The 215,129-nt window shown below is 69.4% G+C and carries 231 protein-coding genes, 2 tRNA genes, 2 other RNA genes and 2 pseudogenes (1 of these 237 only partly in view); 120 read left to right on the top strand and 117 right to left on the bottom strand.

Going from position 1 to position 215,129, the window contains the following annotated elements; all coding sequences use genetic code 11:
- Positions 1-541, bottom strand: the 5' portion of a protein-coding gene (locus tag G5B46_RS09545) for a Fe2+-dependent dioxygenase (RefSeq protein WP_165258115.1). Its footprint begins 143 nt before the window's first position; 541 of the gene's 684 nt are visible here — the first part of the coding sequence; it begins with the start codon at positions 539-541; its stop codon lies off the left edge, out of view.
- Between the two features lie 219 nt (positions 542-760).
- On the bottom strand, positions 761-1,072 hold the full coding sequence (locus G5B46_RS09540) for a hypothetical protein (protein WP_165258113.1): 312 nt from the start codon (positions 1,070-1,072) through the stop codon (positions 761-763).
- A gap of 199 nt (positions 1,073-1,271) precedes the next feature.
- Here G5B46_RS09540 and G5B46_RS09535 point away from each other — a divergent pair, with 199 nt between their 5' ends.
- Complete coding sequence (locus G5B46_RS09535) at positions 1,272-1,823, top strand: hypothetical protein (protein WP_205691576.1); 552 nt, start codon at positions 1,272-1,274, stop codon at positions 1,821-1,823.
- 82 nt (positions 1,824-1,905) lie between these two features.
- Here G5B46_RS09535 and groL read toward each other — a convergent pair whose 3' ends face one another.
- The gene (groL, locus tag G5B46_RS09530) at positions 1,906-3,549 is read right to left on the bottom strand and encodes a chaperonin GroEL (protein WP_165258109.1); all 1,644 of its coding nucleotides are present in this window, start codon (positions 3,547-3,549) and stop codon (positions 1,906-1,908) included.
- A 62-nt stretch (positions 3,550-3,611) separates the two neighbouring features.
- Positions 3,612-3,902 carry a co-chaperone GroES gene (gene groES, locus G5B46_RS09525; RefSeq protein WP_058347663.1) on the bottom strand — a complete coding sequence of 97 codons (291 nt, stop codon included), beginning with the start codon at positions 3,900-3,902 and terminating at the stop codon, positions 3,612-3,614.
- Positions 3,903-4,148: 246 nt separating this feature from the next.
- On the opposite strand from groES, the gene G5B46_RS09520 reads away from it, so the two are divergent.
- The 3 genes from G5B46_RS09520 (at position 4,149) to G5B46_RS09510 (ending at position 5,801) form a co-directional block, all read left to right on the top strand.
- A complete protein-coding gene (locus tag G5B46_RS09520) occupies positions 4,149-4,541 on the top strand; it encodes a VOC family protein (RefSeq protein ID WP_165258107.1) in 393 nt (130 codons plus the stop codon).
- Positions 4,542-4,976, top strand: a complete 435-nt coding sequence (locus G5B46_RS09515) for a DUF4345 family protein (protein WP_165258105.1) — start codon at positions 4,542-4,544, stop codon at positions 4,974-4,976.
- Positions 4,977-5,045: 69 nt separating this feature from the next.
- Positions 5,046-5,801, top strand: a complete 756-nt coding sequence (locus G5B46_RS09510) for a TlpA disulfide reductase family protein (RefSeq protein ID WP_165258103.1) — start codon at positions 5,046-5,048, stop codon at positions 5,799-5,801.
- Here G5B46_RS09510 and G5B46_RS09505 read toward each other — a convergent pair.
- Positions 5,769-6,296 carry a methylated-DNA--[protein]-cysteine S-methyltransferase gene (locus tag G5B46_RS09505; protein ID WP_165258101.1) on the bottom strand — a complete coding sequence of 176 codons (528 nt, stop codon included), beginning with the start codon at positions 6,294-6,296 and terminating at the stop codon, positions 5,769-5,771. The genes G5B46_RS09510 and G5B46_RS09505 overlap by 33 nt on opposite strands.
- Before the next feature lie 301 nt (positions 6,297-6,597).
- Here G5B46_RS09505 and G5B46_RS09500 point away from each other — a divergent pair, with 301 nt between their 5' ends.
- Positions 6,598-7,635 carry a hypothetical protein gene (locus G5B46_RS09500; protein WP_165258099.1) on the top strand — a complete coding sequence of 346 codons (1,038 nt, stop codon included), beginning with the start codon at positions 6,598-6,600 and terminating at the stop codon, positions 7,633-7,635.
- Positions 7,636-7,715: 80 nt separating this feature from the next.
- Positions 7,716-8,795 carry a trypsin-like peptidase domain-containing protein gene (locus G5B46_RS09495; RefSeq protein ID WP_165258097.1) on the top strand — a complete coding sequence of 360 codons (1,080 nt, stop codon included), beginning with the start codon at positions 7,716-7,718 and terminating at the stop codon, positions 8,793-8,795.
- Here G5B46_RS09495 and G5B46_RS09490 read toward each other — a convergent pair.
- Together G5B46_RS09490 and G5B46_RS09485 are read right to left on the bottom strand one after the other, a co-directional pair.
- Positions 8,792-9,751 carry a TraB/GumN family protein gene (locus tag G5B46_RS09490; RefSeq protein ID WP_346764893.1) on the bottom strand — a complete coding sequence of 320 codons (960 nt, stop codon included), beginning with the start codon at positions 9,749-9,751 and terminating at the stop codon, positions 8,792-8,794. The two genes, G5B46_RS09495 and G5B46_RS09490, sit on opposite strands and share 4 nt — an antisense overlap.
- A 32-nt stretch (positions 9,752-9,783) precedes the next feature.
- Entirely contained in the window at positions 9,784-10,788 is a 1,005-nt protein-coding gene (locus tag G5B46_RS09485) for a TraB/GumN family protein (protein ID WP_346764892.1), read from the bottom strand.
- Between the two features lie 145 nt (positions 10,789-10,933).
- Between G5B46_RS09485 and mutL the strand changes: the two genes are divergently transcribed.
- Positions 10,934-12,874 carry a DNA mismatch repair endonuclease MutL gene (gene mutL, locus G5B46_RS09480; protein ID WP_165258093.1) on the top strand — a complete coding sequence of 647 codons (1,941 nt, stop codon included), beginning with the start codon at positions 10,934-10,936 and terminating at the stop codon, positions 12,872-12,874.
- Positions 12,875-12,945: 71 nt separating this feature from the next.
- On the top strand, positions 12,946-13,794 hold the full coding sequence (locus G5B46_RS09475) for a DUF4261 domain-containing protein (protein WP_165258091.1): 849 nt from the start codon (positions 12,946-12,948) through the stop codon (positions 13,792-13,794).
- 4 nt (positions 13,795-13,798) lie between these two features.
- Here the strand turns inward: G5B46_RS09475 and G5B46_RS09470 are convergent, their stop codons facing one another.
- The 3 genes from G5B46_RS09470 to G5B46_RS09460 all read right to left on the bottom strand — a co-directional run bounded on the left by G5B46_RS09470 (position 13,799) and on the right by G5B46_RS09460 (position 17,144).
- Complete coding sequence (locus G5B46_RS09470) at positions 13,799-14,995, bottom strand: hypothetical protein (protein ID WP_165258089.1); 1,197 nt, start codon at positions 14,993-14,995, stop codon at positions 13,799-13,801.
- A gap of 135 nt (positions 14,996-15,130) precedes the next feature.
- Positions 15,131-16,396 (bottom strand): hypothetical protein, encoded by a 1,266-nt coding sequence (locus G5B46_RS09465; RefSeq protein ID WP_165258087.1) that lies wholly within the window; start codon positions 16,394-16,396, stop codon positions 15,131-15,133.
- A 157-nt stretch (positions 16,397-16,553) separates the two neighbouring features.
- Positions 16,554-17,144: a GNAT family protein gene (locus tag G5B46_RS09460; protein WP_165258085.1), complete on the bottom strand. Its 591-nt coding sequence runs from the start codon at positions 17,142-17,144 to the stop codon at positions 16,554-16,556.
- A gap of 167 nt (positions 17,145-17,311) precedes the next feature.
- On the opposite strand from G5B46_RS09460, the gene G5B46_RS09455 reads away from it, so the two are divergent.
- Positions 17,312-18,616, top strand: coding sequence for an acyl-CoA dehydrogenase family protein (locus G5B46_RS09455; protein ID WP_165258083.1), 1,305 nt, complete (start codon positions 17,312-17,314; stop codon positions 18,614-18,616).
- 169 nt (positions 18,617-18,785) lie between these two features.
- Here the strand turns inward: G5B46_RS09455 and G5B46_RS09450 are convergent, their stop codons facing one another.
- The 3 genes from G5B46_RS09450 to G5B46_RS09440 all read right to left on the bottom strand — a co-directional run bounded on the left by G5B46_RS09450 (position 18,786) and on the right by G5B46_RS09440 (position 21,104).
- Positions 18,786-19,727, bottom strand: coding sequence for a bifunctional riboflavin kinase/FAD synthetase (locus tag G5B46_RS09450; protein WP_165258360.1), 942 nt, complete (start codon positions 19,725-19,727; stop codon positions 18,786-18,788).
- 14 nt (positions 19,728-19,741) lie between these two features.
- Positions 19,742-20,167, bottom strand: a complete 426-nt coding sequence (locus tag G5B46_RS09445; protein WP_165258358.1) for a MaoC family dehydratase — start codon at positions 20,165-20,167, stop codon at positions 19,742-19,744.
- Between the two features lie 76 nt (positions 20,168-20,243).
- The gene (locus tag G5B46_RS09440) at positions 20,244-21,104 is read right to left on the bottom strand and encodes a TIGR01459 family HAD-type hydrolase (protein WP_165258081.1); all 861 of its coding nucleotides are present in this window, start codon (positions 21,102-21,104) and stop codon (positions 20,244-20,246) included.
- Between the two features lie 291 nt (positions 21,105-21,395).
- Here G5B46_RS09440 and G5B46_RS24695 point away from each other — a divergent pair, with 291 nt between their 5' ends.
- Positions 21,396-22,745: a hypothetical protein gene (locus G5B46_RS24695; RefSeq protein WP_165258079.1), complete on the top strand. Its 1,350-nt coding sequence runs from the start codon at positions 21,396-21,398 to the stop codon at positions 22,743-22,745.
- A 67-nt stretch (positions 22,746-22,812) separates the two neighbouring features.
- Here G5B46_RS24695 and G5B46_RS09430 read toward each other — a convergent pair whose 3' ends face one another.
- The 3 genes from G5B46_RS09430 to G5B46_RS09420 all read right to left on the bottom strand — a co-directional run bounded on the left by G5B46_RS09430 (position 22,813) and on the right by G5B46_RS09420 (position 25,632).
- Positions 22,813-23,499 carry a 2OG-Fe(II) oxygenase gene (locus G5B46_RS09430; protein WP_165258077.1) on the bottom strand — a complete coding sequence of 229 codons (687 nt, stop codon included), beginning with the start codon at positions 23,497-23,499 and terminating at the stop codon, positions 22,813-22,815.
- On the bottom strand, positions 23,496-24,230 hold the full coding sequence (locus G5B46_RS09425) for a methylated-DNA--[protein]-cysteine S-methyltransferase (RefSeq protein WP_165258075.1): 735 nt from the start codon (positions 24,228-24,230) through the stop codon (positions 23,496-23,498). The genes G5B46_RS09430 and G5B46_RS09425 overlap by 4 nt, the downstream gene beginning before the upstream one ends.
- 133 nt (positions 24,231-24,363) lie before the next feature.
- The gene (locus G5B46_RS09420) at positions 24,364-25,632 is read right to left on the bottom strand and encodes an EAL domain-containing protein (RefSeq protein WP_165258073.1); all 1,269 of its coding nucleotides are present in this window, start codon (positions 25,630-25,632) and stop codon (positions 24,364-24,366) included.
- Between the two features lie 199 nt (positions 25,633-25,831).
- Between G5B46_RS09420 and G5B46_RS09415 the strand changes: the two genes are divergently transcribed.
- The 4 genes from G5B46_RS09415 to G5B46_RS09400 are packed head-to-tail and all read left to right on the top strand — an operon-like array spanning position 25,832 to position 28,721.
- Positions 25,832-26,143 carry a FeoA family protein gene (locus G5B46_RS09415; RefSeq protein ID WP_165258071.1) on the top strand — a complete coding sequence of 104 codons (312 nt, stop codon included), beginning with the start codon at positions 25,832-25,834 and terminating at the stop codon, positions 26,141-26,143.
- Between the two features lie 5 nt (positions 26,144-26,148).
- Complete coding sequence (locus G5B46_RS09410) at positions 26,149-28,023, top strand: ferrous iron transporter B (RefSeq protein WP_205691573.1); 1,875 nt, start codon at positions 26,149-26,151, stop codon at positions 28,021-28,023.
- 36 nt (positions 28,024-28,059) lie between these two features.
- The gene (locus G5B46_RS09405) at positions 28,060-28,335 is read left to right on the top strand and encodes a hypothetical protein (RefSeq protein ID WP_165258069.1); all 276 of its coding nucleotides are present in this window, start codon (positions 28,060-28,062) and stop codon (positions 28,333-28,335) included.
- Entirely contained in the window at positions 28,332-28,721 is a 390-nt protein-coding gene (locus G5B46_RS09400) for a type II toxin-antitoxin system VapC family toxin (protein WP_165258067.1), read from the top strand. The genes G5B46_RS09405 and G5B46_RS09400 overlap by 4 nt, the downstream gene beginning before the upstream one ends.
- A 35-nt stretch (positions 28,722-28,756) precedes the next feature.
- Here G5B46_RS09400 and G5B46_RS09395 read toward each other — a convergent pair whose 3' ends face one another.
- The 9 genes from G5B46_RS09395 to G5B46_RS09355 all read right to left on the bottom strand — a co-directional run bounded on the left by G5B46_RS09395 (position 28,757) and on the right by G5B46_RS09355 (position 37,519).
- On the bottom strand, positions 28,757-29,992 hold the full coding sequence (locus tag G5B46_RS09395; RefSeq protein ID WP_165258065.1) for a DUF418 domain-containing protein: 1,236 nt from the start codon (positions 29,990-29,992) through the stop codon (positions 28,757-28,759).
- Between the two features lie 38 nt (positions 29,993-30,030).
- Complete coding sequence (locus tag G5B46_RS09390; RefSeq protein WP_165258063.1) at positions 30,031-30,909, bottom strand: 3-hydroxybutyryl-CoA dehydrogenase; 879 nt, start codon at positions 30,907-30,909, stop codon at positions 30,031-30,033.
- 173 nt (positions 30,910-31,082) lie between these two features.
- Positions 31,083-31,352 (bottom strand): GNAT family N-acetyltransferase, encoded by a 270-nt coding sequence (locus G5B46_RS09385; protein ID WP_165258061.1) that lies wholly within the window; start codon positions 31,350-31,352, stop codon positions 31,083-31,085.
- A gap of 88 nt (positions 31,353-31,440) precedes the next feature.
- Positions 31,441-33,879 (bottom strand): phenylalanine--tRNA ligase subunit beta, encoded by a 2,439-nt coding sequence (pheT, locus tag G5B46_RS09380; RefSeq protein WP_165258059.1) that lies wholly within the window; start codon positions 33,877-33,879, stop codon positions 31,441-31,443.
- 120 nt (positions 33,880-33,999) lie between these two features.
- Positions 34,000-34,395, bottom strand: coding sequence for a hypothetical protein (locus tag G5B46_RS09375; protein WP_165258057.1), 396 nt, complete (start codon positions 34,393-34,395; stop codon positions 34,000-34,002).
- On the bottom strand, positions 34,395-35,468 hold the full coding sequence (gene pheS / locus G5B46_RS09370; protein WP_165258055.1) for a phenylalanine--tRNA ligase subunit alpha: 1,074 nt from the start codon (positions 35,466-35,468) through the stop codon (positions 34,395-34,397). Before pheS ends, G5B46_RS09375 begins: the two co-directional genes overlap by 1 nt.
- Positions 35,469-35,590: 122 nt before the next feature.
- Positions 35,591-35,947 (bottom strand): 50S ribosomal protein L20, encoded by a 357-nt coding sequence (gene rplT / locus G5B46_RS09365; protein ID WP_058347692.1) that lies wholly within the window; start codon positions 35,945-35,947, stop codon positions 35,591-35,593.
- Between the two features lie 15 nt (positions 35,948-35,962).
- Positions 35,963-36,163 carry a 50S ribosomal protein L35 gene (gene rpmI, locus G5B46_RS09360; protein ID WP_058347693.1) on the bottom strand — a complete coding sequence of 67 codons (201 nt, stop codon included), beginning with the start codon at positions 36,161-36,163 and terminating at the stop codon, positions 35,963-35,965.
- Positions 36,164-36,298: 135 nt separating this feature from the next.
- The gene (locus tag G5B46_RS09355) at positions 36,299-37,519 is read right to left on the bottom strand and encodes an MFS transporter (protein ID WP_205691572.1); all 1,221 of its coding nucleotides are present in this window, start codon (positions 37,517-37,519) and stop codon (positions 36,299-36,301) included.
- Between the two features lie 289 nt (positions 37,520-37,808).
- Here G5B46_RS09355 and G5B46_RS09350 point away from each other — a divergent pair, with 289 nt between their 5' ends.
- Positions 37,809-38,354, top strand: a complete 546-nt coding sequence (locus G5B46_RS09350) for an isochorismatase family protein (RefSeq protein WP_165258053.1) — start codon at positions 37,809-37,811, stop codon at positions 38,352-38,354.
- The gene (locus G5B46_RS09345) at positions 38,351-39,343 is read left to right on the top strand and encodes a helix-turn-helix domain-containing protein (protein WP_165258051.1); all 993 of its coding nucleotides are present in this window, start codon (positions 38,351-38,353) and stop codon (positions 39,341-39,343) included. The genes G5B46_RS09350 and G5B46_RS09345 overlap by 4 nt, the downstream gene beginning before the upstream one ends.
- A gap of 5 nt (positions 39,344-39,348) precedes the next feature.
- Here G5B46_RS09345 and G5B46_RS09340 read toward each other — a convergent pair whose 3' ends face one another.
- The 4 genes from G5B46_RS09340 to infC form a co-directional block, all read right to left on the bottom strand.
- Entirely contained in the window at positions 39,349-41,256 is a 1,908-nt protein-coding gene (locus tag G5B46_RS09340) for a S9 family peptidase (protein WP_165258049.1), read from the bottom strand.
- Between the two features lie 79 nt (positions 41,257-41,335).
- Positions 41,336-43,264, bottom strand: a complete 1,929-nt coding sequence (locus G5B46_RS09335) for a S9 family peptidase (protein ID WP_165258047.1) — start codon at positions 43,262-43,264, stop codon at positions 41,336-41,338.
- Positions 43,265-43,328: 64 nt separating this feature from the next.
- A complete protein-coding gene (locus G5B46_RS09330) occupies positions 43,329-44,057 on the bottom strand; it encodes a 2OG-Fe(II) oxygenase family protein (protein ID WP_165258045.1) in 729 nt (242 codons plus the stop codon).
- A gap of 66 nt (positions 44,058-44,123) precedes the next feature.
- Positions 44,124-44,645: a translation initiation factor IF-3 gene (gene infC / locus G5B46_RS09325; RefSeq protein ID WP_165258043.1), complete on the bottom strand. Its 522-nt coding sequence runs from the start codon at positions 44,643-44,645 to the stop codon at positions 44,124-44,126.
- Positions 44,646-44,874: 229 nt separating this feature from the next.
- Between infC and G5B46_RS09320 the strand changes: the two genes are divergently transcribed.
- The 3 genes from G5B46_RS09320 to G5B46_RS09310 all read left to right on the top strand — a co-directional run bounded on the left by G5B46_RS09320 (position 44,875) and on the right by G5B46_RS09310 (position 46,867).
- Entirely contained in the window at positions 44,875-45,504 is a 630-nt protein-coding gene (locus G5B46_RS09320) for a YitT family protein (protein WP_240903413.1), read from the top strand.
- Between the two features lie 83 nt (positions 45,505-45,587).
- Complete coding sequence (locus G5B46_RS09315; protein WP_165258041.1) at positions 45,588-46,451, top strand: aldose 1-epimerase; 864 nt, start codon at positions 45,588-45,590, stop codon at positions 46,449-46,451.
- Positions 46,448-46,867: a hypothetical protein gene (locus tag G5B46_RS09310; protein WP_165258039.1), complete on the top strand. Its 420-nt coding sequence runs from the start codon at positions 46,448-46,450 to the stop codon at positions 46,865-46,867. Before G5B46_RS09315 ends, G5B46_RS09310 begins: the two co-directional genes overlap by 4 nt.
- A 97-nt stretch (positions 46,868-46,964) precedes the next feature.
- On the opposite strand, the gene fixJ is transcribed toward G5B46_RS09310, so the two are convergent.
- From fixJ to cydD, 4 genes are read right to left on the bottom strand one after another with little or no spacing between them, the layout of a single operon-like run.
- Entirely contained in the window at positions 46,965-47,564 is a 600-nt protein-coding gene (fixJ, locus tag G5B46_RS09305) for a response regulator FixJ (protein WP_165258037.1), read from the bottom strand.
- Positions 47,564-49,057, bottom strand: coding sequence for a PAS domain S-box protein (locus G5B46_RS09300; RefSeq protein WP_165258035.1), 1,494 nt, complete (start codon positions 49,055-49,057; stop codon positions 47,564-47,566). Before G5B46_RS09300 ends, fixJ begins: the two co-directional genes overlap by 1 nt.
- 5 nt (positions 49,058-49,062) lie before the next feature.
- Complete coding sequence (locus tag G5B46_RS09295; protein WP_165258033.1) at positions 49,063-50,709, bottom strand: ATP-binding cassette domain-containing protein; 1,647 nt, start codon at positions 50,707-50,709, stop codon at positions 49,063-49,065.
- Positions 50,706-52,349, bottom strand: coding sequence for a thiol reductant ABC exporter subunit CydD (cydD, locus tag G5B46_RS09290; protein WP_165258031.1), 1,644 nt, complete (start codon positions 52,347-52,349; stop codon positions 50,706-50,708). The genes G5B46_RS09295 and cydD overlap by 4 nt, the downstream gene beginning before the upstream one ends.
- Before the next feature lie 124 nt (positions 52,350-52,473).
- Here cydD and G5B46_RS09285 point away from each other — a divergent pair, with 124 nt between their 5' ends.
- The 4 genes from G5B46_RS09285 (at position 52,474) to G5B46_RS09270 (ending at position 55,825) form a co-directional block, all read left to right on the top strand.
- Positions 52,474-54,042: a cytochrome ubiquinol oxidase subunit I gene (locus G5B46_RS09285; RefSeq protein WP_165258029.1), complete on the top strand. Its 1,569-nt coding sequence runs from the start codon at positions 52,474-52,476 to the stop codon at positions 54,040-54,042.
- A gap of 13 nt (positions 54,043-54,055) precedes the next feature.
- Complete coding sequence (gene cydB / locus G5B46_RS09280; protein ID WP_165258027.1) at positions 54,056-55,198, top strand: cytochrome d ubiquinol oxidase subunit II; 1,143 nt, start codon at positions 54,056-54,058, stop codon at positions 55,196-55,198.
- Between the two features lie 19 nt (positions 55,199-55,217).
- Positions 55,218-55,337, top strand: a complete 120-nt coding sequence (gene cydX, locus G5B46_RS09275; RefSeq protein ID WP_165258025.1) for a cytochrome bd-I oxidase subunit CydX — start codon at positions 55,218-55,220, stop codon at positions 55,335-55,337.
- 125 nt (positions 55,338-55,462) lie between these two features.
- The gene (locus tag G5B46_RS09270; protein ID WP_165258023.1) at positions 55,463-55,825 is read left to right on the top strand and encodes a hypothetical protein; all 363 of its coding nucleotides are present in this window, start codon (positions 55,463-55,465) and stop codon (positions 55,823-55,825) included.
- Here the strand turns inward: G5B46_RS09270 and G5B46_RS09265 are convergent.
- The 5 genes from G5B46_RS09265 to putA all read right to left on the bottom strand — a co-directional run bounded on the left by G5B46_RS09265 (position 55,822) and on the right by putA (position 62,348).
- Positions 55,822-57,153 carry a mannanase gene (locus tag G5B46_RS09265; RefSeq protein ID WP_165258021.1) on the bottom strand — a complete coding sequence of 444 codons (1,332 nt, stop codon included), beginning with the start codon at positions 57,151-57,153 and terminating at the stop codon, positions 55,822-55,824. The two genes, G5B46_RS09270 and G5B46_RS09265, sit on opposite strands and share 4 nt — an antisense overlap.
- A gap of 85 nt (positions 57,154-57,238) precedes the next feature.
- The gene (locus G5B46_RS09260; protein WP_165258019.1) at positions 57,239-58,624 is read right to left on the bottom strand and encodes an alpha/beta fold hydrolase; all 1,386 of its coding nucleotides are present in this window, start codon (positions 58,622-58,624) and stop codon (positions 57,239-57,241) included.
- A gap of 55 nt (positions 58,625-58,679) precedes the next feature.
- Positions 58,680-58,958: a type II toxin-antitoxin system RelE/ParE family toxin gene (locus G5B46_RS09255; RefSeq protein ID WP_346764891.1), complete on the bottom strand. Its 279-nt coding sequence runs from the start codon at positions 58,956-58,958 to the stop codon at positions 58,680-58,682.
- Between the two features lie 12 nt (positions 58,959-58,970).
- Positions 58,971-59,222 (bottom strand): antitoxin, encoded by a 252-nt coding sequence (locus G5B46_RS09250; protein WP_165258015.1) that lies wholly within the window; start codon positions 59,220-59,222, stop codon positions 58,971-58,973.
- Positions 59,223-59,258: 36 nt separating this feature from the next.
- Positions 59,259-62,348, bottom strand: coding sequence for a bifunctional proline dehydrogenase/L-glutamate gamma-semialdehyde dehydrogenase PutA (gene putA / locus G5B46_RS09245; protein WP_165258013.1), 3,090 nt, complete (start codon positions 62,346-62,348; stop codon positions 59,259-59,261).
- Positions 62,349-62,808: 460 nt separating this feature from the next.
- On the opposite strand from putA, the gene G5B46_RS09240 reads away from it, so the two are divergent.
- The 7 genes from G5B46_RS09240 (at position 62,809) to G5B46_RS09210 (ending at position 69,150) form a co-directional block, all read left to right on the top strand.
- Positions 62,809-63,270: an Lrp/AsnC ligand binding domain-containing protein gene (locus tag G5B46_RS09240; protein ID WP_058348359.1), complete on the top strand. Its 462-nt coding sequence runs from the start codon at positions 62,809-62,811 to the stop codon at positions 63,268-63,270.
- Positions 63,271-63,369: 99 nt separating this feature from the next.
- The gene (locus tag G5B46_RS09235) at positions 63,370-63,741 is read left to right on the top strand and encodes a response regulator (RefSeq protein WP_165258011.1); all 372 of its coding nucleotides are present in this window, start codon (positions 63,370-63,372) and stop codon (positions 63,739-63,741) included.
- Positions 63,742-63,819: 78 nt separating this feature from the next.
- A complete protein-coding gene (locus G5B46_RS09230; RefSeq protein WP_165258009.1) occupies positions 63,820-65,424 on the top strand; it encodes an ATP-binding protein in 1,605 nt (534 codons plus the stop codon).
- Positions 65,412-66,734: an MFS transporter gene (locus tag G5B46_RS09225; RefSeq protein ID WP_165258007.1), complete on the top strand. Its 1,323-nt coding sequence runs from the start codon at positions 65,412-65,414 to the stop codon at positions 66,732-66,734. The genes G5B46_RS09230 and G5B46_RS09225 overlap by 13 nt, the downstream gene beginning before the upstream one ends.
- Entirely contained in the window at positions 66,731-67,342 is a 612-nt protein-coding gene (locus G5B46_RS09220) for a response regulator transcription factor (protein ID WP_165258005.1), read from the top strand. Before G5B46_RS09225 ends, G5B46_RS09220 begins: the two co-directional genes overlap by 4 nt.
- A gap of 10 nt (positions 67,343-67,352) precedes the next feature.
- Positions 67,353-67,898, top strand: coding sequence for a helix-turn-helix transcriptional regulator (locus G5B46_RS09215; RefSeq protein WP_165258003.1), 546 nt, complete (start codon positions 67,353-67,355; stop codon positions 67,896-67,898).
- 76 nt (positions 67,899-67,974) lie between these two features.
- Positions 67,975-69,150 carry an MFS transporter gene (locus G5B46_RS09210; RefSeq protein ID WP_165258001.1) on the top strand — a complete coding sequence of 392 codons (1,176 nt, stop codon included), beginning with the start codon at positions 67,975-67,977 and terminating at the stop codon, positions 69,148-69,150.
- On the opposite strand, the gene G5B46_RS09205 is transcribed toward G5B46_RS09210, so the two are convergent.
- Both G5B46_RS09205 and G5B46_RS09200 read right to left on the bottom strand, forming a co-directional pair.
- The gene (locus G5B46_RS09205) at positions 69,147-69,626 is read right to left on the bottom strand and encodes a DUF3592 domain-containing protein (RefSeq protein WP_165257999.1); all 480 of its coding nucleotides are present in this window, start codon (positions 69,624-69,626) and stop codon (positions 69,147-69,149) included. The two genes, G5B46_RS09210 and G5B46_RS09205, sit on opposite strands and share 4 nt — an antisense overlap.
- Positions 69,627-69,681: 55 nt before the next feature.
- Positions 69,682-71,481 carry an IlvD/Edd family dehydratase gene (locus G5B46_RS09200; RefSeq protein WP_165257997.1) on the bottom strand — a complete coding sequence of 600 codons (1,800 nt, stop codon included), beginning with the start codon at positions 71,479-71,481 and terminating at the stop codon, positions 69,682-69,684.
- A gap of 449 nt (positions 71,482-71,930) precedes the next feature.
- Here G5B46_RS09200 and G5B46_RS09195 point away from each other — a divergent pair, with 449 nt between their 5' ends.
- From G5B46_RS09195 to G5B46_RS09180, 4 genes are all read left to right on the top strand, one after another.
- Positions 71,931-72,851 carry a Gfo/Idh/MocA family oxidoreductase gene (locus G5B46_RS09195; RefSeq protein ID WP_165257995.1) on the top strand — a complete coding sequence of 307 codons (921 nt, stop codon included), beginning with the start codon at positions 71,931-71,933 and terminating at the stop codon, positions 72,849-72,851.
- A 111-nt stretch (positions 72,852-72,962) separates the two neighbouring features.
- A complete protein-coding gene (locus tag G5B46_RS09190; protein ID WP_165257993.1) occupies positions 72,963-74,483 on the top strand; it encodes an aldehyde dehydrogenase (NADP(+)) in 1,521 nt (506 codons plus the stop codon).
- A gap of 423 nt (positions 74,484-74,906) precedes the next feature.
- Positions 74,907-78,146 (top strand): autotransporter outer membrane beta-barrel domain-containing protein, encoded by a 3,240-nt coding sequence (locus G5B46_RS09185; protein ID WP_165257991.1) that lies wholly within the window; start codon positions 74,907-74,909, stop codon positions 78,144-78,146.
- Between the two features lie 8 nt (positions 78,147-78,154).
- Positions 78,155-78,880 (top strand): response regulator transcription factor, encoded by a 726-nt coding sequence (locus G5B46_RS09180; RefSeq protein ID WP_165257989.1) that lies wholly within the window; start codon positions 78,155-78,157, stop codon positions 78,878-78,880.
- Positions 78,881-78,992: 112 nt separating this feature from the next.
- Here the strand turns inward: G5B46_RS09180 and G5B46_RS09175 are convergent, their stop codons facing one another.
- Complete coding sequence (locus G5B46_RS09175; protein WP_165257987.1) at positions 78,993-79,493, bottom strand: hypothetical protein; 501 nt, start codon at positions 79,491-79,493, stop codon at positions 78,993-78,995.
- A gap of 148 nt (positions 79,494-79,641) precedes the next feature.
- On the opposite strand from G5B46_RS09175, the gene G5B46_RS09170 reads away from it, so the two are divergent.
- A complete protein-coding gene (locus tag G5B46_RS09170; protein ID WP_165257985.1) occupies positions 79,642-80,955 on the top strand; it encodes a M20/M25/M40 family metallo-hydrolase in 1,314 nt (437 codons plus the stop codon).
- 16 nt (positions 80,956-80,971) lie between these two features.
- On the opposite strand, the pseudogene G5B46_RS09165 reads toward G5B46_RS09170, so the two are convergent.
- The 4 genes and pseudogenes from G5B46_RS09165 to G5B46_RS09150 form a co-directional block, all read right to left on the bottom strand.
- Positions 80,972-81,105, bottom strand: a pseudogene (locus G5B46_RS09165) (hypothetical protein); the annotation flags it as partial.
- Between the two features lie 114 nt (positions 81,106-81,219).
- Positions 81,220-81,669: a flagellar basal body protein gene (locus G5B46_RS09160; RefSeq protein ID WP_165257983.1), complete on the bottom strand. Its 450-nt coding sequence runs from the start codon at positions 81,667-81,669 to the stop codon at positions 81,220-81,222.
- The gene (locus tag G5B46_RS09155) at positions 81,669-82,004 is read right to left on the bottom strand and encodes a rod-binding protein (RefSeq protein WP_165257981.1); all 336 of its coding nucleotides are present in this window, start codon (positions 82,002-82,004) and stop codon (positions 81,669-81,671) included. The genes G5B46_RS09160 and G5B46_RS09155 overlap by 1 nt, the downstream gene beginning before the upstream one ends.
- Positions 82,004-83,119 (bottom strand): flagellar basal body P-ring protein FlgI, encoded by a 1,116-nt coding sequence (locus G5B46_RS09150; RefSeq protein ID WP_165257979.1) that lies wholly within the window; start codon positions 83,117-83,119, stop codon positions 82,004-82,006. Before G5B46_RS09150 ends, G5B46_RS09155 begins: the two co-directional genes overlap by 1 nt.
- Positions 83,120-83,355: 236 nt before the next feature.
- Between G5B46_RS09150 and G5B46_RS09145 the strand changes: the two genes are divergently transcribed.
- Both G5B46_RS09145 and dksA read left to right on the top strand, forming a co-directional pair.
- A complete protein-coding gene (locus G5B46_RS09145) occupies positions 83,356-83,784 on the top strand; it encodes a flagellar assembly protein FliX (protein WP_165257977.1) in 429 nt (142 codons plus the stop codon).
- A 223-nt stretch (positions 83,785-84,007) separates the two neighbouring features.
- On the top strand, positions 84,008-84,436 hold the full coding sequence (gene dksA, locus G5B46_RS09140) for an RNA polymerase-binding protein DksA (RefSeq protein ID WP_058346549.1): 429 nt from the start codon (positions 84,008-84,010) through the stop codon (positions 84,434-84,436).
- A gap of 90 nt (positions 84,437-84,526) precedes the next feature.
- On the opposite strand, the gene G5B46_RS09135 is transcribed toward dksA, so the two are convergent.
- Entirely contained in the window at positions 84,527-85,180 is a 654-nt protein-coding gene (locus G5B46_RS09135) for a J domain-containing protein (protein ID WP_165257975.1), read from the bottom strand.
- A 58-nt stretch (positions 85,181-85,238) separates the two neighbouring features.
- Here G5B46_RS09135 and G5B46_RS09130 point away from each other — a divergent pair, with 58 nt between their 5' ends.
- Positions 85,239-85,511, top strand: a complete 273-nt coding sequence (locus G5B46_RS09130) for a BolA family protein (protein WP_165257973.1) — start codon at positions 85,239-85,241, stop codon at positions 85,509-85,511.
- 89 nt (positions 85,512-85,600) lie between these two features.
- Positions 85,601-86,032, top strand: coding sequence for a cytidine deaminase (gene cdd, locus G5B46_RS09125; RefSeq protein WP_165257971.1), 432 nt, complete (start codon positions 85,601-85,603; stop codon positions 86,030-86,032).
- Positions 86,033-86,150: 118 nt separating this feature from the next.
- Here the strand turns inward: cdd and G5B46_RS09120 are convergent, their stop codons facing one another.
- From G5B46_RS09120 to G5B46_RS09110, 3 genes are all read right to left on the bottom strand, one after another.
- Complete coding sequence (locus G5B46_RS09120) at positions 86,151-86,372, bottom strand: DUF465 domain-containing protein (protein WP_116568103.1); 222 nt, start codon at positions 86,370-86,372, stop codon at positions 86,151-86,153.
- 82 nt (positions 86,373-86,454) lie between these two features.
- Positions 86,455-86,904 carry a TIGR02444 family protein gene (locus tag G5B46_RS09115; RefSeq protein ID WP_165257969.1) on the bottom strand — a complete coding sequence of 150 codons (450 nt, stop codon included), beginning with the start codon at positions 86,902-86,904 and terminating at the stop codon, positions 86,455-86,457.
- 5 nt (positions 86,905-86,909) lie between these two features.
- Complete coding sequence (locus G5B46_RS09110; protein ID WP_165257967.1) at positions 86,910-87,527, bottom strand: UbiX family flavin prenyltransferase; 618 nt, start codon at positions 87,525-87,527, stop codon at positions 86,910-86,912.
- Between the two features lie 133 nt (positions 87,528-87,660).
- On the opposite strand from G5B46_RS09110, the gene G5B46_RS09105 reads away from it, so the two are divergent.
- The gene (locus G5B46_RS09105; protein WP_058346543.1) at positions 87,661-87,834 is read left to right on the top strand and encodes a DUF465 domain-containing protein; all 174 of its coding nucleotides are present in this window, start codon (positions 87,661-87,663) and stop codon (positions 87,832-87,834) included.
- 146 nt (positions 87,835-87,980) lie between these two features.
- On the opposite strand, the gene G5B46_RS09100 is transcribed toward G5B46_RS09105, so the two are convergent.
- Entirely contained in the window at positions 87,981-88,694 is a 714-nt protein-coding gene (locus tag G5B46_RS09100; protein WP_165257965.1) for a DUF1013 domain-containing protein, read from the bottom strand.
- Between the two features lie 331 nt (positions 88,695-89,025).
- Between G5B46_RS09100 and G5B46_RS09095 the strand changes: the two genes are divergently transcribed.
- Positions 89,026-89,676 (top strand): hypothetical protein, encoded by a 651-nt coding sequence (locus tag G5B46_RS09095; RefSeq protein WP_165257963.1) that lies wholly within the window; start codon positions 89,026-89,028, stop codon positions 89,674-89,676.
- On the top strand, positions 89,670-91,169 hold the full coding sequence (locus G5B46_RS09090; protein WP_165257961.1) for a glycosyltransferase family 4 protein: 1,500 nt from the start codon (positions 89,670-89,672) through the stop codon (positions 91,167-91,169). Before G5B46_RS09095 ends, G5B46_RS09090 begins: the two co-directional genes overlap by 7 nt.
- A 76-nt stretch (positions 91,170-91,245) precedes the next feature.
- On the opposite strand, the gene G5B46_RS09085 is transcribed toward G5B46_RS09090, so the two are convergent.
- On the bottom strand, positions 91,246-92,220 hold the full coding sequence (locus tag G5B46_RS09085; protein WP_165257959.1) for an NAD(P)H-quinone oxidoreductase: 975 nt from the start codon (positions 92,218-92,220) through the stop codon (positions 91,246-91,248).
- Between the two features lie 75 nt (positions 92,221-92,295).
- Here G5B46_RS09085 and G5B46_RS09080 point away from each other — a divergent pair, with 75 nt between their 5' ends.
- The 5 genes from G5B46_RS09080 (at position 92,296) to G5B46_RS09060 (ending at position 96,315) form a co-directional block, all read left to right on the top strand.
- Positions 92,296-92,502 carry a DUF1192 family protein gene (locus tag G5B46_RS09080; protein WP_101712357.1) on the top strand — a complete coding sequence of 69 codons (207 nt, stop codon included), beginning with the start codon at positions 92,296-92,298 and terminating at the stop codon, positions 92,500-92,502.
- 153 nt (positions 92,503-92,655) lie between these two features.
- Positions 92,656-93,168 (top strand): DUF1465 family protein, encoded by a 513-nt coding sequence (locus G5B46_RS09075; RefSeq protein WP_058350123.1) that lies wholly within the window; start codon positions 92,656-92,658, stop codon positions 93,166-93,168.
- 74 nt (positions 93,169-93,242) lie between these two features.
- A complete protein-coding gene (gene thiD / locus G5B46_RS09070; RefSeq protein WP_165258350.1) occupies positions 93,243-94,046 on the top strand; it encodes a bifunctional hydroxymethylpyrimidine kinase/phosphomethylpyrimidine kinase in 804 nt (267 codons plus the stop codon).
- Positions 94,043-94,627 (top strand): nucleotidyltransferase family protein, encoded by a 585-nt coding sequence (locus tag G5B46_RS09065; protein WP_165258348.1) that lies wholly within the window; start codon positions 94,043-94,045, stop codon positions 94,625-94,627. The genes thiD and G5B46_RS09065 overlap by 4 nt, the downstream gene beginning before the upstream one ends.
- A gap of 68 nt (positions 94,628-94,695) precedes the next feature.
- On the top strand, positions 94,696-96,315 hold the full coding sequence (locus G5B46_RS09060; protein WP_165257957.1) for a family 43 glycosylhydrolase: 1,620 nt from the start codon (positions 94,696-94,698) through the stop codon (positions 96,313-96,315).
- Between the two features lie 223 nt (positions 96,316-96,538).
- Here the strand turns inward: G5B46_RS09060 and G5B46_RS09055 are convergent, their stop codons facing one another.
- Entirely contained in the window at positions 96,539-97,657 is a 1,119-nt protein-coding gene (locus G5B46_RS09055; protein ID WP_165257955.1) for an ankyrin repeat domain-containing protein, read from the bottom strand.
- Positions 97,658-97,831: 174 nt separating this feature from the next.
- On the opposite strand from G5B46_RS09055, the gene G5B46_RS09050 reads away from it, so the two are divergent.
- Together G5B46_RS09050 and G5B46_RS09045 are read left to right on the top strand one after the other, a co-directional pair.
- Positions 97,832-98,449 carry a DJ-1/PfpI family protein gene (locus G5B46_RS09050; RefSeq protein ID WP_165257953.1) on the top strand — a complete coding sequence of 206 codons (618 nt, stop codon included), beginning with the start codon at positions 97,832-97,834 and terminating at the stop codon, positions 98,447-98,449.
- 16 nt (positions 98,450-98,465) lie between these two features.
- On the top strand, positions 98,466-99,287 hold the full coding sequence (locus tag G5B46_RS09045) for a PhzF family phenazine biosynthesis protein (RefSeq protein WP_165257951.1): 822 nt from the start codon (positions 98,466-98,468) through the stop codon (positions 99,285-99,287).
- 6 nt (positions 99,288-99,293) lie between these two features.
- Here the strand turns inward: G5B46_RS09045 and G5B46_RS09040 are convergent, their stop codons facing one another.
- Together G5B46_RS09040 and G5B46_RS09035 are read right to left on the bottom strand one after the other, a co-directional pair.
- A complete protein-coding gene (locus tag G5B46_RS09040) occupies positions 99,294-99,641 on the bottom strand; it encodes a hypothetical protein (RefSeq protein WP_165257949.1) in 348 nt (115 codons plus the stop codon).
- Positions 99,642-99,999: 358 nt separating this feature from the next.
- Positions 100,000-101,892 (bottom strand): ATP-binding protein, encoded by a 1,893-nt coding sequence (locus G5B46_RS09035; protein WP_165257946.1) that lies wholly within the window; start codon positions 101,890-101,892, stop codon positions 100,000-100,002.
- Between the two features lie 164 nt (positions 101,893-102,056).
- Here G5B46_RS09035 and G5B46_RS09030 point away from each other — a divergent pair, with 164 nt between their 5' ends.
- From G5B46_RS09030 to G5B46_RS08995, 8 genes are all read left to right on the top strand, one after another.
- On the top strand, positions 102,057-102,401 hold the full coding sequence (locus G5B46_RS09030; RefSeq protein WP_058350117.1) for a hypothetical protein: 345 nt from the start codon (positions 102,057-102,059) through the stop codon (positions 102,399-102,401).
- Positions 102,402-102,461: 60 nt separating this feature from the next.
- Complete coding sequence (locus tag G5B46_RS09025; protein WP_165257943.1) at positions 102,462-102,887, top strand: hypothetical protein; 426 nt, start codon at positions 102,462-102,464, stop codon at positions 102,885-102,887.
- 147 nt (positions 102,888-103,034) lie between these two features.
- A complete protein-coding gene (locus tag G5B46_RS09020; protein WP_165257941.1) occupies positions 103,035-104,210 on the top strand; it encodes a phosphoserine transaminase in 1,176 nt (391 codons plus the stop codon).
- Between the two features lie 5 nt (positions 104,211-104,215).
- Entirely contained in the window at positions 104,216-104,695 is a 480-nt protein-coding gene (locus G5B46_RS09015) for a hypothetical protein (RefSeq protein ID WP_165257938.1), read from the top strand.
- 56 nt (positions 104,696-104,751) lie between these two features.
- Positions 104,752-106,332, top strand: coding sequence for a phosphoglycerate dehydrogenase (serA, locus tag G5B46_RS09010; RefSeq protein WP_165258346.1), 1,581 nt, complete (start codon positions 104,752-104,754; stop codon positions 106,330-106,332).
- A gap of 70 nt (positions 106,333-106,402) precedes the next feature.
- A complete protein-coding gene (locus G5B46_RS09005) occupies positions 106,403-106,912 on the top strand; it encodes a hypothetical protein (protein ID WP_165257935.1) in 510 nt (169 codons plus the stop codon).
- 108 nt (positions 106,913-107,020) lie between these two features.
- On the top strand, positions 107,021-107,389 hold the full coding sequence (locus G5B46_RS09000) for a VanZ family protein (RefSeq protein WP_165257933.1): 369 nt from the start codon (positions 107,021-107,023) through the stop codon (positions 107,387-107,389).
- A gap of 37 nt (positions 107,390-107,426) precedes the next feature.
- Complete coding sequence (locus G5B46_RS08995) at positions 107,427-108,509, top strand: acyltransferase (protein ID WP_165257930.1); 1,083 nt, start codon at positions 107,427-107,429, stop codon at positions 108,507-108,509.
- A 147-nt stretch (positions 108,510-108,656) separates the two neighbouring features.
- Here G5B46_RS08995 and G5B46_RS08990 read toward each other — a convergent pair whose 3' ends face one another.
- The 4 genes from G5B46_RS08990 to G5B46_RS08975 all read right to left on the bottom strand — a co-directional run bounded on the left by G5B46_RS08990 (position 108,657) and on the right by G5B46_RS08975 (position 110,940).
- The gene (locus tag G5B46_RS08990) at positions 108,657-109,361 is read right to left on the bottom strand and encodes an HAD family hydrolase (RefSeq protein ID WP_165257927.1); all 705 of its coding nucleotides are present in this window, start codon (positions 109,359-109,361) and stop codon (positions 108,657-108,659) included.
- Between the two features lie 14 nt (positions 109,362-109,375).
- Positions 109,376-110,242 carry a dienelactone hydrolase family protein gene (locus tag G5B46_RS08985; protein ID WP_165257924.1) on the bottom strand — a complete coding sequence of 289 codons (867 nt, stop codon included), beginning with the start codon at positions 110,240-110,242 and terminating at the stop codon, positions 109,376-109,378.
- Positions 110,243-110,378: 136 nt separating this feature from the next.
- Positions 110,379-110,537, bottom strand: a complete 159-nt coding sequence (locus G5B46_RS08980) for a hypothetical protein (RefSeq protein ID WP_165257922.1) — start codon at positions 110,535-110,537, stop codon at positions 110,379-110,381.
- Positions 110,538-110,640: 103 nt separating this feature from the next.
- The gene (locus G5B46_RS08975; RefSeq protein WP_165257921.1) at positions 110,641-110,940 is read right to left on the bottom strand and encodes a DUF1272 domain-containing protein; all 300 of its coding nucleotides are present in this window, start codon (positions 110,938-110,940) and stop codon (positions 110,641-110,643) included.
- A 243-nt stretch (positions 110,941-111,183) separates the two neighbouring features.
- Here G5B46_RS08975 and carA point away from each other — a divergent pair, with 243 nt between their 5' ends.
- Together carA and G5B46_RS08965 are read left to right on the top strand one after the other, a co-directional pair.
- The gene (gene carA / locus G5B46_RS08970) at positions 111,184-112,350 is read left to right on the top strand and encodes a glutamine-hydrolyzing carbamoyl-phosphate synthase small subunit (protein ID WP_165257920.1); all 1,167 of its coding nucleotides are present in this window, start codon (positions 111,184-111,186) and stop codon (positions 112,348-112,350) included.
- A 147-nt stretch (positions 112,351-112,497) separates the two neighbouring features.
- Positions 112,498-112,902 carry a hypothetical protein gene (locus G5B46_RS08965; RefSeq protein ID WP_165257918.1) on the top strand — a complete coding sequence of 135 codons (405 nt, stop codon included), beginning with the start codon at positions 112,498-112,500 and terminating at the stop codon, positions 112,900-112,902.
- Positions 112,903-113,022: 120 nt separating this feature from the next.
- Here G5B46_RS08965 and G5B46_RS08960 read toward each other — a convergent pair whose 3' ends face one another.
- From G5B46_RS08960 to G5B46_RS08950, 3 genes are all read right to left on the bottom strand, one after another.
- Entirely contained in the window at positions 113,023-114,639 is a 1,617-nt protein-coding gene (locus G5B46_RS08960; RefSeq protein WP_165257916.1) for a carboxylesterase/lipase family protein, read from the bottom strand.
- Between the two features lie 250 nt (positions 114,640-114,889).
- On the bottom strand, positions 114,890-115,504 hold the full coding sequence (locus G5B46_RS08955; RefSeq protein WP_165257915.1) for a pyridoxamine 5'-phosphate oxidase family protein: 615 nt from the start codon (positions 115,502-115,504) through the stop codon (positions 114,890-114,892).
- A gap of 48 nt (positions 115,505-115,552) precedes the next feature.
- Positions 115,553-115,915: a response regulator gene (locus G5B46_RS08950; protein ID WP_233247561.1), complete on the bottom strand. Its 363-nt coding sequence runs from the start codon at positions 115,913-115,915 to the stop codon at positions 115,553-115,555.
- Between the two features lie 232 nt (positions 115,916-116,147).
- Between G5B46_RS08950 and G5B46_RS08945 the strand changes: the two genes are divergently transcribed.
- Complete coding sequence (locus G5B46_RS08945) at positions 116,148-116,954, top strand: crotonase/enoyl-CoA hydratase family protein (protein WP_165257911.1); 807 nt, start codon at positions 116,148-116,150, stop codon at positions 116,952-116,954.
- A 3-nt stretch (positions 116,955-116,957) separates the two neighbouring features.
- The gene (locus G5B46_RS08940; RefSeq protein WP_165257908.1) at positions 116,958-117,560 is read left to right on the top strand and encodes a DUF3052 family protein; all 603 of its coding nucleotides are present in this window, start codon (positions 116,958-116,960) and stop codon (positions 117,558-117,560) included.
- A 238-nt stretch (positions 117,561-117,798) separates the two neighbouring features.
- Here the strand turns inward: G5B46_RS08940 and G5B46_RS08935 are convergent, their stop codons facing one another.
- The 3 genes from G5B46_RS08935 to G5B46_RS08925 form a co-directional block, all read right to left on the bottom strand.
- Positions 117,799-118,338 (bottom strand): nuclear transport factor 2 family protein, encoded by a 540-nt coding sequence (locus G5B46_RS08935; protein WP_165257905.1) that lies wholly within the window; start codon positions 118,336-118,338, stop codon positions 117,799-117,801.
- 142 nt (positions 118,339-118,480) lie between these two features.
- A complete protein-coding gene (locus G5B46_RS08930; protein WP_165257902.1) occupies positions 118,481-119,374 on the bottom strand; it encodes a LysR family transcriptional regulator in 894 nt (297 codons plus the stop codon).
- Positions 119,375-119,454: 80 nt separating this feature from the next.
- Entirely contained in the window at positions 119,455-119,967 is a 513-nt protein-coding gene (locus G5B46_RS08925; protein ID WP_165257899.1) for a hypothetical protein, read from the bottom strand.
- A gap of 128 nt (positions 119,968-120,095) precedes the next feature.
- Here G5B46_RS08925 and G5B46_RS08920 point away from each other — a divergent pair, with 128 nt between their 5' ends.
- Positions 120,096-120,992, top strand: a complete 897-nt coding sequence (locus G5B46_RS08920) for a bestrophin family protein (RefSeq protein ID WP_165257896.1) — start codon at positions 120,096-120,098, stop codon at positions 120,990-120,992.
- Between the two features lie 35 nt (positions 120,993-121,027).
- Here the strand turns inward: G5B46_RS08920 and G5B46_RS08915 are convergent, their stop codons facing one another.
- Positions 121,028-121,603 carry a hypothetical protein gene (locus G5B46_RS08915; RefSeq protein ID WP_240903412.1) on the bottom strand — a complete coding sequence of 192 codons (576 nt, stop codon included), beginning with the start codon at positions 121,601-121,603 and terminating at the stop codon, positions 121,028-121,030.
- Positions 121,604-121,774: 171 nt separating this feature from the next.
- Here G5B46_RS08915 and G5B46_RS08910 point away from each other — a divergent pair, with 171 nt between their 5' ends.
- Complete coding sequence (locus G5B46_RS08910) at positions 121,775-122,245, top strand: hypothetical protein (protein ID WP_165257893.1); 471 nt, start codon at positions 121,775-121,777, stop codon at positions 122,243-122,245.
- Positions 122,246-122,263: 18 nt separating this feature from the next.
- Here the strand turns inward: G5B46_RS08910 and G5B46_RS08905 are convergent, their stop codons facing one another.
- Complete coding sequence (locus tag G5B46_RS08905) at positions 122,264-123,739, bottom strand: NAD(P)/FAD-dependent oxidoreductase (protein WP_165257891.1); 1,476 nt, start codon at positions 123,737-123,739, stop codon at positions 122,264-122,266.
- 160 nt (positions 123,740-123,899) lie between these two features.
- Here G5B46_RS08905 and G5B46_RS08900 point away from each other — a divergent pair, with 160 nt between their 5' ends.
- The 13 genes and pseudogenes from G5B46_RS08900 (at position 123,900) to murD (ending at position 135,898) form a co-directional block, all read left to right on the top strand.
- Complete coding sequence (locus tag G5B46_RS08900) at positions 123,900-124,793, top strand: DMT family transporter (RefSeq protein ID WP_165257888.1); 894 nt, start codon at positions 123,900-123,902, stop codon at positions 124,791-124,793.
- Entirely contained in the window at positions 124,790-125,515 is a 726-nt protein-coding gene (locus G5B46_RS08895; protein WP_165257885.1) for an N-acetylmuramoyl-L-alanine amidase, read from the top strand. Before G5B46_RS08900 ends, G5B46_RS08895 begins: the two co-directional genes overlap by 4 nt.
- On the top strand, positions 125,515-126,120 hold the full coding sequence (locus G5B46_RS08890; RefSeq protein WP_165257882.1) for an FMN-binding negative transcriptional regulator: 606 nt from the start codon (positions 125,515-125,517) through the stop codon (positions 126,118-126,120). The genes G5B46_RS08895 and G5B46_RS08890 overlap by 1 nt, the downstream gene beginning before the upstream one ends.
- A 6-nt stretch (positions 126,121-126,126) precedes the next feature.
- A pseudogene (locus tag G5B46_RS08885) lies at positions 126,127-126,247 on the top strand (hypothetical protein); the annotation flags it as partial.
- A gap of 34 nt (positions 126,248-126,281) precedes the next feature.
- Positions 126,282-126,665: RNase P RNA component class A (gene rnpB, locus G5B46_RS08880), an RNA gene on the top strand.
- A 268-nt stretch (positions 126,666-126,933) separates the two neighbouring features.
- Complete coding sequence (locus G5B46_RS08875; protein WP_165257880.1) at positions 126,934-127,401, top strand: division/cell wall cluster transcriptional repressor MraZ; 468 nt, start codon at positions 126,934-126,936, stop codon at positions 127,399-127,401.
- Positions 127,398-128,339, top strand: coding sequence for a 16S rRNA (cytosine(1402)-N(4))-methyltransferase RsmH (gene rsmH / locus G5B46_RS08870; RefSeq protein ID WP_165257877.1), 942 nt, complete (start codon positions 127,398-127,400; stop codon positions 128,337-128,339). Before G5B46_RS08875 ends, rsmH begins: the two co-directional genes overlap by 4 nt.
- On the top strand, positions 128,336-128,767 hold the full coding sequence (locus G5B46_RS08865) for a cell division protein (RefSeq protein WP_165257874.1): 432 nt from the start codon (positions 128,336-128,338) through the stop codon (positions 128,765-128,767). Before rsmH ends, G5B46_RS08865 begins: the two co-directional genes overlap by 4 nt.
- Positions 128,764-130,527: a penicillin-binding protein 2 gene (locus tag G5B46_RS08860; protein ID WP_165257873.1), complete on the top strand. Its 1,764-nt coding sequence runs from the start codon at positions 128,764-128,766 to the stop codon at positions 130,525-130,527. The genes G5B46_RS08865 and G5B46_RS08860 overlap by 4 nt, the downstream gene beginning before the upstream one ends.
- The gene (locus G5B46_RS08855; RefSeq protein WP_165257870.1) at positions 130,524-131,981 is read left to right on the top strand and encodes a UDP-N-acetylmuramoyl-L-alanyl-D-glutamate--2,6-diaminopimelate ligase; all 1,458 of its coding nucleotides are present in this window, start codon (positions 130,524-130,526) and stop codon (positions 131,979-131,981) included. The genes G5B46_RS08860 and G5B46_RS08855 overlap by 4 nt, the downstream gene beginning before the upstream one ends.
- The gene (gene murF, locus G5B46_RS08850) at positions 131,974-133,359 is read left to right on the top strand and encodes a UDP-N-acetylmuramoyl-tripeptide--D-alanyl-D-alanine ligase (protein WP_165257868.1); all 1,386 of its coding nucleotides are present in this window, start codon (positions 131,974-131,976) and stop codon (positions 133,357-133,359) included. The genes G5B46_RS08855 and murF overlap by 8 nt, the downstream gene beginning before the upstream one ends.
- A complete protein-coding gene (mraY, locus tag G5B46_RS08845) occupies positions 133,359-134,474 on the top strand; it encodes a phospho-N-acetylmuramoyl-pentapeptide-transferase (RefSeq protein ID WP_165257866.1) in 1,116 nt (371 codons plus the stop codon). Before murF ends, mraY begins: the two co-directional genes overlap by 1 nt.
- A 14-nt stretch (positions 134,475-134,488) precedes the next feature.
- Entirely contained in the window at positions 134,489-135,898 is a 1,410-nt protein-coding gene (gene murD, locus G5B46_RS08840) for a UDP-N-acetylmuramoyl-L-alanine--D-glutamate ligase (protein WP_165257864.1), read from the top strand.
- A gap of 64 nt (positions 135,899-135,962) precedes the next feature.
- Here murD and G5B46_RS08835 read toward each other — a convergent pair whose 3' ends face one another.
- Complete coding sequence (locus G5B46_RS08835) at positions 135,963-136,418, bottom strand: hypothetical protein (RefSeq protein ID WP_165257862.1); 456 nt, start codon at positions 136,416-136,418, stop codon at positions 135,963-135,965.
- A 342-nt stretch (positions 136,419-136,760) separates the two neighbouring features.
- On the opposite strand from G5B46_RS08835, the gene G5B46_RS08830 reads away from it, so the two are divergent.
- The 4 genes from G5B46_RS08830 to G5B46_RS08815 all read left to right on the top strand — a co-directional run bounded on the left by G5B46_RS08830 (position 136,761) and on the right by G5B46_RS08815 (position 141,160).
- A complete protein-coding gene (locus tag G5B46_RS08830) occupies positions 136,761-137,906 on the top strand; it encodes an alpha/beta hydrolase (protein WP_165257860.1) in 1,146 nt (381 codons plus the stop codon).
- A gap of 81 nt (positions 137,907-137,987) precedes the next feature.
- Positions 137,988-139,160, top strand: a complete 1,173-nt coding sequence (ftsW, locus tag G5B46_RS08825) for a putative lipid II flippase FtsW (protein ID WP_165257857.1) — start codon at positions 137,988-137,990, stop codon at positions 139,158-139,160.
- A 77-nt stretch (positions 139,161-139,237) separates the two neighbouring features.
- On the top strand, positions 139,238-140,326 hold the full coding sequence (gene murG, locus G5B46_RS08820) for an undecaprenyldiphospho-muramoylpentapeptide beta-N-acetylglucosaminyltransferase (RefSeq protein ID WP_165257855.1): 1,089 nt from the start codon (positions 139,238-139,240) through the stop codon (positions 140,324-140,326).
- A 219-nt stretch (positions 140,327-140,545) separates the two neighbouring features.
- On the top strand, positions 140,546-141,160 hold the full coding sequence (locus G5B46_RS08815; protein WP_058349935.1) for an EipA family protein: 615 nt from the start codon (positions 140,546-140,548) through the stop codon (positions 141,158-141,160).
- A 63-nt stretch (positions 141,161-141,223) separates the two neighbouring features.
- On the opposite strand, the gene G5B46_RS08810 is transcribed toward G5B46_RS08815, so the two are convergent.
- The 6 genes from G5B46_RS08810 to G5B46_RS08785 all read right to left on the bottom strand — a co-directional run bounded on the left by G5B46_RS08810 (position 141,224) and on the right by G5B46_RS08785 (position 147,326).
- Positions 141,224-142,822 carry a DUF4139 domain-containing protein gene (locus tag G5B46_RS08810; RefSeq protein ID WP_165257854.1) on the bottom strand — a complete coding sequence of 533 codons (1,599 nt, stop codon included), beginning with the start codon at positions 142,820-142,822 and terminating at the stop codon, positions 141,224-141,226.
- 143 nt (positions 142,823-142,965) lie between these two features.
- Positions 142,966-144,336 (bottom strand): DUF4139 domain-containing protein, encoded by a 1,371-nt coding sequence (locus G5B46_RS08805; protein WP_165257851.1) that lies wholly within the window; start codon positions 144,334-144,336, stop codon positions 142,966-142,968.
- 221 nt (positions 144,337-144,557) lie between these two features.
- Positions 144,558-145,145: a peptide-methionine (S)-S-oxide reductase MsrA gene (msrA, locus tag G5B46_RS08800; RefSeq protein WP_165258342.1), complete on the bottom strand. Its 588-nt coding sequence runs from the start codon at positions 145,143-145,145 to the stop codon at positions 144,558-144,560.
- 64 nt (positions 145,146-145,209) lie between these two features.
- Positions 145,210-145,482 (bottom strand): hypothetical protein, encoded by a 273-nt coding sequence (locus tag G5B46_RS08795; RefSeq protein ID WP_346764890.1) that lies wholly within the window; start codon positions 145,480-145,482, stop codon positions 145,210-145,212.
- Entirely contained in the window at positions 145,467-145,763 is a 297-nt protein-coding gene (locus tag G5B46_RS08790) for a hypothetical protein (RefSeq protein WP_165257846.1), read from the bottom strand. The genes G5B46_RS08795 and G5B46_RS08790 overlap by 16 nt, the downstream gene beginning before the upstream one ends.
- 372 nt (positions 145,764-146,135) lie before the next feature.
- On the bottom strand, positions 146,136-147,326 hold the full coding sequence (locus tag G5B46_RS08785; protein ID WP_165257843.1) for an acetyl-CoA C-acyltransferase: 1,191 nt from the start codon (positions 147,324-147,326) through the stop codon (positions 146,136-146,138).
- Between the two features lie 253 nt (positions 147,327-147,579).
- Between G5B46_RS08785 and G5B46_RS08780 the strand changes: the two genes are divergently transcribed.
- Entirely contained in the window at positions 147,580-148,086 is a 507-nt protein-coding gene (locus G5B46_RS08780; protein WP_116568002.1) for a helix-turn-helix domain-containing protein, read from the top strand.
- 6 nt (positions 148,087-148,092) lie between these two features.
- Here the strand turns inward: G5B46_RS08780 and G5B46_RS08775 are convergent, their stop codons facing one another.
- Both G5B46_RS08775 and G5B46_RS08770 read right to left on the bottom strand, forming a co-directional pair.
- Positions 148,093-148,305, bottom strand: coding sequence for an MbtH family NRPS accessory protein (locus G5B46_RS08775; protein WP_165257841.1), 213 nt, complete (start codon positions 148,303-148,305; stop codon positions 148,093-148,095).
- A 317-nt stretch (positions 148,306-148,622) separates the two neighbouring features.
- Positions 148,623-149,075 carry a DUF3617 family protein gene (locus tag G5B46_RS08770; RefSeq protein ID WP_165257838.1) on the bottom strand — a complete coding sequence of 151 codons (453 nt, stop codon included), beginning with the start codon at positions 149,073-149,075 and terminating at the stop codon, positions 148,623-148,625.
- Between the two features lie 212 nt (positions 149,076-149,287).
- Here G5B46_RS08770 and rpmB point away from each other — a divergent pair, with 212 nt between their 5' ends.
- Positions 149,288-149,587 carry a 50S ribosomal protein L28 gene (gene rpmB, locus G5B46_RS08765; protein WP_101715328.1) on the top strand — a complete coding sequence of 100 codons (300 nt, stop codon included), beginning with the start codon at positions 149,288-149,290 and terminating at the stop codon, positions 149,585-149,587.
- 147 nt (positions 149,588-149,734) lie between these two features.
- On the opposite strand, the gene G5B46_RS08760 is transcribed toward rpmB, so the two are convergent.
- The 4 genes from G5B46_RS08760 to G5B46_RS08745 form a co-directional block, all read right to left on the bottom strand.
- On the bottom strand, positions 149,735-150,316 hold the full coding sequence (locus G5B46_RS08760) for a hypothetical protein (protein ID WP_165257836.1): 582 nt from the start codon (positions 150,314-150,316) through the stop codon (positions 149,735-149,737).
- A 264-nt stretch (positions 150,317-150,580) separates the two neighbouring features.
- The gene (locus G5B46_RS08755; RefSeq protein WP_165257834.1) at positions 150,581-151,060 is read right to left on the bottom strand and encodes an ATP-binding protein; all 480 of its coding nucleotides are present in this window, start codon (positions 151,058-151,060) and stop codon (positions 150,581-150,583) included.
- Between the two features lie 355 nt (positions 151,061-151,415).
- On the bottom strand, positions 151,416-151,718 hold the full coding sequence (locus tag G5B46_RS08750; protein WP_116567998.1) for a hypothetical protein: 303 nt from the start codon (positions 151,716-151,718) through the stop codon (positions 151,416-151,418).
- A 290-nt stretch (positions 151,719-152,008) separates the two neighbouring features.
- Positions 152,009-152,320: a hypothetical protein gene (locus G5B46_RS08745; protein WP_058346490.1), complete on the bottom strand. Its 312-nt coding sequence runs from the start codon at positions 152,318-152,320 to the stop codon at positions 152,009-152,011.
- Between the two features lie 460 nt (positions 152,321-152,780).
- Between G5B46_RS08745 and G5B46_RS08740 the strand changes: the two genes are divergently transcribed.
- Positions 152,781-153,824 carry a hypothetical protein gene (locus tag G5B46_RS08740; RefSeq protein ID WP_165257832.1) on the top strand — a complete coding sequence of 348 codons (1,044 nt, stop codon included), beginning with the start codon at positions 152,781-152,783 and terminating at the stop codon, positions 153,822-153,824.
- Between the two features lie 9 nt (positions 153,825-153,833).
- Here G5B46_RS08740 and G5B46_RS08735 read toward each other — a convergent pair whose 3' ends face one another.
- Entirely contained in the window at positions 153,834-154,910 is a 1,077-nt protein-coding gene (locus tag G5B46_RS08735; RefSeq protein WP_165257829.1) for an esterase-like activity of phytase family protein, read from the bottom strand.
- On the bottom strand, positions 154,907-156,835 hold the full coding sequence (cobT, locus tag G5B46_RS08730) for a cobaltochelatase subunit CobT (RefSeq protein WP_165257827.1): 1,929 nt from the start codon (positions 156,833-156,835) through the stop codon (positions 154,907-154,909). Before cobT ends, G5B46_RS08735 begins: the two co-directional genes overlap by 4 nt.
- 110 nt (positions 156,836-156,945) lie before the next feature.
- Between cobT and G5B46_RS08725 the strand changes: the two genes are divergently transcribed.
- Complete coding sequence (locus G5B46_RS08725) at positions 156,946-157,125, top strand: DUF1328 family protein (RefSeq protein ID WP_101720065.1); 180 nt, start codon at positions 156,946-156,948, stop codon at positions 157,123-157,125.
- A 165-nt stretch (positions 157,126-157,290) separates the two neighbouring features.
- Here G5B46_RS08725 and G5B46_RS08720 read toward each other — a convergent pair whose 3' ends face one another.
- From G5B46_RS08720 to G5B46_RS08690, 7 genes are all read right to left on the bottom strand, one after another.
- Positions 157,291-158,433: a DUF3089 domain-containing protein gene (locus G5B46_RS08720; RefSeq protein ID WP_165257825.1), complete on the bottom strand. Its 1,143-nt coding sequence runs from the start codon at positions 158,431-158,433 to the stop codon at positions 157,291-157,293.
- A 194-nt stretch (positions 158,434-158,627) separates the two neighbouring features.
- A complete protein-coding gene (locus tag G5B46_RS08715) occupies positions 158,628-159,527 on the bottom strand; it encodes an intradiol ring-cleavage dioxygenase (RefSeq protein ID WP_165257822.1) in 900 nt (299 codons plus the stop codon).
- A 229-nt stretch (positions 159,528-159,756) separates the two neighbouring features.
- A complete protein-coding gene (locus G5B46_RS08710) occupies positions 159,757-160,653 on the bottom strand; it encodes a flagellin (RefSeq protein ID WP_165257820.1) in 897 nt (298 codons plus the stop codon).
- Positions 160,654-160,655: 2 nt separating this feature from the next.
- Positions 160,656-162,383 carry a flagellar hook-associated protein FlgK gene (flgK, locus tag G5B46_RS08705; RefSeq protein WP_165257818.1) on the bottom strand — a complete coding sequence of 576 codons (1,728 nt, stop codon included), beginning with the start codon at positions 162,381-162,383 and terminating at the stop codon, positions 160,656-160,658.
- Between the two features lie 4 nt (positions 162,384-162,387).
- Positions 162,388-162,714 carry a hypothetical protein gene (locus G5B46_RS08700; protein WP_165257816.1) on the bottom strand — a complete coding sequence of 109 codons (327 nt, stop codon included), beginning with the start codon at positions 162,712-162,714 and terminating at the stop codon, positions 162,388-162,390.
- Between the two features lie 5 nt (positions 162,715-162,719).
- Complete coding sequence (gene flgE / locus G5B46_RS08695; RefSeq protein ID WP_165257813.1) at positions 162,720-163,997, bottom strand: flagellar hook protein FlgE; 1,278 nt, start codon at positions 163,995-163,997, stop codon at positions 162,720-162,722.
- A gap of 12 nt (positions 163,998-164,009) precedes the next feature.
- Positions 164,010-164,291 (bottom strand): flagellar hook capping FlgD N-terminal domain-containing protein, encoded by a 282-nt coding sequence (locus G5B46_RS08690; RefSeq protein WP_101720058.1) that lies wholly within the window; start codon positions 164,289-164,291, stop codon positions 164,010-164,012.
- A 451-nt stretch (positions 164,292-164,742) separates the two neighbouring features.
- On the opposite strand from G5B46_RS08690, the gene G5B46_RS08685 reads away from it, so the two are divergent.
- From G5B46_RS08685 to G5B46_RS08655, 7 genes are all read left to right on the top strand, one after another.
- Complete coding sequence (locus G5B46_RS08685) at positions 164,743-165,573, top strand: flagellin (protein ID WP_101720057.1); 831 nt, start codon at positions 164,743-164,745, stop codon at positions 165,571-165,573.
- A 98-nt stretch (positions 165,574-165,671) separates the two neighbouring features.
- The gene (gene fliD, locus G5B46_RS08680) at positions 165,672-167,360 is read left to right on the top strand and encodes a flagellar filament capping protein FliD (RefSeq protein ID WP_165257811.1); all 1,689 of its coding nucleotides are present in this window, start codon (positions 165,672-165,674) and stop codon (positions 167,358-167,360) included.
- On the top strand, positions 167,347-167,721 hold the full coding sequence (locus G5B46_RS08675; RefSeq protein ID WP_165257808.1) for a flagellar protein FliS: 375 nt from the start codon (positions 167,347-167,349) through the stop codon (positions 167,719-167,721). The genes fliD and G5B46_RS08675 overlap by 14 nt, the downstream gene beginning before the upstream one ends.
- A 130-nt stretch (positions 167,722-167,851) precedes the next feature.
- Entirely contained in the window at positions 167,852-168,502 is a 651-nt protein-coding gene (locus tag G5B46_RS08670) for a sigma-70 family RNA polymerase sigma factor (RefSeq protein WP_165258341.1), read from the top strand.
- Complete coding sequence (locus G5B46_RS08665) at positions 168,450-168,665, top strand: hypothetical protein (protein ID WP_165257806.1); 216 nt, start codon at positions 168,450-168,452, stop codon at positions 168,663-168,665. Before G5B46_RS08670 ends, G5B46_RS08665 begins: the two co-directional genes overlap by 53 nt.
- Positions 168,666-168,730: 65 nt before the next feature.
- Positions 168,731-169,150: a lysozyme inhibitor LprI family protein gene (locus G5B46_RS08660; RefSeq protein ID WP_165257803.1), complete on the top strand. Its 420-nt coding sequence runs from the start codon at positions 168,731-168,733 to the stop codon at positions 169,148-169,150.
- A 137-nt stretch (positions 169,151-169,287) separates the two neighbouring features.
- Entirely contained in the window at positions 169,288-169,926 is a 639-nt protein-coding gene (locus tag G5B46_RS08655) for a helix-turn-helix domain-containing protein (protein ID WP_165257801.1), read from the top strand.
- 61 nt (positions 169,927-169,987) lie between these two features.
- Here the strand turns inward: G5B46_RS08655 and bfr are convergent, their stop codons facing one another.
- Both bfr and G5B46_RS08645 read right to left on the bottom strand, forming a co-directional pair.
- Complete coding sequence (gene bfr, locus G5B46_RS08650; protein ID WP_058349593.1) at positions 169,988-170,470, bottom strand: bacterioferritin; 483 nt, start codon at positions 170,468-170,470, stop codon at positions 169,988-169,990.
- 152 nt (positions 170,471-170,622) lie between these two features.
- Positions 170,623-170,808, bottom strand: coding sequence for a (2Fe-2S)-binding protein (locus G5B46_RS08645; RefSeq protein WP_058349592.1), 186 nt, complete (start codon positions 170,806-170,808; stop codon positions 170,623-170,625).
- Positions 170,809-171,071: 263 nt separating this feature from the next.
- On the opposite strand from G5B46_RS08645, the gene thiE reads away from it, so the two are divergent.
- Both thiE and G5B46_RS08635 read left to right on the top strand, forming a co-directional pair.
- Positions 171,072-171,719 carry a thiamine phosphate synthase gene (thiE, locus tag G5B46_RS08640; RefSeq protein ID WP_165257798.1) on the top strand — a complete coding sequence of 216 codons (648 nt, stop codon included), beginning with the start codon at positions 171,072-171,074 and terminating at the stop codon, positions 171,717-171,719.
- Between the two features lie 83 nt (positions 171,720-171,802).
- Positions 171,803-172,210, top strand: a complete 408-nt coding sequence (locus tag G5B46_RS08635) for a hypothetical protein (RefSeq protein ID WP_165257797.1) — start codon at positions 171,803-171,805, stop codon at positions 172,208-172,210.
- A 131-nt stretch (positions 172,211-172,341) separates the two neighbouring features.
- Here the strand turns inward: G5B46_RS08635 and G5B46_RS08630 are convergent, their stop codons facing one another.
- Both G5B46_RS08630 and G5B46_RS08625 read right to left on the bottom strand, forming a co-directional pair.
- The gene (locus G5B46_RS08630; RefSeq protein ID WP_165257796.1) at positions 172,342-173,199 is read right to left on the bottom strand and encodes a sigma-70 family RNA polymerase sigma factor; all 858 of its coding nucleotides are present in this window, start codon (positions 173,197-173,199) and stop codon (positions 172,342-172,344) included.
- A gap of 123 nt (positions 173,200-173,322) precedes the next feature.
- Positions 173,323-173,628 (bottom strand): hypothetical protein, encoded by a 306-nt coding sequence (locus tag G5B46_RS08625; protein ID WP_165257794.1) that lies wholly within the window; start codon positions 173,626-173,628, stop codon positions 173,323-173,325.
- Positions 173,629-173,890: 262 nt separating this feature from the next.
- On the opposite strand from G5B46_RS08625, the gene G5B46_RS08620 reads away from it, so the two are divergent.
- Positions 173,891-174,688: an inositol monophosphatase family protein gene (locus G5B46_RS08620; RefSeq protein ID WP_165257792.1), complete on the top strand. Its 798-nt coding sequence runs from the start codon at positions 173,891-173,893 to the stop codon at positions 174,686-174,688.
- Between the two features lie 63 nt (positions 174,689-174,751).
- Here the strand turns inward: G5B46_RS08620 and G5B46_RS08615 are convergent, their stop codons facing one another.
- Both G5B46_RS08615 and G5B46_RS08610 read right to left on the bottom strand, forming a co-directional pair.
- On the bottom strand, positions 174,752-174,955 hold the full coding sequence (locus G5B46_RS08615; RefSeq protein WP_165257789.1) for a helix-turn-helix transcriptional regulator: 204 nt from the start codon (positions 174,953-174,955) through the stop codon (positions 174,752-174,754).
- Positions 174,955-175,632: a hypothetical protein gene (locus G5B46_RS08610; protein ID WP_165257787.1), complete on the bottom strand. Its 678-nt coding sequence runs from the start codon at positions 175,630-175,632 to the stop codon at positions 174,955-174,957. Before G5B46_RS08610 ends, G5B46_RS08615 begins: the two co-directional genes overlap by 1 nt.
- A 122-nt stretch (positions 175,633-175,754) precedes the next feature.
- On the opposite strand from G5B46_RS08610, the gene G5B46_RS08605 reads away from it, so the two are divergent.
- A complete protein-coding gene (locus tag G5B46_RS08605; protein ID WP_165257784.1) occupies positions 175,755-176,840 on the top strand; it encodes a glycerophosphodiester phosphodiesterase in 1,086 nt (361 codons plus the stop codon).
- Here G5B46_RS08605 and G5B46_RS08600 read toward each other — a convergent pair.
- A complete protein-coding gene (locus G5B46_RS08600) occupies positions 176,797-177,369 on the bottom strand; it encodes a hypothetical protein (protein WP_165257782.1) in 573 nt (190 codons plus the stop codon). The two genes, G5B46_RS08605 and G5B46_RS08600, sit on opposite strands and share 44 nt — an antisense overlap.
- A gap of 155 nt (positions 177,370-177,524) precedes the next feature.
- Between G5B46_RS08600 and G5B46_RS08595 the strand changes: the two genes are divergently transcribed.
- Positions 177,525-177,851 (top strand): hypothetical protein, encoded by a 327-nt coding sequence (locus tag G5B46_RS08595; protein WP_165257780.1) that lies wholly within the window; start codon positions 177,525-177,527, stop codon positions 177,849-177,851.
- On the opposite strand, the gene G5B46_RS08590 is transcribed toward G5B46_RS08595, so the two are convergent.
- Both G5B46_RS08590 and G5B46_RS08585 read right to left on the bottom strand, forming a co-directional pair.
- Positions 177,848-178,381, bottom strand: coding sequence for a hypothetical protein (locus G5B46_RS08590; protein ID WP_165257778.1), 534 nt, complete (start codon positions 178,379-178,381; stop codon positions 177,848-177,850). The genes G5B46_RS08595 and G5B46_RS08590 overlap by 4 nt on opposite strands.
- Before the next feature lie 85 nt (positions 178,382-178,466).
- Positions 178,467-180,326: an ABC transporter transmembrane domain-containing protein gene (locus tag G5B46_RS08585; protein ID WP_165257777.1), complete on the bottom strand. Its 1,860-nt coding sequence runs from the start codon at positions 180,324-180,326 to the stop codon at positions 178,467-178,469.
- 114 nt (positions 180,327-180,440) lie between these two features.
- Here G5B46_RS08585 and rpmE point away from each other — a divergent pair, with 114 nt between their 5' ends.
- Positions 180,441-180,671 (top strand): 50S ribosomal protein L31, encoded by a 231-nt coding sequence (rpmE, locus tag G5B46_RS08580; protein WP_058349579.1) that lies wholly within the window; start codon positions 180,441-180,443, stop codon positions 180,669-180,671.
- 252 nt (positions 180,672-180,923) lie between these two features.
- On the opposite strand, the gene G5B46_RS08575 is transcribed toward rpmE, so the two are convergent.
- Entirely contained in the window at positions 180,924-181,811 is an 888-nt protein-coding gene (locus G5B46_RS08575; protein ID WP_165257775.1) for an oxidoreductase, read from the bottom strand.
- A 141-nt stretch (positions 181,812-181,952) separates the two neighbouring features.
- Here G5B46_RS08575 and G5B46_RS08570 point away from each other — a divergent pair, with 141 nt between their 5' ends.
- Entirely contained in the window at positions 181,953-182,849 is an 897-nt protein-coding gene (locus G5B46_RS08570) for an AraC family transcriptional regulator (RefSeq protein ID WP_165257773.1), read from the top strand.
- Between the two features lie 157 nt (positions 182,850-183,006).
- Here G5B46_RS08570 and G5B46_RS08565 read toward each other — a convergent pair whose 3' ends face one another.
- Positions 183,007-184,779 (bottom strand): HAMP domain-containing sensor histidine kinase, encoded by a 1,773-nt coding sequence (locus G5B46_RS08565; protein WP_346764895.1) that lies wholly within the window; start codon positions 184,777-184,779, stop codon positions 183,007-183,009.
- A gap of 195 nt (positions 184,780-184,974) precedes the next feature.
- Between G5B46_RS08565 and G5B46_RS08560 the strand changes: the two genes are divergently transcribed.
- Complete coding sequence (locus tag G5B46_RS08560; RefSeq protein ID WP_165257769.1) at positions 184,975-185,826, top strand: HAMP domain-containing sensor histidine kinase; 852 nt, start codon at positions 184,975-184,977, stop codon at positions 185,824-185,826.
- 40 nt (positions 185,827-185,866) lie between these two features.
- Positions 185,867-186,295, top strand: a complete 429-nt coding sequence (locus G5B46_RS08555) for a SufE family protein (RefSeq protein WP_165257766.1) — start codon at positions 185,867-185,869, stop codon at positions 186,293-186,295.
- 178 nt (positions 186,296-186,473) lie between these two features.
- Here G5B46_RS08555 and G5B46_RS08550 read toward each other — a convergent pair whose 3' ends face one another.
- Positions 186,474-186,635, bottom strand: a complete 162-nt coding sequence (locus tag G5B46_RS08550) for a hypothetical protein (RefSeq protein WP_162839355.1) — start codon at positions 186,633-186,635, stop codon at positions 186,474-186,476.
- A 77-nt stretch (positions 186,636-186,712) separates the two neighbouring features.
- Between G5B46_RS08550 and G5B46_RS08545 the strand changes: the two genes are divergently transcribed.
- The 3 genes from G5B46_RS08545 to G5B46_RS08535 all read left to right on the top strand — a co-directional run bounded on the left by G5B46_RS08545 (position 186,713) and on the right by G5B46_RS08535 (position 188,618).
- Positions 186,713-187,666 carry a rhodanese-related sulfurtransferase gene (locus tag G5B46_RS08545; RefSeq protein ID WP_165258339.1) on the top strand — a complete coding sequence of 318 codons (954 nt, stop codon included), beginning with the start codon at positions 186,713-186,715 and terminating at the stop codon, positions 187,664-187,666.
- A gap of 66 nt (positions 187,667-187,732) precedes the next feature.
- Positions 187,733-188,089 (top strand): hypothetical protein, encoded by a 357-nt coding sequence (locus G5B46_RS08540; protein ID WP_165257764.1) that lies wholly within the window; start codon positions 187,733-187,735, stop codon positions 188,087-188,089.
- Between the two features lie 76 nt (positions 188,090-188,165).
- The gene (locus G5B46_RS08535) at positions 188,166-188,618 is read left to right on the top strand and encodes a PA2169 family four-helix-bundle protein (protein WP_165257761.1); all 453 of its coding nucleotides are present in this window, start codon (positions 188,166-188,168) and stop codon (positions 188,616-188,618) included.
- Positions 188,619-188,621: 3 nt separating this feature from the next.
- On the opposite strand, the gene G5B46_RS08530 is transcribed toward G5B46_RS08535, so the two are convergent.
- From G5B46_RS08530 to G5B46_RS08505, 6 genes are all read right to left on the bottom strand, one after another.
- Entirely contained in the window at positions 188,622-189,323 is a 702-nt protein-coding gene (locus G5B46_RS08530; RefSeq protein ID WP_165257759.1) for a DUF6456 domain-containing protein, read from the bottom strand.
- The gene (locus G5B46_RS08525; protein WP_165257757.1) at positions 189,320-189,721 is read right to left on the bottom strand and encodes a helix-turn-helix domain-containing protein; all 402 of its coding nucleotides are present in this window, start codon (positions 189,719-189,721) and stop codon (positions 189,320-189,322) included. The genes G5B46_RS08530 and G5B46_RS08525 overlap by 4 nt, the downstream gene beginning before the upstream one ends.
- A gap of 174 nt (positions 189,722-189,895) precedes the next feature.
- Positions 189,896-190,633, bottom strand: a complete 738-nt coding sequence (locus G5B46_RS08520) for a YceI family protein (RefSeq protein WP_165257755.1) — start codon at positions 190,631-190,633, stop codon at positions 189,896-189,898.
- An 83-nt stretch (positions 190,634-190,716) separates the two neighbouring features.
- Positions 190,717-192,471, bottom strand: coding sequence for a DUF885 family protein (locus G5B46_RS08515; RefSeq protein ID WP_165257753.1), 1,755 nt, complete (start codon positions 192,469-192,471; stop codon positions 190,717-190,719).
- A 105-nt stretch (positions 192,472-192,576) separates the two neighbouring features.
- Positions 192,577-192,651 (bottom strand) — tRNA-Gly (locus G5B46_RS08510).
- A 46-nt stretch (positions 192,652-192,697) separates the two neighbouring features.
- Positions 192,698-192,772, bottom strand: a tRNA-Gly gene (locus tag G5B46_RS08505).
- Between the two features lie 171 nt (positions 192,773-192,943).
- On the opposite strand from G5B46_RS08505, the gene G5B46_RS08500 reads away from it, so the two are divergent.
- Positions 192,944-193,798, top strand: coding sequence for an SDR family oxidoreductase (locus G5B46_RS08500; protein WP_165257751.1), 855 nt, complete (start codon positions 192,944-192,946; stop codon positions 193,796-193,798).
- Positions 193,799-193,968: 170 nt separating this feature from the next.
- Here G5B46_RS08500 and G5B46_RS08495 read toward each other — a convergent pair whose 3' ends face one another.
- Positions 193,969-194,841, bottom strand: a complete 873-nt coding sequence (locus G5B46_RS08495) for an alpha/beta hydrolase (protein WP_165257749.1) — start codon at positions 194,839-194,841, stop codon at positions 193,969-193,971.
- 56 nt (positions 194,842-194,897) lie between these two features.
- Between G5B46_RS08495 and G5B46_RS08490 the strand changes: the two genes are divergently transcribed.
- A complete protein-coding gene (locus tag G5B46_RS08490) occupies positions 194,898-196,094 on the top strand; it encodes a glycosyltransferase family 4 protein (RefSeq protein WP_165257747.1) in 1,197 nt (398 codons plus the stop codon).
- Entirely contained in the window at positions 196,091-197,062 is a 972-nt protein-coding gene (locus tag G5B46_RS08485; protein ID WP_165257744.1) for a glycosyltransferase family 9 protein, read from the top strand. The genes G5B46_RS08490 and G5B46_RS08485 overlap by 4 nt, the downstream gene beginning before the upstream one ends.
- A 13-nt stretch (positions 197,063-197,075) precedes the next feature.
- Here G5B46_RS08485 and G5B46_RS08480 read toward each other — a convergent pair whose 3' ends face one another.
- Both G5B46_RS08480 and G5B46_RS08475 read right to left on the bottom strand, forming a co-directional pair.
- The gene (locus G5B46_RS08480) at positions 197,076-198,206 is read right to left on the bottom strand and encodes an alpha/beta hydrolase-fold protein (protein WP_165257742.1); all 1,131 of its coding nucleotides are present in this window, start codon (positions 198,204-198,206) and stop codon (positions 197,076-197,078) included.
- A 47-nt stretch (positions 198,207-198,253) separates the two neighbouring features.
- Positions 198,254-198,805: a GNAT family N-acetyltransferase gene (locus tag G5B46_RS08475; RefSeq protein WP_165257740.1), complete on the bottom strand. Its 552-nt coding sequence runs from the start codon at positions 198,803-198,805 to the stop codon at positions 198,254-198,256.
- A gap of 58 nt (positions 198,806-198,863) precedes the next feature.
- Here G5B46_RS08475 and G5B46_RS08470 point away from each other — a divergent pair, with 58 nt between their 5' ends.
- The 3 genes from G5B46_RS08470 to G5B46_RS08460 all read left to right on the top strand — a co-directional run bounded on the left by G5B46_RS08470 (position 198,864) and on the right by G5B46_RS08460 (position 200,738).
- Positions 198,864-199,436, top strand: a complete 573-nt coding sequence (locus G5B46_RS08470; protein ID WP_165257738.1) for a TspO/MBR family protein — start codon at positions 198,864-198,866, stop codon at positions 199,434-199,436.
- A gap of 45 nt (positions 199,437-199,481) precedes the next feature.
- Entirely contained in the window at positions 199,482-199,865 is a 384-nt protein-coding gene (locus G5B46_RS08465; protein ID WP_165257736.1) for a DUF2809 domain-containing protein, read from the top strand.
- 210 nt (positions 199,866-200,075) lie between these two features.
- On the top strand, positions 200,076-200,738 hold the full coding sequence (locus G5B46_RS08460; RefSeq protein ID WP_165257733.1) for a DUF1109 domain-containing protein: 663 nt from the start codon (positions 200,076-200,078) through the stop codon (positions 200,736-200,738).
- 2 nt (positions 200,739-200,740) lie between these two features.
- On the opposite strand, the gene G5B46_RS08455 is transcribed toward G5B46_RS08460, so the two are convergent.
- The 5 genes from G5B46_RS08455 to gap form a co-directional block, all read right to left on the bottom strand.
- Positions 200,741-201,055, bottom strand: a complete 315-nt coding sequence (locus G5B46_RS08455; protein WP_165257730.1) for a hypothetical protein — start codon at positions 201,053-201,055, stop codon at positions 200,741-200,743.
- Between the two features lie 401 nt (positions 201,056-201,456).
- Complete coding sequence (fba, locus tag G5B46_RS08450) at positions 201,457-202,548, bottom strand: class II fructose-bisphosphate aldolase (protein ID WP_165257727.1); 1,092 nt, start codon at positions 202,546-202,548, stop codon at positions 201,457-201,459.
- Between the two features lie 209 nt (positions 202,549-202,757).
- Positions 202,758-203,948, bottom strand: coding sequence for a phosphoglycerate kinase (locus G5B46_RS08445; RefSeq protein WP_165257725.1), 1,191 nt, complete (start codon positions 203,946-203,948; stop codon positions 202,758-202,760).
- An 11-nt stretch (positions 203,949-203,959) separates the two neighbouring features.
- A complete protein-coding gene (locus G5B46_RS08440; RefSeq protein ID WP_165257723.1) occupies positions 203,960-204,346 on the bottom strand; it encodes a hypothetical protein in 387 nt (128 codons plus the stop codon).
- A gap of 1 nt (position 204,347) precedes the next feature.
- Positions 204,348-205,355 carry a type I glyceraldehyde-3-phosphate dehydrogenase gene (gap, locus tag G5B46_RS08435; RefSeq protein WP_165257721.1) on the bottom strand — a complete coding sequence of 336 codons (1,008 nt, stop codon included), beginning with the start codon at positions 205,353-205,355 and terminating at the stop codon, positions 204,348-204,350.
- Positions 205,356-205,572: 217 nt separating this feature from the next.
- Here gap and G5B46_RS08430 point away from each other — a divergent pair, with 217 nt between their 5' ends.
- Positions 205,573-206,028 carry a hypothetical protein gene (locus tag G5B46_RS08430; RefSeq protein WP_165257719.1) on the top strand — a complete coding sequence of 152 codons (456 nt, stop codon included), beginning with the start codon at positions 205,573-205,575 and terminating at the stop codon, positions 206,026-206,028.
- A 4-nt stretch (positions 206,029-206,032) separates the two neighbouring features.
- Positions 206,033-206,359 carry a cell division protein ZapA gene (locus G5B46_RS08425; protein ID WP_058348093.1) on the top strand — a complete coding sequence of 109 codons (327 nt, stop codon included), beginning with the start codon at positions 206,033-206,035 and terminating at the stop codon, positions 206,357-206,359.
- Here the strand turns inward: G5B46_RS08425 and G5B46_RS08420 are convergent, their stop codons facing one another.
- Both G5B46_RS08420 and G5B46_RS08415 read right to left on the bottom strand, forming a co-directional pair.
- On the bottom strand, positions 206,360-206,659 hold the full coding sequence (locus G5B46_RS08420; protein ID WP_165257717.1) for a type II toxin-antitoxin system RelE/ParE family toxin: 300 nt from the start codon (positions 206,657-206,659) through the stop codon (positions 206,360-206,362). It abuts the gene before it with no gap.
- On the bottom strand, positions 206,656-206,940 hold the full coding sequence (locus tag G5B46_RS08415; protein WP_165257715.1) for a type II toxin-antitoxin system ParD family antitoxin: 285 nt from the start codon (positions 206,938-206,940) through the stop codon (positions 206,656-206,658). The genes G5B46_RS08420 and G5B46_RS08415 overlap by 4 nt, the downstream gene beginning before the upstream one ends.
- 103 nt (positions 206,941-207,043) lie before the next feature.
- Between G5B46_RS08415 and ssrS the strand changes: the two genes are divergently transcribed.
- The 9 genes from ssrS (at position 207,044) to G5B46_RS08375 (ending at position 214,604) form a co-directional block, all read left to right on the top strand.
- Positions 207,044-207,206, top strand: a non-coding RNA gene (ssrS, locus tag G5B46_RS08410) — 6S RNA.
- 41 nt (positions 207,207-207,247) lie between these two features.
- Positions 207,248-207,862: a 5-formyltetrahydrofolate cyclo-ligase gene (locus tag G5B46_RS08405; RefSeq protein ID WP_165257713.1), complete on the top strand. Its 615-nt coding sequence runs from the start codon at positions 207,248-207,250 to the stop codon at positions 207,860-207,862.
- A gap of 6 nt (positions 207,863-207,868) precedes the next feature.
- Positions 207,869-208,690, top strand: coding sequence for a YmdB family metallophosphoesterase (locus tag G5B46_RS08400; protein ID WP_165257711.1), 822 nt, complete (start codon positions 207,869-207,871; stop codon positions 208,688-208,690).
- Positions 208,691-208,805: 115 nt separating this feature from the next.
- A complete protein-coding gene (locus tag G5B46_RS08395) occupies positions 208,806-209,222 on the top strand; it encodes an organic hydroperoxide resistance protein (protein ID WP_165257709.1) in 417 nt (138 codons plus the stop codon).
- Between the two features lie 130 nt (positions 209,223-209,352).
- Complete coding sequence (locus G5B46_RS08390) at positions 209,353-210,105, top strand: YebC/PmpR family DNA-binding transcriptional regulator (protein WP_165257707.1); 753 nt, start codon at positions 209,353-209,355, stop codon at positions 210,103-210,105.
- Positions 210,106-210,215: 110 nt separating this feature from the next.
- Entirely contained in the window at positions 210,216-210,260 is a 45-nt protein-coding gene (locus G5B46_RS24185; protein WP_199228414.1) for a hypothetical protein, read from the top strand.
- 78 nt (positions 210,261-210,338) lie between these two features.
- Positions 210,339-213,251 carry an isoleucine--tRNA ligase gene (gene ileS, locus G5B46_RS08385; RefSeq protein WP_165257705.1) on the top strand — a complete coding sequence of 971 codons (2,913 nt, stop codon included), beginning with the start codon at positions 210,339-210,341 and terminating at the stop codon, positions 213,249-213,251.
- Between the two features lie 143 nt (positions 213,252-213,394).
- Entirely contained in the window at positions 213,395-213,907 is a 513-nt protein-coding gene (gene lspA / locus G5B46_RS08380) for a signal peptidase II (RefSeq protein WP_240903420.1), read from the top strand.
- 127 nt (positions 213,908-214,034) lie between these two features.
- Positions 214,035-214,604, top strand: a complete 570-nt coding sequence (locus tag G5B46_RS08375; protein WP_165257702.1) for a DUF3035 domain-containing protein — start codon at positions 214,035-214,037, stop codon at positions 214,602-214,604.
- 72 nt (positions 214,605-214,676) lie between these two features.
- On the opposite strand, the gene G5B46_RS08370 is transcribed toward G5B46_RS08375, so the two are convergent.
- The gene (locus G5B46_RS08370; RefSeq protein WP_165257700.1) at positions 214,677-214,988 is read right to left on the bottom strand and encodes a hypothetical protein; all 312 of its coding nucleotides are present in this window, start codon (positions 214,986-214,988) and stop codon (positions 214,677-214,679) included.
- Positions 214,989-215,129: the final 141 nt, after the last annotated feature.

Here is a 215,129-nt window from a genome sequence, read left to right as displayed (position 1 = left end):
GCACCAGGCTCTGGATCCAGAAGAAGCTGGCGGTGCGGATGCCCCGCGTGACCGGGGTCACGTGGTGCAGGCTCGAGGCCGGATAGAGGATCAGCGACCCGGCCGGCAGCTTGACGAGGTGGCTGCCGTAGGTGTCGTCGACCACCAGCTCGCCGCCGTCGTAGTCGTCGGGATCGCTCAGGAACAGGGTCGCCGACAGGTCGGTGCGGATCTGGGCGCCGGTCGCGGGATTGCGGCGGATCGAGTTGTCGACGTGGTCGCCAAAGCCCATGCCCTCGCCGTAGCGGTTGAACAGCGGCGGCAGGATGGTGTGGGGCAGGGCGGCCGACACGAACAGCGGATTGGCCTGCAGGGCCTGGACGATGATCGCCCCGACCTCGCGCGCGGCCGGGCCGTCCTGGGGCAGCTGCTGGTTGTTCTTGGCCATGGCCGCCTGAAAGCCCGAGGTGGCGTTGCCGTCGACCCACGGCGCGGCGTCGATGACCGCCCGGCAGTGGGCGACTTCGTCGGGGCTCAGCACGTCGGGGATCTGCAGCATCATGGCGGGGGCCTTCGTCGTCCTACGCTCAGGCTTTAGGGCCTGAGGCGGCGCGCGGCAATGCGAACGCCTCGCAGAAGATTGCGTAAGGGGGAAAGGTGCTCCCCCTGAAGGGGGAGCTGTCGCGGAGCGACTGAGGGGGAAGTTGTTGCAGCGGCTCAGAGACCGCTTCCCCCTCCGGCCCTTCGGGCCACCTCCCCCTTCAGGGGGAGGGCCTTTGGTCTAGAACAACCACCGCCTGGGGTACTTGTCGCCCAGGGCGCGGGCCTCGCCGGTCTTCAGGCCAAGCTCGCGCATGCGGTAGGCCAGGATCTGGCGCATGGCGTCGACCGGCTCGCGGCCGTCGACGGGGCTGGAGGCGATGGTTCCTGCCTGCTGGGCGAGGTCGGTCGCCGCCCACTCGGCCAGGGCCCGGTCGGCCTTGCCGACGGCGAAGTAGTGCGCGACGGGAACGCGCTCGCCCGGAACCTCGACCATCACGGCGATCACCCAGCCCTGGGGGATCATGTCGGCGTCGGGGCGTTGGCGGAACATGGCCTGTGCTTGGCTGTGCGCGGGGCGCGCGTCAACCGGCCATCGCCGTTGCGATACAGCCACAGCGCGCGTAGCTTCGCTGATCGTGAACGGGGGTTGCATCATGCGTCTGGGTCTCGCGTCGCTGCTGGCGATATCGATCGCGCTCGGGGCTCCGGCCGCGATGGCGTGGGCCGACGGTCGGCGAGAGCCGGCAAGCGTGGCTGCGACACGGGCCCTGGAGAAGGCGCGCAAGGCCGCCCGCATCGGCGACCATGTGGCCGCCATCGCCTTCTACGACAAGATCTTGAAGCTGGAGCCGGACTTCGCCTCGGTGATCACCGAGCGCGCCTTCTCGCGCGAGGCCATAGGCGATCTGGGCGGCGCCCAGGAGGATTACCACGAGGCCGCGCGGCTTGAGCCCGAGCAGGCCAATGCCTGGAGTCACGTTGCCTGGATCGAGGCGCTGCGCGGCGGCGACCTGGATCAGGCCCTTGCCGACAGCGAGAAGGCGGTCGATCTGGGCGCCACGGTCGATGCGGTGAGTACCCGCGGCTTCGTGCGCTACCGGCGGGGCGAGTACGCCCAGGCCCTGGCCGATCACGACGGGCTGGTCAGGCGCTATCCGCGCTCGGCCTCGCTTCTTTTCATGCGTGGGGTGGTCAAGCGTCGCCTGGGTCAGGAGGCCGAGGGCGACATCGACATCGCTCGCGCCGTGAAGATCGACCCGTCGATCGAGGCGCTGTGGGCGCGCCGGGGCGTGACGCCCTAGGCGGGGTCGAGGGCCCAAAGAAAAAGGGCGGAGCCTCGCGGCCCCGCCCTTCTCTTTGTTCAGCCTAGGCTGACAGGACTTCTTAGAAGTCCATGTCGCCCATGCCGCCCGGCATGCCGCCCGGAGCAGCGACGCCGCCGCCCTTCTTGGGGGCTTCGACGATGGCGGCTTCCGTGGTGATCAGCAGGCCGGCCACCGAAGCGGCGTTCTGCAGAGCGGTGCGGACGACCTTGGCCGGGTCGATGACGCCGTCGACGACCAGGTCGACATACTGTTCGCTCTGGGCGTTGAAGCCGAACGAGCTGCTGTCGTTTTCCAGGATCTTGCCGACCACGATCGAGCCTTCGACGCCGGCGTTTTCGGCGATCTGACGGATCGGGGCCTGCAGGGCGCGACGGACGATGGCGATGCCAGCGGTCTGGTCGTCGTTCTCGCCGACCACGCCGGCCAGGGCCTTCGAAGCCTTCAGCAGCGCGGTGCCGCCGCCCGGGACGATGCCTTCATCGGCGGCCGCGCGGGTCGCGTTCAGGGCGTCGTCGACGCGGTCCTTCTTTTCCTTCACTTCGACTTCGGTCGAGCCGCCGACGCGGATGACCGCAACGCCGCCGGCCAGCTTGGCCAGGCGCTCTTGCAGCTTTTCCTTGTCGTAGTCCGACGTGGTGTCTTCGATCTGGCGCTTGATCTGGGCGATACGGGCTTCGATCGCGTCCTTCTCACCGACGCCGTCCACGATGGTGGTGTCGTCCTTGGTGATCTGGATCTTCTTGGCGCGGCCCAGCATGTCGAGCGAGACGTTCTCGAGCTTGATGCCGAGATCTTCGCTGACGACTTGAGCGCCGGTCAGGATGGCGATGTCTTCCAGCATGGCCTTGCGGCGGTCGCCGAAGCCCGGAGCCTTGACGGCGGCGACGCGCAGGCCGCCACGCAGCTTGTTGACGACCAGCGTGGCCAGGGCCTCGCCTTCGACGTCTTCAGCGATGATGACCAGCGGACGGCCCGACTGGACGACGGCTTCCAGCACCGGCAGCAGCGGCTGCAGCGACGACAGCTTCTTTTCGAACAGCAGGATGAGCGGCTCTTCGAGCTGAACTTCCATCTTGTCGGCGTTGGTGATGAAGTACGGCGACAGGTAGCCGCGGTCGAACTGCATGCCTTCGACGACGTCGAGTTCGGTTTCGGCGGTCTTGGCTTCTTCGACGGTGATGACGCCTTCGTTGCCGACCTTGTCCATCGCCTTGGCGATCATCTCGCCGACTTCCTTGTCGCCGTTGGCCGAGATGGTGCCGACCTGAGCGATTTCAGAGTTGGTGGTGACCTTCTTCGACGACGACTTGATGTCTTCGACGGCGATGGCGACGGCCTTGTCGATGCCGCGCTTCAGGTCCATCGGGTTCATGCCGGCGGCGACCGACTTGAGGCCTTCCTGGACGATGGCTTGAGCCAGGACGGTGGCGGTGGTGGTGCCGTCGCCAGCCTTGTCGTTGGTCTTCGAGGCCACTTCGCGGATCATCTGCGCGCCGAGGTTCTCGAACTTGTCAGCCAGTTCGATTTCCTTGGCGACCGAGACGCCGTCCTTGGTGGTGCGCGGGGCGCCGAACGACTTTTCGATGACCACGTTGCGGCCCTTCGGACCGAGGGTCACCTTCACGGCGTTGGCGAGAACGTTGACGCCGCGCAGCATCTTGTCGCGCGCGTCGGAGGAGAAGTAGACGTCTTTAGCGGCCATGGTGGGCGCCTTTCTAATCTAGGAATTTCGTGAGGAAGGAAGCAGTCCGGAGGGGAAGCCGATTAGGCTTCGACCACGCCCAGGACGTCGCTTTCCTTCATGATCAGGAGGTCCTGACCGTCGACCTTCACTTCGGTGCCCGACCACTTGCCGAACAGGATGCGATCGCCAGCCTTCAGGTCGAGAGCGACGATGTCGCCCTTGTCGTTGCGGGCGCCCGGGCCCACGGCGACGACTTCACCTTCCTGGGGCTTTTCCTTGGCGGTGTCGGGGATGATGATCCCGCCCTTGGTCTTGGTTTCTTCTTCGACGCGCTTCACGAGGACGCGGTCGCCCAGGGGACGAAACTTCATGTGTCTTCTCCGTCGGAACGGTTTCTGTAAAAGGCTTTCGTAGGCCGAGGGAGCGTCGCTGTTAGCAGTCGCTCCCATCGAGTGCCAACGCCGGTCACGAGTTAGGCGCCGCCCCCTGGGGAGTCAAGGACGGCGGCCGGGAAGTTTTTGCGATCCCGGTTAATTGGCCCCGGTTAACTGGCCCCGGTTAATTGGCCCCGGTTAATTGGCAAGGTGAACGGCGGGCGTCATTGGGGAGGGTTCTCGATGTTCGACCACATGGGGTTCGACGTCGTCGATTTCGAGCGGTCGGCGGCTTTTTACGACGCGGCCCTGGCGCCGCTTGGGATCGCGCGCCTCTATGCCGTGCCCAAGGAGCATACCGGCGGGATCGACGTGGTCGGCTACGGCGCCCAGCGTCCGCAGTTCTGGATTTCGGGCGGCGGCAAGACCAGCGGCAAGCTGCATGTCTGCTTCGCCGCCCGAAGCCGGGCGGATGTCGACGCGTTCTACGAGGCCGCGATGAAGGCCGGCGGTCGCGACAACGGCCCGCCCGGACTTCGCCCTCATTATCACGAACACTACTATGGGGCCTTCGTGCTGGACCCGGACGGGTTCAACGTCGAGGCCGTCCATCACGCCCCCGTTTCGGAGGATTGAATGTCGAGCTACGCCCTGTCGCTGATCCTGGCCGTGATCGCCTGCGTCATCGGCGGCGTGCTGGGCGGGCTGGTGCTGGCGCGGCCGGACTCGATGCTGGGCCTGGCGGGCCTGAAGAGCGACCAGGACGGCGGCGTCAACGCCGTCACCGAGGGGCGGGCCTTCGGCGGCCTGCTGATCGCCTCGCACGGGGCGGCGGCGCTGTTCCTGGGCTGGCAGTCCAGCGCCGGGGCGGCCATGGCGCTGGTCCTGGCCATCGCCTGGTTCGGCGCGGCCTTCGGGCGGCTGGTCTCGATGCTGCTGCAGAAGGCCGGCGGCCGCTTCAATTACGGCAGCGTGTTCCTCAACCTGCTGATGGGGGTCACGCTGGCCCTGCCGTTCTTCAACGAGGGCAGCCTGCCGCTGCATCGCATCGGCGGCAGCATGCTGGTCTGAAGCTTCGCCGCAAAAGCGCCGCCGTTCGACCCAAGATTGTCCCGCAGGGTTTCAGCGACGGAGGGCGGGATGACGACGTGGACGAGGCGTGGGGCGATGGCCGGTGCGGCCGCCCTGGCGGGCGCCGGCGCGGCCGGGGCGCAGACGAGGATTCCGGTGCTGGGCGATCCGGCCAAGGTGTTCGACACGCCGGCCTTGCGCGGCAACCGCATGGCCCGGGCTTTTCGCGAGCCGCCGCAAGGTCTCGCCGTTCCGGCGCTGAAGGTCGAGCGCCGCGAGGGCGTCGCGCCGCTGAAGCTGCAGCCGGGCCTGACCCTGGTGTCGCTGTGGGCGCCGTGGTGCGCGCCGTGCCTGCATGAACTGGGCGATCTTGCGATGCTGCAGGAGAAGTTCGGCGGTCCGCGCTTTCGCATCCTGCCGATCCTGACCGCGCCGCGCGAGCCGATCACGGCCGCCGAGGCGGGCTTCCTGCTGAAGAAGCACAAGGCGGGCGTCTTCGCGCCGGTGATCGACCGCGGGACCGACTCCAAGGGCCTGTTCCAGGCGCTGAGCATGCGCGAGACGCCGAACGGCCCGGCTCGCCCGGGGCTGCCCTGCAACCTGCTGGTGGCCGCCGACGGGCAGGTGCTGGCTCGCCAGTTCGGCGCGCCGATGAACGGCATGGTGTCGGGCACGGGCGAGGGCGGCAAGGTCACGGCCGCCGACGTCGCCAAGGTCGGCACCCTGTGGGCGGCGCCCGACGGCGAGGCGCTGATGAAGGCGCTGGCGCGCGGCGAGATCGCGGGCGGCGGCTCAGTCGCGCGCTCGCGCCCCCTCGTGAGCTAGCAGCCAGGCCTTGCGCTCGACGCCTCCGCCGTAGCCGGTGAGGGCGCCGTCCGCGCCGACCAGGCGGTGGCAGGGCACGACGATGCTGAGCGGATTGGCGCCGTTGGCGGCCCCGACGGCGCGCACCGCCGCCGGCTTGCCGATGCGCGCGGCCAGTCCCGAATAGGTCAGGGTGGTTCCGGGCGCGACATTGCAGAGGGCGCGCCACACCGCCTGCTGGAAGGCGGTGCCGCCGGTCGCCCAGGGGATGGCGGCCAGCGCCGCCAGGTCTCCGTCGAAATAGGCCGCCAGGGCCGACCGGGTCGTGGCCGGCGCCGCGCCCGGCTGGAGCACGGCCTCTCCGTAATGCAGTCGCAGCAGGCGCAGCATCCGCGGCTCGAAGTCGTGGAAGTCGACCGCCCGCAGCCGCCCCTCCTCATCGCAGACCAGCAGCACCTGGCCGATGGGGCTGGGCGTGCGGTCCAGGAACAGGCGAACGGGGGCGGGAGTCGGCATGCCGACACTATGCGGCGAGCCGCATTCGCCGTCCGCCCGTTTCTTGCGGAGGTGGTCATTATTGTAGAGTTCGCGATCTGGGTGCGGATCGTATGTGTTCTAAAGAGTTGAGTTGTCGACACAATGCCGATTGAATTTGTCGTATCTCAGACTTAAGTGAGCTTGGCCGTTCCAGGTGCGACATTATGCGCATGAAAATTAGGCGAATACATGAAAGTTAATGGCCGATTCGCCATCGCGATTATGATCTCGGCAACCGCGTTCGCCGCCCAATACGCCCGTAGTCGGGAGGCTTTCGGGCATGGCGTGGAACAAGCATTGGATGGTGGCGGGAGCGGCGGTCGTCGCCCTGGCCGTGGGCGGACTGGCGAGCGCTCGCCAGGAGCGTGAAGCGCCGGGCGTCAGCCTGGCGCAGGAGGTCGTGGCCGCGGCCAGCGCCTTCGAAACCTATACGCGGGGAGCAGGCTCGATCTCGCCGGCCGTGTTCACCAACGGCGAAGGGGTGGCCAGGGCGCTGGTCGCCGGCGCCGCCTACAAGGCCGACCAACTGGAAACGGGCATGATCGCCTATGGCGCCATCGCGGCGCTGCAGGAGCCGGCCTTCATCGACGGCGTGCGCGAGGCGGCCCGCCAGACCTCGCGCGAGGCGCTGGTCGAGCGCCTGCTGGCCTCGCCCGAGAGCGTGGTCGAGATCGAGGGCGTGGGCCTTGCCGCCGCCCGGGCGCAACTGGCCCTGCAGGGGCGCGGCGCGCCGCTGGCCGTGGCCGGCAAGGCGGTCAAGCAGTCGGCCTACGACATCCAGCGCGAGACCTGGTCGAAGGGCGCGGTGGCCGACAACGCCGGGCGCCTGGCGCGGGTCAAGCAACTGTCGACGACGGTCTTCGCGCCGGGCCAGGACGACGCCGGACGCCTGATCCAGGCGGCCACCGGCGCGGGCGGCGGCTTCGCCGAGGGCGGCCGGGTGTTCACGCCGGTGACGGTGCGGTCGGCGGCCCTGGCGGCCCTGGCCGTGCTGGACGCGGCGGGCGACGCCGACGTGGCCCGCCTGGCCCCGGTGCTGAGCGAGAAGAAGGCGAACTTCTGCATGAAGATCGCCAAGCTGAACCTCTATCAGTGCCTGGCCGTCGCCGGTCCGCACTACGAGGACGTCTTCTGCCTGGGCCAGCATGCGATGATCGACACCGCCCAGTGCGTCAACGATGCGGCCGGCGCCAGCCTGTCCTCGCCGGCGGTCGCGCCGCCTTCGCCGCCGCCCCGGCCGGCGGGCTTCGTGATCCCGGTCGCCAGCGTGGCGCCGTCGTCCATCGCTCCCACGACGATCGCCCAGGCTCCGCGCTGAGCCGGGCTTGATTGGCGCGCGCCGCCGTCGTTAACCTTCTCCCCCGGCGGTCGCCGCCGGTTGCCGTCGGGGGGCGGGGGATGAAGGCGCGCAAGTACGAACTGTTCGCGAGGGCCAGGCGCCCGCGTCCGATGCGGGCGCGCGAGATCCTGGCCTGGCCGGCCGAGGCCCAGTTCGTGTTCGACGCCGGGACGCCGCCGCCCGCGCCGCCGCGCGTCGACGAGGGCGACCTGCTGGACGCCTATTCCAACGCCGTGGTCCGCGCCGTCGAGACGGTCGGGCCCAGCGTCCTGCGCATCCATCCGATGCTGGACGACGCCAATGTGCAGGGCGTGGGCTCGGGCTTCGTGGTGGCCGAGGGCGGGATCGTCCTGACCAACAGCCACGTGGTGCAGGGCGCGCGCCGTTTTGTCGTGATCACCGCCGAGGGGCGCAGCCTGACGGCGCGCTGCGTGGGCGATGATCCCGACACGGATCTGGCCTTGCTGAAGATCGACCAGGCCGTCGACCTGCCGCTCGTGCGGCTGGGGAACTCCAAGGCCCTGCGCCGCGGCCAGCTGGTCATCGCCATCGGCGCGCCGCTGGGCTTCGAGGCGACGGTGACCACCGGCGTCGTCTCGGCCCTCGGCCGCAGCCTGCGCGGCGAGCGCGGCCGGCTGATCGAAGACCTGATCCAGACCGACGCCGCGCTCAATCCCGGCAACAGCGGCGGGCCCCTGGTGGCCTCGAACGGCGAGGTGGTGGGCGTGGCCACCGCCGTCATCGCCGGCTATCCGGGCCTGTGCTTCGCCGTGGCCGCCAACACCGCACGCTTCGTGATCGGCGAGCTTCTGGCCCACGGCCAGGTGCGGCGCGCCTCGATCGGCGTCGTCGCCCAGCAGGCCCCGCTGCCGCCGCTGCTGGCGCGCTCGACCGGGGTGACCCAGGGCTATGCGGTGTTCGTCGCCCAGGCCGACCCGGGCGGTCCCGCCGCCAAGGCCGGCGTGCGGGCCGGCGACCTGCTGGTCAAGGCGGGCGAGCGGCCGCTGACGGGCCTGGACGACCTGCTGCGCGCGCTGGACCACGCCTGCATCGACGTGCCCACGCCCTTCACCCTGATCCGCGAGGGGCGACTGATGTCGGCGACGATCACGCCCCGCCTCAGGCGCAGGGGCGGCTAGTTGGCGCTGTCGGGCGTGGTGACCTTGAAGCCGCGCGCCCGCAGCTTGTCCAGCACGCCGTCCTCGACCACCAGGCCGCGCAGCGAGAACACCGCCACCGCCTTGCCGGGGGTCTTCATGGCCTGGGACACCGCCTCGACCTGGGCGGCCGACATCCGGCGGAACTCCTCGGCCATGCCGGGCAGGGCCATGACGCAGCGCTGGCCCTCGCGCGGGGCGTGGACGGCGGCGCGCACGTCGCCGTCGGCCCAGGCGCGCGCCGCCTTGCGCACCGGCTCGGGCCCGGCTTCGACCTCGTCGAGCACGCCTTCCAGGCAGATCAGGCCCGCCTCCTCGGAGTGCTGCTTCACCAGGGTCTTGATCATCGGCATGGCCTTGTAGACGGCGGCCGGCCGCGACTTGACCCTGTGCTTGCGAGCCAGCTTCTGGATCGTCTTGTCGGGCTCCTGGCCGGTCAGGCCGCTCGCCTTCTGCGCGTTGCCCGCCAGCAGCAGGCCCGCGCCCAGCGGCTTCCAGTCCTTCCAGCCGTCGCCCTTCTGGCCCGTCGCGGCCCAGGCCCTGGCCATGCGCGGGGCGAGGTCCGGCGCGACCTGCTCCAGCGGACGCTCGGCCTTGAGCTTGCTGCGCATCGACAGCAGGGCCGGCAGGTCGGTCAGGCCTGCCCGGGCGACAGGCGGGGTGATGACGGCGAAGGCCCCGTCCAGCCGCCGCTCCAGCACCGAGGTGTCCCAGGTCATGCCCTTTGGAACCGCGCCGGGAACGCCCAGGATGTAGACCGTGGTGTCGCCGTCGCTGACCTTCCACCAGGCGGGGCCCGGCAGCCTGGCGTTGACCACCAGTTCCTCGACGACGTTGGCCTCGGGATCGTCGATCGGTTGCTCGGCGCCCTGGGCGCGGGCCAGCGGGGCGGCCGTCAGGACCGCCAGGGCGGCGATCGCCGCGAAGCGTGTGCGCACGATGTGATTTCCCCCTGGCCGACGCCGCCCGGTCATTCGTCGGGCGTCGTGACTTTGAACCCCTTGGCCCGCAGCTGGTCCAGGACGCCGTCCCGCGCCAGCAGAGAACGAAGTTCGATGACGGCAACCGCCTTTCCGGGCTTTTTCAGGGCGACCTCGATCGCCTTGACCGCATCGTCGCGGCCCTCGCGAAGCTCGCGGGCGATCGAGGGCGTCGAGTCCAGGCAGCGCTGGAAGCCGCGATCGGCGGCGACCACGTCGCGCACCTGGCCGTCGGCCCAGCGCCGGGCGGTGTCCTTGATCCCGCCCTGGCCGCTTTCGGCCTGGTTCAGGCCGGCGTCGAGGCAGAGAAGCTGCAGCGGCTGGGGCGCGGTCGCCAGCGCCTTGATGGCGTCGGCCAGGCTGTAGCCCGGCAGGTTCTGGATGCGAGGGCGCTTGGCGAGGTCGCGGCTCTTGGCGATGTCGCGGATGCGGTCGGTGACGCCGCCCACGCTGATCGAGACGCTGCCGTCCTGGCTGTTGGCGACCATGAAGCCGGTGAAGGCGGGCTTGATGTCGTCCACCGATTCCGGCTTCTGCTTCATCATGTTCAGCCGCGCTTCCAGGCGCTGGCGCAGGTCCGGCGGCAGGGTCTGGCGCATCGGCTGCTCGGAAACGAACAGCTTGCGGCCGCCCATCGCCAGGGCGATCAGGCGAACGACGCTGACGTCGGCCTCCTGGCCCATGATCAGCACGTTGGCCCCGTCCAGGCGGCGACGCAGCACCGATTCCTCGGCCCTGGTGTCGCTGGGGACCATGGCCGGCACGCCCAGCACGTAGACGGTGGTGTCGGCGTCGCTGACCTTCCACCAGGCCGGGCCGGGCAGGCGGGCGTTGACCACCAGCTCCTCGACCAGGTTCTCGTTGGGATCCACCCGCTGGAGGTCGATCGGGCCGGAGGCGTCGACCGCCTGCTGGGCCATGGCGGGACCGGCGGCGGCCGCCAGAAGGAAGGCCCCGAGGGCCAGGGCGGGGGCTGCGGCTACGCGACGGATCACTATCTCTCGTCCTCGGCGGGTCTGGAATCGTTCTAGGATGACGGGTCGCCGCAAGCTGAACCGTTCTCAACCGGGGCGGTCAAATTAAGTCGCCGCAATGCAGAGCTCGCCTGTGCTGCCCGGCTGCGCTGAAAGTCCGATTTCGATGCCGATCCGCCGCCTGCCGCCCGAGACCGTCAACCGCATCGCCGCCGGCGAGGTGGTCGAGCGGCCCGCGAGCGCCATCAAGGAACTGGTCGACAACGCCATCGACGCCGGCGCTGCTCGGATCGAGGTCGAGGCCCACGGCGGCGGCCTGACGCGGATCATGGTCGCCGACGACGGTTGCGGCATGAGCGCCGAGGAACTGCCGGTGGCCATCGAGCGCCACGCCACCTCCAAGCTGGCCCCCGACGACGAGGGGCTGTGGGACCTGCTGCGCATCCACACCATGGGCTTCCGGGGCGAGGCCCTGCCGTCGATCGGCTCGGTGGCGCGCCTGCAGATCAGCTCGCGCGCCAAGGGCCAGCGCGAGGCCTGGTCGATCCTGGTCGAGGGCGGCCGCGTCGACGACGTGGCGCCCGCCGCCTTCGCCGGCGACCACGGCACGCGGATCGAGGTGCGCGACCTGTTCTACGCCACGCCCGCGCGCCTGAAGTTCATGAAGTCCGAGCGCGCCGAGGCCCAGGCGATCACCGAGGAACTGAAGCGCCAGGCCATGGCCCACGAGTCGGTGGGCTTTTCCCTCGACATCGACGGGCGCCGCATCCTGCGCCTGCCGCCCGAGCATCCCGGCCCGCAAGGCCGTCTGGCCCGCTTGGCCGCCGTGCTCGGCCGCGACTTCCAGGACAACGCGCTGGAGATCGACCAGGTCCGCGACGGCGTGCGGCTGTCGGGCTTCGCGGGTCTCCCGACCTACAACCGCGGCAACGCCGCCCACCAGTACCTGTTCGTCAACGACCGCCCGGTGCGCGACCGCCTGCTGCAGGGCGCGCTGCGCGCGGCCTATGCCGACTTTCTCGCCAGGGACCGCCATCCCAGCGCGGCGCTCTATGTCACGCTCGACCCGACCGAGGTCGACATCAACGTGCACCCCGCGAAGGCCGAGGTGCGCTTCCGTGATCCGTCGCTGGTGCGCGGCCTGATCGTCGGGGCGCTGCGCCACGCCCTGGCCGGGGCCGGCCACCGGGCCTCGACCACCACGGCGGCCCAGGCGCTGGATAGCATCCGGCCGCAGAGCGTGTTTCCGGGATATCAGCCGGGCCCGTCGCCCGCCGGCTTCTCGGCTTGGCGCGAGGGCGGCTGGACGCCGCCGACCCAGCGGCCGATGGACCTGCCCGGCCTGTCGGAGGTCTCGGCCCGTCACGAGGCGCGCCCGGAAGAGGCCTACCAGACGCTGGGCGGGGGCTTTGGCGGCGGCGTCGCCGAGGCCGTGCGCGAGGCGGCCTATGGCGGCTATGACGCCCCGCCTGCCGTGGCCTATCCGGGTCAGGACCAGGCGCCGGCCCAGCCGTTCGACCCGATCGACTTCCCGCTGGGCGCGGCGAGGGCCCAGGTGCACGAGACCTACATCGTCTCGCAGACCCGCGACGGGGTGGTCATCGTCGACCAGCACGCCGCCCACGAGCGGCTGGTCTACGAGCGCATGAAGCACGAGATGGAAGCCGGCGGCGTGGCGCGCCAGACCCTGCTGCTGCCTGAGGTGGTCGAGCTCGACCCGGCCGAGGCCGAGCGGGTGGTGGCGCGCGCCGACGAACTGGCGACCCTGGGCCTCGTCTTGGAGAGCTTCGGCCCCGGCGCGGTGCTGGTGCGCGAGACACCGGCCCTGCTGGGCAAGGCCGACGCCGCGGGCCTAGTGCGCGACATCGCCGACGACCTGGCCGAGAACGGCCAGGCCCTGGCCCTGAAGGAGCGGCTGGAGGAGGTCTGCTCGACCATGGCCTGCCACGGCAGCGTCCGCGCCGGCCGTCGCCTGGCCGCCGCCGAGATGAACGCCCTGCTGCGCGAGATGGAGGCCACGCCCCACTCGGGCCAGTGCAACCACGGCCGCCCGACCTATGTGGAGCTGAAGCTGTCGGACATCGAGAAGCTGTTCGGGCGGCGCTAGGCTCGGCTTGACCGCGCGGCGGGGCGACTTCTATTCCGAGGGTTGAGTTTTCAGCTTCCGGAGTCGCTTGAATGATCGCCTTGCTCGTCGACGGTCCCCTGGCGTTCCGGCCCAACCAACTGATCGAGGTGCTCAACAGCCTCGACGAGGCCCATAGCTGGACGCATACCCAGCCTGAGCTCGATGGCGATGATGCGGTGTCCACGGCCGATACGCTGGGCCTGATCTGCAGCGGGCCGCACGGCGGGATCATGACCGTCATGAACCTGGACCTGCCGCTCAAGCCGGTGCTGGTCGAGGAGGCCAGGGTCCGGTCCTGGTGGTACGACGAGGCCGAGCGCGCGGCCGCACATCGCACGCACTGGGTGATCGCCGGCGGTCAGGCCGAAGGCTGGGAGGCGGCCGTGCTGCGGGCCAAGGTCTCCACCGTGATCGCGGCCATGCTCATCAGGGACAACCCGTCCATCTGCGCGGTCTGGAACGGCGTCAACGGCACGCTGTTCACGCCGGACTCGGTGATGCAGGACCTGGGCTTCGTGGCGCGCGGCCAGGTGCCGTTGATGTTCTGGATCTTCAACGCGCTGCACGACCTGACCGACGGGAACGTCTCGATGAGCACCGGCGGTCTGGTTCCCTTCGTGGGCTACGAGCTGGAGTTCTGGAATGCGCCACGCAGCAAGGAAGTGGTCGTCGAGCAGCTGAACGGCGTGCTGAACTACCTTCTGGCGATGGGGCCGATCATCCAGTCGGGCCAGACCATCGGCATGTCGGGTGGGGCCGAGACGCTGCGCTGCGACTTTGGCCCGAGCCGGACCGAGCGCAACGCGCCGACCACGGCCCTTCAGCTGACCTTCGTGGACGGACCCGCCGCGGCCAAGCCCAAGCCTTCCTTCCTGGGCAAGCTGTTCGGCCGGGCCTGAGGGGTCAGGCCGCGGCCTCCGCCGTCCAGCCGTAGAGCGGCAGCTGGCCCTTGGCGTAGGGCGTGACGTTGACCGGCGCTTCCAGCAGGTCGGTGACCATCGGGCCGCTGACGAACGGAGCGCCCTGGTCGAGGGCGGCGAGCAGTTCGCGCGGGCTGCGCAGGTCGCTGACGCCCTGCCAGACCTGGCGGCGGCGATAGGCGGGGCCGTCCTTCAGGAAGCGGCCGATGGCGGCGATGCGGCTGGCCTCGACCTCGCCCTCCGGGGTGAAGGTGACGCTGGCGGCCAGGCCCGGGGCCAGGTCGTCGACCTTGAAGGCCGGATCGCTGATCCGCAGGTCCACGCGGCTGAAGTAGGGCTCCAGGAACGCCTTCATCTGGCCCAGCGCCACGAAGGACGGTGCGCGAGGCACGCCGTAGACGCCCGCCGCCAGGCGGCCGCGCAGGTCGCGGGGCAGGGTGCGCAGGCAGGCCTCCAGCTCGGCGCGCAGCGAGGGCTTGAGCGCGGAGGAAAAGCCGATCGGCAGGTAGGTGACGCCGCTATTGGGGCCGATGGCGGCGATCGCCGACTTCAGGATCGCCAGGTCGTGCTGCTGGCGCTGGCCGTCGACATAGATCTCGTAGGGACGGCCGGCCAGGCCCGCCTCGCGCCAGACGCCGACATTGCCGACGAACAGTTCGCGGCCGGCGTGGTAGACGCCGCGCCAGGCCACGCGGGCCGGCGGCGGGCGCGGGCACAGGCGCGCCAGGGCCTCCATGGTCGGCACGCCGGCGATCGGCCCGCCGAAGGGCATCACCGAGCGCACGTCGCGCGGGGTGATGCGGCAGACGCGTCCGGCCAGCGAGGCGTCCTCCTCGCCGGCCAGCAGCAGCGACAGCTGGCGGGGCGGCAGGCCGGCGAAGCGCATCACCTCGTGCTGGTCGCCTTCGAACATCAGCATGACGATCTCGCCGTCGTCGTCGTCGCCGAACAGCTTGTGCTGCAGCGCCCGGGCCAGGGCCTGCAGTTCGCGGGCGTCCAGGCGCGTGGCGCGCGGATCGGCCAGCACGAACGAGAACGGCGCGACCAGGCCATGGCGGCGCGGGGCCAGCCACGCGCCCTTCAGATAGTCGCCGGCGATCTTGGCGATCAGGGGGGCGTTACGCTCGGTCTCGGCGGGATCTTCGCCGACGAAGACCTTCAGGCAGGCGATGGCGGTCATGCCGCCTAGGTTGCGCGGATGTGGTTATCGCGCGTTATAGGTGGCCTGCGACCCAGCGTCGCGAACGCCGGTTTTCCAAGGCGTGGCGGCCGAAAGCGTCAGAGGTTTCGGCGTCTGCAACGCGCCAAATGAACCCTACGCCGCCTGCAGCGGCAGGGCGTCGGCCGGATTGGCGCCCAGGGCCGGCGGCTTGTCGAGCAGGGCGCTGACGGCCAGGCCGGTGACGTAGCCCAGGCCCGCGGCGCGGCAGGCGTCCAGCTCCTTGGCGTTGCGCACGCCCAGGACGCCCTGGTGCACGCCCTTGGCGCGATAGACCGACTGGCGCGAGGCGAAGAGCGCGATGGCCTTGATCCGCTCGGCGTCGGGCTCGTCGCGCAGTTCCAGGGTGATGCTGGAGGCGATGTCGCCCGGCAGGGTGTTCACCGGGAAGTTCGGGTCGGAGATGCAGAGGTCGATATAGGCGAACGAGCCCTGCAGGAAGGCGCGGATCTGCTGCAGCAGGCCCATCGAGGGTTCGCGCGGGGTGTCATAGACGGTGGCCCCCAGGCGCGGCTGCAGGTCGAGCGGATAGCGCGACAGGCGGCGCTTGTAGGCCTCCTGCGAGGCCGGGGTCGTCAGGTTCCAGAAGCTGAGCGGCAGGAACAGCGCGCCCTCGCCGGTCTTGACCGTCGGGAAGCCGAACTGGGCGTCGTTAAGGCCGGTGAGGTCGCGGGCCAGCAGCTCGCCGTCTTCTTCCGGGCGCGGGGCGGTCAGGTCGGCCTTGTGGCCCAGGACCGCGCCGACGACGCTTTCGGAGGGCAGGTGATAGATCGCGCGCCAGCCGGTGGTCAGGGGCGCGGCCGGCTTGGGCTGCGGCGCGGCGGCGACCGGGCGGACCGGGGCGGCGGTGGGCTTGGCGGGAGCGGGTTTGGCCTTGGGCGGCTCGATCGGCGCGGTGGTCGCGGCCGGCTTGGCCTGCGGCGCGGGCGGGGTCTCCGGCGGGGCGCTGGGGACGGCGCGAATCTCTTCGGCGGTGATCACCTGCACGTGGCCCGGGGCGCCCGAATAGCCGCGACCGGCCATCAGGCCCGCCAGTTCGGCCTGCGACAGGCTGGCGAACTGCAGCACCGCGTTTTCGTCGCCTTCGAAGGTCATCAGGCACACCTGGCCGCTCTTGCGGCCGGGGAACAGCGAGGTCTCCAGCTCGACGGCCAGGGCCTGCATCTCCTCGGGATCGAGGCGCTCGGCCTTGGTGTCGGCCAGCACGAAGGCCAGGGGCGCGACGACGCCGTAGCGGCGCGGATGCTTCCAGCGATGCTTGAGATAAACATCGGCGGCCGCCTCGACATGGGCGGGGGGAACGCTGGCGCCCGCCGTCTCCGCGGCGGTGAGCAGGATACGCAGGCAGGCTATGGCCGTCATGGACGGGAATTTGACCGCCAATGCTTGGCGAAATCCTTACGAGAGAAGGATAACGGCGGTTTTTTATGTATTGCCCAGGTATAGGTGCGGCAGGGTGTCGCAATCGCTTTCGCCTATGGCGCTTGCGACACCCCGGTTTTCCCGGTGACCGCGAGCTTTAGACGAAGTCTTCGCTGAGGCGGAACTCCAGGCGCTGCTTGACGCCGGGCCAGTCGAAATCGGTGATCGAGAACACGGCCGTGTCGCGCACGTGGCCGGTCCAGGTGATCTTGTGGCTGCGCAGCACGCCTTCCTTGCTGGCGCCCAGCTTCTCGACGGCGGCCTGGCTGCGGGCGTTGCGCACGTCGATCATGAACTCGACCCGGATGACGCCGGAGTCGAAGGCGTGGCCCAGCAGCAGGCGCTTGGATTCGGGGTTCACCGGACCCGAGCGGGCGTCGGGATGCAGGAAGGTCGAGCCGATCTCCAGGCCCTTGTGCAGGCGGCGGATGTTCAGATAGCTCGACGTGCCGACGATCTTGCCGTCCGACTTGCGGCGGATGGCGAAGCCGACGCGCTCGCCGCGGTCGCTTTCGCCCAGGAGTGCGCCCCACCAGTCCTCGAAACCCTCGCCGCAGCCGTTGACCGACATGATCTCCCAGCTGGCGGGATCGCAGTCGATGGCGCCGCGCAGTTCGTCGCGCAGGTCGGGGGTGATCGGTTCCAGCCGGACGTAGCGGCCTTCGAGGGGCTTGATGGTCAGGTTCATGACCGGTGTTTTCCGCCAGGAGCGGCCGCGTGACAAGCCGTCTGGCGGCCAGCCGCGTTCAAGACGACGCGAACGTTCAAACCGCCCGCAACGCCCGCTTGCCGCGCCCGTCAACTCGGTGCTACACATGCTTCAAACAAGTGTTTGAACCAGGGATCGGGAACGCCATGGACTTCGACATCTCTCCCCGGCAGCGGGAATTCCTCGACCGGGTGAACGGCTTCATCGAGGCGCACGTGCGTCCGGCCGTCCCCGTCTACGAAGCCGAGATGGACGTTCCCGCTGACCAGCGCTGGAAAGTCGTCCAGGTGCTGGAGGAGCTGAAGCAGAAGGCCAAGGCCGAGGGGCTGTGGAACTTCTTCATGCCGCCGCACAGCGGCCAGACCCATGTCGACGACACGTTCCAGTTCGAGGGCGTGCAGCTGACCAACCTCGAATACAGCCTGATCGCCGAACAGCTGGGCAAGATCGGCTTCGCGTCTGAGGTCTTCAACTGCTCGGCGCCCGACACCGGCAACATGGAAGTGCTGATGCGCTACGGCACGCTGGCGCAGAAGGAGCGCTGGCTGCGTCCGCTGATGAACGGCCAGATCCGCTCGGCCTTCCTGATGACCGAGCCGGCGGTGGCCAGCTCCGACGCCACCAACATCGAGACCCGCATCGAGCGTGACGGCGACGACTATGTCATCAACGGCCGCAAATGGTGGTCCTCGGGCGTGGGCGACCCGCGCTGCAAGGTCGCCATCGTCATGGGCAAGACCGACCCGACCGCCTCCACCCACCAGCAGCAGAGCCAGATCCTGGTGCCGATGGACGCGCCCGGCATCGAGGTGGTGCGCATGCTGCCGGTGTTCGGCTTCGACGACGCCCCGCACGGCCACGCCGAGGTGATCCTGAAAGACGTCCGCGTGCCGGTCGAGGACGGGCTGATCCTGGGTGAGGGTCGCGGCTTCGAGATCGCGCAGGGCCGCCTTGGTCCCGGCCGTATCCACCACTGCATGCGCACCATCGGGGCTGCGGAAGTGGCGCTGGAGAAGATGGTCAAGCGCCTGATGACCCGGAAGGCCTTCGGCAAGTACATCTCCGAGCACTCGGTGTGGGAGCAGCGCATCGCCGAGGCCCGCATCGACATCGAGATGTGCCGCCTCTTGTGCCTGAAGGCCGCCGACATGATGGACAAGGCCGGCAACAAGGCTGCGCGTCTCGAGATCGCTATGATCAAGGTCGCCGCGCCGCGCATCGCGCTCAAGGTCATCGACGACGCCATCCAGGCCCACGGCGGCGGCGGCGTGACCACCGACTTTGGCCTCGCCAAGCTCTATGCCGGCATCCGCACCCTGCGCCTGGCCGACGGCCCCGACGAGGTGCACTGCCGCACCATCGCGCGGATGGAATACTCCAAGTACGGCGACCTGGCTTACGCCCAGAAGGCCGAGCGCGAGGCGGCCCTGCACGTGCCGGGGATTCGTTGACCTGATCCCTCTCCCCTTGCGGGAGAGGGTGGCCTCCGCAGGAGGTCGGGTGAGGGGTTGCTCGAACAGAAACGCCGCGACGGCTGATCAGCTGTCGCGGCGTTTTGTGTCTGAGAGACCCCTCATCCGTCGACTTCGTCGACACCTTCTCCCGCAAGGGGAGAAGGATCTAGAAGCTCGGCGCGACGATCGCTCGGGCCTGGGTCTCGTCGCAGCGGATCTGCTCGATCATGAGCTCGATGCTTTCGAACTTCAGTTCGGGGCGCAGGAAGGCGATCAGCTGGGTCTCGATGACCTGGCCGTAGAGGTCCTCGTCGAAGTCGAACAGCCAGGTCTCCAGCCGGGTCTCGACCTCGCCCGTCGTCGGGTTGTTGCCGAGGTTGGCGACGCCCGGGATCACCCGGCCGTCGGGCAGGCGGGTGCGGGTGGCGTAGACGCCGAGCTTGGGCACCACGTAGTCGACGATCTCGACATTGGCGGTGGGAAAGCCCAGCTGCCGGCCCAACTGCTGGCCGCGGCGCACCACGCCCTCGATGGCGAAGGGCCGGCCCAGGATGCGGGCGGCTTCCTCCGGGTGGCCGGCCCGCAGGGCCTCGCGCACGCCGGTGGACGAGAACTTCTCGCCGTCGCGGTTGGCGACCGGCTCGGCCACCGAGACCGAGAAGCCCAGCTCCTGGCCATAGCCCTTCATCGCCTGGGGGCTGCCGGTGCGGCCCTTGCCGAACGAGATGTCGAAGCCGACGGCCACGTGCCTGATCCCCAGGCCCTGGTGCAGCACCCGCTCGGCGAAGGCGCGGTCGTCCAGCGTGGCCATCTCGAAGTCGAACGGCAGCAGATAGAGGAAGTCCACGCCCAAGCCGCTCAGCAGGCGGGCCTGCTGCTCGATGGTCATCAGCCGGAAGGCCGGTTCGGTGGGGCGGAACAGGCGACGGGGGTGCGGGTCGAAGGTGACCACGCCCAGCGGGACCTTCAGTTCGCGCGCGGCCTTGGCGGCCTCGGCGATCACCTGCTGGTGGCCGCGATGCACGCCGTCGAAATTGCCCAGGGCGACGGCGGCGCCCTTTTCCTCGGGCGGCACGTCCTTCCAGCCGTGGACGATCTTCAGGCGCACGCGCTGATCCATGCTCAGGCGCCTTTCCTGGGAACCAGGACCACGGCCTCGCCGTCGACCACGGCCTTGCGGCCGACGATGCAGGTGGTCGACAGCGTGACGCGGCCCTTGGCCTCGTCGATGGCGGTGACGGCCACCTTGACGACCACGGTGTCGCCGATGCGCACCGGCCGCTTGAAGTTCAGCGACTGCGAGAGATAGACCGCGCCCGGGCCGGGCAGGGTGGTGCCCAGCGCCGCCGAGATGTAGCCGGCCGACAGCATGCCGTGGGCGATGCGTTCGCCGAAGCTGGTCGTGGCGGCGTAGTCGGCGTCGAGGTGCACGGGGTTGGTGTCGCCCGTGACGTCGGCGAAGGCCTGGATGTCGGCTTCGCCCACAGTGCGGCTGAACTCGGCGGTCTGGCCGACGCTCAAGTCCTCGAGAAAGAGACCCTGCATGATCCCCGATCCTGCGTTCTTATGATTGTTGTTGGGGCTTTTTAGCGCGCCGGCCAGTCTTCACCAGACCAGATTGGCTTCACCAGACCAGATCGGCGATGGCGTGGGTCGCGCCGACGCTTTCGGCGGCCAGCAGCTTGGCCACCGCCTCGGGGGCCAGCAGGCCGTCGGGGCCCAGCGCCTTGTCGCCGTGGATGCCCTTGGCGACGAACAGGCAGGCCAGCTTCTGGTTCTCGGCGCCCAGGACGTCGGTGATGATCCCGTCGCCGATGCACAGCACGCGCGAACGGTCCACCGGGCCGCCCTTCAGGCGCTCGGCTTCGGCCAGGGCCAGGTCGTAGATCGCCGCATAGGGCTTGCCGGCCATCACCACCTTGCCGCCGAGCTCTTCATAGAGGTCGGCCAGGGCGCCGGCGCAGAAGATCAGCTTGTCGCCGCGCTGCACCACTCGGTCGGGGTTGGCGCAGATGAACAGCAGGCCGCGATCGGCGGCGACCTGCAGGCGCGCGCGATAGTCCTCGGGGACTTCGGTCTCGTCGTCGTAGAGGCCCGAGCACAGGATGAAGTCGGCGTCGTCGCAGCCGGCGAGCGACAGGTCGAGACCGGCCCACAGCGGCGCGTCGCGGTCGGGGCCGATCTTCCAGACCTTCTTGCCCGCCTGCGGCGTCAGCAGCGAGCGGGTGGCGTCGCCGCTGGTGACGAAGGCGCTCCAGGCCTCGCGCTGAACCTTCAGGCCGTCCAGCTGGGACAGCACGTCCTTTGACGGGCGCGGGGCGTTGGAGATCAGCACCACCGGCCCGTGGTCCTTGTTGAAGCGCTCCAGCGCCTCGCAGGCTTCGGGGAAATTGCGCACGCCGTTGTGGATGACGCCCCAGACGTCGCAGAGCACCACGTCATAACGGTCGGTCAGGGCGGAGAGGCCGGCGGGAAAGTCGATCATGGGTTGGGCGGGTACCGGTCGAAAGCGAGGGCGTCAATGGAGGCGGGGGCGCTCGCCGATGCCCGTCCGCGCTGGGCATATGGTGATGCTGGCCCGGCCCATCAACGGGGCGCTGTCTATCGGTCAGTCGTCAATATCGATGTTACGTGCGGTTGCTTGTAACGTCGTTATATTCATTCATGTTTCTTAGTAATTTCGAGCTTAACTGTACGATAATACATGCGCACTACTTCATTGCGACAGGGGGCGGCGGAAGAATTCCGAGCCTGATTGTGTAAGTGAGTTTGTATAGTGCGTAGCATCTCGAAGAAGTCGGTTCTGTTCTGCTCGGCTGTTGTGGTTTCTTTCTTTGCCGCTCAAGGCGCCTTTGCTCAAACGACGCTCGGCTCCGGCGCGACCGCCGTTGACGCCACCGCCACCGCCGTCGGCGTGGGCGCCCAGGCGAGCGCCACCCATTCCACCGCGCTGGGCGAAGGCGCAAACGCCAGCAACGCCAACACGGTGGCCATCGGCACGCACACCACGGCTTCGGGCAACAACGCCACCGTCATCGGCGCCAACGCCTCGGCCACCCAGAACAACAGCGTGGCCATCGGCTACGGCTCGGTCGCCAACGAAGCCAACACGGTCTCGGTCGGTTCGGCCGGTTCGAGCCGCCGGATCACCAACGTGACCGCCGGCGCCAACCCGACGGACGCGGCCAATGTCGGCCAGATGAACGACGGCGACGCCATCACCCTGATCAACGCCAAGGCCTATACGGACACCGCCGTTTCGTCGGTCGTCAGCACGGCCAACGCCTATACCGACACCGCCGTCGCCGGCGTCGTGTCCTCGGCCAACGCCTACACCGACACCAAGGCGACCCAGACGCTCGGCCAGTCGACCCTCTATACCGACGCGGTGGCCTCGCAGACCCTGAACTCGGCCAACGCCTATGCCGACACGGCCGCCGCCGGCGCCCTGACCTCGGCCAACAGCTATACCGACACCGTGGCCTCGCAGACGCTGACCTCGGCCAACGCCTATGCCGACACGGCCGCCGCCGGCGCCCTGATCTCGGCCAACAGCTACACCGACACCGTGGCGTCCCAAACGCTGGCCTCGGCCAACACCTATGCCGACACCGTCGGCGTGCAGGCCGTGGCGACCGCCAACAGCTATACCGACACCAAGTCGGCCCAGACCCTGGCCTCGGCCAACACCTACGCCGACACCGTCGGCGTCCAGGCCGTGACGACCGCCAACGCCTATACCGACACGCGTTCGGCCCAGACCCTGACTGCGGCCAACAGCTATACCGACACCAAGTCGGCCCAGACGCTGGCCTCGGCCAACGCCTACACCGACTGGCGCGTGGACAGCTTCACCAGCCAGTTCGACAATCGCCTGAAGAACGTCTCGGCGCGCCTCGACGGCGTGGGCGCGATGAGCTCGGCGATGGCGATGATGGCGGGCAACAGCGCTGGCGCGAACGCCGGCCTGACCAACCGCCTGTCGCTGGCCGTCGGCGGCTATCGCGGCCAGGCGGCGATCGCGGCGGGCTACACCCACAGCAGCCGCGCGGCCAGCTTCAACGTCGGCTTCTCGGCCACCGGCCGTGACGTGATGAGCGGCGGCAGCTTCGGCTTCGCCTGGTAAGCGTCGAGCAGACCTGATCCAGCAGGACGGCCCCGGAGGAGACTCCGGGGCCGTTTTCGTATCGGCGTCAGGTCGCGTCGTGGAAGATGACGCCCAGCGTCCGGCGGGTTCCGCCGCGCACCTCGCTGACGCCGTGGCGCAGGATGCGGCGATGGACGCCGCGCGTTCCGTCGGCCGGCCGTTCGCGCACGGCGAAGATCACCCCCTCGCCCTGGGCCAGCGGCACGACCTGGGCGGCCGACTGCTGGCGCGGGCGCTGCTCGACGATGACGAACTCGCCGCCTTCGAAGTCGCGTCCGGGCTGGTCCAGCAGGAAGGCGGCCTGCAGCGGAAAGACATGCTCGCCGTAGAGGTCCTGGTGCAGGCAGTTGTAGTCGCCCGGGCCGTAGGTCAGCAGCAGGGGCGTGGGGCGCGCCTGTCCGGCCTCGTGGCAGCGATCGAGCATACCTTCGAGGGCTTCGGGAAAACGACGCTCTTCGCCCAGCCGCGCCATCCAGCCGTTGGCGATCTGGGCCAGCGGCGGATAGAGCCCGGCCCGCAGCTTTTGCACGACCTCGGGCAGGGGATAGGCGAAGTACTTGTACTCGCCGCGGCCGAAGCCGTGGCGGGCCATCACAACCCGGCTGCGGAACGGGGTTTCCTGCACGTAGAGGTCTATCACCCTGGCGCAGGTCTCCGGCGTCAGGACCGGGCCGGTCAGGGCCCAGCCCCGGCCGTCGAGCTCGGCGGCGATACGCGTCCAGTCCAGGTTCACGCCGCCGCCTCTTGCGCGCGCTCGCGGTCGAGCAGGGCCTGCTTGCGCGCCACGCCCCAGCGATAGCCCGAAAGGCCGCCGTCCGAGCGAACCACGCGATGACAGGGCGTCAGCACGGCCAGCGGGTTGGCCCCGCAGGCCTGGGCCACCGCGCGAACGGCCTCGGGACGGCCGATGGCGCGGGCCACCTGGGCGTAGGAGGCGGTGGCGCCCGTGGGGATGTCGCGCAGGGCCTTCCAGACGGCGCGCTGCAGGTCGGTGCCGCGCTCGTCGAGGGACAGGCCGGCGGCGGCTCGGCCTTGGATCGCCGACGACAGGGCCGCCAGGGCGGGGGCGACCGCGCCGGCGTCCTCGACCAGCCGGGCGCGGGGGAAGCGGGCGGCCAGGTCCTGGACCATCGCCGCGCGGTCGTCGCCGAGGATCAGCAGGGCCAGGCCCGTCTCGGAGGCCGCCGCGAGGGCCAGGCCCAGCGGCGTCTCGCCAAGGCCGTAAGCCAGGGTCTCGATCGGCTCGTCCGGGCGGCAGCGCAGGCAGGGGCGCAGGTCGGCGGCGCGGGCGGCCTCGCGCGTTTCGTAGAAGGCGACGTTGCGGCGCAGAGGGCGGCCCGCGCAGCTGGGGCGGCAATAGACGCCGGTGGTGCGCACGCCGCAGAAGAAGGCGCCGTCGGCGGCGCGGTCGCGACGCTCGATGGCGGCCCAGCGATGCTCGTCAGTGGGATAGGCGGTGGTCATGTCGGGCTCCTTTCGGATCTGCCGACAGGATCGCGCCGTCGCCCGCTCGCGTCATTCCGATGCTTGCGGTGAAACGAAAACCGCCGCCGGAGCGGGCCCCGGCGGCGGTCTCAAGTCTCGTGAAGCGGCTAGCCTACCAGTTCGCGGCGCGGCGGCGCAGCGGGGCCTGGACGAAGTCGGCCGGCGGATCGGTTTCGGCCAGCACGGCGTCGCGGATGGCGCGGGGCTCGCCGAACAGGTGACCCTGGCCGTAGCCGATGTCGAGATCCAGGATCTCGGCGATCTGGCGCTCGCCCTCGACCTTCTCGGCGATCACCTCGACGCCGTAGCGGCGCATCAGGGCGGCGAAGTCGGCGGCGTTCAGGTCGGGCAGGGAGCTCAGCACCAGCTTGCCGTCCTGCTCTTCCAGCTGCTCGAGGATCAGCTGGGCGCCGACCTTGACGAACTTGACGTCGGCGCGGGCCAGGTCCTGGAAGTCGAGATCCAGGTCCACGACCTTGTCGAGGCTGAACTGGAAGCCCAGGCTGGCCAGGCGCGCCATGTGGCGGGCCTCGACCGGGCCGCGCTGGTTGAAGGCGGTCTGGCCCAGTTCGAAGATCAGCGAGCCGGCCAGGTCCTTGTTGCCCTGCAGGAACTCGAGGAACTGCGGGAAGAAGGTTTCGTCGGCCAGGCTGGCCAGCGAGATGTTGCAGAAGATGCCGACCTTGCGGTCCTGCTTGGCCAGGCGGCGCACGATCTGCACGCAGCGGAACAGCAGCAGGTTGTCGACCGCCGTCATCAGGCCTTCGGGCTCGGCCACGGCCAGGTACTCGGCCGGCATCATCACGCGGCCGGTCTCGTCGCGCAGGCGCGAGAAGCTTTCGTAGAAGACGGTGCGGCGCTGGGGCAGGCTGACGACCGGCTGCAGGTAGAGGTCGACGCGGTTCTCGGCGAGCGCGTCCTGCACGGCTTCCAGCACGGCGTTGACCGGGGCGGCGGCGCCGCGGCCGCGGGCGTCGTGGCGGGCGGCCGCGACCTGATGGGTCAGCTGGCTTTCCAGGCGCTCGCTCATGCGCTGCATCAGGTCTTCGAGCTGGTGGACCTCGCTGGTCAGCTCGGCCGAACGCTTCTCGGCGTCCTCGGCGACGCTTTCGACCAGGCTGGTCATGCGCGCGTCGATCTTCTCGATCTGCTCGACCAGGATGCCGTGGGCCTCGCGCACGGTCTCGATGTCCAGCTTCAGCTGGGCGTTGTCGAACATGCCGCTGATGATGCCGTGGAACGCAAAGCACAGGCCCAGGGAGCCGATGAAGGCCGACAGGCCGACGGCCGGCGTCGCCCCCATGCGCCACAGCAGCAGGGAGACGATAAGAGCCAGGCAAAGATAGGCGCCGGTCAGCAGAGCCAGCTTGAGCCTTCGCATATCGGGTCCCTACGAATCGCTTGCAAAAATTAATGCAACCGGAGCGGCCTTGAGTCGAATAGATTAACGCGGCTGGGCCATTACGCCGCGCCATGCCTGTTAATTTTTTCCGCGACCGGCGTTCGAAGGGGGCATCTTTCATCGACAGTGGCGGTTGGGGCTGATAATCGTTCGCAACTTTTTGCCGCGAGGCCCAAGAATGTCCGACGCCGTCCTCACCGCCGATGACGCCCTTGCTTCCGACGCGCCGATCCGCGCCCTGAGCATGGCCTCGCGCGGCCAGAAGGGCGTCATCGTCGCGGTGCGCGGCGACACCGGCGCGCCCGAGGCCGTGGCCGCCGAGGAGCTGGAGCGCCGCCTGCTGGAGATGGGCTTCGTCGAGGGCGCGCGCATCGAGATCCTGCAGGAAGGCCTCTTTGGCCGTGATCCCATCGCCGTGCGGGTGGACGACACCCGCGTGGCCCTGCGCCGCCGCGAGGCGCGCGCCGTGACCGTTCAGTTCGACGGATAGACGCTTTGACCGACACCGCTATCCGGCCCGCGCGCGTCGCGCTGGTCGGCAATCCGAATTCCGGCAAGACCGCGCTGTTCAACGCCCTGACCGGGGCCCGCCAGAAGGTGGCCAACTACGCCGGCGTCACCGTCGAGCGCAAGGAAGGCCAGCTGGTCACGCCGGGCGGCCGGACGATCCGCGTCCTCGACCTGCCGGGCACCTATTCGCTGCGGGCGCGCAGCCCCGACGAGGTGGTCACCCGCGACGCCGTGCTGGGCCGCCTGTCGGGCGAGACCGCGCCGGACGTGCTGGTCTGCGTGGCCGACGCCACCAACCTGCGCCTCGTGCTGCGCCTGGTGCTGGAGCTGAAGCAGGTGGGGCGGCCGTTCGTGCTGGCCCTCAACATGTTCGACATCGCCCAGCGCCAGGGCCTGCGCATCGATCTGGAGCAGCTGAGCCGAGAGATCGGCGCGCCGATCGTCACCACGGTGGCCACCCGCAAGCGCGGCCTCGACGAGCTGCTGACCCAGGTCGACACCCTGACGCTGACCCACTCCAACGCCGGCGACAACACCTGGCGCGAGCCCAGCGCGGCCGAGATCCGCGCCGCCCACGGCGAGGCCCAGCGCATCTATCGCGACTGCGTGCGCCCGCCCGAGCGTCCCGACACGGTGACCGGCAAGATCGACGCGGTGCTGCTGCAGCCCGTGGCCGGCCTGGCGATCCTGACCATCCTGATGTTCCTGGTGTTCCAGTCGGTGTTCGCCTGGGCGACCGTCCCGGCCGACGCCATCGACGCCGGCTTCGGGGCCCTGGCGGGCCTGGTGTCGGAGCACCTGCCGGAGGGCCTGATGGCCAGCTTCATCGCCGACGGCCTGATCGCCGGCGTGGGCAGCGTGCTGGTGTTCCTGCCCCAGATCCTGGTGCTGTTCTTCTTCATCCTGATCCTGGAAGACAGCGGCTACATGACCCGCGCGGCCTTCCTGCTGGACAAGCTGATGGGCGTGGCCGGCCTGCACGGGCGGGCCTTCATCCCGCTGCTGTCGAGCCACGCCTGCGCCATCCCCGGGATCATGTCGACGCGGGTGATCGACAACAAGCGCGACCGCCTGACCACCATCCTGATCGCGCCGCTGATGACCTGTTCGGCGCGCGTGCCGGTCTACACCCTGATTATCGGCGCCTTCATCCCCAACCAGAAGGTCTGGGGCGTGCTGTCGCTGCAGGGCCTGGTGATGTTCGGCCTCTACGCCAGCGGCATCATCTTCGGCCTGCTGGTGTCGTTCATCATCCGCCGCATCTTCTGGCGCGGCGCGGCCGAGCCGCTGATGATGGAGCTGCCGACCTATCGCTGGCCCGAGCCGCGCAACGTGCTGCTGAACCTGTGGACCCGCGCCAAGATCTTCATGAGCCGCGCCGGCCGCATCATCCTGCCGCTGATGGTGCTGGTCTGGGTGCTGGCCACCTTCCCCTATCCGCCGGAAGGCGCGACCGGGCCGGCCATCGACTACAGCATCGCCGGCCGGGTCGGTAAGTTCATCGCGCCGATCATGGAGCCGATCGGCTTCAACTGGCAGATGACCGTGGCCCTGATCCCCGGCATGGCCGCCCGCGAAGTGGCCGTGGGCGTGCTGGGCACGGTGTACGCCGTCGGCGGCGACGCGGACTCGCACGACGCGCTGACCGCCCTGCTGTCGGCGCAGTGGTCGCTGGCCACGGCCCTGGCCTTCCTGGCCTGGTACGTCTTCGCGCCGCAGTGCCTGCCCACGCTGGGCGTGGTCAAGCGCGAGACCAACAGCTGGGTCTGGCCGACGGTGATGTTCGTCTACATGGTGGGCCTGGCCTACCTGGCGGCCTTCGTCGTCTATCACACGGCCGTGGCGCTGGGCGCAGGGTAGGCTTGTTCCGGTTGTGTTCCGTGCTAATCTCGGAGCATGACGATCCGGGTCGAGATCCACGGACAGCCAGACCTCGAGCAGCTTGCTGCGCTGCTCGAAGCCAACGACGTCGTGTTGCTCACTCAGAATGGCGAGATCGTTGCCGAGACGCGACGCGTTGAGGCTGGCGCCGAGCGCAAGGCGCGTGTTCCCGGCGCCTTGGCGCATCTGGGGCCGATGGATGATCCCTTCGTCTTCTCGCGGCCGGACGAAACGCTGAAGGGCGTCGCGGAGGCTGGAGAAGACTACAAGGGCCCATCCGACAAGGAATGATCCTGCTCGACACCCACGCTCTGGTCTGGTGGCTTCTGGCGCCCGACGAGCTTTCGCAGCGGGCGCGCCAGCTCATCGGCGACAGTGACAACAGGCTGTGGGTCAGCGCCGCAAGCGCCTACGAGATCGAGTACAAGCGCAATCGCGACGCGTCGCTTCGGCGCTTTCCAAGCAACATTCCGGGCGCGATCCCCACGTTCGGTTTCGAGTGGCTGGAGATCGACGCCTCGGACCTCGTTCGCGCCGCACGTTTCGACAACGTGCATCGTGATCCATGGGACAGGATAATCGCGGCCCAAGCGCAGCGACGTGACCTGTTGCTGTTGACCTCGGATGGCGACCTCACCCGGGCATGCCAGACCTGGCGGGTGCCCACGCTCTGGTAAAGCCCCGAAGACTGTCGCCCGAGCTTGGCCCCGCCCTAGCCGGCGCGCGTCAGGTCCTTGCCGTAGGACAGGCGCCGCCACACCCACTCCAGCGGTCCCATCCTGAAGCGCGACAGCCACAGCGGCGACCAGGCCAGCTGCAGCGCCCAGATGGCGATGACGCAGCCCCACAGCTGGATGCGGTCCAGCTGGCCGAACAGGCCTAGTCCCCGCCCGCCCCAGAAGATCGTGGTCATGATGATCGACTGGGTCAGGTAGTTGGTGAAGGCCATCTGGCCCAGGCGCGCCAGCGGCGTCAGCGCCCTGGAGATCGCCTGGCTGCGGATCAGCAGGATCGCCAGCGACGCATAGCCCAGCGTGATCGGCAGGGTCATGAACTCGTAGGCCAGCTGGTAGCGGCCCAGCGCCTCGGGCTTGGCGAAGCCGCTGGCCAGCTTGGCGGCGTTCTCCCAGCCCGACCAGGCCAGGCCCGCCGCGCCCAGGGCGATCAGGGCCAGGTAGACCGAGGTCCTGGCCTTGCCGGTCAGGAAGCCGGTCTTGAACAGCGCCATGCCCAGCAGCATCAGCGCGCCCGTGCGCCAGATGAAGACGATCAGGCTGGCCGACTGCAGGATCGCCCATTGCTGCAGGTTCTGCATCATCGCCGGCCCCAGGCCCGAGCGCACGGCGGCGATGGCGGTGGGCACGTCGACGTCCGAGCCCGGCGGGCTCATCTGGGCGGCGACCTGTTTCTGGATCTCAAGCGGCGCGTGCTCCAGCGCCAGGAACGGCGCGACCGCCAGCACCGAGCCCAGCACGATGATGGTCAGGCCGACGATGAACAGCCGCCTGGGCGACCACGAGCGCATCAGCATCACGATGAAGCCGGTGCAGGCGTAGAGCAGCAGGATGTCGCCGAACCAGATGACGAGGCCGTGGATCAGGCCGATGACCAGCAGCCAGAACAGCCGGCGGCGCAGCAGGGCGCCCCTGGGCTTGTCGGCGCGCTCGCCGCCGACCAGCAGGATCGACACCCCGAACAGCATCGAGAACAGGGTGACGAACTTGTAGTGGAAGAAGGTCTGGACCACCCACCAGGCGCCGCCCTCGGCCCCGACCAGCGGGTGGGGCGACAGCTCCGGCGAGAGGTAGACCGACATCGGCTGGGCGAAGCCCACGGCGTTGACGGCCAGGATGCCCATCACGCCCAGGCCCCGCAGGATGTCGAGGCTGCGATGCCGCTCGGCGACCGCGACCGGTCGCAGGACCGATGCTTGGGTGGTGTCGGTCATGTCGGCGTCCCCCTGTCGCGGGAGACGCCGCTGCACGCCTAGCGCGTGGGGACCGGCGTCTCGCCCCGATAGTCATAGAAGCCGCGGCCGGTCTTTTTGCCAAGCCACCCGGCTTCGACATACTTCACCAGCAGCGGGCAGGGGCGGTACTTGCTGTCGGCGAGGCCCTCATAGAGCACGTTCATGATGCTCAGCACGGTGTCCAGGCCGATGAAGTCGCCCAGCTCCAGCGGGCCCATCGGATGGTTGGCGCCCAGCTTCATGGCGGTGTCGATGGCGTCGACGGTGCCGACGCCCTCGTACAGCGTGTAGATCGCCTCGTTGATCATCGGCACCAGCACGCGGTTGACGATGAAGGCGGGGAAGTCTTCGGCGTTGCTGGTGATCTTGCCCAGCGACTTGGCGAAGGCCACGGCCGTCTCGTAGGTCGGCACGTCGGTGGCGATGCCGCGGATGATCTCGACGAGCTTCATCAGCGGCACGGGGTTCATGAAGTGCAGGCCGATGAAGCGCTCGGGGCGGTCGGTGGTCGAGGCCAGGCGCGTGATCGAGATCGACGAGGTGTTCGAGGCCAGCAGCGTGTCGGGCTTCAGGTGCGGCTGCAGGCTGCGGAAGATGGCCTTCTTGACCTCTTCGTTCTCGGTGGCGGCCTCGATGGCCAAGTCCGTTTGGCCAATGGCCTCGACGTTCTCGGCGATGGAGATGCGGGCCAGGGCGGCGTCGGCCGCGTCCTGGTCGATGATGTTGCGCGCCACCTGACGGGCGAGGTTCTTGCCGATCAGCGCGATGCCGGCGTCGATACGCTCACGCGAAACGTCGTGCAGGCGGACGTCATAGCCGCCCAGCGCACAGACATGGGCGATGCCCGAACCCATCTGGCCAGCGCCGATCACGCCGACCGTCTTGATATCAACCATGAAAATCCAAGCCTTCGCTCACGGTCGGGCAGGCTCCCGGCAGGGCGCGTTGGACCGTCGCGAAAGTTCTAGCACGAGTAGCCGCACGCTCGCCAAGGGCTTTGCTGCGTTGCAAACGCCGGGTGACCGGTGTTCGGCCCGCTGTTCCCGGATTATCCGTCTGTCGGAAAGCGTCAGGCGATCAGTTCGGGATCGTTCCGGCGCAGCCAGGCGGCGGCGTAGGAGCACAGCGGGGTGATCCGCATGCCCTCGGCCCTGGCCACCTCGGCCACCTTGACCATCAGGCGGCCGGCCGCGCCGGTGCCGCGCAGGGCGGGATCGGCCTCCACGTGAGGGATGACCAGGCGATGGCCGCTGCGCTGGTAGTCGGCGAAGGCGATCAGGCCGTCGACGTCCAGCTCGTAGCGGCTCTTGGCGGGGTTGTGGCTGAAGAGATCGCTCATGGGGCCTGAAACGCGAAAGGGGCGAAGGTGGATGCAGCGCAGCATCACCTTCGCCCCTCACATGGCGTCTAGTGCGAAGGCTTCAAGCCTAGGCGCGCAGCTTGCCGCCCGCCTTCTCGACCGCCGCGACGACCTTGGCCGACAGGGCCTCGATCTCGGCGTCGGTCAGGGTGGCTTCGCGGGGCTGGACCAGCACCTCGATGGCCACCGACTTGGAGCCTTCCGGCACGCCGGGGCCCTCGTAGACGTCGAAGACGCGAGCCGAGGCGATCAGGGCCTTGTCGGCGCCGGCCGCGGCCTTGACCAGATCGCCGGCCGCCTTGGCCTTGTCGGCGACGAAGGCGAAGTCGCGGGTCAGCGGCATCAGGGCCGACGGCGAGAACGCCGCCTTGGTCTTGACCGCCTTCTTCTTCGGTTCGGGGATCGCCTCCAGGACGATCTCGAAGCCGTAGACCGGGCCCGCCACGTCCAGCGCCTTCAGCACCGCCGGGTGCAGTTCGCCGAACTCGGCGACGACGGCCTTGGGGCCCAGCTGCAGGCGGGCCGAGCGGCCGGGGTGCCACCAGGGCGAGGTCGTACCTTGGGCGGTCTGCAGCGAAGCCACCGGCGCGCCGATCTCCTCCAGCAGGTTCAAGAGGTCGGTCTTGACCGTGAACACGTCCTCGGCGGCGCGCTTGTCCCAGGCGCGCGGCGGGCGCGGGGCCAGGATGCCGGCGACGACCGTGCGCTGGTCCTTGGGGCCGTCGCTCAGGAACACCGGGCCGACCTCGAACAGGGCGACGTCGGCGAAGCCGTGGCGGGCGTTGCGGCCGGCCGCCTCGATCAGGTTGGGCAGCACCGAGGGGCGCATGCAGTCCAGTTCCGAGGCGATCGGGTTGGCCAGCACCAGTTCGGCGGCGCCGCCGCCGAACAGCTGGGCGGTCGCGCGGCTGGTGAAGCTCCAGGTCACGGCCTCGGCGTAGCCGGCCGCGGCCAGGGCGCGACGGGCGGTGCGGGCGCGGGCCTGGCGAGCGGTCAGCACGCCGCCGACGGTGCGCGGAACGTCCGGCAGCGGCGTGGAGGGCAGGGCGCCGAAGCCGGCGATGCGGGCCACTTCCTCCACCAGGTCGGCCTTGCCGTGCACGTCGCGACGGAAGGTCGGCGGGGTCACGCAGACCACGCTCTCGGCATGGGTGGCGAACTCGGCGACCGGCACGTCCTTGGGCGGCTCGATCTTGAAGCCCAGGGCCTGCAGGATCGACAGGCTTTGCTCGGGGGCGATGTCCAGGCCCGACAGGCCCTGCACATAGGCCGGATCGAACAGGATCGGGCCTGGCGCGGCCGGGGCCTGGCCGGCGACCACGACCTCGGAGGCCTCGCCGCCGCACAGCTCCAGGATCAGCTTGGTGGCCAGTTCCAGGCCCGGAACGACCGAGCCGGTGTCGACCGTGCGGGCGAAGCGGTACTGGGCGTCGCTGTTGATGCCGGTGTCGCGGCCGGTCTGGGCGATGCGGATCGGCTCGAACCAGGCGCTTTCGACGAAGACGTCGACGGTGGCTTCCGAGCAGCCGGTGCTCTCGCCGCCCATCACGCCGCCCAGGCCGATCGGACGTTCCCCGCCGGCGTCGGCGATGACGCACATGGCCGGGGTCAGTTCGTAGGTCTTGCCGTCCAGCGCGATCAGGTGCTCGTCGCCGTTGACGCCATGGCGACCCAGGCGCGTCTCGATCTTCGTCCCCGACAGCAGGGCCGCGTCATAGACGTGCAGCGGCCGGGCGCGGTCGTAGGAAATGAAGTTGGTGATGTCGACCAGGGCCGACTTCGGATTGATGCCGATGGCCTTCAGGCGATCCTGCAGCCACTGGGGCGAGGGGCCGTTCCTGACGCCCTTGATCAGGCGGCCGGCGAACACAGGGCAGGCCTCGCCGTCCACCTCGACCGTGATCGGGCAGGGGAAGGTTCCGGCGACCGGGGCGATCGACAGGTCCTTCAGCTTGCCCACGCCCGCGGCGGCCAGATCGCGGGCGATGCCGGCGACGCCCAGCCAGTCGGGACGGTTGGGGGTGACTTCGAAGTCGATGACGGCTTCGAGGCCCAGCGCCACGGCGGCCGGCGTGCCGACGGCCAGGTCGCCGGACAGTTCCAGGATGCCTTCGGAGCCGTCGTCGGCTTCCAGTTCCGAGCCCGAGCACAGCATGCCGTTGGAGACGACGCCGCGCACCGGCTTTTCGACCAGGGTGACGCCCAGGCCCGGCACGTAGGCGCCGATCGGGGCGTAGATGGTGGTCAGGCCGACGCGGGCGTTGGGCGCGCCGCAGACGATCTCCTTGCGGCCGTCGATCGTGTCGACCTGGCAGACGCGCAGGCGGTCGGCGTTGGGGTGCTGCACCGCCTCGACGATCTTGGCGACGCTGAAGGCGGCCAGCTTGGCGGCCGGGTCGGTGACGTGCTCGACCTCGAGGCCGGCCATGGTCATGGCGGCGACAACCTCGGCGGCGGTCGCTTCGGTGTCGAGGTGGTCCTTGAGCCAGGACAGGGTGAATTTCATGTGGCGGTCCGCCGGTCTTGGGTTCGCCTCGCGCGGGGCGAGGAGCGAGATCCGAAACTATGTCCTAGAGGCCCGAAACCCCGGCGGCGCCGGCGGTCGCGGATCTCGCGAAAAGAAAACTCAGGCCTCGGCCTGCAGCTTCAGCAACTGGTCCAGGAACGCGTCCGGACCGGTGAAGCCGACGCTGAAGAACGAGCAGCCGATGAACTGGCAGTCCTGCACCGGGATCGCGCCGACCACGCTGGTCGGGCCGGCCGGGCGCAGGATCAGGTTGCGGATGTCGCCCCCCGACGGCCCGAAGTTCGTGGCGTCGAAGGTCGTGCGGCCCAGCACCAGCATCACCGCCGGACCGTCGATGTGACAGTTGCGGAAGGTGCGGCCGACGATCTTCTGCTGCCTGGCCAGGTTGGCCCGCGCCAGGTCGAACAGCGAGATGTCGAGGTTCTCGAACACCGTGGCGAAGGCGTCGGTCGGCACACGGCCGGGGCGGCCGCCGGGTTGGAAGCTCTGGGTCATCAGCTCAGTCCCGAGGCGGGGTTCGGCGCGGCGAAGCCCGAGAAGCCGTAGTGGGCCAGCCACCGGCTGTCCGACGCGAACATGTCGCGCAGGTCCGGCATGCCGTACTTCAGCATGCCCAGGCGATCGACGCCCATGCCGAAGGCGAAGCCCTGGTACTCGTCCGGATCGATGCCGCAGGCGCGCAGCACGTTCGGGTGGACCATGCCGCAGCCCAGGATCTCGAGCCAGCTCGAGCCCTGGCCGATCTTGATCTCGCCGCCCGAGCGGTCGCACTGCACGTCCATCTCGGCCGACGGCTCGGTGAACGGGAAGTGGTGCGGCCGGAACTGCGTCGTCACCGCGTCGGTCTCGAAGAACCGGGCGATGAAGGTCTCCAGGGTCCACTTCAGGTGGCCCATGTGGATGCCCTTGTCGATCACCAGGCCCTCGACCTGGTGGAACATCGGGGTGTGGGTGGCGTCGCTGTCGCAGCGATAGGTGCGGCCCGGCGCGATGATGCGGATCGGCGGCTTCTGCGAAACCATGGTGCGCACCTGCACGGGGCTGGTGTGCGTGCGCAGCAGCATGCGCTCGCCCGTTTCCTTCGGCTCGAAGAAGAAGGTGTCGTGCATCTCGCGGGCCGGGTGCTTCTCGGGGAAGTTCAGCGCCGTGAAGTTGTGGAAGTCGTCCTCGATGTCCGGACCTTCGGCGACGGCGAAGCCCATGTCGGCGAAGATCGAGACCATCTCGTCCATGACCTGCATGGTCGGGTGGACGCTGCCCTTGCGGCGGTAGGGGCCGGGCAGGGTGAGGTCGAGGGTCTCGCGGGACAGGCGCGCGTCGAGCTCGGCGGCTTCCAGCGAGGCCTTCTTCTCGGTGATGGCCGACTGCACGCGGTCGCGCAGGGCGTTGATCGCCGCGCCGCGTTCCTTGCGCTCGTCGGGGCTCATCGCGCCCAGGGTCTTGAGCAGGCCCGAGATCGAGCCGGTCTTGCCGACGGCGGCCACGCGGACGGCGTCGAGCGCTGAAAGGTCGGCCGCGCCGGCCACCTGGGCCAGGACGTCGGATTCGAGGGTGTTGAGATCGGTCATGACGGGTGTGGGTCTAGGCGGTTTTGACGCTGGGTGGAACCGGATAACGCACAGCAAAAAGCCCTCCGGCTCGCGCCGAAGGGCTTTTCAAAGGATAGGTGAGCGGTGAGGCTCAGATGTCCTTAGGCCAGGGCAGCGCGAACCTTGTCGGCGATGGCCTTGAACGCAACGGCGTCGTTGCCGGCGATGTCCGCCAGGACCTTACGGTCGATCACGATACCCGCCACGTCCAGGCCGTGGATGAATTGCGAGTAGGTGAAACCTTCGGTGCGGGCGCCGGCGTTGATGCGCTGGATCCACAGCGAACGGAAGGCGCGCTTGCGCACCTTGCGGTCGCGGTAGGCGTACTGGCCGGCCTTGTCGACCGCGGCCTTGGCCGTACGGATGGTGTTCTTGCGGCGGCCGTAGAAGCCCTTGGCCTGCTCCAGAACCTTCTTGTGCTTGGCGTGGGCGGTGACGCCACGTTTAACGCGAGCCATGTGTCAGCGCTCCTCTTACAGGCCGTAGGGCAGGTACGTACGGATGATCTTGGCGTCAGCCTCGCTCATCACCTTCGTGCCGCGGTTTTGGCGGATGTACTTGCCGTTGTGGCCGATCAGGCGGTGGCGCTTGCCGGCGACGCCGGCCTTCAGCTTGCCCGTGGCGGTGATCTTGAAGCGCTTTTTGGCGCCCGACTTCGTCTTCAACTTAGGCATTTCGCGTCGGAGCCTGACGGCCCCGTCCTCTAGTCAGCGTGACGAACCGCCATGGCATGCCAAATTGGCCAGGCGGCTCCGGAAAGGCGGGGTCAATACTGGAGCCCCGGGAGAAAAGCAAGGCCCCACGGACTCTTAGGGCGCGGCCTTGGCGCGGCGGCCCACCGTGACCGCCAGCACCACGGCCGGAACGGTCAGCAGCGCCCCCACCCAGTAGGGCGCGCCGGTGGCCAGGCCGAACAGCGGGCCGGCCAGCATCGGGCCGCTCATCCGGGCCAGCGAGCCGCTGGCCATGTTCAGGCCCAGCATCGCGCCCTGCTGGTCGGGCGGGGTGGCGCGCGAGATCAGGGCCGCGATGCAGGGAAACACCAGCGACTGGCCGAAGGCGGTGAAGCCCACGAACAGCGGCACGAAATGGCCGCTGGGCACGAAGGGCGTCATGGCCATCGAGACGCAGATGATCGACAGGCCTGCGGTCAGCACCTTGGGCTCGCCGAATCGACGCGCCAGGCGTCCGGTCAGCACGCCCTGGCCCAGCGAGGCGACGACGCCGATGACGGCGAAGCACAGGCCCACCTGCTGGGGCGTCCAGTTGAACCGCGCCTGGCTCCACAGGCCGAAGGTCGCCTCCATGCCTGAGAAGGCGGCGGTGGAGACGAAGGTGACCAGCAGCACGCGCGACAGCACCGGATGGGCCATGGCGGCCTTCAGCGCCTCGCGCCGGGGCGGCGGGGGCGGGGCGTCCTTGCGCGGCGCGCGGCTCTCGACCACGAACAGGAAGACGCCCAGGGCGGCCGTGGCGGCCAGGCCGGCGGCCACCAGCAGCGGCAGCTGGAAGCCCAGGCGGCCGGCGTCGGGATGGGCCAGCAGGCCGCCCAGCGCCGGGCCGACCACGAAGCCGGCGCCGAAGGCGCTGCCCAGCAGGCCCATGCGCGCGGCCCGCTTTTCGGGCGGGGTGACGTCGGCCATGTAGCCCTGAATCGTCGAGATGTTGCCGCTGGCCGCGCCGCTGAGGAAGCGGATGACGAAGGCCGCCGCGATGGTGGGCGCGAAGGCCAGGGCCAAATAGGCGGCGGTGTTGCCCAGGATGGTGACGATCAGCACGGGCCGCCGGCCGATGCGGTCGGACAGCCGCCCCCAGAACGGCTCGGCCAGGAACTGGCCCAGCGAATAGGCCGAGAACAGCGCCGTCACCTGCCAGGGGCTGGCGTTCAGCGCCTTGGCGTAGAAGGGCAGCAGCGGGATCACCAGGCCGAACCCGACCAGGTTGATGAACACCACCAGCAGCAGGACGTAGAGGGCGCGGGAACTGTGGACGGGCGCCGGCGGGGCGGCCGGAGCAGCGGACATGGACATGACGGGAACCTTCGAGGCGGCTCCTCTACGCCCGATGGTCCGAAAAAGCGACTGAAATTTCAGTTTCCGGGTGCGGAGGATCGGCGTGGGGCTGGCGCGCTCCATTCTCTCACCTCCCGTCATTCCCGCCCTTGTGGCGGGAATGACGGGAGGTGAGAGGAGGCTGGCGAGAAAGGCGGGATGGACCAGTTGATGTCCTTTTCTGTCCGCTCTTCGTCCGGCAAGCGCCTTATCCGCCTTGAAGCGAGCCCCTAGCTTGCGCCATCCTTCACGCCACGGAGACGCAAGAATGTCCGCCGCCACCGCCCTGATCGTCGTCGACGCCCAGGATTCCTTTCGCCAGCGCGCCTCGTGGGACCCCAAGGTCGCCGGCGTCTACCTGGAGCGCCAGCAGGCGCTGATCGACGGCGCCAAGGCCAGGGACCTGCCGGTCGTGCAGATCCTGCACGTCGAGGCCGAGGGGATCTTCAGCCTGGCCTCGGGCCACGTGCGCACCGTCGAGGGCCTGTCGCTGGAACCCGACGTCGTCTTCCACAAGCCCAGCCACAGCGCCCTGGTCGGCACCGGCCTCCTGGTCTGGCTGATCCAGAACCGCATCGGCAGGGTGATCGTCAGCGGCATCCGCACCGAGCAGTGCTGCGAGACCACCACCCGCCACGCCTCGGACCTCGGCTTTTCCGTCGACTACGTCACCGAGGCCACCCTGACCTTCGACATGACCGATCGCCACGGGCGGGTGTTCACCGTCGACGAGATCAAGGCCCGCACTGAGCTTGTCCTGCACGAGCGCTTCGCCCGCATCGCCACCGTGGAGGAGGCCCTGGACGCCGCATGACCGACGCCTCGCCCGCCGTCATTCCCGTCTATGTCGTCCTGCCGCCGCGCACCCTGCTGCTCGACGTGGCCGGACCCATGGAGGTGCTGCGGCGGGCGGCGATGGAGCCCGGCTCGCCGGGCTTCGTGGTCGTCTATCTCGCCGCCCGGCCGACCATCGACAGTTCGATCGGTCTTTCGCTGGCGGGCCTGTCGCCGCTGCCCGAGGGCTTGCCCGACGGCGCGATGGTCATCGTCTCGGGCAATGTCGACCAGGTGCTGGGCGGTCCTGGCCCGACGGACGGCGACGCCGCCGACGAGGACGCCATCGTCGCCTGGCTGGCGCGCGTGGTGCGGCCGGGCGTGACCCTGGCCTGCATCTGCTCGGGCGCGTTGCTGGCGGCGCGGGCGGGGCTGCTGGCCGGCAGGGCCTGCACAACCCATCATGTCTGTATCGAGGACCTGACGCGCCTGGCGCCCAGCGCCCGGGTGCTGGAGGACCGATTGTTCGTCGAGGACGGCGAGCGGCTGACCAGCGCCGGGGTCACCTCGGGCGTTGATTTGATGCTGCACGTGATCGCCCGGCTGCGCGGCCCGGGGCTGGCGGTGTCGATCGCCCGCCAGATGGTGGTCTATCTGCGCCGGGGACCGGCCGATCCGCAGCTGTCGCCCTGGCTGGAAGGCCGCAACCACGTACACCCCGCCGTCCACCGCGTGCAGGACGCCGTCGCCGCCGATCCGGCCCGCGACTGGAGCCTGGAGGCGCTGGCCGGCCTGGCCGCGGCCAGTCCGCGCCACCTGTCGCGCCTGTTCAACGCCCATGCTGGCATGAGCCTGACCGACTACGTCAACCGACTGCGCCTGGCCCTGGCCAGCCAGATGCTGTCGGCGACGCGGCTCGACATGGAGAGCGTCGCCGAGCGGTCGGGTTTCGCCTCGACCCGCCAGCTGCGCCGGGTCTGGCGACGCCATCACCCCACGCCGCCAGCGGCGGCGCGGGGGCGGGCCTAGCCGGGTCAGTTCGGCGGGTTGTGCTTTTCGACGAAGGTGACGGTCTCGGTCAGCATCCGCTGGCGGGTGGCTTCGCGCGACAGCCAGTGGTCCTCGTTGTCGAGGGGAACGAGCGTGTAGGGCTTGCCCGCGGCCTTCAAGGCCTCGGCCATGCGCGTGCTCTGGTCATAGGGAACGACGGTGTCGTCGCGGCCGTGCATCAGCAGGATCGGCGCGTCGGCCTTGGCCGCCAGGCGGGCCGGCGAGCGGGCGACCGCCAGTTCGGGGTTCTTGTCGGCGCCCATGAACCGCCGCCAGTAGCGCAGGCCCGAACCATCGCCCGACACCTTCTCCTCGGCGAGCATGGCCTTGAGGTCGGAGACCCCGGCCACCGAGACCGCGCAGCGATAGACGCCGGTGTCGATCGTCGCGCCGGCCAGGGCCGCGTAGCCGCCGTAGCTGGCGCCCACGATGCAGACGCGCTTGGGGTCGATGATCCCCTCCTTGGCCAGATGGCGCACGCCGTCCGACAGGTCGGTCTGCATCTTTCCGCCCCACTCGCCGAAGCCGGCGTCGCGGAAGGCCACGTCCTTGTGGTCGGAGCCGCGGAAGTTCACCCGCAGGACGGCGTAGCCGCGCGAGGCCAGGCCCTGACTCCACCAGTCGAAGCCCGGCTCGTCGTGCGCTTCCGGACCGCCGTGGGGCAGCACGATCAGGGGCAGGGCCTTGGCCTGGCGGCCGCGGGGCAGGGTCAGATAGCCGTCGAGGTCCAGGCCGTCGGCGGCCTTGAACGTCACGCGGCTCACCTCGGAAAGATCCTCGGGCTCGAGGTCGGGATAGGCGACGCCGACCGCCAGCGCCGTCGGCTCGTCGCCGCGGAAGTCGACCACGTGATAGGAGCCGGCGTCGACAGAGGTCTCAACGCGGACCAGCAGGCGCTTCATGTCGGCGTCGAAGTCGACCAGTTGCAGCCGGCTGTCGGGGAACAGGCCCAGCACCGCGCCCCAGCGCTCGGCCAGGGTCCGATCGTAGAACGCATAGCGGGGATCGTCGCCGCCGTAGCCCAGGGCGACCAGGGCCTGGGTCTTGCGGTGGAAGAAGATGGAGGCCGGATCCGGCGGCGACTTCAGCGGCGTCAGGGTTCCGGCCTGGTCCAGTTCGGCCAGGCCGGTGCGGCCGTCGGCGTCGCGGCGGGTGATCAGGAACTTGGCGCCGTCGCGGCCCAGGCCGATCAGGTGCGTGCGGCCGATGCTGCTTTCGGCGCTATAGATGGTCTTCCAGGCCCGACCCTTGCCGGCCTCGACCTTGAACGCGCCCTCGTCGGCGTCGTACACGCCGCGGCCTATGATCTCGCCCTCGGGCGAGATGATCCAGTCGCGGACCTTGCGGCTGGCGATGTAGGACATCGACACCCTGCCGTTGGCGGGGTCGATGCCGAACATGACCACCTCCATCTGGCCGGTGTTGATGGCCGAGTCGAAGTAGACGGTCGAATGATCGCCGTACTCGCGGACCACCGGGCGGTGGCGGGCGCCGCCCGGCGTGCTGCGCTGGGGCTTGAGCAGGAGCGAGACCTTGCCGGTCTTGACGTCCAGCACCTGGGGCTGTTCCCACTCGATCAGGTCGACGCCGTAGCGGTAGAGGCCGGCGGTCGTGGACGTCAGCACGATGACCGACTGGTCGCCGGCCCAGTCTATGCCGCGGACCTTGGTCGCGCCCAGCCGAGCGGTGGCGACCGGCTTGCCGCTCTTGATGTCGAAGGCCACGACCCGGCGCTCGTCGCGCACCTCGGCCACGAAAGCCAGCCGCTCGCCGTTGCTCGACAGCGCCACTTCGGAAATGGCCGGCAGGCGGCCGTAGGCGTCCAGCGGCGCGGCCTGGGCGCCGCCGCTCAGCAAGGCCGCGAACGCCGCGGCCGCAATCCAGATACGCAAGTGTGTAGTCCCCCGATCAACCGACGCGATCATAAAGCTCCGGCGAGCCGGCGTCGATGAGGCTGATCGGGGGAGGGGCTCAGTTCGGTGGATTGTGCTTTTCGATGAAGGCGGCGGTCTCGACCAGCATGCGCTGGCGGCTGGCGCCGCGCGACAGCCAGTGGTCCTCGCCGTCCAGGGTGACGAACTGCACGGGCTTGCCGGCCTTGGTCAGGGCGTCCGCCATGATCTTGCTCTGCACGTAGGGAACGATGGTGTCGTCCTTGCCGTGGATCAGCAGCACGGGGATGTCGGCCTTGGCCGCCAGCTTGGCGGGCGAGATCGCCGCCAGGTCGGGGTCGCGCACGCCCTCCGCACCCATGAAGCGCAGCCAGTAGCGCATGGCGGCGTTGTTGGCGGTGGCGTAGCGCTCCTGGTTGTCGACCAGCATGCGCTTGAGGTCGGACGGGCCGGCCACCGACACCGCGCAGCGATAGACGCCGGTGTCGATCGTCGCCCCGGCCAGGGCCGCGTAGCCGCCGTAGCTGGCGCCCACGACGCACACGCGCTTGGGATCGATCAGGCCTTCCTTGGCCAGGTAGCGCACGCCGTCCGACAGGTCGGTCTGCATCTTCTTGCCCCACTCGCCGAAGCCGGCGCGGACGAAGTCGTGGCCGAAGCCCTCGGAGCCGCGGAAATTGGGCTGCAGAACGGCGTAGCCGCGCGAGGCCAGGCCCTGGCTCCACCAGTCGAAGCCGGGGCTGTCGCGACCTTCCGGGCCGCCGTGCGGCAGCACGATCAGCGGCAGGTTCTTGGCCGGCTTGCCCTTGGGCAGGGTGAGGTAGCCGGTGATCTCCAGGCCGTCGGCGGCCTTGTACTTCACCGGGCGGACCTCGCTGATGTCGGCGGCGGCGAGCTTGGAATAGGATTCGCCCAGCCAGCTGGCGCTCTTGGCGTCGAGGTCGATCAGCGCGTAGGCCGGGCCGTCGGTGGGCGAGTCGACCAGCACCACGATCTTGCGGCGGTCGTCGGACCAGGAGGCCAGGGAGACGCGGTCGCCCGGGAAGGCCTTCTGCACGGCTTTCCAGGCGCTTTCATTCTTGGCGTCGTAGAACTGATAGCGCAGGTCGTCGCCCACCAGGGTGACGCCGCCGATCAGGGCGCCGGTGGCCGGGTCGCGGATCAGGCCGTCGAACGGGCGCTCCATCGGCAGGTCGGCATGCGCGCCGCCCTGGCCGTACTCGCGATAGACGGTCGAGCCGTCGGCGTCGTTCATCGCCACCAGCACGCTCTTGCCGTCGCGGCCCAGGCCCGAGACGCCGTAGGAGCCCATCGGGCTGGTCGCCTGGTCGACCACGATCCAGCCGCGAGGGCCCTTGATGCGCAGCGACCACACGCCCTTGGACTGGTCGTACTGCGATTGGGCCAGGGGCACGCCGTCGCCGTCCACCAGCCAGTCGTCGGTGTCTTCCGACCGGGCCTCGATCATCTTGGTGCGACCCTTGTCGAGATTGACCGCGAACAGGGTCACCCGCCCGCGGTTGTCGACGAAGTAGACGCCCTGGACGAAGGCGGTCAGGTCGCCGTCGACCTTGCGCACCATGGCCGGGCCGTAGACCACGTTCATGGCACCGGCCTGGTTGTCCAGCAGAAGCACCTGCTTCTTCTTGGCGATGTCGTAGCTGATGGTCATCCAGTACTCGCGCTTTGGCCCTTCCAGGCCGCGCACGAGGGCGGTGGTCGAGGTGGTGACCAGCAGGTGGCGCGAGCCGGCCCACTGCACCCAGCGCAGCTTCTCCTTGCCCAGGCGCAGGACGTTGACGACGCTCTTGTCGCTGACCTTGTGGATCGAGACGACCCGATCCTCGGTCGACAGGGTCGAGGACACCGCCAGCAGCGTCCCGTCCGGAGAGATCGTCACGTCGTCGATGTCCGGCAGGCGGCCATAGACTTCCAGCGGCGCGGCCTGGGCCGCTCCGAAACTCAACGCGGCCGCCGTCAGGATGGCCGCTCCCACTTTACGAAGCACGTCGATATCCCCCGATCTCGTCGCGTGATCTTTAGCTTGACCGCAATGTACGGTCGAGGGGGGATCAGCCGCGCGTACGGATCCAGCCGGTCAGCGACAGGCGCGGCGCGGCGGCGTGCGGGGTGACGTAGCTGACGGCGTGCTTCTGCGGCACGCGGAAGATGTTGAGGGCGTTGAAGCTGGGCGTGTAGCCTTCGGCCACGTGGCCGTCGCCGTCGAGGAAAAGCAGCAGGCCGCCCCAGTCGCTGCGCCACTGCGGCGTCAGGTTCAGGACATAGGCGTAGAGGCGGTTCTTGCCGTCGGCGTGGTCGTCGTGCTCGGTCAGGAAGTGGCCGGGACGATAGCGGGTGGCCTGGCAGTCGCAGTACTCGGGGCGGGGATCGCCCGTCAGCTCGCGCACGAAGTCCAGAAAGGCCTCGCCGTTCAGCAGGTCGTAGGCGGCCTCCAGCAGGCGGCCCTCGCGGCGGCCGGCCTCGACCTCGTCGCTGACCCGGAAATTGTCGAATCGAAAGCCGAAGCCGGCGCGGGTCTCCTCGGCGACCTGACGGTCCAGCGCGGCGTCGTCGGCCGCCGACAGGGCGCCAGGGCCGTCGAGCGGCAGGGTCCAGAGCTTCTTGTCGACGCCGACAACCCCGCTCCAGGGCGTGTCCAGCGTCAGGGCCGCGTGCAGGCGCGCGGCCGAGTCGGCGGTCAGGACGCCCGGCACGTGCAGCCGGCCGCTGGCGGCGAAGGCTTCGCGCCAGGCCTTCGGCGTCAGGCCGGGATCCAGGGAGAGGGGGGCTTGCTTGGACATGGACGGTAACCGGAAACGAAAAACGCCCCGGCGAGGCCGGGGCGTCTTCGAAGATAGGGCCTAAGCTTAGCGGGGCGCCAGGATCATGATCATCTGGCGGCCTTCCATGCGAGGCTCGTACTCGACCTTGGCGACTTCGTCGAAGTCGGCCTTGACCTGCTGCAGCAGCTTCATGCCGAGTTCCGGGTGCGCCATTTCACGACCGCGGAAGCGCAGGGTGACCTTCACCTTGTCGCCTTCCTCGAAGAAGCGGAACATCGACTTGGCCTTAACGTCATAGTCGTGCTTGTCGATGTTCGGGCGGAGTTTGATCTCCTTGAGCTCGACCACCTTCTGACGCTTGCGGGCCTCGTTCTTCTTCTTCTGCTCCTGGAACTTGAACTTGCCGTAGTCCAGGATCTTGCAGACGGGCGGGTTCGCGTTCGGAACGATCTCGACCAGGTCCAGGCCAGCTTCCTCGGCCGCTTCCAGCGCGGCGGAAGTCGGCATCTCGCCTTGCTTCTCGCCGTTCTGGTCGATCAGCAGCACGCGGGGGACGCGGATTTCATCGTTGATACGCGGTCCATCCTTGACGGGCGGCGCTTGCATGGGACGGCGAATAGGGGCGGCTCCGGAATTGTTGTAGAGGATTTCGCGCGGCGCCCATGGGGCGTCGCGTTGAGATGATATATGACGCTAGACACGGACGCTATCAAGCGTCCGACGCGACAAGAGCGCTCCACGCGGCCGAGGATCGGCGGCGGAAGGGGCGACAGGGCGGAAACGCGATCGGGACGGGCGGCCGTTTCCCATCCCTCCAGACGACGATTCGACGCCCTTGAACGCCGCCGCCGCCACCATTCCGCCCATGCCCGCCACGCGCCACACGCCCATCGAAGACGTTCATGCGCTGCTGATCGGCACGAGCTTCATCGCCGTGGGCCTGACCCTGTTGAAGACCGCCGGCCTGGTGACCGGCGGCATCGCCGGGATCGCGCTGATCGTCTCCTATCTCGGCGGCTGGCCGGTGGGGGTGGTCTTCTTCGTCCTGAACCTGCCGTTCTACGTCTTCGCCCAGCGCGCCCTGGGCTGGATGTTCATGCTCAAGACCCTGGCGGTGAACGTGGCTCTGACCAGCCTGACCCTGGCCCTGCCGTACTGGCTGAAGCTGAAGGACGTCGACCCGGTCTTCGCGGCGGTGTTCGGCGGCACGATCATCGGCATGGGCATTCTCGCCCTGGCCCGCCACCGCGCCTCGGTAGGCGGCATCGGGGTGCTGGGCCTGTGGCTGCAGGAAAAGCACGGGATCAGCGCCGGCAAGGTCCAGATGGGGACCGACGTGCTGGTGGTGGGCGCGGCCTTCATGGTCGTCAGTCTCGACAAGCTCCTGCTGTCGGTCCTGTCGGCGGTGGCGCTCAGCGTCGTCATCATCGCCAACCACAAGCCGGGCCGCTACGCCGGCTATTGACGGCGGTGTTCATTTGCCCCTCCGGGGCCAAGCTGGCATACGACGCGCGACGTAGCGCTCGTTAGCGCTACCAGGAGTTTTGCATGACCCGTCCCGTCCTGGCGACCACCCGCGCCCGCGTCGAACTGCTGCCCGAGGTGGGCGGTTCGATCGGCCGTTTCGTGTTCGACGGCCGCGACATCCTGCGCCCGACGCCGGACGGCGCGATCGACGCCCTGAACGTCGGCTGCTTTCCGCTGGTCCCGTTCTGCAACCGCATCCCGAACGGCCGCTTCGCCTTTGAGGGGCGCGACGTCGCCCTGGCCCCGAACCTGGCCGGCCATCCGCACCCTCTGCACGGCCAGGGCTGGCGCGCGGCCTGGACAGTGACGGGGCTGTCCGACACCCGCGCCGTCCTGACCTACGACCACGCGCCGTCCGACTGGCCGTGGGCCTACCGCGCCGAGCAGATCCTCGTGCTGTCGGACGAGGGCCTGCGCATCGAACTGTCGGTGACCAACACCGGGACCGAGGTCATGCCCGCCGGCCTTGGCCTGCATCCCTATTTCGCCGCCCGCCCGGGCGAGAGCCTGAAGATGGACGTCGACGGCGTCTGGATGGTCGACGCCGACGTCCTGCCCACGGTCCACCACCAGGGAGCCTGGGCGCGCGACTGGACGGTCGGCGCGCCGACCGCCGCAGACACCCTGATCGACAACTGCTGGACCGGTTTCGGCGGCACGGCCGTGCTGTCTGCCCCGGAAGGCGGCTCGACGACGATCGCGGCCTCGGACAACTGCCGCTGGGCCCACGTCTATTCGCCGCCGGGGGCCGACTTCGTCTGCGTCGAGCCGACCTCCAGCCGTCCCGATCCGTTCGGCCCCGGGTTCGCCGAAGGCCAGACCGGGATCGTCGCACTGGCCCCGGGCGAGAAGGCGTCGGTCTGGATGACCCTGACGATCGCATGATCGCCGACCTGCTCGATTTGCGCCGGATCAAGGCGCGCTGGACCGACACCGGCTTGAATGGCGCCATGTGCGCCCCTTCGCCCGCCCGTCCGCTGGTGATCATCGTCGAGGCCGACGACGCCCTGCGCGAGGCCTTGGCCTTCGCTCTGGAGACCGAGGGCTACTGGCCGCGCGCCTTCGCCGAGGCGGCCGACGTCCCGCTGGCCGAACTGATCGCCGCCGACTGCCTGGTGCTGGACGTCGACCTGCTGACCCTGGCCTCGCTGCGCGGCAAGGGCGTGCGCACGCCGGCCGTGCTGGTGGCCGAAGGCCCCGTCGACCTGACCGTCACCGACGCCCTGTGGGCGGGCGTGGCCCACAAGCCGCTGATCACCGACGCGCTTAGCGTTCAGGTGAAGAAGGCGGTGGGGGCGTAAAGCCCCCTCAGTCGGGGGAGCCGACAGCTCCCCCAGCGGGGGAGCATCCAGAGCGCCGGCCCAGATCCGGGAGGTGGCCCGGAGGGCCGGAGGGCGCCTAGCGAACCGACAGCGTCATCCGCACCAGGGCGGCCAGGTTGTCGGCGTGCATCTTGCTCATCAGCTTGGCGCGGTAGATCTCGACCGTGCGCGGGCTGATGCCGAGGTCGCGGGCGATGATCTTGTTGGGGTGGCCGGCCACCACGCCGTCCAGCACCTGACGCTCGCGCTCGGACAGGGTTTCCATGCGGGCCAGCACCTGGGCCTGGTCGTCGCTGACCGTGGGCTGGGGAGCCGCCGCAAGGGCGCGCTCCAGCGCCGCCAGGATGCGGGCCTCGGAGAACGGCTTTTCGATGAAATCGACGACGCCGTCGCGCATGGCTTCCACCGCCATCGGGATGTCGCCGTGGCCGGTGATCATCACCACCGGCAGGCCCGAGCCCTCGGCCTTCAGGCGGCGCACCAGTTCCTGGCCGGTCATGCCGGGCATGCGCACGTCGGTGATCACGCAGCCGGGCTCGGCCTCGGGCAGCTCGGTCAGGAAGGCCAGGGCGCTGGCGTAGGTGCGCACGCGGAAGTCGGCCGTCTCCAGCAGGAAGGCCAGGGAGTCGCGGGCGTCGGCGTCGTCGTCGACCACGTGCACAACGGCGTCGCTCATCAAATCGTCTCCTGGTCGGCTGCAGGCGTGCGGGTCTTGGAGGGGCCTGGGGCGGGCGGCAGGGTGAAGCGGAACACCGTGCCGCCGTCCGGATTGGCGTCGGCCCAGATGCGGCCGCCGTGGGCCTCGATGATCGAGCGCGAGATCGACAGGCCCACGCCCATGCCCTCGGCCTTGGTGGTCATGAACGGCTGGAACAGGCGCTCGCGGAACTCGTCGTCGACGCCGGCGCCGGTGTCGGCCACGGCCACCTCGATCGTCCCGTCATCCAGCCGCCGGCTGGCCACCGACAGACGCCTCACGGGCTGGCCGTCCATGGCCTCGACGGCGTTGCGGATCAGGTTGACCAGCACCTGCTGGATCTGCACCCGGTCGGCGAACACCGCGTCGCAGGTCTCGTCCAGGGCGATGCGGACCTCGGCCTGGCCTTCGCGCACGCCGATCAGGGCCAGGGCGCGGGCGTCGTCGACCAGTTCCGACAGGCTTTCGATGTCGCGCTCGGTGGCCCCGCGACGCACGAACTCGCGCATGCGGTGGATCACGTCGCCCGCCCGCAGCGCCTGGTCGGAGGCGCGGTCGATGGCGTCGCGCACCTTGGCCTGGTCTTCGGGCCGGCCGCGATCCATCAGCCGGCGCGAGCCGGTCAGCAGGTTGGCGATGGCCGACAGCGGCTGGTTCAGCTCGTGGGCCAGGGTGGTGGCCATCTCGCCCATGGCGGTCAGGCGCGAGACGTGCACCAGTTCGCCCTGCAGTTCCTGCAGGCGGGCCTCGGTGGCGTGGCGCTCGGTCAGATCGCGGATGAAGCCGGTATAGGCGCGGGTCGGACCCTTGGTCTCGCCGACCGCCAGTTCCATGGGGAAGGTCGTGCCGTCGCGGCGCTGGCCGGTGACCACGCGGCCCACGCCGATCACCCGCTTCTCGCCGGTCTGCTCGTAGCGCGCCAGATAGCCGTCGTGGGCGCTCTGGTGCGGTTCGGGCATCAGCATGCTGACGTTTCGGCCCACGGTCTCGGCGGCGGTCCAGCCGAACAGGCGCTCGGCCGCCGGGCTGAACGAGGTCATGATCCCGCGCGGATCGATGACGACCACCGCGTCGGGCACGGTGTCGAGGATCGAGCGCAGGTGGCTGGTCATGGCCACAGTGCGGCGCCGGGCGGCGTGGAACCAGCCGCCGCCGATCGACATGCCCACCCCGATCATCAGGAACACGATGCTCGACACCGCCGTCGCCTGGTCGGGATGCGGCGAGAAGGTCAGGAACCACACGATGGCCGAGGCTACGACCGTCGAGATCAGACCAGGCACGAGGCCGCCGAGCGCTGCGCTGACCAGCACCGACGGCACGAACAGCAGGAAGGCGGCCGGGGCGGCGTAGCGGCTGGGCAAGGCGAAGAAGAGCAGCGCGCAGGCGGCGATCATCGTGGCCGAGGCCAGGAACACGCCGGGGCGAAGCTCGCTGTGCAGCGGGCCGGGAGAGCGCGGGGCGGCGGCCATGGGCCTCAAGACTTCGCCGGTTCGATCATGCGCCGGCTTATAGCCGACCCGGCGGGCGGCGACACCGTTTCCACCGCCATCGCCCGTTCGCAGAGCCTCAGCGGGGCCGGACGGTGACTGACCAGCAACAGGCCTTGCCCGCTGAGGCGCAGCCGCGCGTCCAGCCGCGCCACGACGAGGGCCTCGGTCGTCGGGTCCAGCCCCTCGGTCGGCTCGTCCAGCAGCAGCCAGGGGGCGTCGCGCAGCAGGGCGCGGGCCAGCGACAGGCGCCGGCGCTCGCCGCCCGACAGCCGCTCGCCGGCCTCGCCCAGCCAAGTGTCCAGCCCCTGGGGCAGGGCGCGGACCCGTTCGGCCAGGGCCGCGTCTTCGAGGGCGCCCCACAGGGCCTCGTCCGTGGCGGCCGGAGCGGCCAGCTTCAGGTTCTCGCGCACCGTGCCGGCCAGCAGGGCGGCGTCCTGCGGGGCGTAGGCGAAGGCCGGGCGCAGCGCGGTCGGCGGCAGGGCCGCGCCGTCCTGGCCGTCGAGGGCGAAGGCACCCGCCGGAGCGGGGCGCAGGCCGAGCAACTGCTCCAGCCGGGTGGTCTTGCCGCTACCGGTGGGCCCAGTCAGGGCCAGGCGCGCGCCGGGAGCCAGGTCCAGGCCCTGCAGGCGCAGGGCGGGGCGGCCGACGGAGGAGGGGGCCTCTTTGACGGACGTGTAGCGCAGCAGGGCGTCCAGCCGCTCGCCGGCGGCCTCGGCGGCGCCGTCCTGCTCGAAGGCGCGGGCGATCGGGGCGGCGGCCTCGATGGCCATCACCGCGGCCAGGGCGGCCAGCGCGGCCAGCGGCGCCGAGGCTGGGGAGGCCAGGGCCAACACGGCGGCGATCGCCACGCCGGTCAGCGCGCCTTCCAGCAGGCCGACCAGCCCCTGGGCGCGGGCGGCGCGCACCTTCAGCGCGTCCAGCCGGTCGCCCAGCGCCGCGATGCGGTCCAGCGCGGGACCTTGCGCGCCGTAGACCTTCAGCTCGGGCGCGGCGGCGGCGAAGGCGGCCAGGGCTTCCTTGAGTTCCCCGGCCGCGACCTGGATCGCCGCGCCGGCCGGGGCGCTGAGCCGCCGGGTCAGAAGGCGGGCGAGGATCAGGTGCAGGGCGACGGCGGTCAGGATGGCGAGCGCCGGCCCGATCCCGGCCAGGGCCGACAGCGCCACGGCCATGCCGATCCCGGCGGCCGCGCCCCAGGGCGCGGACAGGCGCACGAAGCGGGTCTCGACGGCGTCGACGTCCTGCACCAGGCGGGCGGCGGCCTCGCCGCGCGAGACAGCCAGGGCCTCGCGGGGCGGAGCGGCGGCCAGGGCGGCGAACAGGCGCGGGCGTATGGCGGCCAGGGCGTCCAGCGCGGCGGCGTGGCTCTGCAGGCGCTCGCCGTAGCGGGCGACGGTGCGCAGGATGGCCAGCAGGCGGATCGTGGCGCTGGGCAGCAGCACGTTGAAGGCCTGGGCCGTCGCCAGCCCGGCCGCTCCGGCCAGGGCCGCGCCGGTGATGAACCATCCCGACAGGCCGAGGAGCGCGGTCGAGCCGGCCCCGACCACGACGGCGGCGGCGGCGGCCAGGATCAGCGGGCCGGCCTGGCGGCGGCGCTGCTCGGCGATCAGTCTGGAAAGCGGGCTCTTGGTCACAGGCGCACCACCTGGTCGGCGACGGCCGCCAGGGCCTCGGAATGGGTGGCGATCAGGGTGGTGCGACCGGCGGCGGCTCGCCGGATCGCCTCGATCATCTGCGCCTCTGCGTCGGCGTCAAGATCGGCTGTCGGCTCGTCCAGCAGCAGGATGGGCGCGGGTTTCAGCAGGGCGCGGGCTATCCCCAAGCGTCGGCGCTCGCCGCCCGACAGGCCGCCGCCGCGTTCGTCCAGCGGCGCGTCGAGCCCGCCGCGGCGGTCGAGCAGGTCGGAGAGGCCGGCGGCGCGGGCGGCGGCCTCGAGGTCTTCCCGCGAGGCGTCGGGCCGGGCCATGGCCAGGTTGTCGGCCAGGGTTCCGGCCAGCAGCAGCGGCGACTGGCCGGCCCAGGCCAGGTCGGCGGCGAAGGCGCCGGCCTCCGAAAGCCTGGCCTCGCCCACCCGCACCTCGCCGGCGGTCAGGGGCGCAAGGCCGGTCAGCAGGTTCAGCAGGGTGGTCTTGCCGCAGCCGCTGGGGCCGAGCAGGGCGGTGATCCGGCCGGCCGGGGCGACCAGGTCGAAGCCTTCGAACACCGCCGCCTCGCCGCCGGGATAGGTCACGCCGACGGCCTCGAAACGGATCTCCGGGGCGGTCGGCAGGTCCAGCGGCGCGGGCGCCGGGGCGGGAACGGGCAGGCGGGCCAGGGTCAGGGCGGCGGACTCGGCGGCCTGGCGGTCGTGATAGGCCGCGGCCAGGCGGCGCATCGGGGCGTAGACCTCCGGCGCCAGGGCCAGGGCGAAGAAGGCCCGCTTCAGGTCCAGCGTCTCGGGGACGGGGAAGGGCAGCAGGCGCAGCAGGTTGAAGCCGCAGTAGACCGCGACCAGCGCCACCGACAGGGCGGCGAAGAACTCCAGCGCCGCCGACGAGAAGAAGGCCACGCGCAGCACCGCCTGGGTGCGGCGCGAAAGGTCCTGGGCGGCCTGGGCCAGGCCCGTCGTCACCCGGGTCTCGGCCTGGAAGGCCAGCACCACCGGCAGGCCGCGCACGCGGTCGAGGAACAGGGCCGACAGCCGCTCCAGGGCCAGGAACTGCCGGCGCGAGGCGTCGGCGGCCGCCATGCCGGCCAGGGCCATGGCGGCGATGAATGGCAGCAGGGTGAAGAGCTGGACGCCCGCACAGACCGGGCTGGCGAGGGCGGTCAGGCCGATCAGCAGCAGCGGCGCGACCGCCGAGGCGCTGCGGGCCGGAGCGAAGCGCGAGAAGTGGCCGTCCAGCGCCTCGACGCCTTCCATCACGGCGGTGACGGCCGCGCCGCCGCGCGGCGCGCCGGGCGCCAGCAGCGAGGCGGCGGCCTGCCGGCGGGCGTGGGCCTTGGCTCGAGCGGCGGCTTGCGCTCCGGCGCGAGTGGCCTTGGCCGCCAGGGCGCCGCGAGCCAGGGCCGAGACCAGCGCCAGGGCCAGGAAGGGCAGGGCCTCGGTCAGGCTGCGGGTCAGGGCGTCGACCCCGAAGGCCAGGCCGGCGGCGAAACCGGCGGCCCCGACGACGTCGGCCAGGCGCCACGCCGAGGCGGCGCGGCTGAACGCGGAGGTTGTCCTGTTCAAGCTTCGCAGCCACGGGCGCGCGAGCGTGAGGATCTCGGTCTCGACGGGGGTCCGAACGGTCATGGCCAGGCTTTAGCGTCTCATTGTGGGAAGGCCTTGATCCGCATCAAAGACCCCTATCGGAAACACGCCTAAGGCGAGATGCTCGTGCGGCGCGACCGATCGCCGTCCGACACCGGAGCTACGCATGGATCCCGCCGTCGTCGATTTATCCCGCCTGCAGTTCGCCCTCACGGCCCTGTACCACTTCCTTTTCGTGCCCCTGACGCTGGGGCTGTCCTTCATGCTGTTCATCATGGAGGCGGTCTACGTCATGACCAAGCGCCCGATCTGGCGCACGGTCACCAAGTTCTGGGGCGCGCTGTTCGGCATCAACTTCGTCCTGGGCGTGGCCACGGGCCTGACCATGGAATTCCAGTTCGGCATGAACTGGTCGTACTACTCGCACTATGTGGGCGACATCTTCGGCGCCCCGCTGGCCATCGAGGGCCTGATGGCCTTCTTCCTGGAAGCGACCTTCGTGGGCCTGATGTTCTTCGGCTGGGACAAGCTGAAGCCTGTGACCCACCTGCTGGTCACCTTCCTGGTGGCCCTGGGCACCAACCTGTCGGCCCTGTGGATCCTGGTCGCCAACGGCTGGATGCAGAACCCGGTCGGCGCGGCCTTCAATCCCGACACGATGCGGATGGAGGTGACCGACTTCAAGGCGGTGATCTTCAACCCCGTGGCCCAGGCCAAGTTCGTGCACACCGTCAGCGCCGGCTACACCATCGCCGCCGTCTTCGTGCTGGGCGTCTCGGCCTTCTACCTGCTCAAGGGCCGGTGGACGGGCGTGGCCAAGCGCTCGATGACCGTCGCGGCCGCCTTCGGCCTGGCTTCGGCCCTGTCGGTCGTCGTCCTGGGCGACGAGAGCGGCTACGCCCTGACCGACAACCAGAAGATGAAGCTGGCCGCGCTGGAGGCCATGTGGGAGACCGAGCCCGCGCCGGCCGGCCTGACCGCCATCGGCATCCCCAGCCTGGCCGATCGCAAGACCCACGCCGAGATCAAGATCCCCTACGTGCTGGGCCTGATCGCCACGCGCAGCGTCGACAAGCCGGTCGAAGGCATCTTCGAACTGGTGGCCACGGCTGAGGATCGCATCGAGCGCGGCGTCGTGGCCTACGACGCGCTGGAGAAGCTGAAGGCTGATCCGCAGGATCTGGCCGCCCGGGGCGTCTTCGAGGCCAACCGCCGAGACCTGGGCTACGCCCTGCTGCTCAAGCGCCACGTCGAGGACCCGCGCACGGCTTCGAAGGAGCTGATCGCCAAGACCGCCTGGGACACCGTGCCCAACGTGCCGGTGATGTTCTGGGCCTTCCGCATCATGGCCGGCACGGGCCTCTTGATGATCGCCCTCTTCGCCACCGCCTTCGTGCTGGTCACCCTGCGCAGGCACGAGACCAAGTGGTTCCTGCGCTTGGCGGTGCTGGCCATCCCGCTGCCCTGGATCGCCACGGAACTGGGCTGGGTGCTGGCCGAGGTCGGGCGTCAGCCCTGGGCCGTGGAAGGGGTCCTGCCCACCTTCCTGGCGCCCTCCAGCCTCAGTGTTCCCCAGCTGATCGCCAGCATCGTCGGCTTCACCCTGCTCTACGGCGCCCTGGCGGTGGTCGAGGTCGGGCTGATCCTGAAGACCATCAAGAAGGGTCCGTTCGCCGAGCAGGACGCCTTCCCCCCGGAATCCGGCGCGCCCGTCGTCGCCGAAGCCGTCGCCTAAAGGAGACCGCTAGATGGAACTCCCCCTCGACTACCCGACCCTTCGCCTGATCTGGTGGGGCCTCCTGGGCGTGCTGCTGATCGGCTTCGCCCTGACCGACGGCTTCGACATGGGCGTCGGCGCCCTCTTGCCCTTCATCGGCCGCAACGATGACGAGCGGCGCACGGTGATCAACACCATCGGCTCGACCTGGGAAGGCAACCAGGTGTGGTTCATCACCGGCGGGGCGGCGATCTTCGCGGCCTGGCCGATGGTGTACGGCGCCAGCTTCTCGGGCTTCTACCTGGCCATGTTCCTGGTGCTGTCGGCGATGATCATGCGGCCCGTGGGCTTCAAGTACCGGTCCAAGCGGCCGGACGCCAAGTGGCGCTCGTTCTGGGACTGGTCGCTGTTCGTCGGCAGCTTCGTGCCGGCCCTGGTGTTCGGCGTCGCCGTCGGCAACGTGTTGCAGGGCGTACCGGTCCACCTCGACAGCGATCTGCGCAGCACCTACCACGGCCACTTCTTCGAGCTGTTCACGCCCTTCACCCTGGTCTGCGGCCTGCTGTCGACCGCGATGCTGGTGCTGCACGGTTCGGCCTGGCTGGCGGTGAAGGCCGAGAAGGGCCCGATCGTCGACCGCGCCCGCAAGTTCGGCCTGGTCGCGGGGATCGCCAGCATCGTGCTGTTCGCGCTGGGCGGCCTGCTTGCCATGCGCCTCGGCTTCCGGCTCGAGGGCGTGGTCGATCCGGCTGGTCCGTCCAACCCGCTGCGGGCCACGGCCGTCGCCGCGCCGGGCGCATGGTTCGACAACTTCGGCCGCTATCCGTGGATGACCATCGCCCCGGTCCTGGGCTTCGTCGGCGCGGCCTTCGCGACCTTCGGCCTTTGGAAGCGACAGGAAGGCCTGGCCTTCGGCGGCTCCTCGGCCTCGGCCGCGGGCATCATCGCCACCAGCGGCCTGTCGATGTTCCCGTTCATCCTGCCCAGCACGGTCGACGCCCACTCCAGCTTCCTAGTCTGGAACGCCTCGTCCAGCCACACGACCCTGTTCATCATGCTGGTCGTGGTGGTGGTGCTGATGCCGGTGGTGCTGGCCTACACCGCCTTCGTCTACCGGGTGCTGTGGGGCCGCACGAGCAGCGCGGCCCTGAAGACCGACCCGGCCCTGTACTGAAGAAAGAGGAGCCTAGATCATGTGGTACTTCACCTGGGTTCTCGGCCTCGGCCTGGCCCTCGCCTTCGGCGTCCTCAACGGCGTCTGGTACGAGTTCAACCTGACCGACGAGGGGGATGCGGGCGCTTCCCAGCCCTGATCCTTCGCGCCTGATCGCCAAAGCCGCCGTCCTCGTTCCCGCGAGGGCGGCGGTTTCGTTTACGGGCATGGTTGAGACCGTCGTGAATCCCGCGCTCTGATCGGCCGACCAGAGCGGGAGACCCCATGGGCGTGAACAGGCGCAAGCTGATGCTCAGCCACGACGGCGTGAAGATCTACCACAGCTGGAAGGGGGCCCGGGCGCTGACCTGGTGGTACGCGCTGGAGCCCGACCACGAGGCCGAGGGCGGCGGGCGCGACTTCGACATCCGCAGGCTGCCGCAGCCCTATCTGGAGGGCCTGGACCTCGACATGGCCCGCGTGGCCGACGCCGCGCAGACGCTCAAGGCCTATGACCGCATGCTCGACGCCCACCGCGAGGTGCTGCGCCGGGCGATCGACGCCGGCCACGACTTCGGCGACAGCGTCGCCAGGGACCACCGAAAGGGCGGCGCCTTGACCTGGCTGCGGCGGGCGTTGGGACGCTAGATCGCCTTCACCGCCTTGGCGTGGTCGCGGATGATGGCCAGCGTCGAGGCGTCGGCGTCGAAGACGCCGAACAGGCCCTGCTCCTCCTGCGGGGGATCGCCGACATAGGAGCGGTCGCCCTTCTTGAACCAGGCGTCGGCGTGCTGGGCGCGGCCCTCGCCGTTCCAGGCCCAGAAGTTGACGCCCGCCGTCGGCCCGCCGGCCTTCATGTCGGCCTCAACCTCGTCGAACACCATCCTGTAGAACCGGTCGCGGAAGGTCACCGGCGAGCCGGGCGCGAAGGCGCGGCCGTCGCGGATCAGACCGAACTCCTCGATGGTCAGCGGCTTGCCCATCGACTTGGCCAGGGCGATGTGGCGGCGGATGTAGTCGCGCGAGCGGGCCGCGCCCGCCTCGTAGGTGGCCGGCTGGTCGGTCATCGAGATCCAGCTCCAGTTGTTGGGCCAGACGTGCAGGGTCAGGTAGTCGATGGCCGGGGTCTTGTGGCTTTCGACCACGCAGGCCTCGCTGCCCAGGCAGCCCATGTCGCCCTCGCTGCCGCTGGAGACCAGGTGGTTGGCGTCGATGGACTTGATGAAGCGGGCGGTGCCGTCGATCCAGGCGTCGTAGGCGGGGCGGTTGGCCTTGCCGAATTCCTCGCTGCCGGCCGGGCGGGGCTCGTTGGCCAGCTGCCAGGCCATGATCGTGGGATCGTCGCGATAGGGCTTGCCGGTGACGGTGCTGGTGCGCCCGACCAGGGTCTTCACATAGTGGCGGAAGAGCGCGTTGGCCTTCTCGTCGGCGTAGAAGCGGGCCGAGTAGTCGGCGAAGGCGGGCCAGGGATGGGCCGGGTCGCCTTGCTGGAACCAGGTCCCGTTGCCGGTCCAGTTCAGATAGGCCGGCATGCCGCCCGACCAGTCCCAGAAGTTGTTGACGTAGATGACGGCCTTCATGCCGCGCTTGGCCATCTCGGCCAGCAGCACGTCCAGGCCCGTCAGCAGGGTCTGGTCGTAGTCCTCGCCCGGGCCGCGGAAGGTGGGGTCCATGGCCACCTTGGCCGGCGAACGCTCGCCCGCGCCCAGGACGCGCAGGTTGGTCACGCCCAGCGACTGCAGCTTGTCGAGCTCACGGGTCAGGCGGGCATGGTCGCCGAAGGCGGCCGGGGCGCCCAGCCAGGCGCCGTACCAGAGGTTGGCGCCGACGAAGCGATACGGCTTGCCGTCCAGGCTGAGGCGGCCTTGCTCGACCTTCACGAAGCCCTTGCGCGCCGCGGCCAGGGTCGGAAGGGCGGCGGAACCCGCCGTCAGGCCGGCCGCGCCGGCGGCCAGGATCGCGCGTCGCGAAAGCATTCCCGGTGTCTCCCCACTTGTGATTTGCGAGGACGTTAGCGGAGCGGGACGGGCGCGGTCCAGCGATTAAATAAAATTGATGAAGTTAATCGGCCTGCCGATGGGGCGGCTTGCCGGCGCGGGCCACGGTCCAGTCGACGATGGCGGTCAGGGCCGATGGCGCGATCGTCTCCTCGATCTGCATGTACTCGCTCGGCGCGCCGGTCCTGGCGGTCTGGAACAGGTGGTTCAGGCCGGGCAGGGGCAGGATCGTCACGTCCTTGGCGCCCGTCAGGGCGGCCTTGATCGCCGGCAGGTTCTGGCTGGCCGAGACCTGGGTGTCCTTCTCGCCGTTGACGGCCAGCACCGGGGTGCGGACCTGACGCAGGTAGTCGGCGGGCGCCAGCGTCAGGAAGGCGCGGTACCAGGGCAGGCTCAGAAGCCGTCCCTGGACCTCGGCCGTGGCGGGCGGCGCGCCCCTCTCGGTGAGCAGGGCGACGACGCGCGGCCCGACCTTGCCGAGATCTGGTTCGCTCAGCGCCACGGTATTGGCTTCGCCGATCAGCCGGGCCTGCTCTTCGGCCTGGGCGGGGGGCGCGCCGCCGGCCAGGGCGATGTCGCGCGACTGGGTCTTCATCACCTCGCTTCCCGGCACGCCGGTTCCGGCCAGCAGCACGACGAAGGCGATCCTCGGATCCTTGGCGGCCACGATGGGGGCGATCAGCCCGCCCTCGCTGTGGCCGATAAGGCCCACGCGATCGGCGTCGATGTCCTTGCGGCCGCGCAGGAAGGCCACGCCGGCCGTCACGTCGGTGGCGAAGTCCAGGCTGGTTGCGGTCTTGAGCTCGCCGCGCTCCGAGCCGCCCACGCCGCGATCATCGACGCGCAGGACGGCCACGCCCCTGCGGGTCAGGGCGTCGGCCAGCACCAGGAACGGCTTGTGTTCGAACAGGGTCTCGTCCCGGTCCTGCGAGCCCGAGCCGGTGATCAGCACGGCGACGGGGAAGGGGCCCTGGCCCTGCGGCAGGGTCAGGGTCCCGGCCAGCTTCAGGCCCGAGGCCGGATTGGCGTAGGACACCTCCTCGGCGCGGTAGGGGAAGGGCGGCTTGGGCGTCTGCGGGCGGTTGGCGGGAACCACCGCCGGCGGCGTGCGGCTCATGGCCAGCGGCAGGCTGGCGCCGTTCTGCAGCCAGTTCCCGGCCAGCGTCTTGCCGTCGGCCGAGAGCTGGCCCTCGAAGGTGGCGGGCAGGATCAGGGTCAGGGTCGCCTTGCCGTCGGCGAAGGCGGCCTTGGCCTTCAGCCCGAGGGCGCCCTGCGCGGGACTGTCGACGCTGGCGGCGCCGTCGGCCTGGACGTGGAACACCAGAGGCAGCTTGTTGGGGCCGGCCTGCAGGTCGCCGTACCAGTCGCCGGCGATCGGCCCGACCTGGGCCAGGGCGACGGCGGGCGCCAGCAGCGCGGCGGCGATCAGGGCTGGCGGCAGGAAACGCATGGCGAAGGCTCCCCGAGAACTGCACCGGAGATTGTGCATGCCGGTGAGCAGCCGTCTACCGCTGCTCCAGCCCGTGCCAGATCCGGGTGACGATCACGCCGTCCGGGTCGGATGCGTAGCGTACGACGTAGGAGCGGCCGCCAAACCGCACGCTCAGCTCGCGCAGGCCTTCGCCCAGATCCCGTCCCCTGTCCGACACCGAGGCGAGACTCGTGAAGGCGCGGTCCAGGGTTTCGACCAGACGCGCCGCCGCCCTTGGGTTCTTTTCGAATAGAAAGTCGTGCAGTCGCTCCACGTCGATCTCGGCCTCAGGCGAAAGATCGACGGGGCGCACGGGCAGTGCGGTTCAGCGATGGCGAGCGCGTAGACGATCGCGCACTTGGGCCCAGGGCACGGTGTTTCCGGTTTCCCTGGCCTTGGCCACGATAGCCCGGTCGATGGCCGGATCGGGGTCGATCGTTCCGGGGGGCAAGTCCTCCAGCCCGGCATCGATCAGCGACCTCGCATAGTCGGCGGCCGACAGGCCAAGCTGGTCCGCCACGGCCTGGAGCCGGGCGGCTTGCTCTTCGTCGATATGGATGTCGAAGCCGTCGGCCATGGGCGAAGAGTCTCGCCCATGGCCGGGGACGTCAAGTCAGAGGTTCAGCAGCGCCGGGTCGCCGCCCTGGGCGGTGATGTTGACGCTGAGCGCGCGCTCGACGGCGAAGCGCAGCAGGGCGTGGGGGCCGCCGGCCTTGGGGCCGGTGCCCGACAGGCCCTCGCCGCCGAACGGCTGCACGCCCACCACCGCGCCGGTCATGGTGCGGTTGACGTAGGCGTTGCCGGCCGGAACCAGGCGCACCACTTCGTCGGCGAAGGCCTGGATGCGCGAGTGCACGCCGAGCGTCAGGCCGTAGCGGCGGGCCGCCAGGGCGCCGGCCACCTGCTCCAGGTCCTCTGGCTTGTAGCGGACCACGTGCAGGATCGGGCCGAACACCTCGCGCTCGAGGAAGTCGGCGGCCGGGATTTCGGCCAGCACCGGACCGAAGAAAGTTCCGCCGGCCGGGGCCTCCAGGGCGTGCAGCACCTTGGCCTCGTGCTTGAGGCGGGCCAGGTGCTTTTCCAGCGCGTCCTTGGCGTCGGCGTCGATCACCGGGCCGACGTCGGTCGAGGCGTCGGCCGGGTCGGCCACCACCAGGGCGTCCATGGCGCCCTTCAGACCCTCGATGATGTGGTCAGCGGTGTCGTGCGGCAGGAACAGCAGGCGCAGGGCCGAGCAGCGCTGGCCGGCCGAACCGAAGGCCGAGACGATCACGTCGTCGATCACCTGTTCGCGCTGCGCCGTCGTGTCGACGAACATGCCGTTCAGGCCGCCGGTCTCGGCGATGAACGGCACGATCGGGCCTTGCCGCTGAGCGAGGGTCTGGTTGATCCGCCAGGCCGTGTCGGTGCCGCCGGTGAAGGCCACGCCGTCCAGGCCCTCATGGGCGGTCAAGGCCGCGCCGACGGTCTCGCCGCGGCCGGGCAGCAGAGCCAGCAGGCGCGGGTCAAGGCCCGCGGCGTGATACAGCTTCACGGCCTCGTAGGCGATGATCGGCGTCTGCTCGGCCGGCTTGGCGACCACGGCGTTGCCGGCGGCCAGGGCCGCGGCGATCTGGCCGGTGAAGATGGCCAGCGGGAAGTTCCACGGGCTGATGCAGACGAAGACGCCGCGACCGGCCAGGCCAAGGGTGTTGGTCTCGCCGACCGGACCCTTCAGCACCTCGGGCTCGCCGAACTGCTTTTCGGCCAGCACCGCGTAGTAGCGGCAGAAGTCGACCGCCTCGCGCACCTCGGCGATGCCGTCCGACAGCGTCTTGCCGGCTTCGCGCGACAGGATGGCGATCAGGCGCTCGATATTGGCTTCCAGGGCGTCGCCCATGGCGCGCAGCACCTTGGCGCGGGCCGGGCCGCCGGCCTGGTCCCAGGCCGGTTGGGCGGCGCGGGCCAGCTTGAAGGCCTTGTCGATCTGCGGCAGCTGGGCTTCCGACACCGCGCCGACCACGCGGCCGGCGTCGACGGGCGAGACCACCGGCAGCGGCGGGCCGCCGGCTTCCATCTTGCCGCCGACCAGCGGGCCCGACTGCAGCGGGGCTGCGTCCAGCACGCTCACCGCCGCCGACAGGCGGTAGCGGTCGGCGCGGGTCGACAGGTCCAGGCCAGCGCTGTTCTTGCGGCCTTCGCCATAGACGTCGATCGGGGGGGGGATCTTGGCGTGACGGTCGGGGTGGGCCTCGACCACGTCGATCGGGTCGGTGACCACCTTCTCGACCGGCACCCGCTCGTCGAGCAGGGCGTGGACGAAGCTGGTGTTGGCGCCGTTCTCCAGCAGGCGGCGCACCAGGTAGGGCAGCAGGTCCTCGTGCCCGCCGACGGGGGCGTAGGCGCGCAGGGTGATGCCGTCATAGAGGTCGTCGGCGGCCTTGTAGAGCGCCTCGCCCATGCCGTGCAGGCGCTGGTGCTCGATCCTGACGCCGGCGTTCTTGGCCATGCGCACCACGGCCGCCAGGGTGTGGGCGTTGTGGGTGGCGAACTGAGCGTAGAGGTGGGGCGCGGCCCCGATCAGGGCCTTGGCGTTGACCAGGTACGACAGGTCGGTGGCGGGCTTGGTCGTGTAGACCGGATAGTCCGGGCGGCCGGCGACCTGGGCGCGCTTGATCTCGCTGTCCCAGTAGGCGCCCTTGACCAGGCGCACCATCAGGCGGCGGCCGGTCTCTTCCGACAGCGCCTTCAGGCGGGCGATCACCTCGCCGCAGCGCTTCTGGTAGGCCTGCACGGCCAGGCCGAGGCCCTTCCACTCCGCCAGGGCCGGCTCGCGGCACAGCTTGTCGAGCAGCTTCAGCGACAGGGCCAGGCGATCGGCCTCTTCAGCGTCGATGGTGAAGTTGATGTCGTACTTGGCGGCGATCAGGGCCAGGCGCAGGGTGCGGGGATAGAGCTCCTCCCACACGCGGTCCTCGTGGGTGGCCTCGTAGCGCGGGCACAGGGCCGACAGCTTCACCGACACGCCGTGACCGGCTTCGGGGCCGGCCCTGTTCGACAGCTTGCCGACCGTCTCGATGGCGTCGGCGTAGGACTTCTCGTAGCGGGCCGCGTCGGCGGCGGTGCGGGCGCCTTCGCCCAGCATGTCGAACGAGCACATCGTGTCTTCGTTCGCCGCACGCTTGATGGCCGCCTCGATGGTGCGGCCCAGGACGAACTGTTCGCCCATGATGCGGATGGCCTGGCCCACGGCGGCGCGGATGACCGGCTCGCCCAGGCGGCCGGCGATCTTTTTGATAAACGCCGGCAGGTCCTTCTGCGCCTCATCGTCGGGCTCGACGATCTTGCCGGTCAGCATCAGGCCCCAGGTCGAGGCGTTGACGAACAGGCTGTCGGAGCCGCCCAGGTGGCTGGCCCAGTCGGCCGAGCCGATCTTCTCGGCGATCAGGCGGTCGCGGGTGTCGTCGTCGGGGGTGCGCAGCAGGGCTTCGGCCAGGCACATCAGGGCCAGGCCCTCGCGGGTGCCCAGGCTGAACTCCTGCAGGAAGCTTTCGACCACGCCCTGCTTGCGGACCGAACGGCGGGCGCCGCGCACCAGGGCCTCGGCCTCGGCGCGGACGGCGGCGCGATCCTCGCTGGACAAGGGGCCCGCGGCCAGCAGGTCGGCGATCACCGCCTTCTCGTCACGGTACTTGCCGTCGTCCAGGGAATCCCAATCGGCCATGATGCGCCTCGCTAATGATTTATCGTCGCTGTAGCCCGGCTATGATCGAAGGTGCTTCGTTTGTTGGCTCTGGCTTCCGTATCCTGTTCGGCGTAAACGTCGAAAAACGTCGTCTGCTCCAGGCGCGCGAAAAGCCCCGCGACAGGGCGTCGCGGCGCGCATGGACGCGGGTCGGCGAACGACAGGTTACGAGGAGCCGGCGGGCTGAGGGAAGGGGAGCACTGGAAGGGACGCGTCTCGGGGGGACTCGCGCGTCCCTTCCGCTCGTCGCCGACGCTGGGGGATGCGTGGCGAGCTTTCCCGCCGAGCGGGAGGTCCTTGGCGAAGCGCGCCGACTGGGGGGAACGGCGTGGGGGAAGCTTCGCTAGGGCGATTGAGGGTGTAGGCCTCTTCGTTCCGAAGGTGCTTTGTTTGTTATCGCTATTTTCAAAATTATCTTCGCTGAAAGTGACGAAAATCCATGTCCGCTCTAGATGACACCGATCGCCGGCTCCTGCGCGTGCTGCAAGCCGACGGCCGGATCACGAACGCCGAGCTGGCCAAGCGCTGCAATCTGTCGCCGGCGGCGACCTTCGACCGGGTGCGGCGCCTGCGCGAGCGCGGCTTCATCACCGGCTACGCGGCCCTGCTGGATCCGGCCAAGGTCGACCGGGCGCTGCTGATCTTCGTCGAGGTGGTGCTGGACCGCACGACCGGCGAGGTGTTCGAGGACTTCGCCGCCGCCATCCGCCGCGCGCCCGAGGTGCTGGAGTGCCACATGGTGGCCGGCGGCTTCGACTATCTGATCAAGGCGCGGGTGCGCGACATGGACGCCTATCGCAGCTTCCTCGGCGACATCCTGGTCAAGATGCCGGGCGTGCGTGAGACCCGCACGTACGCGGTGCTGGAAGAGGTCAAGAGCACGGTGCAACTGCCGCTTTAGCGCAGGCCTAACACTTCCGTATGATTTCGCGCCGGGCCTGGGCGTGGAAACAAGGGGGCGAGGGCCGGCGGGCGTCGCGGGCCGAGGAAGGACCAGGCCTTGGCCAGCCCTGCGCGGATCGCGATCATCGATGACGACACCTCGCTGCGCGAGGCCCTGATCGCGCTGGTGCGGTCGATCGGCCATGTCGGCACGGGGCACGGGTCGGCCGAGGCCTTTCTGGAGTCCGGCGAGGCGCAGGCGGCCGATTGCCTGATCACCGACATCCGTCTGCCCGGCCTCAGCGGCGTGGACCTGGCTCTTCAGCTGCGGGCGGCGGCGATGGGGCCGCCGGTCGTGATCATCACCGCGCGCACCGAGACGGCGCTGCTGGCCAAGGCGGCGCAGAGCGGGGCGCTGTGCGTGCTGCGCAAGCCGTTCGCGGCCGACGACCTGCTCGACTGCCTGGAAAGGGCGCTGGCGGGGCGCTGACACCCGAACGGGGGTTTCCGGCGCGCGGCGGGCCGGTCAGTAAGGCGTGAGGCGAGGGACGCGGGGAGGCGGACCGGGATGGACAGGGACGATGCGTCGATCCTCGACATGGTCGAAGACGGCGTCGTCGTGCGCGACGCGCGGGGCCGGGTGGTCGGCTGGAACGCCGGGGCGCAGGCCCTGTACGGCTTTGCGCGCGACGAGGCCCTCGGCCGCTCGATCCATGACCTGCTCGGCACCCGCCATCCGCTGACCGTCGCCGAGATCGAGCGGCGGTTGCTGGCGGACGGGGCGTGGGAGGGCGAGGTCGCCCGCCTCGCCGCTGACGGCCGGGCGCTTCGCGTGCAGGTGCGCTGGCGGGTCAGGCGCGCCGCAGACGGGGCGGTGCGCGACGTGGTCGAGATCGGCCGCGACCTGGGCGGCCTGGAGCGCGAGGTTCGCGAGGCTCTGGAGACCGAGCACCGCTATCGCAACCTTTTCCACGCCACGGCCGCCTCGTTCTGGGATCTCGACTTCAGCGGCGTGCGGCGGATGCTGGAGGACCTGTTCAACGCCGGCCCCGTCGATCCGCGCGCCTATTTCGCCGCCAACCCGGACTTCCTCCGGGCGGCCATCGACTCCACTCGCGTCGTCGACGTCAACGACAAGACCCTGGAGATGTTCGGGGTGGCGCGCGGGGATCTGGTCGGCGCGTCGATCGGACCGTTCTGGCCCGAAGCCAGTCAGGGGGTGTTCGCCGCCAGCCTGATGGCGGCTATCGCCAACCGCCCCAACTTCGTCGCCGAGACGGTGCTGTCGCGCGCCGACGGGGCCCCGCTGGAGGCCCTGTTGACCGTGGCCTGGCCCACCCAGAACAAGGGCCGGGGCACGGTGCTGGTCGGGGTCATCGACATTTCCGAGCAGGCCGCCGCCCGCCGCGCGCTGGAGAAGGCCCAGGCGGACCTGGCCCATGCCGCGCGGGTGGCGATGCTGGGCGAGCTGACCGCCTCGATCGCCCACGAGGTCAACCAGCCGCTGGCGGCGATCGTCACCAACGGCGAGGCGGGGCTGCGCTGGCTGGGCCGCGCCGAGCCCGACGTCGGCGAGGCCAGGGTGCTCAACACGCGGATGGTCGCCGACGCCCGCCGGGCTGCCGACATCATCGCCCGCATCCGCCAGATGGCCCAGCGCGGCGAGCCGCGCCGCGAGCCGATCGTGATCCCGGAACTGGTCGCGGAAGCCGCCCAGTTCCTTGGCCACGAGATCCAGGGGCGGGGCGCGAGCCTGGTGCTCGACCTGCCGCCAGGCCTGCCCTTGGTCACCGGCGACCGCACCCAGCTGCAGCAGGTGGTGGTCAATCTGGCGATGAACGCCCTGCAGGCCATGGCCGCCGCCGACAGCGTCCGGCGCCAGGTGACCCTGCGCGCTGCCGCGCTGGGCGAGGGGCTGGTGCGGGTCGATGTCGAGGACACCGGACCGGGGATCCCCGCGGCGGCCCTGCCGCATCTGTTCGACAGCTTCTTCACCACCAGGGCCACGGGCATGGGCATGGGCCTGTCGATCTGCCGCTCGATCGTCGAGGCGCACGGCGGGTCCATCGAGGCCCGGAACGTACAAGACGGCGGGGCGATCGTCGGCTTCACCGTCCCCGCCGGAGACGTCGGGGGCGACGACCGGCTCGCGGGGGATCCATGCGCATCTTGACCAAGGCCGCCTATGCCGCGCCCAGCGTCGGCTTCGCCGGGATCAGCCTGCCGCTGTTGATCTTCCTGCCGGCCTTCTATGTGGGCGAGCGCGGATTGCCGGTGGCCGCGGTCGGCGCCGCCTTCGCCATCGTCCGCCTGCTCGACATCGGCTTCGACCCGCTGATCGGCGCGGCCATGGACCGCACGCGCTCGCGCTTTGGCCGCTTCAAGCTGTGGATGGCGCTGGGAGCGCCGCTGCTGCTGGTCAGCGTCTGGAGCCTGTTCATGCCGCCCGCCGGGGCGGGCATGGCCTGGCTGGTCGTCAGCCTGGTCGGGGTCTATGCGGCCTGGTCGATCTGTTTCGTGGCCCAGCTGGGGTGGGGCGTGGCGCTGAGCGGCGACTATGCCGAGCGCAACAGCGTCTTCGGCTGGTGGCAGGCGGCCTATCTGGTCGGCAGCCTGGTGATCTCGGCCCTGCCGATGCTGCCCGGCCTGCGCGGCGATGCGGCCGCCATCGTGCCGGCCATGGGCAGGTTCATCCTGGTCGCCGCGCCCCTGGGCGTGATCCTGGCCCTGCTGCTGGCGCCCGAGCCGCCGTCGGGGCCGCGCCCCAAGGTCGCCCTGGCCGCCTATCTGAAGCTGCTGGTTCGTCCAAGCGTCGCGCGGCTGCTGGCCGTCGACCTGCTGATCGGCATGGCGGTCGCCACCAACGGGGCGATGTTCTTCTTCTACTTCGGGGCCGGACGGGGCCTGTCGACCGCGCAGGCGGCGGTGCTGCTGTTCGCCACCAACGCCGGATCGCTGGCGGGCGTGTGGCTGTGGAGCCGACTGGGCGGGGCGCTGGGCAAGCACAAGGCCGCCATGATCGCCTTCCTGGCCTATGCGGCGCTGCTGGCGGTGGTCCATCTGGCGCCCTTCGGCCCGCTGCCGGCGGGTGCCGCGCTGATGCTGCTGTTCGGGGCCACCCTGTCGGCCGGGCCGGTGTTGGTGCGCTCGATGCTGGCCGACGTCGGCGACGAGGAACGACTGCGGACCGGCGTCGACCACACGGGCCTGCTGTCGGCCCTGTTCGCCAACTCCAACAAGCTGGGCGCGGTCATCGGGCCGGCGGCGGCCTTCGCCGTGCTCGGCGCGGCCGGCTTCCAGGCCAAGGCCGTCGTGCAGCCGCCGGCCGCCCTGGCCGCCATCGCGGCCCTGGCCATCTGGGCTCCGCTGGTCGTGGGGCTGGTCGCCGCCTTCGTCGTGCGCGGCCATGGCCTGACCGCCGAAGCCCACGCCGCCGTCCGCGCCCGGCTGGACCTGGCGGCCGAGGGCGGGGAGGCCGCATGAGCCGACCGCCCGCCGTCCACGTCATCGACGACGACGCCTCGCTGCGCGGCGGGCTGGAGAGCCTGTTCCGCTCGGTGGGGCTGGACGCGCGCGGCTACGGCTCGGCCCAGCAGTTCCTGGAAGCCGATGTCGGCGACACGCCCGGCTGCCTGGTGCTGGACGTGCGGCTGCCGGGCCTCAGCGGCCTCGACTTCCAGGCCCGCCTGGAAGCCCTGGGCGTGCGCCTGCCGGTGGTGCTGATGACCGGCCACGGTGACATCCCGATGAGCGTGCAGGCCATGAAGGCCGGGGCCGTCGACTTCCTGGCCAAGCCGTTCCGCGAGCAGGACATGCTGGACGCGGTCAACACCGCCCTCGAACGCGACGCCGCCCGCCGCGCCGGGGACGCCGATGTGGTGGCCCTGCGCGCGGCCTATGCCAGCCTCAGCCCGCGCGAACGCCAGATCATGGCCCTGGCCACGACCGGCCGCATGAACAAGCAGATCGCCCACGACCTGTCGCTGAGCGAGGTGACGGTGAAGATCCATCGCGGCTCGGTGATGCGGAAGATGGCGGCCCGCACCTTCGCCGATCTGGTGCGGATGGCCGACGCCCTGGGGCTGGGCTAGACTGGGGTCCATGATCCACGACCTGCCCATCGGCCTGGCGCTGCGCCGCTTCCGACGGCTGAACGCCGTCAAGCAGGGCGCCGTGGCCGATCTGCTGGCCGTTTCGCAGGGCACGGTGTCGCGCTGGGAGAGCGGCGAGCACGAGCCCGACGAGGCCCATCGCGAGCGGATCGCGGCCCTGATCGCGGCGAAGGCCGGCGAGGACAGCGACGCGGCGATCCGGCGGCTGGTCGAGACCTCGTCCCAGGCCGTGCACCTGGTCTGCGACGCCACCCATCGCCTGCTGGCCGCCTCGCCCTCGCGGCTGGCCTCGTGGCGGGTGGACGCCAGCGACTATCTGGGAGACTCGCTGTGGCGCTTCGCCAGTCCCGAGATCGCCTCGGCCGAGGCGGGGCTGGCGCGGTCGGGCTGGTTCGAGCGGCCCTACCAGCAGGTGCGCTTCCAGACCGGCGGCAACCATAGCCCCGAGATCCCGGTCGTGCCGGGTCTTCTGCAATGGGAGACGATCCCGCTCGCCGACGGCCGCGTTGGCCGCCTGACCACCACCATCGACTGACGCTCTTCGTACGCGTGGGCCCCCACGCATAAGTTTTTCGTGTCGCGCGAGGGCGCATCGGTCTAGGGGCGGCGCCATGCTGCGTTCCTGGTCCAACATCATCGCCCTGTGGCTCATCGGCGTGCTGGCCGCCGCCCAGCTTCCCAAGATCGCCGTGCTGGTTCCGGTGCTGCGCCAGCAGCTGGACCTGTCGCTGGCCCAGGCTGGCCTTTTGGTGTCGCTGCTGGAGATCGGCGGAGCCACCCTGGGCATCGCTGCGGGCCTGGCTCTCGGCCGGTTCGGCGGCCGCCGCTTCATGGCCATGGGCCTGGTTGGCCTGCTGGCGGCCAGCCTGGTCGAGGCCTTCGCGCCCAATGTCGCCGTGCTGTTCGCCGCCCGGGCGCTGGAGGGCGTGGCCTATCTGCTGGTGGTCATCGCCGCCCCGACCATGATCGCCGCCATCGCCTCGGACAAGGCGCGGGGGCCGGCCCTGGCGCTGTGGAGCACCTTCGTGGCCGTGGGCGTCGCCGTCGGCAGCGGCGTCACCGGTTTCGCCATGGCGGTCAGCGGTCCGCGCGGGGCGATGCTGCTGTGGGCGGTGCTGTGCGCGCTGGGCCTGCTGGTCGCTCTGCGCCAGCCCAAGGGCCTGTCGGACGGCGCCCGCATCGCCCTGCCGCCGCCGGCCGCCTGGGTGCTGACCTTCGGCTTTGGGCTCTACACCGTCTTCATCTGCGCCCTGACCATGCTGCTGCCCAGCTTCCTGATCGAGAAGGCCGGGGCGGGCGTGGCTGGGGCCAGCATCGCCACGGGCCTGGTCTCGCTGGCCGCCCTGCCGGGCTCGGCGATCGCCATCCGCATCCTGCACGCTGGCGCGCTGGACCGCCGCCGCCTGACCCTGGTGGTGGTTCCCGCCCTGCTGGCCACGGCCGCGGTCGCGCCCTTCGTCTTCCTGTCGGCCAAGGCCCTTCTGGTGGCCGCCGTCGCCTTCCTGGTGGTGCTGCTGAGCGGCGTCGCCTCGCCGCTGGTCTTCGCCCGCCTGCCGGCCCTGGCCGGCGGAACCGACGGCCCGCGCATCGCCGCCGCCAACGGCCTGCTGACCCAGTTCGGAGCCGGCGGCGCGCTGATCGGCCCGCCCCTGGGCGGCCTGGTCGTCGGCCGGTTCGGCTGGGAGGCCCTGGGCGTCGTCATCGCCGTGCTGGCCGTGGCCATGCTGGCGGCGATGCTTGCGGCCGAAGGGATGGCGCGGAAGGCGGACGGCCCCGCTTCGGCCTAGGCCTTCGGAGCGGCTCGCCTGCGGCGACGCTCGTCCCAGGCCAGCAACAGGACCGCGACGGCCGAGAAGAAGATCGGACCGCCGATGGCCACGGAGATGGCGTCGTCCAGGTCTTCGCCCGGCGACAGGTCGCTGCGTTCGGGCGCGTCGGGCAGACGCCAGACGGGGAGGGGATCTCCGACCTTCATGGCCTCGCAGACGCCGGCGGGCTGGTCCGTGCCCGAGTAGGTTCGCCCCTCCAGCTCGTAGGCATAGTCGACGGCGCCGCGATTGTCGCAGGTCGTGGCGGTCACGCGCCCCTCGACGCGGACGGCGTCTTGCAGGAACCGCTGGGCGGGAACGACCTCAAGCAGCCACAGTCCGCCCGCCCCGACGACCGCCAGGGTCACGAAGACGAGCAGCTTGGACAGGAGCCGATCACCGCTGCCGACCTTGGCTTGCGCTTCCATCATTCCGCCCTGATAGCAGGCGCGCATGAAAAAGCCGCCCAGGTTTCCCCGGGCGGCTCCTTATTCAGTGCTGGCGAAAGCCTTAGTGGCTGTCGCGCGGCAGGCCCTTGGTCTGGGCGATGCGCTGGTACTTCACGGCCGGTTCCAGCACCGCGCCGGTCTCCATCTGGCCGACGATGGCGCGCTGGATCTCCTGCCACGGGGTCTGGCTTTCCGGATACTGGTAGCCGCCGGCGGCTTCGAGGGCCTTGCGGCGCTCGGCCACTTCCTCGGGGCTGATCAGCACGTCGACGCGCGACTTGCGCAGGTCGAAGCGCACGCGGTCGCCGGTCTTCAGCAGGGCCAGGCCGCCGCCGACGGCGGCTTCCGGCGAGGCGTTGAGGATCGACGGCGAACCCGAGGTGCCCGACTGGCGGCCGTCGCCGATGCAGGGCAGCTGCTTGACGCCGCGCTTGATCAGGTAGTCGGGGGCCCGCATGTTCACCACCTCGGCCGAGCCGGGGTAGCCGACGGGGCCGGCGCCCCGCATGAACATGATCGAGTTCTCGGTGATGCCGACCGACGGGTCGTCGATGCGATGGTGATAGTCTTCGGGACCATCGAACACCACGGCGTCGCCGACGAAGGCGTCCGGGTCTTCGGGGTTCGACAGGTAGCGGTCGCGGAACTCGCCCGAGATCACGCTGGTCTTCATGATCGCCGAGTTGAACAGGTTGCCGCGCATCACGACGAAGCCGGCGCGCTCGACCAGCGGGTTGTCGAAGGTGCGGATGACGTCGGCGTCCTCGATGGTCGCGTCGCGGCAGGCGTCGCCCATGGTCTGGCCCGAGACGGTCATGGCGTCTTCGTGGATCAGGCCCTGCTTGATCAGCTGGGCGGTGACCGCCGGAACGCCGCCGGCGTGGTAGTAGTCTTCGCCCAGGTACTTGCCGGCCGGCTGCAGGTTGACCAGCAGCGGCACGTCCTCGCCCTTCTCCTGCCAGTCGTCGACGGTCAGCTCGACGCCGATGTGGCGGGCCAGGGCGTTCAGGTGGATCGGGGCGTTGGTCGAGCCGCCGATGGCCGAGTTGACGACGATGGCGTTGAGGAACGCTTCGCGGGTCAGGATGTCGGACGGCTTGAGGTCTTCCTTGACCATGTCGACGATGCGCAGGCCGGTCAGGTAGGCGTTTTCCTGGCGGTCGCGATAGGGCGCCGGGATCGCGGCCGAGCCGGTGAGCGACATGCCCAGCGCCTCGGTCAGCGAGTTCATCGTCGTGGCCGTGCCCATGGTGTTGCAGAAGCCGGTCGACGGGGCCGACGAGGCGACCAGCTTGATGAAGCCGGCGTTGTCGATCTCGCCGGCGGCCAGCATCTCGCGGGCCTTCCAGACGATGGTGCCCGAGCCGGTGCGCTCACCCTTGTACCAGCCGTTCAGCATCGGGCCGACCGACAGGGCGATGGCCGGGATGTTGACCGTTGCGGCGGCCATCAGGCAGGCCGGGGTGGTCTTGTCGCAGCCGATGGTCAGCACGACGCCGTCGATTGGGTAGCCGTACAGGGTCTCGACCAGGCCCAGGTACGACAGGTTGCGGTCGAGGCCCGCGGTCGGGCGCTTGCCGGTTTCCTGGATTGGGTGGACCGGGAATTCGATGGCGATGCCGCCGGCGGTGCGGATGCCTTCACGCACGCGTTCGGCCAGCACCAGGTGGTGACGGTTGCAGGGCGACAGGTCCGAACCGGTCTGGGCGATGCCGATGATCGGCTTGCCCGACTGCAGCTCTTCCAGCGTCAGGCCGTAGTTCAGATAGCGCTCGAGATAGAGCGCCGTCATGTCCACGTTGTCGGGATTGTCGAACCAGGCCCGCGAACGAAGGGTGCTGGGCGCGGACTTGGTGGTCATGTCGGTCCTGTTTTTCCTCGATCGATCCAACCGGATCGCCTCGCCGGGCGAGGTTTATACTATTTGTCTGACTATACCGGCGAGGGCGGAGCGTCAACGACCGCCATGGCGGGGAAACGTCACATGCCTTCAAGGTCTTGCGACCCGATCGCAAGAGTGAAAAAGGCGATCGAACGCCGATGATAGCGCTCACATTCTAGCGTCGGTCGCCCTGTCGCGCTATCCACGACATCGTTCGACCAACGCGGAATATGTAGGACCATTGCGCGTCGAGGTCGAGCATGGAAGCGGCTTTCCGCTCGGGCCGGGCCGCCGTCGGGCTTTGCGGGCGGCGTTATCGGCCCGATTTCTCGGTCCTGTTTGACAGCGCTGGGGAGGGCGCTATTTGTCGGACTAATCTTACAGAGGCCGCGAGGCGCGGCCCGAACCATCGTCAGGTGTCCGTCCAGATGACCATCCGCATCGCCATCGTCGGCCTGGGCAAGATCGCCCGCGACCAGCACCTGCCGGCCATCGAGAAGGACGGGCGCTTCGAACTGGCGGCCGTGGCCAGCCGCAGCGCCGGCGTCGACGGCGTCCCGCACTTCACCGACCTTTCCGAACTGCTGGCCTCGGACGTGCAGTTCGACGCCGTCGCCCTGTGCACCCCGCCGCAGGTGCGCCACACGATCGCCCGCCAGGCCATCGACGCGGGCAAGCACGTGATGCTGGAAAAGCCCCCCGGCGCGACGCTGAGCGAGGTCGAGGACCTCAAGGCCGCCGCCCAGGCCAAGGGCGTCACCCTGCAGACCACCTGGCACTCGCGCTACGCCACCGCCGTCGCGCCGGCCCAGACCTGGCTGTCGGGCAAGACCATCAAGTCGGTGCAGATCAACTGGAAGGAAGACGTGCGCGTCTGGCATCCGGGCCAGACCTGGATCTGGCAGGCCGGCGGCCTGGGCGTCTTCGATCCGGGCATCAACGCCCTGTCGATCGCCACCGTCGTGCTGCCGGCCTTCTTCCTGGAGAAGGCGACGCTGCACGTGCCGGAGAACTGCCAGTCGCCGGTCGAGGCGCAGCTGACCTTCCGCACCGTGACCGGCGCGCCGGTCCAGGCCGACTTCGACTTTCTGCAGACCGGCGAGCAGAGCTGGGACATCATCATCGACACCGACGGCGGCGAACTGAAGCTGTCGCACGGCGGTTCGCGCCTGTGGGTCGACGGTGAGCTGACGCACGAAGGTCCGGACGAGGAATATCCGGGCCTTTACGACGCCTTCGCTCGCCTGATCGCGGCCGGCGGCTCGGACGTCGACGTCAGCCCGCTGCGCCACGTGGCCGACGCCTTCCTGCTGGGCGAACGGGTCACGGCGCCGGCCTTCATCGAATAGCCTATACCCATGCAAAATAAGCATTGGTTGCGCTAACATTGGACTGACAACCGGACGCGGAACGGCCTATATGCGGGGCCATTCCCGTCCGCCAGAACGCGAGCGTCCGTCATGACTGAACTCCGCAGCCTGAATCCCGCCACCGGCGAGCACTTCGGCGAGGTCTTCCCCGAACCGACCGCGGAGCAGATCGAGGCGGCCCTGGCCGCCGCGAACGCCGCCTTCGACGTCTATCGCGAGACCGATCTCGAAACCCGCGCGGCCTTCCTCGAAGGTGTCGCCGCCGAGATCGAAGCCATCGGCGACGACCTGATCGTGCGCGCCATGGCCGAGACCGGCCTGCCGCGTCCGCGCCTGGAAGGCGAGCGCGGCCGCACGACCGGCCAGCTGCGCCTGTTCGCCAAGACCGTCCGCCAGGGCGACTTCCTGGGCGCGCGCATCGACCCGGCCCAGCCGGAGCGCAAGCCGCTGCCGCGCGCCGACCTGCGCCAGCGCTTCATTGGTCTTGGTCCGGTCGCCGTGTTCGGCGCCAGCAACTTCCCGCTGGCCTTCTCGACCGCCGGCGGCGACACCGCCGCGGCCCTGGCCGCCGGCTGCCCGGTCGTGTTCAAGGGCCACCCGGCTCACCCCGGCACCGCCGCCCTGGTCGGCGCGGCCATCAGCAAGGCCGTCGAGAAGGCGGGCCTGCCGGCCGGCGTGTTCTCGCTGCTGACCGGCCAGACCCATGAACTGGGCGGCGCCCTGGTTCGTGACAGCCGCATCAAGGCCGTCGGCTTCACCGGCTCGCGCGCCGGCGGCGTGGCGCTGATGAAGATTGCGAACGAACGCCCCGAGCCGATCCCGGTCTATGCCGAGATGAGCAGCGTCAACCCGGTGATCCTGTTCCCGCACGCCCTGGCCGCCCGCGCCGAGGCCCTCGGGACCGCCTTCGTCGGCTCGCTGACGATGGGTTCGGGCCAGTTCTGCACCAATCCGGGCCTGATCTTCGCCCTGGCCGGTCCGGACTTTGACAAGTTCGTGGCCTCGGCCTCGGCCGCCCTGGCCGGCGCCCATCCGCAGGTCATGCTCACCCCGGGCATCTTCGGCGCCTACGAGCAGGGCGTCGAGAAGCTGGGCTCGCGTCCCGGCGTCACCGTGGCCGCCCGCGGTCTGGTCGGCGAAGGCTGCAACCAGGGCCAGGGCGCCCTGTTCGTGGTCGAGGCCGAAACCTTCGCCGCCGACCCGGCTCTCAGCCATGAAGTGTTCGGCTCGTCGTCGGTGATCGTCCGCTGCCCGGACATCGCCACCCTGGCCAGCCTGCTGGAAGGCCTGGAAGGCCAGCTGACCGCCACCCTGCACCTCGATGCGGAAGACGCCGAGCAGGCCCGCGGCCTGCTGCCGATCCTCGAGCGCAAGGCCGGCCGCATCCTGGCCAACGGCTGGCCGACCGGCGTGGAAGTGGCTCCGGCCATGGTCCACGGCGGCCCGTTCCCGGCCACTTCGGACGGCCGCTCGACCTCGGTCGGCACTCGCGCCGTCGAGCGCTTCCTGCGTCCGGTCTGCTACCAGGACCTGCCCGACGTGCTGCTGCCGGCGGCGCTGAAGGAAGCCAACCCCCTGGGGATCAAGCGCGCCGTCGACGGCGTGCTGTAGGAAAGACCGATCCTTCGGGATCAACCAAGAGCGCGCGGGGGAAACCTCGCGCGCTTTTTCTTTGTCAGAGCAGCCGCTCGGCCAGCAGCCAGACGCTGAAGGCGAGACACGAGGCGGGGATCAGCACCTTGCCCATGGCGGGGGCTCCTTGGTCGATGGAGCCATCATCGCCGATCGCGGAATCGGGCGCTTGGACGCGGCCGCTCCGCCGTGAACATTCTTGCGGCGACGTCTAAATCGTCGGTTTCGCCCATCAGGCGCAACACTTGGCGGGCGAGCCTGAACGCTGGCGACAACCTTCCGGCCGCTTTGAAACGGAAGTGTATCGGCGAGGCGCTCGCCGTAGCCGCGCGGAAATTTGCGAGACACGCCTGGGCCATGCAGGCCCCCTAAGCCTCGGAGGTTCCTTCAAGCGGGTCCTCCATGTCGCGTAAGCTTCTGATCCTCTCGGCCGCCGCCCTGCCGATGCTGCTGCACGCCGCCCAAGCGGCCGCCGAGACGGAAGTCACCAGCAGCAGCCGCACGACGCCGATCGCCACCTCGACGGCGGCCAGCGGCGCGGCCGACGACGTCAAGGTCACCACCGACGGGGTGATCACCCTCAGCGCCGAGGGCGCGATCGCCACGGTCGACAGCAACAACACCCTGACCAACAACGGCACGCTGACCAGCACGGACGTCTCCAACTCGACGGGCATCCTGATCAACAGCGGGCTCACCTCGACGGTGACCAACGGCGGCACGATCAGCCTGACCGAGGACTATGACTACGTCGATAGCGACAGCGACGGCGACTATGACGGCCAGTTCGCGCTGGGGACCAACCGCTATGGCATCCGCCTGACCGGATCGGGCGACTATACCGGCACGATCGAGAACACCGGGGCCATCACGATCGAGGGCAACAACTCGGTCGGGATCATGCTGGAATCGTCGGTGATCGGCGACATCCTCAACTCCGGCTCGATCGCGATCACGGGCGACGACGCCTACGGGATCCGCAACACCGCCAAGGTGACGGGCGACATCGTCAGCGACGGCTCGATCAGCGTGCTGGGGGCCAACAGCGTCGGCCTGGCGGTCGACGGCGAGGTCGACGGCTCGGTCATCGTCCAGGGCACGATCACCGCCACCGGCTATCGCTACACCAGCCGCTACACCGATCCGGACGACGAGGCGCTGCTCGACGCCGACGACCTGCTGCAGGGCGGCTCGGCGATCAAGATCACCAGCAACGTCTCCAAGGGCCTGGTGCTGGACGCCCCGCCCACCGACACCAACGACGACACCACCGACGACGAGGACGGCGACGGCGTCGCCGACGACGAAGAAGGAACCGCGGCCGTCTATGTCTATGGCGGCGCGCCGGCGATCCAGATCGGCTCCGACAGTCAGGCCGTCACCCTCGGCTCGGCCGGGGAGGGGATCTACGACTACGGCCTGGTGATCCGCGGCTCGGTCGGCGCCTACGGCGTGCATGCCGGCGTCACGGCCACCGGCGTGCAGATCGGCGGCTCGGCCGGCTACGAGACCCTGGTCACCAACGGGATCAACCTGGAAGGCTCGATCTCGGCAAGCGCCTACGAGGCCGACGCCATGGGCCTGCACCTGACCTCCGGCGCCATCGCCTCGATCCTCAACAACAGCGGCGCGCTCAGCGGCTCGGTCGAGGCCGAGGGAAGCTCGAACGCCTACGCCCTGCTGATCGACGCCGGGGCGACCATGAACTCGGTCGTCAACAGCGGCAGCATCATCGCCACCCTGTCGGGGGAGACCGGGAACGCCAACGCCATCGTCGACAATTCCGGCACGCTGACCAGCATCACCAACACCGGCACGATCGCCGCTTACGTGGCGGCCACCGACGACGACTACGACACCGACGACAGCAACACCGACGCTGCCGACGAGACGGTGACCGGCAAGGCCATCGCCATCAACCTGAAGGCCAACACCACCGGCGTCACCATCACCCAGACCGGCGTCGACGATGGTGACGACGGCGACGACGGGGTGGCCGACACCGATGCCGACGGCGACGGCGTGGACGACGCCGACGAGCCGGCGATCATCGGCCAGGTGCTGCTGGGCTCGGGCGACGACACCCTGAACCTGCTGAACGGCACGCTGTACGGCGACATGTCGTTCGGCGACGGCGCCGACACGCTGAACATCGACGGCACGGCCTACGCCATCGGCGGCCTCTACGACAGCGACGGCAAGCTCTCGATCAACATCGGCAACGGCGGCCTGCTGATCACCAACACCGACACCATCAAGGCCACCAGCCTGAACCTGGGCTCGGACAGCACGCTGGTGTTCACGGTCGACCCCAACGCCGGGACCTCGACCCAGCTGGTGGTCGACACCGCCACCATCGCCAGCGGCGCGAACCTGGGCCTGGTGTTCAACAACCTGCTGACCAGCGCCAGCACCTTCAAGGTGATCTCGGCCGGGACGCTGACCGCCGGCGAGATCGACCAGGACCTGCTGGGCGACGCGCCCTACCTCTATGTCGCCAGCGCCCACGTCCAGGACAACGACGTGCTGATCGACGTGCGCCGGCGCACGGCCGCCGAGGCCGGCATGACCAGCGGCCAGGCCTCCGCCTACGACGCGACCTTCGCCGCGCTCAGCGCCAACGACGACATCGCCGCCGCCTTCCTCAGCCAGTCGACCAGCGACGGCTTCTACAATCTCTACAACCAGATGCTGCCCAGCACGGGCGAGGGGATGTTCACCACCCTGCAGGCCGTGCAGCAGCAGATCTCGGCCTCGACCGCCATCCGTCCCGACGGCCAGGACCGCTACGGCCCCGACAGCGTCTGGGTGCAGGAGGTCAACAGCCTGGTGCGGATCGAGGACGGCGAGAACCTCGGCTCGGACACCAAGGCCACGGGCCTGGTCGCCGGCTACGAGGCCATGGGCGACGCCGGCGGCGCGCTGGGCGTCACGCTGGCCTTCGTCAGCCTGGAAGAGAAGGACACCGCCGCCAAGGTCGGCGAGGAGACCACGGCCTCGCTGTTCCAGGCCGGAACCTACTGGCGCCGGTCGGTCGGCGGCTGGCGCTTCAACCTCGGCGGCGGCCTCGGCTACATCCGCTTCAACGGCGACCGCAGCTTCATCAGCGCCGACGTCGACGACGACGGCGAGGCCGACGCGGCGGTGACCAACACCGCGGCCTGGAACGGCTTCACCGCCAACGCCTTCGCCGGGATCGGCTACGAGCACAGGTTCGGCCGCAACTACATCCGCCCCGAGGCGCGCCTCGACTACGTCTATCTGTGGGAAGGCGAGCGCAAGGAGCACGGCGGCGGCGAGGGCTTCGACCAGACGGTGGCCTCGCGCAAGTACGACAACCTGTCGGGCGACATCGGCGTGGCCTTCGGCCGCGAGTTCGGCAAGGAGGTCTGGGTCCGTCCCGAGGTCCGCGTCGGCTATCGCAGGACCCTGGCCGGCAAGTACGCCGACACCACGGCCTGGTACTCGGGCGGCACGCCGTTCACGATCCTGGGCAACACCTCGCGCACCGACGCGGTGACGCTGAACCTGGCCCTGCGCGCCGGTTCCGACCTTTCCTATTTCGCCCTGGAGGGCGGGGCCGAGGCCTCGCGTCGCCAGACCCGTTATTCGGCCCGGCTCGTCGGCCGGGCGATGTTCTGAGAACGCCCGTGAGACCCCGCCTGCTCATCGTCGACCCCGACGTCGACTCCCGCGCCGCCATCAGCTCGCTGCTGGGCCGGTTCGACCTGGAAGTGCTCGAAGCCGCCTCGGCCCGCGAGATGGACCAGATCCTGGGCCGCACCCAGATCGAACTGGTCGTCATGGACATCCTGCTGCCCGACGAGGCCGGCCTGTCGGTCTGCGCGCGCCTGCGCCGCCTCAACCCCGCGCCGGGCGTGGTGGTGGTCAGCGCCGTCGACGACGAGAGCGACGTGGTCGTCGGCCTGGAGATGGGCGTCGACGACTACATCGCCAAGCCGTTCCGCCCGCGCGAGACCGCCGCCCGCATCCGCGCCGCGGTGCGCCGCCGCCAGGCCTGGCGCGCGCCCGAACCTGTGGCCGCCCCGCCGGTCTACCAGTTCAGCGGCTGGCGCCTGAACGTGGCCACCCACGAGCTGTTCGATCCACGTGGCGAGTCGGTGAACCTGTCGTCGGCCGAGTTCCTGGTGCTGTGGACCCTGGTGGCCAAGCCCCAGCAGATCCTGACCCGCGACCAGCTGCAGCAGGGCCCGCCCGAGGCCCGCAGCAAGGCCCCGCCCCAGCAGATCAACGTCACCATCAGCCGCCTGCGCAGCAAGCTGCGCCGGTCGGAGGGCGGGGCGCAGATGGTGCGCACCGTGCGCCACGCGGGCTACATGTTCGCGCCGCGCGTGGACCGGGTGCACGCGGATTGAGACGTGCGTCCTTCGAGGCCCGCTGCGCGGGCGCCTCAGGATGAGGAAGTCAGTGCGATAACGTCCTCATCCTGAGGAGCGAGGCGCAGCCGAGCCTCGAAGGACGCAGGACCTACTTCTTCCGCACGAAGACCAGGCTCTGGTCCGGCGGGCCGGGTTTGCCGTCGATGTCCTGCTCGACCAGGATGGTGTCGGGCGCGGTGACGCCCACGCGCATGCTCTGGCGGCGGCCGGTCTGGCCGTGGGTCATGACCGCCACGCTGGACTGGCCGGTGCGCTCGACGCTCAAGGTCACGAAGTTGAAGTTGACCACGGCCCGGGTGGGCGAGCCGTCCAGCGGCGCGTCGGCGAACTGGATGGCGGCCACGCCCTCGTCGTCCTCCTCGACCAGGGTCCAGGCGATCGCCTTGCCGTCGTCCTTGGTGATGTCGAGCTCGCCGCTGATCGGCGCGGCGCCGGTCAGGGGTTCGTTGAAGCGCGAGCGCGACAGGTCCAGCGTCCATTTGCCGGCCACGCCGAGGGGACCGGCCGCTTGAGCCTGAGCCAGGGCGGGGGCGGCGGACAGCAGCAGGCCAAGGCCCGCGAGCGCGGCGGCGGCTTTCAGGTGGGCCATGGCGTGTCTTCCGGGCGGTGGCTTACGAAGGGTCAATGTCGGGTGGCGAGCGGCGTTCGTCCAGAGGAGCCGTCCCGAACATTTGGGGATTGCCAAGCCGGCCGTCGCCCCGCTCTGGTCGGCGCACCTGGAATCGGAGCCTTCGCCCATGCGCCGCCTGTCGCGTTCGATGCTGTTCGCCGCCTCCCTGTTCGCGGCCGGCGCCCTCTATGGTCCCGAGGCCGACGCCGCCGAGAAGACCGACACCTCGGTCAAGGCCGTGCAGAAGATCGTCGGCGGCCCGGGCTTCAAGGCCGCCGTGAAGCAGCTGGACGCCGACTACGACCGCACCGTCGCCGACATCGTCACCCTGACCGAGATCCCCGCGCCGCCCTTCAAGGAAGAAAAGCGCGCCAAGGCCTATCTGGAGATGCTCAAGGCCGTGGGCCTGAGCGACGTCGAGATGGACGCCGAAGGCAACGTCATGGGCGTGCGGGCCGGGACGGCGACCAAGGGCAAGGGCCCGTTCGTGGTCATCGCCGCCCACCTCGACACCGTCTTCCCCGAAGGCACCGACGTGAAGGTCAAGCGCGAGGGCACCAAGCTATCGGCGCCCGGCATCGGCGACGACACGCGTTCGCTGGCCGTACTGCTGGCCTATGTGCGGGCGATGGACGCGGCCAAGATCAAGACCAAGGCCGACATCCTGTTCGTCGGCAATGTGGGCGAGGAGGGGCCGGGCGACCTGCGCGGGGTCAAGCACCTCTTCAACCAGGGCAAGTACAAGGGCCGGATCAGCGCCTTCTTCTCGATGGACGGCTCGGATCCCTCGCGCATCGTCGACCGGGGCGTCGGCTCCAAGCGCTACCGCGTCACCTTCAAGGGCCCGGGCGGCCACAGCTACGGCGCGTTCGGCGTGGTCAACCCGATGACGGCCATGGCCCAGTCGGTGGTCGACCTCTATGCGGTCAAGCCGCCGGCCGATCCCAAGACCACCTATTCGGCCAGCGTCGTGGGCGGGGGCACCTCGGTGAACTCGATCCCCAACCAGATCTTCCTGGAGTTCGACATGCGCTCGGAAAGCGCCGCCGAACTGGCCAAGCTGGACCAGACCTTCATCGGCATCCTCGACAAGGCCGTGGCCGGCGAGAACGCCGCCCGCTCGACCAAGCCAGGCATGATTTCCTACGACGCCAAGGTGATCGGCGAGCGCCCGGCCGGCGGCACGGATCCGCAGGCGACCATCGTCACGGCGACGGCGGCGGCGATCTCGGCCCTGGGCTTCAAGCCCGAGCACGAGGCCTCGTCCACCGACGCCAACCTGCCCATGAGCCTGGGCGTTCCGGCCATCACCATCGGCGCCGGCGGCAAGGGCGGCCGCGCCCACGCCCTGGACGAATGGATCGACGTCGAGAAGGGCGAGACGCTGAAGGGCATGCAGGTGGGCCTGGCGGCGCTCCTGGCCGTGGCAGGCGTGGAGTAGGAGGAGCCCGCCTCCCTCAGAGGGGGAGGATCTGCGGTTGGCGCCTTGCGTCCTTCGAGGCCCGCTGCGCGGGCGCCTCAGGATGAGGTTCTCCTTTGCACTGAAGTCCTCATCCTGAGGTGCGAGGCGAAGCCGAGCCTCGAAGGACGCACGGCTTCCTGGCCTCCCCCAGAGGGAGGTTCCTGGGGCGCGAACGAAAAACGCCGCGACGTCCGATCGGCTGTCGCGGCGTTTCGTTGTCTGGGTGTTCTCCGGAGGGAGGCCCTAGGCCTTCCGGTTCAGCGTGATCGCGGTGGCGTTGTTGGCGTAGCCGGCGCCGTGGGCGCTGGGGCCGTAGCCGGCGGCCTGGGGGCGTTGGGCGGCGATCTCGTTGGCGACGGCGCGCACGAGGCCCTCGGTGACGGTCTTGGCCGCGGCGATGGCGCGCGACTGGCGGGCCAGCACGGCGTCGAAGGCCTCGGTGGCGCGCACCAGGCGGCGGCGCCGGTCGGGCTGGGCGGCCTGGACGAGGGCGACGTTGCCGCGCACCCGGGCCGACTCGTGGCGATAGACGTTGGCCAGCTTGGCCGTCTCCTCGACGTGGCGGGCGGCCTCGTGCGGGCGGCGGGCCTCGAAGGCGGTGGCCTGCTTGGCGATCAGGTCGGTCAGGCGCTCGGTCAGGACGATCAGCTGTTCGACGCGCTCGTCTGAGGGAGAGAGGGGGGCGGAGCTCATCATTGGGCGACCTCCTGCAGGCCCTGCATCTTCAGCATCTCGCGCTGGACCGTGGAGGCCACGCCGATGCCGCCGGCCTTGGTCACTTCCTTGGCCATGGCGTCGGTGAGCAGCGACTTGAACATCTCCTCGCCCTGGCCGCCGCCGAAGGGCTCGGGCGTCTTCACGCCCTCGAACATCGACTGCATCATCACCGACAGGAACGAGGCTTCGAACTTCTGCGCCGTTTCCTTGATCTTGCCGCGCTTGAGCAGCTCGGCGGCCGAGTTGGCGGTGGGCGCGGCGCCGGCGGTCAGGCCGGTGATCGGCGGCGAAGCGATCGCGAAGGCGCTCATCACATCACCTCGATGTCGGCTTGCAGGGCGCCGGCGGCCTTCACCGCCTGCAGGATGGTGATCATGTCGCGCGGGGTGACGCCCAGGGCGTTGAGGCCGCCGACCAGGCTCTTGAGCGACGCGCCGCCGCCCAGCGTGATCAGCTTCTTGCCCTTTTCCTCGTCGATGCTGATCGCCGATTGCGGGACGACCGCGGTGCGGCCCTGGCTGAAGGGGGCGGGCTGGCTGACGGCCGGGGTCTCCTGGACCGAGATGGTCAGGTTGCCCTGGGCGATGGCCACCTGGCTGATGCGGACGTCGTCGCCCATCACCACCACGCCGTTGACCTCGTCGATGATCACCTTGGCCGGGCCGTCGGGCTCGACTTCCAGGTTCTCGATGGCGGTCACGAAGCTGATCATGTCCATGCCGGCCGGCGAGCGGATGGCGACGATGGTCGGGTTCTGGGCCTGGGCGCAGCCCGGGTACTTCGAATTGATGGCGTCGGCGATGCGGCGCGAGGTGGTGAAGTCGGGGTTGCGCAGCGACAGGCGCAGCTCGCTCATGGCCACCATCTGGAAGCCGGTCTCGCGCTCGACGTCGGCGCCGGCGGCGATGCGGCCGGCGGTCGGCACGCCGCGGCTGATCGAGCTGCCCGAGGCGCCGCCGGCCGACACCGCGCCGGTCTGCACCTGGCCTTGGGCGACGGCGTAGGTCTGGCCGTCGGCGCCCTGCAGCGCGGTGACCAGCAGGGTGCCGCCCTGCAGGCTCTTGGCGTCGCCCATGGCCGAGACCGAGACGTCGATCTTGGAGCCGGTGGCGGCGAACGGCGGCAGCTTGGCCGTGACCATGACGGCCGCCGAGTTCTTGGCGTTGAGGTTGGCGTCGCGGACGTTGACGCCCTGGCGCTCCAGCAGGGCTTCCATGCTCTGCTTGGTCATCGGCGCGTTGCGCAGGCTGTCGCCCGTTCCGTTGAGGCCGGTGACGATGCCGTAGCCGATCAGGTGGTTATCGCGCACGCCTTCGACGGCGACGATGTCCTTGATCCGCGACTTGGCGGCGGCCGGACCGGCGACGACGACGGCGGCGGCGAGGGCCAGGCCGGCGAGAACGGAGCTGAAAAGTGAACGACGCATGGACTTCCACACCGAGGACGCAATTCCGTCGCGGCCCATGCCAGAACCGGGCCAACGAAAAAGGTGAGGAAAATCAATGATCCATGCGGGCAAAAACGCGTGCGGACAATCCTGTCCGGCAGATTCTGCCCGGCATTAACCATACCGCAAGCGCGCTTCTCGAATATGAGTTCTCATCGGGGGGCGCGACTCCCTATATGTAGGCGTACGAGACCAGCTGTGGAGCGACGGTCGTCATGAAGGTTTCGAGCACGGGAGGCGTGGGCGCAGCTGGCGCATCACGCGCGCGGCCGACGGGCGGCGGGTCGAGCTTCTCGCTGCCCAGCGTCGGCGCGGCGGGCGGCGTGGCCGGAACCGCGGCCGCCGGCGGCCTGGCGGGCGTGGGCTCGCTGGACGCCCTGCTGGCCCTGCAGGCCAACATGGATCCGACCGAGCGCAAGCGCCGGGCGATCCGCCGGGCCGACGACATCCTCGACATCCTCGACGGCCTGAAGATCGCCGTGCTGGACGGGGAGGTCTCGCCCAGCACCATCGACAAGCTCAAGCGGGCCGTTCGCGAGCATCGCGAAGCCGTCGACGATCCGAAATTGCAGAGCCTGCTCAACGAGATCGAGACCCGCGCCGCCGTCGAAGAGGCCAAGTTGGCCGTCATGCGCGGCGCGTGAGGAGCAGCGGGATGGAACCTCTGGCCCTTTCCCGCGATTTTACAGCCCCGGTCGGTGCGGCGAAGCTCGCCGTATGCGAGAGTCGCCGTCGCCCGCATGGGCGGTTCGCAGGCGCTCGCGCGCCTGAATGCGCCGCTCATGCGACGTTCATTGAACGGGGCTATCGTTTTGGTATAAGCACACCGCCCGCTGAGGGCGGAGTTCATCGGGGCGTGAGGCGTTGATGCAGACGGCCACTGTTCTTAAAGAACCGGACACCTATCGTCCTTCGGACGACGAGCCTTTCATGAACGAGCGTCAGCTTGAATATTTCAAGCAGAAGCTGCTCGGCTGGAAGGAAGAGATCCTCCGCGAATCTCGCGAGACGGTGTCCCATCTTCAGACTGAAACTGAAAACCATGCCGACCTCGCCGATCGGGCGTCGTCGGAAACCGACCGAGCGCTGGAACTGCGGACCCGCGATCGGCAACGGAAACTGATCTCCAAGATCGACCAGGCGTTGCGCCGCGTCGAAGACGGCAGCTACGGCTACTGCGAAGAGACCGGCGAGCCCATCGGCCTGGCCCGTCTCGACGCCCGCCCGACCGCCACCCTGAGCCTTGAGGCCCAGGAGCGTCACGAGCGCCGTGAACGCGTCCATCGCGACGACTGAGGCCCTTTCGGCCTCGACTGATGTGTTTCAAGCGGCCTCGCCCCCTCGGGCGGGGCCGTTTTCTGTTGCGGCGGGACGGGGAGGGGCCGCCTACTTGGCCAGGCCCGACTTCTGCAGGGTCTTGTAGGCCTTGATCACGCGCTGGAGCTTGTGCTCGGCGCTGCGGTCGCCGCCATTCATGTCCGGGTGGCAGCGCTTGAGCAGTTCCTTGTAGCGGGCGCGGATGGCCGCGGCGTCGGCGTCGACGTCCAGATCCATGTCGGCCAGGGCCTGGCGCTCCAGCTTGCCGACGGCGCGGCCCGTGCCGGCCGACTCCGCCCGGCGCTGCTGGGCGCGGAACAGGCCGAACGGGTCGGCCATGTTGCGGGCGTCACGGGCGGCGGCGGCGGCGGCCTCGCGCGAGCCGGCGTCGGCCTTCATGCTCCAGGTGGGGCGGCCGCCGGTCATCTTCTCGCGTTCCTGCTCGGCGCGAATCTGACCCTCGTTCATGCCGGCGTAGAAGTTCCAGTTCTTGTTGTACTCGGCCGCGTGCTGCTGGCAGAAGTTGTAGTACTGGCCGGGCAGGTCGCGGCTCTTGGGCGCCTTGGCGTCGGCCGGACGCAGGCAGTCGGCGTGGTCGCAGCGCTTCTGGCCGGGCTTTAGCTTGTAGACGTCGTCCGCGCGCGGACCCTCCTCCTCGCCCGGCTTGGGCGGGCGGACCCGGATGTCGAAGAACTTGGGGCGATACTCGAACGCGCGGCTCATGGCGCTTAGAGTAAGCGCAGGCTATTTCCGTTCAAGGATTGACATGCCGGAGATCACCATGGGCGCCGTCGCAGACGCCATCGAAGCCAAGCTCACCGCCGCTTTTTCGCCCACCAGGCTGGAGCTGGTCGACGACAGCGACCGCCACAGCGGCCATTCGGGCCACCGCGAGGGCGGCGAGAGCCACTTCAACCTGACCATCGAGGCCCAGGCCTTTGCGGGCAAGCCGCGCGTGGCCCGCCAGCGGCTGATCTTCCAGGCCCTGCGCGAGGAGATGGCCGGCCCGGTTCACGCCCTGTCGATCGTGGCCCTGGCGCCCGGCGAAAGCTGAACTGGAAGGTGCGGTTTGCGCTTGCATAACCGCCCCGCGACTGATTGCCTCGGTTCCCGGCGCGATCCTGCCGGGATCCGAGGGATGGCATGAGCGCCGCACGTTCTTTTTCCGATATCTCAGGCTCCGACGAAGCCGCCGTCGCCGCGCGGCTGCCGGACTATCTGGCGCGGTCCTACGCCCGCTATTCGAACTTCACCGTCGCCAGCGCCGTGGTCGACGACCAGGGCGGCGTGCACTTCGGCGTCAATGTCGAGAACGCGGCCTATCCGTCGGGCACCTGCGCCGAGCAGACGGCGATCGGCGCGATGATCACCGCCGGCGGGCGCCGGATCGAGCGCGTCTACATCGCCGCCGGCTCCGACGCCGTGGTCCAGCCCTGCGGAGCCTGCCGCCAGCGCATCGGCGAGTTCGCCAGCAAGACCTGCGAGATCGTCTCGGTGCAGGGCGGGCAAGCGACCAGACGCACGCCGTTCTGGAGCCTGCTGCCCGAAGCGTTCGGGCCGGGGGATCTGGAGTAGGGGGCCGCCCCCTCAGTCGGCTTTGCCGACAGCTCCCCCAAAAGGGGGAGCATCTGGGCGCGATAGATCCTCCCCCTCTGGGGGAGGTGGCCCGGAGGGCCGGAGGGGGCTCTACGGCCTAAGCAATGATGTCCGGGGTCACCTGGTCTTCCAGGCGCACGATCTCGTCCTTCAAAGCCAGCTTGCGGCGCTTGAGGCGGGCGATCTGCAGCATGTCGGGCTGGGGGCGTTCCTCCAGGGCCGAGACGGCGTCCGACAGGTCCTGGTGCTCCTCGCGCAGCGTCGCCAGGCGACGCTCCACCGCGATGATGGTGTCTTCCGAAGGATCGTCGTCATTCATGGACGTTCCTCCCGTGGGCCCCTGTCCGAAGGCGGTGATAGATAGCAAAGCCTGACAGGCGGTAAAGGGCTCTCACGGCCGTTCAGGCCAGGGCGTCGGCAAGTCTGGCCAGCGCCGCCTCGGGCGGCGGATCGCCGGTGGCCCGGGCGGCGGCCAGCAGGGCGCCGTAGACGTCGCGGGTGGCGTCTACCGGGCCGGAGGTCGCCTCCAGGCTTGCCATCAAGAGCTTCTCGCCGGCCAGCTCGGCCGCCTTGACCTGTTCGCGGAAGGTCTCGCGGGCGGCGTCGCCGACATCGGGGCGCGAGGGCTTGAGCGCCCGGCGCACGCCGCGAAGGGGCGCGCCGACCTCGGCGTCCCAGGCGCGGACCAGGCCGGCGGCGCGCGGCAGGTTGACGGGACGTCCCTCCAGCGCCGCCCAGGCGGCCCACAGCAGGAACGGCACGTTCTGGCCGTGGGCGTCCTGCAGGTGCAGGCACGCGACTGCGACAGGCTGTCGCGCATAGACGCCAAGCGCCCAGTCCCAGAACCGCATGGCCGTTAATTTTCGTCCGCTTGATTGACGGTTGGAAGGTCTTCGCCCCAGCGCTTCACGGGGCCCCAGGTCAGGCCAAAGAGATCCAGCGCGCGGCCCACCGACTGGTCGACCATCTCCTCGATGGAGGCGGGCTTGGCATAGAAGGCCGGAACCGGCGGGGCGATCACCGCGCCCATCTCGGCAAGGCGCGTCAGGGTGCGCAGGTGGCCCAGGTGCAGCGGGCTTTCGCGCACCATCAGCACCAGCGGCCGGCGCTCCTTCAGCGCCACGTCGGCCGCGCGGGTCAGCAGGGACGAGGTCACGCCGGTGGCGATCTCGCTCATGGTCCGCACCGAACAGGGGGCGACGATCATGCCCAGCGTGCGGAACGAGCCCGAGGCGATCGAGGCGCCGACGTCGCCGACCCGGTGCACGACGTCGGCCATGGCGGCCACGTCGCCGACCGCAAGGCCGGTCTCCTGGGTCAGGGTCAGGGCCGCCGACTTGCTCATGACGAGGTGGCTTTCGACCCCCAGGTCGCGGCAGGCGGCCAGGGTCCGCAGGCCGTACAGCGCCCCCGAGGCGCCGGAAATTCCGACGACCAGGCGGGGCTTGGTTGCAGGCGTTGCGGCGTCCGTCATGGTGAATTTTCGTCCGTCACGGGATTAAGCGACGCCACGTCAAGCGCTGCTGGTTGCAATCATATGTGATCTGACAGTCCGGGCCAGCGGGTGTTCACTCCTTCGGTCAACAGCCCAAAAGGAGGCCGAACCGATGGCCATCGAATCCCGTATCCGCGAGCTGGGGTCCCGTCACGAGAACCTCGACCGCACGATCCAGGAGGAGACCAACCGTCCGGGTAGCGACGCCACCAGGCTCCGAGAGCTCAAGCGGCAGAAGCTCAGGCTCAAGGAGGAGATAGAGGGACTTCGAGCCCGGCTCCACTAGAGCCTGCCTGTTTCCACGGGAAACAGATTAGCAGGCTCGACCACAGAACATTTGGAGCGTGCCGAGCCACGCTCCGGCCGAAAGGCATAGAAAAGGCCCATCCGAGCGTCGGATGGGCCTTTTTGCTGTCTGAGACCAGACGAGGATCAGTCCTCGTCGTCCTCGTCGTCGACATTGCCCGAGAACGAGCCGAACACGTCTTCGGCCTTGGGCTCGGCGCGCGAGGCGCGGATGTCGCGTTCTTCCTGCTCTTCCTCGGTGAGGTAGGCGGTTTCGGTCGCCGGGCGCAGGGTGGGGTCTTCGGCGACGATGCCGCGCTTGGCGTCTTCCTTGGCCTTCTTCTCGGCCGCCTTCTTGACGAGGGCGTCGAGTTCCAGCTGGCCGACGAGGCCCAGCGTCACCGGGTCGACCGGCTTGATGTTGGCCGCGTTCCAGTGGGTGCGGTTGCGCACCTGCTCGATGGTGGCCTTGGTCGTGCCGAGGATCTTGGAGATCTGGGCGTCGGTCACTTCCGGGTGGTGGCGGATGAACCAGGCGATGGCGTCCGGACGGTCCTGGCGGCGCGACACCGGGGTGTAGCGCGGAGCCTTCTTGGCCGGCTTCAGCAGCTCGGCGTGACGGCTGACCTGGGCCTTCATACGGTAGTTCGGGTTGCCCTGGGCCTTGTCCAGCTCTTCGCGGGTCAGCTGGCCGTTGCCGATGGGATCGGCGCCGCGGATGTCGCGCGCCACTTCGCCGTCGGCGATGCCGCGGACTTCCAGCGGGTGCAGGCCGCAGAAGTCGGCGATCTGCTCGAAGCTCAGCGAGGTGTTGTCCACGAGCCAGACGGCGGTCGCCTTGGGCATCAGGATCTCGGACATGCGGTCCTCCAGAAATGACGGCGCCCGACCTTTCGGCCGGGCGGGGTTGTTCAACACCGAGCTATAATGCGGTTCTCCGCGAAAGGGAACGGGGATCGACGCTCGCTCGCTTGGTTCCTGCTATGCTCGCGACGATTACCGCTCTCGTTCAGAATCGTGCGAGCGGCGCGCCGACGTTGGGCCAAGGTCGGACAGAGGAGTTCCATTGCGGTCGGCATTGGTGATTGCGCACCCGGGGCACGAGCTTCGCTTAAGCGCCTGGTCCAGACGCGAGCGGCCCGATCTGTTCGTCGTCGCCAAGGGCGCGCGCAGCCGGCTGGACGAAGGGCGCATGGCCGCTAGCCGCGCGCTGGCCGCCGAGATCGGGGCGCAGCCGCGCGAGCCGTTCGGCGCCTTCCACGACGTGACGCTGTACCAGTGGATCATGGCCGGCCAGGTTGAGCCGTTCCTGACCCTGGCCGAGACCCTCGCCAAGGCCTTCGTGGCGCGCGGCGTGGGGCTGGTGGTGACCGACGGCTGGCAGAACTACAATCCAGTGCATGATCTGACCCACCTAGTGGCGCGAACGGCCGCGGCAATCGCCGAGGCTCGCCTGGGCCGGCCGCTCGCCTGTCTCGACTATCCGGTCGTCCTGGGCGCGAACGCTCACGCAGAACCCGGGCCCGAGGTCAGGCGCATCGCCCTGGCGGCGGGGGAGAGCGCCTGGAAGCAGGGGCTGATCGCGCGCTTTCCCGACATTTCCGACGATGTCGCCGCGCTGGTCGAGGCGGTCGGCGCCGATGCGATCGAGATCGAGACCCTGCATCAGCCGCCGCCCCTGGAGGCCCTGATCCCGTCCGGCGCGCCCTGGTACGAGAGCCACGGGCGTTCCCGCGTCGCGGCCGGCGTCTATGACCAGGCCCTGACCTGGGCGCACATGCGGCCGGTGGTCGCCGCGCTGGCCGACCGGATGGGCGCCGCGCCGGCGGTGTACGCATGCTGAGGAGAGAGGGCCTGAGGGTCCTGCTGACCAATCTGACCCTGGCCAGCCGTTCGGGCACCGAGGTGCTGACGCGGGAGCTGGCGCTGGCGCTGATGCGGGCCGGGCATCGACCCATGGTCTATTCCCCGCGGCTGGGACCGATCGCCAAGGAACTGCGAAGCGCCTCGATCCCGGTGGTCGACGACATCGACCTGATCGCCGAGCCGCCGGACGTGATCCACGGCCATCATCTGACCCAGACCGCGGCGGCGGCGGCGCGCTTTCCGCGGACGCCGGCCATCTTCGTCTGCCATGACTTCGTAGCCTGGCACGACGCCGCGCCCAAGCTGCCGAACATCGTGGCGCATGTGGCGATCAGCCGGGCCTTTCGCGACCGGCTGACCATCCAGGACGGGATCGCGCCCGAGCGGGTGGAGGTGATCCTCAACGCCGTCGACCTGCGACGTTTCCAGCCGGGACCGCCCCTGCCGGCGTTTCCGCGCCGCGCCCTGGCCTTCGCCAAGAACTTCGGACACCTGGAGGCGATCAGGGCCGCCTGCCAGGCCCGAGGCGTGGAGCTCGACACGGTCGGAAGCTTCGGCGGGGGGCTTGTGGCCCGGCCCGAGGCGCTGGTCCCCCAGTACGACGTGGTGTTCACCAGCGCCATGAGCGCGATCGAGGCCATGGCCTGCGGGCGCGCCGTGATCGTCTGCGACGGACGCGGGTTCGCCGGCATGGTCGACAGCCGCGTCTATGACGACTGGCGGCAGGAGAACTTCGGCCTGCGCCTGCTGTCGCGGCCGGTCAGCGTCGAGAACGTCGCCGCCGCGCTGGACGCCTATGACGCCGAGGACGCCGCTGGCGTGGGCGCGCGGGTGCGGGCCGAGGCGGGCGTGGACGACTGGGCCGCGCGCTACGTAGCGCTCTACGACCGTGTGATCGCGTCCTGGGCGGACGAGCCCGCGGTCCCGCCCGAAGCGGCGTCGCGCGCCGTGGCTCGCCACCTGCAGGCCTGGGATCCCGGCGGCGACTATGGCGGCTGGACCGGCGAGCGGGCGCGCCTGCTTGAGCAGATCGCCGCCCTGGAGCGCGGCCTGGATCCGCTGACGCCCGGCCAGCCCAGCGGGCCCGGCGCGAGCGATCGGCTCTCGCTCAGCGGCTTTCATGCGGTCGAGCCCTGGGGGGCCTGGTCGGCCCGTCCGCGATGCCAGGCCCGCCTGCGCCTGGCGTCGGGCGACGAGGGGCGGCGGCTGAGCCTGACTGTGGCGGCCTTCGCCTCGCCCAGCCGCCAGAGCTACGACCTGGCGGTGCGCCTGAACGGCGAGGCCTGGATGAGCGTGCGGCTGGAGGCCGGGGAGCCGGTCACCGTTGCGGCCGACCTGCCACCCGGCCTCGATCCGGGCCTGCACTGGCTGACGTTCGAGACCGAGCGCTGCGTGTCGCCGCGCGACGATGGGCTTTCCGACGACGATCGCGCGCTGGGCTTTGGCCTGTGCGCGATCCAGGTGGACTAGGTCGGGCCGACATTCAGCCGGCCCGGCCGCTTCCCGCCGAACTCCCCCGTAGAGACGGGGGGATGGGAAACGGCCCTCAGGTGGTCAGCACCACCTTGCCCACGTGCTCGCCGGCTTCCAGGTGGGCGTGGGCCTTGGCGGCGTCGGCCAGGGGGAAGACGGCGTCGACGATGGGCTTGAGCTTGCCGGCCGCGATCCAGGGCCAGGCGACGCGCTCGACCTCGGCGGCCAGGCGGGCCTTCTCGTCGGCGGGGCGGGGGCGCAGGGTCGAGCCGGTGATCACCGCGCGCTTCTGCATCACCTTCATCACCGGCACTTCCAGCACGCCGCCGGCCAGGGCGGCGATATAGACGATGCGGCCGCCGGTCTTCAGGGCTTCGAGGTTCTTGTCGAAATAGGCGGCCCCGACCATGTCGAGCACCACGTCGACGCCGCCGGCCGCCTTGGCGATCTCCGCGAAATCCTCGGTCTTGGCGTCGACGGCCAGATCGGCGCCCAGTTCCAGCGCCTTGGCCTTCTTGTCGGCCCCGCGGCCGGTGGCGATGACGGTCGCGCCGGCCGCCTTGGCCATGGCGATCGCCGTTGTCCCGATACCGGACGTGCCACCATGAATCAAAATGGTCTCGCCAGGCTTCAGCGCGCCATGTTCGAACACGTTGGCGAAGACGGTGAAGACCGTCTCGGGCAGGGCGGCGGCATGGACGAAATCGAAGCCCTCGGGCACGGGCAGGGCCTGGCGGGCGTCGACCACGGCGTACTGCGCATAGCCGCCGCCGCCCAGCAGGGCGCAGACCTTGTCGCCGACCTTCCAGCGTCCGGCGGCGACCTCGACCTCGCCGGCCACTTCGAGGCCCAGGGTGGTCGGCGCGCCCGGCGGCGGGGGGTAGAAACCCAGGCGCTGCAACAGATCGGGGCGGTTGACGCCCGCCGCGCGCACCCGGATCAGGATCTCGCCGGGGCCCGGCGTGGGGCGTTCGACCTCTGCCGGACGCAGGGCGTCGGCCGCCCCTTTTCCGCCCTCGATCTCGATCGCGGTCATGGTCTGGGACATCGGCCTGTCGCTCCGTCGCGCTTGCGTTGCGCCCTAGGTAGGCGTCTCATGGTCGGTCGGAAAGGGAGGTCATCCATGATCGAAGAGCCGGTCGAGCCGCGCGCGTTCCGCGGCGACGCGCTGAACACGGCCACGCACGAGGATCTCGAGATCTACGGCGTGCGCGAACTGGAAGAGCGGATCGAGGCGCTGGAAGCCGAGATCGCCCGCACCAAGGCCCAACTCAGCAAGAAGAAAGCGGGACGCGCGGCGGCCGATGCGCTGTTTGGTCGCCTAGACTAACGAAGGGTTTACGCTAGCAGTGGACGCTGACGTGCGCCTGTCGGTCGCACCGAGTCGGGCGGTCGCGAAACGGGACGTTAAGACTTGGCACGGGGGTTGCAGTCCTCCCCGACAAGCGAGACGTCCTCGCGGCCTTTGGGGCATTGAGTAGACATGACCGATCCGAACGCGTCCACGGCCCCCTGGCGGGCGGGAGTCATCCAGGACTTCGCCCGCTCGGAATTGTTCGACCGCACCTTCGACGAGGGCATGCTGCTGGTCGAGGAGACCGCGGCCTATCTCGACGGCGCGGGCCGGCACGACAGCAAGATCCTCTCGCGCAACGCCGCCCTGGCCTATGCGAGCGAAAGCATGCGCCTGACCACCCGCCTGATGCAGGTGGCCTCGTGGCTGCTGGTGCAGCGCGCGGTGAAGGAAGGCGAGATGGCCCCCGAGGCCGCCTGCGCCGAGAACTATCGCCTGGCCCTGGAGGCCGGCGAGCAGCAGGCCGCCGTCGAGGACCTGCCCTTCGGCCTGGTCAGCCTGCTGCAGCGCTCCGAGCGCCTGTACGAGCGCGTCCGCCACCTGGACCAGCGCATGTATGTCGAGGCCGCCGCCGTCGACGAGGCCCCGCGCCCCGTCCAGGCCCAGTTCGACCGCCTGACCGCCGCCTTCGGCGCGGCCTGACGCCGGTTCAACCGACTTCAAAAGCGGGGTAGGAGAGGCGCGTGACTCAAGCGCCATCCTCCGACTCGCACTTCCTGGGCCGCGTGCTCGTCCTGGCCGGATCGGATTCCGGCGGCGGCGCGGGCGTCCAGGCCGACATCAAGACCATCACCGCGCTCGGCGGCTATGCGGCCACGGCGATCACCGCCGTCACCGTGCAGAACACCCTGGGCGTCACCGGCGTGCACCCGATCCCGCTTGAGGTGATCGAGGCCCAGGCCCGCGCCGTGCTCGACGACATCGGCGCCGACGCCTTCAAGACCGGCATGCTGGGCGACGTGGGCGTGGTCGAGACCGTGGCCCGCGTGCTGGCCAGCGCGCCGGACGTTCCGGCCGTCGTCGACCCGGTGATGATCGCCAAGGGCGGCGCCCCGCTGCTGGCCGAGCGGGCGATCGACGCGGTCAAGGCGCTGATGATCCCCCGCGCGGCGCTTTTGACCCCCAACGCCCCCGAGGCCAGCGCCCTGACGGGCCTGGCCGTCGAGACCCTCGACGACCAGCGCCGCGCCGGCGAGGCCCTGCTGGCCCTGGGCGCCAAGGCCGTGCTGATGAAGGGCGGCCATGTCGCCAACAAGAGCGAAAAGGGAATCGAGCGGGTCGTCGACCTCCTGATCACCCCGCAGGGCGAGACCAGCTTCGAGGGCGAGCGGATCGACACCCGCCACACCCACGGCACCGGCTGCACCCTGGCCAGCGCGATCGCCGCCGGCCTGTCGCAAGGCCTGCCGCTGACCCAGGCCGTCGCCCGGGCCTGGAACTACGTGCACGAAGCCATGCTGCGCGCCCCGGGGCTGGGCAAGGGCCACGGCCCGCTCGACCACGCCTGGGTGGTGCGCTGATGAGCGACCTGGAAGCCCGCCTCGTCGAGATCGTCCGCGCCACGCCGACGACCATGCAGGTGCTGCGCACCGTCCGTGATCTCGACCTGCCCGACTGGATGATCTTTTCCGGGGCGGTCTACCAGCCGGTGTTCAACAGCCTGACCGGGCGGCCGCTGGACTACGGCATCAAGGACTACGACGTCGCCTATCACGACGATCGCGACACCTCCTACGAGGCCGAGGACGTGGTCATCCAGCGCGTGGCGGCCGCCTTCGAGCCGCCGCTGCGCGAGCTGGTCGAGGTGCGCAACCAGGCCCGGGTGCACCTGTGGTTCGAGAAGAAGTTCGGCGCCGACGAGCCCTATCCGGCCCTGCGCTCCAGCGCCGAGGCCCTGGAGCGGTTCGTGGCCACGGCCTTCTGCGTGGGCGTGCGGCTGGAGGCGGACGAGACCCTGCGGGTCTGGGCGCCGTTCGGCCTGGACGACCTGTTCGCCATGCGCCTGCGGCCCAATCCCCTGCGGGTGAAGGGCGCGGGCGGCTGGGCGCGCACCACCGGCTCGGCCAAGGCCCGCTGGCCGGAGATCAGCGTCGAGGGCTGAGCGCTCTGGACGCTTCGGGCGGGCCGCTCTACGGAACTTGATAGCGCTATCATTTTCGTGAGCGATCCATGGCCCTGCCGCGCCGCACCCTGTTCAAAGGCCTCCTGGCGGGCGCCGCCGCGGCGCCGGCCCTGGCGGCGCAGGCCGGGCCGATCGACAAGGCCGCGCCGGCCTGGGGCAAGGGCCCCGACGGCCGCCGCATCGCCGACCGCGGCGACGGGACCTACCTGAACCCGATCATCGCCGGCGACCATCCCGACCCGACGATCCTCAAGGACGGCGAGGTCTACTACATGACCTTCTCGTCGTTCCTGGCCTATCCGGGACTGGTGATCTGGAAGTCGACCGACCTGGTGAACTGGGCGCCGGTCGGTCCGGCGCTGAAGGCGCCGCTGGGCACGATCTGGGCGGTGGACCTCGTCAAGCACGAGGGCCGCTACTTCATCTACATCCCGGCCGATCCGACCGGACAGGGCTGGTCGATCTTCGCCATCTGGGCCGACAGCATCGAGGGGCCGTGGAGCGAGCCGGTCGATCTGAAGATCAGCGGCTGCATCGATCCTGGCCACGTCGTCGGCGAGGACGGGCGGCGCTATCTCTTCGTCAACGGCGTGCGCAAGATCCGCCTGACCGACGATGGCCTGGCGACCGACGGCCCGCTGGAGAAGGCCTACGACCCCTGGCGCTATCCCGACGACTGGATCGTCGAGAACTTCGCCCCCGAAGGCCCCAAGCTGCTGCGCCACGGCGGCTGGTTCTACCTGATCACGGCCGTCGGCGGCACGGCCGGGCCGGTGACCGGCCACATGGTCATCGCCGCCCGCTCGCGCTCGGTGCACGGCCCCTGGGAGCACTGCCCGCACAATCCGCTGGTGCGCACGCGCAGCAAGGACGAGCCGTGGTGGTCGCGCGGCCACGCCAGCCTGGTCGAGGGGCCGGCCGGCGACTGGTGGATGGTCTATCACGGCTACGAGAACGGCTACTGGACGCTGGGCCGCCAGACCCTGCTGGAGCCGATCGAATGGACCGCCGACGGCTGGTTCCGGCCGCTGGGCGGGGATCTCTCCAAGCCTTTGCGCAAGCCGCGCGGCGGCAAGGCCAGGCCTTCGGGGCTGTCGCTGAGCGACGACTTCTCGGCCGACCGCATGGGCGTGCAGTGGGCCTTCCACGAGCCGGGGCCCGACGAGGCCGCCCGCGCGACCTATGGCGACAGGGCGCTGACGCTGAAGGGCAGGGGCGCCTCGCCGATCGACAGCGCGCCGCTGACCTGCATCGTCGGCGACCGCTCGTACGAGGCCGAGATCTCGCTGGAACTGACGGGCGAGGCCGAGGCGGGGATCCTGCTGTTCTACAATCACAAGGCCTTCGTGGGTCTGGGGGTCACGCCGAGCGCGCTGAAGACCTTCCAGTACGCCGAGGAGCTGGCCTGGGCGCGGATCCCCCACCAGCGCCGCAAGGTTCGCCTGAAGATCCGCAACGACGAGCACGTGGTGACCTACTGGTACTCGTACGACGACGGCGCGACCTGGACCCGCCACGGCACGCGCATGGAGGTGTCGGGCATGCACCACAACGTGTTCGGCGGCTTCATCAGCCTGAAGATCGGGATCTATGCGGCCGGGACCGGCCAGGCGACGCTGCGCGATTTCGTCTACCGGGCGGGCCTGCCGAAGGCGGTCGAGCGCTAGGGGCCGGACTCAATTGTCTGGACCTGGAGGGGTAATATTTTCAAAGGCTTATAATCTTGTCATCCCGGCCGTACGCCCGCGAAGGCGGGCGGGAGCGCCGGGATCTCCCACCGTTCAGACCCCGCCGACGTGGGAGGTCCCGGCTCTACGGACCGCTGACGCGCTCCTACGGCCGGGATGACAAGCGTTTCCAGTTTCCAATTGAGTACGGACCCTAGTGACCTCACCGGTCGTAGTCGGGCGCCGGCAGCGGAACGGGGGTGGGATTGAGGCGCACCCAGGCCACGGCCAGCTCGCACAGCCCCGCGCCGGCGCCGTCGAGGTCCCGGACCTGCGCCACCAGCTGCGCGGCCCGTTCCTGATCGGGCTCGGGCAGCGGCGCGCCGGCGCCGACATGGGCGAGGAAGGCGCGGGTCATCCGGCGATAGTCGGCGTCCCAGTTGGCGCCGCCGTTGCGGTCGATCTCGTCGGCGACCTTGCCGGCGATGCGGATCACCTCGCCCTGCATGGTGGACGCCGCGCCGCGCGAGGGCACGAGCATTTCCCACAGTTCCTGGTGCTGGTCCTGCCAGCGGGCGGATCGGGCGAGGATCGGCGCGCGGCCGTCGTGCATCGTGCGGCGCGGGACCGGCGCTACGTCGAACAGCGCATAGAGCCGGTCGAGCCCGGCGCTGGTTTCCTCCAGATAGTCGGGATTGAAGCCCTGGCGGTGGAACTCGAAGTTCTCGCTGATGCGCTGAACGAAGGCCTGCATCTGCGGCGTGACGCGCCCCTGTTCGCCGGACTTGCCTGCGAAGGCCCGCTTGAAGAGGCCGCCCAAGCCTTGTTTACGGGGCGGCTCGGCCGCCAGCAGCAGCTCGGCCGCGGCGGCCATCGCCGCGATCTGGGCGTTGCTGCAGCGCTGCAGGCCCGCTTCCAGCGGCGTCTGTCCCGCGGTGTTGAGCGCTTCGACCCGCGCCCCGCGTTCCAGCAGCCGGCGCACGGCGTCCAGATTGGCGAACATGGCGGCGTGATGCAGCGGGGTGTCGCCGTTGTTGTCCTGGACGTGCACGTCGGCGCCCAGCGTCAGCAGGGTCTCGACATCGCCGAACAGGCTGGAGGCGCGATTGTGCAGGGCGGTGCGGCCGTAGGCGTCCTTGGCCTCCAGATCGGCGCCGTGCGCGACCAGCCAGCGCGCGAGGTCTTCAGGGCAGTCGTGGAACGCCAGCGCCGTACCCTTGGCGTAGCCGCCGCGCGCATCGATCTCGCAGGTGTCGAACACCGCCTGCAGCGCGGCCAGGTCGCCGGCCTTGAGCAGGGCGTCGAAATCCTTGGGGAGCGTCTTTCTCTTCGACTTCGCCATGCGGCCCTGGTCCCTTCGCGATCGCCGGCTGGTCGGCGGCGGTCGCTATTTGCAGCCGATTTCGCCGGTTTCGGAAACCTCCGCGTTCGAGAGCATTGTCACCATGACAATACTCCTTTTGCTTCATGAGGCATTGCCCGCTACCGCTGGAGCCCGCTGCAAGAGGAGGCTCCGGTGCGGATCGCGGTTCTGACGTTCGACGGCTACAACGAGCTGGACTCGTTCATCGCCTCGGCGATCCTCAATCGCATGAAGGCGCACGGCTGGGCGGCCTACATCACGGCCCCGACGCCGGAGGTGACCTCGCTGAACGGGGTGACCGTGCAGCGCCAGCAGCCGCTGGAGTTCGCCGCGCAGGCCGACGCCGTGCTGATCGGCAGCGGTTCGAAGACGCGCCAGATCGCGGCCGACGCCGGTCTGCTGTCGCGCCTGACGCTGGACCCGTCGCGCCAGCTGATCGGGGCCCAGTGTTCGGGAACCCTGCTGCTGGCCAGGCTGGGCCTGATCGGCGAGCTGCCGGCCTGCACCGACCTGACGACGAAGCCCTGGGTGGTCGAGGCCGGGGTGCAGGTGCTGGACGCCCCGTTCGTCGCCCACGGCAATGTCGCCACCGCCGGCGGCTGCCTGGCCTCGCAGTACCTGGCCGCCTGGACCATCGCGCGTCTGGCGGGTCTGGAAGAGGCCAAGGCCGCCATCCACTACGTCGCGCCGGTGGGGGAGAAGGACGTCTACGTCGCCCGCGCCCTGGCCGCGATCACGCCCCATCTGCCGGCCGCCAGCGCCGCCGCCTGAGTTCGAGGAGCCTTTCATGCGCCAGTGGACCATCGACGCCTTCGCGTCCGCCCCCTTCAAGGGCAACCCGGCCTGCGTGGTCGAGCCGTTCGACCGCTGGCCGTCCGACGCCTGGATGCAGGCCCTGGCGGCCGAGAACAACCAGGCCGAGACGGCCTTCCTGCTGAAGACCGCCGACCCGGCGCGCTACGGCCTGCGCTGGTTCACGCCGGCCCGGGAGGCGCCGCTATGCGGCCACGCGACCCTGGCGGCGGCGCACGCCCTGTTCGCCGAACTGGACGTGGCGGTCGAGACGCTGGCCTTCGACACCCTGTCGGGCGAGCTGCGGGTGCGGCGCGACGGCGAGCGGCTGGAGATGGACTTTCCGGCCAATCCGCCGCGCCGGGTCGAGGTTCCGGCGGGCCTTTCCGAGGCCCTGGGCGCCAAGGTGGTCGAGGCCTGGGCCGGGGCCTATCTGGTGGCGGTGCTGGAGGATGAGGCCGCGGTGCGGGCGCTTGCGCCCGACCTGGCCGCGCTGAACCGCGTCGACAGCGACGCGACCGACGGCAAGGGCCAGGTGATCGCCGTGGCCATGGCGGATGCGGGGCGACCCTATGCGGTGGTCAGCCGGTTCTTCGCGCCGGCGGCCGGTATTCCCGAGGATCCGACCACCGGGTCGGCCCACTGCATCCTGATGCCGCTCTATGGCGACAAGCTGGGCAGGACGGCGCTGGAGTTCCACCAGGCCTATCCCGGCCGGGGCGGGGACCTGTCATGCGAAAGCCGCGGCGCGCGCGTGATCCTGCGCGGCCGCGGCCTCACTGTGGTGGACAGCCGGCTCCGGGTGGAGCCGGCCTAGTCGCCGTTACCAGCGGTTGGGAGCGCCGCGGCCGTAGCCGTGGCCGTAGTCGCGGTCGTTACGCTCGTAGCGGATCTGGGCGCTGATGCGGTCCAGACGACGGTCGAGGTCGGCGCGTTCCCAGCCGTTCAGGCCGCCGGCGCGGTAGCGGTATTCGAGGCGCGAGACTTCGCGCAGCTCGCCCTGCAGGCGGCGGGCCTCGTGGCGGGTCAGGTCGCCGGTGCGCACGCCGCGGTCGATCCGCTGTTCGAGCTGCGCCTGGCGCTGGTTGACGGGCTGGGCCATGGCCGCGGCGGGGACGGTGGCGGCCGCCAGGGCCGAGACCGCAACGATCGGCAGAATGATCTTCTTCATCGGTTCGGTTCCTTTCAACTGGTCCGTCGCCGGTCGCGACGACGTTGAAGACAAGAAACCACGTGCCGCCTGAAGCGGTTCTGAGCCCGTCGTTATGTTGGGTTCATCTACCTGAAGTCGTTGTCATGAGCGCGGAGCGAGCGTCGCGGGTCAGGTCCTGAGGCGGCGTACTCAATTGAAAGCTTCAGGAGACTTGTCATCCCGGCCGAAGGAGCGCGCCAGCGGTCCGTAGAGCCGGGATCTCCCACGTCTGCAGTTTTTGGAACGGTGGGAGATCCCGGCGCTCCGCTGCGCTACGGCCGGGATGACAAGGTCATAGGCGTCTGAAAACGCCCGGTCGTGGGCGGAACAATTGAGATCAGGCGGCGGCCGCCTCGGCCGCGGCCAGGCGCGCGGCGGCGGCCACGGCGTCCTCGATGGCGGTGTAGAGCTTGGTGACCTCGATCGGCTTGGCCACGTGGCCGTCCATGCCGGCGGCCAGATAGCCCTCGACCTGGTGGACCAGGGCGTTGGCGGTGACCGCCACGATCGGGGTGCGCGGGCGGCCTTCGGCCTTTTCCAGCGAGCGGATGGTGCGGGCGGCCTCGACGCCGTCCATCACCGGCATGTGGATGTCCATCAGGATCACGTCGTAGCCGCCGGCGCGCCAGGCCTCGACGCAGGCCGCGCCGTCGGCGACCAGCGCCACCTCGGCCCCCAGGGGGGCGAGCACGGCGGCGATGACCTTCTGGTTGGTCAGGTTGTCGTCGGCGGCCAGCACGCGCAGGCGACGCGAGGCGGCCTCGTCGACCGGTTCGGCGGCGACCGGCGGGGCGGCGGCGATCTCGCCCCGGCCGCGCGGCATGGCCACGACGACGGTGAAGGTCGAGCCCTGGCCCTCGCGGCTCTGGACGTGAATGCCCCCGCCCATGACGGCGGCCAGTTCGCGGCAGATCGACAGGCCAAGGCCCGAGCCGCCGAAGCGGCGGGTGGTCGAGCTGTCGGCCTGGACGAACTTGTCGAACAGGCGCGGCACGGTGTCGGCGGCGATGCCGATGCCGGTGTCGGTGACGTCGATGCGCAGGCCCGAGCCGTCCTCGGCCGAGGCGAAGCGCACCGAGACCGCGCCTTCCAGCGTGAACTTCAGGGCGTTGGACACCAGGTTGTTGAGGATCTGGCGCAGGCGATCGGCGTCGCCATGCCAGCCGCCCAGGGCCTCGGGGGCGACCATGACGCCGAACTCCAGGCCCTTGTCGCGGGCCTGGTCGACGAAGGTCTCGCGCAGCGAGGCGGCCAGGGAGGACAGGTCGAAGTCGCGCTCGACCAGCTCCAGGCGGCCGGCCTCGATCTTCGACAGGTCGAGCACGTCGTTCAGCACGGCCAGCAGCAGGCCGCCGGATTCGCGGATCACCGACAGGCGCTCGCGCTGGCGGGCCGAAAGCTCGTCCATGGCCATCACCTCGGTCATGGCCAGCACGCCGTTCAGGGGCGTGCGGATCTCGTGGCTCATATTGGCCAGGAAGTGAGACTTCAGGACGTTGGCGGCGTTGGCGTCGTCGCGGGCCTTGACCAGCTCGCCCATGGCCGAGCGCAGGTCGTGGTCGTTGGCCTCGAGGCGCGAGACCAGATGGTTGAAGCTGTCGGTCAGGCTGTGGAAGACGTCGTCGTCGCTGGCCTGCTGCACGGGGCTGTAGCGGCCGCCCTGGGCCATGTCGTGCATGGCGTCCGACAGCCGCTGCATCGGCTTGGTCATCCGCCGGGCCAGGCTGTTGGCCAGCAGGATGGCCAGGCCCGCGGCGCCGAAGAACAGCGCGCCGGTGAGGGCCAGGTCGCGGGCCAGGATCTCGACCAGGCTGGGCTGGCGGGCCACCAGGGCCAGTTCGCCGACCTTGCGGCCCTGCAGCACGACCGGACGGGTCAGGGTTTCGACATTGGCCTCGTTCTCGACGCCGATGCGGGCGACGGTCTGGCCCGACAGGTCGACGAGGCGGGCGCCGGCCACGTGCGGCGCGCGGATGACGGCGTCCAGCGCCCGGCTGGCGCCGACGGCGTTGTGGTCGGCCAGGGCCGGGGCGGCGCCGGCGGCCACCATCTCGGCCAGGACGCGATGGTTCTCGCGGGCTTCCTGCCGCGCGACGCTCCATTGCTGGAGCATGAAGCACAGGCATGCGGCGGTGAGCGCGGCGACCGTGGTGCCCAGCGCCACGCCGGCGATTCGCGCCTGCAAGGGCGCGTGAGCGGCGGCTTCCGAATTGCGGCGCGTGTCGTCCATGGCCCTTCCGCAGGTCAAACATGGCCATTTTGCCGCAAGGTTCCTAACGACTCGCTTCCGCCCCCAGGTGCAGTCGCGACAAAACAACGCTAGGGCGCATTTTCGATTGCGACGGCGTTAATGATTCGTTTACCTATTCACTCGGTTCTCTGGAGGAGTCGGGTGTGGAAAAAGTTTTCGTAGCTCAACGGGTCGCCAATAAGCTGTTCGCGACCGAGAACGCCGTGGATACGGCGATGATGGAAGCCGCCGAACTGATGGCGGACATGCTGAAGGCCCGTAAGGACCTCGGCCTGTCGGCGGTCGTCGGCGACAAGGCCAGCGCGAAGCTGGTCGAGGCCCTGGCCGCGCTGGGAGAAGCCCGCAGCGCCATGGTCGACATGCATGGCCAGCTGAACGAAGTGAAGCTGCGCATGGGCATCCGCACGAAGCTGGCGGGTGTGGAAGACAAGTCGGGTGATCTTGGCACCCCGACCGGTCACGCCGAAGGTCTTCGCACCGTCGCCTGACGGCAAAGTTGCAAGACTTTAACTTAGCAGGGCCCCTAATTTGCGTTAGGGGCCTTTCGCATGCTTGCTAGCGCCATCTCCGCCGCGATCTGGATTGCGATCGTCTCGCTGGTGGCGTTCGCATGGCTGAAGGGAAGCCGTCCCGAGCGCATGGGCTCGCTGGCCGTCCTGCTCGGCGCGCTGGCCGTGATGCTCACCCACAAGCTGATGCCGGAAGGCGCCCAGGCCGTCGTGCTGCTGGTCATCGACGCGGCGCTGGCCGTGGCCTTCCTGATGCTGGCGATGCGTTTCGTCAGCCAGTGGCTGGGCGTGGCGATGCTGCTGCAGGCCGTCCAGTTCAGCCTGCACGCCTACTATCTGGTGGTCGAGAAGCCGCACGACTACCTCTACAGAAGCGTCAACAACATCAACACCATCGGCGTCCTGCTGGCGGTGCTGGTCGGCACGCTGCTGGCCTGGCGTCGCAACGCCCGCGCCGCAAAATAATTGCCGCCGCCGGACGATCGGTCGCGGCTGTTGGAATAAATTTTCAAAATTTCGGTCTTGCCTTCGCGGCGGAAACGCGGTTTCTCGCCGGCGGGCCACGCCCCCCCAACGGGGCGCAGTCCATCTGTAAGGATGGGAGACATCGCTATGACTACCCTCGCCAAGCCGGCAATCCGTCCGGCTCGTCCCGAGTTCTCTTCCGGCCCCTGCGCCAAGCGCCCCGGCTGGTCCCCCGAAAATCTGAGGAACGCGGTCCTTGGCCGTTCGCACCGCTCCAAGCTGGGCAAGGCGCGCCTGAAGGCCGCCATCGACCAGACGCGCGAAGTGCTCGAAGTGCCCGCCGAGTTCCTGATCGGCATCGTCCCCGGTTCGGACACCGGCGCCGTCGAAATGGCGATGTGGTCGATGCTGGGCGCCCGCCCCGTGCAACTGATGGCCTTCGAGTCCTTCGGCAAGGACTGGGTCACGGACGTCACCAAGCAACTGAAGCTGCCGGACGTCGAGGTGCTGAGCGCCCCGTACGGCGAGCTGCCCGACACCGCCAAGGTCGACCCGGCCAAGGATCTGGTCTTCACCTGGAACGGCACGACCTCGGGCGTGCGCGTGCCCAACGCCGACTTCATCTCGGCCGACCGTGAAGGCATCACCATCTGCGACGCCACCAGCGCCGCCTTCGCCCAGGACCTGGACTGGACCAAGCTCGATGTCGTGACCTTCTCCTGGCAGAAGGCGCTGGGCGGCGAGGGCGCGCACGGGATCCTGATCCTGTCGCCGCGCGCCGTGGCCCGCCTGGAAAGCTACGTCCCGGCCTGGCCGATGCCGAAGCTGTTCCGCATGACCAAGAACGGCAAGGTCACGCTCGACCTGTTCGAGGGTGCGACGATCAACACCCCGTCGATGCTGTGCGTGGAAGACGCGCTGGACGCCCTGCAGTGGGGCGCCTCGATCGGCGGTCTGGAAGCCATGCAGGGCCGCGCCGACCAGAACCTGAAAGTGCTGGCCGACTGGGTCGAGAAGACCGAGTGGGTCGACTTCCTGGCCGCCTCGCCGGAAATCCGCTCCAACACCTCGGTGTGCCTGAAGGTGGTGGACGCCCAGATCGCCGCCCTGCCGGCCGACGCCCAGGCCGACTTCGCCAAGAAGCTGGCCAGCCTGCTCGAGAAGGAGGGTGCGGCCCTCGACATCGGCGGCTATCGCGACGCTCCGGCCGGCCTGCGCATCTGGTGCGGCGCGACGGTGGAGGCCTCGGATCTGGAGGCCCTGACGCCGTGGCTCGACTGGGCCTTCGCCGAGACCAAGGCGGCCACGCTCCAGGCGGCCTGAAGCCGGTGTTCGCCGATCCCCTGACGCAGCGCCTGGCCGACTTCGTCATCGGCCTCGGCATCGACGTCACGGCGGGCGAGTTGCCCGACGACACCTTCCTGCCCGGAGTGGACATCCGCTTCGGGGGGCTGGTGATCGACGAGCAGCGTCTGGCCCATCCCGGCGACATCCTGCACGAGGCCGGCCACATCGCCGTCACCGAGCCCGAAGGCCGCAAGGCCGAACGGCTCGAACCCACCGACGGCGAGGAGATGGCTGCCCTGGCGTGGTCGTGGGCCGCCCTGACCCACCTGGAGCTCGACCCCGGCGTGGTCTTCCATCCGGAAGGCTACAAGGGCGACGCCGGGTGGCTGGTCGAGACCTTCACCTCCGGGGGCGCCATCGGCGTGCCGCTGCTTCAGTTCTACGGCCTTGCGCTCGAGCCGCGACAGGCGGCCGAGCGCGGGGTCGCTCCCTTCCCGCACATGCTGCGCTGGCTTCGCTGAGCGCGGCTTTCGAAACAAAGACACATCGCGGCCCGACCGCCGACAAGGAACACCTGATCATGGCTCCTCGCGTCCTCATCGCCGACAAGCTTTCCCCCGCCGCCGTCGACATCTTCAAGAACCGCGGCGTCGACTTCGACATCAAGACCGGCCTGTCGAAGGAAGAACTGATCGCCGTCATCGGCGACTATGACGGCATCGCCATCCGCTCGGGCGCCAAGCTCGACAAGGACGTCATCGCCGCCGCCAACAAGCTGCAGGTCATCGCCCGCGCCGGCATCGGCGTCGACAACGTCGACATCCCGGCCGCCACCGCCAAGGGCGTGGTGGTGATGAACACCCCGTTCGGCAACTCGATCACCACGGCCGAGCACGCCATCGCCATGATGTTCGCCCTGGCCCGCCAGATCCCGGCGGCCGACGCCTCGACGCAGGCCGGCAAGTGGGAGAAGAACCGCTTCATGGGCGTGGAGCTCTACGCCAAGACCCTGGGCCTGATCGGCGCCGGCAACATCGGCGGCATCGTCGCCGACCGCGCCCTGGGCCTGAAGATGAAGGTCGTGGCCTACGACCCCTTCCTGAGCCCCGAGCGCGCCATCGAGATGGGCGTCGAGAAGGTCGAGCTGGAAGAGCTGCTGGCCCGCGCCGACGTCATCACCCTGCACACCCCGCTGACCGACAAGACCCGCAACATCCTGTCGGCCGAGAACCTGGCCAAGACCAAGAAGGGCGTGCTGATCGTCAACTGCGCCCGCGGCGGCCTGGTCGACGAAGTCGCCCTGCGCAAGCTGCTGGACGAAGGCCACGTGGCCGGCGCCGGCTTCGACGTGTTCGTCACCGAGCCGGCCAAGGAAAACCCGCTGTTCGGTTCGGACAAGGTGGTGGCCACCCCGCACCTGGGCGCCTCGACCTCGGAAGCCCAGGAGAACGTGGCCCTGCAGGTCGCCGAGCAGGTCAGCGACTACCTGCTGACCGGCGCCGTGACCAACGCGCTTAACAGCCCCTCGGTCAGCGCCGAAGAGGCCCCCAAGCTGAAGCCGTTCGTGGCCCTGGCCGAGAAGATCGGCGCCCTGGCCGGCCAGATGGTCGACTTCGGCATCAAGGCCATCGACATCGCCTTCGAAGGTGAAGTCGCCGCCCTGAACGTCAAGCCGCTGACCTCGGCGGCTCTCGCCGGCGTGCTCAAGCCGATGCTGGCCGAGATCAACATGGTCTCGGCTCCGGCCGTGGCCAAGGAGCGCGGCGTGACCGTCTCGGAAAGCCGCCAGGAAAAGAGCCCGACCTACGACTCGCTGCTGCGCGTGACCATCACCACCGAGAAGGGCAAGCGCGCCTTCGCCGGCACGGTGATCGCCGGCGCCCCGCGCGTCATCGAGGTCAAGGGCATGGAGCTGGACGCGGGCTTCTCGCCGGCCATGCTCTACATCAACAACCTCGACAAGCCGGGCTTCATCGGCGCCCTGGGCATGCTGCTGGGCGAGGCGGGCGTGAACATCGCCACCTTCAACCTGGGCCGCGTCTCGGCCGATGAGGACGCCATCGCCCTGGTCGGCGTCGACCAGGCTCCGAGCGAAGAGCTGCTGGCCAAGATCCAGGCCCTGCCGCATGTGAAGGAAGCCCGCGCGCTGACCTTCTAAGGCCGGTTCTTCCAGGCTAGAGCTCGAGCCCCCGGCCTTGGCCGGGGGCTTTTTCTTTGGGGCAGGTGTAATGGATTTCTCGGACGAGCGCTGGGTGGGGCTGATGGGCGGTTATCGGGTCGTCTACGATCCCCGCCCGGCCCTTCGGGCGATAGACGAGGGGCGCGACGTCGAGGCCGCCTGGTCCGAACTCTGGGAAGAGCTGCATCACCAGGGTGACGTCGACCTGGCCTCGTACGCCGTCGCACCGCATTTGGCCCGGCTGGCCGCGACGGGCAAGGCGGGCGGCTGGAACGCCTACGGCCTGGCCGCGACCATCCAGCAATCGCGCAGGCACGAACGCAATCCTGCGATCCCCGACTGGCTGGAGCTTCATTACACTCGGGCTTGGACGGCGCTCTTCGCGTCCGCACTGGACGCTCTACGCACGGCCGATGATCCAGATGTGGTCGGCAGCCTGTTGGCGGTGGTCGCGATCCATAGGGGCATGCCGATCCTAGGCGACATGGCGCTGGAGTTCTCGGAAGCCGAGCGACTTGAGATTTTGATCGAGGCCGGGTGGGAGGCCGCGCCGGGATAAGCAGTTTCCGTGCAGTCTTTGAGCGAAAGCCGTGAACAGCCTACGCCGGCCATTTTCACGCCCCAGGTGAGCGGCTAGGGCAGGGGCTCGCCTCGTCCAGGAGCCCAGATGTCCCGCAGCTTCAAGCGCAAGATCAACTGGCTGGCCTTCGCCGTGTTCGCGGCGGCCGCGGCCTATGCGTTCTGGAAGGCGATCACGCCGGGCGACGACACTGTCGGCCTGATCCCGTGGGACAAGGCCAAGCATTTCATCGTCTTCTACGTGCTGGCGGTGCTGGGCTGCCTGGCCTTGCCCAAGAGCCGGCTGTGGCGGATCGGCCTCGTGCTGGTGGCCTTCGGCGGACTGATCGAGATCGTGCAGCACTTCACCGGCCGCGACATGTCGTGGGGCGACCTCGTCGCCGACTTCTGCGGGGTGACGGCGGCCTATGCCTACAGCCTGGTCGGCGCCATCCGCCGCAAGCTGCCCGCCGGCTGAGCTTGACCGTCGTTACGGCAGAGATCACGACTGCGGCGTGAAACCGTTCCCGCCGCTCAAGACCGATTCCGACGACATGCTGCATCTCGACGCCCTGCGGGCGCTGGGTGCGGTGCTGATCGTCGTCTTCCACTTCAACCGGTTCATCAATATCGACGGCCGCTGGCAGGCGGTGGACGACACGGTCAAGAGCTTCAGCCTGCTCGTCGACCTGTTCTTCGTGATCTCCGGCTATGTGATCAGCGCCGTCTATACGGGGCGGATCCGCACGGTTTCCGACTTCCGCTGGTTCCTGCAGAAGCGGGTGGCGCGGCTGATGCCGCTGCACTGGCTGACGCTGGCGGTGTTCATCGTCATCGCCGTCGCCGGGGTCATGGGCCTCGTGAACGACCGCGATCCCAGCCGCTACGACCCCGCCTGCGTCGTGCCCAACATCCTGAACCTGCAGGCCTTCGGCATCTGCCGGGCCCAGACCTTCAACTTCGTCAGCTGGTCGATCAGCGCCGAGTGGGCGATGTATCTGCTGCTGCCGCTGCTTCTGTGGCTGGCGATGCGCGGGACGGCCTGGCTGACCCTGGTCACGGCGGTGATCCTGGCGGCGCTGTTCGCCATTCCGGCGCAGCAGCCCTTCCACATGTGGACGGCCGACTTCGGCATCGCCCGGGCTGCGCCCGGCTTCCTGGTCGGCATGATCGCCTACAAGATCCGCGGGCCGCTGGGACGCCTGCCGGGCGCGAAGTGGTGGTTCTTCGCCTCGTGCGTCGCCTTCGTCGCCGGCAGCGCCGCGCAGCTGGATCGCGACCTGCTGCTCTTCGTCTGCTACGCCGTCGGCCTGCTGGGCGTGGCGGCCGACAACGCCCCGGTCAAGCCCGGTCCGGTCGTGCGCTGGCTGGCGCCCTGGGGGCAGCTGTCCTACTCGGTCTACATGCTCCACCCGATCATGCTGAAGATCGCCCTGAACTGGGTGGGCCTGGGGATGCTGCACCTGACCGGCGACGTCATGCGCCTGTGGTGCCTGGCCTGGGGCCTCGTCTTGATCCCGGTCAGCTATGCGTCGCTGATGTACTTCGAGAAGCCCGCGCGGGACGCCATCGCCGGGTGGGGGAAGCCCAAGCGCTGAACCCTCTCCCGGAGGGGAGAGGGAGGGGCCCAGGCGAAGCCTGGGAGGGTGAGGGGTGACGGCGCCTGACGTCGTGCCGGCGCGCCGTCTTCTGTCCCTAACCCCTCATCCGGCGCTTCGCGCCACCTTCTCCCTATGGGAGAAGGATCAGTTCTTGGACACGTGATCCACGAACGCCGGCAGTTCGCCGATCGAGGCCAGTTCCACATAGCGCGGGTGGTTCTGCGGCGCGTCGGCGGCCTCGTGGGCCCAGACCAGCGGGTAGGGGATCAGCGCGCCCCAGGCCCCGGCCTCCAGCGCCGGCAGGATGTCGGACCGCATCGAGTTGCCGGCCATCAGCGCCTGCTCGGCCCCGGTGCCGTAGCGGTCGAACACCCGGCGATAGGTGCCGGCGTCCTTCTCCGAGACGATCTCGACGGCGGCGAACAGGTCGCCCAGGCCCGAGGCGGCCAGCTTCTGCTCCTGGTGCAGGAGGTCGCCCTTGGTGATCAGGATCAGGCGATAGCGCTTGGACAGCTCGGCCAGGGCCCGCTCGACGCCCGGCAGGGGCTCGACCGGCTCGGTCAGCATCTCGCGGCCCACGGCCAGGATCTCGCGGATGACGCGGGTGGAGACCGCGCCGTCCGTGAGGTCCAGCGCGGTTTCGATCATCGACAGGGTGAAGCCCTTGGCTCCATAGCCGTAGACCCGCAGGTTGCGCTTCTCGGCCACGGCCAGCTGGCTGTTGATCCGTTCCTCGTCGCCGAAGTCGGACAGCAACTCGACGAACCGCTTGTGGGTCAGGCGGAACAGGCTCTCGCAGTGCCAGAGGGTGTCGTCGGCGTCGACGCCGACCGTGGTGATGAGGCTCATGCCCTCCGTCTACATCAGCGCAGCGTGCGCTTGTAGAGGTCCAGGAGGTTGGTCCAGGCCTGTTCGGCGGCGGCCTCGTTGTAGACCTGGCTGCCCTTGACCGTCCAACCGTGGGCGGCGCCGGCGAAGACCTCGACCTTGGCCGGGCGCTTGGCCTCGGCGAAGGCGGCCTTCAGCTTGTCCTTCACGTCGGGCTCCTTCTTGTCGTCGTTGTCGGCGACCTCGATCAGGTACTCGGCGTGGGTCTTGGGGATCAGCAGGTGCGGGCTGGTGGGATCGGCCGTGACCAAGCCACCGCCGTGGAAGCTGGCGACGGCGGCGATGCGGCCAGGGGCGGCCGCGGCGGTGCGGAACGACAGCGGCCCGCCCATGCAGTAGCCCTGCACGCCGATCTTTCGGCCCTTGTCGGTTTCCTTCTGGGCGTCGAGGAAGGCCACATAGGCCAGGGCGTCGCGGTCGGTGCCCTCGGGCGTGACGGTGGCGCGCAGCGGGGTGATCTTGGCGCGGTCGTCGGGATTGGCGAAGTTGAAGGTTCCGTCGATCACCGGCGCCTTCTTGACGCGGTAATAGAGGTTGGGGACCAGCACGACGTAGCCGGCGGCGGCCAGGCGGCGGCCCATGTCGCGGAACACCGGGCGCAGGCTCATGACGTCGGGCCAGATCAGCACGGCGGGCCATTTGCCCTTGCCGGCCGGCTTGAACAGGGCCGCGTCGGCCTCGCCGTCGGGCGTCTTGATGACGACGTCGGTCTCGACGACCTTGTCGTCGGCGCGGGCGGCGGTGGCGGCCAGGCCCCCGGCCGCGGCGGTCATCAGGCCGAACGTGCGGCGCGAGACGCGCGGATCATGGACCAGGCCGGGGTGGATGTCGTCGTCGCACATCGCGCGGGCTCCCTTTCGAACAGGCGCCCGCACGGTGCACGACCTGACGCCGAAGGCAATCGGCGGCTGCGCTTTAGGTTGGATCCGCAGCCTTATGAAACCGAGCGGCTCTGGGGAGGGGTCTTGGAGAGCAGGTTCAGAAGGTGAGGATGACGAACACCACGCCGCTGATCACCACGCCCGCGCCCAGCATCACGCCAAGCGCCTGGCCGGCCAGCGACTGACCGGGAAGGCGCGTCCAGGCGATCTTCGGCGCGCGCTTCTGGGCGGCTCGATCGTGGACGGCGGCGGTCATGATTCCATCTCCTCGTTTAAGCCCAAGCTTGTGGGGCCTGACGAGTTAACGAGCGTGAAGCGCCGGCGGATGCAGGCGTGCGACCGATTGATCCAGGGTGCGCCTAAAGGGTCACACTCCAGCCGTCCCGACCGCTGCCGGGCGCGGCGGGAGGCGGGGGCTTGGCGCAGGCCGTGTGGGCCTTGTTGATCCGCCGCAGCGAGGCTGGAAAGCGGTGCAGCTTGCTGTCGGGACGGATCGGCCGGGCCACCAGGTCGCCCTCGCAATTGGGGCAGACGCCATGGAATCGGCTTTCCGCGCAGTCGGCGCAGAAGGTGCATTCGAAGGTGCAGATGCGCGCCAGCTCGCTCTGGGGCGGCAGGTCGCGGTCGCAGCACTCGCAGTTGGGGCGCAGTTCGAGCAAGGGCCGTCCTCCCGTGTTCTTATGCGTTGAAGCCCCGCACCATAAGGGCTTGAACGCCCTTCGCGCGAGGGGGCGCGTTGGGAGATCACGGGAATGTGGCGGGGCCGGCGAAAAGCCGTGATCCGAGGGGTTGACCCCCCCGCCCGCGACCCCTAAACACCCCGCCGTTTGCGCGGCGGGCGGGGTTCTCCCTGGCCCGCCTTTTTGCAACAATAACCACGCGTTCTGGAGGCGCTTCTCGAGATGTCCCAAGACCTTCTCCCCGGCGTCACCGGCGTTCTGGTCCTGGCCGACGGCACCGTCCTGCAGGGCGTTGGCTGCGGCGCGGTCGGCGACGCGGTCGGCGAGGTGTGCTTCAACACCGCCATGACCGGTTACCAGGAAATCCTGACCGACCCGTCCTACATGGCCCAGATCGTGGCCTTCACCTTCCCGCACGTCGGCAACGTCGGCACCAACAGCGAAGACGTCGAGCAGATCACGGGCGTGGCCGAGACGGCCGCCCGCGGCGCGATCTTCCGCGACGTCCCGACCGATCCGGCCAACTGGCGCGCCAACAGCGACTTCGACGGTTGGATGCAGCGCCGCGGCGTCGTCGGCCTGGCCGGCGTCGACACCCGCGCCCTGACCCGCAAGATCCGCGAGACCGGCATGCCGCATGGCGTGATCGCCCACTCGCCCGACGGCAAGTTCGACCTCGACGCCCTGAAGGCCAAGGCCCGCGACTGGTCGGGCGTCGTCGGCCTCGACCTGGCCAAGGACGCCTCGACCACCCAGACCTTCACCTGGGACGAGGGCCTGTGGTCGTGGCCGGCCGGCTACGCCAAGCTGGAGCAGCCCAAGTACGAAGTGGTCGTCATCGACTACGGCGTGAAGCGCAACATCCTGCGCGCCCTGGCTCACGTGGGCGCCCGCGCCACGGTGGTTCCGGCCGACACCTCGGCCGAGGACATCCTGGCCCGCAATCCCGACGGCGTCCTGCTGTCCAACGGCCCGGGCGACCCGGCCGCTACCGGTGCGTACGCCGTGCCGGAAATCAAGAAACTGGTGGAAAGCGGCAAGCCGGTGTTCGGCATCTGCCTCGGCCACCAGATGCTGGCCCTGGCCCTGGGCGCCAAGACCGTGAAGATGGAGCAGGGCCACCACGGCGCCAACCACCCGGTCAAGGACCTGACCACGGGCAAGGTCGAGATCGTGTCGATGAACCACGGCTTCACGGTGGACAGCGAAAGCCTGCCCGAGCCGGTGCAGGAGACCCACGTCTCGCTGTTCGACGGCACCAACGCGGGTATCGCACTGAAGGACAAGCCGGTGTTCAGCGTCCAGCACCACCCGGAAGCCTCGCCCGGCCCGACCGACAGCCTCTACATCTTCGAGCGCTTCGCCGGCCTGATGGACAAGGCGAAGTAGTTCGGGCGAAGTAAGACGAAACGCCCCGCCGAAAGGCGGGGCGTTTTTCGTTTCCGGGTCCTGTCACGAAACCATCGCCCAGGGTTCACGCACCGATTGAGCGACCCGTGTTAGCGTTTTCGCCGTTCCCAATCTCACGAGGACGGCATGAGCGCCTATGAACGCATCGGCGGCGAGGCCGCCGCCCAGTCGGTGATCAGCGACTTCTTCCAGCGCGCCCAGGGCGACGAGCGGCTCAAGAGCCTGTTCGGCGGCGAGGTCGCGCCCGGCGCCCGCGCCGTGGTGGCCGGCGCCCTCGATCCCGAGGCCGGCGAGGCCCGCGGCGACCTGGAGCTGGCCCAGGTGTGGTTCGGCGCCAACGCGCTGGAGGACGACGAACTGGACCTGATCATCGGCCACCTGGCCGCCGCCCTCGAAGCCGCCGGGATCGACGACGAGATCACCGCCGACGTCGCCGACCAGATCGAACTGCTCCGCGACCTGGCCCTTGGTCCGGACGAAGAAGACTTCGACGACGAGGATGAGGACGAAGAGGGCGAGGTGGCGGCTTAGGGCCGCAGACCCCCTCCGGCCCTCCGGGCCACCTCCCCCAGAGGGGGAGGATCTTGGCGCTTGAGATGCTCCCCCTTTGGGGGAGCTGTCGCGGAGCGACTGAGGGGGTTCTTCCCCCCTCTAAGTCCCGAACTGCGTGAACGGCACCTTGTTGAAGAGCTCGCGCTCGCCGCCGCGCGGGTCGTCGGCCATGCGGGTGGTCTCGTCGAACACCAGGGTCTGGCGGCGGGGCAGGGTGTAGGGCTCCCACTTCGGAATGGCCGCGCAGTTGGGATCGCCGGTGCGGGCGAAGGCGACGAAGGCGTCCATCATGGTGTTCGACATCGCCTGGCTGCGGGCGTCGGTCCCGACGATCGCGCCCTTGGCGTCCAGCGTGCCGAACACCAGGCAGATATCGAGCGTGTGCGGCGCGCCCCAGATGCCGCCGTCCTTGGGCGACTTCCAGTCCAGTTGATACACCCAGGCAGGCGCGCGGGTCGCCGCGCGGGCCTCGGCCTGCAGGATCGCCGCCTTCCACGAACGACCGGCCGTCGAGGCGGCGAAATAGACGTCGGACGGCGAGTAGGTCGGGTACATCCGGCGATAGGCCGCCACCACCGTGGCCGGGTCGATGTCGATGCGGGCGTTGAACTGGGACGGCAGCTTTTCGACCACTTGGTCCCAGGTCATGTCGAACACCTTGGGATCGGAGCCGACGAAGCCGCGCGTCTCGTCATGGGTGTTGCCGCAGATCAGCGGCACGTCCAGGCCCTGGGGCGCCGCGTCGGGGAAGAAGGGGTGGCGGGTCAGCGAGCGCTCGTCCAGCACCGGGCCCATATAGACCCCGCCCGAACCGGCCACCGGATCGATCGCCTTCAGGCCGTTCAGCAGCTGGTCGGCGGGCAGGGCGCGCAAGGTGGCCAGGTCGCTGATCCCCAGCTTCTCCAGAAAGAGCTTCGCGCGCTTGGTGGCGTTGAACGGGCCGCCGGCGGTGACCTGCTGGCCGCTCATGGTGGCGGCGCGGTGGAACAGGCCCTTGGCGGCCGGCATGGCCAGCAGGGTGGCGATCTTGGCCCCGCCGCCCGATTGGCCAAACAGCATGACCCGCGAGGGATCGCCGCCGAAGGCCTCGATGTTGTCGCGCACCCATTGCAGGGCCAGCACCAGGTCGAGCTGGCCGACATTGCCGCTGTCGGCGACGCTGGGATCGTTGAACAGGCGGGCGAGATAAAGGTAGCCGAAGGCGTTGAGGCGGTGGTTCACCGTCACCACCACCACGTCGCCGCGCTTGGCCAGGCGGGTTCCGTCGTACCAGGGACTTGCCCCCGAGCCGCCGTTGTAGGCGCCGCCGTGGATGTAGAACATCACCGGCCGCTTTGCGCCGTCGGCCAGGCCGGTCTTGGAGGCCTTGGCTGGGGTCCAGACGTTGAGGAACAGGCAGTCTTCCGAGAGGGTCTCGCCCTCTTCGCCCTTGCCGGTCTGCATCGAGGCCGCGCCATAGGCCAGGGCGTCGGCGACGCCGGTCCAGGGCTGGGGCTTGCGGGGCGGGGAAAAGCGGTTCGCGCCGCCGGTGTCGGCCCCGTAGCGCAGGCCCTTGAACACGTGCACGCCGTCGGCGGTGGTCGATCCGCGCACCTTGCCGGCGGCGGTGGTCACGATGGGCGAGCGGGCGGGACCGGCCGACTTTGCGGCATGAGCGGGCAGGGCGCTGGCGGCGGCTGCCGCGCCGGCGGCCAGCAGCAGGCTGCGACGATCCATGGGGTCTTCCTCCGGCGCTTCTGACGAGCTTGCGTCATGGCTAGCACGAACCATGACACCGGTGACAATCCATTTTGCACAGGGAGATTGGGTGAACGCCGCAGCCTCGGGGAACCTCCCCCTCTGGGGGAGGCGGCCGAAGGCCGGTGGGGGGAGGTTCTCAGCTTTCGAAGTTCTGGCCGATTTCGCCGCTACGCCCCCCACCGATCGCTGCGCGATCGCCTCCCCCAGAGGGGGAGGTTCCTTGGCGTCACCACATCGACGCGGCGGCCCGCGTGGGCCAGGCCTCGTCATAGGCCGGTCCGCCGACCTCGCCGGCGGTGATCGCCGCCAGCATGGCGCCGGCGCTGGGCAGGCTCTTGGGATCGACGTGGGCCTCGGGGCTCCACAGGCCCGCCCGCATCACCGCCCGGGCGCACTGGAAATAGCACTCCTCGATGGTGACGATCAGCGCGGTGCGTGGGGCCTTGCCGTCGACGGCAAGCCGCGCCAGCAGGTCGGCGTCGGCGCTGATCACCGCCCGGCCGTTGACCCGGAAGGTCGTGCCCGAGCCGGGGATCAGGAACAGCAGCGCCACGCGCGGATCGCGGACGATGTTGCGCAGGCTGTCGATGCGGTTGTTGCCGCGCCGGTCGGGCAGGATCAGCGTGCGCTCGTCGGCGATGGTCACCAGGCCGTGGGCGTCGCCGCGCGGGCTGCAGTCCAGGCCCTCGGGACCGACCGTGGCCAGGGCCAGGAACGGCGAGGCCTCGATCAGCCGGCGATAGTCGCTTGTCAGGCGGTCGCTGACCTTGGCGGTGGAGGCCGCGACGGGCGCTGGGCTGTAGATCGCCTCCAGCGCGTCGAGGGTGTCGATGATCGCCATGCGCCGTCTCCCGTTCGCCGGGAGCCTAGCAGCGGCGGGGCGCGCCTGTCAGGCCCGGCGGTCCAGCGCCTGCTGGCAGGCCTCGGCCAGGCGGCGCGGCGAGATCGGCTTGTCGACGATCGTGCGGCGGGCGTTGGCCAGCTGATCGGCGTTGCCGGTGACGAACACGGTGGGGATGCGGCCCAGCTTGGCCTCGATGGCCTCGACCGCCTCCAGCCCCGTGCCGCCGATGATGCGGAAGTCGGCGGTGATCAGGTCGGGCGCGCGGGCCAGGGCGCAGGTCAACGCTTCCTGCGGACTGTCGGCGATGTCGAAGCTTGAATAGCCCTGGGCGGCCAGAAGGGCCTCGACCTCGAGCGCGATGAGGATCTCGTCCTCGATGATGAGCGCGTGGCCTTGGGACCGTTTCACTGCACTTAACGCCAATCCGCTGTCGTCCCTTACAAGACTACAACCCGAACTTTCAGTTCTCGCCAATCGATTTCGCGTGTTCGCCATCAGAAATGTGTTGCTGCACGCACGGAGGCTCACGCCGCCGTGATGGCGCCGCCCGCCTCGCGAGAGCCGGGCGGGGACGTTTCCCTCTCCGGCCGAAAGCCTCTATGCAAAGGGAAAAACAAGATTGCAGGAGCGCCCCACACCCATGACGTCCCAGCCCCTCGTCCTCACCGAAAAGCGCGGCCACGTCGCCATCCTCACCCTCAATCGCCCCGAGGCCATGAACGCCCTGGGCGCGCCCGGCGACGGCGACCAGGTGGCGGCCGCCTGCGAGGCGATCAACGACGACCAGGACGTCCGCTGCGTGATCCTGACCGGGGCCGGCAAGGCCTTCTCGGCCGGCGGCGACGTCAAGGCGATGAAGGCCCGCGAAGGCGCCTTCGGCGGCAACGGCGTGGCCGTGCGCGACGGCTACCGCAAGAACATCCACCGCATCGTGCGGGCCATCTACGGCCTGGAGGTGCCGTCGATCGCGGCGGTCAACGGTGCGGCCATCGGCCTGGGCTGCGACGTGGCCTGCATGACCGACATCCGCATCGCCGCCGACACGGCGCGGTTCGGGGTGACCTTTCTCAAGCTGGGTTTGATCCCCGGCGATGGCGGCGCCTGGCTGATGCCGCGCACGGTGGGCATGAGCCGCGCGGCCGAACTGCTGTTCACCGGCGACGTCATCGACGCGGCCAAAGCGGCCGAGTGGGGCCTGATCAGCCGCGCTGTGCCGTCGGGCGACCTGATGGGCGAAGCGCTGGCCCTGGCCGAAAGGATCGCCGCCCAGCCGCCTCACGCCTTGCGCATGGCCAAGAGTCTGCTCAAGCACGGCCAGACGGCGAGCTACGACACCCTGATGGAGATGAGCGCCGCCGCTCAGGCCATCGCCCACCACACCGAGGATCACATGGAAGGCGTCGACGCCATTCTCGAAAAGCGCCAACCCACGTTCCGGGGCGCCTGAGGCATGGGCAAGGAAGCGCGGGCCTGGGGCCAGCTCAGCGACGGCGAGAGCGACGGCAAGCTGCTGTGGGAGCCGCCCAAGCTGATCTTCCGCGGGGCGGTGCGCGGCATCTATCAGGGCCACGCCCTGCGCGACATCCGCGCCGAGGGCGACGACATCGTCCTGTCCGACGGCACGCGCTTCACCCTCGATCCCGGCCAGGCCGACAAGTGGGTGCACGCCATCCTCAACCCGCCGACGCGGCTGGACAAGCTGGGCGTCAAGCCGGGCATGAGCGTGGTGATCGACGGCGTCGACGACGAGGATTTCCTGGACGAGCTCTCGACCCGCGTCGAGGCGCAGGTCGGGCCCGGCGAGGACTTCGAGGACGTCGACCTGCTGTTCGTGGCGGCCGACGACCTGGGGCAGCTGGACCGGCTGGAGGACCTGCAGGGGGCGCTGGCCGAGAAGGGGGCGATCTGGGTCGTCTCGCAGAAGGGCAAGACCGCGCCGCTGAAGGACACCGATGTGCTGGCGGCCGCCCGGGGCGTGGGCCTGTCGGACACCAAGGTCTGCGCCTTCTCCAAGACCCACACCGCCCTGCGGTTCGTGCGGCGCAAGGGCTGAAAGCGCTCAGTCGCTCCGACCGTTCGTCGCCGAGTTTCCCCGCGCGGGCGGGGATCCAGGCGGCGTTGCGAGGCAAGGCGCGGTCGTGAGCGGCCCGCGGGCTTCGCTCGGGTTCCCGCCTTCGCGGGGAAGGGCGGGGTTGCGGGCGCTCATCGGGTGAAGGTGGATCCGCCCGCCTTCGCACGAAAGGGCCAGGCCCAGGCCGCCGAGCAATCGCATGGCCGCCTCCGGGCGCGCGTCAGGGGCGCTGGGCCGGCGGCGGGACTTCCTCGCGCTTGGTCCAGGTGAAGTCTGAACTGCGCCTGGCGATCAGCCACCGGCCGTCCTGGCGCACATATTCGTCGTGATAGGTGACGCCCGAGGTGTTGCGATAGAGTGTGCCGGCGTCCTGGCCGATCAGCACCACCAGGCTGTAGGCCACGCCTGTCGCCCGGTCGCCCTGGATGTCGACCGTCTGCTGGCCGTTGATGTGGTAGACGGTCTCGAACCGGCCAAGGAAGCCGGTGAAGGCCTCGCCGATCTGCTGGCGCCCTTTCAGCGACGAGGTGGGCTGGCCGGCGACATGGGAGTCGACCGTGGCGTCCTGCGTGAACAGCAGCACCTGGCGGTCGATATCCTTGGTGTCGGCGAGGTTGGAGAAGGTGTCCACCAGCGCCTTCAGCGCGGCGCGGTCCTCGAGGCCGCGCACGCGAGCCGCCATGTCCTGATCCTGCATCGTCTGCGCCTCCGCCGCGAGCGGGCTGAAAGCCAGGGCCAGCAAGATCGCCAGGGTCTTCATGCGCGTCTCCGGACGTCGAGGCTCCCGCTGGGAGCCTGGTGATTGAAGTCTGGACGCGAGGATAAGGGCGGCGGCCCTGGGCGATTAGTCGGGTAATCGCGCAAGGGTCTATGCGGATTGCTCATGAATGCCGGCGTGGGCCTCAAGCCCGGTGGCGCAGAGCCTCGACCAGCAGCGCGAAGGCCGGGGAAGGCTGCCGGCGGCTTGGATAGTAGAGGTGATAGCCGGCGAAGGGCTCGCACCAGTCGTCCAGCACGCGGACCAGGCGGCCCTGGGCGATGTCGTCGGCGACCACGTCTTGCGGGCAATAGCCCAGGCCCAGGCCGTCCAGCACCGCGCGATGGCCGATCAGGCCGGTGTTGGCGACGACCTGGCCCTTGGTCCTGACGCTGACGGACTGGCCGTCCTTCTCGAACTCCCAGGCCAGCAGGTTGCCGTAGGTGGGCAGGCGCATGCCGATGCAGTTGTGCGCCAGCAGGTCCTGCGGCGTCAGCGGGACGGGGTGGGCGGCGAAGTAGGCGGGCGTGCCGACGACCGCCATGCGCTGGTCCGGGCCGATCCGGACGGCGACCATGTCCTGATCGACGAGGTCGCCCAGGCGAACGCCGGCGTCGAAGCGGTTGGCGACGATGTCGGTGAAGCCGTTGTCGACGCTGACCTCGACGGTGATGTCGGGATAGTCGCGAACCAGCCGGGCCATGGCCGGATAGATGATCGTCGCGGCGGCGTGCTCGTTGGTGGTCAGCCGCAGAACGCCGGCCGGCGTCTCGCGCAGCAGGTTCAGCGCGGCCAGGCCCGACTGGATCTCGCGCAGGTGCGGCGCCACCGTCTCCAGCAGGCGCTCGCCCGCCTGGGTGAGGCCGACGCTGCGCGTGGTGCGGGCCAGCAGCCGCACGCCCATCCGCTCTTCCAGCTGCCGCATCGCGTGGCTCAGGGCCGATTGCGAGAGGCCCATCTGGGCCGCGGCCTTGGTGAAGCTGCGGGCTTCGGCGACGGCGACGAAGGCCGAAAGGTCATTGAGGGGATCGCGGGCCATCCATGAACAGGTTTCATGGATTGGGTCCGTCATCCAGAAATTTTCATCGCAAGCGTCGGGATCGCGCCGCCGGACCGGCGCTACTTCGGCTCACCGATGTCGAAGCGGATCATCGTCCACGAACCGCGGAACAGGGCGTACTCGCCCGACAGCGAACGCCGCACGAGGCCGGATCCTTCCTGCGCGAGCAGGTCGCCGTCGAAGGTGAAGTTGCCGTTCTCCAGGTTCTTCATGGTCATGTTCTCGAAGCGGACCGGCGCGAAGTCGGCGCGGGTGAACATGCCTAAGCTCGGTTGCTGGGCCCACTTGCCCAGCAGCTCGTCGCTGGCGCCCTGGACGCGGGCCATGCCGACCTTGGTGATCCACTTCTGCCTCAGGTCGGCCGCGAAGGTCGGGCTCTGGGGATCGGTAGCCGCGAAGGCCTGGAACATGCAGCCCAGCAGGCGGGTCATCGTGCCCTTGGGCGAGAAGCTGACCCCGCCCTTGCACGACGGCTCGACCGTGCCGATGGGATAGACGTCGTCGGCATAGGTCGCGGACGCCGCGGGCGTCGCGGTCGCGATGGCGAGCGCTGCTCCGATGGCCAGTAGCATCACAATCCCCCGTCAGTGATCCTGCCGTTGTCTAACCCGCAGTTGAGGTTCGGCCAAGGCCGCGCGCGGGGAAGGGTGGCGTCGTCATGGCGCCGGGCGTAGAGCAGGCCGTCAGACGGAGCGGGATCATGATCGTAGGGCGTCGCGCCGGCCTTTTCGAAATCGCCTTCGCCCTGCGCGGCTCGATCCTGCCCAGCATCGCAGGAAGGCTGGCGGTGCTGCTTCTGGTGTCGATCGGCGCGGTGCTGACGGCCCAGCGCTGGCCGGCGGCGTTGGAGCGGCTGAACGCGCTGCCCTTCACGCTGATCGGCCTGTCGCTGTCGATCTTCATGAGCTTCCGGAACAACGCCTGCTACGACCGCTGGTGGGAGGCGCGCAAGCTGTGGGGCGGCCTGATCATCGCCGCCCGCAGCTTCGCGCGGCAGACGCAAGGGTTGCCGACCGACAAGCGCGAGCCGCTGCTGCTGGGCCTGGCGGGGTTCGCCGGCGGGCTGGCGGCGCGCCTGCGGGGTGGCGACGAGCGCGCGGCCATCGCGCGCTGGCGCGAGGTTCCGGGCCTGGCCGTCGCGCCCAACCCGACCGACGCGGCGCTGGCCGCCGTCGGCGCCGACTGCGCGCGGCTGGAAGGGCAGGGCGCGTTGACCGCGATCCACCTGTCGGTTCTGGAGGCCCGGCTGACCGAGCTCAGCCACGTCCAGGCGGCGTGCGAGCGGATCAAGGCCACGCCCTCGCCCTTCTCCTACTCGCTGATGCTGCACCGAACGGCGCACGTCTTCTGCCTGCTGCTGCCGTTCGCCCTGGCCCATGCGCTGGGCTGGTGGACGCCGGCCCTGGTGCTGCTGATCGGCTACACCTTCTTCGGCCTCGACGCTTTGGGCGACCAGTTGGAAGACCCGTTCGGCCTGGAGGACAACGACCTGCCGCTGGACGCCATGGTCCGCACCGTCGAGCGCGACCTGCTGTTCTCGCTGGGCCGCGAGGACCTGCCGCCGGTGATCGAGGCCAAGGGCTACCGGCTGACGTGACTAGACCCTCCCCCTTCAGGGGGAGGGTCTCCGATTCAGAACCGCTGCTTGCAGCCCTGCTTCTGGTGCACGCCGCGCAGGAAGCCGCGGCGGGCCAGGCCCGCGTCGCCGAGGGCTTCCAGGTGGCGGTCGGCCGGGGCGGCGCCGGAGATCTCGCGCACCAGGCTGCGGAACGGGATGATCGAGTTGACGATCGCCTTGCCGCCGGCCTCGGCCAGCTTGCCGGTGCGGTTCTCGGTGTACTCGTTGCCGGTCTGGTAGTCGGGGCCCAGCACGTCGTTCAGCCGCTGGATCTCGGTCACCAGCTTGGCGCAGGTCTTCAGGCCCTTGAGGCTGTAGGGATCGGCCAGGGCCTCTTCCAGCACCGGCGGGATCTTCTTCTTCGACAGGCCGACGTCGCGGGCCGGCTGGGTGCCGATCTCCATCGACTTCTCGCGCCAGCCGTCGGGCCGGCCGTCGCCGTCGGAGTCCTTGGCGGGGGGCGGCGGAGGTTTGCTGGCGGTGGTCGATTGGGCCGGCTTGGCCGGATAGGCCGGCTGGGCCGTGGCGCAACCGGTCGCCAGGGACGCCGCCGCGCCCAGGATCGCAATCTTCGTCAGAACCGCCCGCATGACACCCCGCTCCACTGCTTCGCGCCCATCATAGGGTGATGAACGCCGATCAGGAACGGCAAGCTGGACCTTGGGTTCCATGTGCTCCCGCGCTGCTCGCGGCATTGATTTACATGATTGTAAATTGTACCGGTGGTTGTGCAAGAAAAGTCAACCACTAGGGAGGTATCAATGTCCTTGATCTCGCGTCTGTTCGCGCCCGTCCTGATGGCGGGCGCGCTGGTCGCCGCCAGCGCCCAAGCCCAGGTGATCACGCCCAATCCGACCACCTTCACGGTCGAGGGCGTGATGAACATCGAAGCCTGGGCCTCCTGCAACTTCACCATGACCTTCGACGTGCCGGCGGGCGGAACCTCGGCGACCGTCACCAACGCCGTCGTCACCGGCGGCTATGGCTGTGAGCAGGTCAGCTTCACCGGCGCGCCGTGGAACGTCCGGGTCGCCCCGGACAGGCTCTACATCGATGATTTCGAGATGCTGCTCGCTCCGGCCTATCCAACCGGCAAGCAGACCCTCGAGGTCTACTGGACCAATGGCTCGGGCGGCTACGCTAGCGGCGGCGTCTTCTTCACGCTGCTCGGCTATTACGGAACCATGGGCCACTTCGGGGTGACCTCGAGCACGCCGATCTCGATCAACTGACGTGCGCGGCGGCGGTCGTCAGGCCGCCGCCTTCGCCCGCTTGCGCCAGAACCGCATGACGCCGTCGTCCAGCTTGCCCAGGCGCAGGGCCGCCAGGTCCAGCGCGTAGTTCTGGTGCACCTTCCACGGCGCCTTGGTTCCCTGCTTGGGGAACTTGTCCATCGCCCGCTGCACGTAGCCCGACGAGAAGTCGAGCCAGGGAACCGCGGCCATGTCGGGCTGGTCCAGGTGGGGCATGCAGATGTCCATGCCCGCCCGATCCATGTGGTTCAGCAGCCGGCAGACATACTCGCTGGTCAGGTCGGCCTTCAGCGTCCACGAGGCGTTGGTGTAGCCGAAGGCCGAGGCCATGTTCGGCACGTCGCTGAACATCATGCCCTTGTAGCTGAAGCCCTTGGCCAGATCGACGGAGCGGCCGTCGACCACCACCTCCATGCCGCTCAGGAGCTGCATCCGCAGGCCCGTGGCGGTGACGACGATGTCGGCCTCCAGCGTCCTGCCCGACTTCAGCTTGAGGCCGTTCTCGGTGAAGGTCTCGATATGGTCGGTGACCACCGAGGCCGAGCCGTTCCGGATCGAGTCGAACAGGTCGGCGTCGGGCACCAGGCACAGCCGCTGGTCCCAGGGATTGTAGCGCGGCGTGAAGTGGGTCTCGACGTCGTAGTCCTTGGGCAGCTGGTCCCGGACCAGGCTTATCAATCGTTCTTTGGTCTTCTCGGGCTTCTTCCGGGCCAGGTTGAAGAACAGCATGGTGATCAGCACGTTCTTCCAGCGGGTGACGCCGTAGGCGGTCATGGCCGGAAGCTTGGCTCGCATCCAGTTGGCCAGGCCGTCTTCCGCCGGGCGCGAGACCACGTAGGTCGGCGAGCGCTGCAGCATGGTGACGTGAGCGGCGGTCTTGGCCATCTCCGGCACGATGGTCACCGCCGTCGCCCCGCTGCCGATCACCACCACCCTCTTGCCGGCGTAGTCGAGGTCTTCGGGCCAGTGCTGGGGGTGGACGATCGTCCCCTTGAAGCGCTCGGTGCCCTCGAAGTCGGGCGTGTAGCCCGCGTCGTAGGCGTAGTAGCCGGCGCACATGTAGAGAAAACCGCAGGCGATCTCGACCGTCTCGCCGGTGTCGACCCGCTCGGCCTGCACCGTCCAGCTGGCGGTCTCGGAGCTCCAAGCGGCGCTGCGCACCTTGTGGCGGAAGCGGATATGCTCGTCGACGCCGGCCTCGGTCGCGGTCTCGCGCACGTAGTTCAGGATCGACGGGCCGTCGGCGATGGCCTTGGCCTGCCGCCACGGCTTGAAGGCGTAGCCCAAGGTGTACATGTCGCTGTCCGAGCGGATGCCCGGATAGCGAAACAGGTCCCAGGTGCCGCCGATGGCGTCGCGGGCCTCGAGTATGGCGTAGGTCTTGCCCGGGCAGCGCCGCGTCAGGTGATGCGCCGCGCCGACGCCCGACAGGCCCGCGCCGACGATCAGGACGTCGAAGTACTCGGTGGTCATGCGCGTCTCCGTCCCCGCTGGTCCGGTGAGCCCGGATCCTGTTTTAAGTGAACGCTGTTCACCGCAGAAAACGACCGTTTGGACCCGACGTCAATTGCGGCGCGTCCGGCGACGTCGGTTTTCATTGCGCATGGTCCTCGGCGCCAAGTATGCGAGGGGCATGTCCCTACGCGACTTCGGCCTGTTGGTGCTGATCTGCCTGATCTGGGCCAGCAACAACATCGTCTCCAAGATCGTGGTCGCCCACTGGGGCGTGCCGCCGCTGTTCTACGCGGCGGTGCGTTTCGCGCTGGTCGCGGCGGTGACCCTGCCCTGGCTGCTGCCCGCGCCCCGGCCCACCTGGCGGATGCTGGTGGTCGGCGTGCTGATGGGGGCGGGCGGTTTCGCCTTGCTGTTCATGGGCTTCAAGACCGCCTCGCCATCGGCCGCGGCGGTTGTGGTGCAGGCGGGCGTGCCGTTCACCACCCTGCTGTCGGTGCTGATGCTGGGCGAGAAGATCCACTGGCGGCGGGGCGTCGGCATCGCCCTGACCCTGGCCGGGGCGCTGATCGTGATCTGGAACCCGCACGGCTTTTCGCTGTCGATGGGCCTGTGGCTGGTGGTGGCCTCGGCCCTGGCCGGCTCGCTGGGGGCGGTGATGATGAAGCAGATCCAGCGGGTCAAGCCGCTGCAGCTGCAGGCCTGGGTGGGCTTCACCTCGGTGTGGCTGCTGGCCGCCGCCAGCCTGGCGCTGGAGCCGGGCGCGAGCGACAAGGCCTTCGAGGCCGGCTGGCCGTTCGTGGCCGCGGTGGCCTATTCGGCGCTGGTGGTGTCGGTGATCGCCCACACCGGCTATTACGGGCTGATCCAGCGCTACGAGGCCAACCTGATCGCTCCGCTCACCCTGATGACGCCGCTGATGACCATCGGTCTGGGCGTCGCCATCACCCATGACCATTTCGACCTGCGCATGGGCCTGGGCGCGGCTTTGGCTCTCGCCGGCGTACTGATCGTGGCCCTGCGCCGCAACCAGGTGACGCCGCTTCTGATGTTTCTCAAGGACCGCTCGCAATGACCATCGTCGAGGCCCCGTCGCCGAACTTCGACGCCCGCAAGGCCGTGCCCGACACCGTCGTGCTGCACTATACCGGCATGGAGAGCGGCGAGGCGGCCATCGAGCGCCTGCGTGATCCCGAGGCCAAGGTCAGCGCCCACTACGTGGTCGAGGAGGACGGCCGGGTGTTTCGCCTGGTGGCCGAGGAGCGGCGGGCCTGGCACGCTGGCGCGGCCTTCTGGAAGGGCGTGCGCGACATCAACTCGTCTTCGATCGGCATCGAGATCGTCAATCCGGGCCACGAGTTCGGCTATCGCGCCTTTCCCGACGCCCAGATCGCCTCGGTGATCAACCTGCTCGCCGACATCCGCTCGCGCTGGACCATCGACGACGACCGCATCATCGGCCACTCCGACGTGGCGCCGGCCCGCAAGATCGATCCGGGCGAGCTGTTCCCGTGGAAGCGCCTGGCGGAAAGCGGCCATGGCCTGTGGGTCGAGCCGCCGTCCTCGCCGGGCGCGCCGCTGGGCCGGGGCGAGGAGGGGACCGGCGTCTTCGCGCTCCAGGCCGGTTTGACCCGCCTGGGCTTCGACTGCGCGCCCTCGGGCCAGTACGACGAGTGGACCGAGACGGTGGTCGGCGCCTTCCAGCGCCACTGGCTGCAGAGCCGCTTCGACGGCGTGGCCGACGGCGAGACCCGCGCGCGCCTGGTGGCCCTGCTGCGAGCGGCGGCGGGCGCCTGATGCATCCGGCCAGGGCCTTTCACGTCGAGGACCGCGCGCGCCTGCTCGCCTTCTTCGCTGGGCAATCGTTCGTGACGCTGTGCGCCAGTGTCGGCGGCCGGCCGTTCGTGGCCCAGACGCCGGTGGTCGTGCGCGACCTCGGCGCCGATGGCCTGTTCCTCGACTTCCACCTGTCGCGGGCCAACGCCCTGGCGCCGGCGCTGGTGACGGGCTTTCCGGCCATCGCCCTGGCGGCCGGCCCGCAGGCCTATGTCAGCCCCGACTGGTACGGAACCGACGACCAGGTGCCGTCCTGGAACTACGTCTCCGCCGAGGCCGAGGGCTTCGTCACGCCGTTGTCGGAGGTCGAACTGGCGCAGTTGATCGACGACCTGTCGATCCAGGAGGAGACGCGCCTGCTGCCCAAGCCGGTCTGGACGCGGGACAAGATGACGCCCGCGAAGTTCGAGGCCCTGCTGCGCGGCATCGTCGGCGCGCGGCTGCACGTCGAGCGCCTGGAGGGCACGTTCAAGCTCGGCCAGAACAAGCGCGAGGCCGAGCGCGCGGGCGTGATCGAAGCGCTGGGCGACCACCCGGTGGCGGCGTGGATGCGCGGCGAGGGCTGAGGCCGTGCGTCCTTCGAGGCTCGGCTTCGCCTCGCACCTCAGGATGAGGAAGTCAGTGCAGCGAGGTCCTCATCCTGAGGCGCCCGCACAGCGGGCCTCGAAGGACGCACAGCGCATCCGTCATTGACCTTCGCCGTTCCCCGGCGCAAACAGCGCGCGGACCAGATGGCCGGGCGATCGCGGTATCCCTTCGGGGAGTCGAGGAAAGTCCGGGCTCCACGGTGACAAGGCGGTGGGTAACGCCCACCGGGAGCGATCCCAGGGAAAGCGCCACAGAAAGCAAACCTCCTCCCTACGGGGCGGGAAGGGTGAAAGGGTGGGGTAAGAGCCCACCGCGGACCTGGCGACAGGGACGGCATGGCAAGCCCCGCCTGGAGCAAGACCGAATAGGGATCCCGCGCCGGTTTACCGGCTAGGTCGTCACTGGCCGAGAGGATCCGGGTTGGTCGCGAGAGTCGTCCAGCAATGGGCGGCCAAGAGGAATGATCGTCGCGTCCCTGTTCACAGGGGCGGCACAGAACCCGGCTTACAGGCCGTCTGGTCCATCAAACTTTCCGCAACCCCAAGCGCCCCAAGGCCCACCGAAATGGGCCGGGATGGGATGCATCTGTGTGCGAGTCTGTGGATAGAAATCCAGTTGTCTGTATGTTCCGAAATTAACCTTTCAAAGCGGTCTGATATTACCGCTAGCCCCTTTGAATTCCTGGCGAAATGGCCCCTGGTGTCATTGTTTCCCACTTCATCCCATGTTAACCCATTCGGGCCGGTCGGACTCGTGCTGGGGCGACCGTGTTTTGGGTAAGGGTTGGCGGGGTGTTCCTCTCGACGTTCGAGAAGCAGCTGGACAGCAAGCGGCGCCTCGTGGTGCCGCAGGAGTTCCGCGCCGCCGTCTCGGGCCCCTTCGACGGCATCTTCTGTTTCCCCTCGATCGAGGCCGACTGCCTGGAAGCCGGCGGCAAGGCCCTGTTCGACCGCTATCAGGCGGTGATCGACGAGCTGCCCTTCGGTGATCCGGTGCGTTCGGCGCTGGAGACCAGCGTCCTGGGCGGCATGGCCCGCCTGTCGTTCGACACCGCCGGCCGCATCACCCTGCCTGACGTGCTGTGCGACATGTTCGGCCTCACCGACGAGGTGACGATCGTGGGTCTGGGCGAGCGTTTCCAGATCTGGTCGCGTAACGCCTTCCAGGCCCATCGCGCCGCCCAGCGCGAACTGGCCCGCGACGGCCTGGCCGCCCTGCGCGCCCAGCAGCGCGTCGCGCGCCTGGGAGGCGCCGCATGAGCGCCGCTCCGCACATCTCGGTCCTGCTGGGCGAAGTGGTCGCCGCCCTCGACGCCAAGCCGGGCGACATGATCCTGGACGGCACCTTCGGCGCCGGCGGCTACACCCGCGCGATCCTGGGTTCGGGCGCGTCGGTCACGGCCTTCGACCGCGATCCGACGGTGCAGCGCTTCACCGGCGATCTTCCCGCGGCGGATGGTCGCTTTCGGCTGATTCAGGACCGTTTCTCGCAAATCACCGCCTATTTTGGGCCTGCGTCGGTGGACGGCGTAACCCTGGATCTTGGCGTGTCTTCCATGCAGCTCGACGAAGCCGAGCGCGGCTTCTCCTTCATGCGCGACGGTCCCCTGGACATGCGCATGGGCGACGACGGCCCCACGGCGGCCGATCTGGTCAACACCCTCGACCAGACCGAACTGGCCCGCATCCTCTATGTCTACGGCGAGGAGCACGCCTCGCGCCGCGTGGCCAGCTTCATCGTCAAGCGCCGCGCCGAAAAGCCGTTCACCCGCACGCTGGACCTAGCCGAGGTGATCGAGCGGTCGCTGGGCGGCCGCAAGGGCGCCAAGGTGCATCCGGCCACCCGCTCGTTCCAGGGTCTGCGCATCGCCGTCAATGACGAGCTGGGCGAGCTGGAGGCGGGTCTCGCCGCCGCCGAGGCCGTGCTGAAGCCGGGCGGCCGCCTGGCCGTGGTCACCTTCCATTCGCTGGAAGACCGCATCGTCAAGAATTTCCTGGCCGAGCGCGCCGGGCGCACGCCGGGCGGCTCGCGCCATGCGCCGCCGACCGCCCAGGGCGCGCCCCCCAGCTTCAGCCTGATCTCGACCAAGGCCATCGCGCCGGGCGAGGAGGAGCTGGCCGTCAATCCGCGCGCCCGCTCGTCCAAGCTGCGTGCGGCCATCCGCACCGAGGCCCCCGTGTGGAGGGCCTCGGCATGAGGATCTCGGAGGTCTTCGACCGCCGCGTGCGCGGCTTCCGCGTCGTCGACATCGTCGGCGTCGGCGTGCTGCTGACCCTGGTGCTGGGCGTCTACATGGCCAAAGCCTTCGCCGGTCGCGAGCGGGCCGAGATCGCCTCGGTCGAGCGCCAGATCGAGGAAGAGCGCATCAAGGTGCGCCTGCTGCAGGCCGAGGTCGCCCACCTGGAGCAGCCGCGCCGCATCGAGTCGCTGGCCCAGGCCGCCCAGCTGGCCCCGATCTCGCCCGAGCGCGAGACCAGCGAGGACGCGCTGATCGACGTCGCTCGCAAGCCGGTTCCGGCCTCCAAGCTGCCCGCTCCGCCGGTCGCCGCCGCGGCCGATCCGGCCCTGGCCGCCGCCGACGCCCCCGACGGCGTCAGCGCCGGCGCCGAGGAGGCTCCGCGATGAGCCTGGCCAATCTCGTTCCCCACGGCGGCGGTCCGGCCTGGCGCTGGCTGATCGAGCGCGTCTGGCGCCTGGAGCACGCCTTCGAGCGCTCGCGCGCCGCGGCCAAGCCGGAAGACGACACCAGCATCCGCATCTTCTTCGTCCTGGCCCTGTTCGCCTGCGCCTTCATGGTGCTGGCCGTCGGCGCCACCTGGGCGGCCGTGTTCTCCAACGCCGGCAAGAACGGCGGCTTCCTGGCGGCCATGGAGGGCGCGCGCGGCGACCTCGTCGACCGCGAGGGCAAGCTGCTGGCCGTCGACCTGACCCACTACGCGCTCTACATCGATCCCAAGGAAGTGTGGGACGCCAAGGCCACGCGCGCCGCCCTGGGCAAGGCCCTGCCGCAGGTGCCGGCCAAGCGCCTGGACAAGGCCATCTTCGGCGATCGTCGCACCTTCCTGCTGGGCGGTCTCGACCCGGCCCAGAAGGACGCCATCTTCAACCTGGGCCTGCCGGGCGTGGAGTTCGAGGAGCAGGCCCGCCGCGTCTATCCGCTGGGCGTCTCGGCCGCGCACTTCGTCGGCTTCGTCGACGCGGGCGGCAAGGGCCTGGCCGGCGCCGAAGGCGCGCTGAACGACGACATCCACGCCGCGGCCGCAAAGGGCGAGGGCGCGGCCCCCCTGGCCCTGTCGATCGACCTGCGCGTCCAGGCCGCCCTCGAGGACGAACTGCGCAAGGCCGCGCTGGAGTTCGGTCCCAAGGGCGCGGTCGGCATCGTCACCAACGTGCACACCGGCGAGATCCTGGGCCTGGCCAGCTATCCGGACTTCGATCCCAACGATCCGGGCAAGGCCAGCGACGACGCCAAGCTGAACCGCGCGGCCGCCTCGGTCTACGAGATGGGCTCGACCTTCAAGGCCTTCACCGTCGCCATCGGTCTGGATACGGGCGTGGCCACGCCCAGCTCGACCTTCGACGCGCGCGAGCCCTACAAGCTGGGCTACCGCACGATCCACGACTACCACGCCTCGCGGAAGATCCTGACCCTGGTCGAGGTGTTCCAGCACTCGTCCAACATCGGCACCGCGCGCCTGGCCGAGGGCGTGGGCGCCCAGCGCCTGAGCCAGTATTACAACAATCTGGGCCTGACCAAGCCGGCCAAGGTGGAGCTGCGCGAGTCCGCCCGTCCGCTGACGCCGAAGAAGTGGGACACCGACGCGGTGGCCTCCACCTCGTTCGGCCACGGCATGAACGTCAGCCCGCTGGCCCTGGCCCGCGCGTTCGGCCCGCTGCTGAACGGCGGCACCATGCCGCCGCTGACCATCCGCAAGCTGCCGCCCGGCGTGCGCCCGGAAGGCCCGCGCGTGCTGTCCGAAGAGACCTCGCAGCAGATGCTGCAGATCATGCGCGCCAACGTCACCGGCGGCAGCGGCAAGACCGCCGACGTCAAGGGCCTGTCGGTCGGCGGCAAGACCGGCACCGGCGAGAAGTACGACCCCTCGATCCGCGGCTACAACCACCAGCGCCAGGTCTCGTCCTTCGCCGCGGTGTTCCCCACCGAGGGACCGCTGGAGGCCGACCGCTACTTCGTCCTGATCCTGCTGGACGAGCCGCACGGCACGGCCAAGACCTTCGGCTTCTCGACCGGCGGCTGGGTGGCCACGCCGGCGGCCGGCCGGGTCATCGACCGCATCGCTCCGTTCCTCGGCGTCCAGCGCCGGAACGACCTCATCATCGCCGGCGCCCAGCCGAAAGCCACCACGCCAGGGGCGGGACTTTGACCAAGACGCTTTCACAGATCCTGCACCGTCCGTTCGACGCTGATCCGGCCATCGCCGGCGTCACCGCCGACAGCCGCAAGGTGCGTGAAGGCTTCCTGTTCGCCGCCCTGCCGGGCAGCAAGGTCGACGGCCGCAGCTTCATTCCGGGCGCGATCGCCTCGGGCGCGGCCGCCGTCCTGGCTCCCGACGACGTTCAAGGCCTGCCGGTCCCGACCGCCCACGCCGGCGACATCCGCCGCGCCTACGCCCTGGCCGCCGCCGAGTTCTGGGCCGCCCAGCCGGCCACGGTGATCGCGGTCACCGGCACCAACGGCAAGACCTCGGTCGCCGGCTTCGCCCGCCAGATCCTGGCCCTGCTGGGCAAGAGGGCCGCCAGCATGGGCACGCTGGGCGTCGTCGTCAGCGCGCCGGGCGTGCCGGACGAGCAACTGACCCCGCCGGGCCTGACCACGCCCGACGCCGCCGACGTCGCCGAGATGGCAGCCAGGCTCGCGCAGATGGGCGTCACGCACCTGGCCGTCGAGGCCTCGTCGCACGGCATCGACCAGCGCCGCCTGGACGGCCTGAAGATCAGCGCCGCCGGCTTCACCAACTTCACCCAGGACCACCTCGACTATCACGGCACCATGGGCTGCTACCGGGCCGCCAAGCTGCGCCTGTTCGAGGCCCTGCTGCCGCGCGGCGCGACCGCCGTGCTGAACGCCGACAGCGACGCCTTCCCCGCCTTCGCCGCCGCCGCCGTGACCTCGGGCGAGACCATCCTGTCGGTGGGCGAGCAGGGCCAGGGCCTGAAGCTTGTCTCGCGCGAGCCGACCCCGTGGGGCCAGCTGCTGAAGATCGCCGCCCAGGATCGCGAATTCGAGGTGAAGCTGCCGCTGGCCGGCGACTTCCAGGCTTCCAACGTGCTGGTCGCCGCAGGTCTGGTGCTGGCCACGGGCGAGGACCTGGACGCCGTGCTCGGCGCCCTGGAAAAGCTGGAAGGCGCGGCCGGCCGGCTGCAGCGCGTGGGCAAGGGTCGCGGCAAGGGCGAGGCCTATGTCGACTACGCCCACACGCCCGACGGCCTGGAGACGGTGCTGAAGGCCCTGCGCCCGCACGTGCGCGGCAAGCTGATCGCGGTGTTCGGCGCCGGCGGCGACCGTGACCGCACCAAGCGTCCGCAGATGGGCGAGATCGCCGCGCGGCTGGCCGACGTGGCCATCGTCACCGACGACAATCCGCGCTCGGAAGATCCCGCCAGCATCCGCGCCGCCATCCTGGCCGCCGCCCCCGGCGCGCGCGAGATCGGCGACCGCCGCGAGGCCATCCGCGCGGGCGTGGCCCTGCTGGAAGACGGCGACGTTCTGGTCGTGGCCGGCAAGGGTCACGAGCAGGGCCAGCTGGTGGCGGGCGTCAACCACCCCTTCGACGACGTGGCCGAGACCCTGAGCGCGCTGGAGGCCGTCAATGGCTGACGCGCTCTGGACCGCCGACGAGATCGCCGCCGCCACGGGCGGGACCGTGGCCGGCGACTTCGCCGCCACCGGCGTGTCGATCGACAGCCGCAGCATCGAGCCGGGCGATCTGTTCGTCGCCCTGGCCGGCGTGCGCGACGGTCACGAGTTCGTCGCCCAGACGGCGCAGAAGGGCGCGGCCGGCGCCCTGGTCTCGCAGGCTGTCGCGACCCCCGCCGTCGTCGTCGCCGACACCTTCAAGGCGCTGGAGGCCCTGGGCGTCGCCGCCCGCGAGCGCGCGCCCCAGACCCGCCGCGGCGCGGTCACCGGCTCGGTCGGCAAGACCAGCGTCACCCGCGCCGTCGAGGCCGGCCTGCGCCGCGCCGGCAAGGCGCATGCGTCGGTGAAGAGCTACAACAATCACCTCGGCGTTCCGCTGACCCTGGCCCGCATGCCGCGTGACACCGAGCGGGCGGTGTTCGAGGTCGGCATGAATCACGCCGACGAGATCACCCCGCTGTCGAAGTTCATCCGCCCGCACGCGGTGGCCATCACCACGGTCGGCCCGGTGCACCTGGAGAACTTCGCCGACGGCGAGATCGGCGTGGCCCGGGCGAAGGCCGAGATCTTCGACGGGCTGGAGCCCGGCGGCGTCGCGGTGCTGAACGCCGACAATCAATGGTTCGACCTTCTGAAGGGCGAGGCCGAGAAGGCCGGCGCGACCGTGCGCAGCTTTGGCCGTGACGGGACCAGCGCCCGCCTCATCGACTTCGTGGTCGAGGGCGCCGGCGCGACCGTCGTCGCCGAACTCGACGGCCAGGCCGTCTCCTTCCCGATCCGCCAGACCGGCGTGCACTGGGGCCCCAACAGCCTGTGCGTGCTGCTGATGCTGGAAGCCCTGGGCGTCGATCGCGCCACGGCGCTGGCGGCCCTGGCCGAGTTCGCCCCGATCGAGGGGCGCGGCGCCGAGCAGGTGGTCGCCATCGACGGCGGCGCCTTCACCCTGGTCGACGAGAGCTACAACGCCAATCCGGTGTCGATGCAGGCGGCCCTGGCCACGCTGGGCGCGCGCAAGGTCGCCGGCCGCCGGATCGTGGCCCTGACCGACATGCTGGAGCTGGGGCCCGACAGCCCGAGCTTCCATGCGCAACTGGCCGGCCCGATCGCCCAGGCGGGCATCGACCTGGTGTTCTGCGCCGGGCCGTTAATGATGTCGCTGTGGAACGCGCTTCCGCAGGAGCGCCGAGGCGGCTATGCGGACGCCGCGCCCGCGTTGGCGCAGCAGATCGTCGCGGCCATGCAGCCCGGCGACGTGGTGATGGTGAAGGGGTCGAACGGGTCACGGGCCGGCGCAATCGCCGCCGCCCTGTCCGCGCTCGGCCGGCGGGAACAAGTCTGATGCTGTACTTCCTCTACGAATGGCTCTCGCGCGGCGGGCACGAGCACGTGCCGGTCCTGAACCTGCTCAAGTACCTGACCTTCCGCACCGGCATGTCGATGCTGACGGCCTATATCGTGGCCGTGGCCATGGGCTCGCGCTTCATCCGCTGGATGAAGGCCAAGCAGGGCAAGGGCCAGCCGATCCGCACCGACGGCATCGAGCGCCACGTGCTCGAGAAATCCGGCACGCCCACCATGGGCGGCTTCATGATCCTGGCCGGTCTGTTCGTCGGCTCGCTGCTGTTCGCCGACCTGCGCAACGTCCACGTCTGGGTGGTGCTGGGCATCACCGCGGCCTTCGGCGTGCTGGGCTTCATGGACGACTACGCCAAGGTCACCAAGCAGACGACCGCCGGCCTTTCCAGCGGCCAGAAGCTGGTCGCCCAGTTCATCGTCTCGATCCTGGCGGCCGTGGCCCTGATCATCTTCGCCCCGAAGTCGCAGATGACGCCGGGCCTTGAGACCTCGCTGGTGTTCCCGATCCTCAAGAACCTGGTGATCAATCTCGGCTGGTTCTACGTGGCCTTCGCCGCGATCACGATCGCCGGCTTCTCGAACGCCGTGAACCTGACCGACGGCCTGGACGGCCTGGCCATCGTGCCGGTGATGTTCGCCGCCTCGACCTTCGGCCTGATCGCCTACCTCGTCGGCAACTACAAGTTCGCCGACTATCTGAACCTGCACTTCGTGCCGAGCGTCGGCGAGCTGGCGGTGCTGTGCGGCGCCATCATCGGCGGCGGCATGGGCTTCCTCTGGTACAACGCCCCGCCCGCCAAGATCTTCATGGGCGACACCGGCTCGCTGGCCCTGGGCGGCGCGCTGGGTTCGATCGCCGTCTGCGCCAAGCACGAACTGGTGCTGGGCATCGTCGGCGGCCTGTTCGTGGCCGAGGCGCTGTCGGTGATGATCCAGGTCGCCTACTTCAAGAAGACCGGCAAGCGCATCTTCCTGATGGCGCCGATCCACCACCATTTCGAAAAGCTGGGCTGGGCCGAGAGCACCGTCGTCGTCCGTTTCTGGATCGTCGCGATGATGCTGTCGTTCGTCGGCCTCGCCACGCTGAAGCTGCGGTAAGGGGAGGGCGTAGGATGATCCCGGTCCGTGGGTTCGAGGACAAGACGGTCGCGGTGTTCGGCCTGGGCCGCACCGGCCTGACGGCCGCGCGCGCCCTGATCGCCGGCGGCGCCAAGGTGGCGCTGTGGGACGAGAAGGAAGCCGGCCGCGAGGCCGCGCGCGCCGAGGGCCTGCCGGTCGTCGACCTCTCCACGGCCGACTGGAGTCAGTTCGCGGCCCTGATGCTGTCGCCGGGCGTGCCGCTGACCCATCCCAAGCCCCACTGGACGGTCGACAAGGCCAAGGAAGCCGGCGTCGAGATTCTGGGCGACGTCGAGCTCTTCGCGCGCACGGTCAACGCCGCACCCGAGCACAAGAAGCCGAAGATCATCGCCATCACCGGCACCAACGGCAAGTCGACCACCACGGCCCTGATCGGCCACGTCTGCCGCCAGGCCGGCCGCGACACCCGCGTCGGCGGCAACATCGGCGCCGGCATTCTTGGTCTCGAAGACATGCACGGCGGCGCGGTCTACGTGCTGGAGCTGTCGAGCTACCAGCTGGACCTGACCTCCAGCCTGCACGCCGACGCCACGGTTCTGCTGAACCTGTCGCCCGACCACATCGACCGCCACGGCTCGATGGAGGGCTACATCGCCGCCAAGCGTCGCATCTTCCTCAACCAGGGCAAGGGCGACACGGCGATCATCGGGGTCGACGATCCCTGGTGCCAGCAGATCTGCACTGAGATCACCGCCGCCAACCGCCGCACCATCTGGCCGATCAGCGCCGGCAAGGCCATGGGCCGGGGCGTCTACGCCCTGCAGGGCGTGCTGTACGACGCCACCGGCGAGCGCGTGACGGAAATGGCCGACCTGCTGCGCGCCCGCAGCCTGCCCGGCCGCCACAACTGGCAGAACGCGGCCGCCGCCTACGCCGCCGCGATCGCGATCGGCATCCCGCCGGTCCAGGCCGTCGAGGGTCTGATGACCTTCCCGGGCCTGGCGCACCGCATGGAGACGGTCGGCAAGATCGGCAAGGTCGCCTTCGTCAACGACAGCAAGGCCACCAACGCCGACGCCGCCCGCCAGGCGATGTCGAGCTATCCCAAGTTCTACTGGATCGCCGGCGGCGTGCCCAAGGCCGGCGGCATCGAGGACCTGCAGGATCTCTTCCCGCGCGTGGCCTGCGCCTACCTGATCGGCCAGGCGGCCGACGCGTTCGGCAAGACCCTGGACGGCAAGGCCCCGGTCAAGCAGTGCGGCGACATCGAGACCGCCGTCGCCGCCGCCCATGCCGACGCCGCCGCCACCGGCCAGGACGCCATCGTCCTGCTCTCGCCCGCCTGCGCCTCGTTCGACCAGTTCAGCGACTTCGAGGCCCGCGGCGAAGCGTTCCGCGCGGCGGTGAACGGACTGGTGAAGCCCAAGGCCAAGCGGGCTTAGTCTTCCTTTTCTCCCGTCATTCCCGCCACGAGGGCGGGAATGACGGGAAGTAGGGGGCTAGGCCCTACTTCAGCACGCCCCGTTTCCCCATCGCCCAGGCGTACCAGGTGAAGAACGCCAGCAGGGCGGCGATGACGGCGCTGGTGATCGCCATCTGCTGGCCCATCACCTTGCCGCCGTCGGTCAGGGCGTAGGTGTAGAGCAGGCTGACCAGGAACGCCGCCAGCGAAACGGCGAAGACGCCGAAGGCCAGCTTGCGGCGCAGCAGCACCAGCACCGAGGCCCCGAACGCCCCGAACACGCCGATCGCCCACACGCCGGTCATCCAGGCGGGCATCTGCCGATAGTGCGCGATCTGCTCGGCCGTCATGCCGGCGCTGGCCATGTAGGCCTCGCCCTGGGTCATGCTCATCACGAAGTCGAAGACGCCGATGGCGTTGAACAGGACGGCGACCACGCCGACCAGCCAGACGTGCCACGGGGTCTTGCCCCCGGCGGACAGGGTGTTCACTGCGGTCATCAAGCCCTCCCAAGCTGGACCGTGAAGCGCGCAGCATCCGCCGGTTTCGCCGGCGCGTCCAGCAATCGCAGATCGTTGGTATCTCAAGGCCCTCCCCCTGAAGGGGGAGGTGGCCCGAAGGGCCGGAGGGGGAAGTATCTCATGAGGTCGACGCGCGCCCGAACAGCAGCAGTCCCTTCCCCCTCAGTCGCTCCGCGACAGCTCCCCCTTCAGGGGGAGCATCTTGGCGAAGGACCGGAGAGCGCGCCGCAGGCGGTTACGGCATTCGTGAAAATTACACTTGTAGATTCGATCTCGCCCGTTGCAGTCTACGATTGTAAATTCAACGTCGGGGACGACTGCATGAGCAAGCTCAAGACATGGCTGCGCCGGGGCGCGATCGGGACGGCGGCCGCAGCGATCGCGGTGGGCGGGGGCGCGGCGGCGACGCGGGCGTTCGTGCAGCACCAGACGGCCGAACGGCTGCGGATCGACGCCAAGGACGGGATCCAGGAGAGCGGCTTCGTCAAGCTGCCCAGCGGCGAGCAATGGGTCGTGGTCCGGGGGCGGGACATCGACAATCCCGTGCTGCTGGTCGTGCATGGCGGCGGCATGCCGACCTCACTGTTCGCCGAGGACTATGCGAGCTGGGAGAAGGACTTCACGGTCGTCCACTGGGACCGGCGCGACCACGGCAAGAGCCTGGCCCGCGCGGACGGGCGGATCGATCCCGATCAGGGCCTGGACGGCTTCGTCGCCGACGGCCTGGCGCTGAGCGAGCATCTGAAGGCCAGGCTGCACAAGCCGCGCATCGCGCTGCTGGGCTGGTCGTGGGGATCGCGCGTGGCCCTGACCATGGCCCACCAGCGGCCGGACCTGTTCTCGGTCTATGCCGGCACGGGCCAGGCGGTCGACAACGACGCCCGCGACCGCCACGTCTACGACCACATGCTGGCGGTCGCCCAGACCGGCCGGCATCCCGAACTGCTGGCCAAGCTGACCGCCTTCGGCCCGCCGCCCTATGACCCGCCCGGCCGCTGGAAGGAGATCGACGTCCTCGAGCCGGTCTATCTGACGACCGAGGGCCCCCGGAAGAGCCTGGGCCAGCTCTATCGCCAGGCGCTGGCCATGCCCGACTGGAGCCTCAAGGACCTGCTCACCCACAAGGACGGCGGCAGGATCATCCGCCGCCAGCGGTCGCTGGCCGTCTACCAGGCCAACCAGACCTGGAAGGCCGCGCCCCTGGGCCGCGACTTCGCCTTGCCGATGGTGCTGATCCAGGGCGAGTACGACCATCCCGACTTCGTGCGGCCGTGGTTCGACGGCCTTCGCGCGCCGGCCAAGGACATGGTGGTGCTGCCGGGCGCCGGTCACAACGGGATCCAGATGCAGGCGGTCCGTTTCGGCCAGGCCCTGCACGACCACGTGCTGCCGCTGGCCAGGGCGTGGGAGTACGGTCGTCCGGCCGACACGCCGTCTGCCGGGGCTGAGGTCAAGCCTGTGGAATAGCGGGGAAAAATCGCGCCGGCCGTGATTTGGTCGCGGCCGGCGGCAAGACTCGATTAACCGTAACGCCCGACTCTCGCCCCCATGCGCCAGCAGACCGCCCACGCCTTCGCCCGGACCGACCGCTCGCCCCTCGGGGTGTGGTGGTGGACGACCGATCGCTGGCTCTTGGGCGCGACCGCCATCCTGGTCACCGTGGGCGTCCTGCTGTCGTTCGCCTCCAGCCCGGCCGCGGCCCAGCGGATCGGCATCGACGACCAGTTCCACTTCGCCATTCGCCAGCTGGTGTTCGGCGTCGGCGCGGCGACCATCGTGCTGGCGGTGTCGATGCTCAGCCCCAAGGGCATCCGGCGGGCGGCGTTCTTCATCTACATCGTCGCGATCGGCGTCATGGCGGCCCTGCCGTTCATCGGCCACAGCGCCAAGGGCGCGGCCCGCTGGCTGATGATCGGCGGCTTCACCTTCCAGCCGTCGGAGTTCATGAAGCCGGCCCTGATCATCCTGGTCTCGTGGATGTTCGCCGAGGGCCAGAAGGGCGAGGGCGTGCCGGGTGTGTCGATCGCCTTCGGCCTCTATTTCATCGCCGTGGCCCTGCTGCTGATGCAGCCCGACGTCGGCCAGACCGTGCTGATCACCATCGCCTTCGGCGCGGCGTTCTGGATGGCCGGGGTGCCGATCTCGTGGATCATGGGCCTGGGCGCGGTGGCGCTGGGCGGCCTTGCCTCGACCTACTTCCTGTTCGACCACGTGCACGCCCGCGTGCAGAAGTTCCTCAGCCCCGACCAGGCCGACACCCACCAGGTGACCCGCGCGGCCGAGGCCATCCACGCCGGCGGCCTGTTCGGGCGCGGCCCGGGCGAGGGCGTCATGAAGCGCCACGTGCCCGACCTGCACACCGACTTCATCTATTCGGTCGCCGCCGAGGAGTACGGCCTCGTCTTCTCGCTGGCCCTGATCAGCCTGTTCGCCTTCATCGTGGTGCGCGGGCTCTACAAGTCGATGAAGCTGGCCGACCCCTTCGAGCAGGTCGCTTCGGCCGGCCTTTTCGTCCTCCTGGGCCAGCAGACGTTCATCAATGTCGCTGTGAACTTGAACATGATCCCGACCAAGGGCATGACCCTACCGTTCATCAGCTACGGCGGCTCGTCGATGCTGGCCATGGGGCTCACCCTGGGTATGGCGCTGGCGCTGACGCGCAAGCGGCCCGGGTCCTATGGCGGCGGCGGACCGTTCGGCCAGACCGGCGCCTTCGACTGAAGGCTCTCGGGGTTAGGGAGACTGCAGTTGCGTAACACCTTCCCGGCTTGCGCCGTGCGTGCGGCGGATCTGGCGTGATGAGCGGCAAGCTGGCGATCGTCGCCGCCGGGGGCACCGGCGGCCACATGTTCCCCGCCCAGGCGCTGTCGGAAGCCCTGATCGGCCGCGGCTGGCGCGTGGTGCTGGCCACCGACGAGCGCGGCGCGTTCTACGCCGACAAGTTCCCCGCCCAGGAGCGGCTGGCCCTGTCGGCCGCCACCGCCAAGGCCGGCGACCCGATCGGCATGATCAAGGCCGGCGTCGCCGTCACGCAAGGCGTGCTGCAGGCCAAGCAGGCCTTCGCGCGGCTGAACCCGTCGGTGGTGGTCGGCTTCGGCGGCTATCCGGCCCTGCCGGCGCTGCTGGCGGCGCTGCTGGAAAAGCGCCCCACCGTCATTCACGAGCAGAACGCGGTGCTGGGCCGGGTGAACCGCTTCCTGGCCCCCTACGTCACCGAGGTGGCCTGCGCCTTCCCGACTCTGCAGATGGCCAAGCCGGCCGTGAAGGCCCGCGCCCACGTGGTCGGCAGCCCGGTGCGTCCGGAGATCCGCGACCTGGCTCAGGTCGCCTACCTGCCGCCCGAGGTGCAGCTGCGCATTCTCGTCACCGGCGGCAGCCAGGGCGCGCGCCTGCTGTCGGAACTGGTGCCCGAGGCTATCGCCAAGCTGCCCGAAGAGATGCGCGGCCGCATGAAGGTGTTCCAGCAGGCCCGGGCCGAGAGCATGGAGCACGCCCGCAAGATCTATCGCAACGCCATGGTCGACTGCGAGGTCGCGCCGTTCTTCCGCGACATGGCCGGGCGCCTGCGCCAGAGCCACATCGTCGTCGGCCGGGCCGGCTCGTCGACCTGCTGCGAGCTGGCCGTGGCCGGCCGTCCGTCGATCCTGGTGCCGCTGAAGATCGCTGCCGACGATCACCAGCGCTTCAACGCCAAGCTCCTGGAAGAGGCGGGCGGCGCGGCCGTGTGCCTGGAGGACGAGTTGACCGTCGACGCTCTGGCCGGTGCCCTGAACGCCCTGCTCAAGAGCCCCGACCGGCTGGCCCGCATGGCCAAGGGTGCGCGCTCGGTGGCCGTGCCCGACGCGGCCGAGCACCTGGCGGACCTTGTGGAGCGCACCGCGCGTTGAGTCTGGCGGGCCGGGTGCGCGCAACATGCTTAACTGCCCGTTAAGCAACGCGCCCCAAACCCGACATGAAAGCCTGTGACAGTGTCGACACGTAGAGCCCGCCTGTTCCTGGCCAGCCAGGAGCAGACAGGCGGTCTCTAAATGAAGCATGAGAGCGTGGCGGTCGCCAAAACCGCCGACACTTTCGGCTGTCACGCTCTAGACTTGCGAGAAAGACACATGGACCGCCGCTCGCTGATCCTCTCCGGCATGGCCTCGGGCCTGACCTCCGTTGGTCTCGGCGCCTGCGCCAGCACCTCCCAGCCGCGCAATCCCGATCCGAACGGACCGGCCTACGATACGGGCGCGGCGGCCACCTACTCGGCCGACGAGATGGTCCGCGCCACGTCCGACTTCCTGGGCGTGACGGCCGAAAGCGCCGGGGCTGCGATCGAGCGGATCTTCCGCGAGCGCGGCCAGCCCACCGGCTACGTGGCCGGCGAGGAAGGCTCGGGCGCCATCGCCGTGGGCCTGCGCTATGGCCGCGGCCTGCTCTACATGAAGGACCGTCCCACCCAGGAAGTGTACTGGCAGGGCCCGTCGGTGGGCTGGGACTGGGGCGGCAACGCCAGCCGCGTCTTCACCCTCTGCTATAACCTGCAGTACCCGGACGCCATCTTCCGCCGCTTCCCCGGCGTCGAGGGCAGCGCCTATCTCGTGGGCGGCCTGGGCGTGAACTACCAGAAGGCCGACACCATCGTCCTGGCCCCGATCCGCGCGGGCGTCGGCCTGCGCCTGGGCGCCAACATCGGCTACCTGGCCTACAGCCGCCAGCGCAACATCCTGCCGTTCTGAGGCGATCGGCCTCGACGGATAGAAGGGCCCCCTCCGACCGGAGCGGGGCCCTTTTTCGTGGTCTCAGCCCGCGTGCCGGACGGCGTAGCGGAAGACCCGGCTCTCGCCCGGCTTCAGCGTCACGCGCCAGGCGACCTGGCCCTGGCGGATGTCGTGCTTGAGGGGCTCGGACACCACCTTGAAGAACTGGATGCTGGGGTCGTGGCGGATCTCGAAGGTGACGGGGATCGACTTGCTGTTGGCCAGGTCGACCTCGTAGGTCCGTCGCACCGTCGTCTTGTTGGCGCGCTTGTCCTCCACCAGGCGGGGGCGGGCGCGAACGTCCATGCCGCGGCCGATCATCAGGTCGGCGGGCTCGCCGACGGCGACGTCGCGCACGGCCTGTTCGCCGGCGAAGGCGGGCACGCCGCCGACCGTCTCCATCACCGACAGGGCGCCCGAGGGCAGGGGCTTGCCCAGGCCTTCGGTCTTCTTGTTCTCCAGGCGCAGCACGACCTGCGGCGCGGCGATCTGCTGCTCCTTGGCGTAGTCGGTCCAGGGCGAGACCGGCACGACGTAGAGGCGCTGGTAGCGCACGCCCTTCTCGTCGAGAAAGGCCATCTGCTTGGTCTGCCGCGCCGCGACCGTCACCCGCTCGGGCAGGGTGTAGAGCTTGTAGTCGCCCAGGTCCGACTGCTCGGCCAAGGCCACGCGATTGGCCGAGTAGCCCATGGCCACGGGCGCGGGCGGCGGCGGGGGAGGCGGCGGTGGCGGAGGGGGTGGCGGGGCCATCATGGCCGGCATGCCGCCGACGTCCATCTCGGCCGCCTCGCCGTGGGTCGTGGTGTCCATCGGCCAGCAGTCGCGACGCACGGGAACCACGCGCGGGCGGACGATCCTGGTGGGCACGCGCGACAGCTTGCCGGCCACCAGCTGGGTGGGGGCGTCGGCGAAGGTCGAGCCTGAGCTGTTCATCAGGGTCAGCCAGCCCAGCAGGTCCAGCGTCTGGCCGTCCGGGTTGAGGGTGGCGACGTAGTCGGCCTGCCAGTTCAGGCCGATCGCCAGGTAGGTCAGGGTCAGTTCGTAGCGCCCGGCCATCGGCACGTCGATCACGGCCGACAGGGCGGGCTTGCTGGACAGGCCGTCGGGCGCGCGGTCGAAGACCAGGCGCTCGGCGCCGCCCGAGCAGCCCAGCGCCTCGACGCCGTCGGCGGTCCGCACCATCAGGCCGGACGGCCCCTGCACGAGGGTGGCCTCGACGCTGGACTGGCGGCCGGTCTCGCGGTTGGTGCGGACCACCTTGACCGGCTTGCCCAGCGAGCGCTCGACCAAGGTTCCGGGGCTGAGCAGGGCGTAGTCGTAATTGCGCTCGACCGCGCCGGAGGGCAGGCCCTCGATGGCCGCGCTCTGTGCGATCAGGCCCTCGGCCACCCCGTCGAAGCGCAGGGTGTGGCGACCGGCCGGCAGGTCGACCGTGCGGGTCTCGCTGACCATGACCAGGCCTTTCTCGAAGGCCTGCTGGCGCTCCCACGGCGACAGCTTCTGCACCGGCCCCTGGCCGTCCCGATAGAGAGTGACGGCCACGGCCTCCGGTGCGGGCGAGGCGACGACGTCCGCGCGGGCGGCGCCAGGGGCGGCGAGGGGCGCGCAGAGCAGGGCGAGGGCGGCGAGGGCGGAGCGCACGACCCAGGAACCTCCCCCCGTGGGGGAGGCGGTCGCGCAGCGACCGGTGGGGGGCGTGGCAGGGCCTGCAGTCATTCCCCCCACCGTCGCCTTCGGCGACACCTCCCCCACAGGGGGAGGTTCCCTGCGGATCGGGTTCGGGATCACCAGCCGTTGTCCACCGTGAAGGTCAGGATGGTCTCGCCGTTGGCGGGCACGGGCACGCTCCAGGCCAGGGTGCGGGCGTCGATGCGGCGGCTGGGCAGGCTCTCGTCGGTGACCTTGCCGTCGCGCCACAGGCCGGCCTGGCGCAGCTCGACCGTCACCGCCTCGGGGCGCGCGTTGCGCACCAGGTACTTCATGACGTAGCGCGAGCGGGTCTTGGAGATCTTCTCCTGCGAGACCAGGGTCGCCTGGCTGGAGACGTCGAAGGCCTCGCCGGTCTTGATCGACAGTTCCGAACCGGCCGAGGTGTGGCCGATGTTGTTCTCGCCGATGAACTTGGGATCGCCGGCCTGGTCGCGCATGTAGACGCGCATGGTCCCGGCCGGCAGCTGGTCGCCCAGGCCCTTGAGCTTCGAATTGCTGAACTGGATGGCGGTGATCGCCTTCTGCGGGTTGGCGTCGCTGGAGAAGCCGTACTCGCGCACCTCGTAGACCTTCTTGGCCGCCACGCCCTGGGCGCTGAGGAAGCCGACCTGCTTGCTCTGGTTGGAGGCGATCGTGGTCCGCTCGGGCAGGGGATAGATGTAGTAGTCGGCGATGCGCTCGCGGTCGCTGCCTTCGGTCCCGGCCGAGGTCGCGCCGCCGTTGTAGCCGCCGTTGAACTGGTTGACGTTGCCCGCCACCAGCTGGGTCTGGGCGTTCTCGAAGGCCGTGCCGGAGTTGTTCTGCAGGGTGATCCAGCCCTGCAGGTCCAGCGCGCCCTTCTTCTCGTCGAACAGGGCGACATAGTCGGCCGACCACGACAGGCCCGAGGTCAGGTAGTTCAGCGTCACCGGCGTGGGGCCGGCCTTGTCGGCGTTGACCGTCACCGACAGGGTCGGGCGGGCGCGCAGGGTCTCGGGCACCTTGTCGAAGATCACCCGGGTGGGCACGCCGTCGTCGCGCAGCACCTCGATGCGGTCGCCGATCTTCAGCACCACGCCCTCGTTGGCGGCCAGGACGGTGGCGGTCTCGGTGGTTTCCTTGCCATCGCCGGGATTGGTGCGGATGATCTTGATCTGCCGGCCGACCGCCTTCTCCATCAGCTTGTCGGGGGTCAGCAGGTCGTAGTCGAAGTTCTGCTCGACCACGGCCAGGTTGGGCGAGGACAGGCTGACGGTCTCGGGGCGGATGGCGGCCGAGACGTCCTTGAACTCCAGCCGCTGGCGGCCGGCGGCGACGTCGATCGTCCGCTGGTCCTGAACGAGCGCCAGGTTGCTGTTGTAGATGGTGACCGAGACCTTCGGAGAAGGTTGGGCGATCGCCATCTGGAAGGGGGCTGCGGAAGCGGCGGCCACGCAGGCGGTGGCGAACAAAGCGGCGCGAAACATCGGCGCGGCGTCTCCCTCTATCGTTGCAGCCACGTTTTCACGCGCGCGAGGGAATGTCGAGAGATTAGGTCTGTAATTTATAATGCTCCCCCTGAAGGGGGAGCTGTCGCGGAGCGACTGAGGGGGAAGACATTACGAGGGCTGGGGCTGTCGCCGGTTCATCAGGAACTTCCCCCTCCGGCCCTACGGGCCACCTCCCCCTTCAGGGGGAGGGTCGCATTCTACTTCCCCCACACCTGCGCCAGGCGCCGATCCCGGCCGCAGCCGGTGCGGTAGAGGTGGTACTCGACCGAATTGTTCTTGGCGTAGTCGCGGTGATAGGGCTCGGCCGGCCAGAAGGTCTGCAGCGGCAGGATCTGGGCCTTCATCGTACCGGTCTTCAGGCGCTGGGCGGCAAGGGCGCGCGAGCGCTCGGCGGCGGGGCGCTGCTCGGCGTCGACGAAGACGGCGGGGCGATAGGAGGGGCCGCGGTCGCAGAACTGGCCGCCGTCGTCGGTGGGGTCCACCAGCTTCCAGTAGCGCGACAGCAGGAAGGCGTACTCGATCTTGGCCGGATCATAGGTGACGCGGACGGCCTCGTAGTGGCCGCTGCGTTCGCTGGTCACGTCGCGGTAGGTCGGGTTCTTCACGTGGCCGCCGGTGTAGCCGCTCTCGACCTTCACGACGCCCGGAATGCCGCGCATGTCGTTTTCCATGCACCAGAAGCAGCCGCCGGCGAAGACGGCGGTCTTGGTGGCGGCGAGGGCCGCGGACGGCAGGGCGGCCAGGGGCGCGGCCAGCAGGGCCAGGGCGATGACGAGGCGACGGATCATGGGCGGTCCTTTCAGAAGCTCGACATAGGTACGAAGCCGGGCGGCGAAAGGATGGAGGCGATCAGCGCCAGCCGTGGCCCACGCCCCGCACCGCCGGCACCGACGACAGGCGCGCGGCCAGGACCTGGGCCCGGTCGTCGCCCTGGTCGTCGATCTCCAGGCGGATCGAGATGTCGGCGCCCTCGGGGTGGGCGGTCAGGGCGCGCAGGCGCACCTGCTGCACGCTGGCCACGCCCAGCACCCGCATCAGGGCGTCGGGCGTGTCTTCAGCGGTCACGAGAAAGAGGCGGCGTTTCTCGTCGTCCTGTTTGAGGTCGCTCAAGGCCGCACCCACTGGTGTTCCACGCTGGCCGAGTTGACGCCGGGCCAGGCGGCCAGGTCGCGGGCGAGCAGGCGGGCGGCCTGGTCGCCGAGGCGACGGACGCGCAAGGAAGCCTCGACCAGCTGGCCGACGGGCTTCAGGGACAGGTTGCACAGCTCGCCGCCGCAGTCGGCCAGGCTCTGGCGCACGGCGTCCAGCGCGCTGGGCGCGTCCTGGGCCGACAGGAACAGCTGGTGGACGGTGACGCCGTCGTCGTCGCTGTGGAAGGCGGGTGGGGAAGGCAGGTAGCTCATGTTCGAAGATCCTTTTGAGTTTGAGGACCGTCGGACCGCGCAACGAAAAAGCCCCGCTCCTTTCGGAGGCGGGGCTTTTTCGGATCTCGTGATCCTTCGGCTTGGTTTTCCAGGGAGGTCCCTAGTCTGCGCGCCGTCTTTGCCCCGTCCTGACAGGCACGGTTTTAATCTGGTTCATCTTCGACATCATGGCGCACCACATCGCGACGCCGGCCGAGAGGCCAGTCGTAAAGAGCGCGATGGTGATCAGGTGCGAGGGCATGAAGTCTGAAAGGGTCCAGGTAGGCTTGCAGATCAACAGGTAACGCTTGCCGGCCCGTCGCGCAAGGTCTTGCCGCGCGACGGGCCGGAATGCCGCATATTGGGTAGAAATTAGGCGAGTTCGATGGCCATCGCCGTGGCCTCGCCGCCGCCGATGCACAGCGAAGCCAGGCCGCGCTTGGCCTTGCGGGCCTGCAGGGCCGAGATCAGGGTGCACAGAATGCGGGCGCCGGACGCGCCGATCGGGTGGCCCAGGGCGCAGGCGCCGCCGTTGACGTTCAGCTTGTCGTCCGGAATGCCCAGTTCCTTCTGGGCGATCATGGCCACGACGGCGAAGGCTTCGTTGACCTCGAACAGGTCGACGTCGGCGACGCTCCAGCCGGCGCGGTCCAGCGCCTTGCGCATGGCCGGCACGGGCGCGGTGGTGAAGAGGCCCGGCTCGTGGGCGTGGGCGGCGTGGCTGACCACGGTGGCGACCACCGGCAGGCCCAGGCTTTCGGCCACGCTCCTGCGGGTCATCACCAGGGCGGCGGCGCCGTCGCTGATCGAGCTGGAATTGGCCGCGGTGATCGCCCCGTCGCGCGAGAAGGCCGGGCGCAGGGTGGGGATCTTGGCCGGGTCGGCCTTCAGCGGCTGCTCGTCCTTGTCGATGGTCTCGACGCCCTTGCGGGTGGTGACGCTCACCGGCGCGATCTCGGCGGCGAAGGCGCCGCTCTCGACGGCGGCCTTGGCCTTCATCAGGCCCTTGGTCGCGTAGTCGTCCATCGCCTCGCGGCCGAACTGGTAGTCGGCGGCGGTGTCCTCGGCGAAGGCGCCCATCAGCTTGCCGGGGCTGTAGGCGTCCTCCAGGCCGTCCAGGTACATCGAGTCCCAGATCTGGTCGTGGCCGATGCGGGCGCCGCCGCGGTGCTTGGCCATCAGGTAGGGCGCGCCCGTCATGCTCTCCATGCCGCCGGCGACGATGACGTCGGCGCTGCCGGCCAGCAGGGCGTCGTGGGCCATGATCGCGGCCTGCATGCCGCTGCCGCACATCTTGTTGACGGTGGTGGCCTCGACCGACTTGGGCAGGCCCGCGCCGAGGGCGGCCTGGCGGGCGGGGGCCTGGCCAAGGCCGGCCGGCAGCACGCAGCCCATGATGATCTGGTCGATCTTGTCGCCCGCGACGCCCGCGCGCTCCAGCGCCGCCTTGACGGCGGTCGCGCCCAGTTCGGTGGCCTTCACCCCGCCCAGCGCGCCCTGGAAGCCGCCCATCGGCGTGCGGGCGAAGCTGGCGATCACCACAGGATCGGCGCGATTGGACATGGACGAACTCCCGATACGTTTGTTTTGTGGTGGAATAGGCCCTCTATCGGCCCGCTTGCGCAAGCGTCTTGCTCGTGAGTGGGCGCGATAGTCCGGCGCAAGAAGCGGCCGGCGGCGGAAGGGCGGCTCCCGTCGTCGGCCGGAAAGTCGAGCAATGAACCGAGAGAGTCAATTGCGATAAAAAACCTACTCGGGTTCGTACTGAAAAGCAACGGCCCTTGCATTCCCCCGCGGAACGCCGCACTTTCGCGGCATGGGCCGCACCGCCGACTATAGCCAGCAACGCTGCGCCATCGCCGCCACCCTCGAGGTGGTGGGCGATCCCTGGACCCTGCTGATCCTGCGCGACGCCTTCCAGGGCGTGCGGCGCTTCGAGCAATGGCAGGAGCGGCTGGGCGTGGCGCGCAACGTGCTGGCCGCGCGGCTGAAAAGCCTGGTCGGCTACGGGGTGATGGAGACGCGTCGCTATTCGGAACGGCCGCCGCGCCACGAATACGTGCTGACCGCCAAGGGGCGCGACCTGTCGAACGTGCTGCTGACCATGGCCGAGTGGGGCGATCGCCACGTCTATGGCGTGGGCGCGGGCCCCGTGCACTTCGTGCATAAGGCCTGCGGCTGCGACTTCCACCCCAAGCTGGCCTGCGAGGCCTGCGGCCAGGTGGTCGACGGTCGCGACCTGTCGCGGGTGATCCACGACGACCCCGGCCCGACCGTGGCCCAGGCGCTGGAAGCCGTCGCGGTGAAGGTGGCCGCCGAGTAGGCGGCTTCAGCGCCCCTCGCGGGCCATGGCCTCGCGCAGGCTTTTGGGGCGCATGTCGGTCCAGACTTCCTTGATGTAGTCCAGGCATTGGCTCTTGAGGCCGGAAAAGCCGGTGCTTTGCCAGCCCAGCGGCGGTTCGCGGTCGGCCGGCCAGATCGAGTACTGCTCCTCGTGGTTCACGACCACGGTGTAGATGGTGTTGTCTTCCTGCTCGTGCATCGTCCCCGCCCTTGGTCATTGCGTGAGGCGCAAGGCTCGGTCGGAGCGTCGGTCGCTGTCAATCGTCAAGGTGGAGCGCCACGATGGCGCGCCGCAAGGTTGCGGGTCGGGCGCGACTTGCTGGGGGTAACCGGCGGGCGTCCACAGCCAAGTTAACGGCAAGGCTTGAAGCGCGGGAACGCGCGCGAAACGAATCGGGACCGAATCGCTGACACCGGCCAATTCGGGATTTGTTCCCTACAAGCTATTGTAGCTTAACGCCGGTTAACCACAAAGGCGTTCCGCGAGGGGGCGTTCGGTGAAGCCCCGGCGGGCGGTCAGTCCACGTCGGCGGGGCAGGTGGCGGCCAGGCGCTTGGCCTTCATCTCGCCGGCGATCGGCAGGCCGTTGACGGTCTTCATCTTCACGTCGAGCTTGAAGCTCTCGGGGGTGTAGCTGCCCTTGGCGCTGACGGGAGCCACGCGGCCCTTCTTGTCGGTCCACGTGCCCTTCAGCGCGATCTTGCCGTCGTCGACCTGGTTGGTCGTGTAGTCGCACTTGTAGCGGCGGGTGCAGATGCCCTTGGAGAACTGGGCGGCGTCGGCCGGCTTGATGCACTTGTCCTCGCTGCCGGCCGGGATGATGCCGATCCGGTAGCTGTACTCCCAGTGGCCGGGCAGAATCGTCGACTTCGGGGCGGCCGCCTTCGCCGGTGCGGTCGCGGCGAATCCCACCGCCAGGGCGGCCAGGGAAGCGGCGAGGGCGGGGGCGGCGAGGGCGATGAGACGCATGCGGTCGAACTCCTTCATGGCCGCGTATATAAGGAGGCGCAGATGAACCGCGATTGAAGGCAGGGTGATGGCGAGCGTTCAAGCCCATGCGCCTTGACTCTGCTGGGCTCCATCGCCTATATCGCCCCCTCTCGCGCGGCGGACCTGTCCGGAAGCGCGCCTGACATTATGTTCGCGGGGCCTTCGGCTTCGCCTAGCCCAAGGTACTCGTCATGTCGCGCCGTTGCGAACTCACGGGCGTCGGTCCGATGATCGGCCACAACGTGAGCCACTCGAACATCAAGACCAAGCGCCGCTTCCTGCCGGCTCTGTCGCCTGCCACGCTGCAGTCGGAATCGCTGGGTCAATCCTTCAAGCTGCGCATCAGCAACGCTGCCCTGCGCACCCTGGACTTCAAGGGCGGCCTGGACGTGTTCCTGCTCGGCGCCAAGGACGAGCAGCTGTCGCCGCGCGCCCTGAAGATCAAGGCCCAGGTGAAGGCCAAGGCCAAGGCCGCCGCGCAAGCCGCCTAAGCCTTTCGGCCCTCCAGTCCTCGGGATTGGCAGCCGATGACGAAAAGCCCGCCAGGTTCGCCTGGCGGGCTTTTTCGCGTTTCCTTCAAGGCCGTCATTCCCGCCCTCGATCCAGGCCAGTTCGCGCGCCGTCAGCCAAGGGGGCGGTTATCTGAGCTCGTCGGCCAGCGGCCATCCGGCCAGCTGGAGAAAGGCGTGGCCTGCGGCTCTCACATCGTCCGTCGGCCGCGATCGTTGGTGCCAGATGCGGTATGTGTCCCCCTGGCTTGCTTCCAAGACGGAAACGCCGGCATCGACCGCGCCGTCACATCCATAGGACGGCGCCGCCAGGAACGGCGCCACGGCGGCTTCCAGTCGCGCCTGCTCCGAAGGCGACAGCAGCTTCTCTACGACGCATCCCTGCTTGTCTGCGCAGACCGCCGAACCTGGCAACCACTTGGCCGTCAGATGCAGGCGTCCGCCTTTGACTTCCGTCACCCGGACCGTGACCGTTCGCGCACCGCCATTCAACATTGAGAACCGGAGCGTTGGCTGGCCCGCGCCCGTCTGAGCGAGCGGGGCCTCGTGCAGGTCCAACAACTGACCGGCGAACCATGAAGCCTCGTCCCGTACGAGGATCGGCCGCCGGTGGGCGGGGAAGTCCCTGTTCTTGGGGCACTCCCCCACGGTGGTCTGGAAGGACTCAGGGAAGAACGGGGTCTCGCGAAAACTCGCGTAGACGGTCGCCACGGACCCGACCAAAGCCGCCGCGATCAGTCCGAAGGCGCCTAACCTATTCATCCAAGCCGCCACCTCCGGATCGGACCATCATCCAGGCGTTGTCAGCGTGCAAGCCTCGTAAGTCCGCCATGGGGCGAAAGCCAGCCTTGCAGGTCGTGGCGCATTCCCCGCCGCAAGGGCGGGAGTTGACCAAGACAGACACTTGCTGGCGACATCGATCTGACCGTCCGAAACAGGTGGCGGAGCCAACTTCGGTTCACGACCCGAAGCGGCCTAACAGCGGACCACCTTGAACCCCTCCGCTTCTGAAGGGGGAACGAAGTAGCTGGTGATCAAATCGAACTCCGCGTCGGATGGCGCGAAGTCGTGGTTCCCGACGGCGTTGCGCGCTCGTAGCCGCGCCTTACAGACCTCATCCGGCACATCGAGGAAGTGCAGGCAGTGATCGGCTTGCGCTTCTTCAAAAAGAGTTTTCATCCAAGCGCGTGTGGCGAGGGTATTGGCTGGGAAGTCCAGCACGACGGACACGCCCTGCCGCAATAGCTCTTGGACATGGGGGCCGATGACCTCACGCAGTCGCTTCGAATAGCGGACGTAATCAGCCACGTCCTTCATATCCGGACCGAATAGACGGGCGAGCCAAAAATCCTCGCTTAGGACAACCGTCGACGGCGCGTGGCTCAGTTCAGCCGTGAGGGTCGATTTCCCAGCCGCCATTTTTCCGCACAGCATGTGCAGCGTCGCTTGTGACATGTGAGATTCCAGGTGTTCCGGCGCGCGCGCCGCCTTGTCGTGAAAATCGCGAAAAGCCCGACCTGATGATCAGGTCGGGTCAATAATTCGAGCCGTTCCTCGACGGCTCGTCGCGATCCACGGACGGGAACTCATAACTGCACTATACGGCCAAGGGGGGCAGCTTTCCACCCATAGCAACATCAAATCCGTCCGCTTATCGGGGCTGTGTCGGTAGCGGTGGAGGTCCCCGGTTTCAGGGCGGGAATGAGGGGCTGTAGCGGATCGCGGCCGCTCCGATCCGTCGCGACGCCCAGCAAAAAGCCGCCGTCGCAGGGCGACGGCGGCTCTTGAAGCCTCGGAAGGGCTGGTCGCCTTAGCGGGCGGCCACTTCCAGCGGCTTGGCCGGGTTGGCGGCGTTGTAGGCGATCAGGTCGGCGTTGCCGAGCTTGGTCACGGCGTCGTTGACCGACGAGCGGACGCAGGCCGGGTACAGGTACATGGCCAGCGACTCGCCGCGGACGTCCTGCCAGCAGACGGTCGAGGCGGCCTTGACGATGTCGGCGCGGACGTCGGCGGCGGCGCGGCCGGCGACCTTGACGCGGACTTCGGCGGCGCCGGCCGGAGCGGCGGCCAGCAGGGCCAGGGCGGAGAGAGCGAGAGCGGCGGAGCGGATCATCGGGATGGATTCCAGGTCGGGCGGCGCTTTCAAGCGCACGGTTCAGATCGACCGCTTCCCGACGCGTTCCTCCGGCGACTGGTCCAGGATCTCGCCCGCTCTGTCGCCGGAGAACAGCCTTAGCTCATCGCTGATCAGTTATCAACAGTCATGTTGCCGCAACTTCCGGGCGAAGTCATTGATTCCACGCGCTTGTTACCGGTGTCACAACTCGCCTTCCAGACAAGCAAAAGCCCGCGGAGCGGGGGCTCCGCGGGCTCTGGTCCCGATGGGCTAAGGCTTTGCTGCGCTTAGCGGGCCGAGGCGGTCTTGATCAGACCGTTCGGGCGCCATTGGGTCTTGTCGTAGGCGGTCAGGGTCGGGCTGCCGACCTTTTCGACGGCGGCGCGGGCCACGTCGCGGATGCAGTAGGGCAGCACGTCGGCGCCGTAGGTGGTCGAGCCGTTGTCTTCCTGGCACACCGAGGTGGCGGCCTTGACGATGTCGGCGTGCACGGCGGCGGTGGTGCGGCCGGCGACCTTGACGGTGACTTCACCGGCGAAGGCGGCGGGGGCGCTCAGGAGAGCGATGGCCGAAGCGGCCAGAACAAACACACGTTGCATTTCAGTCATTCCGGAAAGGGGGTTGGGATCAACCTCCTCCCGATGCGTTCCTCTGACGGCCGACCGGATCTCGCCAGTTCGTCGCCGTCACGAAACTAATAGTGCTGACAGCGTTGTCATATCAAGCGGCTTTTTGACTTCGAGCGTCAATTTTTTACGACGCCCACGAAAGCTGTGTGCGCAAAAGGCACGTTGAGCAGCAAATGAGCACCTCGAAACCGGTTAGTTTCAGGTGAAATTATCCCTTTTCTCTAGCGTGGCCAGACAGGCTGGACCCGAGTTTCGGCAATCGACGGGACGGTCCTGTTGCGATGCGGCGCCACGGCGGCAGAGCCCCGCCCGGCCGCCGATCCGCGGCGAGGGAACGGGAAAGTGGGATCGCCGTCGCGGCTTGACCATTGTCTTTCGCGCGAGCCTCGGCGAGTTTCATCCACGCGTTGAGGGTGCGGGGGCGCTGGGGATGATCGGACAATCGTCCAGCTATCAGAGGGATCTGGACAGCTTCGGAGCGCATGTCTGCGATGAGGGGGCTTTCCACGCGTTGTGGCATGGCTTCGAGGCGCTGCGCCAGGACCATGCGGCCGGACGGGTCGCCGCCGTGAGCGTGGGTCTGGGCCTGCGCGCGGCGGAGGGAGGCCAAGCGCCCAAGCCCTCCATCGTGCTGCAGGTGGCGCAGGACGCCCAGGCGTTCCAGGCCCCGTCGATGCTGGCCGGCCTGCCCGTGCACGTGGAGGAGGTCGGCAAGATCCTGGCCGGCCCCCAGCCGATGGCCGCCGCGGCCGCGCCCTTCACCCGCAGTTTCGCCCGTCCCCCTTGCGGCGTCTCAATAGCGCCGCTCCATACGAACTACAGCGGCACGCTGGGCTTCTACGTCCGCAACCAGGGCGAGCCTTCGCAGCGGCCCCTCATGGTGTCCTGTCGTCACGTGCTCGATCCGGAGCTCAACGGCTTCGTCGGAGGGCCCGACGTGCAGCAGCAGTCGTTCGAGGACGGAAACGTGTCGCAGTCCACGATCGCCAGGCTTTCCTATGCCGGCGTGCTGAGCGCCGGAGGCCAGACGCCCCAGGCCGATGTGGCGGCGGCCGAGGTGTCGGTGGCCGTCGATCCCCGGATCATGACCGGCGTCGGGAGCTTCGCACCGATCGTCATGCCCGCGGTCGCCCCGGCGCCGCTCGCGCGCGTGCGCAAGAGCGGCCGGACATCCGGCGCCACGATGGGCGTCATCGACCTGGTGATGGCCCAGATCCGAGTCGAATACGGCAACGGCGAATCCTGCTTGTTCACCGATTGCGTCACGGTCGCCGACGACCAGGCGCCGTTCTTCCTGCCGGGCGACACCGGCGCGCTTCTGACCAACGAGACCTACCAGCCGATCGGCATGCTGTTCGCCCTGACGGAAGGCCAGAGGCGACAGGCCTTCGCCCACCGCATCGATGTCGTGCTGTCGGCGCTGAACGCGGCCGCCGGTCCCGGCGCGGCGTTCGAGATCGTCACCGGCGGTTGAGGTCCGGCCTCAGCGGCGCTTGCGCTTGCGCTTGGGCGGCGGGGCCGGGGCGGGCGGCGCTGGCGGCGGCGGGGTCCAGTCGAAGGCCAGCAGCAGGGTGCGCTGGTTCATCGAGCCGCCGTTGTCGTCCGACAGCAGGTAGATCCGCGTGGCGCCGCCCGGACCGGCGGCCAGGGCGAGGCCCTCGAAATTGTCGCGGGTGACCGCGCCGTCCAGCATCAGCGTGGCCAGCGGATACTGCTTGGCCGCGGGCAGCAGGGGATCGGGCAGGAACCGCACCTGGGCGCGCCAGCCCCGCACGGGGTCGTAGGCGCGGTGCAGGGTGGCCAGCGCCTTGCCCTCGAAGGCGGCGAAGCCCGACAGGCCCCAGGTGAAGTCGTTGGGCGTCTGCGGGGCGATCGACTGACAGCTGGTCGACAGCCGGCACAGCCAGGCCTCGCCCTCCTCGCCGCCGACGAGATAGGCGTCGGGGCCGGCGGCCGGATAGGCGGTGATCGCCTCCATGCCTTCGTTGTCGGGGAAGACGGTGGCCGGCTTGGGAGCGACGGCGGGGCGGCTCCACTGGCCGTCGGCGCCGACGGCGTAGCGCCAGATGCGGTGATCGCGCTCGAAGCTGACCAGGCGCTCGCCGTTGGGCAGGCGGGCCAGGCCCTCGGCGTCGCCTTCGGTCTTGCCGCGCAGGCCCTCGCCGTCGACGCCCAGCAGCGGCGACAGCTTGCCGTTGGTCAGGCCGACCAGCCGGCCGTTCGCATCAAGCACCAGCTTGGCCGAGAAGCGGTCGCCGTCGTCGGTGATCGCCTCCAGGCCGTTGTCGTCGGTGAGGATCAGGTCCGACAGGCCGTGCAGCCGGCTGGTGTCGGCGCTGGTGACGTGCAGGCCGCCGGCATAGACGAAGCGGCCCACGGCCGTCTGGGTCGCGTCCGTGGCGTTCAGCGGCACGGGCGTGGCGGTCAGGCCGATCTCGGGGCCGACCTTGACCGGCGCGGCGGGCAGCACGACGGGCGGCGGCGGGGCGGGCTTGGGCCCGCACTGGGCTAGCATGCCGCCGGCCAGGCCCAGGACGAGCAGGCTGCGCAGTCCGATCACGCGGGAGCCTTGCGCGCGGCCTTGGGGGCGGAGGGGACGACCGTGGGCGGCGGCGGCAGCAGGCCGCGCGCCCGCACGGCCGTGCGCGGCTCCTCGTCGAACAGGGCGGCCAGTTGCTCGACCAGCACCCCGCCCAGCTGCTCGACGTCGACGATGGTGACGGCGCGGCGGTAGTAGCGGGTCACGTCGTGGCCGATGCCGATGGCGATCAGCTCGACCGGGCTCTTGCCCTCGATCTCGGCGATGACCTGCCGCAAATGCCGCTCCAGATAGTGACCCGAGTTCACGCTGAGGGTGGAGTCGTCCACCGGCGCGCCGTCGGAAATCACCATCAGAATGCGGCGGGCTTCGGGCCGGCCGATGATCCGCTGGTGCGCCCACATCAGGGCCTCGCCGTCGATGTTCTCCTTCAGCAGCCCCTCGCGCATCATCAAACCGAGGTTCTTGCGAGCCCGGCGCCAGGGCGCGTCGGCGGCCTTGTAGACGATGTGGCGCAGGTCGTTCAGGCGGCCGGGCGAGGGCGGCTTGCCGGCCTTGATCCACTCGTCGCGGCTGGTCCCGCCCTTCCAGGCGCGGGTGGTGAAGCCCAGCACCTCGGTCTTGACGCCGCAGCGCTCAAGCGTGCGGGCCAGGATGTCGGCGCAGACGGCCGCGACCATGATCGGCCGGCCGCGCATCGAGCCGGAATTGTCGATCAGCAGGGTCACGACGGTGTCGCGGAACTCCTGGTCCTCTTCCTGCTTGAACGACAGCGGCGCGGTGGGGTCGATGATCACCCGCGTCAGGCGGGCGACGTCGAGCATCCCTTCCTCGAGGTCGAAGGTCCAGGCGCGGTTCTGCTGGGCCAGCAGGCGGCGCTGCAGCTTGTTGGCCAGGCGCGAGACCACGCTGGACAGGGCCGAAAGCTGCTGGTCGAGATAGGCCCGCAGGCGCGTCAGCTCGTCCGGATCGCACAGCTCCTCGGCCGAGACCACCTCGTCATAGGCCGTGGTGAACACCTTGTAGGCCGGCTCGCCGCCCTTGTCGGCCGACGAGTCGGGGCGGGCGGGCTTGGCGCCGTCGCCCATGTCGGGCGTGTCCTCGCTGTCCTGCGGCTCGCCTTCCTGCTCGGACTGGACGATCTCCTCGTCGCCGGCCTGGCTTTCGCGATCGGAGGCCTCGCTTTCCTGCGGCGAGGAGCCGTCGGTCTGCTCGCCTTCGCCGTCGCCCTGATCGTCGTCGGCGGTGTCGGTCGGATTGTCGTCGTCGCCCTCGTCCTCGTCGGAGGATTCGGTGGCGTCGTTGACGTCGTCGCCCAGGTCGAGGTCGCGCAGGATCTGGCGGGTGACCTTGGCGAAGGCGGCCTGGTCGCCGACGGCGGCGGCCAGGCGGTCGAGGTCCTTGCCGGCCTTGTTCTCGATGTCGGCGCGCAGGATCTCGACCAGGGCTTTCGCGCCATCGGGCGGGGCGTCGCCGGTCAGGCGCTCGCGCACCATCAGGCCCAGGATCTCGGCCATGGGGGCGTTGTTGCGGTCGAAGGCGACGGCGCGGGTCAGGCCCTGCTTTTCGAGGCGGGTCTCCAGCACCGTCGTCAGGTTGGCGCGCACCCCGCCCAGCGCGTTGGCGCCGATGGCCTCGATGCGGGCCTGCTCCAGCGACTCGTAGATCGCCTGGGCGTCGGGCGCGGCTGGGCGCGAGCGGGCGTGGGTCGAGGGATCGTGGTGGGCCAGGCGCAGGGCGATCTGGTCGGCCATGCCGCGCAGGCGGGCGGCTTCGGGGCCGGACAGGTCGCGCGGCGGATGCGGCAGCACCGCCCGGTTGCCCACCAGGCCCGGCGACTCGCCCGAAAACACGATCTCAAGGTCCGGCGTCTCGGCGAGCGAGCGGGCGGCGTGCGCCAGGGCGCGCTTGAAGGGTTCGGTCGGGTTCTCGGGCTTGGCGGCCATGGCTTTGGAGTTAGCGGCGCAGGCCTCCGAACACAAGGAACGACGCGCGCCAAGGCGACGTTGATCCTGCAAAGCCCGCATCGCGCGGGCCAAGTGCAAGGAGCTTTCCCATGCTGAAATGGGCTTTGATCTTCGCCGTCGTCGCCATCATCGCCGGCGCGCTGGGCTTCACGGGCATCGCCGGCGCGGCGGCCGGCGTCGCCAAGATCCTGTTCTTCCTGTTCCTGGTGGTGTTCCTCGTCGTCCTCGTGCTGGGTATGGGGATCTTCAAGGGCGTGACGGGGAAATGATCCGGATCCTTCTCCCCTTGCGGGAGAAGGTGTCGGCGATAGCCGACGGATGAGGGGTCTCTCAAACGCAAAACGCTGCGAAAGCTGATCGGCTTTCGCAGCGTTTCTGTAAGTGCGACCCCTCACCCGGCCTCCCTCTCCCACAAGGGGAGAGGGGAAGTTCTGCTATTTCCACCCCTCGCCCTGCGCCCCGACCAGCGCCACCAGGTCGCCCATGGCCAGGTTGACGTCCACCAGGTGCAGGCCCCAGGCCTTGAGCGGCGAGCCCAGCACCATCAGGTCGCCGGGGATGTCGTCGACGCGCGGGTCGGCCGGGTCGCCGTGGACCTTGATGGCCAGGTAGTCGTAGGGGCCGCTCGTCGCGCATTCGGCGCTCACCAGGCCCGGCGTCGAGACGAAGGTCGTCGTGACGTCCTTGCCCTTCACCCAGGGCGTCTTGCGCGGCGCGCCGGCGATGGTGCGGTCGCTGAAATAGCCGTGCAGCGGCGCCTCGCCGCCCGCCAGGGCCGCCGGGTTCACGCAGGCCGCGCGCTTGCCGTCCGGCGTCGCCTTGCCGAAGAAGGCCGGCTCGGCCGGCGGGCTCGAGGCGCGGAACGACACGTAGCTGACGATGCAGCCGGTCTGGCCCGGCTTGCGGCACATCTTGATGTCGCCATAGGCGTCGGTCGCCGGATCGATCGGGGTGTTCATGCCCAGGATCAGGGCCGAGACCAGCTGCTTCTGGACCGGCTTGCCGTCGACCTCCTCGGCCAGCAGGCGCAGCAGCAGGCGCGAGCCTTGCGAGTGGCCGATCAGCACGACGCCGCGGCCGCCGTTGTCGCGGGCCAGATAGTCCTTCCAGGCGTCCAGCACGTCGCCATAGGCGAGGTTCTCGTCGCCGGGCGAAGGCTTGCCCTGCATCACCTGGCGCAGGGCCGCCAGGGTCACCTGCCGGTACATCGGCGCGAAGGTGCGGCAGACCTGGCCAAAGCGCGCCAGCTGCTGCTCGGCGACGATCGTCTCGGCCGGATCGATGGTCATGTCGCTGTTGCCGCCCGGGTCGGTCGACACGGTCGGATAGACGTAGAAGCAGTCGATCGGCGCCTTGGGATCGGCCTTGAACGGCTCGACCCTGGTCGACCCGTCGGCGGCGACGATGGTGGCGGTCTGGTCCTGGGCGCAGGCGTCCTGGCGGCCGGGGCGGCACAGCCAGGCGGCGTCCTGGCTGTAGTCGTTCTTCGGCTGCGGACCGACCGGCGCCGGCTGGGCGCAGGCGCTTGCGGCCAGCCCCGCGGAGACCGCCAGCGCGGCCCAGATCGTCTTGTGCATTTCCATCCCCTCGTGGGCCGAACGGCCGTTTGGCGGGAGGATGGCTTGGCTGGGCGGGGGAGGGAAGCGCGAAAGATGCTCCCCCTGAAGGGGGAGCTGTCGCGGAGCGACTGAGGGGGAAGTGAATGCGGCGCGTCAGCAGCCGCTTCCCCCTCCGGCCCTTCGGGCCACCTCCCCCTTCAGGGGGGAGGATCTCAGACCCCTGGCACGATCGCCTTCAGCCGCGCCTCGCCGGTGGGGGCTTCGTGATGCGGGGGACCGCCGCCTGGCGGGTCGCCATTGGGGAAGCCGCCGGGGGGCGGGCCGGGCGGGCGGCCGTTCATGCCGCCGGGCGGCGGACCCATCCCTCCGGGCGGCGGACGGCCTGGACCACCGGGACCGCCCGGCCCCATCCCCGCGTCGTCCTTCCAGTCGGCGGCCGGGTCGACGCCCAGCACCAGGGCCAGCACGTAGCCGTCCTTGGCCTCCTTGACGCTGGCCACCATCGCCTCGCCGCCCTGCAGGGCGATGCCGTCCTGGCGGTTGAACATGTCGCGCGCCCGCGGGCGCTTGTAGGCCGTGAGGTTCTCGTAAAGGAACTCCGACAGGGCGTCGGGCACGAACAGCTGGGCGGTCAGGGCCGTGCGCGCGTCCAGGTGCACCTTGATGTGAATGTGCGGGGTGCGGCCCTCGTACCAGCCGGGCCAGATGGTCCTGAAGGCGACCTTGCCGGCGCTGTCGGTGGTCTGGGCCCCGCGCAGGAAGGTCGCTCCCTTGGCGGCCGTCCGGTGGTCGTCGCCCTGGCCCTCGTAGCCGGAATAGATCCCCTGCGCGTCGCAGTGCCAGATGTCGACCCGCGCGCCCTTCAGCGGCCGGCAGGCGCCGTCGACGACGGTCAGGGCCACGGTGACGGGCGCGCCCGCCTTGCCCTCAGTGATGTCGGCGCGGTCGAGCTTGGGATCGAACCAGTATGGGCCCTGGGTGACCTGGGGCGTCAGCGCGCAGACGGTCTCGGCGGCCGCCACGGGGCGGGCCGAGGCGGCGATGGCGGCGAAGGGCGCGGCGCCGGCCAGGGCCAGCAGGCCGCGACGGCTGGGTGAAACGGGCGAGGGCATCGAGACTCCGGTCAGGCGAGCCGCCCTTGTGGCCGGGCGATCCTGCCGGCGTATGTCGAGGTCTTGCGGGTTTGCAATGGTGACGAAGATCCTCCCCCTGAAGGGGGAGGTGGCCCGAAGGGCCGGAGGGGGAAGTTCCTGATCAGGTGGGGGCGTCAACGGCGCCGCAGTTGCTTCCCCCTCAGTCGGCTTTGCCGACAGCTCCCCCTTCAGGGGGAGCATCTATCCCCTACAGATACTTCGTCAGGCTCAGCGACGAGAGGCTGGAGATCATCGAGTACATGGCTTCCAGCTGGGTCTCGTACTGGGTGGCCAGGACCGCGGTCTCGGCGAGGTCGGCGTCCTTGAGGTTGGAGGCCAGGGTGTCGATGCTCTCGATCTTGGCCTCGTTGCGCTCGATCAGGCGGTCGAGGGTGGAGGCCTGGATCGAGACCTGCTCCTGCAGCGAGCCGATCCCAGTCAGGGCCTCGCCGGCCAGGTCGTAGGCGGACGAGACCACGTCGCTGTCGTCGGGCGAGGCGATGATCATCGACAGCGCGCGGGCCAGCTTCTCGAACGCCGCCGAGCCGCCCGAGACCGACAGGTCGATGGTCTGGCCGTCGGTGGTGGTGAAGGTCCGCGTGGCCGACGAGCCCTGGTAGTAGTCGGCGTCGACGCCGGCCGAGGCGTCCCAGTCGGCGTCGCTGAAGTCGGCGGCGGCCGTGTCGCCGGCCGTGCCCGAGAACAGGTAGGTCCCGCCCGAGGTGCTGTTCATCAGCGCCTGCAGGTCGTTCAGCCAATTGGTCGCGTACTGGGCGGTGGTGGCCGAGTCGATCGTCGTGCTCGAGATCATCGAGGCCAGCTGGGTCTTGATGGTGGTGGCGAGGTCGGCGATGTCGCCCAGCGCCGAATAGGCGGCGTTGACATAGGCGGTGGCCGTCTGGGCGGCGGCGTTCTCGGCCGTGAGGGCGCTGCTCTGGCTGGACAGGCGCAGCAGGCTGCCGGTGTTGCTGCCCAGGCCCCCGTAGGTGGTCGACTTCAGGCCCGAGGCCGTCTGGGCCTGCTGGTCGGCCAGCTTGGCCTGCACCTTGAGGCTGGCGGCCAGCATGGTCGTCGAATGGCCGAAGGTGGCGATGCGGCTGATCATGGTCAGTTCACCATCTGGATCAGGGTGTCGAACAGCTCCTGCACCATCGAGACGAGCTGGGCGTTGGCCTCGTACTGCGACTGGTAGGTCGTTAGCAGGGCCAGTTCCTCGTCGACATTGACGGCGGTGGTGTTCTGCAGGCGCGTGGTCGCCGCCTCGTAGGTCGACAGGGCGCTGGCGGCGCTGGACGAGGCGTTGGAGACGAGGGTGGCCGCGCCCGAGACGAAGCTTGCGGCATAGGACGACAGGCTGACGGTCTTGGCGCCCTGGTCGCCGGCGGCGGCGAAGCTCAGCGTCCCCGACAGCATCGCTGAAAGCTTGTCGATCGTGGCGCTGTCGGAGGTCGACAGGGCCCGGTCGCCGGCCGCCAGGGTCGAGGTGGTGTCGAGGGCCGCCGTGGCCAGCAGGCCGTAGTCGCCCGACAGCCTGGACGAGACGGCGATGTCGGCGGCGGTCGAGCCCGAGAACAGGTCGTTGAAGCCGAAATAGTCCGAGAAGCCCTGCGCCGACGCGCCGACCGAGGCGCCGATGTCGCCCAGGGCGACGCCGTTGGCGCTGCTGTCGGCGGTGATCGACAGCTTGCCGTCCGAGCCGATGCTCGCCGACAGGCCGTCGACGGCGTCCAGCGCGCTGACGAGATCGGCCAGGGTGGAGTAGGCCGACAGGTCGATGTCCTGGGTCGAGACCGTCGAGCCGCTGGAATCGACCACGGCCACCCGCAGCGTGCCGCTAGCCGAGAAGGTGTCCGAGCCGGAAACGCTGGACGAACTCGTCAGGCTGGTCGGCGCGGGCGTGGCCGAGCCGGCGTTGGTGATGGCGTTGACCTGGTCGATCAGCGTCGAGGCCAGGGCGTCGAGCTCGGCCTGCTCGCCCACCAGCGTCTCGTCGCGCAGGGTCACCAGCGCGCCCAGCTGGCCGGAGTCGAGGCTTTCGGTGACGTCCTTGCCGTTCAGCGTGATCCCCGCGATCGAGGTCGGATAGACGCTGGTCGAGGAAAGCGTGCTGGAGGCGGTGTACGAGAGCTTGGCCGCCGTCGTGCCCAGCAGCTGGTCGCCGCCGGTGGTGTAGACCACCAGCCGGTTGTCGGAGGTGGTGTAGCTGCTGACCCCGATCAGGCCCGACAGGCTGGTCAGGGCCGCGTCGCGCTGGTCCTGCAGGGCCGTGACGTCGCCGCCCTGGGCGGTGATCGAGACGATCTGGTCGTTCAGCGAGGCCAGGGTCGACAGGGTCGAGTTGATGGTGTCGACCGTGGTGGCGATCTCGGCGTTGGCCTGGGTGCGCAGGTCCTGGATCGAGGCCGACAGGCTGCTGATCCCCGCCGCCAGGGCCGAGGCGGCCGAGACCGTCGCGGCCTTGGCCGTATCGCTGTCGGCGCTGGCCGACAGGCTGGTCAGGGCGCTGGAGAAGGCGTCGAGCAGGCTGGAAAGGTCGTCGCCGCTGTCCACCGAGCCGAGCACGGCGTCGTAGGACTGCATGTAGGTGTCGATCGTCGAGGCGTAGCCCGAGGCCGACGCCGTCTTGACCACGGTCTTGGCCAGATAGGTGTCGGCCGCCCGCTGCACGGTGGCGCTGGAGGCCGAGTTCAGGGCCGTGGTCGCGCTCGTGCTGACCGTCTTGCGCGTGTAGGTCAGGTCGTCGGCGTTGGCCACGTTGGCGTTGGCCACCGCGATCTGCATCTGCGCGGTCGACAGGGCCGACGAGGCCGAGCTGATGATCGACGACAGCGACATGGCGTCAGTCCTTGCGGCGCCGGTGGTCGCGCAGCGACGCCACCCCGCCGCGATAGCCGGCCTGGGCGTTCAGGCCGCGGTTCACCGCCTGGATGCGCACGCGCTCCTGGGCCATCTCGGTCTCCAGGCTGGCCATGCGGTCTTCCAGCGTCGCCTGCACCTCTTGCAGGTTCGACAGCATGAGCAGCCGCTGGTCGTCCGAAAGGGCCGAGAGGCCTTCGGCGATGCTGCGGGCCAGGGCGCGGGCCTCCTCGACCGACGAGACCACGGGCGTCTTGGGATCGCGGCGGGCCTTCTGGGCGCGGGTGTGCAGGCGTTCGATCGTGCCCATGACGCTCACCGGACCGCCTGGATCAGGGTGTCGAACATGTCGCTGGTGGCGCTGATCACCTGCGAGGCGGCCGAATAGGCCTGCTGGGCGATGATCATCTTGTTGAACTCGGTCGCCGTGTCGGTGGTCGAGCCCTCCAGCGCGCTGGCCACCAGGCTGCCGGCGTTGCCTTCGCCCGGCAGGTTCAGGTGCACCTGGCCGGCGGCGGTGTTCTCGTCATAGACCGTGCCCGAGACGTGGGTCAGGCCGTTGGGGTTGCTGAAGGTGGCGACCGGGATCTGGTAGATCGCCAGGCTGACCCCGTTGTCGAAATTGGCCGTGACCAGGCCGCTCTCGTCGATGCTGATCCCCGACAGCTCGCCGTAGTTGGCGCCGTCCTGCTCGAAGGTCGGGCTGATCGACAGGGTCGAGGAGGTCGAGGCGTACTGGGTCAGGCCGTCGGTGCCGCCCGTCGAGCCGAGGTCCAGCACGATGGCGCTGTCGGCCGCGCCGGTCGACAGGCCCGTGATGCTGATGTTGACCGGCGACGGGTCGGTCGTGGCCAGGCTGCCGTCGGAATTGAAGGTCACCGTCACGGTGCTGGGGCTGATCGTGCCCGAGGTGGTGGCGCTGTCCTTGGTCAGGGTCGGGTCCGACAGGGTCAGCGACCAGGTGTTGTCGCCGGTCTTGGTCCAGGTCTGGCCGACGGTGTGGCTGACGCCCAGGGAGTCGATGACCTCCATGCTGGTGTCGAAGCTCTGGCCCGTCGTGGCGTCGGCCGGCAGGTTGGCGGCCATGCTCACCGTCGAGGTGGCCTTGGCCGTGCCGCTGATCGAGTCGAGGTTGATCGCCGACAGGCTGGTCAGGTCGCTGGTGTTCGACGCCAGGACGTTGCCGTCGGAGTCGGTGGGATAGCCCATCAGGTAATAGCCTTCGCTATTGACCAGATAGCCGTTGGCGTCCGTCGAGAAGCTGCCGTTGCGGCTGTAGACGAGGTCGCTGCCGGTGTCGCCGGCGTTGGCCGCGACCACGAAATAGCCCGAGCCGTCGATGGCGATGTTGGTCGCCACGCTGGTCGAGGAGATGGCGCCGGTGACGTTCAGCGCCTGGTTGGTCTTGGCTACCACCGAGCTTGTCGAGGTGTTGGTGCCCATGGCGCCGCTGACCAGCGACTGGAACGACACTTCCGTCGTCTTGTAGGCGGTGGTCGAGGCGTTGGCGATGTTCTCGGAGATCGCCGACAGGGCGATGCTCTGGGCGGACAGGCCCGAGACGGCGGTCGAGAGGGCGGAGGACAGGCTCATGCTCGCGGCCCCCTATTCCGAGGCCGAGGCGAGCAGCTGAACCTGGGTCAGCAGCGACGACATGTTGTCCGACATCGTCGTCAGCGTGTCGTTCATGTTGATCTGCTGCTCGAGCGACGAATAGGTCGCCAGCTGGCTGGTGAACTCGGTCGGATCGGTCGGATCGAGCGGGTTCTGGTTGGTCAGCTGCGTCATCAGCAGCTTCAGGAAGTCGGTGGTGCCAAGCTGCAGCGTGCCGGACGAGCTGCTGGAGCTGGTCGTGCTGGTGCTCGTCGCCGAGGAGACGGTGGTCATGGAGAAAGCCCTCCGGTGAAGCGGTCCGGTCGCTCTGGGCGCCGATCGACGGGTTCAACGGAGGCTCCGCGCCGGATGGGGCGGATTATTTTTGGTTGGCCTGACCCCCTCTCTCATCGAGAGAGGGAGGGGCCCATGGCGCAGCCATGAGAGGGTGAGAGGTTACAATCTCTCAGGATGAGGCGCGGGCGTTGCGCGCTTCCGGTGATTTGAATTTTGCTCGCGCGTGTGTGGGTTTGCCGGTGAGCGGTGAAACCTCTCACCCTCCCACCGCTCCGCGGCGGGCCCCTCCCTCTCTCAAAGAGAGAGGGGGCCGGGGGCGAAAAATAATCCGCCCCATCGTCGGCGGACGTCCCGTTCAACCCGTCGAAGCCAGGCCGTCAGAACGGCGGACAGCTTCCCGACCGGACTCTCCCCCGGGCGGACTCCAGACAGAGAACCGGACTAGAACATGCCTGTTATCTCCACCAACACGGCCGCCAACACCGCCCTGCGCTACCTGAACAACAATTCGGCCGCGCAGAGCGAATCCCTGGCGAAGCTGTCGAGCGGTTCGCGGATCGTCAGCGCGAAGGACGACGCCTCCGGCCTCGCCATCGCGACGTCCATGAACGCCGACATCACCGTGCTCAACCAGGCCGCCACCAACGTGACCAGCGGCACTTCGGTGCTGAACACCGCGGACGGCGCCCTGTCGAACATCGCCGACATCCTGCAGCGCATGAACTCCCTGACGGCCCAGGCCCAGTCGGGGACGTCGAGCACTGCCGACCTGTCGTACATCAGCGCCGAGTACGAGCAGCTGACCGAGGAAATCAACGACATCGCCGAGACGACGACCTTCAACGGCGTCACTCTGCTCAACGGTGACAGCAACTACACCGAAGGCACGGGCGTGGATTTCATGGTCGGCACGTCCAGCACCGATGTCATCAAGGTCGAGCTGGGTGAGGCCAACACCACGGGGCTGAACCTGACCGTCACCTCGATCACCTCCACCAGCGACGCCGTCGCTGCCATGGACGAGATCGACTCGGCGATCACGGCGGTCTCGAAAATGCGCGCCGACGTCGGCGCCACCCTGTCGCGCTTCGAGTTCCGCGGCGACGTGATCTCCACGTCGCTCGAGAACCTGGAGTCGGCGGCGTCGGCGATCACCGACGTGGACATCGCCGCCGAGCAGACCAACTTCACCAACGCTCAGACCCTGACCAGCGCAGCGATTTCGGCCCTCAGCCAGGCCAACTCGATGAGCCAGTCGCTTCTGAAGTTGCTGCAGTAGTCGCTCGTGTCGCGATGGCGGGGGCCTGGCTCCCGTCGTCCTGCAGACTGGCGGGGGAGCCCCTTTAAGGCTCTCCCGCCGACTTTCCGGACATTGCCATGACGACGACCAGCAGCGTCTCGACCTCGGGTTCGACGACCTATCTGACCGGCACGATCTCGGGCCTCGACACCGACTCCCTGATCGAGGCGGCCGTCGCCCAGAAGACCGCCCGCGCCGACACCATCGACGCCAAGGTCACGGCCAACGAGACCAAGATCGCCTCGTACCAGTCGCTGCAGACCCTGCTGCAGGCGATCTCGGATTCCATGACCGCGCTGGCGGGCACGACCTACAGCTCGGTCACGACCACCACCAACGCCTTCGACGAGAAGAGCGCGTACCTCACTGCTTCGGACGGCACGGACGCCACCTCGGTGATCGCCGTCGACGCCGACAGCGACGCGGTGGCGGCCTCCTACGAAATCACCGTCACCCAGCTGGCCAAGGCCATGAAGGTGACGTCCACCGCCCAGACCGCCGGCACGGCGCTTGGTCTGTCGGGCGTGGTCTCGATCGGCGTCGACGGCGGGGCCGCCGCCGAGATCACCGTCACCTCGACCATGACGGTCAGCGACATCGCCGCGGCCATCAACGCCAAGACCTCGACCACCGGCGTCACCGCCACCCTGATCACCAGCTCGACCGGCACGCGCTTGGTCATGTCGACCAGCGACACCAACCAGCAGATCACCCTGTCGTCGGTCTCGGGCGACGATATCGGCCAGTCGCTGGGCCTGACCGACAGCACGGGCGCCTTCGCCAATGTGCTGCAGGCAGCCCAGCCTTCGATCGTCACGATCGACGGCGTCGAGATCGAGAGCGACGGCAACGAGCTGACCGACGTCATTCCCGGCCTGTCGATCTCGCTGATGCAGGCCACGACGGGCCAGACCATCACCCTCGACATCGAGGCCAACTACGACGACATCAAGACGGCGATCACCGACTTCATCGACGCCTACAACGCCCTGCGGGCCTTCGTCGTCACCAACCAGACGGTGGGCGCCGACGGCACGGTGGCCGACGACGCGGTGCTGTTCGCCGACGGCATCCTGCGCGACGTCAATCGCCAGCTGAACGCCCTGCTGGGCGGTAGTTCGGGCTCGGACGACGAGCTGACCGACCTGTCGGCCCTGGGCATCACGCTCAACAGCGCCAACCAGCTGGAGCTGTCGGACGAGACCTCGCTCGACAACCTGCTGCTGACCGACCTGTCCAGCGTGGCGGCCTTCTTCGAGACGAAGTTCGAGGCCAGCGACAGCAACCTCAAGCTCCTGAAGAACGACACCACCCTGTCCTACGACTTCGACCTGGAGGTCACCGTCACCGACGGGGCGATCTCCAGCGTGTCGGTGGACGGCGACTCGAGCCTGTTCACGATCTCGGGCAGCCGCATCGTCGGCGCGACGGGGTCGATCTACGAGGGCCTGTCCTTCGCCCTGGCCAACCCGACCAGCGGCACGATCTCGGTGCAGATCACCCAGGGCTTCGCCAACCTGATCACCAGCCTGATGAGCGATTACGCCAACACCACCACCGGCGTGATCCAGCAGCGCATCAACACGCTCGACACGGTCAACGCCGACCTGACCGAGCAATCGGAAAGCATCCGCGACAGCGCGGAGACGTACCGCACCAAGCTGATCGCGAAGTACTCGGCGATGGAGACAGAGCTCTACGCCGCCCAGATCCTTCAAGAGCAGATCAAGGCCATCCTCGGAGCCAGCAGCGATGACGACGACTAACAGCCAGGCGTTCAGCGCCTACGCGGCCTCCAGCCGCCTCACCGCCAGCCCGCGCGACGTGCTGGCCTCGGTGCACGAGGAGCTCTATCGGGCGATCGGCTCGGCAAAATTCGCCCACGAGCAGGGGCGGCTGGATCAAATGTGCCGACACGCCATGCGCGCCACCCAGATCCTCACCGTGCTGTCGACCAGCCTGGATTTCTCGGCCGCCGGACCGGACGGCAGGACGTTGCGCAGCTTCTACCAGTACGTGCTCGACAGCATGGTTCGCGCCAGTCGCCGCAAAGATGTGTCGAATTCGTATCAAATCGTACTCGACTTGTTGCGTCCGTTCTGCAAAGAACTCCGTTCTGAAAAATAGCAACTCGCCGATGTATTCGGAATGCATCGGGTGAATTCAATAATGTAGTTATCTGATATATGGCACGCTGTTTGCCAATCCCATTGCGATACAGTGATGGAGGCGAGTAATCGCCATGGCGAATTCAGCGATGACTGTGACGGGCGAGTTCGGGCTGGCGGACGCGCGGTCGGACGAGGACCTGTTCCTGGCCTGCCGCGAGGGCGACCAGCTGGCGTTCCGGGTGCTGGTCGACCGGCATCTGCGGATGGTCCGGCGGCTGGCCTTGAACGTCCTGGGCGATGTGCAGGAGGCCGAGGACGCGGCTCAGGAGGCATTTGTTGCCGCCTGGCGCGCCCGCGAGCGCTGGGCGCCGGAGGCGCGGTTCTCGACCTGGCTGCACCGCATCGCGGTCAACAAGGCGATCGACCGCCGCCGCGTCCGCAAGGCCGTGCCGGAAAGCCAGGAGGTCATCACCCGCCTGGCCGACGCCGAGGTGCAAGGGCCGGCGCAGGCCGACGCCCTGGCCAACCTCGAACGGTCGGAAGTCGCCGTGACCCTTCAGCAGGCCCTGGGCAAGCTGCCGGACACCCAGCGCCAGGCTTTGACTTTGTTCTATTTCGAAGAGCTCGAGGTCGGTAGAATCGCCGACGCCATGGGCTGCTCGGAACAGGCGGTCCGCTCGCTCCTGAAACGGGGCCGGCAGACCTTGAAGACGAGACTCCAGAGGCAGAAGAAGATCTGTGGCTATGGACCTGAAACTGTTCGAAGCGCGCCTGAAGGCGCTGGGCGCACGGCTTGACCGCTGGCCAGGCGACGAGGCGGAGGCCGCGCTCGACCTGCTGACGACCTCGCAGGCGGCGCAGGACCTGTTCGCCCAGGTCACGGGCGAGGACATCGGCGTGTTCGACGACGACGGCGGGGATATGTCGCCGCTGGCCGACCGGATCGCCAGGAACCTCTAGCGGCGCGGCGCCTTGAAGGCGTCGAGATCGGCGGGTCATCCTGCCCGCCGAAAGCGAGGATCCGCATGCTGCTACGACGACTGACGCCCGGCCTGATGCTGCTGGCCATCGCCGCGCCGCCGGCCTTCGCCGCCTCGGATCCGATCGACCCCCAGAAGGAATATTCGCCGGCCTACGACCGCTGTTTGAACAGCGGCGACGCCATCAAGGGCGTAACCGCCGCCATGGCCGGCTGCACCAACGAAGAGCTCCAGAAACAGGACGCGCGCCTGAACCGCGCCTACAAGGCGGTGATGGCCAGGCGATCCAAGGCCGAGCAGGCCAAGCTGCGCACCGTCCAGCGGGCCTGGATCAAGCGGCGCGACGCCGAATGCCAGGAAGACCTGACCGGCGGCACCATCGACATGCTCAACATCGGCGGCTGCCACCTCAGCATGACCACCGTGCGGGCGGTCGAGCTGGAGCGGATGGCGAAGAGGCGCTGACGAGGAACTCCCGCCGGGCGGCGCCTACGCAGAACCCCTTATGCGGCGCTCCCGAATTTACCCGTACGGAGAGTAGGGGGAATGTGCCGGCGTTGGGGCGGCGTCTCTCGCCCCCATTCCTTCGGGAGCCGTCTCTGATGCTGTCGCCCCTTCGTTTCGAGCCCGCCTGCGCCCAGCCGGCCCTGCCGGTCGCCGCCGCCAGCGTGATCCGCTACGCCGCCGGCGAGGAGATCTTCGCCGAGGGCGATCGCGCCGACCACGTCTACGAGCTGGTCGAGGGCACGGTGCGCACGGGCCGGCTGCTGCGCGACGGCCGCCGCCAGATCGACGCCTTCCACTTCGCCGGCGAGGCCTTCGGCTTCGAGGCCGGCGAGGTGCGGCGCACCACGGCCGAGGCGGTCAGCGAGGTCACCGTCCGCATCGTCCGCCGCCGGGCGCTCAGCGATCTGGCCGCCCGCGACGGGCAGGTGGCCCGCCAGCTCTACCAACTGACCATCTCGGGGCTGCAGCGCAGCCAGGACCACGTGCTGATGCTGGGCCGCCGCAGCGCCTGCGAGCGGGTGGCGGGGCTTCTTCTGCTGCTGGCCGACCGCACCGGCGAGGCGGCCTTCGACCTGCCGATGAGCCGCCAGGACATGGCCGACTATCTGGGCCTGACCATCGAGACGGTGTCGCGCACCCTGACGGGCTTCCTGCAGGAGGGCCTGATCGCCCTGCCGACCGTGCGCCACGTCGAACTGCTCGACCGCGACGCGCTGGAGGCGCTCTGCGAATAGCAGAACGGCCTCCCCGCGGGGGCGGGAGGGCCGTTCGACGTCTTCAGGCTTTCGTGGCCGATCAGGCCGCCGGCAGTTCGCCCATGGCGCTCTGCAGGTAGTTCTGCTCGCCCAGCGACTTGATCAGCGACAGCTGGGTTTCGAGGTAGTCGATGTGCTCCTCGGTGTCGTTGAGGATCTCGCGCAGCAGCTCGCGGCTGATGTAGTCGCGGGCCTGCTCGCACTGGACGATGCCGGGCACCAGCAGTTCGCGGTTGAACAGCTCGATCGACAGGTCGGCGGCCAGGCATTCCGGCACGGTCTCGCCGATCTTAAGCTTGTGCAGGTCCTGCAGGTTGGGCAGGCCCTCAAGGAAGAGGATGCGGTTGATCAGCTTGTCGGCGTGCTTCATCTCGCCGATCGATTCCTGGTAGACGATCTGGCCGAGGCGCTTGAAGCCCCAGTTGTCGTGCATGCGCGCATGCAGGAAGTATTGGTTGACGGCCGTCAGCTCGTTGGTGAGCACAGCGTTCAGGACGCGGATAACGCCGGGATCGCCTTGCATGGCGGCCTCCTAAGGTTCGAGTTCGACCGAACCCTTAGTCGCGTTTTTCTGCGCTTCAACAGTAATGTGTGCAAGTGTTTCGCAGCCTCACAGAAAAGCGTGAGAGTGCTTCGCGGTAACCTGAAATCGTCGACTTTGCGTCGCAGGAAGCCTTATTCGGCTGCGTAAGCCAGAGCTTCCTGAGCTTCCTGGATCATCTGGCGCATCTCGCATACGCACTTGGCGCACTGGGCCTGGCAGCCCTTGTGGCGGAAGATCTCGGCCGGACGAGTCGCCCCCGCGTCGATCGCGGCGCGGACTTCACGCTGGCGGATGCCGTTACAATTGCAGACGTACAAGGAAAGAACGCCCTACCGAATGATTGTCATTCTCATCTAACAGTTTTCCACCGGTTTGCAACTGACTCTCAGTCGAGTGAACGGCGGCGCGTCGTCGCAGGCGAGGGGGGGCGGAGTAACAGCCGAGGGCTTGGCTCCCCTTCTCCCGAGCTTCCCCGCGAAGGCGGGGAATTGACGGTGTATATGGGGTCTATCGGAGAGAGCCTTCCCGGCCCAAGCCCCCCAAAGTCGCGCTCCGCCTCAAATCGGCGTAAAGGCGGCGCATGACGCTCGACTGCCGCCTCTATCTGATCACCCCGCCGTCCCTGGCGGACTTGGCCGCCTTCGGCCGCCAGCTGGCCCGCGCCCTGGAAGGGGGCGACGTTGCGGCCCTGCAGATCCGTCTCAAGGACGTCTCCGACGAGGCGGTGGCCGCCGCCGTCGAGGCCCTCGCGCCGATCGCCCGCGCCCACGACGTGGCGGTGATCCTCAACGACCGCCCCGACCTTGCCGCCCGCCTCGACTGCGACGGCGTGCACGTGGGCCAGGGCGATACGCCCTATGCCGCCGCCCGCAAGCTGATGGGCAAGGACCGCATGGTCGGCGTCACCTGCCACGACAGCCGCCACCTGGCCATGGAAGCCGCCGAGGCCGGGGCCGACTACGTGGCCTTCGGGGCCTTCTTCCCGACCACCACCAAGGACGCGCCGATCGTCGCCGAACCCGACATCCTGTCGATCTGGCAGGAGACGATGGAGGTTCCCTGCGTGGCCATCGGCGGGATCACCGCCGCCAACGCCGCAGGCCTGGCGACCGCCGGCGCCGACTTCCTGGCCGTCTCGGGCGGGGTGTGGGCCCATCCCGAAGGTCCCGACGCGGCCGTGGCGGCCCTGAACGCGGCCATTGCGCAGGGCCTGGCCGCCCGCGGCTAACGCGCATAACGACGTTCTCTTGCCGTGGTTGTGCGACCGGCATAGCCTCCCTCCCCAGCGAACGATAACGGGGAGGGACCGCCATGAAGAAGCGGCTCGTAGCGTGTTTGCTCAGCGTACCTCTGCTCGTCCCGGTCGCCGCTCCGGCGGAGACCTGGAAACCGGCCCCGGGCGAGGCCAAGACCTTCTATGACGCCGATTTCCTGAGGGTGGACGAGAAATCCGGCCTGGTGGTGCTGCGCATCGCCGAAGGCAAGGGCGGCGGGCCCTACAAGGCCTGGCCGGCCGGCAAGGGCCCGATCATGCTCTTCGCCCTCGACTGCGCCGCCGACAAGTGGATGGACCTCGGCATGGACTTCGCCGGCGACAAGGGCCTGCCCAAGAACTGGCGCCAGGAAGCCAAGCTCGACGACATCTCCGGCGCGGCGGGCAAGGCCGGCAAGCTGGCTTGCGAGACCAAGGACAGCCTGGCGAAGGTTCCGTTGCCCTGATGATCCCTCTCCCCTTGCGGGAGAGGGTGGCCTCCCGAAGGGAGGTCGGGTGAGGGGTCTCTCAGAACTGTCCGCGCGACCCCTCATCCGTCGGCCTTCGGCCGCCACCTTCTCCCGCAAGGGGAGAAGGATCACGCCACGACGCGCGCCAGCTTGTCGGGGTTGCGCATGGTGTAGACGGCGGCGATGCGGCCTTCGACGATGTCCAGGCCCATGGTCTGGATGACCACGCCAGCGTGCGACAGCACCACGCCCGGCTGGCCGTTGATGCGCGCCAGGCGGACGGCCACGTCGTCGGGCTGGGGCCACTTGCGGGCGATGCCTTCGAGCAGCCGCACGGCGTTGTCGAGGCCGAAGACCGGGTTCATGGTCGCCGAGGCCTTGCCGCCGCCGTCGGCGTGCATGACCACGTCCTGCGCCAGCAGTCCGCGCAGCGTGGCGGCGTCGCCGCTCAGCGCCGCGGCGATGAAGGCCTTGGTCAGGCGGCGCTCCTCGTCGGGGCTGGGCTTGTAGCGGGGCTTGCCGGCCTTGACGTGGTCGCGGGCCCGGGCGGCCAGCTGGCGCACGGCGGCTTCCGAGCGGTCCAGCGTGGCGGCGATCTCGGAGAAGGGCGTGTCGAACACGTCGTGCAGCAGGAAGGCCGCCCGCTCCAGCGGCGTCAGGCGTTCCAGCGCCAGCAGGAAGGCCACGGTCAGGTTCTCGCCCAGGCCGAAGGTCTCGTCGACGTCGACCACCGGCTCGGGCAGCCACTCGCCGACATAGAGCTCGCGCCGGGCGCGGGCCGACTTCAGCCGGTCAAGGCACAGGCGCGAGACCACGCGGTTGAGAAACGCGCCCGGATTGTCGACGTCGGCCTCGTCGACCTCGCGCCAGCGCAGCCAGGCGTCCTGCACCACGTCCTCGGCCTCGGCCCGCGAGCCCAGCATGCGATAGGCCAGGCCGGTCATGGCGTGGCGGCGGCTTTCGAAGATCGTGTCGGCGGCGGTCATCGGCGGATCCCTCGGGTTCTCGCCGACAGGACGAGGCCAGGGCGCCAGACGTGACATGGCCGCAGAGTTTTTTCCCGACAATTCCGCGCCGCCGGGTGGGGATCCCCGGCGGCGCGGAAGGCTTTACTCGGCCGCGTTGGCGCTGGCCGAGCGCAGGGCGGCGTAGTCGGCGCGGGCCTTGCCGAGGGTCTCGGTCACGCACGAGGCATAGTTCGGGTGGCGGCTGCTCTTCAGGGCCGCGCTGCACACCTGGCGAGCGGCGCGGGTCAGCTCGTCGCTGACCACGGACGCGGTCTTGCCGGTCACCGACACGCGTTGCGAGGAGCCGGCGGGAGCGTGGGACGAGCCGCCCAGCAGGGTTTCGGCGGCGACGGGTTGGGCTGCGGCCAGCAGGGCGACGGCGGCGGCGATCAGGGAGAACTTGGTCATGGGGTCGTTCCTTCTTTGCGCTATGGGGAGTTTGCGCGTGGCGCGACCCCTCGCTTTGCGCTGGATCAACCGCCGCTCATAAAATTGACCGATCGGTCCCTTTTTTCAAGTGGCGAGGCCCAGGCCGCGACAATCTGCCCCGCCTTGCCTTCCGGCGGCGCCGCGTCTAGGTTCCGCGCCCGCTCTTTCCCACTGCCATCGTCCGTCTCCCGCCGCCGCGCTTCTGCGCGCCGGTGCAGGGAAATCCATAGGATATCCGCCCGTGCCCACGCCTTCCGCCCTTCTCAACGTGATGATCGACGCCGCGCGCAAGGCCGCCCGGGGTCTGGCCCGTGACTTCGGCGAAGTCACCGAGCTGCAGGTCTCCAAGAAGGGCGCGGGCGACTTCGTGACCAACGCCGACCTCAAGGCCGAGCAGACCCTGTTCGAGCTGCTGAGCAAGGCGCGTCCGGGCTACAGCTTCCTCGGCGAGGAGCGCGGCATGGTCGAGGGCACCGACAAGACCCACACCTGGATCGTCGACCCGCTGGACGGCACCACCAACTTCATGCACGCCATCCCGCACTTCGCGGTCAACATCGCCCTGCAGCGCGAGGGCGAGGTCGTCGCCGGCGTGACCTACAACCCGATCACCCACGACCTGTTCTGGGTCGAGAAGGGCAAGGGCGCGTTCCTCGGCGCCGAGAAGCGCCTGCGCGTCGCCGCCCGCAAGCACCTGGACGAGTCGGTGCTGGCCACCGGCGTGCCGTTCGTCGGCAAGCCCGGCCACGGCCAGTTCCTGAAGGAGCTGCACCAGGTCAGCCAGAAGGTCGCCGGCGTGCGCCGCTTCGGCGCGGCCTCGCTCGACCTGGCCTGGGTGGCCGCCGGCCGCTTCGACGCCTACTGGGAACGCAACCTGAAGCCCTGGGACGTCGCCGCCGGCGTGCTGATGGTCCAGGAATCGGGCGGCAAGGTCACCACCATCGAAGAGCACGGCGACCCCGTGCAGGGCGCCTCGATCCTGGCCTCGAACCCCGAGCTGCACCCGCAGGTGCTGAAGGCCCTGCAAGCGGCCGGCTGAGGCGCCTGACCGCATTGAACGACGAAGGCTCCGGGGCATGGCTCCGGAGCCTTTTTCTTTGCGTCAGCGCTCGATCTTGAGGATGTCGCCTGGCTCGCAGTCGAGATAGGCGCAGATCTTCTCCAGCGTCTCGAACCGTACGCCCTTCACCTTGCCCTGCTTGAGCAGCGAGAGGTTGGCCTCGGTGATGCCGACATGGGCCGCCAGGTCCTTGGACTTGACGTTGCGGTCGGCCATCACGACGCCCAGCTTGACCACGATCCGCATCAGACGATCTGGGCGTGGTCTTCAGCGATGCGCGAGGCGCGGACCATGATCAGGGCGATGATGGTCAGGGTGACGGCGTAGATGGGCGTGAGCGCGTCGGCCAGGATGGGGAGCGTCATGTTGGCGCCGTTGTAAACGTACACAACCTTCTTGGCCCAGGTGGGGTTCACCAGAAAGAAAGTTACGTGCGCGGCTAACCGGCTCAATGCGCTCGCGAACGGTGTAAGGCATAAGAACAACAGGCCGCCCAGGGCGAATTTCACGAGATGGCGGATGGTAGCCTTGGCGAGGTGCCGTCCTCGCGCGATGCCAATGAAACAGAGGCAAGCGTGGACCAAGCCGTATGCAAGTAGGGTCGAGGGCAGGAGGGCCGCGCTGCTGCCGGCGAACGAGGGCGCCTCTTCGGAGAGTGGCCGGGCCGCCGGTAACTCCTGGCATCGATCTTCGTAGCAGGAGGTTCGCTTCGACACTGGAATCTGAAGCGACAGATGAGGCATGTCGAAGTCTAGGGGGCGTCCAGTAACGCTGACGAGAGAGGTCAGGACGCTGCCGAAGAAGACGAGTGAGACGATTGCGGCGGCGGCTGCGCCGCAGAACAAGGCCATCGCCAGGCTCAGGCCCCGCAGCCCTGTGTCGCGCCAGCGCGGCAGGTGAGTTGAGATCGTTCTGATGGCCATGTCGCCCCCGAGCGCTGATGTTGAAATTATCAATCCACGATAATTTATTGTCGTCAAGCGATGGTTGTAATTTGTCGCTTTTCGCTCGCCAAACCGTCACACCCGCGCGCTAATCAGCGGCCATGACCCTACTGACCCGCCGCGCCATGACGACCGCCGCTCTCGCTGGCACCATGGGCGCCAGCATGATCCCGACCATGGTCCGCGCCGGCGTGCGCAAGCCGGTGGTCATCGCCCACCGAGGGGCTTCCGGGGAACGTCCCGAGCACACGCTGCTGGCCTACGGCCTGGCCGTGGACCAGGGCTGCGACTTCATCGAGCCCGACCTCGTCGTGACCAGGGACGGCCACCTGGTGGTGCGCCACGAGAACGAGATCGGCGGCACGACCGACGTGGCCGCCCGGCCCGAGTTCGCCGGCCGCAAGGCGACCAAGACCATCGACGGCGAGAGCCTGACGGGCTGGTTCACCGAGGATTTCACCCTGGCCGAGATCAAGACCCTGCGGGCCCGCGAGCGGCTGCCGCAGCTGCGTCCGGCCAGCGCCGCCTTCGACGGCCAGGCCAGCGTGCTGACCTTCGACGAGGCGGTCGCCTTCGCCCGCGCCGAGAGCAAGCGCGTGGGCCGCACGATCGGCGTCTATCCGGAGATGAAGCACCCGGCCTATTTCGCCTCGATCGGCCTGCCCATCGAGGGCCGCATGGTCGAGGCGCTTAAGCGCAACGACCTCAACTCCAAGACCGCGCCGGTGTTCGTGCAGTGCTTCGAGGTGGGCCCGCTGAAGACCCTGCGCCTGAAGACGCCCGCGCGCCTCGTCCTGCTGGTGGCGGGCGAGGGCGGTCCGGCCGACCTGCCGAACGTGAAGTACGCCGACCTCGTCACGCCCGAGGGGCTGAAGGGCGTGGCGGCCTATGCCGACGGCCTGGGGCCGGAAAAGACGATGGTCGTGCCGCAGGACAAGCAGACCCTGCTGCCGGCGACCTCTCTGGTGAAGGACGCCCATGCCGCGGGCCTGCTGGTGCATCCCTGGACGGTGCGGGCCGAGAACTACTTCCTGCCGGCGACCCTGCGGAAGGGGAATGCGTCCGCGCCCGACTACCTGGCCCAGCGCGGCGACGTCACGGCGGTTCTGAAGGCGCTGTACGCGGCCGGCGTCGACGGGGTGTTCAGCGACTTCCCGGGGCTGGCGGCGGCGGCGCGACAGGCCTGAACGAGGCCAGCACCCGGTCGTAGGTCAGGGGCATGTTCCCGGCGAAGCCCGTCGAGGAGATGACGTAGACATAGCGTCCGGCCAGGATGGCGCGGGCCTTCATCATGATGTTGTCGTCGGAGAGGGCGCGATAGGTCGCCTCGACGGCCCTGCCATGCTCCAGCGTGACCGGTCGGGTCTCGACGAGCCGCGCGCGCTGCTCGGCGGCGAACTCCTCCATCATGCCGTTCAGCAAGGCGCTTTCCTTGGCCTCGCCCAGCGAGATCGCCGCGCCCAGGTCGACCGCCAGGATCGCGATCTCTCCGTTGCGGTCGCGGTAGGCGAGGTTGAGGCTGGGCGGCGCGGAGCGGTCCTCCTCCCGGTCGGGTGCGACGGGCAGCTCGACCGAGAAGCCGTACGGGGCCTCTTCCTGGCGGCGCCAGTCGTCGGGCATCGCGTAGTAGGGCGGCTGGGCCAGGGCCCCTGTCGCGTGGCCGGCCAGCAACGCCGCGCCCATCGCCGCCGCCGCGATCCGTCTGCCAAAGCCCATGTCCGACGCCCCCGTCTGTCGAAATCTCCGCCGATGATGCTCTAGCACGGCCGACAACTTGGGCGAGATGATCGTTTCCCACAGCGTCCGGCGGTCGTGTCACACGCGGGCGTTGCAAAGGCGACATGCTGACCGCTCCTGACCGGGAGGCCCGCATGACCCAGCCGTTCCAGCTTTCCCTGGCCCCGCGCCAGCTGACCCAGACCATCAATCCGTGGTCGTGGAGCTTCGGCGACTTTTCCCTGTTCACCGTCAATCTGGGCCAGTCGCGCAGCCCCGAGGTGGAAAGCCGCGTGCTCGACGAGGTGGGCAGCTACGGTCGCCAGATCGGCCGCATCAGCGAGGCGCTGCTGGCCCTGGTCGACTGGGCGCAGGAGCAGCCCGACGGCCCCTCCAGCCCCGCCTTCCAGGCCCTGCGCGACCAGGTGGCCCACGTGGCCCTGATCAAGAAGGCGGTCGAGGCCGAGAAGGCGGGCGGCTAGCCGGCCTTGCGCAGGGCGTGCAGGCGAAAGCCGCCGCGCACGCCGGCGATGAAGCACAGCAGCGCCAGCGCGCTGAGAGTGAGGCTCAGGGCCAGCTGCAGCGGCGGTGTGAGCCCGGCCGTCTGGCCGCCCAGCAGGCCCGCCAGCGTGGCCAGCAGGCCGTACAGCGCCAGCAACAGCATCAGAAGCGGGATGATCCTCGTCCGCCGCCGCCACTGCACGACGCCCAGCCAGCCGTAGACCAGCGACACCACGACGGCCAGGCCGATGGTCGTCCAGGCCAGGCTGGGGCCGATGCTGCGCATCACGGCCTCGGCCACGACCGGGTCCTGGTGCACGGCCTTGGCGGCGGCGGCCGCGCGCATCCTGGCCAGGTAGGTGTCGAAGCGCAGCAGGATCGAGGCGGCGCCGATGACGCTGCCGGCGGCGGTCAGCCACAGCCCCACGGCGCCGGCGCGCGCCGCTCGGCCCGCGCTTTCCGCATCGGTCAGCCTGGCCAGCGGATTGAGGACGGTCAGCTTGTCGATCACGATACGCAACCCCCGGGACGAAGGGCGCGAGCTTTCGACGCCCGCGCGCGCTTCGTCAATGCGACGGAAGAGGGGGCGGCGAGGCTCAGGCCGCCTCGACGCCGAACTGCAGCCGGGCCAGGCGCGCGTAGAGGCCGCCCTTGGCCACCAGGTCGGCGTGCCGGCCTTCCTCGACCACGCGGCCGTCCTCCATGACCACGATGCGGTCGGCCTGCAGCACGGTGGCCAGGCGGTGGGCGATGACCAGCGTGGTCCGCCCGCTCATGGCCGCGTCCAGGGCCTGCTGCACCAGGCGCTCGTTCTCGGCGTCCAGCGCGCTGGTGGCCTCGTCGAGCAGCAGGATCGGGGCCTGGCGCACCAGGGCGCGGGCGATGGCCAGGCGCTGGCGCTGGCCGCCCGACAGGGTCTTGGCGCGCTCGCCCACCGGCGTGTCGAAGCCTTGGGGCAGGGCGGTGATGAAGCCGGTGGCCTGGGCTGCGTCGGCGGCGGCGCGGGCCTCCTCCTCGCTGGCGTCGGCGCGGCCGAAGCGGATGTTGTCCATCGCCGAGCCCGAGAACAGCGGCGAGTCCTGGGCCACCAGGGCCATGGTCCCGCGCACCTCGGCGGGCGTCGCCTCGCGCAGGTCCACGCCGTCCAGGCGGATCGCGCCGTCCTGCGGGTCGTAGAAGCGCAGCAGCAGGCGCAGCACGGTGCTCTTGCCCGCGCCCGAGGGGCCGACCAGGGCGACGGTCTCGCCGGGCTTCACGGTCAGCGAGAAGCCGTTCAGGGCCGGAAGGTCCGGACGGCCCGGATAGGCGAAGGCCACGTCCTCGAAGGCGATCTCGCCGCGCACGGGCGAGGGCAGGGTCTTGGGCGCCTCTGGAGGGGCGATGCCCGGCTTGGCGTTCAGCAGCTCGGCGATGCGGTCCATGGCGCCCGAGGCCTTCTGGACGTCGCCCCACACCTCGCCCAGGGCGCCGACCGAGCCGGCGGCCATGATCGCCAGCAGGGCGAACTGGGCCAGGGTGCCCGGCGTCATCTCGCCCTTCAGGACGAGCTGGGCGCCGAACCACAGCAGAAGGGTCACGCCGCCGAAGGCCAGGGTGATAACCACCGAGGTCATCAGGGCGCGGGCGCGGATGCGGCGCACCGAGGCGTCGAAGGCGGTCTCGACCGCCGCGCCGAACCGGCGGTCGGCCTCGCGCTCGCGCACGAAGGCCTGGACGGTGTCCAGCGCGTCCAGGCTCTCGCCGGCGTAGCCGACGGCGTCGGCGAAGCGGTCCTGGGCGGTGGCTGACAGTTTGCGCACGTTGCGGCCCATCAGGAACATCGGCGCCAGCACCACCGGCACCATCAGCACGATGAAGCCCGCCAGCTTGGGGCTGACCACGGCCATGTAGCCCAGACCCCCCACGAGGCTGAGGGTGTTGCGGATGGCGATCGAGGCCGACGCGCCGACCAGCTGGTCGATCAGGGTGACGTCGGTGGTCATCCGCGACAGCACCTCGCCGGTGCGGGTCTTGAGGAAATAGGCCGGATCCAGCGACAGCACGTGGCCGTAGAGCGCGCGGCGTAGGTCGGCCACGACCCGCTCGCCCAGGCGCGTGACGAAAAAGAAGCGCGCGGCCGTGGCCACGGCCAGCACCAGGGCCACCCCGCCCAGCAGCAGGAAGGCGCCGTTGACCGCGCCGGCCCCCGGCGCGCCCTTGGCGAATCCCTTGTCGATCACCTCCTTGAAGGCGGCGGTCAGGCCCAGGGTGGCGCTGGTCGAGAACAACAGGAAGAAGCCGGCCGCCAGGGCGTCGCCGATGTGGCGGCGGACGAACGGCAGCAGGTGGGCGAGGGGCCGGATGTCCTTGCGGCGCGGGCGGCGGGCGGCCGCCTCGCTCAGGCTCTGGGCCAGTTCGGCGCCGGCGCCGGGTCGGCCGTCGGCCTGAATCTCGCCGCCGTTAACGTCGGTCATCAACTGGGTCCTTGCCAAAATCGCGCGGGTTCTTTATAGCCGCGCGTCTTCGAGGGCCACCCCGCTGGTGGCGCTCACCCACATTTCACGCCGCGCTCTAGTCGGTTGGACCGTCCGATGAAACAGAACATTCACCCCGACTACCACTTCATCACCGTCACCCTGACCGACGGCTCGAGCTACCAAACCCGCTCGACCTACGGCAAGGAAGGCGCGAACCTGGCGCTCGACATCGACCCGCGCACCCACCCGGCGTGGACGGGCGGCAACGCCCAGCTGATGGACCGTGGCGGCCGCGTCTCGCGCTTCAACGCCAAGTTCGCCGGTTTCACCGCGAAGAAGGCCTAAAGCCTCGAAGTCTCGCCGTAAGGGCGACGAAAAGCCGGCTCCGCGTTCGCGGGCCGGCTTTTTCTGTATCTGGGCCTTGGTTCTGGCTGGGCGGGATGGGATCTGCGTCCGCCTGCCATTTCACTGTCATCCCGGCCGGAGGAGCGCGCCAGCGATCCATAGAGCCGGGATCTCCCACGTTCGGGATATGTCCGCCGTGGGAGATCCCGGCGCTTCGCTACGCTACGGCCGGCATGACAGAGTCTACTGGTCCTAGCGCCAGGCGGTGGTGGTCTCGGCTTCCGGCCTGAACTCGAAGTCGCCGTCGGTCGAGGCCGACAGGTCGCGCCAGGCGTCCAGTTCGCCCTGCAGGCTGTCGATCTTGGCCTGCACCATGGCCAGGGCGTCCGTGCCGGCGCACCAGCGCACGGGCGGCCGCTCGGCGTTCGCCAGCGTCACCAGGGCCTGGCCCAGGCGCGCCGGGTCGCCGGCCTGGTTGCGGCTGCGGGCGTCGTAGAAGGCCTTCAGGTCGGCGGCGACCTGGGCGTAGTCGGCGATCGGGTGCGAGCCGTGGCGCACCGAGGTGGCCTCCAGGAAGTCGGTGCGGAAGAAGCCGGGCTCGACCACCGTGACGTGGACGCCGAAGCGGCGGACCTCGCCGGCCAGCGATTCCGAGAAGCCCTCCACGGCGAACTTCGAGGCGCAGTACAGCGTGCCGCTTTCGCCGCCGACGATGCCGCCCACCGAGGCGATGTTGAAGATCCGGCCCGAGCGCTGGGCGCGCATGATCGGCAGCACGGCGCGGGTGACGTGCATCAGGCCGAAGACGTTGGTGTCGTACTGCGCCTGGGCGTCCTGGGCGGTCGATTCCTCGAACACCGACAGGTGGCCGTAGCCGGCGTTGTTGACCAGCACGTCGATGCGGCCAAAGCGGGCCTGGGCCGCGTCGACGGCGGCCTGCACCTGGTCGGGGCGGGTGACGTCGAGGGCCAGCGACAGCAGGTTGTCGGCGTCCGGACCCAGGGTCTCGACAAGGGTCTGGCGGTTGCGGGCGGTGGCCACGACGCGGTCGCCGGCGGCCAGGACGGCGCGGACGATGTCGGCGCCGAGACCGCGCGAGGCGCCGGTGACGAACCAGGTGCGGGGGGCGGGGGAAGTCATGGGGAAGCTCCTTCTGAGGAGCTTGCAGCATGGTCCCGCACCGGGCGCGGGCCGTAGATCGATGCCGTCAGTCTCTTGTACGATCCTGCCAGTCGATCGATCCTCGTTGCTTGGCCGGGCCTTCAAAGGTTGAATATCGCCATGAACAAGTTGCCCGAACTCGTCGCCCTGGTGCGCGGCTGCCTGGGAGAGGCCTCGACGGACGGGGTCGGCCCGCTGGTCGCGCCGGGCCTGCACATGATCGCCAGCACGACCGTCACCGAGGCCCAGCAGCTGGTCTACGAGCCGATGCTGTGCCTGATCCTGGAGGGGGCCAAGACCACCACCCTGGGGGCCGAGAGCTATCCCTATCGCGCCGGCGAGTACCTGGTGGTGTCGGCCGACCTGCCGGTCAGCGGGCGGGTGATCGCCGCGCCCTACCTGGCCGTGGGCGTTCCGCTGGATCCGGCGATGATCGCCGATCTGCTGGTCGAGGCCGGTGAAGTGCTGCCCGAGATCACGCCGACCCGGGCCCTGGCGGTCAGCCGGATGGACGACGACCTGATCGAGACGGTGATGCGCCTGGTGCGCCTGGTTGATCGTCCGCGCGAGGCGACGGTGCTGGGGCCGATGGTCCGGCGCGAGCTGATGTGGCGTCTGCTGAACGGCGAGCGGGGCGGCATGATGCGCCAGATCGCCTCGTCGGGCGGCCGGCTGGACCAGGTGCGCCGGGCTATTCGCTGGCTGCGCCTGCACTACGCCGAACCCATGCGGATCGAGGCGCTGGCGCAGGTGGCGGGCATGAGCGAGACCTCGCTGCACCGACACTTCAAGGCGGTGACCGCCATGAGCCCATTGCAGTACCAGAAGCAGATCCGCCTGCAGGAGGCGCGCAACCTGCTGCTGGTGCAGGGGCGCGACGTGGCGGGCGTGGGCTTTTCGGTCGGCTACGACAGCCCCTCGCAGTTCAGCCGCGAGTACGCGCGCCTCTACGGTCGCCCGCCGGGCCGCGACATGGCGCGCCTGCGGGCCGATCCCTCGCTCAGCGTGGCGGTGTAGTCCCGGTCCTCCCCCTGAAGGGGGAGGTGGCCCGGAGGGCCGGTGGGGGAAGTTTCCGGTGCGCTCAGTCTAGCCCTAACGGCGGCGATCTCTTCCCCCTCAGTCGCTCCGCGACAGCTCGCCCTTCAGGGGGAGCATCTTGAGGTCGTGGTCCGCCTCAGCGCGGCGGGGCGAAGCGGATGACGTTCTCGCCCAGGAAGGGCTCTTCGGAGGCCTGGCCGTCCGGAGACGGCGCGAACAGCGGCTCCATGGCGTCGGCGGTGGCCGTGGGGCTTTCGGGCTTCTCGGGGGCCTTGGGGGCGGCCAGCAGGATGGGCATGCGCACCGAGACGCTGGTGCCCGCGCCCAGGCGGCTTTCGACGTGCATCTCGCCGCCGTGCAGCTGGGCGAAGGCCCGGACCAGCGACAGGCCAAGGCCCGTGCCCTTGGCCCGCTGGTCGACGCCGCCGGCCTGCTCGTAGGGGCGGCCCAGGCGCTCGAGGTCCTCGGGGCTGATGCCGACGCCGGTGTCGGCCACCACGATCTCCAGCATGCCGTCATGGCCGTCGGCGGTCACGGTCACCTGGCCGCCGCGCGGGGTGAACTTCAGGGCGTTGGAGACCAGGTTGAGGACGATCTGCTTGAGGGCGCGGCGGTCGGCGTCGACGTCCAGCTCATTGGGCGGCAGCACGCCGCGCAGCTGCACGCCCACGCTGTCGGCCTGCACCCGCAGCAGGCGCATGGCGGCGTTGACGGCCTCGCGGGCGTCGAACTCGCCGCGCGACAGCTCGAAGCGCTCGGCCTCGATCTTCGACATGTCGAGCACGTCGTTGATCAGGTCCAAGAGGTGGCGGCCGCTTTCGTGGATCAGCTCGGCATACTCGCCGTAGCGGTCGGTCAGGGGACCGAACATGCGGGCGCGCATGATGTCGGAGAAGCCCATGATGGCGTTCAGCGGCGTGCGCAGCTCGTGGCTCATATTGGCCAGGAAGCGGGCGCGGCCGGCGGCCAGCTGCTCTGCATCGTTGCGCGCCTGGTCCAGCTGCTGCAGGTGGCGGGTCTCGGCCGTGACGTCGCGCAGCACGCCGACCAGCATGCCCGGCCCGACGCGGCGCAGGGTCAGCGACAGGGTCTTTTCCGGGGCCTCGGCGGCCGGGAAGGTGAGCACGGCCTGGTGCTCGCGCAGGGCCTGGCCCAGTGCGAAGTCGACGCGGGCGCGCTCGCCCACGACGGCGGCGTGCGACAGGCCGTCGATCATGATCCTGTCCAGCGCCGCGCCCTCCGGCGCCACGCCGCGCACGGTGCGCACCCGGCCCTGCAGGGTGACGACGAAGGCCAGGAACGGCAGGCCGTCCAGCAGGGTCGACAGGGCCGTTAGCTCCGACAGGTTGCGCACGTCGCGCTCGCCGGCCCGGCGGTGGGTCAGCATCAGGCCGGCGGCGAGGCCAAGACCGGTGGTGGCGACGGCCAGGAAGCCGAGGATGAAGGCGGTGGGGCCGGTGGGCGGCGGCGGGGCCAGGCCCGACAGCTGGGTCAGGGCGGCCATGGCGCCGCCGATCAGGGCCAGGGCCGCGCCCTCGGCCAGGCGGCGCGGGGCCGCCAGGGTCGAGGCGGCGGCGACGGGCGCCAGGCACCAGGCGCTCATCGCGCCGGAGACGCCGCCGGTCAGGGCTGCGGCGATCGCGCCGCCGGCGGCCCAGCCGACCAGCAGCATCGATTGGGTGCGTTCGTCCTCGCTGTCGCCCAGCAGCAGGGCGGCGATGGCGGGCAGGGCCCCGGCCAGCAGGGCGGTCCAGATCGGCCAGCCCGTCGAGCCCGGGGTGAAGGCCACCGCCCCGCCGGCCAGCAGGGCCGCGGCCAGCCAGCCCAGACGCCAGGCGCGCGCCGTCTCGCCCGCGCCGAGCGCGGGGCGAAGAGCGGCTCCATCCTGCCGCGGCTGCACCGGGTCGATGTCCAAGGGGGCGGGTCCGCCTCAAAAGGTTCGTTATTGGTGAATCCTAACCCCGCTTCGGCCGATCCCCCAAGCGCGCACAATTGTGGGGCGACCGGCCGAGTCCAGCTTCTTGTGGACGGAAACGGTTTCGTAAGCGGGTTGGTTCAGGGTGGCACAGAATGCCTTTGCGGACAGAAGGTCCGGGAGTTTCATATGTCTCAGACGGCGTCCGCGGACGCTTCGTTCACAGCCGAAGAGCCCGCCGAAAGCGTGGCCGGGGCTGATTCGCGTGGTGCGCAGAGGGGCGCCGAAGGCCCCACCGCGACGTTTCGCCGCGCCGCTGCCCGCGCGCGCCGCAAGGCCGCCCTCGACGATCAGAAGCGTTCCTTCCTGCGCATGGTCAGCCACGAGCTGCGCACGCCCCTGAACGCGGTCATCGGCTTTTCGGAAATTCTCGCCAGCGAGCTCTACGGGCCGCTCGGCTCGCCGCAGTACAAGGAATACGCCAAGCTGGTGCACGAGAGCGGCCTCAAGCTGCTCAAGCTGGTCAACCAGATCGTCGAGATCGCGCGCCTGGAGGGCCACGTCACCGACCTGGACGTCGCCGCCGAGCCCCTGGACGAGGCGGTCGAGGACGTGATGGCCCAACTGCGCGCCGAGTGCGAGGCGCGTGGCGTGGCGCTTAGCGCGCCGGATCTGGTGGGCATGCCGGGCGTGCTGGCCGATCGCCGGGGCCTGCGAACCATCCTCTCCAACCTGATGCAGAACGCCGTCGCCCATTCGCCGCGCGACGGGGTGGTGACCATCGAGGCTGAGCGAGTCGCCGGCGGCATGGTCGAGATCTCGATCCGCGACCAGGGCGAGGGCGTCGACGCCGCCGACCTGCCGCGCCTGCTGCGGCCGTTCGAGCAGGGGGGCGGGGCGTCTCTCACCCGCACCGGCGAGGGGGTGGGCCTTGGCCTGCCGATCGTCGACCTGCTGACCCGGGCGATGAACGGCTCCCTGCGTCTGAAGTCGGCGCCGGGGCAGGGGCTGACGGCGATCGTGAGCTTGCCCGGCTCCTGACGGCTTGCATCAGGGGCGCGGCCCGCCTAGATGCCGCGCCATGAGCACCAGCCCCATCGACGCCGCCCTCAACGACCTCGCCGACGAGTTCGAAATGCTCGGCGACTGGGAAGAGCGCTATCGCTACGTGATCGAGCTGGGCAAGGACCTCGAGCCGCTCACGGCCGAGGAGCACTCCGAAGAGAACAAGGTGCGCGGCTGCGCCAGCCAGGTCTGGCTGGTCACCGAACCGCAGGGCGACGGCACGGTGCGCTTTCGCGGCGACAGCGACGCCCATATCGTCAGCGGCCTGATCGCCGTGGTGCTGCGGCTCTATTCGGGCGCGCAGGCCAGGGACATCGCCGCCTTCGACGCCTCGGCGGCCATGGCGCGCCTGGGGCTGTCCGAAGCGCTGTCGTCGCAGCGCTCCAACGGCCTCAAGTCGATGGTCGCCCGCATCCAGCGCGACGCGGCGGCGCTGGCGGCTTAGTCCGCAATCCCACTTCCCGTCATTCTCGCCCTTGTGGCGAGAAACCCTCTGTCGGCCGCAGGGGCGGATGAGGCGAACCGCTGGCGGTTCGCTTGCGCCTCACATGCAAGCTGACCCGGGGGTTCCCGCCACAAGGGCGGGAATGACGGGCGGAAAGGGAGATGCGATCCCCTAGACCCTAGAAGAACCCGGCCCGATTGCCGATGAACACGATGGCCACGATGATCAGCAGAAGCTGGATCAGCCAGTTCACGGGCGAGGGGATCGGCGAGCGCTGGACGGCGTAGAGGGCCAGGCCAAGCAGCACGAGGGCGATGATGACGGTGATCAGTATGCTCATGGCCCGGTAACCCGCGTTATGCGCGCTTGGTTCCGGCCGTGCTTGAGCAGACCCGTCCGATCTTCTATGGCCCGCCCATGACCTCGCCCTGGCGTATCGCCGCCCTCTACCGCTTCGCGACCTTCGACGACCCGCAAGCCATCCAGGCCGACCTCGCCAAGCTGTGCTGCGGCCTCAAGGTCAAGGGCACGCTGCTGCTGGCCCGCGAGGGGATCAACGGCACCATCGCCGGAACGCCGCAGGCGATCGACGCGGTGATCGCCCATATCCGCACGCTGCCCGGCTGCGAGACGCTGGAGCTGAAGTTCGCCGACGCCGACGCTCCGCCGTTCCATCGGCTGAAGGTCAAGGTGAAGGCCGAGATCGTCACCCTGGGCGAGCCCGACCTCGACCCGGCGCACAACCATGGCGTCCATGTGGATCCGGCCGACTGGAACGCGCTGATCGCGCGGGACGACGTCATCGTCATCGACACTCGCAACGGCTACGAGGTCGATTGCGGCACGTTCGAGGGGGCGATCGACCCCAAGACGCCCAGCTTCGCCGACTTCCCCGCCTGGTTCGACGCCTTTCGCCAGACCTGGGACCCGGCCGCGCCGGCCCCGAAGGTGGCGATGTTCTGCACCGGCGGCATTCGCTGCGAGAAGTCGACGGCGCTGCTGAAGGCGCGCGGCGTCGACGAGGTGTTCCACCTCAAGGGCGGGATCCTGAACTACCTGGAGACGGTGCCTCGCGCCGAGAGCCTGTGGCGCGGCGAGTGCTTCGTGTTCGACGAGCGGGTGGCCGTCGGCCACGGCCTGTCGCAAGGCACGCACGCCCTGTGCCGGGGCTGCCGGATGCCGGTGTCGGAGGCCGATAGGGCCTCTCCGCTGTACGTCGAGGGCGTGGCCTGCCCGCGCTGCCACGACAGCCGCAGCGACGACCAGAAGGCCCGCTACGCCGAGCGCCAGCGCCAGGCCGCGCGGGCCCTGGAGCTGGGCATCGACCACGTGGGCGCGACCGTGCCGCCTAGGCCCCCGCGCGAGCCCTGACGGATCGCCCTCGCCCGCACGGCGTTATCTCTCCGAACCCTTCCCCAGGACATGGAGACAGACGCCATGGTCGCCTACGACCCCACGCTCAATACCGGCAAGACCAACGGCGCCGGCCCGGCCCGCGCCCGCCAGAGCCTGATCGGCACGCTGTCGGACAAGGTCTCGAACTTCCTCGACCACCAGTCCAAGCCGCTGGACCCCCAGGCGCCGATCCCCGACTACGCCGTCGGCGCGCCGCCCAAGAAGGGCCTCAGCATCGCCGGCCGCCAGGTGCAGCTGGGCGGCCGCACCGTGCCGCTGGGCCTGGCCGTGCTGGGCGGTGCGGTGCTGGCCGGCCTGCTGATCAACAAGCGAACCCGCGCGGCCACCCTGACGGCGGCCGGCACGGCCTGGACGTTCCTGCAGTCGAAGAAACCGTAAGGCCCTGCTTGGAGCCTTTCGCGAAGGGGCCGCGTTGCTGCGGTCCCTTCCACGAAAACCCACAGGGAGGCCGAACATGGCCCATACCAACGAAGACCACATCAAGCTCGTCAACGGCCTGGTCGAGATCACCATCGACAGCGCCGACGGCTATGAAGAGGCCGCCAAGGACGCGCAGAGCAGCCGCTTCAAGACCCTGTTCCAGTCGCGCGCCCAGGAGCGCCGCGCCATCGTCGCCGACCTGCAGGCCGAGGTCCGCCGCCTGGGCGGGACGCCGGACGACGACGGCAGCATCCTGGCGGCCGCCCACCGCGTGTTCCTCAATGTTCGCGACGCCCTGACCAAGGGCGACGAGGCGGTGGTCAAGACCGTCGAGGACGGCGAGGACCACATCAAGGCCAAGTACGAGAAGGCCCTGGGCGACACCGACGTGCAGCCGGAAACCCGCCGCGCCATCGAAACCGCCTACGCCAAGGTCAAGGCCGGCCACGACCAGATGCGCGACATCAAGCACGCCATCGCGTCGTAGGCTTCACGCCATTCCATAGTGCGCCGCTAGGCGCTGCAGGGCCGCCTTCAGGGCGGCCTTGCCCGTTCTGGGCCTCATGCCCAGGGCGACCTCGGTTCCCTGCAGCGACGTGCCGGTGAGGCAGATCAGGGTCAGGATCGGCATGGCCTCCGACCCCACCGCCTCCATGGCCCGGCCCAGGCGCTGGCGAGCGGCGTAGGCGCGCTCCATGGGCTCCAGCCGCGAGCCGCCGCCCGAGCGCGGCGTCGGATCCCAGCGCATCGTCAGGCGACCGATGATCCCCGAGGCGTGGGCGTCGGCCGACAGTTTTTCACCGGCGTTCCGTTCGGCGGCGGTGATGTGCCGGCGCCGGAACAGCCAGTCCAGCGGCGCCTCACCAAGATTGGCGCGGTGGGTGGTCGCCCTGCCGTCAGGCTGGATCACGGTCTTTTCGCCCTCGACGAAGCCCGGGCGTCCCGGTGGCGGGGAGGAGGCCCGCGGCGCCAGCCGCCAGCCGCCGTCGCCGCGAGGCAGCAGGCGGGGCGACAGCTTGCGGAAGGCGGCCTCGTCGATGACCAGCATGGGGCGGCGGCCGCGCGCGAAGCGCACGGCGTAGGCCTCGTCCCTGGCCTCGATCACCGAGCCGGCGCGGGCCAGCAGGCGGGCGGCGCGATCGGCCAGGTGTTCGGCCTCCAGGTCGCGTTCCAGGACGGCGGCGGCGCTCATCGACCCAGCCCCGCGCGCTGGAACTCGATGCCGGCGAGATCCGGAATGGTCTCGGGCGCCTGGCGCACGCAGGCCTCCAGGGCCGTCATGCGGGCGTCGAACACCCGGTCTTCGCGCAGGTCCTCGATGCGGTGACAGGCGTGGGCGCAGGTGGTGCGGTCGCGGCCGAAGGCGAACGCCACCCGTGTCAGCGGCCAGTGGAAGATCACGTGCGCCAGGTAGATCGCGATCTGCCGCGCGCGGGCGGCCGACTTGTGAGTGCGCTTGTCCGAAGTGATGTCGACCGGCGCGACCCCGGTGGCCAGGGCCACGGCGTGGGTCACGAAGGCCGCGGCCAGCCGGTCGCGGCGCGGATCGGGCGAGATCGCCCAGGCCTCCTCCAGGATTTGAGCGAGCATGACGGTCCCTCAAGAGCGGCGCCCCCAATGACGCCCATGAGCATCAGCCTAGGCTGATATTCCTCCTGTAGGATAACTTTCCTATTTCGCGCGTCCAGTGGAAATCTAAACCACTGATTGTATTGCGCGGGGTGGTCGCCTATCCCCCTCCGCCTACGGGGATAGGCGCCTTCGTCACGGTTGGCCGGGCGCCGGCGCGGCGGCCGCGGTCGGCGGGTTGGGCTTGAGCATCTCGGCCTCGATGGCCACCTGCACCTCGTCGCCGACGCCCATGGTCGAGCCGGGTTTCGGCACGCCGTAGGAGACGCCGAAGTCCGAGCGCTTGAAGCTGCCGGTCAGCGAGAAGCCGATGCGGGCGTTGGGGTCCATGGGCGGGAAGCCGGCATAGCCGCCGTTGAACTTCGCCTTCAGCGTGACCGGCTTGGTCACGCCATGCAGCGTCAGGTCGCCGGTGACGTCGGCGGTGTCGGGGCCGGTGCTGGCCACCTTGGTCGAGCGGAAGGTGATGGCGGGGTACTTGGCCGCGTCCAGCCAGTCCTTGCCCAGAAGCTCGTCGGTGAACCCCGCGGGCGGCGCGGGCAGCAGCAGCGAACTCGTCTTGATGCTGGCCTCGACATGGGCGCGCTCGGGCGCCTTGGGGTCCAGCGTCAGCTTGGCGTCGAAGTCGGAGAAGCGCGCCGTGTACCAGGAAAAGCCCAGGTGATTGACCTTGAAGCTGAGGTCGGCGTGGGTCTTGTCCAGCGTGTAGTCGCCGGCCGGAAGATCGGCGGGCGGCTTGGCGGCGGCCGGCGCTGCGGCGGTTTCGCCGGCCGGCTTGGCCGAGGCGTCGCTCGTGGCCGCCTTCTGGTCGGAGCAGGCCGAGAGCGCCAGCAACAGGGCGCCGCTGATCGCGAGCTTCGAGGCGTAGGACATGAAACCTCCCTTTTTATGCAGGCGGGGAGGTTCGGCCCGGGGCGACGATGGGGTCAACCCCGGGACGTGGCGCAGCTTGGCGTTTATTTTCGCGCGGCGATCCACGCGTCCGTCCGCGCCTCCAGCACCGCCAGCGGCGTCGAGCCGCCCAGCAGCACCAGGTCGTGGAAGGCGCGCTCGTCGAACTTCGGGCCGAGGGCGGTCTCGGCGCGCTTGCGCAGTTCCAGGATCTTCAGCTCGCCGATCTTGTACGACAGCGCCTGGCCGGGCCAGGAGACGTAACGCTTCAGTTCGACCTCGATGTTGGTCGAGGACAGGGCGCTGTTCTCGGTGAAGCAGGCGCGGGCCTGCTCCAGGCTCCAGCCCTTCCAGTGCATGCCGGTGTCGGCCACCAGGCGGCAGGCGCGCCACATCTCGTAGGACAGGCGGCCGAACAGCTCGTAGGGGTCGCGATAGATGCCCATCTCCTCGCCCAGCCACTCCGAATAGAGCCCCCAGCCCTCGCCGAAGGCGCTGAAATAGAGGTTCTTGCGGAACTCGGGGCCGGTCTGCTCCTGGGCCAGCGAGGTCTGGATGTGGTGGCCCGGCGCGCCCTCGTGCAGCACCAGGGCCGGCAGCTCATAGAGCCCGCGCTGATCGAGGTCGGAGGTGTTGATCATCAGCCCGCCGGCGCGGCCGGCCTTGGGGTCGCCGCCGAAGTAGCGGCCGGTGGTGTAGCCCTTCTCGATGCTGGCCGGCACGGGGCGCACGCCGTAGGTCAGGCGCGGCAGGGTTCCGAAGTGGGCCGGCAGCTGGTCGTCGGCGCGCTTGGCGATCTCGCTGGCCTTCTCCAGCAGTTGCTGGCGGCTGGTGGCGTAGAAGCGCGGATCGGTGCGCAGGAAGGTCAGGAAGGCCGGCAGGTCGCCCTTGAAGCCGGCCTGCTTCATCACCGTCTCCATCCGCGCGCGGATGCGGGCCACCTCGGCCTGGCCGATCTCGTGCACCTGGTCGGGGGTCATGTCGGTGGTCGTGTAGCGCTTGACCAGGAAGGCGTAGTAGCGCTTGCCGTCGGGCAGGTCGCCGGCCGCCAGGCTCGTGGCGGCCTTGGGCAGGTACTCGTCCTGCATGAAGGCGACGAAGCTGGCGCGGGCCGGGGCGACCTTGGCCTTCAGCACCGCCTCGCCCTCGGCGATCAAGGCCGCCTTGCGATCGGCCGGCACGCTGGCGGGCAGGGCGCGCAGCGGCGCCAGCAGCGGATCCTCGGCCAGCGGCGTGCCGGCCGTGCGCTGGGCGCGCTCCAGCACCGACTGGGCGGTCATCTTCGTGTGCACGAAGCCCGAGGCGACCCCGCGCCGGGCCTCGGCGATGTTGGCGGCGTACCAGTCGGGGGCCTGGGCCAGCAGGGCGATCCACTTTCTGGCTTCGGCCTCGTCCTTCAGGCGCGCGCTGCTGGCGCGATAGAGCAGGGTGACGTCGAAGCCGCCGTCGCTGCTGAACGGCATGCGGCTCTCGTCGAACGACAGGCCCGTGAGCTTGTCGTCGAGGCTCCAGGCCAGGATCTGGCGGGTCAGCTTCTCGTCGTCGGACAGGCCGGAGGCGTCGACGCCGGCCAGCAGCGCCTTGGCCTTCTCGTACTTGGCCTTGCGGTCGGCGTCGGCCTTGGGACCGACGGGCGGCAGGCGCCAGCGGGCGGCGTCCGAACCGCTTTCCTCGTCCTCGGCGCCCGACACCGACTCATAGGCCTTCACGGCCTGCGTCAGCTGGGTCGAGGCGGTCGCCTGCGCGGCGTGCGCGCCGCTGGCCAGCAGCACGGCCGACAGGGCCGCGCCGGCGGCGAGGCGAAGAAGATGGTGACGCATGGACGCTCCCCGGAATGAACCGACGGGAGGTTAGAGCAGGATTTGCCGCCGGGCCAAACGGCCCCGCTTCGCATCCGGATCAGAATGTGAGGAAAGGTAAGAAAATGGAGCGGGCGAAGAGATTCGAACTCTCGACATCCACCTTGGCAAGGTGGCGCTCTACCACTGAGCTACGCCCGCGCACCGATTTTCTTGTCTCGTCCATCCGTCTCCCGAAGGGAGGGAATGGAGCGGGCGAAGAGATTCGAACTCTCGACATCCACCTTGGCAAGGTGGCGCTCTACCACTGAGCTACGCCCGCATCGAAGAGGCTGAAAACAGCGCCCCGCGACGAGGAGGCGGCTTATGGCAGAGCGTTCCGCGCTTGGCAAGCACTGTCGCGCAACTTCATTGGGGATGAATGCCGCACTTGCGGAAAGGCCCGTTTCGACGGCTCATTGATCCCTTGGATTTGAGGGGCGGGGCTCTGGGTTTGCGTCTGTTCGTGTTCGGATTGGGCTATGTCGGCGCCGCCTTCGCCGAATCTCTGGCCGCGCGCGGCTGGTCGGTGAGCGCCACGGGCCGCACGCCGCAGGCGCGGGCCGCCGTCGAGGCCCTGGGCTTCTCCGCCGTCGACCCCGACGACAAGGCCGCCATGGTCGAGGCGATGCGCGGCGTGAACGCCGTGCTGGTCACCGCGCCGCCGACCGGCGAGGGCTGTCCGGCGCTGGAGGCGGTGATTCCCGCCCTGGCCGCCGCCGAGGCCTTTCCCGACTGGATCGGCTATTTGTCGACCACCGGCGTCTATGGCGACTTCGACGGGGGCTGGGTGTTCGAATCGAGTCCGCTGAAAGCCCAGTCGGTCGAAGGCGCGCGCCGGGTCGGGGCCGAGCGCGACTGGCGCCAGGTCTGTCGGGGCATGGGCCTGACGGTGGCCACCTTCCGCCTGCCGGGCATCTACGGCCCCGGCCGCAGCGCCTTCGACCGCCTGAAGGCCGGCGAGGGGCGTCGCATCGTCAAACCCGGCCAAGTGTTCAGCCGCATCCATCGCGACGACATCGTCTCGGGACTGCTGGCCTCGCTGGAGAAGCCCCGGGCCGGGGCGGTCTACAATCTGTGCGACGACGAGCCGGCCCCGCCGCAGGACGTCATGGAGCACGCCGCCCGCCTGCTGGGCGTTCCGGTCCCGCCGGACCTGCCGTTCAACGCCCTGGGCCTGTCGCCGGCCACCCGCCGGTTCTACGCCGAGAACAAGCGCGTCTCGAACGCCCTCGCCAAGGCCGAACTCGGCTGGCGGCCCAGGTATCCGACCTACCGCGAAGGCCTGGCGGCGATCCTGGCGGGGTAGGGGGGCGAAGCGCTTCCCTCTATCGCCCGTCATTCCCGCCCTTGTGGCGGGAACCTCTCTGTCAGCCGCAGGGGCGGGAGGGCGACGTGCTGAGCACGTCGCTTGCGTCTCACGTGACAGCTGAACCAGGGCTTCCCGCCACGAGGGCGGGAATGACGGGAGTTGGGGGTCTACTCCTCCTCCTCGCCCAGATCCGCCGCCGCCCAGGCGGCCGCGGGAGCCTGCCCCGCCGAGCGGGCGCGGGCGGCGCGGGCCAGGCGGCGGGCGACGGGGTCGTCGTCGACGGGCGTGGCCAGCACGCGGGCCTCGGCCACGGCGGCCGTCAGCCGCTCCAGGTCCTGCGGGCGCGACAGCCGGTGGTCGCCGTCCTTGATCAGCGAGAAGACCACGTCCTGGCTGGCCAGGCCGTTGGCCAGCTCCAGGGCGTGGGTCCAGGGCACGTCGGCGTCGGCGCCGCCCTGCAGCACCCGCACCGGGACGTCGATCGGCACGGGGCCGGGCAGGATCGACCAGCGCGCGCCGTCCTCCAGCAGCTCGCGGGTGATGGCGTAGCCGCCGTCGTCGTACTCGGAGGGCCGGATCCAGAAGCCGTCGCGGGCGATGGCGGTCCTGGCCTCGCCGGACAGTTCGGGGGCCATCAGCTTGTCGGTGAAGTCGGGGGCGGGGGCGATCAGCACCAGGGCCTTCACCCGCTCGGGCCGGGCGATGGCGGCCAGGCACGCCAGCCAGCCGCCCATCGACGAGCCGACCAGCACCAGCGGGCCGTCGGTCAGCTCGTCGATGACGGCGAGCGAATCGGCGCGCCAGCGGCTGATCGTGCCGTCCCGGAACGCGCCCGACGATTCGCCGTGGCCGAAATAGTCGAAGCGGACGTACGATCCGCCCGTGGCCAGGGCCTGTTCTGCCAGCACCTGGGCCTTCGTGCCGGTCATGTCGGAGTGAAAGCCGCCCAGCCACACCACCGTCGGGCCTTCGCCGTCGATCCTGCGGTAGGCGAGACGTTGATTTTCCTCGCGCGGGTGGAAATCACGGACTTCGGTCATGGCGCGGCCTTGTTCGTTTCGCTAACTAACCCCTCCTAACCTCTTCAGAGCGCGGCGTGTCCATCCTTCCCGATGAATTCACCCTGCTGCAGGTGACTCCGGAACTGGAGACCGGCGGCGCCGAGCAGACCACGATCGACGTCGCGCACGGCGTGGTGGCCCAGGGCGGCAAGGCCCTGGTGGCGACCCGTGGCGGCCGCATGGCCTCGCGCCTGGAAGCCGACGGCGGGCGCCTGGCCCAGATGCCGGCCCAGTCGAAGAACCCGCTGGTGATGCTGGGCAACGCCGCCCGCCTGATCGACCTGATCCGCCGCGAGAAGGTGACCCTGGTGCACGCCCGCTCGCGTGCGCCGGCCTTCTCGGCCCTGTGGGCGGCCCACGCCACCCGGACGCCGTTCGTGGCCACCTATCACGGGGTCTACAACGCCAAGTCCAGCCTCAAGCGCTGGTACAACGCGGTGATGACCAAGGGCGACCTGGTGATCGCCAATTCCGAATACACCCGGGCCCACGTCATCGCCGAGCACGGCATCCACCCCGACAAGGTGGTGGCGATCCCGCGCGGGGTGGACCTGTCGCGTTTCGAGCCCGGCTTCGTCTCGGCCGAGCGGGTCGAGGCCCTGCGCAAGGCCTGGGGCGTGGCCAGCGACGAGCGCCGCCTCAAGGTGCTGCTGGCAGGCCGGCTGACCCGCTGGAAGGGCCAGGGCCTGGCCATCGAGGCGGTGGCGCGGCTGAAGGCCCTGAACGACACGCGGGTGCTGCTGCTGCTGGCCGGCGACGACCAGGGCCGCAAGGGCTATCGCGCGCAGCTCGAGCACATGATCACCCAGGCGGGCCTGGAAGACAGCGTCAGGCTGGTGGGCCACTGCGACGACATGCCGGCCGCCTATCTGCTGGCCGACCTGGCCATCGCCCCGTCGCTGGAGCCGGAGGCCTTCGGCCGCACGGCGGTCGAGCCGCAGGTGATGGGGCGTCCGGTGATCGCCGCCGACCACGGCGCCACGCGCGAGACGGTGGTTCCGGGCGAGACCGGCTGGCTGGCCGCGCCCGGCGACGTCGAGGCCTGGGCCCAGGCCCTGAACGACGCCTGCGAAGCGGGCGCCGCCGGGCGTCAGGCGATGGGCATGGCGGCTCGCGCCCGTGCGCGACGGTTGTATTCTGTGGACGCGATGGTCGAGGCGACCCTTAAGGTCTATGCGCGCGTCATGGCCGCCCGGAAGGCTGGGGCGGTAGTTTCGGAGTCGAAGGGTTGAGCAAGGAGATCAAGAAGGTCCTGGTCATCAAGCTGGGCGCGCTGGGCGATTTCGTCCTGGCCCTGGCGGCGATGAAGAAGATCCGCGAGGCGCACCCGCGCGCCAAGATCACCCTTCTGACCACCCCGCCGTTCGAGGCCCTGGCCCGTCTGTCGCCCTATTTCAACGCCGTCGAGGTGGACGGCCGTCCCAGCGACGCGGGCGACCTCTTCAAGATGCTGGGCCGGATCCGCAAGGCCAAGTACGACCGCGTCTACGACCTGCAGACCAACAACCGCACCGGCTGGTACTTCCAGGCCCTGCGGCCGTTCCCGCCGCAGTGGTCGGGCATCGCCAACGGCGCCAGCCTGCCCCAGCGCGGCCGCGCCCGCTATCACATGCACACGCTGGAGCGTCACGCCGACCAGCTGCGCCAGGCCGGCATCTGGCCCGATGCGCCGACCGAGCCGGGCAGCGCTCCGCCGCCGGACCTGTCGTGGATCCTGCGCAAGCACAAGGACGCCCGTCCGGTCGCCGGCGCGGTGGCGCCCAAGCCCTACGTCCTGCTGGTGCCCGGCGGCTCGGCCCACCGGCCCGAAAAGCGCTGGCCGGTCGAGAGCTACGCCCAGCTGGCGGCCCTCTTGAAGTCCAAGGGCCTCGACATCGTCATCATCGGCGGGCCGCAGGAAAGCGCCATGGCTCGCCAGATCCAGAAGGCCGCCGGCCAGGCGCGCGACCTCACCGGCCGCACCGACTTCGCCCAGCTGGCCGTGCTCGGGGCCAAGGCGGCCCTGGTGGTCGGCAACGACACCGGCCCCACGCACCTTCTGGCCGCGGCCGGCGCGCCGACCATCGCCCTGTTCTCCGACGCCTCGGATCCGGCGCTGTGCGGCCCGCGCGGCCACGTGGCGGTGATCAAGTCGCCCGATCTGAAGGCTTTGCCGGTCAGCACCGTGGCCAGCACCGCGATCTCGCTGCTGCCGCGCTAAGGCCTCCAGGCGCTTACGGACGGCCGAAGGCCCAGGCCAGGATCTCGATCAGGCGCTCCTGGTAGAACAGGCCGCCGTGGCCGCTGACCGGCTCGATCAGCGCGACTTCGTCGCCGGAGCCCTTGGCGCGCGCGACGATCTCCCGCGAGCGGTTGATCCGCGGATCGAACAGGCCGGTGGTCACAAGCAGCCGCGGCCGGCCCGGCGTCTCGACGCCCTGCGCCTTGGTGCGGGCCATCGCCGCCGGGGCGGCCTGGGCGAACAGGTCGGGATGGCGCAGGGCGATGTCCAGCGCCCAGTCGCCGCCGTTCGACTTGCCGGTGACCAGGCGCTCCTCGCGCTTCTTCGAGGCGCCGTACAGCGTCTCGGCCCGGGGCATCACCTCGTCGAGGAAGAAGCGTTCGTGCGCCTCGAAGCCGGCGCTCGAGCCCTTCCAGTCGAGCAGGTAGTCGACGGCGCGCTGCTGGCCCTGGCCGGAATGCACGCCGACCAGCACCACCGGCCGGATGCGTCCGTCGAGGATCGCCGGCTCGATGCACCGGGCGTAGAAGGCCACGCTGCGGCCGTCGGCGAGGTAGGCGACCGGATAGGTCCTGGCCTGGTCGAAGCCGGGCGGCAGGTAGACCGTCAGGCCGCGCGGCGCGCCAAGGGCCTTGCCGTCCAGGCTCTCTTCAACCAGTCGGCCCCGCAGTTCAGGCACGGGTGTCTGGGCCGGCGGGGTCTTGGGGCCGCGATAGACCAGCGGCGTGACCGGGCCCGTCCCGCCGACCATGAAGACGTCGATCAGCGCCTCGTCGAGCCGGGGGATCCGAACGACCAGGGTGGCCAGGTCAGTTCCCTCGATCTTGGCCAGGGGCGCCAGGATCGCGCCCGCCAGCATCGGCTCGGCCGCCTGCGTGCGGGCGACGACCAGCAGGCGATCGCCCTCGCGCCAGACGGCCGAACGGGCCTGGCCCAGCTGGGTCGCGATGGTCTCGGCGGGGATCGCCTCGCGCAGGCGACAGATGTCGGGACTGGCGTTGGCCGCGCCGCAATCCTGGACCAGCGACCCGGGCGCCAGATCCGGAAAGACCGTCTGGGCGTGGGCGGCCGTCGACGTCGCAATGGCGAGCGCCGCCGTCGCCAGCATGGTTCGAAGCATCATCCTGGAACTCCCCCTGTTCGTCGGCCGAGTTCACGATGAAATTCTGGTCAAGGTTGGGCGGCGCGACGGCGCGCGTCTGGCGGTAGTCGCCTCGCGCCCGGCCGGCGCATGAACAGCCGCGCGCGCTCGTCCAGGCCGCGCGCCAGGTGCTCGGCGCGGATCGCGGTCATGCCGGGCGTCAGGTCGCCGACCTCCGCAAATCCCAGGCGGGCGTAGTAGGGTGCGTTCCAGGGCACGTCGCGAAAGGTCGACAGGGTCAGGCCGCCGTCGCCTGCGCGCTCGCCGACGGCGTCCAGCAGGGCCGCGCCGATCCGGCGGCCGGCGAAGGCGGGCAGCACGTCCAGTTGCTCCACATAGAGGCCGCCCTCCAGCGGACGGAACATCACGAAGCCGGCGATGGCGTCGCCCGCCTGCGCGACCAGCAGGCCGCCCTCGACGATTCGCCGGGCCAGGATCGGGGCGGGCGTCGGCTCGTCGGCGGCGATGTCGTCCATGAGGCCCAGGAACCGCTGGGCCGAGGCGCGCTCGAGGTCGCGGATCGCCTCGACCTCGACGGCGCGCGCGGGACGTAGCAGGATGGGCGCGGGGGCGCTGTTCATCTGGAACCAAGCCGGAAACTGGACGGTTTAGGGTTCCGAGTTAACGAGGAGTCCGTCAATGCGCATCACCCCCGGCAAGCCGTACGCCCCCCGCGCCCTGGCCGGCCGCGAAGCGTTCCAGCCGGACACCAGCGGCAACAGCGCCGGCGCGCAGCTGGCCATAGGCCTGGCCCTGGCCGGCGGCGCGATCCTGGCCGCCACCCTGCTGGGCCGCCGCCACGAGCGGGTGATCGACGACGAGGAGTACGCGGTCGGCTATGCCGAGATGCACGAGCCGGTCGCCCACCAGCCCAAGCCCCTGACCAGCCTGCTGCTGCCGCCGCTGTTCATCGCCATGACCCTGTCTGGCCTGCGCACCTGGAACGCGCCCTCCAGCCCCGCCCGCACCCGGGCGCTGACCCTGTGGAGCCTGACCCAGGGTTTCAACGCCCTGTGGCTGGCCTTCGGCACGAAGCGCGGCGGCGGGCAACTGGCCGTGGCCACCGCGTCGCTGGGCGCCTCGGCCGCCTACGCCGTCGAGGCCCGAAAGGTCGGCGGCGCTTCATCGCCCGATCTGGGCTGGCTGGGCGTGGCCAACGCCCTGACCGCCCAGCTGTGGCGTCGCCCTCCGGTCCGTCCCACCTTGCACTGACGGGTTTGGCTTGGCCTTCTCCCCGCCTTCGAGCGGGGAGGGACCATGCGGATTCGGTTCGGACACCTGGCGGCCGCGGCGACCCTGTTCGGGGTCGAGGTGGGCATCGCGCTGTTCGTGCGAGACGGCTTCGTGCGGCCTTATCTGGGCGACGTGCTGGCCACGGCGATGGTCTATTTCGCCATGCGAAGCGCGGCGCCCGTCGGGCGGCGCGTGGCGGCCGCCTCGGCCTTCGGCCTGGGCGCGGTCATCGAACTGGGCCAGGCGCTGCACGTGCTCGACCATGCGGGTCTGGGCGGCAACCGCGTGGCGCGGGTGGTGTTCGGCGGCGTGTTCGATCTGAAGGACCTGGCCTGCTACGCTGTCGGCGTGGGACTGGCGGTGCTGGTCGACAGGCGCTGGCGCGGCGATCCTTCCGCCGTCGGATGAGGCGCCGCGATCGCCGCTCACGGTCGACGGCGCCGCTCAACCGAGCATTGAGGGTGTGTCCACAGCCGCTCCACAGGGCTCGCAGAACGTCGGTATTGACTTCCGCTGCCTAACCTTTACGCATTCGCCCCGGCTTTTGAGATCGCCTCTCACGAGCACGCCGCCAGGGGACGGGCGGCCGAAAAACAAGCCTGTTGCGGGGGGAAGCGGTTGGCCTTCGACGACGCGACCTATGACGACGGCGTGCTCGCCGTGCGGACGCCTGACGCGTCCGGCTGGCGGCCCAAGGCCACCAGGCCGGCCTGGCGCCTGGCCGAGATCGGCGTCGCCGGCGGCCTTGCGGCCCTGCTGCTCGTGTTCTTCTGGCTGGACCTGCGCCCCGACATCGAAACCGCTCCGCAGCAGCCGTTCTTCTGGCTGAAGATGGCCTATACGGCGGCCCTGGCGGCCGCGGGCTTCGACGGCCTGGCTCGCCTGATCCGGCGCGGCCCGCCGGCCCCCACGGCGATCGTCGTGGCGGTGATCGCGCTGCTGGTCTTCGCCGTCGGCGGCGCGACCGAAGCCACCCAGTTGGAGCCGGCTAAGCTGGCGCGCCTGTTCGCGCCGGCTTCGGTGGGCGCATGCTTCTTCAACGTCGTCGCCCTGGCCCTGCCGACCCTGCTGCTGACCCTGACGGTGCTGCGCGGCGTCGAGACCGAGCGGCCGATCCTGGCCGGCTTCGCGGCCGGCGTGTTCGCCGGCGGCCTGGCCGCCAGCGTCTATGGCCTGCACTGCCCGCACTCGACCTTCGTGTTCGTGGGCCTGTGGTACCTGGGCGGCGTGCTGCTGTGCGGTCTGGCCGGCGCCGCCCTGAACCGGCTGGCCGCGCTCTGACCTCACGGCGCGGCGAGTTCGACGCGCTGCAGCACCCGTCCCCTGCGATCGAAGGCCGTCAGCCGCACGGCCGGACCCTCGCCGCCCGTGAAGATCAGGTCGCGGGCCGGGTCGAACGGCGCCAGTCCCGCCAGCCCGACGATCACCGCCCGCGAGGCTTCGGGCGCGGGCGGCGCGGCCACCAGCGACTCGATGCGGCCCACGTGCTCCAGCAGTTCGTCGGCGGCCAGGCCGCGCACGAAGCGGCGGGCGGCCGCGCGGATCCGGCCGATGGGCGGCGCGGGCTGTTCGGACGGGAAGGGGGCTTGCAAGGTCATGGTCGTTTCTCCTGAGGGTCAGGCCGACGGACCGCACGACAAAAAACCCCGCACCTTGGAAGGAGCGGGGTTCGAAGATCCTGCGATCTCTGATCGGCGGTCGCTAAGACGCGCGCGTTCGTCCCGTTCCTGAAGGCCAGGCGGTAATAAGTACGGTGAGAAGGAGCGCGCGGGCGGAGACGGGCGCGACGCGGCCGGCGGCGGTCTCAAGACCGTCGCGGCAGGCGTCGAAGCTGTTCAGGCCCATGGGCATGAAGATGCCGTCTCCGAGGTGACGGGTGGCTTCTAGCAGCCTATGGGCGCTGTGGTCAGCAAGAAACTGTCCGTCTGCGCCCCGGTGAAAGAAAAAGGCCCTCCCGGCGAACCGGAAGGGCCCTCGTTCCTGCGTGAAGCGGGAAGGCTTACTCGGCGGCGGCCTTGCCGGCCGGGGCGCCGAACTTGGCGTTCAGTTCGCCCGACAGGTAGCGCTTGGCCATGGCCGCGGTCGAGATCGCGCGGATCTTGCCGGCGTGGCCGGCCGAACCGAACTGCTCGAAGCGGGCCTGGCAGACCTTGCGCATGGCGTCCTTGGCCGGCTTGAGATAGGCGCGCGGGTCGAACTCGTGCGGCTTCTCGATCAGCAGCTTGCGGACGGCGCCGGTGATGGCCATGCGGTTGTCGGTGTCGACGTTGATCTTGCGCACGCCGTGCTTGATGCCGCGCTGGATCTCTTCGACCGGCACGCCCCAGGTCTGGGGCATCTCGCCGCCGTACTGGTTGATGATGTCCTGCAGGTCCTGCGGAACGCTGGAGCTGCCGTGCATCACCAGGTGGGTGTTGGGCAGGCGGCGGTGGATTTCCTCGATCACGTTCATGGCCAGGACGTCGCCGTCCGGCTTGCGCGTGAACTTGTAGGCGCCGTGGCTGGTGCCCATGGCGATGGCCAGGGCGTCGACGCCGGTGGCCTGCACGAAGTCGACCGCCTGGTCCGGATCGGTCAGCAGCTCGTCATGCGACAGCTTGCCTTCGAAGCCGTGGCCGTCCTCGGCCTCGCCCATACCGGTCTCCAGCGAGCCCAGCACGCCCAGTTCGCCCTCGACCGACACGCCGCAGGCGTGGGCCATCTCGACCACCCGGCGGGTGACGTCGACATTGTACTCGTAGCTGGCCGGGGTCTTGGCGTCCTCCATCAGCGAGCCGTCCATCATCACCGAGGTGAAGCCGTACTGGATCGCCGTGGCGCAGGTCGCCGGGCCGTTGCCGTGGTCCTGGTGCATGCACACCGGGATGTGGGGATAGATGTCGACCAGGGCGTCGATCATCTTGGCCAACATGATGTCGTTGGCGTAGTTCCGCGCGCCGCGCGAGGCCTGGATGATGACCGGGCTGTCGACCGCGTCGGCGGCCTCCATGATGGCCAGGCCCTGTTCCATGTTGTTGATGTTGAAGGCGGGCAGCCCGTATTCATGCTCCGCCGCATGATCCAGCAACTGCCTAAGCGTGATCCTCGCCACGTGGTATTTCTCCTGCAAGCTTTGAAGTCGTTGGGTTCGTTCTTGTTTTTGGGGCGCGGCGCTTTTGCGCTCTTTGCCCGAAGACCCCGGGGCCGGTTCCTCGTCCGGCGTCCCGAGAGCGGAGGCCCGCGCCCCGAAAGGCTCGGGGCGGGGCGTTCCGACTTGATCGATGGTCCCGTGGCCGCCGTGGGCTCGCCGGGATCCTCCCTTTAGGCTTCGAGAGCCGCGACGCCCGGAAGCGTCTTGCCCTCCATCCATTCCAGGAACGCGCCGCCCGCCGTCGAGACGAAGGTGAAGTCGGCCGACACGCCCGCGTGGTTCAACGCCGCGACGGTATCACCGCCGCCCGCGACCGCCACGATCTTACCCGATTTCGCGAGAGACGCGGCGTGTTTCGCCGCCGAAACGGTCGCTTCGTCGAAAGGTTGCACCTCGAACACGCCCAGCGGGCCGTTCCAGATCAAGGTGACGCTCTGGTCCATGGCCGCCAGCAGCTTCTTGGCGCTCTGCGGGCCCGCGTCGAGGATCAGGTCGTCGGCCTGCACGTCCGACAGGCCGCGCACGGCGGTCTCGACGCCCGGGGCGACCTTCTTGGCGACGACCACGTCGACCGGCAGCAGCAGTTCGCAGCCGGCCTTCTCGGCCTTGGCGATGATCTCGCGGGCGGTGTCGGCCAGGTCCTTCTCGCAGAGCGAGCCGCCGACGTCGTGGCCCTGGGCGAACAGGAAGGTGTTGGCCATGCCGCCGCCGATGGCCAGACGGTCGAGCTTGGCGACGAGATTGTTGAGCAGGTCGAGCTTGGTCGAGACCTTGGAGCCGCCGACGATGCCGATCACCGGCTTCTTGGGGTTGCCGAGAGCCGCGTCCAGGGCTTCCAGCTCGCGCTGCATGGCCAGGCCCGGATAGGCCGGCAGCAGCTTGGCCAAGCCCTCGGTCGAGGCGTGGGCGCGGTGGGCGGCGCTGAAGGCGTCGTTGACGTAGACGTCGCCGTTGGCGGCCAGGGCCTTGGCGAACTCGGCGTCGTTCTTTTCCTCGCCGGCGTGGAAGCGGACGTTCTCCAGCAGGGCCACGCCGCCGTTCTCCAGGCCGTCGACGACCTTGGCGGCTTCCGGGCCGATGCAGTCCGAAGCGAAGGCCACCGGCTGCTCCAGCAGCTTGCTCAGCGGTTCGGCGACGAAGCCGAGGCTCATTTCCGGCACGACCTTGCCCTTGGGGCGATCGAAGTGGGCCAGCAGCACGACCTTGGCGCCGGCCTTGGACAGGAAGGCGATGGTCGGCAGGGCCGCGCGCAGGCGGGTGTCGTCGGCCACCTTGCCGCCGTCGACGGGCACGTTGAAGTCCACCCGGACCAGGGCGCGCTTGCCGGCGAGATCGGCGGTGTCGAGGGTGCGGAAGGTCATGGTGCGTGAGCCTACATGAAGGTGTGAGTATGCGCCGCCCAGGCGGTGCACAGCGCCGTTGCGCCGACAAACCACAGGGCGAGGAAAAGGCTGGAAGCAGGCAGCGCCGACGGGTTGTCGGCGCGGCGGCGGGCTGAACGGGCCTGGTAGAACCAGCCGACCCACCAAAGTCCGGCGATCAAGAGAACGATGCCGATGAGCGGCATGACCATCGCCGGGGACACGGCCGTGATCGGCGTGAGGCAATGGCTTCTGAGGCCGGTGGCGGGATCGTGGCTGCAGGAGGCCGGGGGGGCGTACTTCCAGGATTCGACAATGCTTACGAACGCTTTGCCGATCAAAGAAGACACTGGCCACGCCATCACTCCCAAGGCGGCGATGGCGGGCCAGCGTTTCATCTTAGAGGAACTTCGCCATTTCCAGAGCGGTGTCGCTCATGCGGGTCGCGAAGCCCCACTCGTTGTCGTACCAGCTGAGCACGCGGGCCAGCTTGCCTTCGATGACTTGCGTCTGAGGCAGGGCGGCCGTCGAGCTGGCGGCGATGTGGTTGAGGTCGGTCGAGACCAGCGGGTCGGTGGTCGTGGCCAGGACGCCCTTCATCGGACCGTCGGCGGCGGCCTGCAGCGCGGCGTTGATCTCGGCGATCGAGGTCTCGCGGCCGGCGACGACCTTCAGGTCGATGACCGAGACGTTCGGGGTCGGGACGCGGATCGACGAACCGTCCAGCTTGCCCTTCAGTTCCGGCAGGACCAGGCCCAGGGCCTTGGCGGCGCCGGTCGAGGTCGGGATCATGGACAGGGCCGCGGCGCGGGCGCGGTAGAGGTCCTTGTGCATGGTGTCCAGCGTCGGCTGGTCGCCGGTGTAGCTGTGGATCGTGGTCATGTAGCCGCGCTCGATGCCGAACAGGTCGTGCAGGACCTTGGCGACCGGGGCGAGGGCGTTGGTGGTGCACGAACCGTTCGAGACGACGATGTCGTCGGCGGTCAGGGTCTCGTGGTTGACCTTGTAGACGATGGTCTTGTCGGCGCCGTCGGCGGGAGCCGACACGAGCACGCGCTTGGCGCCGGCCTTCAGGTGCAGGGCGGCCTTGTCGCGGGCGGTGAAGATGCCGGTGCACTCGAAGGCGATGTCGACGCCCAGTTCGGCGTGCGGCAGCTCTTCGGGGTTGCGGATCGCGGTGACCTTGATCTTGCCGGCGCCGACGTCGATCCAGTCTTCGCCCGAGGTCACGACGCCGGGGAAGCGGCCATGCACGCTGTCGTAGCGCAGCAGGTGCGCGTTGGTCTCGACCGGGCCCAGATCGTTGATCGCCACCACCTCGATGTCACGGCGGCCGTGCTCGGCGATGGAGCGCAGCACGAGGCGGCCGATGCGGCCGAAGCCGTTGATGGCGACGCGAAGGGCCATGTGGTCTTTCTCCTCACGATCGGACCCGCTCGGAAGCGAGCGGCGTTCCTTGATTTTGCAGGGGGTTTCGCGGTCGAAAGCGGCGAAGTCAAGCCCAGGAACGCTCACAACACATTAGCTATTGTTGTGACGCTCGTTACATCGCCCAATTGTGGTCACGCCGGCTGGCGAAGTCGGCGACGATCTATATGTTGCGCCGCATGATGGGAACTTGCCGATGACCCCGGGCGAAGGAAGCGCCCTCGACCTGGCCGCGCGCCGGCTTGAGCGCGCCGTCGCGAACCTGGAGCAGAAGATCGCCGCCGAACGGGCCGAGCGAGCGCAGGCTGCCGCCCAGCCGGCGGCCGGCGACCTGTTCGCCGCCGCTCCGGCCGCGGCCGACGCCGCCGTGGTCGAGAAGGCCGCCCAGCTGGCCGCCGACCTGGAGGCCGCCCGCGTCCGCGAGCGCGCCCTGGAGGAGGCCGGCGAGCAGGCCAGCGAGGCCCTGGGCCGCGCCATCGCCGAGATCCGCGCCGCCCTGGGCGACGAGAGCCTGATCGGCGAGGGCGTCCATGACGACGAAGAGGAGGGCGCCGCGCCCGCCGATTTCGCCGACGAAGCCGAAGACGATCCCGAAGCGTTGTACGACGAGGACGACCCGCCGTTCGACCCCGACCCGCCCGCGAAGGCCTGAGCCCATGGCGCAACTGACCATCCACGTGAACGGCCGCCCCTACAGCGTGGGCTGCGAAGACGGCCAGGAGGCCCACCTGCTGGAGATCGCGCGCCTGTTCGACCGCCAGGTCCGCCAGGTCAGCCAGGAGGTCGGCCAGTTGGGCGAGACCCGCCTGTTCCTGATGGGCGCCCTGCTGCTGGCCGACGAGCTGTCGGACCTGAAGCTGCGCCTGGCCCACAACCAGTCGGAACTGGCCCGCCTGCAGAACGAGCAGACCCGCGTCGAGATCCGCGCCATCAAGGCCATCGACGCCGCGGCCGAGCGCATCGAGAAGCTGGCGGCGGGGTAATCAATCGAAGGCGGAGCCGACATCCTGGCCGCCGTAGAAGATCCGATCGATCGTCACCTTGACGTCGTCGTGATGGAAAGTGATCGCCACGCGTCTTTCAAAGCCGAGGATGCGCAAACCGGGGCGCAAATCGTCTCTCAGCGTCCCTTGTTGCGGAAACGCAGCTAGTCCCCTGCAGCGATCTTCTATTCTCTCGATGTAGCCCAGCCCGGTGTTCGGTCCTGTTGTGCTCGCGATGTGGATGTAGAGTGCGATCAAGTCGTCCCTTGCTTCGGGCGAGAAGACGACCGCCCTGTTCACGCCTTCGGCTTTTTCAGGTGTTCGGCGTGGAGCGCACGGATCGCTGCGAAAACGTCCTCCGCGGGGATCGCTCGCTCGGGATTGGCCTGCATCGCATCATAGACCGGAGCGACATCCTCACGAAGCCAGCGCTCGACGGCGGCGTCGCGCTCCTGGAGCGCTCGCACGCCGGCGCGCACCACTTCGCTTGCCGAGGCATAGGCTCCCGACGAGACCAAGCCGTCGATATAGTCGGCCTGTTCACTTGGGAGACTGACGGTGCGCTTACTGACGACGGGCATGAGGCGAGTCTAACAGCTGGTGTGAAGCCTGCATACCATCCGCGACTCTTTGCACCTGGGGCTTTCCCCAGAGCCCACGACCCCCTATCTTGTCCAGCGGCGGGTCGTGCTGCGGCTCTCGTCGAAGATTTCTATTCCCAGGGACCTTAATCTCTCTATCGGGACCTGTTCCCTCCCGTGGCCGTGGCTGCGGGAACACGGGGCCCACCTGTAACTAACAGGTTCGAGTGGATTGAAACGTCTTCACGGTTCTTCGCGGCGCCGCCACCCTTTCCCTTCATCCCCGTCCTTCGGCTAGAAGGTCGCGATGACCATCGCCGACCCCGCCGCCGCCAAGACCGCCCTGCGCGTCTTCGTGCGCAACCGCCGCAAGCAGCTGGCCCTTGAGCACCCCGAGGCCGACTGGATGGCGGTGGACGTGGCGCGCGAACCGCTGTCGGCGCGCTTTCCCCACCCGCAAGGCAAGATCGCCGCGCTCTATCACGGCCTGGGATCCGAGGTTTCGGCCCGCGCCCTGGCCGACTGGCTGGCCGGGGAGGGCTGGAGCCTGGCCCTGCCAAGCGTCGAGGGCGCCGATCCGCACGGCAAGGGCGGGCGGATGGTCTTCCGCGCCTGGACGCCCGGCGAGCCCTTGGCCCGTGACGCCATCGGCCTGGTCGCGCCGGTCGCCCACAACCCCGTCGTCCAGCCTGACCTGGTGGTCGCGCCCTTGCTGGCCTGGGACCGCGAGGGGCGGCGCTTGGGGCAGGGCGGGGGCTATTACGACCGGGCGCTGGAAGCCCTGCGCGGGCGCAAGTCGGTGTTCGTCGTCGGCCTCGCCTACCAGGGCCAGGAGACCCACGGCCTGCCCGACGAGCGGCACGATCAACGATTGGACGCGATCTTGACCGAAAACGAGTATATCGAGGTCCGAAAGGACTGATCGATCATGCGTTTTGCTTTCTTCGGCGACGTCGTCGGCAAGTCGGGCCGCGACGGCCTGGCCGACCACCTGCCGGGCCTCCGTCGCCAATTGGGCCTCGAGTTCGTCATCATCAACGCCGAGAACGCCGCCGCCGGCTTCGGCATCACCGAGAACACCGCCCGCGAGCTGTTCGACGCCGGGGCCGACTGCCTGACGCTGGGCAACCACAGCTGGGACCAGCGCGAGGCGCTGACCTACATCGTGCGCGAGCCGCGCCTGATCCGTCCGGCCAACTACCCGATCCTGTCCGACGCCCCCGGGCGCGGCAGCCACCTCTTCCAGACGGACAGCGGCAAGACCGTGTTCGTGGTGAACCTGCTGGGCCGGGTGCACATGGACGCCATGGACGATCCGTTCGCCGCCGCCGACCGCGAGCTCGACAAGGCGCCGCTGGGCCAGGTGGCCGACGCGGTGATCGTCGACATGCACTGCGAGGCGACGTCCGAGAAGATGGCCATGGGCCACTACTGCGACGGCCGCGCCAGCCTGGTGGTGGGCACCCACACCCACGTGCCGACCGCCGACTGCCAGATCCTGACCGGCGGCACCGCCTACCAGACCGACGCCGGCGCCTGCGCCGACTACGACAGCGTCATCGGCAACCAGAAGGAAGAGCCCCTGCGGCGCTTCACCACCAAGATCAGCGGCGGCCGCTACCAGCCGGCCAGCGGCCCGGCCACGGTCTGCGGCGTGTTCGTCGAGACCGACGACCGCACGGGTCTTGCGGTGCGCGTCGAGCCGATCCGCGTCGGCGGCCGGCTGAGCCAGAGCGTGCCGCAGGTTTAGATCCTGGGATCCCTCTCCCCCTCGGGAGAGGGATCAAGGACGTTCAATCCACTCCCGCTTGCATCCGTCATGGTCCCTGGCCAACCTCTCGCCGAGGCAAGCACAGGAGCCCTCCATGACCGACGCCACCGTCTATACCGCCAAGGCCCACGCCGTGGGCGGGCGCCAGGGAACCGCCAAGACCGACGACGGCCACCTGGACGTCCAACTGGGCTATCCCAAGTCGCTGGGCGGCAACGGCGAGGGCACCAATCCCGAGCAACTGTTCGCGGCGGGCTACGCGGCCTGCTTCCTCGGCGCGCTGGGCCTGGTGGCCCGTAACCAGAGCGTCAAGCTGGGCGAGCACAGCCTCGACAGCGAGGTTGATCTGATCAAGGACGAGGTCAGCTTCCACATCGGCGTGCGCCTGACGCTGAACGCCCCCGAGGTCGACCGTGCGGTGGCCGAGGACCTGCTGCACAAGGCCCACCAGGTGTGCCCGTACTCCAAGGCCACCCGCGGCAACGTGGTGGTGGAGCTGAAGGTCGCCTGATCGGGTCCCTGACCCTGAATTGACGGTGGAATGGGAAGTCGCGAGCGCCGCCTGGGGTGACAACACACGCCTCCAGGCGGTAGAAGCCCCGCCAACCCATTTCATCGTCAGATCAGAGAAGAGCCTCCGAATGGCCGGCCACTCGAAATTCAAGAACATCATGCACCGCAAGGGCCGCGCCGACGCCGCGCGCTCCAAGCTGTTCTCCAAGCTGTCGCGCGAAATCACCGTGGCGGCCAAGACGGGCCTGCCCGACCCGGCCATGAACCCGCGCCTGCGCCTGGCCGTGAACAACGCCAAGGCCGAGAGCCTGCCCAAGGACGTCATCGAGCGCGCCATCAAGAAGTCGCAGATGGGCGACGCCGGCGACTACACCGAGATCCGCTACGAGGGCATGGGCCCCGGCGGCGTGGGCGTGATCGTCGAGGTGCTGACCGACAACAAGAACCGCGCGGCGTCGAACGTCCGCTCGCTGTTCACCAAGTACGGCGGCAGCCTGGGCGCCACCGGCTCGGTGACCTTCAACTTCGACCGCCTGGGCCAGATCGAGTATCCGGCGGCCAAGGCCAGCGAAGACGACATGATGGAAGCCGCCATCGAGGCCGGCGCCCAGGACGTCGAGAGCGACATGGGCGAAGAAGGCGGCCACACCGTCTACACCGCCTTCGAGGACCTCAACGAGGTTTCCTCGGCGCTGGAAGCCAAGTTCGGCGAAGCCTCCTCGACCAAGATCGTCTGGAAGGCCAAGCTGCTGAACGAGGTCACTGGCGACGCCGTGGCCACCCTGATGAAGCTGCTCGACGCGCTCGACGAGGACGACGACGTCCAGAACGTCTACTCCAGCGCCGACATCAGCGAAGAAGAACTGGCCAAGCTGGGCTGATCCTTCCTCCGATCGCTTATGGAACGGCCGCCTCGGGAAACCGAGGCGGCCGTTTCCTTTTGCGGCTTCACCCTTTGCGGGCGGACGCCGCTCTGCTATCCCCTGCCTCCATGAGTTCCGTTCGGAAGATCGCGCGAATTATCCGCCCGGCGTGACGCCGCCGGACGAGACCTCCAGCGCGCGCCGGGTTCACCCGCCTTTCTTCCGACATTCCAGAGCTGGATAGCCCTCCCATGGCCGACGACGCCGCGCCCGCCCGCGACTACCGCGAAACCGTTTTCCTTCCCGACACCCCGTTCCCGATGCGCGCGGGCCTGCCCAAGAAGGAGCCCGAGATCCTGGAGGGCTGGGCGGCCCTCTCCGACAAGGGCCTCTACGGCGCCGTCCGCAAGGCCCGCCAGGACGCCGGCGCGCCGCTGTTCGTGCTGCACGACGGCCCGCCCTACGCCAACGGCGCGATCCACATCGGCCACGCGCTGAACAAGATCCTCAAGGACTTCGTCGTCCGCTCGCGCTTCGCGCTGGGCTACGACGTCGACTACGTGCCGGGCTGGGACTGCCACGGCCTGCCGATCGAGTGGAAGATCGAGGAACAGTTCCGCGCCAAGGGCCGCCGCAAGGACGAGGTCCCTGCCGAGGAGTTCCGCCGCGAATGCCGCGCCTACGCCGCCGGCTGGATCGAGGCCCAGAAGGTCGAGTTCCAGCGCCTGGGCGTGTTGGGCGACTGGTGGAACCGCTACGCCACCATGGACTTCACCTCGGAAGCCAAGATCGTCGAGGAATTCCACCGCTTCGCCTCGAGCGGCCAGCTCTATCGCGGTTCCAAGCCGGTGATGTGGAGCCCGGTCGAGCGCACGGCCCTGGCCGACGCCGAGATCGAGTACCACGACCACGTCTCGCCCACGATCTGGGTGAAGTTCCCGGTCGTCGAGGGCTCTGACGCCACCCAGGGCGCCAAGCTGGTGATCTGGACCACCACGCCCTGGACCATCCCGGCCAACCGCGCGGTCTCCTACAACCCCGACATCCCCTACGCCGTCTTCGAGGTGAAAGCTCTGGAGGAAGGCCTGGAGTTCGAACCCTGGGCCAAGCCGGGCGATCGCCTGATCATCGCCGAGAAGCTGGCCGGCGACGTGTTCAAGGCCGCCAAGGTGGCTGAGTTCGAGAAGGTCGAGAGCGTCGACTGCGAAGGCATGGTCCTGGCCCACCCGCTGGCGGATCTGGACAGCCACTACGGCTTCGCCGTGCCGCTGCTGGCCGGCGACCACGTCACCGACGACGCCGGCACGGGCTTCGTGCACACCGCCCCGGGCCACGGCGCCGACGACTATCAGGTCTGGCTGGCCCACGGTCATCGCGAGATCCCCGACACCGTCGATCCCGACGGCGCCTACTATCCGTCGGTGGCCCTGTTCGCCGGCCTCAAGGTGCTGGAGACCGAGGGCAAGAAGATCGGCAAGTTCGGTCCGGCCAACGGCGCGGTCATGGAAAAGCTGATCGAGGCCGGCAATCTCTTGGCCCGCGGCCGCGTCGAGCACAGCTATCCGCACAGCTGGCGCTCCAAGGCCCCGGTGATCTTCCGCAACACCCCGCAGTGGTTCATCCGCATGGACCACGAGGTCGAGGCGCTGGGCGGCAAGACCCTGCGCGAGACGGCCGTCCAGGCCATCGCCGACACCGCCTTCCACCCCGACGCCGGTCGCAACCGCATCGGCTCGATGGTTGAGACCCGTCCCGACTGGCTGATCAGCCGCCAGCGCAACTGGGGCACGCCGCTGGCGATGTTCGTCGACAAGCACACCGGCCACCCGCTGGTCGACGCCGAGGTCAACGCCCGCATCCTGGCCGCCATCAAGGAAGGCGGGGCCGACGCCTGGTTCACCCGTCCCGACGCCGACTTCCTGGGCGCCCACGACCCGGCCCAGTACGAGAAGGTCGTCGACATCCTCGACGTCTGGTTCGACAGCGGCTGCACCCACGCCTTCACCATCGAGGGCCGCGACGACAGCGCCTGGCCGGCCGACCTCTATCTGGAAGGCTCCGACCAGCACCGCGGCTGGTTCCAGTCGTCGCTTCTCGAAGGCTGCGGCTCGCGCGGCCGCGCGCCCTACAAGGCCGTCCTGACCCATGGCTTCACCATGGACGAGAACGGCGAGAAGATGAGCAAGTCGAAGGGCAACACGGTCGAGCCCCAGACGATCACCAAGGAGTCCGGCGCCGAGATCCTGCGTCTCTGGGCGGCGATGGTCGACTATTCGGAAGACCAGCGCATCGGCAAGACGATCCTGGCCACCACGACCGACGCCTATCGCAAGCTGCGCAACACCATGCGCTACTTGCTGGGCGCGCTGGCCGGCTTCACCGAGGAAGAGCGGGTCACCGACTACGCCGACTTCCCGCCGCTGGAGAAGTTCATCCTGCACCGCCTGTGGGAGCTGGATAGCCAGGTGAAGGCCGCCTACGAGAGCTACCGCTTCTCGGACGTGATCCGCCCGCTGGTCGAGTTCTGCCAGGGCGACCTGTCGGCTCTCTATTTCGACGTCCGCCGCGACAGCCTCTATTGCGACCGTCCCGACGCCCTCAAGCGTCGCGCCTACCGCACGGTGCTGGACCTGGTGTTCGACCGCCTGACCATCTGGCTGGCCCCGCTGGCCAGCTTCACGATGGAAGAGGCCTGGACGACCCGCTTCCCCGACGCCGGCCCGGTGACCCTGCGCGCCATCCCGGAAACCCCGGCGGAATGGGAAAACCAGGCCGAGGCCGCGCGCTGGGCCAAGGTCGGGACCGTCACGGGCGTCGTCACCGGCGCCCTGGAAGTCGAGCGCCGCGAAAAGCGCATCGGTTCGGCCCTTGAGGCCGCGCCGGTCGTCCACGTCGCCGACGCGGACCTGCTGGCCGCTTTCGAGGGCCTGGACACCGCCGAGGTGTTCCGCACCAGCGCCGCGACCCTGGTCGCCGGCGAGGGCGGCGCCTTCACGATCGACGAGGTCAAGGGCGTGTCGGTGGATCCGGTCAAGGCCGAAGGCGCCAAGTGCGCCCGCTCCTGGCGCATCCTGCCGGAAGTGGGAACCGACCCCCGCTATCCGGAGCTTAGCCTTCGCGACGCCGACGCCGTGGCCTTCTGGGACGCGGCGCGTCAAAATTAAAACCTCTCCCAAGGGGAGAGGGAGGGGCCCGCGCCGCAGGCGTGGGAGGGTGAGGGGGTAAAACGGTTGCCGCTGAAACCCCTCACCTTCCCAACGCTTCGCGTCGGGCCCCTTCCTCTCCCTATGGGAGAGGTGGACTAGTTCTGGAGACGACCTTGAAGATCACCCGCCTGGGCTGGACCGCCTACGCCGTCGCCGCCGCCACGGTGGTGCTCGACCAGATCTCCAAGCTCTGGGTGCTGGGCCTCCTGGGTTCGGCCCAGGGCTCCAGCGCCTCACTGCTGGGACCGGTCAAGCTGACCATGGTCCATAACTACGGCATGAGCTTTGGCCTGCTGCGCGACCACGCCGAGTGGGGGCGCTGGCTGCTGACGGTGTTCTCGGCGGCGGTGGTGGTGGGCCTGGGCGTCTGGGCGCGCAAGGCCGTGCGGCCGCTGACGGCGCTGGGCCTGGGCATGATCATCGGCGGGGCGATCGGCAACAACCTGATCGACCGGGTGATCTACGGCTACGTCGTCGACTTCATCGACGTGTCGCGACTCTATTTCCCGTGGGTGTTCAACGTCGCCGACTCGGGCATCTCGATCGGTGTCGCTTTCCTGTTGCTGGACAGTTTCATCGGTGAAGAGAACAAGCTGTCGCACCAGACGGAATAGGGGCCAAACCGGGGCTTAGCGCCCAAGCAAGGCCACAAATCCGAAGGACATTGGCGCCCGCCTTCGGATGTCGTATCGAGGGCGTCCGATTTTCGGCCGCCGGGGGCGGCCGCTGGAGCATGGGTTCATGAAGTTCAACCGGGTTGCGACCCTGAGCGTGCTGGCCGCCGTGGCCGCCACCGGTCTGGCCGGCTGCCAGTCGGCCTCGAAGGCCCTGGGCATGAGCAAGGTGGTCCCCGACGAGTTCCGCGTCGTCACCAAGGCTCCGCTCGTCGTTCCGCCCGACTACAGCCTGCGCCCGCCGGCGCCCGGCGAGCCGCGTCCGCAGGAACTGCAGCCGGAAAGCGCCGCCCGCCAGGCGCTGCTGGGCCAGAGCATGGCCGCCAACCGCACCGACGGTGAAAAGCTGCTGGTCTCCAAGGCAGGCGTCGACAAGGCCGACCCGCTGATCCGCTTCGTCGTCGACGACGAGAACGGCGACCTGGCCCACAAGGACGAGAGCTTCGCCAAGAAGGTCATGTTCTGGCGCAAGGACGACAAGACCGCGGGCGCGGTGACGGCGGCGGAAGCCGGCGCCACGGCTCCGGTGCCGGTCGACGCGGCGGCCGAAGAGGCGCGCCTGAAGACCCTGACCGGCGGCGGCGCGATCATCATCAGCCGCGACAAGCAGGGCAAGATCAAGCTGCCGGGCCTCTAAGGTCCGCCGCATTCGATCTGCAAGAATTCGACGGCCCGGAGCCTTGGCTTCCGGGCCGTTTTCTTTTCGAGGTCAGTCGCGAGACGTGCGTTCCAGGATGGCGCGCAGCGACTGGGCCTTCATCGGCAGGTCGGACGACAGCCGCGAGGCCATCTCCCGCAGACCTACGGCATAGGCTTCGCCGCCCTCGGCGATCTGATGGGCGCGTTCGCCCAGCGCGATCAGGTCCCGTTCCAAGGCCTCGACTTCTTCTCGGGCCAGCTGGCGGGCTTCTTGTTGCAGGCGTTGCAGGCGCTGGGCCGTCGTCTCCGGCCCGCGGGTCAGGTTGTAGACTTCGGCGCCGGCGGTTTCTTCCGGCACGACGGTCAGATGCGGACCGTTCATCGTCATCGGCTCCTCGAACTCACGGAACCCCCATGCGATGACAATGAACCTACAAGCCTTGCCGTTCCTGTAAAAAAGCGATGTTCTCTGCGAAGCTCGGCGTTTGTGGCTCGGGAGCCACATAAGGTGTTTGAGCTAGGC

The sequence above is a fragment of the Caulobacter sp. 602-2 genome (assembly GCF_011043625.1).
Classification (GTDB): Bacteria; Pseudomonadota; Alphaproteobacteria; order Caulobacterales; family Caulobacteraceae; genus Caulobacter.
This window is presented reverse-complemented; position numbering and strand designations above follow the sequence as displayed.

What these genes read in the sequence shown, in the direction of transcription:
- flgE (WP_165257813.1), bottom strand. Translation starts at nt 163,997, where the DNA reads ATGAGCCTGTCCTCCGCCCTCTCGACCGCCGTCTCGGGCCTGTCCGCC.
- G5B46_RS08375 (WP_165257702.1), top strand. Translation starts at nt 214,035, where the DNA reads ATGAAGTTCAACCGGGTTGCGACCCTGAGCGTGCTGGCCGCCGTGGCC.
- groL (WP_165258109.1), bottom strand. Translation starts at nt 3,549, where the DNA reads ATGGCCGCTAAAGACGTCTACTTCTCCTCCGACGCGCGCGACAAGATG.
- gap (WP_165257721.1), bottom strand. Translation starts at nt 205,355, where the DNA reads ATGGCCCTTCGCGTCGCCATCAACGGCTTCGGCCGCATCGGCCGCCTC.
- G5B46_RS08775 (WP_165257841.1), bottom strand. Translation starts at nt 148,305, where the DNA reads ATGCACGAGCAGGAAGACAACACCATCTACACCGTGGTCGTGAACCAC.
- G5B46_RS09160 (WP_165257983.1), bottom strand. Translation starts at nt 81,669, where the DNA reads ATGAGCTCCGCCCCCCTCTCTCCCTCAGACGAGCGCGTCGAACAGCTG.
- G5B46_RS08670 (WP_165258341.1), top strand. Translation starts at nt 167,852, where the DNA reads ATGACTGTGACGGGCGAGTTCGGGCTGGCGGACGCGCGGTCGGACGAG.
- G5B46_RS08675 (WP_165257808.1), top strand. Translation starts at nt 167,347, where the DNA reads ATGACGACGACTAACAGCCAGGCGTTCAGCGCCTACGCGGCCTCCAGC.
- G5B46_RS08430 (WP_165257719.1), top strand. Translation starts at nt 205,573, where the DNA reads ATGACCCCGGGCGAAGGAAGCGCCCTCGACCTGGCCGCGCGCCGGCTT.
- G5B46_RS09220 (WP_165258005.1), top strand. Translation starts at nt 66,731, where the DNA reads ATGAGCCGACCGCCCGCCGTCCACGTCATCGACGACGACGCCTCGCTG.
- G5B46_RS08935 (WP_165257905.1), bottom strand. Translation starts at nt 118,338, where the DNA reads ATGAAGACCCTGGCGATCTTGCTGGCCCTGGCTTTCAGCCCGCTCGCG.
- G5B46_RS08960 (WP_165257916.1), bottom strand. Translation starts at nt 114,639, where the DNA reads ATGGATCGTCGCAGCCTGCTGCTGGCCGCCGGCGCGGCAGCCGCCGCC.
- G5B46_RS08790 (WP_165257846.1), bottom strand. Translation starts at nt 145,763, where the DNA reads ATGAGCTACCTGCCTTCCCCACCCGCCTTCCACAGCGACGACGACGGC.
- G5B46_RS09225 (WP_165258007.1), top strand. Translation starts at nt 65,412, where the DNA reads ATGCGCATCTTGACCAAGGCCGCCTATGCCGCGCCCAGCGTCGGCTTC.
- G5B46_RS09100 (WP_165257965.1), bottom strand. Translation starts at nt 88,694, where the DNA reads ATGTCCGAGATCCTGATGCCCAAGGCGACCGCCGTCTGGCTCGTGGAC.
- G5B46_RS09200 (WP_165257997.1), bottom strand. Translation starts at nt 71,481, where the DNA reads ATGACCACCAAGTCCGCGCCCAGCACCCTTCGTTCGCGGGCCTGGTTC.
- G5B46_RS09260 (WP_165258019.1), bottom strand. Translation starts at nt 58,624, where the DNA reads ATGCGTTTCCTGCCGCCAGCCCTGATCGCCGCCGCGCTGCTGGCGCCC.
- G5B46_RS08530 (WP_165257759.1), bottom strand. Translation starts at nt 189,323, where the DNA reads ATGAGCGCCGCCGCCGTCCTGGAACGCGACCTGGAGGCCGAACACCTG.
- G5B46_RS08390 (WP_165257707.1), top strand. Translation starts at nt 209,353, where the DNA reads ATGGCCGGCCACTCGAAATTCAAGAACATCATGCACCGCAAGGGCCGC.
- G5B46_RS08480 (WP_165257742.1), bottom strand. Translation starts at nt 198,206, where the DNA reads ATGATGCTTCGAACCATGCTGGCGACGGCGGCGCTCGCCATTGCGACG.
- G5B46_RS09130 (WP_165257973.1), top strand. Translation starts at nt 85,239, where the DNA reads ATGGGCGCCGTCGCAGACGCCATCGAAGCCAAGCTCACCGCCGCTTTT.
- G5B46_RS08925 (WP_165257899.1), bottom strand. Translation starts at nt 119,967, where the DNA reads ATGCTACTGGCCATCGGAGCAGCGCTCGCCATCGCGACCGCGACGCCC.
- thiE (WP_165257798.1), top strand. Translation starts at nt 171,072, where the DNA reads ATGACGCTCGACTGCCGCCTCTATCTGATCACCCCGCCGTCCCTGGCG.
- G5B46_RS08570 (WP_165257773.1), top strand. Translation starts at nt 181,953, where the DNA reads ATGAACAAGTTGCCCGAACTCGTCGCCCTGGTGCGCGGCTGCCTGGGA.
- G5B46_RS09510 (WP_165258103.1), top strand. Translation starts at nt 5,046, where the DNA reads ATGACGACGTGGACGAGGCGTGGGGCGATGGCCGGTGCGGCCGCCCTG.
- G5B46_RS09135 (WP_165257975.1), bottom strand. Translation starts at nt 85,180, where the DNA reads ATGAGCCGCGCGTTCGAGTATCGCCCCAAGTTCTTCGACATCCGGGTC.
- G5B46_RS08535 (WP_165257761.1), top strand. Translation starts at nt 188,166, where the DNA reads ATGGCCCATACCAACGAAGACCACATCAAGCTCGTCAACGGCCTGGTC.
- G5B46_RS09310 (WP_165258039.1), top strand. Translation starts at nt 46,448, where the DNA reads ATGATCGCCGACCTGCTCGATTTGCGCCGGATCAAGGCGCGCTGGACC.
- G5B46_RS09520 (WP_165258107.1), top strand. Translation starts at nt 4,149, where the DNA reads ATGTTCGACCACATGGGGTTCGACGTCGTCGATTTCGAGCGGTCGGCG.
- G5B46_RS09300 (WP_165258035.1), bottom strand. Translation starts at nt 49,057, where the DNA reads ATGGCCGCCGCCCCGCGCTCTCCCGGCCCGCTGCACAGCGAGCTTCGC.
- G5B46_RS09540 (WP_165258113.1), bottom strand. Translation starts at nt 1,072, where the DNA reads ATGTTCCGCCAACGCCCCGACGCCGACATGATCCCCCAGGGCTGGGTG.
- ftsW (WP_165257857.1), top strand. Translation starts at nt 137,988, where the DNA reads ATGCGCCAGCAGACCGCCCACGCCTTCGCCCGGACCGACCGCTCGCCC.
- G5B46_RS09060 (WP_165257957.1), top strand. Translation starts at nt 94,696, where the DNA reads ATGGCCCTGCCGCGCCGCACCCTGTTCAAAGGCCTCCTGGCGGGCGCC.
- G5B46_RS09345 (WP_165258051.1), top strand. Translation starts at nt 38,351, where the DNA reads ATGACCGACGCCTCGCCCGCCGTCATTCCCGTCTATGTCGTCCTGCCG.
- G5B46_RS08525 (WP_165257757.1), bottom strand. Translation starts at nt 189,721, where the DNA reads ATGCTCGCTCAAATCCTGGAGGAGGCCTGGGCGATCTCGCCCGATCCG.
- G5B46_RS09205 (WP_165257999.1), bottom strand. Translation starts at nt 69,626, where the DNA reads ATGCGCGCCTGCTATCAGGGCGGAATGATGGAAGCGCAAGCCAAGGTC.
- G5B46_RS09150 (WP_165257979.1), bottom strand. Translation starts at nt 83,119, where the DNA reads ATGCGTCGTTCACTTTTCAGCTCCGTTCTCGCCGGCCTGGCCCTCGCC.
- G5B46_RS09055 (WP_165257955.1), bottom strand. Translation starts at nt 97,657, where the DNA reads ATGGCGAAGTCGAAGAGAAAGACGCTCCCCAAGGATTTCGACGCCCTG.
- G5B46_RS08985 (WP_165257924.1), bottom strand. Translation starts at nt 110,242, where the DNA reads ATGTGCGACGACGACATCCACCCCGGCCTGGTCCATGATCCGCGCGTC.
- G5B46_RS09080 (WP_101712357.1), top strand. Translation starts at nt 92,296, where the DNA reads ATGATCGAAGAGCCGGTCGAGCCGCGCGCGTTCCGCGGCGACGCGCTG.
- G5B46_RS09045 (WP_165257951.1), top strand. Translation starts at nt 98,466, where the DNA reads ATGCGCCAGTGGACCATCGACGCCTTCGCGTCCGCCCCCTTCAAGGGC.
- rsmH (WP_165257877.1), top strand. Translation starts at nt 127,398, where the DNA reads ATGAGCGCCGCTCCGCACATCTCGGTCCTGCTGGGCGAAGTGGTCGCC.
- G5B46_RS08415 (WP_165257715.1), bottom strand. Translation starts at nt 206,940, where the DNA reads ATGCCCGTCGTCAGTAAGCGCACCGTCAGTCTCCCAAGTGAACAGGCC.
- G5B46_RS08660 (WP_165257803.1), top strand. Translation starts at nt 168,731, where the DNA reads ATGCTGCTACGACGACTGACGCCCGGCCTGATGCTGCTGGCCATCGCC.
- G5B46_RS08575 (WP_165257775.1), bottom strand. Translation starts at nt 181,811, where the DNA reads ATGACTTCCCCCGCCCCCCGCACCTGGTTCGTCACCGGCGCCTCGCGC.
- G5B46_RS09005 (WP_165257935.1), top strand. Translation starts at nt 106,403, where the DNA reads ATGGATTTCTCGGACGAGCGCTGGGTGGGGCTGATGGGCGGTTATCGG.
- G5B46_RS09505 (WP_165258101.1), bottom strand. Translation starts at nt 6,296, where the DNA reads ATGCCGACTCCCGCCCCCGTTCGCCTGTTCCTGGACCGCACGCCCAGC.
- G5B46_RS08930 (WP_165257902.1), bottom strand. Translation starts at nt 119,374, where the DNA reads ATGGCCCGCGATCCCCTCAATGACCTTTCGGCCTTCGTCGCCGTCGCC.
- G5B46_RS08470 (WP_165257738.1), top strand. Translation starts at nt 198,864, where the DNA reads ATGCGCATCACCCCCGGCAAGCCGTACGCCCCCCGCGCCCTGGCCGGC.
- G5B46_RS08440 (WP_165257723.1), bottom strand. Translation starts at nt 204,346, where the DNA reads ATGAAACGCTGGCCCGCCATCGCCGCCTTGGGAGTGATGGCGTGGCCA.
- G5B46_RS08630 (WP_165257796.1), bottom strand. Translation starts at nt 173,199, where the DNA reads ATGACCGCCGCCGACACGATCTTCGAAAGCCGCCGCCACGCCATGACC.
- G5B46_RS09495 (WP_165258097.1), top strand. Translation starts at nt 7,716, where the DNA reads ATGAAGGCGCGCAAGTACGAACTGTTCGCGAGGGCCAGGCGCCCGCGT.
- pheS (WP_165258055.1), bottom strand. Translation starts at nt 35,468, where the DNA reads ATGACCGATCTCAACACCCTCGAATCCGACGTCCTGGCCCAGGTGGCC.
- G5B46_RS09085 (WP_165257959.1), bottom strand. Translation starts at nt 92,220, where the DNA reads ATGTCCCAGACCATGACCGCGATCGAGATCGAGGGCGGAAAAGGGGCG.
- G5B46_RS09405 (WP_165258069.1), top strand. Translation starts at nt 28,060, where the DNA reads ATGACGATCCGGGTCGAGATCCACGGACAGCCAGACCTCGAGCAGCTT.
- G5B46_RS09265 (WP_165258021.1), bottom strand. Translation starts at nt 57,153, where the DNA reads ATGCTTTCGCGACGCGCGATCCTGGCCGCCGGCGCGGCCGGCCTGACG.
- G5B46_RS09315 (WP_165258041.1), top strand. Translation starts at nt 45,588, where the DNA reads ATGACCCGTCCCGTCCTGGCGACCACCCGCGCCCGCGTCGAACTGCTG.
- G5B46_RS08540 (WP_165257764.1), top strand. Translation starts at nt 187,733, where the DNA reads ATGGTCGCCTACGACCCCACGCTCAATACCGGCAAGACCAACGGCGCC.
- infC (WP_165258043.1), bottom strand. Translation starts at nt 44,645, where the DNA reads ATGCAAGCGCCGCCCGTCAAGGATGGACCGCGTATCAACGATGAAATC.
- G5B46_RS08400 (WP_165257711.1), top strand. Translation starts at nt 207,869, where the DNA reads ATGCGTTTTGCTTTCTTCGGCGACGTCGTCGGCAAGTCGGGCCGCGAC.
- G5B46_RS08940 (WP_165257908.1), top strand. Translation starts at nt 116,958, where the DNA reads ATGGGCAAGGAAGCGCGGGCCTGGGGCCAGCTCAGCGACGGCGAGAGC.
- G5B46_RS08980 (WP_165257922.1), bottom strand. Translation starts at nt 110,537, where the DNA reads ATGACCGCCGCCGTCCACGATCGAGCCGCCCAGAAGCGCGCGCCGAAG.
- G5B46_RS08615 (WP_165257789.1), bottom strand. Translation starts at nt 174,955, where the DNA reads ATGCGGATCGTGGTCAAGCTGGGCGTCGTGATGGCCGACCGCAACGTC.
- dksA (WP_058346549.1), top strand. Translation starts at nt 84,008, where the DNA reads ATGCAGACGGCCACTGTTCTTAAAGAACCGGACACCTATCGTCCTTCG.
- G5B46_RS08655 (WP_165257801.1), top strand. Translation starts at nt 169,288, where the DNA reads ATGCTGTCGCCCCTTCGTTTCGAGCCCGCCTGCGCCCAGCCGGCCCTG.
- G5B46_RS08785 (WP_165257843.1), bottom strand. Translation starts at nt 147,326, where the DNA reads ATGTCCAATCGCGCCGATCCTGTGGTGATCGCCAGCTTCGCCCGCACG.
- G5B46_RS09285 (WP_165258029.1), top strand. Translation starts at nt 52,474, where the DNA reads ATGGATCCCGCCGTCGTCGATTTATCCCGCCTGCAGTTCGCCCTCACG.
- G5B46_RS09350 (WP_165258053.1), top strand. Translation starts at nt 37,809, where the DNA reads ATGTCCGCCGCCACCGCCCTGATCGTCGTCGACGCCCAGGATTCCTTT.
- G5B46_RS08595 (WP_165257780.1), top strand. Translation starts at nt 177,525, where the DNA reads ATGACCCAGCCGTTCCAGCTTTCCCTGGCCCCGCGCCAGCTGACCCAG.
- G5B46_RS09465 (WP_165258087.1), bottom strand. Translation starts at nt 16,396, where the DNA reads ATGACGGCCATAGCCTGCCTGCGTATCCTGCTCACCGCCGCGGAGACG.
- G5B46_RS09375 (WP_165258057.1), bottom strand. Translation starts at nt 34,395, where the DNA reads ATGACCCAGAGCTTCCAACCCGGCGGCCGCCCCGGCCGTGTGCCGACC.
- G5B46_RS08425 (WP_058348093.1), top strand. Translation starts at nt 206,033, where the DNA reads ATGGCGCAACTGACCATCCACGTGAACGGCCGCCCCTACAGCGTGGGC.
- G5B46_RS08805 (WP_165257851.1), bottom strand. Translation starts at nt 144,336, where the DNA reads ATGTTTCGCGCCGCTTTGTTCGCCACCGCCTGCGTGGCCGCCGCTTCC.
- G5B46_RS09420 (WP_165258073.1), bottom strand. Translation starts at nt 25,632, where the DNA reads ATGCGAAGGCTCAAGCTGGCTCTGCTGACCGGCGCCTATCTTTGCCTG.
- fixJ (WP_165258037.1), bottom strand. Translation starts at nt 47,564, where the DNA reads ATGAGCGACGCCGTTGTGCACGTGGTCGACGACGACGCCGACGCCCGC.
- G5B46_RS09210 (WP_165258001.1), top strand. Translation starts at nt 67,975, where the DNA reads ATGCTGCGTTCCTGGTCCAACATCATCGCCCTGTGGCTCATCGGCGTG.
- G5B46_RS08750 (WP_116567998.1), bottom strand. Translation starts at nt 151,718, where the DNA reads ATGATCCGCTCCGCCGCTCTCGCTCTCTCCGCCCTGGCCCTGCTGGCC.
- G5B46_RS08610 (WP_165257787.1), bottom strand. Translation starts at nt 175,632, where the DNA reads ATGGCCATCAGAACGATCTCAACTCACCTGCCGCGCTGGCGCGACACA.
- G5B46_RS08905 (WP_165257891.1), bottom strand. Translation starts at nt 123,739, where the DNA reads ATGACCACCGAGTACTTCGACGTCCTGATCGTCGGCGCGGGCCTGTCG.
- G5B46_RS09120 (WP_116568103.1), bottom strand. Translation starts at nt 86,372, where the DNA reads ATGAATGACGACGATCCTTCGGAAGACACCATCATCGCGGTGGAGCGT.
- flgK (WP_165257818.1), bottom strand. Translation starts at nt 162,383, where the DNA reads ATGTCGCTGTCGTCGATCATCAGCTCGGCCTCGTCGGCCCTGTCGACC.
- G5B46_RS09250 (WP_165258015.1), bottom strand. Translation starts at nt 59,222, where the DNA reads ATGGCCGACGGCTTCGACATCCATATCGACGAAGAGCAAGCCGCCCGG.
- G5B46_RS08920 (WP_165257896.1), top strand. Translation starts at nt 120,096, where the DNA reads ATGATCGTAGGGCGTCGCGCCGGCCTTTTCGAAATCGCCTTCGCCCTG.
- G5B46_RS09190 (WP_165257993.1), top strand. Translation starts at nt 72,963, where the DNA reads ATGACTGAACTCCGCAGCCTGAATCCCGCCACCGGCGAGCACTTCGGC.
- G5B46_RS08700 (WP_165257816.1), bottom strand. Translation starts at nt 162,714, where the DNA reads ATGGGCACGATCGAACGCCTGCACACCCGCGCCCAGAAGGCCCGCCGC.
- G5B46_RS08545 (WP_165258339.1), top strand. Translation starts at nt 186,713, where the DNA reads ATGACCTCGCCCTGGCGTATCGCCGCCCTCTACCGCTTCGCGACCTTC.
- G5B46_RS08865 (WP_165257874.1), top strand. Translation starts at nt 128,336, where the DNA reads ATGAGGATCTCGGAGGTCTTCGACCGCCGCGTGCGCGGCTTCCGCGTC.
- mutL (WP_165258093.1), top strand. Translation starts at nt 10,934, where the DNA reads ATGCCGATCCGCCGCCTGCCGCCCGAGACCGTCAACCGCATCGCCGCC.
- mraY (WP_165257866.1), top strand. Translation starts at nt 133,359, where the DNA reads ATGCTGTACTTCCTCTACGAATGGCTCTCGCGCGGCGGGCACGAGCAC.
- G5B46_RS09500 (WP_165258099.1), top strand. Translation starts at nt 6,598, where the DNA reads ATGGCGTGGAACAAGCATTGGATGGTGGCGGGAGCGGCGGTCGTCGCC.
- cydX (WP_165258025.1), top strand. Translation starts at nt 55,218, where the DNA reads ATGTGGTACTTCACCTGGGTTCTCGGCCTCGGCCTGGCCCTCGCCTTC.
- G5B46_RS08890 (WP_165257882.1), top strand. Translation starts at nt 125,515, where the DNA reads ATGCATCCGGCCAGGGCCTTTCACGTCGAGGACCGCGCGCGCCTGCTC.
- G5B46_RS08815 (WP_058349935.1), top strand. Translation starts at nt 140,546, where the DNA reads ATGGACCGCCGCTCGCTGATCCTCTCCGGCATGGCCTCGGGCCTGACC.
- groES (WP_058347663.1), bottom strand. Translation starts at nt 3,902, where the DNA reads ATGAAGTTTCGTCCCCTGGGCGACCGCGTCCTCGTGAAGCGCGTCGAA.
- murF (WP_165257868.1), top strand. Translation starts at nt 131,974, where the DNA reads ATGGCTGACGCGCTCTGGACCGCCGACGAGATCGCCGCCGCCACGGGC.
- G5B46_RS09000 (WP_165257933.1), top strand. Translation starts at nt 107,021, where the DNA reads ATGTCCCGCAGCTTCAAGCGCAAGATCAACTGGCTGGCCTTCGCCGTG.
- G5B46_RS08600 (WP_165257782.1), bottom strand. Translation starts at nt 177,369, where the DNA reads ATGGGCTTTGGCAGACGGATCGCGGCGGCGGCGATGGGCGCGGCGTTG.
- G5B46_RS09240 (WP_058348359.1), top strand. Translation starts at nt 62,809, where the DNA reads ATGTCCGCTCTAGATGACACCGATCGCCGGCTCCTGCGCGTGCTGCAA.
- G5B46_RS09270 (WP_165258023.1), top strand. Translation starts at nt 55,463, where the DNA reads ATGGGCGTGAACAGGCGCAAGCTGATGCTCAGCCACGACGGCGTGAAG.
- G5B46_RS08495 (WP_165257749.1), bottom strand. Translation starts at nt 194,841, where the DNA reads ATGACCGAAGTCCGTGATTTCCACCCGCGCGAGGAAAATCAACGTCTC.
- G5B46_RS08445 (WP_165257725.1), bottom strand. Translation starts at nt 203,948, where the DNA reads ATGACCTTCCGCACCCTCGACACCGCCGATCTCGCCGGCAAGCGCGCC.
- cydD (WP_165258031.1), bottom strand. Translation starts at nt 52,349, where the DNA reads ATGACCGTTCGGACCCCCGTCGAGACCGAGATCCTCACGCTCGCGCGC.
- murD (WP_165257864.1), top strand. Translation starts at nt 134,489, where the DNA reads ATGATCCCGGTCCGTGGGTTCGAGGACAAGACGGTCGCGGTGTTCGGC.
- G5B46_RS08965 (WP_165257918.1), top strand. Translation starts at nt 112,498, where the DNA reads ATGAGCGCCTATGAACGCATCGGCGGCGAGGCCGCCGCCCAGTCGGTG.
- G5B46_RS08665 (WP_165257806.1), top strand. Translation starts at nt 168,450, where the DNA reads ATGGACCTGAAACTGTTCGAAGCGCGCCTGAAGGCGCTGGGCGCACGG.
- rpmE (WP_058349579.1), top strand. Translation starts at nt 180,441, where the DNA reads ATGAAACAGAACATTCACCCCGACTACCACTTCATCACCGTCACCCTG.
- G5B46_RS09090 (WP_165257961.1), top strand. Translation starts at nt 89,670, where the DNA reads ATGCTGAGGAGAGAGGGCCTGAGGGTCCTGCTGACCAATCTGACCCTG.
- rplT (WP_058347692.1), bottom strand. Translation starts at nt 35,947, where the DNA reads ATGGCTCGCGTTAAACGTGGCGTCACCGCCCACGCCAAGCACAAGAAG.
- G5B46_RS09155 (WP_165257981.1), bottom strand. Translation starts at nt 82,004, where the DNA reads ATGAGCGCCTTCGCGATCGCTTCGCCGCCGATCACCGGCCTGACCGCC.
- G5B46_RS08860 (WP_165257873.1), top strand. Translation starts at nt 128,764, where the DNA reads ATGAGCCTGGCCAATCTCGTTCCCCACGGCGGCGGTCCGGCCTGGCGC.
- murG (WP_165257855.1), top strand. Translation starts at nt 139,238, where the DNA reads ATGAGCGGCAAGCTGGCGATCGTCGCCGCCGGGGGCACCGGCGGCCAC.
- cdd (WP_165257971.1), top strand. Translation starts at nt 85,601, where the DNA reads ATGAGCGCCGCACGTTCTTTTTCCGATATCTCAGGCTCCGACGAAGCC.
- G5B46_RS08740 (WP_165257832.1), top strand. Translation starts at nt 152,781, where the DNA reads ATGATCGGACAATCGTCCAGCTATCAGAGGGATCTGGACAGCTTCGGA.
- G5B46_RS09475 (WP_165258091.1), top strand. Translation starts at nt 12,946, where the DNA reads ATGATCGCCTTGCTCGTCGACGGTCCCCTGGCGTTCCGGCCCAACCAA.
- fliD (WP_165257811.1), top strand. Translation starts at nt 165,672, where the DNA reads ATGACGACGACCAGCAGCGTCTCGACCTCGGGTTCGACGACCTATCTG.
- G5B46_RS08605 (WP_165257784.1), top strand. Translation starts at nt 175,755, where the DNA reads ATGACCCTACTGACCCGCCGCGCCATGACGACCGCCGCTCTCGCTGGC.
- G5B46_RS09385 (WP_165258061.1), bottom strand. Translation starts at nt 31,352, where the DNA reads ATGAGCGATCTCTTCAGCCACAACCCCGCCAAGAGCCGCTACGAGCTG.
- putA (WP_165258013.1), bottom strand. Translation starts at nt 62,348, where the DNA reads ATGGCCGATTGGGATTCCCTGGACGACGGCAAGTACCGTGACGAGAAG.
- G5B46_RS08465 (WP_165257736.1), top strand. Translation starts at nt 199,482, where the DNA reads ATGCGGATTCGGTTCGGACACCTGGCGGCCGCGGCGACCCTGTTCGGG.
- pheT (WP_165258059.1), bottom strand. Translation starts at nt 33,879, where the DNA reads ATGAAATTCACCCTGTCCTGGCTCAAGGACCACCTCGACACCGAAGCG.
- G5B46_RS08915 (WP_240903412.1), bottom strand. Translation starts at nt 121,603, where the DNA reads ATGCGGGCGGTTCTGACGAAGATTGCGATCCTGGGCGCGGCGGCGTCC.
- G5B46_RS09455 (WP_165258083.1), top strand. Translation starts at nt 17,312, where the DNA reads ATGGACTTCGACATCTCTCCCCGGCAGCGGGAATTCCTCGACCGGGTG.
- G5B46_RS08755 (WP_165257834.1), bottom strand. Translation starts at nt 151,060, where the DNA reads ATGTCACAAGCGACGCTGCACATGCTGTGCGGAAAAATGGCGGCTGGG.
- G5B46_RS08520 (WP_165257755.1), bottom strand. Translation starts at nt 190,633, where the DNA reads ATGTCCTACGCCTCGAAGCTCGCGATCAGCGGCGCCCTGTTGCTGGCG.
- G5B46_RS09470 (WP_165258089.1), bottom strand. Translation starts at nt 14,995, where the DNA reads ATGACCGCCATCGCCTGCCTGAAGGTCTTCGTCGGCGAAGATCCCGCC.
- G5B46_RS08715 (WP_165257822.1), bottom strand. Translation starts at nt 159,527, where the DNA reads ATGCCCTCGCCCGTTTCACCCAGCCGTCGCGGCCTGCTGGCCCTGGCC.
- G5B46_RS08405 (WP_165257713.1), top strand. Translation starts at nt 207,248, where the DNA reads ATGACCATCGCCGACCCCGCCGCCGCCAAGACCGCCCTGCGCGTCTTC.
- G5B46_RS09355 (WP_205691572.1), bottom strand. Translation starts at nt 37,519, where the DNA reads ATGTCCATGTCCGCTGCTCCGGCCGCCCCGCCGGCGCCCGTCCACAGT.
- G5B46_RS09230 (WP_165258009.1), top strand. Translation starts at nt 63,820, where the DNA reads ATGGACAGGGACGATGCGTCGATCCTCGACATGGTCGAAGACGGCGTC.
- carA (WP_165257920.1), top strand. Translation starts at nt 111,184, where the DNA reads ATGTCCCAAGACCTTCTCCCCGGCGTCACCGGCGTTCTGGTCCTGGCC.
- G5B46_RS08725 (WP_101720065.1), top strand. Translation starts at nt 156,946, where the DNA reads ATGCTGAAATGGGCTTTGATCTTCGCCGTCGTCGCCATCATCGCCGGC.
- G5B46_RS08990 (WP_165257927.1), bottom strand. Translation starts at nt 109,361, where the DNA reads ATGAGCCTCATCACCACGGTCGGCGTCGACGCCGACGACACCCTCTGG.
- G5B46_RS08945 (WP_165257911.1), top strand. Translation starts at nt 116,148, where the DNA reads ATGACGTCCCAGCCCCTCGTCCTCACCGAAAAGCGCGGCCACGTCGCC.
- G5B46_RS09400 (WP_165258067.1), top strand. Translation starts at nt 28,332, where the DNA reads ATGATCCTGCTCGACACCCACGCTCTGGTCTGGTGGCTTCTGGCGCCC.
- G5B46_RS09515 (WP_165258105.1), top strand. Translation starts at nt 4,542, where the DNA reads ATGTCGAGCTACGCCCTGTCGCTGATCCTGGCCGTGATCGCCTGCGTC.
- G5B46_RS08475 (WP_165257740.1), bottom strand. Translation starts at nt 198,805, where the DNA reads ATGAACAGCGCCCCCGCGCCCATCCTGCTACGTCCCGCGCGCGCCGTC.
- G5B46_RS08895 (WP_165257885.1), top strand. Translation starts at nt 124,790, where the DNA reads ATGACCATCGTCGAGGCCCCGTCGCCGAACTTCGACGCCCGCAAGGCC.
- G5B46_RS08635 (WP_165257797.1), top strand. Translation starts at nt 171,803, where the DNA reads ATGAAGAAGCGGCTCGTAGCGTGTTTGCTCAGCGTACCTCTGCTCGTC.
- G5B46_RS08900 (WP_165257888.1), top strand. Translation starts at nt 123,900, where the DNA reads ATGTCCCTACGCGACTTCGGCCTGTTGGTGCTGATCTGCCTGATCTGG.
- G5B46_RS09075 (WP_058350123.1), top strand. Translation starts at nt 92,656, where the DNA reads ATGACCGATCCGAACGCGTCCACGGCCCCCTGGCGGGCGGGAGTCATC.
- G5B46_RS09215 (WP_165258003.1), top strand. Translation starts at nt 67,353, where the DNA reads ATGATCCACGACCTGCCCATCGGCCTGGCGCTGCGCCGCTTCCGACGG.
- G5B46_RS09035 (WP_165257946.1), bottom strand. Translation starts at nt 101,892, where the DNA reads ATGGACGACACGCGCCGCAATTCGGAAGCCGCCGCTCACGCGCCCTTG.
- G5B46_RS09195 (WP_165257995.1), top strand. Translation starts at nt 71,931, where the DNA reads ATGACCATCCGCATCGCCATCGTCGGCCTGGGCAAGATCGCCCGCGAC.
- G5B46_RS08910 (WP_165257893.1), top strand. Translation starts at nt 121,775, where the DNA reads ATGTCCTTGATCTCGCGTCTGTTCGCGCCCGTCCTGATGGCGGGCGCG.
- ileS (WP_165257705.1), top strand. Translation starts at nt 210,339, where the DNA reads ATGGCCGACGACGCCGCGCCCGCCCGCGACTACCGCGAAACCGTTTTC.
- G5B46_RS08835 (WP_165257862.1), bottom strand. Translation starts at nt 136,418, where the DNA reads ATGACCGCAGTGAACACCCTGTCCGCCGGGGGCAAGACCCCGTGGCAC.
- G5B46_RS09095 (WP_165257963.1), top strand. Translation starts at nt 89,026, where the DNA reads ATGGCCGCTAGCCGCGCGCTGGCCGCCGAGATCGGGGCGCAGCCGCGC.
- G5B46_RS09040 (WP_165257949.1), bottom strand. Translation starts at nt 99,641, where the DNA reads ATGAAGAAGATCATTCTGCCGATCGTTGCGGTCTCGGCCCTGGCGGCC.
- rpmI (WP_058347693.1), bottom strand. Translation starts at nt 36,163, where the DNA reads ATGCCTAAGTTGAAGACGAAGTCGGGCGCCAAAAAGCGCTTCAAGATC.
- G5B46_RS08955 (WP_165257915.1), bottom strand. Translation starts at nt 115,504, where the DNA reads ATGGCGATCATCGACACCCTCGACGCGCTGGAGGCGATCTACAGCCCA.
- G5B46_RS08395 (WP_165257709.1), top strand. Translation starts at nt 208,806, where the DNA reads ATGACCGACGCCACCGTCTATACCGCCAAGGCCCACGCCGTGGGCGGG.
- G5B46_RS09175 (WP_165257987.1), bottom strand. Translation starts at nt 79,493, where the DNA reads ATGGCCCACCTGAAAGCCGCCGCCGCGCTCGCGGGCCTTGGCCTGCTG.
- G5B46_RS09170 (WP_165257985.1), top strand. Translation starts at nt 79,642, where the DNA reads ATGCGCCGCCTGTCGCGTTCGATGCTGTTCGCCGCCTCCCTGTTCGCG.
- G5B46_RS09460 (WP_165258085.1), bottom strand. Translation starts at nt 17,144, where the DNA reads ATGAACCTGACCATCAAGCCCCTCGAAGGCCGCTACGTCCGGCTGGAA.
- G5B46_RS09020 (WP_165257941.1), top strand. Translation starts at nt 103,035, where the DNA reads ATGACTACCCTCGCCAAGCCGGCAATCCGTCCGGCTCGTCCCGAGTTC.
- G5B46_RS09390 (WP_165258063.1), bottom strand. Translation starts at nt 30,909, where the DNA reads ATGGTTGATATCAAGACGGTCGGCGTGATCGGCGCTGGCCAGATGGGT.
- G5B46_RS09425 (WP_165258075.1), bottom strand. Translation starts at nt 24,230, where the DNA reads ATGACCACCGCCTATCCCACTGACGAGCATCGCTGGGCCGCCATCGAG.
- G5B46_RS09440 (WP_165258081.1), bottom strand. Translation starts at nt 21,104, where the DNA reads ATGATCGACTTTCCCGCCGGCCTCTCCGCCCTGACCGACCGTTATGAC.
- G5B46_RS09025 (WP_165257943.1), top strand. Translation starts at nt 102,462, where the DNA reads ATGCTTGCTAGCGCCATCTCCGCCGCGATCTGGATTGCGATCGTCTCG.
- G5B46_RS08515 (WP_165257753.1), bottom strand. Translation starts at nt 192,471, where the DNA reads ATGCGTCACCATCTTCTTCGCCTCGCCGCCGGCGCGGCCCTGTCGGCC.
- G5B46_RS08745 (WP_058346490.1), bottom strand. Translation starts at nt 152,320, where the DNA reads ATGCAACGTGTGTTTGTTCTGGCCGCTTCGGCCATCGCTCTCCTGAGC.
- G5B46_RS08455 (WP_165257730.1), bottom strand. Translation starts at nt 201,055, where the DNA reads ATGACCTTGCAAGCCCCCTTCCCGTCCGAACAGCCCGCGCCGCCCATC.
- G5B46_RS08720 (WP_165257825.1), bottom strand. Translation starts at nt 158,433, where the DNA reads ATGCACAAGACGATCTGGGCCGCGCTGGCGGTCTCCGCGGGGCTGGCC.
- G5B46_RS08780 (WP_116568002.1), top strand. Translation starts at nt 147,580, where the DNA reads ATGGGCCGCACCGCCGACTATAGCCAGCAACGCTGCGCCATCGCCGCC.
- G5B46_RS08370 (WP_165257700.1), bottom strand. Translation starts at nt 214,988, where the DNA reads ATGAACGGTCCGCATCTGACCGTCGTGCCGGAAGAAACCGCCGGCGCC.
- G5B46_RS09115 (WP_165257969.1), bottom strand. Translation starts at nt 86,904, where the DNA reads ATGCGGTTCTGGGACTGGGCGCTTGGCGTCTATGCGCGACAGCCTGTC.
- G5B46_RS08625 (WP_165257794.1), bottom strand. Translation starts at nt 173,628, where the DNA reads ATGACCAAGTTCTCCCTGATCGCCGCCGCCGTCGCCCTGCTGGCCGCA.
- G5B46_RS09185 (WP_165257991.1), top strand. Translation starts at nt 74,907, where the DNA reads ATGTCGCGTAAGCTTCTGATCCTCTCGGCCGCCGCCCTGCCGATGCTG.
- rpmB (WP_101715328.1), top strand. Translation starts at nt 149,288, where the DNA reads ATGTCGCGCCGTTGCGAACTCACGGGCGTCGGTCCGATGATCGGCCAC.
- G5B46_RS09110 (WP_165257967.1), bottom strand. Translation starts at nt 87,527, where the DNA reads ATGACGGACGCCGCAACGCCTGCAACCAAGCCCCGCCTGGTCGTCGGA.
- G5B46_RS09145 (WP_165257977.1), top strand. Translation starts at nt 83,356, where the DNA reads ATGAAGGTTTCGAGCACGGGAGGCGTGGGCGCAGCTGGCGCATCACGC.
- G5B46_RS08560 (WP_165257769.1), top strand. Translation starts at nt 184,975, where the DNA reads ATGTCTCAGACGGCGTCCGCGGACGCTTCGTTCACAGCCGAAGAGCCC.
- G5B46_RS08830 (WP_165257860.1), top strand. Translation starts at nt 136,761, where the DNA reads ATGAGCAAGCTCAAGACATGGCTGCGCCGGGGCGCGATCGGGACGGCG.
- G5B46_RS09415 (WP_165258071.1), top strand. Translation starts at nt 25,832, where the DNA reads ATGTCCGACGCCGTCCTCACCGCCGATGACGCCCTTGCTTCCGACGCG.
- cydB (WP_165258027.1), top strand. Translation starts at nt 54,056, where the DNA reads ATGGAACTCCCCCTCGACTACCCGACCCTTCGCCTGATCTGGTGGGGC.
- G5B46_RS08690 (WP_101720058.1), bottom strand. Translation starts at nt 164,291, where the DNA reads ATGACCACCGTCTCCTCGGCGACGAGCACCAGCACGACCAGCTCCAGC.
- G5B46_RS08550 (WP_162839355.1), bottom strand. Translation starts at nt 186,635, where the DNA reads ATGAGCATACTGATCACCGTCATCATCGCCCTCGTGCTGCTTGGCCTG.
- G5B46_RS09330 (WP_165258045.1), bottom strand. Translation starts at nt 44,057, where the DNA reads ATGTCCAAGCAAGCCCCCCTCTCCCTGGATCCCGGCCTGACGCCGAAG.
- G5B46_RS08710 (WP_165257820.1), bottom strand. Translation starts at nt 160,653, where the DNA reads ATGATCAGCCGCATCGCCACCTTCGGCCATTCGACGACCATGCTGGCC.
- G5B46_RS08555 (WP_165257766.1), top strand. Translation starts at nt 185,867, where the DNA reads ATGAGCACCAGCCCCATCGACGCCGCCCTCAACGACCTCGCCGACGAG.
- G5B46_RS09395 (WP_165258065.1), bottom strand. Translation starts at nt 29,992, where the DNA reads ATGACCGACACCACCCAAGCATCGGTCCTGCGACCGGTCGCGGTCGCC.
- G5B46_RS09105 (WP_058346543.1), top strand. Translation starts at nt 87,661, where the DNA reads ATGGCCATCGAATCCCGTATCCGCGAGCTGGGGTCCCGTCACGAGAAC.
- cobT (WP_165257827.1), bottom strand. Translation starts at nt 156,835, where the DNA reads ATGGCCGCCAAGCCCGAGAACCCGACCGAACCCTTCAAGCGCGCCCTG.
- G5B46_RS08685 (WP_101720057.1), top strand. Translation starts at nt 164,743, where the DNA reads ATGCCTGTTATCTCCACCAACACGGCCGCCAACACCGCCCTGCGCTAC.
- G5B46_RS08770 (WP_165257838.1), bottom strand. Translation starts at nt 149,075, where the DNA reads ATGCGTCTCATCGCCCTCGCCGCCCCCGCCCTCGCCGCTTCCCTGGCC.
- bfr (WP_058349593.1), bottom strand. Translation starts at nt 170,470, where the DNA reads ATGCAAGGCGATCCCGGCGTTATCCGCGTCCTGAACGCTGTGCTCACC.